This window comes from Mesorhizobium sp. CAU 1732 (genome assembly GCF_039888675.1).
Lineage (GTDB): Bacteria > Pseudomonadota > Alphaproteobacteria > Rhizobiales > Rhizobiaceae > Aerobium.
Genome location: NZ_JBDQQR010000001.1, coordinates 2,083,305 through 2,306,045, shown reverse-complemented (window position 1 = coordinate 2,306,045; position 222,741 = coordinate 2,083,305). Strand labels below are relative to the sequence as shown.

Below are 222,741 nucleotides of genomic sequence, written 5' to 3'. Positions count from 1 at the left end.
CATGCGCGCGAGATAATAGAGCGAGGCATCGGGATCGGAGCCGCGCACCGATTTGTGCAAGGCGGAGATCAGATTGTAGTGACCGTCTTGGCTCTTGTCGTAGATCGGCGCGCGACGCTGCACGATGCGCTGCAGGCCTTCGGCGTCGAAAATCTCGCCGGCGTCGGCGGCGCGCCATGCCTCCTCCGCCAAGGTCAGCGCGGCGCGGCCATCGCCGTCCGCCATGCGAACGAGTACCGCGCGCGCCTCGTCATCGAGCGGAAGCGGCGTGCCCTCCTCCTCTTCGGCGCGCGTGAGCAGGGACGCGATGCTCTCGTGTTCGAGCGACCGGAAGGTCATGACGCGGGCGCGGGACAGAAGGGCGGCATTGAGTTCGAAGGATGGGTTCTCTGTCGTCGCGCCAACGAGGATGACGGTGCCGTCCTCCATCACAGGCAGAAACGAATCCTGCTGGGCGCGGTTGAAGCGATGGATCTCGTCGACGAAAAGCAGCGTCTGACGTCCACTGGCCCGGCGCATCCGGGCGGTTTCGAACACCTTCTTCAAATCCGCGACGCCTGAAAAGATCGCCGAAATCTGCTCGAAGGCGAGACCGGTCGCGCCGGCCAGCAGACGTGCCACCGTGGTCTTGCCGGTGCCTGGCGGACCCCAGAAGATCATCGAGCCGAGCGATCCCGAGCGGATCAGGCGCGTCAGCGCGCCGTCCGGTCCCGTCAAATGCTCCTGGCCGACGACGAGCGACAGGTCGCCCGGCCGCAATCGGTCCGCGAGCGGCCTGCCCGGCTGCGACGTCGCTGGCTGTTCGAACAGGTCGGCCATCGCGTCAATAACGCAGGATCTGGTTCATCTGCCGGCCGTCGCGCTGGATCGTGAACCGCCACCATCGCGAGTCCGTCATCGCGACCTCCCGCAGCTTTGCCGGCGTGTCGATCGCGACGCCGTTGATTTCGATGACGACGTCACGCGGGCGGAACCCGAAACCGGCAGCGGGAGAACGGCGGTCCACCTCGACAATCACCACGCCCTTCGTCTCGACACCGAGCCCGATGCGCTGGGCGAGACGTGGCGACAGCTCCGCCACCTTGACGCCGGCGAACGGGCTGCGCCCGTCGATGACCACTTCCTCGGACGACGCACCTTCAGGCGCGCGCACGAGTTCGATCTCGATCTCGCGTTCCCGTCCCTGGCTCAAAACGGTCAGGGTGGATGTCGAGCCGATCGTCTGCGTGGCGAGCCGGTAGCCCAGCGCGTCGGGATGCTCGATCGCAGCGCCATTGAGCGCGAGCACGACATCGCCGGGACGTATGCCCGCCGCCGCCGCCGGACCGTCGGGCAAGACCGCCTTCACCAGCGCGCCCGACGGCCGCGGCATGCCGAGCGCTTCCGCGACCTGCGCAGTCACGCTTTCGAAGGTCGCGCCGACGAAGGGCCGCTCGAAATAGTCGAGCCCATTGCGCGCGGAATCGACCACCGCGCCGACGATGTTCGCGGGGATCGCGAAGCCGATGCCGATCGAGCCGCCGCTCTGGCTGTAGATGGCCGTGTTGATGCCGATCACCTCGCCGCTCATGCTGATCAGAGCGCCGCCGGAATTGCCGGGATTGATCGCTGCATCGGTCTGGATGAAGAAGCCGAAATCGTTGACGCCGACATGGGTGCGGGCGAGCGCCGACACGATGCCGCTGGTGGTCGTCTGACCGACACCGAACGGGTTGCCGATCGCAAGCACGAGATCGCCCACTTCGAGCGCGTCCGAATCCCCCAGTGGAGCGACCGGGAACGGTTGATCCGACTCGATCTTCAGCACGGCGAGATCGAGCGATTCATCCTTGAGCAGGATCGTGCTGGTGAATTCGCGCCCGTCCGACATCGCGACGCGCACCTGATCCGCATCGCGGATGACGTGGTAGTTCGTCACGACGAAGCCACTGGGATCGACAATCACGCCCGAGCCGAGCGACGACTGCACGCGGGGCGGCATCTGCTGCTGGCTGAAAAAGCGCTCGAAGAACGGGTCGCCCGCAAACGGCGAGCGGGCGCGAACCTGCTGGGACGCGTAGACGTTCACGACTGCCGGCCCCGTCGCCTTGACGAGCGGCGCATAGGAAAGCTGCACTTCGGCCTGGCCGAACGGCACGCGGCGCGCCACGTCCGTTTCGGGCGCCGCCTCGCTGCCGCGCAACAAATCGGACAGGGCCTGACCGAGGTCCTTGGCGCCGCTGTCCTGCGCGATGGCGGGAGACATGCTCATCGGCGACAGCGCCAGCAGAAAGATCGGGAACAGGCGGGCAATCACGGCGTGGCGCATCGTCAATCCTCGTGAATCAGGCAGCGCCATTGTGCGAATGAATGGGCGGAATGAAAGGCGTTTTGCGACCGACACCGTCCGTCAGGCCTAGTTTGCGGCTTCCAGTGCACGGGCAATGTCGGCGAACCCGCGCTGGCGCGCGTAAGCAAGCGGCGAGACGCCATCCTTGTCAGGGATCTGGCGCGCACCCGCTGCCAGCAAGTCTGCGACGATCTCGCGATAAACCGGGCCACCATCGCCTAGAATGACGGCTTCCATCAAGGCGGTCCATCCGAGATTGTTGACGTGATCGACATCGATTTCGGTCGCCAGCAGGATGCGAACCGTCTCCGGATGCGCGTGGTGCGCGGCCGGGATCAAGGCCGTTCCACCATAGCGATTGGTATCCGCGAGGTCGGCGCGTCCACTGTCGAGGATCAACCGCAGGATTTCGTTGCGACCCTCTGCCCCCGCATAGAGGAAGGGCGTGTCGCGATTGTCGTCCTTGGCGTTGACATCGGCCCCGGCCTCAATGAGGAGCCGCGCGATGTCGACCTCGTTGGCGCGTGTCGCAATCAGGAGGGCGGTGCGGCGGGCGGCATCCCGGGCGTCCAGATCCGCTCCGGCGACAACCAGGAGTTCCACGTCGGCGACATTCCCCGCTGCCACAGCATCCAAGAGCATTGTCGTCTCCTCACCCACAAGCGCCGAACCCGTAAGGCAGATCATCGCGAAAACGACCACACTTCTCAACGCGGCGCGTCTCGCGCGCAAGATAGAAGCGCGCGCATGGCGCGCAACAGCAAGCGACAAACGCAAAGAGGGGCCGTGAGGCCCCTCTTGCGCTAAAAGCATGCGATCGTGATTGCGGATCAAGCCGCTTCGGACTCGCTGTTGGCTTCTTCGGCCTCGACGCGCGCGCGGTCGGCGGCGCCCTTGGCGGAGACGTCGCGATCGACGAACTCGATCACGGCCATGGCGGCATTGTCGCCGTGGCGGAAGCCGGCCTTCATGATGCGCAGGTAGCCGCCGTGGCGGGTGGCATAACGCGGCGCGATTTCATCGAACAGGCGCTTGGCGATAACGGCCGAGCCGACCGCCGAGATCACCTGGCGACGCGCGTGCAGGTCGCCGCGCTTGCCGAGCGTCACGAGCTTCTCCACGATCGGGCGAAGCTCCTTGGCCTTGGGCAGCGTGGTCGTGATCTGCTCATGTTCAATCAGCGAGGCTGCCATGTTCGTGAACAGGGCCTTGCGGTGGCTGACAGTACGGCCGAGACGGCGACCGGATTTTCCGTGGCGCATTGGCCTTCTCCTTCAGAGTTGTTCGGAGGCGCTGAGCCTCAATTTTCTTAGCCGCATGATCTGGCCCGAAAAGTCATACGACTTTTCGGGATCATGCTCAGTATTGGTCTTCGTAGCGCTTGGCGAGGTCTTCGATGTTCTCCGGCGGCCAATCCTGGACTTCCATCCCGAGATGGAGGCCCATGGCGGCCAGAACTTCCTTGATCTCGTTCAGCGACTTGCGGCCGAAGTTCGGCGTACGCAGCATCTCGGCTTCGGTCTTCTGGATCAGGTCGCCGATATAGACGATGTTGTCGTTCTTCAGGCAGTTCGCCGAACGCACCGACAATTCCAGCTCGTCGACCTTCTTGAGCAGAGCCGGGTTGAAAGCCAGCTCCGTGACCTGCTCGGACGCGACTTCCTTCTGCGGCTCGTCGAAGTTGACGAAGAGGCCAAGCTGATCCTGAAGGATGCGAGCCGCAAACGCGACGGCGTCCTCACCGGTGACCGCACCGTTGGTGTCGATGGTCATGGTCAGCTTGTCATAATCGAGAACCTGGCCCTCGCGGGTGTTCTCGACCTTGTAGGAGACCTTCTTGACCGGAGAATACAGGCTGTCGACCGGGATGAGACCGATCGGGGCATCCTCGGCACGGTTGCGATCGGCAGGAACATAGCCCTTGCCGGTGTCGACCGTGAACTCCATGCGGATCTCCGCGCCCTCGTCGAGCGTGCAGATGACGTGGCTCGGGTTCAGGATCTCGACGTCACCCACGGTCTGGATGTCGCCTGCGGTGACCGCACCTGGACCCTGCTTGCGCACGACCATGCGCTTGGGACCATCGCCTTCCATGCGGATGGCGATTTCCTTGATGTTGAGGACGATGTCCGTCACGTCTTCGCGGACACCCGCGATCGACGAGAATTCATGCAGCACGCCATCGATCTGCACCGCCGTCACGGCAGCGCCGCGCAGCGAGGACAGAAGCACGCGACGAAGCGCGTTGCCGAGCGTCAGGCCGTAGCCACGCTCGAGCGGCTCTGCGACGAGCTGGGTGGTCGTCTTGCCCTTCGAGGAGAACTCGATCTTGTTGGGCTTGATCAATTCCTGCCAGTTTTTCTGGATCATTCTTTTTTCCTTCCGTTTCCCGCCACCATCCAATCGTGGCGGGCAAATCTGGAAACCGCGAGAGGAACGCCGGCAAACCGGCGCTCTTCGGGCATATCGAAAAGCTTAGACGCGGCGCTTCTTGCGCGGGCGGCAGCCATTGTGCGGGATCGGCGTCACGTCGCGGATCGAGGTGATGGTGAAGCCGGCCGCCTGAAGGGCGCGCAGAGCCGATTCACGACCCGAACCCGGACCGCAGACCTCGACCTCGAGCATACGCATGCCGTGATCCTGCGCCTTCTTGGCGACGTCTTCGGCAGCGACCTGTGCTGCGAACGGGGTCGACTTGCGCGAGCCCTTGAAGCCCTGGGCACCGGCCGACGACCAAGCAATCGTGTTGCCCTGCGCGTCGGTGATGGTGATCATCGTGTTGTTGAAGGTCGAGTTGACGTGCGCGACGCCCGACGAGATGTTTTTGCGCTCGCGACGGCGGACGCGTGTGGCTTCCTTGGCCATGGTATTCCTTTCAGAGATATTGACGCCGCCGTAGTTCCAGCGGCTACACCAGGAAGCGAACAGGGAGTAGCGAATAGCGAGTACGGAGCAACTGCCGAACTATTCGCTATCCGCTGTTTCGCTATTCGCTCAATTACTTCTTCTTGCCGGCGATCGCCTTCGCCGGACCCTTGCGGGTGCGGGCGTTGGTGTGCGTGCGCTGGCCGCGAACCGGCAGCGAACGACGGTGACGCAGGCCACGGTAGCAACCAAGGTCCATGAGACGCTTGATGTTCATCGAAACTTCGCGGCGCAGATCGCCTTCGACCTGATAGTCGCGATCGATCGCTTCGCGGATCTGCAGCACTTCGGCGTCGGTGAGCTGATTGACGCGACGATCGGCGGGAATGCCCACCTTCTCGACGATCTCGGCTGCGAACTTCGCGCCGATGCCATGAATGTACTGAAGCGCGATAACGACGCGCTTGTTGGTCGGGATATTGACGCCTGCTATACGGGCCATCTTCGTCTCCATGTGAAGCCGGTCGAGCCGGCATTGGTTGTTGTCCCGCGTCCGGTGGAGGCCGGCTCGTGCGGTGTTTCTCGTCCATGCGTCCAGAGCGGCCCGGAAGGACCGGCTCTCTTCTGCCTTGGATGGGAGACGGGCCGCTTTAGTCCAGAAAGCGGCCTGCGTCAACCGGTGAGTTCTCTTTCGCTACTCGACAGTCGCGGGCTGAGCCAGCAGCGCCTCGATCTGCTGCGTCACGTCGTTGATGCTCGCCATGCCGTCGACCGTCTGAAGCTGGCCCTTGGCATAGTAGTAGCCGATCAGCGGAGCCGTCTTCTTGTAGTATTCGCGAAGGCGTTCCTCGAAGACCTCGGGCGTGTCGTCCTTGCGAACCGTCTGACCTGCAGCCTTGGCCTCGTCGGCCCGCTTGACGATGCGCTTCACGAGCGCCCGGTCATCGACGACCAGTTCGATCACGGCGTCAAGCGACAGGCCGCGAGCCTTCAGCATCGTCTCGACCGAATCCGCCTGAACCAGAGTGCGCGGATAGCCGTCGAGAATGAAACCCTTGCCGCAATCGGGCTGGTCGATCCGCTCGGCCACGATGGCGTTGACGATCGCATCCGAGACCAGCTCGCCAGCATCCATCACGGCCTTCGCACGCTTGCCGACGTCGGTGCCGTTGGCGACCGCGGCGCGCAGCATGTCGCCCGTGGAGAGCTGCGGGATCCCGTGCCTCTCGACCAGCCTCTGTGCTTGCGTCCCCTTACCCGCCCCTGGCGGCCCAAGCAGTATCAGCCTCATCGTCCCCTCTTTCCTCCACGCAGCTTCGACTTCTTGATCAGCCCCTCATACTGGTGCGCGATCAGGTGTCCCTGAACCTGCGACACGGTATCGAGCGTCACGCTCACGACGATCAGCAGCGACGTGCCGCCAAGATAGAAAGGTACGCCGGCAGCCGAGATCAGGAACTCCGGCACGAGACAGACGATGACGAGGTAGATGGCGCCAACGACCGTGATGCGGGTCAGGACGTAGTCGATGTACTCAGCCGTGCGCTCGCCGGGGCGGTAGCCCGGGATGAAGCCGGAATGCTTCTTGAGCTGGTCGGCCGTGTCCTTCGGGTTGAAGACGATCGCCGTATAGAAGAACGCGAAGAAGGCGATCATCGACGCATAGAGGACCATGTAGAGCGGCTGGCCATGCCCGAGCGTGGCGAGCACGGAATTGGCCCAAGGCGGCAGGGTCGTCGTGTCGGAGAAGCCGGCCAGCGTGGCGGGCAGCAGAAGCAGCGACGATGCAAAGATCGCGGGAATGACGCCTGCAGTGTTCAGCTTGAGCGGCAGATGCGAGGTGTCGCCCTGGAACATGCGATTGCCGACCTGGCGCTTCGGATACTGGATCAGCAGCCTGCGCTGCGCCCGTTCGAAGAACACGATGACCGCGATCAGAGCGACGGCGAGGATCAGGATCGCCAGGATGAGGCCCGTCGACAGAGCGCCCGTGCGCCCGAGCTCCAGCGTACCGCCGATCGCTGTGGGAAGACCCGCGACGATGCCTGCGAAGATGATCAGCGAAATGCCGTTGCCGATACCGCGGGCGGTAATCTGCTCGCCCAGCCACATCAGGAACATCGTGCCGCCGACCAGGGTGATCACGGCGGAAATGCGGAAGAACCAGCCTGGATCGGTGACGATCTGGTTGCCCGATTCGAGGCCGACGGAAATGCCGTAAGCCTGCACGGTGGCGAGCAACACCGTGCCGTAGCGGGTGTACTGGTTGATAACCTTGCGGCCCTGCTCGCCTTCCTTCTTGAGCTGCTCGAGCGTCGGGATGACCGACGTCATGAGCTGCACGATGATCGAGGCGGAAATGTAGGGCATGATGCCCAGGGCGAAGATCGCCATGCGCTCCACGGCGCCGCCGGCAAACATGTTGAACATGCCGAGCACACCGCCCGACTGCTGCTGGAACGCCTGCCCGAACGCTTCCGGGTTGATGCCCGGCAGCGGGATATAGGTGCCAATACGATAGACCAGCAACGCGCCCAGCGTGAACCAGATGCGTTTCTTGAGGTCCTCGGCCTTGGCGAAGGCCGCAAAATTCAGATTGGAAGCAAGCTGTTCTGCTGCCGATGCCATGGAAAATTCTCCGCTTCGTCACGCAGGCGAATCCGCCACCGGGGATCGCGCGTCGCCGAAGCCACGAGATAGGCTCCAGACGGCAAAGATGCAAGCGGCGGCCTGCTCATGCTTTGGTCCAGACGAAATGAATTCAACTGGATATGAGCATGGGCAGACCGCCGCCGTTGAAAGCTCGTTATTCGGTTGCGGCCGCTTCCGGCAGCTTGACCGACCCACCGGCCTTCTCGACCTGTTCCAGCGCCGACTTGGACGCGCCGGCGATGTCGAAGCTGACCTTCGACTTCAGCTCGCCGCCACCCAGAAGACGAACGCCGTCCTTGGCGCGGCGCAGAACGCCAGCCTTGACGAGGGTCTCGACCGTGATGGTCTCCTTGGCGTCAAGCTTCTTGGCATCGATGGCGGTCTGGATACGACCGAGAGAAACCTCGTTGTAGTCCTTGCCGAAGATGTTCTTGAAGCCGCGCTTGGGCAGGCGGCGATAGAGCGGCATCTGGCCGCCCTCGAAGCCGTTGATGGCAACGCCCGAGCGCGAGCTCTGGCCCTTCACGCCACGGCCGCCGGTCTTGCCGGAGCCCGAGCCGATGCCGCGGCCGACGCGCTTGCGCGCCTTGGTGGCTCCGTCGACGTCACGCAGTTCGTTGAGTTTCATGATAACGCTCCTGCGGATTAGGCCTCGTCCACGACGCGGACGAGATGCTGCACCTTGGCGATCATTCCCCGGACGGACGGCGTGTCCTCCAGCGTCGAACGACGGTGCATCTTGTTCAAGCCCAGACCGATCAGCGTGGCACGCTGTTCGACGGGGCGGCGGATGGGGCTGCCGGTCTGTTCGACCGTAAGGGTCTTGCCCTGCTTCTTAGCCATGATCGTGATCCTTGCCTGAAGCGACTATTCGTCGGCCGCAACGGCAGCGCCACGGCGCGCCTGCAGTGCCGAGTACTTGATGCCGCGCTGTGCAGCGATGTCCTTCGGATGCATCTGGCTCTTCAGAGCATCGAACGTCGCGCGAACCATGTTGTACGGGTTCGACGAACCCATCGACTTGGCAACCACGTCATGCATGCCGAGCGTCTCGAAGACGGCGCGCATCGGGCCACCCGCGATGATGCCGGTACCGGCCTTGGCTGCACGCAGGAGAACCCTGCCCGCGCCGTGGCGGCCTTCGACGTCGTGGTGGAGCGTGCGGCCCGAACGAAGCGGCACGAAGATCAGATCGCGCTTGGCGCTCTCGGTCGCCTTGCGGATTGCCTCCGGCACTTCGCGTGCCTTGCCGTGGCCGAAGCCGACGCGGCCCTTCTGGTCGCCAACGACGACGAGGGCTGCGAAGCCGAAGCGACGGCCACCCTTGACCACCTTGGCGACGCGGTTGATGTGAACGAGCTTGTCGACGAATTCGCTGTCGCGCTCTTCGCGGTCACGGTTGCGATCGCGGCCGCCGTCCCTACGTTCTTGTGCCATTATCCTGTTCCTTGTTTTTTTCCGGAAGCACGGTTTCTGAAAGTTGCAGGCGCGATCCTGTCGGGCCTGCGGTGAATGCAGCGGAAGACCGCCGCAAAGTCTCTTCCAAACGTGATCTCAGGCCGAAGCATCGCTCCGGCCTTCGCAGATCAGGTGTTAGAAGCTCAGGCCACCCTCACGGGCGGCATCGGCGAGCGCCTTGACGCGGCCGTGATAGATGTACGGTCCACGGTCGAACACGACTTCCTTGACGCCGGCCTTGGAGGCGCGCTCGGCAACGAGCTTGCCGACAGCGGCGGCGGCTGCCGAATCCGCACCGGTCTTGAGCGAACCCTTCAGGTCCTTCTCGAGCGTCGATGCTGCTGCGATCGTATGACCGTTGGCATCGTCGATGACCTGCGCGTAGATGTGCTTCGACGAACGATGCACCGAAAGACGCGGGCGGTCGCCGGCGACCTTCTTGATCTGGCGGCGGACGCGCTGCGCACGACGCTGAATGGTTTCCTTGAGGGCCATGGCCTTATTCCTTGCCTTGAAAAACGGGGGCGGCCATTGGCGGTAAGCTCACGCTTCCCGCGACCGCGCCCCGTGGCGCTGCATTGATTACTTCTTCTTGCCTTCCTTGCGGACGATCCGCTCGCCGGCATAACGAACACCCTTGCCCTTGTAGGGCTCGGGGCCGCGATACTTGCGAATTTCGGCCGCAACCTGGCCGACTGCCTGCTTGTCGATACCGTTGACAACGATTTCGGTCGGCTTCGGCACGGTGATCGACACGCCTTCGGGCGTCTCATAGATCACGTCGTGGCTAAAGCCAAGAGCAAGCTGCAGGTTCTTTCCCTGCATGGTCGCGCGATAACCGACGCCGGTGATTTCGAGCTTGCGCTCGAAGCCGTCCTTGACGCCCGTCATGATGTTCTCGATCTGCGTGCGGGACATGCCCCACTTCGAGCGAGCAACCTTCGTCTCGTCGCGCGGCTGAACGGCGATCTCGCCGTCTTCCATCTTGACCAGAACCTCGTCGTTGACGACGAACTTCAGCTCGCCCTTAGGGCCCTTGGCCGTGACGGTCTGACCGTTCACCGATGCCGTAACGCCCTGCGGGACCGCAACGGGCTTCTTTCCAATACGAGACATGATGTCTGTCCTCGTTCTCTATCTGGATTGCGAACTGTCAGATCAGAAGATCTGGCAGAGCACTTCGCCGCCGACATTTTCTTCGCGCGCCTGGTGATCGGCCATCACGCCCTTCGGCGTCGACAGGATCGAAATACCGAGGCCGTTGGCGACCGAGGGAATCGACTTCACCGAAACATACACGCGACGACCCGGCTTCGAGACGCGAGAAATCTCGCGGATGACCGGCGTGCCTTCGTAGTACTTCAGCTCGATCTCGAGCTCCGACTTGCCATTGTCGTAGTCGACCTTGGCGTAGTCGCGGATGTAGCCTTCCGACTTCAGAACGTCGAGAACGCGGGCGCGCAAGCTGGAAGCCGGCGACGAGACCTTGGTCTTGCGGCGGCCGTAGGCATTGCGGATGCGGGTCAGCATATCGCCGAGAGGATCACTCATGGACATTTGTCGTCCTCCTTACCAGCTGGACTTCACAAGGCCTGGGATCAGGCCATTGTTGCCGAGATCGCGCAGCGCCACGCGGCTCATCTTGAGCTTGCGGTAGTAGGCGCGCGGACGGCCGGTGACTTCGCAGCGGTTCCGAATGCGGTTCTTTGCCGAATTGCGCGGCAGAGCGGCAAGCTTGAGCTGAGCGCGGAAGCGCTCCTCGATCGGCTTGCCCTGGTCCATGATGATCGCCTTGAGCTCCGCACGCTTGGCAGCGTACTGATCAACGAGCTTGCGGCGCCTGTTGTTCTTCTCGACTGAGCTGGTCTTTGCCATTTCAGGTTCCTTTGTTCGCTGCCGTTACTGGCGGAAGGGGAAGTTGAAGGCCTTGAGCAATGCCCGTGCCTCGTCGTCCGTCTTCGCAGTCGTACAAACGATGATGTCCATTCCCCACATCTGATCAACCTTGTCGTAGTTGATCTCGGGGAACACGATGTGTTCCTTCAGGCCCATGGCGAAGTTGCCACGGCCGTCAAAGCTCTTGATGTTCAGGCCGCGAAAGTCGCGAACGCGCGGCAGTGCGATCGTGACCAGGCGGTCGACGAAATCGTACATGCGGTCCTTGCGCAGCGTCACCTTCGCGCCGATCGGCATGTGCTCACGCACCTTGAAGCCGGCGATCGAGGTGCGGGCCTTGGTGACGACGGCCTTCTGGCCGGCGATCATTCCGAGGTCCTCGGCGGCAACGGACGGCTTCTTGGAATCGCCGGTCGCTTCGCCAACACCCATGTTGATGACGATCTTGTCGAGGCGCGGGATCTGCATCTCGTTGTCGTAGTTGAACTGCTCCTGAAGAGCCTTGCGGATCTGCTCCTTATACAGAGCCTTCATCCGCGGTTCGTATTGATTAGCCATTGATGACTTCTCCCGAGCGCTTCGCGACGCGGACCTTCTGGCCGTCGCGGACCTCGAAGCCGACGCGGGTCGGCGTCTTGCCGTCCTTCGGATCGACCACTGCGATATTGGACAGGTGGATCGCTGCTTCCTTGCGGATCAGGCCACCTTCCTGCGTCTGCGACTGGCGCTGGTGGCGAACGATCATGTTCACACCGCGCACAAGCGCCTTATCGTCTTTCGGCATGACGCGCAGCACTTCACCGGTGCGGCCCTTGTCCTTGCCAGCGAGCACGACGACCTTGTCGCCCTTGCGAATCTTGTTCATGTCACTGGCCTCCTTAGAGCACTTCAGGCGCGAGCGAGATGATCTTCATGTGGTTCTTGGCGCGGAGTTCGCGCGGAACCGGTCCGAAGATACGGGTGCCGATCGGCTCTTTCTTATTGTCGACGAGAACTGCTGCGTTCTTGTCGAAACGGATCACGCTGCCGTCCGGGCGGCGGATGTCCTTGGCCGTGCGAACCACGACCGCCTTCATCACATCGCCCTTCTTAACGCGGCCGCGCGGAATGGCTTCCTTGATCGAAACGACAATGATGTCGCCGACCGAGGCATACTTCCGCTTCGAGCCGCCCAGCACCTTGATGCACATGACACGACGCGCGCCGGAATTATCCGCGACGTCGAGGTTTGTTTGCATCTGAATCATGACTGGCCGCCTTCTTCTTCATATCCGGCAGGGTTCGCCCTGCCCGGCTTGTCCAAAATTCGTTCTATTCGGCTTTCGCCGGCTCCTGGGTCTGGTTCTCAATGACCACCCAGCGCTTGTCCTTGGAGATCGGAGCCGACTCCTGGATAAAGACGAAATCACCCACCTTGCAGGCGTTGTTCTCGTCATGCGCCTTGTACCGCTTCGTCTGGCGAACGGTCTTCTTCATCACCGGATGGGTGAAGCGACGCTCGATTCTGACGACGACGGTCTTGTCGTTCTTGTCGCTGACGACAGTGCCCTGCATGATGCGCTTCGGCATTTTCTTCGTCCTTAAGCCTTCTTGGAGGCGGATTTTTCCGCCGCAATCGTCTTGATGCGCGCAATATCCTTACGGACCTGTTTCACGCGCGCGGTTTTTTCGAGCTGGCCGGTCGCTTTCTGGAAGCGCAGGTTGAACTGCTCCTTCTTCAGCGAGGCAAGATCGTCGTTCAGTTGGTCCTGGGTCTTTGCCCTGACGTCGACGGCTTTCATAAAAGCACCCTTCCCTATTCTGCGATGCGCTGCACGAAGCGCGTGCGAACCGAGAGCTTGGCTGCTCCAAGACGAAGCGCCTCGCGGGCGATCTCTTCGGAAACACCGTCGATCTCGAACATGACACGACCCGGCTTGACGCGCGCCGCCCAGTAATCCACCGCGCCCTTACCCTTGCCCATGCGGACTTCGGTCGGCTTGGAGGTCACCGGCAGATCCGGGAAAATCCGGATCCAGACGCGGCCCTGGCGCTTCATCTGGCGGGTGATCGCGCGGCGGGCCGCCTCGATCTCACGCGCAGTGACGCGGTTGGGTTCGAGCGCCTTCAAACCGAAGCCGCCGAAGTTGAGGTCCGTGCCACCCTTGGCTGCGCCATGGATGCGACCCTTGAACTGCTTGCGGAACTTTGTGCGCTTTGGCTGCAGCATTGTTCTTCTCCAAAATTCCTATGCTCAGGCGTTCTCACGACGGCGCGGGCCGCCATGGGAGTCACCCTCTGTCGCACGACGCTCCGAAGCCATCGGGTCATGCTCGAGGATTTCGCCCTTGAATACCCAGACCTTGACGCCGCAGATGCCGTAGGCGGTGTGCGCTTCAGCCGTGCCGTAATCGACGTCCGCACGCAGCGTGTGCAGCGGAACGCGACCTTCGCGGTACCATTCCATGCGCGCGATCTCGGCGCCGCCGAGACGGCCCGCGCAGTTGATGCGGATGCCCTCGGCGCCCAGACGCATCGCCGACTGAACGGCGCGCTTCATGGCGCGGCGGAACGCAACGCGGCGCTCCAACTGCTGCGCGATCGACTGCGCGACCAGCTTGGCATCGATCTCCGGCTTGCGGACTTCGACGATGTTCAGGTGCGTTTCCGACTTCGTCATCTCGGTCAGCTTCTTGCGAAGCTTCTCGATGTCCGCGCCCTTCTTGCCGATGATCAGGCCAGGACGTGCGGCATGGATCGTCACGCGGCACTTCTTGTGAGGACGCTCGATCACGATCTTCGAGACGGCGGCCTGCTTCAGCTCCTTCTCGAGGTATTCGCGGATCTTGATGTCCTCGTGCAGCAGCTTGCCGTACTCGCCGGTGTTCGCGTACCAGCGCGAATCCCACGTGCGGTTGATGCCGAGACGAAAACCGATCGGATTGATTTTCTGGCCCATCAGGCGGCCTCCACTTTCTCTTCAACTTCGCGCACGACGATCGTCAGGTGCGAAAACGGCTTCTCGATCCGGCTCGCACGACCGCGGCCACGAGCGTGGAAGCGCTTCATCACGATCGACTTGCCAACCCAGGCCTCCGCGACGACCAGGGCGTCGACATCGAGATCGTGGTTGTTTTCAGCGTTGGCGATCGCGGACTCAAGCGTCTTGCGGACGGTGCCCGCGATACGCTTGCGGGAGAATTCGAGATCGGCGAGCGCAGTCGCGACCTTCTTGCCGCGGATCAGCGCAGCAACGAGGTTCAGCTTCTGGGGGCTGACACGGATCGTGCGCAGTACGGCACGCGCCTCGTTATCGGCGAGCCTGCGCGGAGCTTTGGCCTTGCCCATGTTACTTCCTCTTTGCCTTCTTGTCCGCGCCGTGGCCGTAATAGGTACGGGTCGGAGCGAATTCACCGAACTTGTGGCCCACCATCTCCTCGTTCACGGAGACCGGGACGTGCTTCTGGCCGTTGTACACCCCAAAGGTGAGACCGACGAACTGCGGCAGGATGGTGGAGCGACGGCTCCACATCTTGATCACTTCGTTGCGGCCGCCATCACGAACCTTTTCTGCCTTCTTGAGCAGGAAGCCGTCGACGAACGGGCCTTTCCAAACTGAACGGGTCACGTCAGACTACCTTTCCTTAGCTCTTGCGCTGGTGGCGCGAGCGCATGATGAACTTGTCGGTCGACTTGTTGGACCGCGTTCTCTTACCCTTGGTCGGCTTGCCCCATGGGGAAACCGGGTGACGACCACCCGAGGTCCGGCCTTCACCACCGCCGTGCGGATGGTCGACCGGGTTCATGGTGACGCCGCGATTGTGCGGGCGCTTGCCGCGCCAGCGCGTACGACCAGCCTTGCCGTCGTTGATGTTGCCGTGGTCCGCATTGGACACGGCGCCGACGGTTGCAATGCACGAGCCGTGCACGATGCGCTGCTCGCCCGAGTTCAGGCGAAGGATCGCCATGCCCTGGTCGCGGCCGACGAGCTGTGCGTAGGCACCTGCCGAACGTGCAACCTGACCACCCTTGCCCGGCTTCAGCTCGACATTGTGGATGATCGTGCCGACCGGCATGGCCGACAGCGGCATCGCGTTGCCCGGCTTCACGTCGGCGCTCTCGGCAGCGATGACCTTGTCGCCTGCTGCGAGACGCTGCGGCGCCAGGATGTAGCTCAGCTCACCGTCATCATATTTGATGAGCGCGATGAACGCGGTGCGGTTCGGGTCGTACTCGATGCGCTCGACCGTCGCCGACACGCCGAACTTGCGGCGCTTGAAGTCGATCAGGCGGTAGGTGCGCTTGTGACCACCACCGATGAAACGGCTCGTGATGCGGCCCGCGTTGTTGCGTCCGCCGGACTTCGTCAGGCCCTCGGTCAAACCCTTGACAGGCTTGCCCTTGTAGAGCCCCGAACGGTCGACGATCACGAGCTGGCGCGTGCTCGGCGTAATCGGGTTATATTTCTTAAGTGCCATCGTTCCGTCCTTTAGAGACCGGTCGCGACGTCGATCGACTGGCCTTCGGCCAGCGTCACAACCGCCTTCTTCACGTCGCTCTGCCGGCCAACGGTGCCGCGGAACCGCTTCACCTTGCCCTTACGCAGGAGCGTGTTGACGGCCATCACCTTCACGCCGAACAGCGCTTCGACAGCAGCCTTGATCTCCGGCTTGGTCGCCTTGCGGGCAACGTTGAAGACCACCTGGTTGAATTCGGAAGCCATGGTCGACTTCTCAGTGATCGCCGGGGAGACGATCACGTCATAGTGGCGAAGATCAGTCATTTGAACCGCTCCTCCAGAGCCTCTACTGCGGACTTCGACAGCACGAGCGTGCCGCGGCGCAGGATGTCGTAAACGTTGATGCCCTGGATAGGCAGCACGTCGATGTTCGGAATGTTCATCGCAGCGCGCTTGAAGTTCTGGTCAAGCTCGGAGCCGCCGATCATCAGTGCGTTGGTCAGACCCAGCTTGGCGAAATTCGTCACCAGAGCCTTCGTCTTGGCCTCGGACAGCATGAGGTCGTCGACGATGATCAGGTTCGAACCCTTGGCCTTCGCCGAGAGCGCGTGACGCAGGCCCAGTGCACGGACCTTCTTGGGAAGGTCATGCTCATGGCTGCGGACGACCGGGCCGTGTGCCTTGCCGCCGCCGCGGAACTGCGGAGCGCGTGCGGAGTGGTGACGAGCGCGGCCCGTACCCTTCTGCTTGTACATCTTGGCGCCGGTGCGCGCGATTTCCGCGCGGCCCTTGGCCTTGTGCGTGCCCTGCTGCTTCTTGGCGAGCTGCCAGCGAACGACGCGCTGCAGAATGTCCTCGCGCGGGTCCAGGCCGAAGATCTCGTCGGAGAGCTTCACCTTGCCGGCATCTTCGCCGGCAAGCGTGGTGATCTTGATGTCCATTATTCCGCTCCCTCAGTCGCCGGAGCGGACGAGGCCGCCGGAGCTTCTTCCTTCTTGGCGGCGCGAACGGCTGCCGGCTTCGGAGCGTTGTCCGGAAGCGGAACCTTGATCGCGTCGCGAACCATGATCCAGGCGCCCTTGGAACCCGGAACCGCACCGCGGATCAGGATCAGGCCACGATCGGCATCGGTCGAAACGACTTCGACGTTCTGCGTAGTGATGCGGGTCGAGCCCATGTGGCCGGCCATCTTCTTGCCCTTGAACACCTTGCCGGGGTCCTGGCGCTGGCCGGTCGAACCGTGTGCACGGTGCGACACCGAGTTACCGTGGGATGCGCGACCGCCACCGAAATTGTGGCGCTTCATGACACCCTGGAAACCCTTACCGATCGAGGTGCCCGTCACGTCGACCTTCTGGCCGGCGACGAAATGCTCGACCGTGATCTCCAGACCGACATCGATCAGGTTCTCCGGCGATACGCGGAACTCCGCGACCTTCGCCTTCGGCTCGACGGAAGCGGTCGCGAAATGTCCGCGCAGCGCCTTCGACGTGTTCTTGACCTTGGCAAGACCGACGCCCAACTGGACCGCCGTATAGCCATTCTTTTCCTGGGTACGCTGAGCAACGACCTGGCAGTTCTCCATGCGGAGGACTGTGACAGGCACATGCTCGCCAGCGTCGTTGTAGACGCGCGTCATCCCGATTTTCTGTGCGATAACACCTGAACGCATCGGTTCTGTTCCTTCAGAGTTCCCGGTCGGGGCATGCCCCTTCCGCCTCTTGTTCCTTCAGAGGAGCCATTCGGGCACTGCCCGGCAGGCTCATGTTTCAGCCCTAGAGCTTGATCTCGACGTCGACACCGGCCGCAAGGTCGAGCTTCATCAAAGCATCGACGGTCTGCGGGGTGGGATCGACGATGTCGAGAAGGCGCTTGTGGGTGCGCATCTCGAACTGCTCGCGCGACTTCTTGTCGATGTGCGGCGAGCGGTTGACCGTAAATTTCTCGATGCGCGTCGGCAGCGGGATCGGGCCCCGAACGTTGGCACCGGTGCGTTTGGCGGTCGACACGATCTCTCGCGTCGACGCATCAAGCACCCGATGGTCAAACGCCTTCAGGCGGATGCGGATGTTTTGTCCGTTCATGCGTCAATTCCTTCAAGTCTTCCGCGGACGCGGGCAATGATGCGCCCGCGACAGACCCTGTTGATCTTCTTATTCCGTGATCGAAGCGACGATGCCGGACCCGACGGTACGGCCGCCTTCGCGGATAGCGAAGCGCAGCTTCTCTTCCATCGCGATCGGCACGATCAGCGCCACGTCAACCGCGAGGTTGTCGCCGGGCATGACCATCTCCGTGCCTTCCGGCAGCGTCACGATGCCCGTCACGTCCGTCGTGCGGAAGTAGAACTGCGGACGATAGTTGGTGAAGAACGGCGTGTGACGGCCACCCTCTTCCTTCGTCAGGATGTACACTTCGGCCTTGAACTTCGTGTGCGGCTTCACCGAACCCGGCTTGCACAGAATCTGGCCGCGCTCCACGCCTTCACGATCGATGCCGCGCAGAAGCGCGCCGATGTTGTCGCCGGCCTGGCCCTGATCGAGCAGCTTGCGGAACATTTCCACGCCCGTGACAGTCGTCGACGACGTCGCACGGATGCCGACGATCTCGACCGTCTCGCCGACCTTCACGATGCCGCGCTCGACGCGACCCGTCACCACCGTGCCGCGGCCCGAGATCGAGAACACGTCCTCGATCGGCATCAGGAAGGGCTGGTCGACCGGACGCTCAGGCGTCGGGATGTACCTGTCGACTTCGGCCATCAGCTTGCGGACCGCGTCCTCGCCGATTTCCTTCTGCTTGTCTTCAAGCGCGCACACCGCCGAGCCGGCAACGATCGGAATGTCGTCGCCCGGGAACTCGTACATCGACAGAAGCTCGCGAACCTCGAGCTCGACCAGCTCGAGAAGCTCGGCGTCGTCAACCAGGTCGACCTTGTTCAGGAACACCACGATCGACGGAACGCCGACCTGACGGGCCAGCAGAATGTGCTCGCGGGTCTGCGGCATCGGGCCGTCGGCTGCCGAAACCACCAGGATCGCGCCGTCCATCTGCGCGGCACCCGTGATCATGTTCTTCACATAGTCGGCGTGGCCGGGGCAGTCGACGTGGGCATAGTGGCGGGCTTCCGTCTCGTACTCAACGTGAGCCGTCGAGATCGTGATGCCACGCGCCTTCTCCTCGGGAGCAGCGTCGATCTGGTCATACGCCTTGAACTCGCCGAAGAACTTCGTGATCGCCGCCGTCAGAGACGTCTTGCCATGGTCAACGTGACCAATCGTGCCAATGTTCACATGCGGCTTGTTACGCTCAAATTTACCCTTGGCCATGTGAGTTCTCCATTCCTTCTGCGCCCGTTCGGGCTGCTATTTCCGCTTCGCGTCCGATATCGGTTACGCGTACTTCTTCTGGATTTCCTGGGCGACTGCGCTCGGAACCGGCTCGTAGTGATCGAACTGCATCGTGTACTGGGCGCGGCCCTGCGACATCGAACGCAGCGTATCGACGTATTTGAACATGTTGGCGAGCGGCACCATGGCATTGATCACCGTGGCGATGCCGCGGGTTTCCTGGCCCTGGATCTGGCCGCGACGGCCGTTCAAATCGCCGATCACGCCACCAACGTAGTCTTCCGGCGTCACGACCTCGACCTTCATGATCGGCTCGAGGAGCTGGGCGCCAGCCTTCTGCGCACCTTCACGGAAGGCCGCGCGGGAGGCGATTTCAAAGGCCAGAACCGACGAGTCGACATCGTGGAAGGCACCGTCGATCAGCGTCGCCTTGACGCCGAGCATCGGGAAGCCTGCCAGCGGGCCGGACGACAGAACGCTCTGGATGCCCTTCTGGACGCCCGGAATGTACTCTTTCGGAACCGCACCGCCGACGATCTTGGACTCGAACACGAACTCTTCGCTCTCGGGGTTCGGCTCGAAAATGAGCTTTACGCGGGCGAACTGGCCCGTACCACCGGTCTGCTTCTTGTGCGTGTAATCGATTTCGGCAACGCGCGTGATCGTTTCACGATACGCCACCTGCGGCGCGCCGACATTGGCTTCGACCTTGAACTCGCGACGCATGCGGTCGACGAGAATGTCGAGGTGAAGCTCGCCCATGCCGGCGATGATGGTCTGACCGGACTCTTCGTCGGTCTTGACGCGGAAGGACGGATCCTCCGCGGCGAGACGGTTGAGCGCGAGGCCCATCTTTTCCTGGTCGCCCTTGGTCTTCGGCTCGATCGCGATCTGGATGACCGGCTCGGGGAATTCCATGCGCTCCAGAATGACAGGATTCAGCGGATCGCACAGCGTGTCGCCCGTCGTGGTATCCTTCAGGCCGGCCAGCGCGACAATGTCGCCAGCGAACGCCTCTTCGATATCTTCACGCGAGTTGGAGTGCATCTGCAGCATACGGCCGATGCGCTCTTTCTTGCCCTTCACGGTGTTTTCGAGCGAAACGCCCTTGGTCACCTTGCCGGAATAGATGCGAGCGAAGGTAAGCGAGCCGACGAACGGATCGTTCATGATCTTGAAAGCCAACATCGAAAGCGGCTGTTCATCCGACGAGGTACGCGTGATCTCGGCCTCGGTCTTGGGATCGATGCCCTTGATCGACGGAACGTCGACCGGCGACGGCAGGAAATCGATGACAGCATTCAACAGTGGCTGAACGCCCTTGTTCTTGAATGCCGTGCCGCAAAGAACCGGATGGAACTTGACGTCGATCGTGCCCTTGCGGATCAGGCGGCGCAGTTCTTCGTTGGAAGGCAGGTTACCCTCGAGATAAGCCTCGAGAGCAGCCTCGTCCATCTCGACCGCGGCCTCGATCATCTTCTCGCGATATTCGTCGGCCTTGTCCTTAAGATCGGCCGGAATCTCGACAACGTCCCACTGTGCGCCGAGCGCCTCGTCGCGCCAGACGAGAGCGTTCATCTCGATGAGATCGACAACGCCCTTGAACTCGTTCTCGGCACCGATCGGCAACTGGATGGCAACGCCAACAGCGCCCAGACGCGATCCGATCATCTCCAGGCAGCGGTAGAAATCCGCGCCCGTCTTGTCCATCTTGTTGCAGAAGATCATGCGCGGGACATGATACTTCTCGGCCTGACGCCAGACGGTCTCGGTCTGCGGCTCTACGCCTGCATTGGAGTCGAGCAGCGCGATCGCACCGTCGAGCACGCGCAGCGAACGCTCGACCTCAATCGTGAAGTCGACGTGGCCAGGGGTGTCGATGATGTTGAAGCGGCGCTTCTTGCCGTCACGGCCTTCCCAGAAGGTGGTCGTCGCAGCAGAGGTGATCGTGATGCCACGCTCCTGCTCCTGCTCCATCCAGTCCATGGTGGCCGCGCCGTCATGGACTTCGCCGATCTTGTGCGACTTGCCGGTGTAGTAAAGGATACGCTCGGTCGTCGTCGTCTTGCCGGCATCGATGTGCGCCATGATGCCGAAATTGCGGTAGTCTTCGATTTTGTATTCGCGGGCCATGGTGGTGCCTCTATCCTGCTCGCCGGATTACCAGCGATAGTGCGCGAAGGCGCGGTTGGCTTCGGCCATCTTGTGCGTGTCTTCACGCTTCTTGACGGCAGTGCCGCGATTGTTGGCCGCATCCATGAGTTCGCCGGAGAGGCGATCGACCATGGTGGTCTCGTTGCGCTTGCGCGCCGCGGTGATCAGCCAACGGATCGCCAGAGCCTGACGACGCTCGGGGCGAACATCGACCGGAACCTGGTAGGTAGCACCACCGACGCGACGCGAGCGGACTTCCACATGCGGCGCGACATTGTCGAGCGCCTGATGGAAGACAGTGACCGGCTCCTGCTTGGACTTGGCCTCAACCTGATCAAGAGCACTATAGACGATCGTTTCGGCGATCGACTTCTTGCCATGCATCATGATGGCATTCATGAACTTGGTCACGACGAGGTCACCGAACTTCGGGTCCGGATTGATCTCGCGCTTCTCTGCACTGTGGCGTCGGGACATATTCTTCGTCTCTCACGATCGTCGGCCCAATGCGCAGAACGCACCGGCGCCGGGTAAACCTTACTTCGGACGCTTGGCGCCGTACTTCGAACGGCGCTGCTTGCGGTTCTTCACACCCTGCGTATCGAGCACGCCACGGATGATGTGGTATCGCACACCCGGAAGATCCTTCACGCGGCCGCCGCGGATCATCACCACGGAGTGCTCCTGAAGGTTATGGCCTTCACCAGGAATGTAGCCGATGACCTCGAAGCCATTGACAAGACGGATCTTTGCGACCTTGCGGAGAGCCGAGTTCGGCTTCTTCGGAGTGGTCGTGTAGACGCGCGTGCAGACGCCCCGCTTCTGCGGGTTCTGCTGCATCGCCGGGACCTTATTACGCTTCACCGGCGCTATGCGTGGCTTGCGGATCAGCTGGTTGACGGTAGGCATCAAACCTTCCTTCTATCTAAAATCTCGTGTCTCAAGCCCTTCACAGAGCCGTTCTGAGTGACGTACCCATACAGCAATTCGGGCAAAAAACCGCTTGAGGCGGTCCTGCCCGAACAAACGCAGAGGAAGCGTCGAACGCTTCGTGCAAGCCGGAGATGTGCATTCACTCGTAAAACGAACCCTGTTTGAGGCCAACTCCAGAGCGTGTCGCTCCGGAAAAGAAAGCCTCACATCGGCTCAGACGAGGCGGCTTCTACCCCCAACACGGTGCATCGTCAACCCCGCCTGCCCCGAAAACCACCGATCCGGGGCCTGTTTGGCCACTCGACAGGATTGGATTACGAAAATTTCGTTTCGCCACCCGAATACGGCACTTCCTGAGGCCATAAATCCTGTTCATCACACAGGTCACCGTGCGAATAGCCGCATAAAGGAATCACAGTCCAGCTATCCATCAAGGGAATCAGCCTATGAACGACAATGATCAAAGGCCCGTGACAGTGATCGTCGGGCGAGTCTGGCGCAAAAAGGGTGGCGAGTCGCAGGGCGTTCACGTGATGCTCGTAGCACCCGACGATGATTCTGCCGTCCGCCTGACGCTCGAAGCGCTCGCACGCGAAGGATATGCCGAAGTCGAGCTGGATCAAATCGGCGACATGGAGGGATCGCCCGAGGACGAGCCGCATCTTTCAGCGTGGCAAGGCGCACTCGAGGGCGAGGTCTCGATCGTGACCTTCAACGAGACGTTTTAAGGCCCCGGATGCCGCAGGCCTGCATCACCGCCGGCGAAACGACGCGACGGGCTCGGCAGCGTTCCTATGCTCGGGTAAAGAACCGCCTGGCTAGGGGCCACCAACCAGGCGGTAAATTGGTATGCGATCCCGAAAATTTCGAACCACACCCTTGGAGCATGGGACCGCGACAGAATCGCGATCGCCCCACCCCACCTCTCATATACCGCCATGGCGCGAAGTCACCTACTCCCAAATGGGATGTCGGCAAACACAGTGCCGTTAGGCATAGATCGCGGTGCATCCTGACGGACGCACATGTGGCGATCTCTCTCTTGGTTTGAGCATCGCCGCCGCCCGAAAACCGGCCTCCACTTTTCGGTCCGATGCTCTAACGGCGGGTCAGACGCTGCGTGAAAACCGTCCCAGAACCGCGATCAGCTCGCCCTGGCGGTGTGTGTGCGTCTTGTGGAAGATGATCTTAACCCGCTGGCGGATCGTTCCATCCGACAATTTCAGCAGTCGGGCGGCATCGCTGAGCGAGTGACCGTTGACGAGAAGTTCGCAGAGGCGGATTTCGGACGCCGACAAGCCGAATGCAAAGCGCAGGCTTGCTTCGTCGATACGCATCTCCGCGCCGACCAGGAGCTTCAACACGACGAGTACGAGTTGCTGCGGCCGCACCAAGAGAATGGCACCCGGCTCCGGCATCTCCGGTGCAAGGGCCACCGCCAGACTGTAGACCTGCTCGCCGATCGCGAACATCATTGAACTCGCCCTGAGCGGCAGCCCCGCCGCCAGCCTTACGACCGATTCATCGAGCCATCGTTGGGCGGCAGTATCCCGAAGTTGCAGGACGTTCGATGCGGCAGAGAAGACCGTGCCGGCACTCAAGCCGGCGGCGGCCTTGGTATTGGCCTCGCGTAGCTTGCGATGGCGATCAACCAGCATGGCCGCGCCGTCGATCTGCTCCATAAGCCGGCCGAGGCGCAGACCGGCATCGATCCTGCCGCGCAGAAGCGTCTCGTTTGCAACCGCCATGTTGAGAGCCGGCACCAGCCGTCGAGCGATCGCGGCTGCCGGCTCATCGTAGCGCGGGGCATAGTCCAGCGGATAGTGCCAGGCAAAATGAATGATGTTGTGCGCGTCGACGTCGATGCGCGCGCCGACAGCGGCCTCCATGTTGCCCTGGGGCGCCAGCCAGTCGTTGAAGAATTCGGTGTTCCTGAACGCCGAGGACGGGCAGTCTCGCTCCGAGATCGACACGGCTTCGGATGGCGCCGTCAACCAGTGATCAGCCCACGGATTGATGCTGAAATAGTAATCCAGGTAGGATACGAGACGGTCCTGCTCAATGCCGCCCTGGTAGCTGGCATTCATGGCAACGCGTGGAAAATCGTAATTGGCGATAGACGAAGCCGACCCCGGCAAGGCTTCCGCCAGCGCCAGGCACGCTTCACCCCAGTTCGAGCGTCCCCACGCCGCGTCTCTCAATACCTCTGAGACGACAGACGATGTGCGCCGCACAAAATCATCGTCGAAAATACCACTATACTCCCACCCATCACAGCTACACTAGCAGATGCTTATGGAGTGTCGCCAGACAGTTGCCAGGACATAATGCGCCGCGCCGCTCATCAAATGGTGGATACTCCACCGCTGGCGATCTAGGTCCGGCATGCCGCCCACGTGCCGGCGCCACCTGATCGACCGATGTGCCCCGCGCCACGAAAAAGGCCGCCGGTCGAAACCGGCGGCCTTTTTGCAACTGTGATGGATGAGCCGAAAGCCTATTCGGCGGCTCCGGTCATATCGGCCAGCATCGGCTCGGCCACTTCCGCGCCCGAGGCCTTGCGGCGCTCGTCGAGGATGAGGTCGTCGCGCGACGTCGCGATACGACGGATCTGGCTCATCGTTCCGCCCGTACCGGCCGGGATGAGGCGGCCGACGATGACGTTTTCCTTCAGGCCCTGCAGCGTGTCGGTCTTGCCGGCAACAGCCGCTTCGGTCAGCACGCGGGTCGTCTCCTGGAAGGAGGCGGCCGAGATGAAGGACGGGGTCTGCAGCGAAGCCTTGGTGATACCCAGGAGAACCGGGTCGCCTTCGGCCGGCTTCTTGCCTTCCTCGACAAGACGCTCGTTGATCTCATCCAGTTCGATCACGTCGACGTGGTCGCCCGGAATGTAGGTCGAGTCGCCCTGTACGGTGATCTCGACCTTCTGCAGCATCTGGCGAACGATCACCTCGATGTGCTTGTCGTTGATCAGAACGCCCTGCAGACGATAGACTTCCTGGATCTCGTTGACGAGGTAGGACGCAAGCGCCTCCACGCCCTTGATCGCCAGAATGTCGTGCGGTGCCGGGTTGCCGTCGAGGATGTAGTCGCCCTTCTCGATGCTGTCGCCTTCCTGAAGATGGAACGGCTTGCCCTTCGGGATGAGATACTCGACCGGCTCCAACTGCTCGTCATGCGGCTCGATGATGATGCGACGCTTGTTCTTGTAGTCGCGTCCGAACCGCACCGTGCCGTCGATCTCGGCGATGATCGCGTGATCCTTGGGACGACGTGCCTCGAAGAGTTCCGCCACGCGCGGCAGACCGCCTGTGATGTCCTTCGTCTTGGCGCTTTCCATCGGAACACGGGCAACGACGTCGCCCGGCTGAACCGTCGCACCCGGCTCGACCGAAAGAATGGCCTCGACCGAGAGCAGGAAGCGTGCATCGCCACCCTTCGACAGCTTCAGCACCTTGCCCTTGTCGTCGGACACGGTGATAGCCGGCTTGAGGTCGGAACCGCGTGGCGTCGAGCGCCAGTCGATGACTTCACGCTTGGTGATGCCGGTCGACTCGTCGGCGGTTTCCTGCACGGAGATGCCGTCGACCAGATCCTCGAAGGCCACCTTGCCGCCGACCTCGGTGAGGATCGGACGGGTATAGGGGTCCCACTCGGCGATACGCTGGCCGCGCTTCACCTTGTCGCCATCGTCCACGAAGATGCGCGAACCATAGGTGACGCGGTGAACCGCCCTCTCCTTGCCGGCCTCATCGAGGATCAGAACCGCCATGTTGCGGCCCATGACCACGAGGTGGCCGTCGGAGTTGCGAACCACGTTGCGGTTGCGGATGGCGACGTCACCCTCATACGAGGCTTCCAGGAAGGACGAGTCGACGACCTGCGCCGTGCCGCCCATGTGGAAGGTACGCATGGTAAGCTGCGTGCCCGGCTCGCCGATCGACTGTGCGGCGATAACGCCGACAGCCTCGCCCTGGTTGACCGGTGTTCCGCGTGCAAGGTCACGGCCGTAGCAGACCGCGCAGACGCCTGTACGGACTTCGCAGGTGAGTGCGGAGCGGATACGGATCGACTGGATGCTCGCCTTCTCGATGGCATCGACGTCACGCTCGTCGATGAGCGTGCCTGCCTTGACGATCAGATCGCCCGAGACCGGATGGTTGATGTCGTCGAGAGCCGTGCGGCCCAGAACGCGCTGGCCGAGGGAAGCCACGACCTGACCGGCATCGACGATCGGCTGCATGGTAAGGCCCTTGTCGGTGCCGCAGTCGGTCGCGTTGACGATGCAATCCTGCGCCACGTCGACGAGACGACGCGTCAGGTAGCCCGAGTTCGCCGTCTTCAAGGCGGTGTCGGCCAGACCCTTGCGGGCACCGTGGGTCGAGTTGAAGTACTCGAGAACGGTCAGGCCTTCCTTGAAGTTCGAGATGATCGGCGTTTCGATGATCTCGCCGGACGGCTTGGCCATCAGGCCGCGCATGCCGGCAAGCTGACGCATCTGGGTGGGCGAACCACGCGCACCCGAATGCGACATCATGTAGATCGAGTTCATCGGCTTCTGGCGACCAGTCGCGTCATCGAACTCGACCGCCTTGATGCGGCCCATCATTTCATCGGCGACCTTTTCCGAGCACTTCGCCCAGGCGTCGACGACCTTGTTGTACTTCTCGCCCTGCGTGATCAGGCCGTCATTGTACTGCTGCTCGTATTCCTTGGCGAGCGCCTCGGTATCGGCAACCAGCTTGATCTTCGTGTCCGGGATCAGCATGTCGTCCTTGCCGAACGAAATGCCGGCGCGGCAGGCGTGGCTGAAGCCGAGCGCCATGATGCGATCGCAGAAGATGACTGTCTCTTTCTGACCGCAGTGGCGGTAGACGGTGTCGATCATCTTGGAGATGTTCTTCTTGGTCATCTCCTGGTTTGCTGTCTCGAACGGCACGTTGACGTTCTTCGGCAGAAGCTCACCGATGATCATGCGGCCGGGCGTCGTGTCGTAGATCTTCGCGACCAGGTTGCCATCGGCATCCATGGTCTTGAAGCGGCCCTTGATCTTCGTGTGAAGCGTGACGGCCTTGGTCTCGAGCGCGTGATGCAGTTCGCCCATGTCGGCGAACGCCATGCCCTCTCCCGGCTCGTTCTGATTGACGATCGAGAGATAGTAGAGACCCAGAACCATGTCCTGCGACGGAACGATGATCGGCGCGCCGGAAGCCGGGTGCAGGATGTTGTTGGTCGACATCATCAGCACGCGGGCTTCGAGCTGTGCTTCCAGCGACAGCGGCACGTGGACCGCCATCTGGTCACCGTCGAAGTCGGCGTTGAAGGCCGTGCAGACCAGCGGATGAAGCTGGATCGCCTTGCCCTCGATCAGGATCGGCTCGAACGCCTGGATGCCGAGGCGGTGAAGCGTCGGCGCGCGGTTGAGCAGAACCGGATGCTCGCGGATGACCTCGTCGAGGATATCCCAGACTTCCGGCTTCTCCTTCTCGACGAGCTTCTTCGCCTGCTTGACGGTCGAGGAATATCCCTTCGCGTCGAGACGGGCGTAGATGAACGGCTTGAAGAGCTCGAGCGCCATCTTCTTGGGCAGGCCGCACTGGTGCAGCTTGAGCTCCGGACCGGTCACGATAACCGAACGGCCGGAATAGTCGACGCGCTTGCCGAGCAGGTTCTGGCGGAACCGGCCCTGCTTGCCCTTGAGCATGTCGGACAGCGACTTCAGCGGACGCTTGTTGGCACCCGTGATGACGCGGCCACGGCGGCCGTTGTCGAACAGTGCGTCGACGGCCTCCTGAAGCATGCGCTTCTCGTTGCGGATGATGATGCCGGGCGCGCGCAACTCGATCAGCCGCTTGAGGCGGTTGTTACGGTTGATAACGCGGCGGTAGAGGTCGTTCAGGTCCGACGTCGCGAAGCGTCCGCCGTCGAGCGGCACCAGCGGACGCAGGTCCGGCGGAATGACCGGAATGATCTTCATGATCATCCACTCCGGGCGGTTGCCGGATTCCATGAAGTTCTCGACGACCTTCAGGCGCTTGAGCAGCTTCTTCTGCTTCAGCTCCGACGTGGTCGAGGCAAGCTCGGAACGCAGGTCGCCCGCGATCTTCTCCAGGTCCATGCCTGCGAGAAGCTCGTGGATTGCCTCGGCGCCGATCATGGCCGTGAAGCTATCTTCGCCGTATTCGTCAACGGCGATCATGTACTCCTCTTCCGACAGGAGCTGATGCTCCTTCAGCGCGGTGAGGCCCGGCTCGGTCACGATGTAGTTCTCGAAATAGAGAACGCGCTCGATATCCTTGAGCGTCATGTCGAGAAGCGTGCCGATGCGCGAAGGCAGCGACTTCAGGAACCAGATATGCGCGACGGGAGCCGCCAGTTCGATATGGCCCATGCGCTCGCGGCGAACGCGCGACAGCGTGACTTCCACGCCGCACTTCTCGCAGATGACGCCCTTGTACTTCATGCGCTTGTACTTGCCGCACAAGCACTCGTAGTCCTTGATCGGCCCGAAAATGCGCGCGCAGAAAAGACCGTCGCGTTCCGGCTTGAACGTGCGGTAGTTGATCGTCTCCGGCTTCTTGATCTCACCGAAGGACCAGGACTGAATCTTGTCCGGGCTGGCGAGCGAGATGCGAATCGAGTCGAACGTCTGCGCCGGCGCCTGCGGGTTGAAGAGATTCATGACCTCTTGGTTCATGCCGTTCTCCTTGTCGGGGCAAAAAGCCCCTTGAATGTGTCATCGGCGACGGCGCGGAGCGCTTCGTCACCTTCATTGGCCTGCGGACCGTTTCCGATCCTGCCGCTCCATGACGAGCGGTCGCGCCGCGGAGCCCTGCCCCGCGGCGCCTTTTGCGCCGTTACTCGGCTGCGTCCGGCAGACGCACCGGCGTCTCGTCGATGATGGAGTTCTCCAGCTCGACGTTGAGGCCCAGCGAGCGCATTTCCTTGACGAGAACGTTGAAGCTCTCGGGAATGCCCGCCTCGAACGTGTCGTCGCCGCGGACGATCGCCTCGTAGACCTTGGTACGTCCGGCCACGTCGTCCGACTTCACCGTCAGCATCTCCTGCAGCGTGTATGCCGCGCCGTATGCCTCGAGTGCCCAGACCTCCATTTCGCCGAAGCGCTGGCCGCCGAACTGTGCCTTGCCGCCCAGCGGCTGCTGGGTAACGAGCGAGTACGGTCCGATCGAACGGGCGTGGATCTTGTCGTCGACAAGATGGTGAAGCTTGAGCATGTAGATGTAGCCCATCGTCACCTGCCGGTCGAACGCCTCGCCTGTGCGGCCGTCGTACAATGTCGACTGTCCGCTCGAATGAAGGCCCGCCATCTCCAGCATGTCGTTGATGTCGGCCTCATGCGCACCGTCGAACACCGGGGTCGCAATAGAGACGCCGCGCCTCATCTGCTCGCCGAGGCGAACGACCGACTCGTCGTCGTAATTGCGAACCGGCTCGTTGCGGTCGTTCTCGGGGATGATCCCCTCGATCGTCGCACGCAGCGGCTTGATGTCTCCGCTCGACTTGTAGGCCTCGATCAGTTCGCCGATCTTGCGACCCATACCCGAGCAAGCCCAGCCAAGATGCGTCTCAAGGATCTGGCCGACATTCATGCGCGACGGCACGCCCAACGGATTGAGCACGATATCGGCATGGGTGCCGTCCTCGAGGAACGGCATGTCCTCGACCGGAACGATCCGCGACACGACGCCCTTGTTTCCGTGACGGCCGGCCATCTTGTCGCCGGGCTGCATCTTGCGCTTCACGGCAACGAAGACCTTGACCATCTTCATGACGCCGGGGGGCATCTCATCGCCGCGCTGTACCTTCTCGACCTTGTCCATGAAGCGCTGCTCGAGCGCCTTCTTGGATTCGTCGTACTGGCCACGCAGGGCTTCGAGCTCGCTCTGAACCGCCTCGTCCTCGACGGCGAACTGCCACCACTGCGAACGCGGGTAGTCGGTCAGCGCCTCACGGGTGAGCGCGCTTCCCTTCTTGTAGCCCTTCGGTCCTGCGATCGCATCCTTGCCGACGAGCATGTCGGCGAGACGCGAATAGACGTTGCGATCGAGGATCGCCTGCTCGTCGTCGCGGTCCTTTGCGAGACGCTCGATCTCCTCACGCTCGATAGCCATCGCGCGCTCGTCCTTCTCAACGCCATGGCGATTGAAGACGCGCACTTCGACGATCGTGCCGTAGGTCCCGGGCGGCATCCGCATGGAGGTGTCACGGACATCCGACGCCTTTTCGCCGAAGATCGCGCGGAGGAGCTTCTCCTCAGGCGTCATCGGGCTTTCGCCCTTCGGCGTGATCTTGCCGACGAGAATGTCGCCTGGCTGGACCTCCGCGCCGATGTAGACGATTCCGGCCTCGTCGAGGTTCTTCAGCGCTTCTTCCGACACGTTCGGAATGTCGCGGGTGATTTCCTCAGGCCCGAGCTTCGTGTCACGCGCCATGACCTCGAACTCCTCGATGTGGATCGAGGTGAAGACGTCATCCGACACGATCTTCTCGGAGAGAAGGATCGAATCCTCGTAGTTGTAGCCGTTCCACGGCATGAACGCGACGAGCACGTTGCGGCCGAGGGCCAGATCGCCGAGATCGGTCGAGGGACCGTCCGCGATGATGTCGCCCTTGTTGACCCGGTCCCCCATACGAACCAGCGGACGCTGGTTGATGCAGGTGTTCTGGTTCGAACGCTGGAACTTCATGAGGCGGTAGATGTCGACGCCGGACTTGCCGGCAGCGATGTCTTCCGTCGCACGGATAACGATACGCGTCGCGTCGACCTGGTCGACGATGCCGCCGCGACGTGCGCCGATGGCGGCGCCGGAGTCACGGGCGACGATCGGCTCCATGCCGGTGCCGACGAACGGAGCCTCGGCACGCACCAGCGGAACGGCCTGACGCTGCATGTTCGAGCCCATCAGAGCGCGGTTGGCGTCGTCGTTTTCCAGGAACGGGATCAGCGCCGCGGCAACCGAAACGAGCTGCTTGGGCGAGACGTCCATGAGATCGACGTTTTCGCGCGGAGCCATCATGACTTCGCCGGCATGGCGGCAAATCACGAACTCGTCGGTGAACGAACCAGCCTTGTCGAGCTCGGCGTTCGCCTGCGCGACATAGTGCTTGGCCTCTTCCATCGCCGACAGGTAGACGACGTCCATCGTGACCTTGCCGTCCACGATCTTGCGGTACGGGGTCTCGATGAAGCCATACTTGTTGACGCGGGCAAAGGTCGCCAGCGAGTTGATCAGGCCGATATTCGGGCCTTCAGGCGTCTCGATGGGGCAGATGCGGCCATAGTGCGTCGGATGAACGTCGCGGACTTCAAAGCCGGCGCGCTCGCGGGTCAGACCACCGGGGCCAAGCGCCGAAAGACGACGCTTGTGGGTGATTTCCGAAAGCGGGTTGGTCTGATCCATGAACTGCGAGAGCTGCGAGGAACCGAAGAACTCGCGCACGGCCGCTGCCGCCGGCTTTGCGTTGATCAGGTCCTGCGGCATGACGGTGTCGATCTCGATCGACGACATGCGCTCCTTGATCGCGCGCTCCATGCGAAGCAGACCGACGCGGTACTGGTTCTCCATGAGTTCGCCGACCGAACGCACGCGGCGGTTGCCGAGATTGTCGATGTCGTCGATCTCGCCCTTGCCGTCGCGCAGTTCGACCAGCGTCTTGACGACGGCGAGGATGTCTTCCTTGCGCAGCACGCGCACGGTGTCCTCGGCGTCGAGTTCGAGACGCATATTCATCTTCACGCGGCCGACCGCCGACAGGTCATAGCGCTCGCTGTCGAAGAACAGCGAGTTGAACATCGCTTCCGCGGTGTCGATCGTGGGCGGCTCGCCCGGACGCATCACGCGGTAGATGTCGAACAGGGCGTCCTGGCGGCTCTCGTTCTTGTCGACCGCCAGCGTGTTGCGGATGTAGGCGCCGACATTGACATGGTCGATGTCGAGAACGCTGATCTCCTGGTGACCAAGCTTGATCAGGTCGACAAGGTTGCCCTTGCGCTCGCCCGTCTTCGCATCGACGGTCACTTCGAGCTCGTCGCCGGCCTCGAGATAGATTTCGCCCGTCTCGGGGTTGACGATGTCCTCGGCGAGATAGGAGCCGATCAGATCGTCCTCGGTCGCCTTGATGGCCTTGAGGCCCTTCTCGGCAAGCTGCTTGGCCTGACGCGCGGTGATCTTGCGGCCGGCCTCGACCACGACTTCGCCGGTGTCGGCGTCAACGAGGTCGTTGACGGCCTTCAGGCCGCGAAAGCGCTCGGCCGAGTACGGAATGCGCCAATGGTCGCCGGCACGCACGTAAACCAGCGTGTCGTAGAATGTGGACAGGATTTCCTCGCTGTCCATGCCAAGCGCCATCAGAAGGCTCGTGGCGGGCAGCTTGCGGCGGCGGTCGATACGGGCGTGCACGACGTCCTTGGAATCGAACTCGATGTCGAGCCACGAACCACGATACGGGATGACGCGCGCGGCGAACAGAAGCTTGCCCGACGAGTGCGACTTGCCCTTGTCATGGTCGAAGAAGACGCCCGGCGAACGGTGCATCTGGGAGACGATGACGCGCTCGGTGCCGTTGATGATGAAGGTGCCGTTCATCGTCATGAGCGGCATGTCGCCCATGTAGACGTCCTGCTCCTTGATGTCCTTGATGGACTTCGCGCCGGTATCCTCGTCGATATCGAACACGATCAGGCGCAACGTCACCTTGAGGGGCGCTGCGAAGGTCAGGTCGCGCTGCCGGCACTCGTCGACGTCGAACTTCGGAGCTTCGAACTCGTACTTGACGAATTCGAGCATCGAAGCGCCCGAAAAGTCGGAAATCGGGAACACCGATTTGAAAACCGACTGCAATCCCTCATCGCCACGGCCGCCCTCCGGCTCGTCGACCATGAGAAACTGATCATAGGATGCCTTCTGAACCTCGATGAGGTTCGGCATCTCCGCAACTTCCGGAATCTTTCCGAAGAACTTGCGTACGCGCCTGCGACCATTGAACGTGTGGGTCTGGGCCATCGTCGCTCCTTGCTGCCTTTTTGGCATTCTTGCCAAATTCACTGCGCGCGAAACGCACGCAATCCTTCAAAAACGGGTAAAAACCCGTTTCCTGAAGGCCGCCGCCGGCCCACAGGAAAGAGGTTTGTCATCTTCGTCCCGCATCTGAGCATTCCCATGCGAGACCGGCGGACGGAAAACCCGTCCGCCGAAATCAGTTTGCAAGACTACTTGAGCTCGACCTTGGCGCCTGCGCCTTCGAGCTGGGTCTTGATCTTCTCGGCTTCGTCCTTGGACACGCCTTCCTTGACCGGCTTCGGAGCGCCTTCGACGAGATCCTTGGCTTCCTTGAGGCCCAGGCCGGTGATGGCGCGGACTTCCTTGATGACATTGATCTTCTGAGCGCCGGCGTCGGTCAGAACGACGTCGAACTCGGTCTTCTCTTCTGCAGCTTCAGCCGGAGCGCCAGCGCCGCCAGCGGCAGCAACAGCCACAGGAGCAGCAGCCGAAACGCCCCACTTCTCTTCGAGAAGCTTCGAGAGTTCAGCGGCCTCGAGAACGGTCAGGGCCGACAGGTCTTCCACGATCTTTGCAAGATCAGCCATTTTTCAATTCCTTCAAAAGTACGAACACGTGTTGATGATTGTTGAGGAACGGCCTCACGCCGCCTCGTCCTTCCGGGCATAAGCGCCGATAACGCGGGCAAGATTTCCTGCCGGTGCGTTGACGACCGCTGCGATCCGGGTTGCCGGCGTCTGAATCATGCCGACGATCTTGGCCCTGAGTTCGTCCAGCGACGGCATGGTGGCGAGTGCCTTCACACCGTCGGCGTCGAGCGCAGTCGATCCCATCGAGCCACCGAGAATGACGAGCTTGTCATTCGCCTTGGCAAAATCGGATGCGACCTTGGGAGCCGCGACCGGATCCTCCGCATAGGCGATCAGGGTCTGTCCTTTGAACAGATCCTTCATGCCTTCGGATTCCGTGCCCTGAAGAGCGATTATGGCGAGACGGTTCTTCGCGACTTTGACGGTACCGCCGGCAGCACGCATTTTCGACCGAAGGTCGTTCATGTTTGCCACGGTCAGACCGGCGTAGTGGGCCACGACCACTGAACCCGTGCTCGAAAACACATCGTTCAGGCCCGTGACGAATTCGCGTTTTTCCGCTCTATCCACTGCCTATCTCCAGTTGACAACCGCCCTTGTCGGACGGCCATCGGTTGCCTTTTGTCGCGCGGGACGGTTCCTTTAGAGAGACCACCCGAGCGACGCTCGAGGATCCTGTCCCCTTTCGCCACACCGTCGGACCGAAATCCTCGGATGCGCAGACAAAAGGCAATCACGGTTCGAACTTCCAAAGCGGGCGCGATGCACCCTCCTTGTCTGCTCTTACCCGTCTCATGCAGGCCCATGCGAATTAAGGACCAGGGCTAACCTGATGCCGCCTGCAATCTCGGACAGGATGCCGGGAGTTTCCTCCCGACATCCGGACCCCGAAACCGGGATCCGGAATTCTTCATCGGGCGCGGAGCATGCCGCGCCCTGCCGCCATCAGGCGGCGGTAACGCTTGCCGGGTCGAGCTTGAGGCCCGGTCCCATGGTCGAGGAGACCGCGACGCGCTTGACGTAGTTGCCCTTGGCACCCGTCGGCTTTGCCTTGATCACCGCGTCTGCAAACGCCTTGATGTTCTCTTCAAGCGCCTTGACGTCGAACGACACCTTGCCGATGCCGGCGTGGACGATGCCCGCCTTCTCGACGCGGAACTCGACGGCGCCGCCCTTGGAAGCCTTCACGGCGGCAGCGACGTCGGTGGTCACCGTGCCGACCTTCGGGTTCGGCATCATGCCGCGAGGGCCGAGCACCTTACCGAGACGGCCGACCAGCGGCATCATGTCGGGGGTCGCGATGCAGCGATCGAAGTTGATCTCGCCCTTCTGGACGATCTCGACCAGCTCTTCCGCACCGACGATGTCCGCGCCGGCAGCCGTCGCCTCGTCAGCCTTGTCGCCGCGTGCGAACACGGCAACGCGGACCGTGCGGCCGGTGCCGTTCGGCAGATTGACCACGCCGCGGACCATCTGGTCCGCATGACGCGGGTCGACGCCCAGGTTCATGGCGACTTCGACGGTCTCGTCGAACTTGACGGTCGAACGGTCCTTAAGCAGCTTCAGGGCCTCGGAGAGGTCGTACTGCTTGTCGGGATCGATGCCTTCACGCGACTTTGCAACGCGCTTTGCTACTTTGCTTGCCATCTGATCAGCCCACCACTTCCAGGCCCATCGAACGGGCAGAGCCTTCGACCATGCGCATCGCCGCGTCCACGTCGTTTGCGTTCAGGTCCTTCATCTTCGCTTCGGCGATCTCACGCACCTTGGCGCGCGAAATCTCGCCGGCCTTCGCCTTGCCCGGCTCCTTCGAGCCCGACTTGAGGTTGGCGGCCTTCTTGAGGAAGTAGCTCACCGGAGGCGTCTTCATGACGAAGGTGAACGACTTGTCCTGGTAATAGGTGATCACGACGGGGATGGGCTGACCCTTCTCCATCTCCTGCGTCTGGGCGTTGAACGCCTTGCAGAATTCCATGATGTTGATGCCACGCTGACCAAGCGCAGGGCCGATCGGGGGCGACGGCGTCGCCGATCCCGCAGCTACCTGAAGCTTGAGCTGGCCTGCAATTTTCTTAGCCATTGCTGGTCTGCCTTCTCATTCGTGCCGGCTGCCCGTGTCTGGGCAATGGCCGGCGGTTGCAGCTTGGTGGTACGGAGTTGGTGCGGCCGGCTAAGCCGCCTTTCCTCCCACCATCGACGCAGACGATACATCGCCCGCGACCTCGTCCCAGCGCGATCGCCGGGATGAGTTTCGTGGTCAGCCCTTCTCGACCTGACCGAATTCCAGATCGACCGGCACGGCGCGACCGAAGATCGACACCTCGACCTTGAGGCGCGAACGCTCCTCGTCGACTTCCTGAACAAAGCCGTTGAACGATGCGAACGGACCGTCAGAAACGCGAATCGCCTCGCCGATCTCGAACGTCACCGAAGGCTTGGGACGCTCGACGCCTTCCTGCACCTGATGCAGGATGCGAAGCGCCTCGGACTCGGTGATCGGCACCGGCTTGGCCGTGCGCGGATCCTCACCGAGGAATCCGGTCACGCGCGGAATGTTCTTCACGAGGCTGATGACCGAGTCGGTCAAATTCGCCTTCATCAGAACGTAGCCCGGGAAGAACTTGCGTTCTGCATCGACCTTCTTGCCGCGGCGGATTTCGACGACCTTCTCGGTCGGAACGACGATCTGCTCGATCTGCTCGCTCAGGCCCTTCTGCTTGGCCTTCTTCTCGATATCCTCGGCGACCTTCTTCTCGAAATTCGAGTAAGCATGGACGATGTACCACCGCGCAGTCATGTTCAGAATTCTCCGTGGTCTGCCGGCGTCAGCGCCCGATTCCCAAAATCAGCTCGACGAGAAACGCAATGACCTGATCGGACGCAAAAAAGAAAATCGCGGCGATGCATGCGAATGCCATGACCATAATCGTGGAGATCACCGTCTCCCGCCGGGTCGGCCACGTGACCTTCGATGTCTCGGTCCGAACCTGCTGCAGGAATACAAAGGGATTGGTGATCTTGGACGCCATCTGCCGCTCTTTATTGCTGCCTCGTGTAACCCGAGGCATGAATTTCAATCCCGTCGGAACACACGGCCAAACCGCGCATTTCCTACAAACACTTCAGGCAAAACCGAATCAGATCAATGTCTTAGCCATGCAATTCAGGCACGTAAAGCCGAATCCCAGCCCCACGCGCCTCGCGTCTGTCGGCTCGATATAAAACTGAAAGCACCGCGTTGCAAGTGCCTTCGACAAACGAATGTTCGGATTTTCGGTTCGCCGCACTCGCGGCTGGCAGGGGCAGCAGGGCTCGAACCTGCGACCTGCGGTTTTGGAGACCGCCGCTCTACCAACTGAGCTATACCCCTAAGCCGTGCTGCCTTTCGGCGCGCGTCCCGTACCTAGTCGTTCGGCATCGAAGCATCAAGCGATTTCGGCGGGAATGAACAGCGCCTCGTGAGGCGCCGTTCGGTTCATGCGGGCAGAGCCCGGTGACGTCGCGGAAGCGACGTTTATTCCGTGATCGAAGCGACGATGCCGGACCCGACGGTACGGCCGCCTTCGCGGATAGCGAAGCGCAGCTTCTCTTCCATCGCGATCGGCACGATCAGCGCCACGTCAACCGCGAGGTTGTCGCCGGGCATGACCATCTCCGTGCCTTCCGGCAGCGTCACGATGCCCGTCACGTCCGTCGTGCGGAAGTAGAACTGCGGACGATAGTTGGTGAAGAACGGCGTGTGACGGCCACCCTCTTCCTTCGTCAGGATGTACACTTCGGCCTTGAACTTCGTGTGCGGCTTCACCGAACCCGGCTTGCACAGAATCTGGCCGCGCTCCACGCCTTCACGATCGATGCCGCGCAGAAGCGCGCCGATGTTGTCGCCGGCCTGGCCCTGATCGAGCAGCTTGCGGAACATTTCCACGCCCGTGACAGTCGTCGACGACGTCGCACGGATGCCGACGATCTCGACCGTCTCGCCGACCTTCACGATGCCGCGCTCGACGCGACCCGTCACCACCGTGCCGCGGCCCGAGATCGAGAACACGTCCTCGATCGGCATCAGGAAGGGCTGGTCGACCGGACGCTCAGGCGTCGGGATGTACCTGTCGACTTCGGCCATCAGCTTGCGGACCGCGTCCTCGCCGATTTCCTTCTGCTTGTCTTCAAGCGCGCACACCGCCGAGCCGGCAACGATCGGAATGTCGTCGCCCGGGAACTCGTACATCGACAGAAGCTCGCGAACCTCGAGCTCGACCAGCTCGAGAAGCTCGGCGTCGTCAACCAGGTCGACCTTGTTCAGGAACACCACGATCGACGGAACGCCGACCTGACGGGCCAGCAGAATGTGCTCGCGGGTCTGCGGCATCGGGCCGTCGGCTGCCGAAACCACCAGGATCGCGCCGTCCATCTGCGCGGCACCCGTGATCATGTTCTTCACATAGTCGGCGTGGCCGGGGCAGTCGACGTGGGCATAGTGGCGGGCTTCCGTCTCGTACTCAACGTGAGCCGTCGAGATCGTGATGCCACGCGCCTTCTCCTCGGGAGCAGCGTCGATCTGGTCATACGCCTTGAACTCGCCGAAGAACTTCGTGATCGCCGCCGTCAGAGACGTCTTGCCATGGTCAACGTGACCAATCGTGCCAATGTTCACATGCGGCTTGTTACGCTCAAATTTACCCTTGGCCATTGCAACTTCCTTTGGCGACTTGAATGCGTTTCGTCGGATGGCGGGCGATTAGCGACTGACGCTCGAAAACACAAGTCCTTTCGACGAGAAAGGCCGCTTCGCCGATTCGATGACACCCTCGCAGCCTCGATGATTCCGTCGTTAGAAGCGGAACGACCAGAACAGGCAGGCAAGTGTCGCGACGGTAAAAGCGACGAAGGAGAGCGATCTCAGGAGAACGTTTCGCCGCAACTCCGTCATCGCCATATGCGCGCCGACGATCGCCACCGCAAACAGCATGCGCCAGTCGAGCAACGCCCGGCCGGCGTCCATCTGACCGTAAACCATGCGCGCCGCGGCACAGCCCACCATGGTGGCGACGAGGACGATAACCGCCCAATGGACCGGTGCTGCCGCATTGGAATAGACGAAACCAGCGCCCCGCAATGGCAGAATCATCATGAGCACGGCGGTCGCCGAGAAGACTGCTGCGAGCGGCATGAACATGGCCGCGTTTGTGATCGCCTCGAGCCGAGCAAGCCCGTTTTCGCCGAACGCGTAGCCGTGCCGGTCCACCGCGATGCTCAAGGCTGCGAGCGCCGTGACGAGCACGGCCACCGACAAAAATGTTGAAACGACCTTGCTCATCGCGCGCTCCGAATCTCCGCGAAACCTGCAATCACCACCCTGCCACAGCTTCGTGCCGATTCACGAATGCTGCGCAAGCCGCCGCGGCCCGATGGTCGGAAAAATGGAGAATTTGGAGCGGGTAGAGGGAATCGAACCCTCGTATTCAGCTTGGAAGGCTGCTGCTCTACCATTGAGCTATACCCGCGTTTCTGGCTTCGGTGGGCAGTGGTGGAGGGGGCTGGATTCGAACCAGCGTACGCTAAGCGAACGGATTTACAGTCCGTCTCCTTTAACCACTCGGACACCCCTCCGTTATCTGCGCCGGAGCCATGCAACGAGCATTCCCGCAGGTCGCGAGCGCCAAAACAAGGCGCCCTAAATCTGCGAAGCGCCTTATGGCTTCACGACCAAAGACTGTCAACCGGCGCCCGGCGCTATTTTCCCGCAAACGACGATTGGGGCTCCCGGATGGATATCCAAACAACGATCGCACGGCTATAGAAGCGCCATGACGACAGAGAAAAAGGGCCACACGCCCAAAGACAGCCATTATGCGCGCCTGCGCCGCCAGTATCGCGACAGCGAGCCTGAGCGGACCGGTGCGGCAACTCGTCCCAAACAGGGTACGACGCCCCCTCACCTGCCCACGGATGGGCTCGTCAGGCTTTACGGACTTCATACGGCGCGCGCAGCGCTCGAGAACCCGTCGCGCACGATTCGCCGCATGCTGGTGACGCGGAACGCCATGGGCAGGCTCGAACTGTCCGAGCCGCTCACCTTGCCGTTTCCAGCCGAGATCGTCGAACCCCGCGACATCGACAAGATCCTGGGCGCGGACGCGGTCCACCAAGGGGTGCTGATCGAGGTAGAGCCGTTGAAGGCGAAGCGGCTTTCAGCGCTGGGCGACACCAGGCTCGTGCTGGTGCTGGACCAGGTGACCGACCCGCACAATGTCGGCGCGATCATGCGCTCGGCGGTCGCTTTCGGGGCCGGAGCGCTGATCACGACATCGCGCCACAGCCCGTCGGAGAGCGGCGTTCTCGCGAAATCGGCATCCGGGGCGCTCGAGCACATCGACCACATCGAAGTGCGCAACCTGGCCGACGCGATCGGCGAACTGCACGAGGCGGGCTTCCAAACCGTCGGTCTCGATTCGGATGGGCCGGCGCGCCTCGAAAAGACCTTTTCGGGCGAGAAGATTGCCCTCGTGCTCGGAGCCGAGGGCAAGGGGTTGCGGCAGAAGACCCGGGATACGGTTTCGGCGCTGGCCCGCCTGGACATGCCGGGGATCATCCGTTCGCTCAACGTCTCGAATGCGGCGGCCGTCGCGATGTATGCGGCGCGCAGCCATCTCGATCAGGATTGAGCGGGTCTATTCCGGCTTGCGGGCAGCGGCGAAAGGCCTGAACCATCCCAGCCCCGCCTCGGTCCCCTCGCGGGGCTGATACTCCGCGCCGACCCAGCCGGCATAGCCGATGCGGTCGAGATGCGCGAACAGGAACGGACAGTTGATCTCGCCGGTTCCCGGCTCATGGCGGCCCGGGTTGTCGGCGATCTGGATATGCGCGATGCGACTCAGATTGGCTTCGATGGACCGGGCCAGATCCCCTTCCATCAACTGCATGTGGTAGATGTCGTACTGCAGAAAGAGGTTTTCCGAGCCGACATCCCCGATGATGACGAGCGCCTGCCTGCTGCCCGTGAGAAAGAACCCCGGAATATCGACGCGGTCGTTGATCGGTTCGATCAGCAGGCGGATGCCCGCGCTGCCGAGCGTGTCGGCCGCATAGGCCAGGTTCTCGACGAAAGTGCTCCTCAGCACGCCGCGATCAATGCCATGCGGCACGATCCCCGCAAGGCAGTTGACCTGCGTGCATCCGAGCGCCTGTGCGTAGTCGATCGCCGTCTCGACACTGCGCCGGAATTCGGCTTTTCGCTCCGGCAGGATCGCGAGACCGCGCTCGCCCTTGTCCCAATTGCCGACCGGCAGGTTGAAGAGCGCCTGCGTCAGGCCGTTCGCGCGCAGGCGCTGGGCGATCGCATCCGCGGCATATTCGTAAGGCGAGACATACTCGACCGCTTCGAAGCCCGCCCGCGCTGCCGCGTCGAAACGGTCGAGAAACGCGTAGTCCTGGAAAAGCATCGAGAGATTTGCTGAGAATTTCGGCATGCCGGGGGCCATCTCGTTATCGGATTCGGCGGAAACGCGGGCAGACAATACCTGCGACAGCCGCTCCTGCGATAGACTGATCGGCGCGCCGGTACTAGGGTCGAAGACTTGCGTCGGGGAGACAGGCTGCATGAAGGACATCGTCAACCATGCGTTTCGTTGGGGGCTTGCAGGACTGCTGGTCGGACCCGCGGTCGTCTACTCGATGATGCTCGTCGTCCTCTATCGCGATCCGAGCTGCGCGCCGGGCGGCGGCGTATGCCAGCTCGACATCGGCCTGAACATGATCATCGGTCTTGTTGTCGGCTTCCTGGCCTTCTTCGCGATCACCCTCATACGAGGCTTGCGAAAACGCCGCCGCGAAGCTCGATAAGCGGTCAGCCGATGCCGCCGATTTCCGTCGTGTGGCGAAGGTAGACGGCGATGGCGACGAAGCCGAATGCGAAAGCAACGCCGCGCCAATCGACATCGGCGCCTCGCAGCTCACGCACGATCCGCGACAGGAGATAGGTCGCGGCGATGATGGCACAGACGATGAAGACGATCCTGATCACGCGCGGCACTCCCTTCCCAATCGAGCCTGTCACAGACTTAGGAACGATCGGGTGCGGATTTAAGGTGGGTTAGGGTTGCAACGATTAAAACGTTGGCGCGGTATCACCGTGAACTATCCGTACCGCCTGTTCTTCAACCTCACCTGCTCCACCTAGCGTCATGCCCAACGGTGATGCCTGCGGAAAGGTCCATCTTCACGTACAAACACCAAATCGACGTAGCCGAGCGCGTTGTCGAACGGGCGCGTCTGGTAGCTGACTATATCAAAGACAGCGAACCCCAGTTCCCGCATCACCGCAACCGTGTCTCCGAAGTCTGGAAGATGCTGTTCCATCGTCGGATGGAACAGCAGCGTTTCGCAGACTGCGACATCGACACGCTTCAGAAACTCGCGCCCTCCGCGCATCGCGTGCATGTCGTACCCTTGGCAGTCGGTCTTGACCATGATCGGACCCGCAAACTCCCGGTTGAGGAACATGCCGTCCATGGTTTCCACCGGTGCAGCTATCGTTTCTTTGCCCGGCGCCGCCGAAAGCGTTGCGCCATGTTCGCTCCCCTTGGATACAGTCAGCTGCATGGTTCCTGCGACATCGCTCAACGCAACCAGGTGATATTCGCCCCGGTGCTTGCTCAAAAAATACTTCATCTGTCCTTCATAGGAAGGAACGGGATCAATCAGAACATAGTAGGCATCGGGCAGTGCTTTTGTAATTTCCGGCGTGCCGTTCGCTGCGCCAACATCGATCACTGTACCGGGTGCAAGTCCTCTACCAATGAGATAGCCGCAAAACTCCTCTAGACTTCTCATCGGCCGGCGAGTCGTCATGATATCTTCCCTTTTTTCCTTCCAAGCACGGCAGCTTCGATTTCGCAACCTCCCCGCACATCGATTCAATTGACCGGTTGCCTGCACGCATAGGCGGATTTTCTGGGCTGCAGAGCTACGTCACGATCTACGGCGATATACCAGCTAGCTTCGGGACGAGATCGAGCGGATGACATCGAGGCCAAGGTTAGAATCCCGCACTTGGGTGCCCGGGAGATCAGGGAACTGGCGGTCAGGAGGATAGTCGGCGAGAGGTTGGCGATGGCATTTGGCTCGTAAGCTTCATGCACGACGATCTCGGAGGTGGTGCCCCCGGACGGACTCGAACCGCCGACCCCCTGATTACAAATCAGGTGCTCTACCAACTGAGCTACAAGGGCATGTCGCAACCGGTTAGCATAAATTGCGTGTCAGTAAAGCGGAATGTGCGTCGTACGGCGCGCGCCGTGCCTATCTTATGCATGTGACGCGTGGTAACCCGGCAAGGTCATTTCGCATCCCTGAACCGCAATACAGCCGATACAGATGAGTGCCGAAGCTCCCGCCCTCACCTTCATTTCCGCCGACACCGAAGACGCCCGCAAAGCGCAAATCCGGTTGACGTCGCTTTATGGGCAGGCTGCGATCGAGGACGCCGATGTCGTCGTCGCGCTTGGCGGCGACGGCTTCATGCTGCAGGCGATCCAGGACAACATGGATTCGGGGCGTCGCCTCTACGGCATGAACCGGGGTACTGTCGGCTTCCTGATGAATGAATACTCCGAGACCGATCTTCACGCGCGGATTGCCGGTTCTTCGGCGGAAACGATCCGGCCGCTGGTCATGGAAGTGTCGACCGCCGACCAGCCGTCACAGACCTATCGCGCCATCAACGAAGTCTCGCTCTTCCGGCAGTCGGCACAGGCCGCCAAGGTCCGCATTACGATCGATGGCCAGATCCGGCTCGACGAGCTCGCATGCGACGGCGTGATGGTGGCGACGCCGGCAGGCTCGACCGCCTACAATCTCTCGGCCCACGGCCCCATCATTCCGCTGGACGCCCCACTTCTTGCACTCACTCCGGTCAGCCCCTTTCGCCCGCGCCGCTGGCGCGGGGCGCTGCTGCCGAACCAGTCGATCGTGCGCTTCGACATTCTGGAAGCCGACAAGCGCCCGGTGAACGCGGTCGCGGATCATGCCGAAGTTCGATCCGTCACCTCGGTAACCGTTCGGGAATCGCGCCGCTCGACAGTGACGCTGCTCTTCGATGAGAACCATTCCTGGAACGAGCGCGTACTGGCAGAGCAATTCCGCTATTGAAACATGCCCGTTGTTTAATCATATTATGGTGAAACCTGCGGATGATGGGGGTTTTATCCCCCGTGCCGTTGACATTGCCCTATTCTCGCCGTAACGCGGACCACAAAGCATCCGTGCGGAACGCGCCGGAACAAGGCGCACGCGCGGCGACACCGCCGCTCACGCAAACCAGCAAAGACAGCCAACACGTGTCATCTGACAACCAGATCGCTATCGAGCCGCAAGACGAGGCCGAGGCACCGACAGTCACTTTCGCCGATCTCGGCCTGTCCCCCAAAGTGCTCTCCGCCGTTACCGACGCCGGCTACACCGTCCCCACCCCCATCCAGGCTGGTGCCATCCCACACGCGCTCGCCGGCAAGGATATTCTGGGCATCGCGCAGACGGGTACGGGCAAGACGGCCGCATTCGTGCTGCCGATGATCACGCGCCTTGAAAAAGGCCGCGCCCGCGCCCGCATGCCGCGTACGCTCATTCTCGAACCGACGCGCGAACTCGCGGCGCAGGTCGAAGAGAATTTCGTCAAATACGGGAAGAACCACAAGCTCAACATCGCGCTTCTGATCGGCGGCGTGTCGTTCGACGAGCAAGAGCGCAAACTTGAGCGAGGCGCGGACGTTCTGATCGCCACGCCGGGCCGCCTTCTCGACCACCGCGAGCGCGGAAAGCTGCTGCTCAACGCGGTCGACATCCTCGTCATCGACGAAGCTGACCGCATGCTCGACATGGGCTTCATCCCCGATATCGAGCGGATTTGCGAGATGATTCCATTCACGCGCCAGACGCTGTTCTTCTCGGCGACCATGCCGCCGGAGATCACCAAGCTGACCGAGAAATTCCTCCAGGCGCCGGTGCGCATCGAGGTTTCGAAGGCTGCTTCCACAGGCGTGAACATCACCCAGCGCCTCGTGAAGTCGAAGACCAAGGGCTGGGACAAGCGCGCCGTGCTGCGCGATCTCATCCGTGCCGAAGACGCTGACCTGAAGAACGCGATCATCTTCTGCAACCGCAAGGTGGACGTGTCCGAGCTCTATCGCTCGCTGGTCAAGCACGATTTCGACGCAGGCGCGCTTCATGGCGACATGGACCAGCGCGCCCGCATGGCGATGCTTTCGGCGTTTCGCGACGGCAAGCTGAAGCTGCTTGTGGCGTCGGACGTGGCGGCGCGTGGCCTGGACATTCCCGACGTCAGCCACGTGTTCAATTTCGACGTGCCGATCCATGCCGAAGACTATGTCCATCGCATCGGCCGCACCGGTCGTGCCGGCCGTTCGGGCAAGGCCTATACGATCGTCACCAAATCGGACGGCAAGTATCTCGACGCGATTGAGCGCCTGATCGGCAACAAGATCGAATGGATGGACGGCGACCTGTCGTCGCTGACCCAGGACGACTCCGAAGACGAAGCGCCTCGTCGCGGCCGCAACGACAAGCGTGGACGTGGCAAATCGACCGAAGAGCGTCGCCCGCGCGGTGCAAAGCGCCCGGTCCCGACCGAGACTTCATCGGATGAGGTTGCTGTCGAAGCGGTCCAACCCGAGATCGCACCGGTGGAAGAAGAAAAGCGCGCCCGCAGGGATGCGATCCGCTCCGACAACGCCGAGCGCAAGGCCCGGCCCGAGCGCGACGCTGCTCACCGCGATCGCGACGACAAGCCACGCGAGCGTTCGCGCAACTGGCGCAATGAAGACAATGAACCGGCTCCCGTCGGATTTGGCGACGACATGCCCGCCTTCATGAAGATCCCTGCCCGCGTGTGATTACTTGCGCGACCTGAGCGCTGCCTCGAACGCCTTGCGCGTCCACAGCGCCAGCTCGTCCGGGTCGTCGATGGCGCTGTCCGGAATCGACCAATACGGCATCTGGACCGGCTTTCCCTTGCCGTCATAGGTCCACCGGACGCACCCTGCATCGGCGAAGTCCGCCGCAGACAATGCATCTGCCTTCAGCACGATCTCGTCGCCCACCTCGAGCGCGACGATGAGCCCGTCATGGTAGATGCCCTTGCCACCGAACATGCGCTTGATCGTCACCGGCCCGAGGCCGGCGAACATGTCGCGTATCGCATCATTGTCCATTTTCGATCGCCCGGTTGGAAACTTCTCAGCCCTCCATCATTCTAATCAGAGACAACGGATCGGAGAAGAGTGCGATGCCGATGCTTCTGAAGGGCTCCTGCCATTGCGGCAAGGTCAGGTTCGCGGTGCGGAGCCATACACCCGTTCCCTACCAGCGCTGCTACTGCTCGATATGCAGGAAGCAACAGGGCGGAGGCGGCTACGCGATCAATCTCGGTGCGGATGCGAAAACGCTCGAGATAGAGGGCGAGAAGCATCTTGGTACCTACAGCGCCGCGATCCACGACGACGAGCATCCAGGCTGCGAGATTTCCAGCGGCCAGCGGCGGTTCTGCACGGCGTGCGGGTCGTCGCTGTGGCTCTATGATCCGACATGGCCGGAATTGGTGCATCCATTCGCCTCGGCAATCGACAGCGATCTGCCGGTCGCGCCGGAGAGTGTGCATCTCATGCTGAAATACAAGGCGTCATGGGTCGAGCCGAACATCCACGACGGTGACGCGACGTTCGATGTCTATCCCGAGGAATCGATTGCCGACTGGCACAGGAAGCGCGGGCTTTGGGTAGACTAGGCTCAGGCCTCAGCGGCAGCGCGCGCTTCGGCAAGCGCCTTGAGGTCGGCCGGCTGAAGTTCGACGGACTCGCCGCAACCGCACGCCGAACTCTGGTTCGGGTTGCTGAACGTGAAGCCGGTGCGGAGCGTCGTGCGCTCGAAATCCATGCGCGTGCCAAGCAGGAACAATGCCGCTTCCGGCGCCACCCATACATGCGCGCCGCCATGTTCGACGTGATCGTCCTTCGCGTTTGGCTCGGTCACGAGGTCGACCGTGTACTCCATGCCCGCACAGCCGCCCTTCTTGACGCCGACGCGGACGCCCAGCGCGCCATCGCGCGCCTCTACGATATCACGCACGCGGTCGGCCGCGGCGTCGGTCATGCTCATGACGGCAAAGCGTCCCATGGGTCAGTCTCCTGTTGTCGCAGGTTCAAGGCCTGCGAAACGATAGAAGTAAGATGGTGAAGAATTCCGCATTGCACAACCCTTATCGCGGGCCTTCTCGGAGGCAGTGTGTTTCATGCCGGTAGCACGGCGTGATGGAACAGATCGGCTTTTTCGGTGTTCCAGTGGCATCGAACGAGAATGGAGATACACCATGAACCGTCACACCAAAGCTGCCCTTGCAGGTCTTTTCCTGATCGCCGGCGCGGGTACCGCATCCGCACAGGCCGTTATCGTGGAACAGCAGCCCGATATCGTCCTCGTCCCGGAACAACAGACCATCATCCGCGAATATGTCACCTCGCAACCGCCGATGGGGTACGACCCAGCCATTGATTTCGACATCACGGTTGGTGCCATCGTTCCTGAGCCGATCGAGCTTCGCCGGATCGATGAACCCACACTCGATACGCCCTACGACTACGTCGTCATCGAGAATCGTACCGTTGTCGTGGAACCGGAGACGCGCCGGATCGTTGAGATCATAGAATAGACTCTGACCTCCATCAGAAACTTATATTTTCGGCCCGGCACACTGTGACCGGGCCGTTTCTTTAATACCAGCCGACGGCAACCTGCGCTTCTTCCGACATGCGGTCGGGAGACCAGGGTGGATCGAACACCATCTTCACATCGACGCCGGACACGCCCTCGACAGTTGCGACGGCATTCTCCACCCATCCGGGCATCTCGCCCGCCACGGGGCATCCCGGTGCGGTCAGCGTCATGTCGATCTTGACCGAGCGGTCGTCCTCGATGTCGATCTTGTAGATCAGGCCGAGTTCATAGATGTCGGCCGGAATCTCTGGGTCGTAGACGGTCTTCAGCGCGCTGATGATATCGTCGGTCATCCGCGCCAGATCGTCCTGCGGTATCGACGAAGCGGAAACCGCGCCGTCACTCTCGGCCGCCTGCGGCTCCGTGCCAGTGGGAACTGTGTCGTCCATCATGTTCACCCGAAAAATGTCCGCGCCTTTTCCAGCGCCTCGGCCAGGACGTCGATCTCGGCCTTCGTATTATACATGGCGAAGGAGGCCCTGCATGTCGAGGTCACGCCAAATCTCTTGAGCAATGGCTGTGCACAGTGCGTGCCCGCCCTCACCGCCACGCCCGATCGGTCGATCACCATCGAGACGTCGTGGGCGTGTATGCCCTGAAGCTCGAAGGATACGATTGCGCCCTTGCCGGGCGCATTGCCGAATATGCGCAGCGAGTTGATACCCCGAAGGCGCTCATGCGCGTAGGCGGCCAGTTCGGCCTCGTGTGCCGCTATGCGCTCGCGCCCCACGGTCTCCATATATTCGAGCGACGCTCCAAGCCCGATCGCCTGAACGATCGGCGGCGTGCCCGCCTCGAAGCGGTGCGGCGGCTCGTTGTAGGTGACACGGTCCTCGGTGACCTCCTCGATCATCTCGCCGCCGCCCTGGAAGGGGCGCATGGCTCCCAGCATGTCCTTCCTGCCGTAAAGCACGCCGATACCCGAGGGGCCGTAGACCTTGTGGCCCGTAAAGACGTACCAGTCGCAGCCCAGATCCTGCACGTCGACCGGCATGTGGACGGCGGCTTGGCTGCCATCCACCAGAACGGGGATGCCGCGCGCATGCGCGATCCGCACGATCTCCTTGATCGGCGTGACGGTGCCCAGCATGTTCGACATATGCGTGATCGCGACAAGCCTGGTCCGTTCAGTCAGGCTTTTTTCGAAATCCTCGATGTGGAACGCACCCTCGTCATCCACCGGCGCCCAGACCAGCTTCGCGCCCTGGCGCTCGCGGATGAAATGCCAGGGAACGATGTTGGAGTGATGCTCCATAATCGAGATGACGATCTCGTCGTCCGCGCCGATATTCGGCATGCCCCAGCCATAAGCGACCGTGTTGATCGCCTCGGTGGTGGACTTGGTGAACACGATCTCGTCCACGCTGCCGGCATTCAGGAAGCGGCGAACCGTCTCGCGTGACTTCTCGTAGGCGTCGGTCGCGGCGTTGGACAGGAAATGCAGGCCGCGATGGACGTTGGCGTATTCGTTCGAATAGGCGTGCGTGACCGCGTCGATCATCGTCTGCGGCTTCTGAGCCGAGGCGCCGTTGTCCAGATAGACAAGCGGCTTGCCATAGACTTCGCGCGACAGGATCGGGAAATCGCGGCGGATCGCCTCGACGTCGTAGGGTGCGTTTGAGACTTTCTGGTCCATCTGTCTTTCAGCGGCCTTGACCGCACTCCTTGCAGCACCGATCCCCACGCGTGACGGCAAAGCGGTTGCGCGTTATCCGTGCTCGGCGAACCAACCGTCGAGCCGCGCTTCGAGCGCCTCGACGATCACCTCGTCATCCATCTCCTCGATGATCTCCGCCACGAACGCCTTCACCAAAAGGCCACGCGCGATCTTCTCCTCGATGCCGCGCGCCATCAGGTAGAAGAGGTGGTTGCCGTCGATCTCGGTCACCGTCGCACCGTGGCCGCAGGCCACGTCGTCAGCGAAGATTTCGAGTTCCGGCTTGGTCGAGAACTCGGCATCGTCCGACAGGAGAAGCGTGTTGCACGCCATCTTCGCGTCGGTCTTCTGAGCGATCGCGGCGACGCGGATCTGACCCTGGAATACACCGTGCGCCCGGTCGGTCACCACGTTGCGGATGACTTCGGTCGAGGTGGTGTGCGGGGCGGAGTGGTCCAGAACCATAGTGACATCGCAATGCGTGTCGCCGCCGAGCAGATTGATGCCGCGAAGCTTGAAGTCTGCACCTTCGCCGGCAGCGTCGACACGCACTTCCTGGCGCACCAGCTTTGCGCCGATGTTCATCACGAACAAGGTGAGCCTGGAATCCTTGCCGAGCGTCACATTGATCTGGCCCAGATGCGTCGCACCGGTCGGCTGCTCCTGAAGGATAATCCAGACGATGTCCGAGCCGTCGCCGACCGTGAGCGTGCTGACGGAACTGGCCAGGGCATCGCCAGTTCCCAGTTGCCGCTCGACGACGACTGCCTTCGAGCCGCTGCCGGCATCGACCGAAAAACGCGCATGAACCTGCCCGCCGGCCTGGACGTTCTGGAATTCGATCGGTGTGTCGAGCGTGGCGTCAGCATCGATCGTCAGCGCAAAGCCGTCGCTGGCGAAGGCGGTGTTGATCGCTCCGACCGCGTCCGCGTGCTCGACGGGCGCCAGACTCATGCCTGAGCCGGTCTGCAAGACGTCGTGGAAGCGCTCCACACGAACGCTTTCGATCGACGGAATACTGTCAGCCACACCGTTGAGCACGCGCAGGAGTTGCGATCCTTCGATCAGCGGCGCCACGCCCTGTGCCTGCGCAGTCGAATCGAAAGCCGGCACGATGCTCAGAAGCCGGCGCAGGTCGGTATAGTGCCATGCCTCGATGCGGCGCGTCGGCAGCCCGGCCTTGAGACGCTCAATCGCCTCGTCGCGCTGGACCGTTACCGTCGCATCGCCCGGCAGGTCGGAAATCCGCTCGGCGAACGCATCCACCAGAGCAATCTCGGCGGGCGTCAGTTTTGTCGGGGTCGCATGGATATTCATGATGCGCCTCAGGCTGCCTCTTCGATCACGCCGGCATAGCCGTTTTCTTCGAGTTCGAGCGCGAGGCTCTTGTCGCCGGACTTGATCACCTGGCCCTTGTAGAGAACATGCACGCTGTCGGGCACGATGTGCTCGAGCAGACGCTGATAATGCGTGATCACGACGATCGCGCGATCAGGCGAACGCAGCGCGTTGACGCCATCCGAGACGATCTTGAGCGCGTCGATATCAAGGCCTGAATCGGTCTCGTCGAGGATGCAGAGCGACGGCTCCAGAAGCTTCATCTGAAGGATCTCGGCGCGCTTCTTTTCGCCGCCGGAAAAGCCGACATTGAGCGGCCGCTTGAGCATCGCCATGTCGATGTTGAGCGAGGCCGCGCCCTCCTTCACCCGCTTAAGCAGGTCCGGAATCTTCAACGCGTCTTCGCCACGCGCCTTGCGCTGGGCGTTCATCGCGACCTTGAGGAACTCCATCGTCGCGACGCCCGGTATCTCCATCGGATACTGAAAGGCGAGAAAGATGCCGGCGGCGGCGCGTTCGGCCGGGTCCATCTCGAGGATGCTCTCGCCATTGTAAAGAATCTCGCCCTCGGTCACTTCGTAGTCACTGCGGCCAGCGAGGATATAGGACAGCGTCGACTTGCCCGAGCCGTTGGGGCCCATGATGGCGGCGACTTCGCCCTTGTTCACGGTGAGGTTCAGCCCGCGAATGATCTCGGTGCCATCTTCGGCGATGCGGGCATGAAGGTTTCTGATCTCAAGCATTTTTGTTCTTCCGTATTCCTTTAGGTCCGCTCGACACGCGGCACCGACTATAGACGATGGGGTCGGGCCAAGATCAGCCGACGCTGCCCTCAAGCGAGATGCCGATGAGCTTCTGTGCCTCGACGGCGAACTCCATCGGTAGTTCCTGGATGACTTCCTTGACGAAGCCGTTGACGATCAGCGCGATCGCCTCTTCCTCCGGAATGCCGCGCTGCATCACATAGAAGAGCTGGTCTTCGGAAATCTTGGACGTCGTCGCCTCGTGTTCGAACTGCGCGGTCGAGTTCTTCGCCTCGATATACGGCACGGTATGGGCGCCGCACTCATTGCCGATCAGGAGCGAATCGCACTGCGTGAAGTTGCGCGCGTTGCTCGCCTCGCGATGCGCGGACACCTGGCCACGATAGGTGTTGTTCGACTTGCCGGCCGAAATGCCCTTCGAGATGATGCGGCTCGACGTGTTCTTGCCGAGATGGATCATCTTGGTGCCCGAGTCGATCTGCTGGTGACCGTTCGACACGGCGATCGAATAGAACTCGCCGCGTGAATCGTCACCCCGCAGGATGCAGGACGGGTATTTCCAGGTGATCGCCGAGCCGGTCTCGACCTGCGTCCACGAAATCTTCGAGCGGTCGCCGCGGCAATCGCCGCGCTTGGTGACGAAGTTGTAGATGCCGCCCTTGCCCTGCGCGTCGCCCGGATACCAATTCTGGACGGTCGAGTATTTGATCTCAGCATCGTCGAGCGCGATCAGTTCGACCACGGCCGCGTGAAGCTGGTTCTCGTCGCGCTGCGGCGCCGTGCAGCCTTCCAGATAAGAAACGTAAGAGCCCTCTTCCGCGATGATCAGCGTGCGCTCGAACTGGCCGGTGTTCTTCTCGTTGATGCGGAAATAGGTCGACAATTCCATCGGGCAGCGCACGCCCTTGGGAATGAACACGAATGAGCCATCGGTGAAGACGGCCGAATTCAGCGTGGCGTAGTAGTTGTCGGTGGTCGGCACGACCGTACCCAGATATTTCTGGACGAGTTCGGGATGCTCGCGGATCGCCTCGGAGATCGAGCAGAAGATCACGCCGGCCTTGGCAAGTTCGGCCTTGAAGGTGGTGACGACCGACACGGAATCGAACACCGCGTCCACCGCCACGCGGCCTGACTTGTAGACGTTGTCGTTGGCGATATCCTCGTCATCTGCGGCCGGCTTTTCGACGCCGGCCAGGATTTCCTGCTCGCGCAGTGGAATGCCGAGCTTCTCGTAAATCTTGAGGAGTTCGGGATCGACCTCGTCGAGCGATGTCGGTCCGGGCGTCGATTTCGGCGCCGCGTAATAGTGGATGTCCTGGAAGTCGATCTTCGGATAGTTCACCCGCGCCCAGGTCGGCTCCTCGAGCGTCAGCCAGCGGCGGAACGCGCCGAGACGCCATTCCAGCATCCACTCCGGCTCTTCCTTCTTGGCCGAGATGAAGCGGATCGTATCTTCGCTCAGGCCCTTGGGAGCCTTGTCCATCTCGATAAACGACTCGAAGCCGTATTTATACTGGTCCACGTCGATCTTGCGGACCTGCTCGATCGTTTCCTGCACAGCAGGCATCGGCGTTCTCCATCCTCGCCGGGGTCAAGGCCCGGCAGTTGTCGAAATCGCATATGACCGCGCGTCATGCGCGGAATGCGTCTTATGTAAGATGTGCTGAGCGAAAAATCACCCTGTCGGGCAAACTCGTTCATGCACGCGACGACAGGACGCGCCCTGTCGCAAACCCGGTGTCAGGCCGCCTCCGAACCGACCGCGCGGCGCGCCAGATGGGCGCTCAACGCTCGCTCGAATGCAGCGATGTCGTCCTCGCCGGTATCGCGGCCGATCGACACGCGAAGCGCGCCAGTCCCGTCGCCGACACCCATGGCCTTGAGAACGTGGCTCGGACCGACCTTGCCCGAAGAACAGGCCGAGCCAGCCGACAGCGATACACCGGCGAGGTCGAATGCGATCTGCGCCGTCTCGGCCTTGAGGCCGGGTACCGCAAAGAAGCTGGTATTGCAAAGGCGTTCGACGCTCTGTCCAAAGATCATCGCGTCAGGCGCCATGGTCAGCAACGACCGCTCCAGATGGTCGCGGACGCCCGCCAGTCCCGGCGTATCGCCAAGCCCGGCGTGCGCCGCGCGCGCGGCGGCTCCGAAGCCTGCAATGCCCGGCAGGTTCTCGGTGCCGGCGCGATGGCCCTTTTCCTGTCCGCCGCCCCGGATCAGCGGCGCGGGCATCATCAGGTCGGACGTCCCGACGATCGCGCCGACGCCCATCGGGCCGCCAATCTTGTGAGACGAGAGAATCAGAAAATCTCCGTAACCATCTGTAATATCTATCGGAATTCGCCCAGCAGCCTGGACCGCATCGACCACGAGAACCCCGCCATGCGCCTTCACCAGCCGGGCGATCTCGGCGATCGGCTGGATCACGCCGGTCTCGTTGTTGGCGGCATGAAGCGCGACCATCACGAGCCCGTCGTCGCGATCATGCGCCTGAAGCATCGCTTCGAGCGCCACGAGATCGACGATACCGTTCCGATCGACGCCGACCACGTCGACGGCGTCCTTCGGAAAGCGCCCGCCGCCCAGAATGCAGGGATGGTCCGTTGCGCAGACGACAAGCCTTGCCATGCGAACCGGCGCGCGCCCCATCATCCAGTCGGGAGACAGAAGCGTCGTTGCCGCCTCGGTCGCGCCCGATGTGAAGACGACATGTTCGGGTTTCGCATTCACCAGCGCTGCGACCGCACGACGTGCGACATCGACCGTCTTTCGCGCCGCGCGTCCATCTATATGAACGGAAGACGGATTGGCATCGAGGTCGAGCGCGGCAAGCATCGCTGCGCGCGCCGCCGGCAAAAGCGGTGCGCTTGCATTGTAATCGAGATAGGCGCGCCTGACCGTCATCGCTCTTGTTGGTCACCTTCGATTGGTCACGGGCGGCAGGTCGGCGTTTTTCCTTGAAATTGCAAGGGCAGCCGTCCTATTTACCCGCTCTGCAAACCGGCGCCCATTCGTGGCTGCCAGTTTTGAATAGTTCTAAACTGGTTCTAGGCGGCTCACCCCTTGCCGTCAAGCCTGAGACCGTCGCCGGTCCCTGCACGTAACGTCCGCCGTCTGTCGGCGTGAATTGGAGTAAGTATGCCCGAAGTCATCTTTACCGGTCCTGCAGGTCGCCTCGAAGGCCGCTATCAGCCTTCCAAGGAAAAGAACGCGCCGATCGCGATCGTCCTTCATCCGCATCCGCAGTTCGGCGGCACGATGAACAACAAGATCGTGTACGACCTGTTCTACATGTTCCAGAAGCGCGACTTCACGACACTCCGGTTCAACTTCCGCGGCATCGGACGCAGCCAGGGCGAGTTCGACCACGGAACGGGCGAACTCTCGGACGCCGCCGCCGCGCTCGACTGGGTGCAGTCGCTTCATCCCGATTCGAAAAGCTGCTGGGTCGCAGGCTATTCCTTCGGCGCCTGGATCGGCATGCAGCTCCTGATGCGCCGCCCGGAGATCGAAGGCTTCATGTCGATCGCGCCGCAGCCCAACACCTACGATTTCTCGTTCCTGGCGCCCTGCCCGTCGTCCGGCCTGATCATCCATGGGGATGCAGACAAGGTCGCGCCGCCGAAGGATGTACAGGGATTGGTCGACAAGCTGCACACGCAGAAGGGAATCACGATCACGCAGAAGACATTGCCCGGTGCGAACCACTTCTTCTCGAACGATGCCGAACTTCTGCTCGAGGAATGCTCCGACTATCTCGACCGTCGTCTTGCGGGAGAGTTGGCGGATCCTCGTCCCAAGCGCCTGCGCTAGATCAGACGTCACAGTAACGCGCTAGACTGCATCTCGACAGTTCATGCATAGCGTGCGACCTTTTCGCTCGTAGGAGACTCACGTCGTTCAACGAGGGGAAATCTGCCGTGCCTAAATTTGAAGTTTACAAGGACAAGAAGGGCGAAACCCGGTTTCGCTACCGTGCAAACAATGGCGAGATCATGTTTTCGTCCGAGGGCTACAAAGCGCGGGCTTCCGCGATAAAGGCCATCGAATCGATCAAGAAGAGCGCAGCCGACGCACCTGTGGAAGAGCAAGCGGCAGCAGCACCAAAGGCAAAGTCCGCGGTCAAAAAGGCCGCAGGCAAGGCCGCGTCTACGATAAAAGGCGCTGCCGCCGCAGTAGCAGCACCCGTTGCGAAGGCCGTTTCCAAGGCGACCACGAAGGCGAAGGCTGCGCCAAAACCCAAAGCTGCGGCCAAGCCAAAGGCACCAGCCAAGGCAAAGGCAAAATCATCAAAGGCAAAAGCGACGGCCTGATCTCGTCAGACGCCGGCCGCGTACAGGCCACCGCTCACCGCTTCCCGACAACCGGTCGTTGTCGGAAAGGTGAGCGGAAGGCCACGCCGGGATCTCACCGCCAGATAGGCCCATGCCTCGGCTTCCATCGCGTCGCCGTCGAGGTTAGCGTCTTCCGCTAGAATAACGTCGGCGCCAGAGGCGACCGCACCTGCGCGCAGATCGGCGACGATGTGCGGGTTCTTGCGCCCGCCGCCGCAGACAATCCAGAGCTTCGGCGCAGCCGGCATATGCCGGGTTGCCGCGAGGATGGCCTCGGCCGACACCGCTGCAAGCGTTCTTGCGCCGTCGGACAGTTCCAGTCCTGCTGCAAGATCCAGTGCGAAGTCATTGCGATCAAGCGACTTTGGCAAAGGTTTTTCGAAAAACGGCGTGGCCATATAGGCGCCAACGACCGTCCGAATGATTCCGCCCTCGCTGGCGATCATACCATCGGCGTCGTACGGCACGCCGCCCTGGCGGGATACCCATTGATCGATCAACGCATTGCCAGGACCGCTGTCGAATGCGACCGGGTCCCCGTGCTGCGGCACGAAGGTGACGTTCGAGATGCCACCGATGTTCACGAAGCAGACCGGAAACCGACGCCACGCCACCGGCAGCGAAGCGGCCAGCGCCGCGTGGTAGGCCGGCACGAGCGGCGCGCCCTGCCCGCCATGCACCATATCGTTGGCGCGCATGTCGTAGACCACGGACAGCCCGGTTTCGCATGCGAGCAACGCACCGTCGCCCAGTTGCACGGTCAATGCCTGCTCCGGCCGATGCAGAACGGTCTGACCATGGAAACCGATCAGTTCGGGCCTGATCTGCGGGTTTTCCTGCATGAAGGATCGGACCGCGCGGGCGTGGCGCAGTGTCAGTTCGCGTTCCAGTTCGCCAAGATCACCGGGCCGCTCATCGCGCCGCTGGATCGCTTTGGCACCGTTCAGCGCCGCCTCGATGCGCCGCCGAAATGCCGCTTCGTAAGGCGTGAAGGCGCTCGGACCGCGCCGCACGTCGCCTTCGCCATCCGTGGCGACGACAGCCAGGTCGATGCCGTCCATTGACGTTCCGCTCATCAGTCCAATCGCGCAAGTCAGCGTCATCGGGCGCCTTTTCCTTGTGATTCTCGTGTTCGGGATGCTAAAGGCGCACGCGTCGGCGCGCCATCGGCGCGCGCGGCCCAAGACGCCATCAGAAAGCCAAGACAATGCCCGCCTTCAAGTCCGATTTCCTGCGCACCTTGTCCGAACGCGGCTTCATCCACCAGATTTCGGATGAAACCGGCCTCGACGATCTCTTCGCGAAGGAAACCGTGACAGCCTATATCGGCTTCGACCCGACGGCGCCGAGCCTGCATGCTGGCGGCCTGATCCAGATCATGATGCTGCACTGGATGCAGCAGACCGGGCACCGCCCTGTCGCCCTGATGGGTGGCGGGACCGGCATGGTCGGCGACCCGTCCTTCAAGGACGAGGCGCGCAAGCTGATGACACTCGACACGATCGCGTCGAACATCGCGTCCATCAAGAAGGTCTTCTCCAACTACCTGACGTTCGGCGATGGCCCGCGTGACGCGTTGATGGTCGACAATGGCGACTGGCTGCGCAAGCTCAACTATCTCGAATTCCTCCGTGACGTCGGCGCGCATTTCTCGGTCAACCGCATGCTCTCCTTCGACAGCGTGAAGCTGCGGCTCGACCGGCAGCAGTCGCTGTCGTTCCTCGAATTCAACTACATGGTGCTGCAAGCCTACGATTTCGTGGAGCTCAACAGGCGCTACGATACACGCCTGCAGATGGGCGGCTCGGACCAATGGGGCAACATCGTCAGCGGTATCGATCTCGGTCACCGCATGGGGACGCCGCAGCTCTACGCCCTGACTTCCCCGCTCCTGATCACGGCGTCCGGCGCCAAGATGGGCAAATCGCTCAACGGCGCCGTCTGGCTCAACCCCGACATGCTCTCGGCCTACGAGTTCTGGCAATACTGGCGCAATACCGAGGATGCCGATGTCGGTCGCTTCCTCAAGCTCTACACGACGCTGCCGCTCGACGAAGTCGCGCGGCTGGAGGCGCTTGGCGGCTCGGAGATCAACGACGCCAAAAAGGTGCTCGCGACCGAGATCACGGCGATGCTGCATGGGCGTGTGGCGGCGGACCAGGCGGCGGAAACCGCGCGCAAGACCTTCGAGGAAGGCGCATTGTCGGAAAGCCTGCCGACCATCGAGATCGCCGCCGCCGAGCTTGCCGCCGGCATGGGCATTCTCGCTTTGGTGGTCCGCGCAGGGCTCGCAGCCTCGAACGGTGAGGCGCGGCGGCAGGTTCAGGGCGGCGGCGTTCGCCTCAACGACGAAGCGATCTCCGACGATCGCCTCAACGTTACCGAGGATGCGCTGACCTCCGAAGGCGTCCTGAAGGTGTCGATGGGGAAGAAGAAGCACGTGCTGCTGCGCCCGGTCTGACCGGCGCACCAAGCTACCTGTATTCGAAGACCGAGCGGAAGATGCCGGGCGCGATCACCGATAGCGGGTTCACCTCGAGTTGAGGGTTCTGCGTGCTTCCCGCCACGCGGAAGGTTATGCCGATCAAGCCACGGTCGCGGCCATTGCCGAGGATCTGGCCGATCAGCGGAATCTCGCCAAAGATGCGGTTGAGGCCGTATGCCGGCATGAACGTGCCGGTCATCGCCATGTTGCCGGCCCGATCGTAGAGCATCCCCTGATAGGTCGCGCCGACAAGCGGCCCGCGCAGCACGCCTGAATCGAGGGAGAGATAGCCGACCCCCTTTTCGATTTGCGAGTAGCCCTGCTCGAACTGCACGCGTGACGTATCGATCTCACCGCGCACAGCCTGGTTCAGCGAGCGCCCGCTTTGCGCCGGCGCGGTCGACACGATCGAGCTCAGCCTGGGCTCGTTGACCAGCCAGAAATCGCGCGCATCCACGCGGCCGCTCAACGGGCCGTCACCGCGCCCGGCAAGTGCCAGCGTGATGTCGCCACCTTCCATGTTCTCGTAGAGGTCGAGGAACCGGAGCAATGTGCCGGCGTCGCCGGATCGCATCTCGACCCTGCGCGTGTCTCCATCGCGGCCGTCCCGGAACGTCACCGGACGCCCCTCCGGGGTCGTTGCGTTGAATTCCAGCACGTCCGTGCGCGCGCCCGTGCCGGAATAGTTCAACTTCACGTTCCGGAACGTCGCGCCGTGGAAACCGACGAGCGACGCGACCTCCATGTCGATCGACACGGGCACAGGCTTGCCGCCGGCAGCCGTGCCGCCCTTCGCGTCCGCCGCGTAGAGTTTTACGATCGACCGCGCGTCGATGCTCTGCCCGCGAATGGTGATCGCGTAGCCCTTGCCCTTGGCGACCATGTCGAACGAGAAATCATCGCCGCGATTGAGGCTTGCCGACGGAAAACGTGCACTCACGACGTTTCCGCCCACCAGCGCCAGCGCGCCGGTCGCCCCGAACGTGTCTCCGCTGAGCTTGAAGTCGGTCAGGTCGATGCGGTTACCGTCCGTCTTCATCGCAAAGGCTACATCGCCTCCGACACCGTTGCCCTTGCTCCATCCCACCCATGGAATGGTCAACGTCGCCCGGTCGAGGCTGGCGGTGATCAGGCGGCGATCCTTCGAGGCATCGTCGAGCTCGACCTCGGTCGTCCCCGAGAGAAGCGTGTTCAAGCCCGGCGCTATCGCAGCGCGCGCCTTGTCGTCCAGTTGAAGCGCCACGCGGCGCGCGCGCGCAACCGTGCTCTGGCCGAGCGGCTCCACGAGGCTGAGCGTTGCGGGCGCGCCGTTCAGACGCGCTTTCGCGTCGATGACGGCGCTGCGCGGGTCGACCTTGATCGTGCCCGCTGCATCGCTCACCACCTGCCCTTCGAACGGTTTGGCAAGATCGAGATCGGTGTAGGACAGCTCGACGCGCCAGGCGAGGTTCTCTGCCGAGATGTTGCGCTGGAGCGGGATGTCGGCGACCACCAGGCCAGAAACCTTGCCCTCTATCTCGTCTGGCTGGATGTCGATGAAGCGGTCGACATTGATCGGGTCGTAGCTCGCCAGTTGCATGACGGCATCCGCGTCGCCCGCGACATTGATGTTCAACTTGCCGATCACAGGCTGCATGTGCACGTCGCGGATCGTGAGGGTTCCGCCGCTCGCGGCCACCGTGCGGCCGCCCGGCATGAAGACCGTGCCGCTTTGCAGCGCGACATCGATATCCGTGCCGCGAAAATCGACGGAGCCGTTGCTGTCCCTGACGGGCGGGATGCGGCCTGCCACGTCGAAACGCGTACCGCTGATCGTGAACGCGCCGAATATCTCGTCCGCACCAAAAGGAATGCCATTGCCCATGCGTCCGGGCGGCACGTCGAGTTCCAGACTGCCCTCCCCGACGAGACCGCCATAGATGTTTGCCAGCACCCAGTTGCGCGCGCCCGGCGCTGCGAACCACGGCCAAAGCTGCTTGACCTGACTGACAGGCATGTCATCGACGGAGAGCCGCAGATTTATGCCGGGCGTCTTTCCCTCAACGCGCGCGATTGCCGCGTTTCCGCGCAACTCGCCCTGGCGCGAGCGCACCCCGATATCCTCGAGCGTCAGCAGGGACGCATCGGGGTTCAAGTGCCCCGCGATACGAGCGACCGCCTCCAGCGCGGGCTCGGGCGAACCTGCGGGCGCGATCACCGACCCGTCACTCACCAGTTCGAAGCGATAGCTGTGCTTGCCGTCCGGCGCGGCGGATGCAGGCGTCGGGCCGATTGCGCCATGGAAATTCCAGGTCGATCGGCCGGTGGCCACCCGAAGCGCATCGATCTCGAGTTTTCCGGTGCCATGAACCGCGGCCGCCTTGAGATCGATGTCGCCGACGATCCTGTCATTGTTGCCCAATTTGATGTCCAGGCCGGCGATGCGCCCGGAAATGTCGAAGACATCGCCCTCTGCGCGCTGTGTGCCGGCGATGGCGAGCGACGCCGACGAGAATGCGCGGCCGTCATCGACGGCGTCGGGCTCGACCGCCATCTCGTCCTCGCCCGATGCATCCAGGCGGACGGACAGCGTCCGGATCAGGCCGGTCCGGGCGTCGCGTGCGGCCTCGCCATCGATCGTGGCGATGCGGCCCCCGACTTCGATCGTCGCCGTCACGGACAATTCGCCGGACGGGCTGCCACGGAAGACGGCCTGACGGATATGAAGGGGATTGGCGTCGGCACCGGCTCCCAGAGCGATCTCGACATTCTCGAAGGAGATGTGATCGACGTCGCTTCGCCCGGTCGAGCCGATGATGCGCTGCGCGCCTTCGAAGAGCGCCGCGATGACCGCGTCCGGGTCGATCAGCCCGCCTTCGTCGAAGATCGCAAGGCCGATACCGCCATCCGTGCGTGGCATGGCCGCAAGCTCGATGCGCGCGTCGCCGATCTGGACGTTGCCGAGCTTGGTTTCGCCTCGGATGAGCGGGAAGATGCGGAGGCCGAAGCGCATATAGCCGACCGCCATGGCCTCCCTGCCCTCATCGGCCGACACAAGACGGGCATCGCTGACTTCGAGCGTCGGGCGGCCCAAATCTCCGAGCGAAATACGGGTGGCGCGTATGCGTGCATCGAAGTCTTCGCCGACGAGGGAGGCGACGGCGGATTGTGCCTGTACACGCAGCCTCTCGTCGCCGATCCCGCTCCAGATTGCAGCACACACAAGCAAAGCGAGCACGGTCACCACCGCCACGGCGCCGAGCGTCATTCTAGCCGCACAGCGCGGAGCCGTCCTCCACAGAGTTGGCTTGGCCTTGGGCACAGCCGAGGGAAGATCATCCAGGCACGCTATGTCGCAGCGGCGAAAGCGGATCTTCTCGTGGGGAGGAACCTCACTGTGCACGCCGGATGGGCCTGTTTCCTGTGATGGACGAATCTGACGAAGCTACTATATCCCCGTTCGCGACAGCATAACCACCTGGAAGGGGGACCGCATGGAACACATCAAGATCGGCGACGAAGCGCCCGATTTCGACCTGCCTGGCGATGGCGGCACACGGGTGTCGCTATCCGCCCATAGGGGCAAGATTGTGGTGCTGTTCTTCTATCCGAAGGACGACACCAGCGGCTGCACCGTGGAGGCGATCGATTTCACCGCGCTCAAGCCCGACTTCGATGCTGCCGGCGCGGTGCTGGTCGGTCTTTCGCCGGACGGCGTGAAGAGCCATGATAAATTCAAGAAAAAACATGCACTTGCGGTCGATCTTGCATCCGACGAGGACAAGACGACGCTCGAACGCTACGGCGTCTGGGTCGAAAAGAGCATGTACGGACGCAAATATATGGGCGTCGAACGCACCACACTCCTCATCGACAGGGACGGCAGGATCGCCCGCATCTGGAACAAGGTAAAAGTGCCCGGTCATGCCGCCGAGGTGCTTGCCGCCGCAAACGACATAGGCTGAGCGAAATCGGGAACAAATCGCTCTCGCATCGCGTTGCCCACACGAACCAACGAAATCGTGATCTCAGGAGGCAACATGTTGCGCGGACTTCTTTTGTGGATGATCGGAATACCGATCCCGATCATCATCCTGCTCTGGCTGTTCTTCTAGTCACCCCGCAGACCCGATAAACGCCCCGGCCTCGTCCGGGGCGTTTTCGTTTTAGATGCCTCATTCGCGCAACGGGCAAAGCTTTGTTAACCCTAACATTGTGTAATCAGACCATAGATTTTCTACGGTTCGGGTGTGTCAGTGACAGACTATCGGCAGGCTTCGGTTTTCGGCAGACGCAAGGAACCGCATACGGTCATCATCGCGCGCGGCGACGACATAAGGCACTTTACGATCCGTCCTCTGGCGGCTGCCTTGCTGGGGTCGGCAGTGGCCGCGGTCGCGGTCGGCTATCTCCTCGCGACGTCCTATCTCGTGCTGCGCGACGACCTCATCGGCGCATCGGCCGCGCGGCAGGCACGCATGCAGCATGCCTACGAGGATCGCATCTCGCTCCTGCGCGCGCAGGTCGATCGCATCACCAGCCGCCAGTTGCTCGACCAACAGATCGTCGAAAGCAAGGTTTCCGAACTCCTCGCCCGCCAGTCGCAACTCACACAGCGCCACGGCCGCATCGGCCCTATGCTGGAGCGCGTCAAAGGCAGCCCGGCGCAGCTTCCGACCGATGCTCCCGTTCCGGCCGTGAAACCGGATTTGCGGGCTGATCTGTCCATGCCGATCACCGCGGACAGCACGGCAAGCTCATACTGGCCGAACCGGCCGCAAGCCAACACCTTCGAAAGTGCCGCGGACCGGGCGGACAGGCTCTTCGTATCGATCAATCAGTCGTTGCGCGCCATCGAATCGGAGCAACTCGAAGGCCTCGATGGATTGGCGGAAAATGCATATCAGACGGCGGACCAGATAGCGGAAGCCCTTGAAGCCGCCGGCCTCACCGTCGACCTCGACCTTGGCGAAGACGGAATCGGCGGCCCGCTCCTGCCCGTCGAAAGCGGCAAATATTTCGAGGCGCGTGTGCGCGAACTCGACGATGCAATGAACAAGCTCGACGCCGTCAAGGCAGTCGCAAAGGTCGTGCCTATCCACAACCCTGCACCCGGCAAACCCGTATCGAGCAGCTTCGGCATTCGCCGCGACCCGATCATCCGGCGCCCAGCCATGCATGCCGGCATCGACTTTCGCGCCAAGACCGGGACCAGCATCGTGAGTGCCGGCGCGGGGACCGTCGTGAAAGCGGGCTGGAACGGCGGCTATGGCCGCATGGTCGAGATCGACCACGGCCAGGGCCTGACGACGCGCTACGCGCATATGAGCAAGATTCTGGTCACGAAGGGCCAGACCGTCGACACCGGCGACATCGTCGGAGAGGTCGGCTCGACCGGCCGCTCGACCGGTCCGCATCTGCACTACGAAGTGCGGCGCGACGGGACGCCTGTGGACCCGCTGCGCTTCCTGAAAGCCGGAAAGACAGTCGGCAAGCTGATGTAGCCTGCCGACGTCTGGTCCAGATCAATCGATATCCGCGATCTCTGCCCCCGCGCCGCCTTCGATGCGTTGCGAGAGGGCGGCTTCCATGAAGTCGTCCAGCTTACCATCCAGCACGTCCTGCGGGCTCGTGCTTTCCACGCCCGTCCGCAGATCCTTCACGAGCTGATAGGGCTGCAGCACGTAGGATCGGATCTGATGGCCCCAGCCGATCTCGGTCTTGGAGGCCTCGGTCGCGTTGGCGATGGCCTCGCGCTTCTTGAGCTCTTCCTCGTAGAGACGTGACCGCAGCATCTCCCACGCCTTGGCGCGGTTCTTGTGCTGGGAGCGCTCCGCCTGGCAGGCGACCGCGATTCCGGTCGCGATATGCGTGATGCGCACCGCGGAATCCGTCGTGTTGATGTGCTGCCCACCTGAACCGGACGCGCGATAGGTATCGATGCGGACGTCGGATTCGGACACGTCGATCTGGATCGAATCGTCCACGACGGGATAGACCCATACGCTTGCGAACGACGTGTGTCGGCGCGCATTCGAATCGTAGGGCGAGATGCGCACCAGACGGTGGACCCCCGACTCGGTCTTCAGCCAGCCATAGGCGTTGTGGCCCTTGATGACGACCGTCGCAGACTTGATGCCCGCCTCTTCGCCGTCATGGACTTCCAGAACCTCGACCTTGAAGCCACGACGTTCTGCCCAGCGGGTATACATGCGCAACAGCATGTTCGCCCAGTCCTGGCTCTCCGTACCGCCCGCACCGGCGTGGACTTCGAGATAGGTGTCGTTGGAATCGGCTTCGCCCGACAACAGCGTCTCGATCTGACGAGCCTTGATTTCGCCGCCCAGGGCACGAATCGCGGTTTCGGCTTCCGAGACGATGGATGCGTCGCCCTCTTCCTCGCCCAAGGCGATGAGCTCGATGTTGTCGTTGAGCGCCTGCGTCAGGCCCTTGATGGACGTAATGCCGTCCTCGAGCCCCTGGCGTTCGCGCATGAGTTTCTGCGCTTCCTGCGGATCGTTCCAGAGGTCGCCGTCCTCTGCGCGCATGTTGAGGTAATCAAGTCGCTTCAGCGCCTGATCCCAGTCAAAGATGCCTCCTCAGCAGGCTTATGGCCTGCTTGATTTCGTCGACGAGATTTTCGGTTTCTGCGCGCATGGCTGCGTCTGTTCCTGTTGTCTTTCAGGCGGGGTTTTCGATCGGCGCGGACCATAGGGACCGAGCCATTGCGTGTAAAGGGAAAGGGCTCGCAGCAATCTGCGAGCCCTCAAATGCGTCGGGATTTACACGTTGCGCGTCAGTAAAGACCGCCACCGCCCGAGCTGATCGCCTCGCTGGCCTGCGGCGAAAGCTCACGCGCGCGCTCGGCGGCCTGGAGGTCGTCCGCACCGATGACCCAATAGCTGTCAGCGGGTCCGGTGCCGGGCTTGAACGCTTCCATGATCGCCCCACCGGCGCCTTCGCGCGCGCGCATGCCGGTCTTGCGATCGACAGCGATCATCTTCATGCCTTCAGGCACGCGGAAATCAACCGGACGCGTGTCCTTGAGGGCGGCCGCCATGAACTCCTTGAAGATCGGTGCGGCGATGCCGCTGCCGGTAGCGCCTTGCCCCATCGGGCGTGGCTGGTCGTAACCCATGTAAAGGCCGACGACCAGGTCAGGCGTGTAGCCGACGAACCAGGCGTCCTTTTCCTCGTTGGTCGTTCCGGTCTTTCCCGCAATCGGCCGCCCGAGCTCGGCGATGGTGGCGCCCGTGCCGCGCTGGACGACGCCTTCCATCATGGACGTGATCTGGTAGGCCGTCATGGGATCGAGAACCTGTTCGGCATTGCTGATCAGTGCCGGCTCGGACTGGCCATCCCACTCCTGCGCGTTGCAGCCTTCGCAGACACGCTCGTCATGACGGAACACGGTCTTGCCGTAGCGGTCCTGGATACGGTCGATCATCGACGGCTTGATCTGCTTTCCGCCATTGGCCATCACCGAATAGGCCGACACCATGCGCATGACGGTGGTCTCGCCAGAGCCCAGCGACATCGCGAGCACCGGCAACATCTTGTCGTAGACGCCGAAGCGCTCGGCATATTCGGCGACCAGGCTCATGCCCATGTCGTTGGCAAGTCGAACCGTCATCAGGTTTCGCGAGCGTTCGATGCCGGCGCGCAGCGTCGATGGACCGGCAGAGCCGCCGCCATAGTTCTTCGGCTCCCAGACCTGATTGCCGACGCGGATGCTGATCGGCGCATCGAGCACCACGGACGCCGGCGTGTAGCCATTGTCGAGCGCCGCCGCGTAGACGAACGGTTTGAACGACGAACCCGGCTGGCGGTAGGCCTGCGTGGCCCGGTTGAATTCCGACTGCGAAAACGAGAAACCACCGACCATGGCGAGCACGCGGCCCGTATGCGGGTCCATGGCGATCATGCCGCCGGAGACTTCCGGCACCTGCCGCAGCATGTAGCCGTCGCCCTCGGCCTTCTTTTCAACGAAGACGACGTCGCCGGTCTTGAGGACCTCGGCGGGCGAATTCGCCTTGAGACGCTTGCCGTCCACGGTGTGGCGCAACGCCCAGTTCATGTCCGCCGTCGCGACAAAGCCGGTGTTCCGCTCCTTCACGAACTCGCCGGATGCCTGGCGATCGGGCTGAATGCCGATATCGAGCCCCTCGCCCGACGAGCCGAGTACCACCGCCAGGGTCCACTCCGGCACGTCGGTCATGCGCTTGACCTCGCCCAGCGCAACGCCCCAGTCGCCGGTCGCGTCGATCGTCGTGACGGGGCCGCGATAGCCGCGCAGCGTGTCGTACTTGATCAGGCCGTTCTGCAGCGACTTGCGCGCCTTGACCTGCAATTCGGGGTCGAGCGTCGTGCGGACAGACAATCCGCCTTCGTAGAGCGCGTTTTCGCCATAACGCGAGATGATGTCGCGACGCACTTCCTCGGTGAAATACTCTCCGGCGAAGAGGTAGTTGCCGCGCTGGCGTGGCGAAACGTTGAGCGGCAGCGCCTTCTCACGCGACGCTTCGTCCGAATCGACATAGCCGTTCGAGACCATCTGGTCGATGACCCAGTTCCGGCGCTCGATCGCACGCTCCGTATGCCGGAACGGATGGTAGTTGGACGGGCCGCGCGGCAGAGCCGCCAGGTAGGCGGCTTCGGACACGGTCAGTTCATTCACGGACTTATCGAAATAGGTGAGCGCGGCGCCTGCGATGCCGTAGGCATTCATGCCGAAGAAGATCTCGTTCAGATACAACTCGAGGATGCGATCCTTCGAATAGGCCTGCTCGATGCGGAACGACAAAAGCATCTCGCGGACCTTGCGGTCGATGGTCTGGTCCGAGGACAAGAGGAAGTTCTTGGCGACCTGCTGCGTGATCGTCGACGCGCCGACCGGACGCCGGCCGGAACCGAGGTTCTGAACGTTGGTGATCACCGCGCGGAACAGGCCGGTCACGTCGATGCCGGGATGCGTGTAGAAATTCTTGTCTTCCGCAGAGAGGAAGGCCGCCTTCACGCGGTCGGGCACCGCCTGGATCGGCAGATACAGCCGGCGCTCACGTGCGAATTCGCCCATCAGCGAACCATCGACCGCGTGGACGCGCGTCGTTACCGGCGGCTCGTAGCGCGCCAGAACTTCGTAATCGGGCAAATCCTTCGTCAAGCTGCCGATGTAGATCGCCAACACGGCCGCACCGGCCAGCGCCAGCGCGACACCGACGCCGAAGAAATATCCGATAAGACGTATCATGCCCACTCCAGTCTGCGGAACGAAAGGTCCTTACGCCGCATAGACGCATTGCGGGGTACGTACCGCGTTCGCTCCGTTCGTCGCCTTCTGGTTCGCCCTTGTGGGCAAAATGCGGCGACATGAACGTGTGCCTACGCGATTCTGCAATTTAAACACACGGTGTGATGCGTATGCAACGAAACGAAACGTGAGCGTCAGCCGCCCACATCCTGCCTTCCCTGAGCGAAAGCCTTGATGGCTGCGGCGATGCCTTCGGCGGCCTTTGCGCGCCACTCCGGATCACGAAGCTGCGCCTCGTCCTCCTCGTTGGACAAATAGCCCAGCTCCAACAGGACAGACGGCACATCGGGCGCGCGCAGCACCCTGAAGCTGGCGAACCGGTGCGGGTTCGTCTTGATCATCTGGATTTCGCTCGAAAGCTCTCCCACGAGCGACCGCGCGAAGCGGAGCGAAAAGCCCTGCGTTTCGCGTCGAATGAGGTCGATCAGGATGTCGGCGACTTCCTGATTGTCCTCCTCGACGTCGATCCCGGCGATCTCATCCGCGAGGTTCTCGCGCATGGCCTTGGCGGCCGCTTCGGCATCGGACGCCTTGTCTGAGACGGTGTAGACCGTCGCGCCGCGCACGTTCTTCAGTCGGATCGCATCGGCATGGATCGAGATGAGCAGATCCGCCTCATGCTGGCGCGCGATGCGGACGCGTTCGTCCAGCCGGAGAAACAAATCCCGATCCCGCGTCATGAAGACGTCGAAACGGCCGGTATCCTCGAGCATCTTCTTCAATTCGAGGGCGAAGGCGAGCGTGATCGTCTTTTCCTGCGTGCCGGTCACGCCCTTCGCGCCCGTATCGATGCCGCCATGCCCCGGGTCGATGACGATCCGAAAGCGATCGGCCGTGGGGTCGCCACCCTGCCCCAGCCGATCGGCCTTGCGCGTGGTCTGCGTCGACCCGGTCGATTCGATCTGCTCGGCCATCGCGGCCTCGAAGGCTCTCTCGGAACTCGCCACGATATCGGCCACGAGACGAAAGCCTTCGCTCTCCTCGTTCTGCAGGATGTCGAAGCGCTCGATCTCGAAGGGACCGTCGAAGGAAACGATGATTCGCGAATTTCCCTGGTCGAGATTGCCGTGACGCACGCCGGTGACCATGCCGCGCGCTTCGAGCGCGCCGGCATCGAAGCCGAACGCCGCTTCCTGCATGTCGATCACCATGCGATGAGGATCGCGCAGCAAGAACCAGCGCATGTCGGGCTCGCGGTCGAACTGAACCACGAGGCGCATGCGTGACGTGTCGCCTGCCATCTTGAAATTCTGCGCCTGAAGCACCGTCGGCGACGCAGCGCTCGATGGCAGCGCAGCGATGCAAAGCGCCAGCAAAGCGAGGCACCAGATAAGCATCCGCGCGGAAACCGACGAATCGGCGCGCCCGGTCGGGGCGGATGATGCTGTCGGTGTCTGGCTTTGCGGCTGCATTGTCCTCACGCAGTAACGCGTTCACTGGAAAGCGGAATTAAGGATTGGTAACGGCCTATGGTTAAGCAACCCTTTCACCGCGAAGCTGAACCGCTCGACGCAGACCGCGCCACAATGCGGTTTTGAAATGAGGGTTGCCATGCGTCACGTCAAATCATAAAAGCGAGCTAGGATCACTGCAATGCCTGTGATCGTTCCAGCCTGCCGCTCCACCCTTGCTTAGGCAGCAACGGCGTCAAGTGGTTCAGAAGGCCCGACCGGTCCCGGCACAGGTGTTTCCGACAAAATTTTCTTCAGGGCGTTCCCAGTGACGCGGGATTCCCTGGCGTGAGGAAAAACGGATGGGTCTTTTTGCCTTTCCGGCTCTGTATGAGCACATTAGCTGGTCCGCACAGGCGGACTTAAGTTCAAAATGTTCCGCAATAGCGAGATGATCGAAAGCCAGACCATGCCACAGCCCGGAAGAAACCGCGCCGTCCCGGCCGCGGCCCGAGCGGCTGGTCGACCTCGGCTGAGCGATGCGGACGCCCAATTGTCCGGCGCGCTGGCCAGAACATCAGGCAGGAGACGCGCATATGCGCTCCTGCGTTGGTCTGCCCCCGCCGGGGAGACATATTATAATGCCCAACAAGATGCTCATCGACACCTCCCATCCGGAGGAAACACGGGTCGTCGTCGTACGCGGTAACCGGATCGAAGAATTCGATTTCGAGTCGCAGGACAAGAAGCAGCTCAAAGGAAACATCTATCTCGCCCGCGTCACGCGGGTCGAACCGTCGCTTCAGGCGGCGTTCGTCGAGTATGGCGGCAACCGCCATGGTTTCCTGGCTTTCAGCGAAATTCACCCGGACTACTACCAGATCCCCGTTGCCGATCGTCAGGCGCTTCTCAAGGCCGAGGCCGAGGATGCCGCCTCCGAGGACGATGACGACGACAATGAAGAGCGCGGTGGCCGCAACCGCCGCCGCCGCGGCAGCCGCAATCGCGGCCGCGGACAGGACCGCAAGGCGTCCGAGACCAACGGCGACGACGAATCGGCCGAAACGCCGGCCGTTGCGGAGGACGAAACGACGGCTGCGGCTGAAACCGCGGAAGACCAGAGCGGCTCGGCCGACGGCGATGATGCCGAGAACGGCGATGGCCGCACGATGGCGCATGCCGTCGACGCCGACGTTGTCTCGGAAGACGTGTCGCGGCATGCCGACGACGAGCACCATGATGATGGCGAAGACGCAGACGACGCGCCGTCTGGCAAGCGCGGCGGCGGCAATGGCGACGAGGACGAAGTCGTCTCGGTCGGCGCCGAGGACGCTCTGGAAGAAATCCGCGAGCGCCGTCGCCCGATGCGCCGCCAGTACAAGATCCAGGAAGTCATCAAGCGCCGCCAGATCCTGCTGGTACAGGTGGTCAAGGAAGAGCGCGGCAACAAGGGCGCCGCACTCACGACCTACCTGTCGCTGGCCGGCCGCTATTCCGTCCTGATGCCCAACACCGCGCGTGGCGGCGGCATTTCGCGCAAGATCACCAACGCAACGGATCGCAAGCGTCTCAAGGACGTCGTGAAGGATCTTGACGTGCCGCAGGGCATGGGGGTCATCCTGCGCACGGCCGGCGAGAGCCGCACCAAGGCCGAGATCAAGCGCGACTACGAATATCTGATGCGCATGTGGGACAATGTCCGCACGCTCACGCTCCAATCCTCCGCGCCCGCCCTCGTCTACGAGGAAGGCTCGCTGATCAAGCGTTCGGTGCGTGACCTCTACAACAAGGATATCGACGAGATTCTCGTTGCAGGCGAGGAAGGCTATCGCGAGGCCAAGGACTTCATGCGCATGCTGATGCCCAGCCATGCCAAGGTGGTCCAGCCCTATCGCGACACGACGCCGATCTTCGCGCGCAACGGCATCGAGGCACAGCTCGACCGCATGGTACAGCCCCAGGTCACGCTGAAGTCGGGCGGCTACATCATCATCAACCAGACGGAAGCACTGGTTGCGATCGACGTCAATTCGGGGCGATCAACGAAGGAGCATTCGATCGAGGACACCGCGCTCCAGACCAATCTGGAAGCAGCGGAAGAAGTCGCGCGGCAGCTCAGATTGCGCGATCTCGCTGGCCTGATCGTCATCGACTTCATCGACATGGAAGAAAACCGCAACAACCGTGCGGTCGAAAAGCGCGTCAAGGACTGCCTCAAGAATGACCGCGCGCGCATCCAGGTCGGGCGTATCTCGCATTTCGGCCTGCTTGAAATGTCGCGTCAGCGCATTCGGGCATCCGTTCTCGAATCGACGATGCAGACCTGTCCGCATTGCGGCGGTGCCGGCCACGTCCGGTCCGAATCGTCGGTTGGCCTTCTGGTCATCCGCGCGATCGAGGAGTTCCTGCTCAAGGATTCGCGCCACCACATCACGGTGCGGACACCCGCATCGACGGCGCTCTACGTGCTCAACCACAAGCGCGCCAACCTGACCGACCTCGAAAACCGGTTCGGCCTGACCATCACGGTCGAGGCGGACGAGACCGTGCGCTCGCAGCACTACGCCATCTTCAAGGGGGCGGCGTCCGAGCGTCCGATCACGGCGATCCCGGCGACCCTGCCCGTCTATCCGGAAGAGCCGGAAGACGAGATCGACATCGAAGTCGAGGAGGACGAAGAGGTCGAAGTCGTGGAAGCTGCCGCTCCGCAGCAGCAGCCCCAGCGTCGCGCGGAAGAAGACGGCGATGGTCAGCGTAAGCGCAAGCGCCGTCGGCGCCGGCGTGGCGGGCGTGATCGTGAGCGTCCTGAAGGAACGGACGCGGCGGTGGCGGCTCCCGCAGAGGATGCCGAGGACGACACCGGCGAGGATGCGGACGATGCACCGCAGGATACGCAGATCGTCGCTGACGGCTCGAAGAAGCGCAGACGCGGAAAGCGCGGTGGAAAGCGCAACCGTCGCGAAGACGGCGACGAGGCGAGCGGCGAAGACGCCGTGGACGCCGATGCCACCGCAGCGGACGTCATCGAAGCCGTGGCTGTGGAAAGCATCGCAACGGTAGACGATGCGGCGATGGCGGCGGTCGAGGAGACCGGCGCACCGAGCGAACCGGCCGAAGCCGTCGAGATTGCCGCTGAGCCGAAGAAGAAGCCGGCGCGGCGTTCGACGAAGAAGGCCAAGGCAGTCGAGCCGGAGGTGGTCGAGGCCGCTGCCGATCTCGATGTGGCTCAGCCCGAGGTTGCTGACCCCGCACCGGCCAAGCCGAAGCGCGCGCCGCGCCGCAAGGCTGCCGCGGCTCCGGCTGAGACGGAAACCGAAACCGTCGCGGTCGAGGTGGCCGAGGAGATCGCTCCTGAAGCGCCCGCAGCAGAAGAGGCACCGGCACCTGCCGCGCCGAAGCTGGTTTCGAGCAAGCCTGTCGTCACCTCGTCGGCACCCGACACGGAAGACGATACCAAGCCGCGCAAGGCAGGCTGGTGGCAGCGGAAGAGCTTTTTCTAGGCATTCCCTCGTTCGGGAAATGCATAATACAATAAGGAAAACCGGCGCTTGCGCCGGTTTTCTGCATTCTGAGGTACGATCAGAGCCAGTTTCGCATGCGCTCTATCGCCTTCGCGACATCCGGCTCGCTCCCCGCATAGGACAGCCGCAGGAACCGATGCCCCTCCCTCATGTCGAAATCGACGCCGGGCGTCGCGGCGACATGGCACTCGGCCAAAAGCTTGCGCGCGAAATCCATGCTGTCATTGGTATGACGCGAGACGTCGCAATACGCGTAGAACGCTCCGTCCATGGGTGCCGCCAGCGGCAGGCCGATTTCCGGCAGGCCCCGCAAGAGCAGCGAGCGGTTCGCGATGTAACGCTGCTTGACCTGGTCAAGCTCTGCCGTCGCGTCGAAAGCGCGGATCGCCGCCACCTGAGACAGTTCCGGTGCTGAAATGTACAGGCTTTGCTGAAGCCGCTCGACGGGCCTCACGAGGTCTTCCGGCAGCACCATCCAGCCGATGCGCCAGCCGGTCATGCAGTAGTATTTCGAGAACGAGTTGATCACCGTCGTGTCGCTGCCGTAGGACAATGCGCTGACGTCGGGCCCGGTATAGTTCAGCCGGTGGTAGATTTCGTCCGAAATGACCGTGATACCCATCTCGCGAGCCGCCTCGATCAGGGCGCCCAGCGCTTCCGGCGGCATCACGGCGCCAGTCGGGTTGGCGGGGCTGGCAAACAGCAGCCCCTTCAATCCGCGCTCGCGATGCGCGTCTTCGAGCATTTCGGGCGTGAGCCAGGCATGCTCGGCCAACTCGATCTCGACCACCTCGAGCTCCAGCGCGGCCAACACGTTGCGATAGGCGGGGTAGCCGGGTGCCGTGATCGCGACGCGATCGCCCGGATCGAACATAGCCAGGAACGCGAGGTTGAAACCGGCCGACGAGCCTGTCGTCACCACTATGCGGGAAGTCGGCACGTCGATGCCATAGTGATCCGCGTAATGAGCACTGATGGCGCTGCGCAGACCCGCGAGCCCCAGCGAATCGGTGTAGCCGATGCGCCCTATGCGAAGCGCTTGGGCGGCTGCATCGCGCACGATCTGCGGCGCGGGATCGGATGGCTGACCGACCGCGAGCGAGACGACCGGATGTCCCAGCGCCTTCAGCCTGTTAGCTTCCGCAAGCACGTCCATCGCATGAAACGGCTCGACCGCGCTGCGCTTCGATATTGGGATCGTCATCGGCTGCGTTCTCCTGCAGATCGGAATGCGCCGCACAAATGCCCGAAAGATATGGGGATCACAAGTTCATGAAATTATTCGCTCCGCCTTTCCACGTCTCCTGAGGTCGGCTACCTGTGAAAGCCATGTTGTCGATCCATCCAAGCCGCATGGCCATGCGCGTAACCGCGACGTTTTTCCTGATCTTCAGCCTCGCGCTGTCATGCGTCGCGCCGGCTCTGGCGCAGCAGCGCGGCCTGTCGCTCGTACGCGACGCGGAGATCGAAGCGTTGGTGCGCGACTACGCGCAGCCGATCCTTCAGGCCGCCGGGCTTGGAAGCTCGGGTATCGAGATCGTGCTGGTCAACGACACCTCGTTCAACGCTTTCGTGACCGGCCGCCGCATTTTCATCAACACCGGCGCGTTGATGGCGGCCGAGACGCCCAATGAAATCATCGGCGTTCTCGCGCATGAGGCAGGCCACATTGCCGGCGGTCACCAGCAGAGGCTTCGCGATCAGCTTTCGCGCGCGCAGACCATGGCGATCGTGGCCGCCGTGCTGGGCGTCGGCACCACCATCGCCGGCGGCATGGCCCGCGACCAGGGACTGGCGCAGTCGGGCACCGCGATCATGTCGGGCGGCATGGAAGCCGCGCGCCGCTCCGTGCTGAGCTATCAGCGCGGCGAGGAGACGACGGCCGATCGCTCGGCCATCACCTATCTCGAGAAGACCGGACAGTCTGCAAAGGGCATGATCACGACCTTCGAGCGCTTTGCGAGTTCCATGTCGCTGGCGGGCGTGCGCGTCGATCCCTATCAGGTCAGCCACCCCATGCCGCGCGAGCGCATAGCCAACCTTCAGGTGTTGGCGCAGCAAAGCCGTTACTACGACAGGAAGGACCCGCCTGCCCTGCAGCAGCGGCATGACATGATCCGCGCGAAGATCGCAGCCTTCACGCAAGGCCATGCGGCAGCGCAGCGTCTGTTCCGTGACAATCCGCGCAGCACCGCAGCACTTTACGGCGACGCCATCGGGACGTTTCTGGCCGGCAACGCGCGCGCGGCTGTCGGCAAGATCGATGCGCTGGTTGCCGCCCAGCCGAACAATCCCTATTTCCATGAAATGCGCGGCGAAATCCTGATGAAGGCAGGTCGGCCGGCGGAAGCCGCCGACGCATTCGGCCGCGCCTTCCGCCTCGACAGCAACAAATCCGGCATCATTCAGATCGGATACGGACAGGCGCTGATGGCGACCGGCAAGCCCGATGCGCTGCGTCAGGCCGTCAGTGAACTCCAGACGGGCTTGTCTCGCGCGAAAGAGTATTCCGCCGGCTACCGCCATCTGGCGCAGGCCTACGCGCAACTGGGCGATATCGCCGCCGCCGAACTTGCAACCGCGGACGGCCACTTCTATTCAGGCAATTATCGCGACGCCAAGATTTTCGCCGCGCGCGCCCAGCAGAAGCTGCAGAACGGCTCTTCGGGCTGGCTGCGTGCGCAGGACATCATCAACTACCGGCAACCGGGCCGCTGACGCCCGGTCGGCCAACACAAGGACTTCGCATCATGAGCAAGGCTATCGCCCTCGGCATCGCCGGTGTCACGGTTTCGGCCGCGATGCTCGCCTTCGGCTACACAGCCGGCAGCCGCAGCGACCACGTGGCGGCGGCGGTACAGCCGCCGGTCGAGCAGTTCGCCCCGTCTTCGCAGACCGTGGCGCGCGGCGATGTCGAGGCGATCGTCCGCGACTATCTCGTTCAGAACCCGGAAATCCTCATCGAGATGCAGACGGCGCTCGAACAGCGGAGTCAGGAGCAGCAGCGGCTCGCCCAGGAGCAGACGATCGGCAACGCGTCGGATGAAATCTTCAACGCATCCTATGACGGCGTCATCGGAAATCCCGACGGCGACGTCACGATCGTCGAGTTCTTCGACTACAATTGCGGGTACTGCCAGCGCGCCATGCAGGACATGGAGGCGATGGTCGCAGCCGACCCCAACCTGCGCTTCGTCATGAAGGAATTCCCGATCCTCGGCCCCGATTCGCAGAAGGCACACGTCGTCTCCATGGCGCTGCATCTGATCGCACCGGAGAAGTACGACGCGTTTCATCGCGAACTTCTCATGAGCGGTCGTGCGACCGAAGCCTCGGCGATCCGCGCCGCGCTCGCGCAGGGGGTGGACGAAACCGCCTTGCGTGAGGAGATGAAAAACCCGGCGATCACCGAAGCATTCGGCAAGACTTACGAGCTCGCCAACCAACTCTCGATCACGGGCACGCCCTCCTACGTGGTCGGCAACGAGGTCGTGTTCGGCGCGCTCGGCCAGCAGGTCCTGGCCGAGAAAGTGGAACTGGCGCGTTCCTGCACCGGAGAAAATTGCTGAACCCATCGAAAACAGGCTTAAAGCGCCTGTGGACACGGCAAAGAACGCACTTGCGCTCTTTGCCGTGCCGACTAAGCCCGTTATAGAGGTCGCGGCGCGCAGGAACTGTTTTATGACGAATACCGTATTCATACTGAACGGCCCGAATTTGAATATGCTCGGAAAGCGCGAACCGGGCATCTACGGCGGCAAGACGCTCGACCAGATCGGCGACGACTGCCGTGACGCGGGCAAGGAAATCGGGATCGACGTCGATTTCCGGCAATCCAACCACGAGGGCGTGCTGGTCGACTGGATCCAGGAAGCGGGCGCTGCTGCGAAAGGTCTCATTATCAATCCCGGAGCCTACAGCCACACGTCGATCGCGATCCACGACGCGATCCGTTCGGTCTCTCCGCTGCCGGTCGCCGAGGTACACCTCTCGAACATCCATGCGCGCGAGGAATTCAGGCATCACTCCTGGGTAACGGCAGTTGCCACCGGAATGATTTGCGGCTTCGGGCCGTACGGATACACCATGGCGCTTCATGCGCTCGCCGCCCGGTTCTGACCGGTCGCAAGAACAAGGGACAAGGGACGAAACTCCGATGTCGACAAAAAAAACCGGCGTTGACCAGCAATTGATCCGCGATCTCGCGGGCATTCTGGACGAAACCAACCTCACCGAAATAGAGGTCGAGCAGGACGATATCCGCATACGCGTGTCGCGCCAGCCGGCTGCCGTGCAGGCCTATGCGGGACCGAGCTACGCACCGGCACCGGCATCAGCGGCGGCGCCTGCCCCTTCCGCTCTGACGGCGCCTCCGGCACCCGCCGAGACATCGAAGAACGCTGTGCCTTCCCCGATGGTCGGCACCGCCTATCTCTCGCCGGCACCGGGCGCCAAGGCGTTCATCGAAGTCGGCCAGGCGATCAAGGAGGGGCAGACGCTCCTGATCATCGAGGCGATGAAGACCATGAACCAGATCCCCTCGCCGCGCTCGGGCACCGTGACAGCCATCCTCTTCGAGGATTCGCAGCCGGTCGAGTACGGCGAGCCGCTTGTCGTGATCGAATAGCGTCGGGACCAGAGGATGTTCCAGAAGATCCTGATCGCCAACCGCGGCGAGATCGCACTCCGGGTGCTTCGCGCATGCAAGGAACTCGGCATCCAGACCGTTGCCGTGCATTCGACGGCTGACGCCGACGCCATGCATGTGCGCCTTGCCGACGAGAGCGTCTGCATCGGGCCTCCGCCTTCGCGCGACAGCTACCTCAACATCCACCAGATCGTGGCCGCCTGCGAGATCACGGGCGCCGACGCGATCCATCCCGGCTACGGCTTCCTGTCGGAGAACGCCAAGTTCGCCGACATCCTGGCAGCGCACAAGATCACCTTCATCGGCCCCTCGGGCGACCATATCCGGGTGATGGGCGACAAGATCGAAGCCAAGCGCACCGCAAAGCGGCTTGGGATTCCCGTTGTTCCGGGCTCCGAAGGCGCAGTGACGGAAGACCACGAGGCCAAGCGCATCGCGGCCGAGATCGGTTACCCCGTCATCATCAAGGCGTCCGCCGGCGGCGGCGGTCGCGGCATGAAGGTTGCGCGCAACGAGGAGGACCTGTCGGTTGCGCTCTCCACCGCAAGGTCCGAAGCGGGCGCCGCCTTCGGCGACGACGCCGTCTATATCGAAAAATATCTCGAGAAGCCGCGCCACATCGAGGTGCAGATCGTCGGAGACGGCGCCGGCAACGCGATCCATCTGGGCGAGCGCGACTGCTCGCTCCAGCGTCGGCACCAGAAGGTCTGGGAAGAGGCGAACTCGCCGGCGCTGAACGCGACCGAGCGGGCGCGCATCGGCGGCATCTGCGCGAGTGCTGTGGCCGATCTCGGCTATTCCGGCGCGGGGACGATCGAGTTCCTGTACGAGAATGGCGAGTTCTATTTCATCGAGATGAACACGCGCCTCCAGGTCGAGCATCCGGTGACCGAGGCGATCACCGGCATCGATCTCGTGCATGAGCAGATTCGCGTCGCATCGGGCGGTGGCCTGTCGGTTCGCCAGGACGATATCCGCTTCCAGGGGCACGCCATCGAGTGCCGTATCAATGCGGAAGACCCGAAGACGTTCGTGCCTTCGCCCGGCACGATCACGCATTTCCATACGCCGGGCGGCCTCGGCATCCGGGTCGATTCCGGCGTCTACTCCGGCTACCGCATCCCCCCCTACTACGACAGCCTCATCGGCAAGCTGATCGTGCATGGACGGAACCGCGTCGAATGCATGATGCGTCTGCGACGCGCGCTCGACGAGTTCGTGGTCGACGGGATCAAGACGACGCTTCCGCTCTTTCAGGATCTCGTGGGCAATCCCGACGTAGCCAATGGCGATTACGATATTCACTGGCTCGAGAAGCATCTGGAAAATCCGGAATAAGGGCGAACGCCCTGAGCGCCAACGCGATGGAAATGCGCTGGCGCTCTATGGTATCGTCCGGCGATGATCCCGGTGCACCGTAGATTGCCGTTCCGGCCCCATGCGATAGCGCAGCGATGACCCGACCCTTTGCGCCCGGCCACCGCATACCCACGGAACTCCTGCTGCGCGCCTATGCGTCGGGCGTCTTTCCCATGGCGGAGAATGCCGACGATCCGGAGGTCTTCTGGGTCCGACCCGAAACGCGCGGCATCATCCCGCTCGATGGATTTCATCTCCCCAAAAGCTTGCAGAAGGTGATCCGTCAGCGCCGTTTCACCCTGACGGTCGATACGGATTTCGACGGCGTCATCGATGGCTGCGCGGAGGCGAAGACGGGCCGCCTGTCGACCTGGATCAACAAACCGATCAGGCAAGCTTATGGCGCGCTGTTCGACCTCGGCAACTGCCACACGGTGGAAGCATGGCGCGAGGGACGGCTCGTCGGTGGCCTCTACGGCGTGACACTCGGGCGGGCATTTTTCGGCGAAAGCATGTTCTCGCGCGAGACCGACGCGTCGAAAGTATGCCTCGCGCATCTCGTCGAGCGGCTGCGTGAACGTGGGTTCGTCCTGCTCGACACGCAGTTCACGACCGAGCATCTGACGCGATTCGGGGCCGTCGAAGTGCCGCGCGCCAAATATGAGCGCATGCTCGCGGACGCGGTCGACGGCGACGCTCAGTTCAACTGATCAGCCTCGAAAGACAAATCGCCGACCGCTCAATTGGTGGCGGCGGCTTCCGGCGGTGGAACGTCCGACTGCTGCTTGCAGGTCTTCAGCCATACATCGTAAACTGCGTGTTCGACCGCGTTGAGGCCCGGACTTTCGGCAAACATCCAGCCCGTGAAGATACGGCGGATTTTGCGGTCCAGCGTGATCTCATCGACCTCCACGAAGGAATCGGTCTTCGGCTCTTCGGTCTCGGGCGCCGAATAGCAGACCCGCGGCGTCACCTGCAGAGCGCCGAACTGCACCGTCTCGTCGATATAGACGTCGAAGGTGATGATGCGGCCGGTGATCTTGTCGACACCGGTGAATTCGGCAACCGGGTTTTTCACGCGCTCGGAAGGACGCGCTTCCTGCGGCTGTACGACCCCGTCATCCGGCGTGCCCTGCGGCTGGTCGGAAAGCGGTTGCTGCTGCTGGAACTGCGGGTCGCCTTGAAGCGGCGGCAGCGGGAATGATTCCACCTGCGCGATCGCGACGGACGCCCAGCCGCTGGCGAGAAGAGCCACCCCGGCCGCGAACGACGTGGCGCGGCAATGCTTGAAGTGGCGCTTAGCGATCATTCGGACGAACCCGTCGGGTGAAGAGAGGCGGCTGGACGCAGGATACGGGAAAGGCCGATAACGCCCAAATGTGGCGAGACTGGTATCCGGGCCAGCCCCGAACTCTGCGAACCGTATGTCAGGAGCCCGGGGTCCAGGCGTCGTAGTCGCCCGTCACGCGCGGGCGCTCCTCGCCGGTGAGCAGGGAGCCCTTCGGACGATAGGCGGCCGGACTGCCGGTCAGGTTCGGGATATGCGGCTTCTGCCATTCACGCGCCTGGTAGGTCTCGGCGCTTGGCGGCGTATCGACGCGATGGTGCATCCAGCCATGCCAGCCGGGCGGGATCATCGAGGCTTCCGCATAGCCATTGTAGATGACCCAGCGCCGCGTCAGGCCATCCGAATTGACGCCGCCCTCGTAATAGACATTGCCTGCCTCATCCGAGCCGACGCGCTTGCCATAGCGCCAGGTGTGGAGCCGCGTGCCGAGCGTCTGGCCGTTCCACCACGTGAAAAACTGCGTGAAAAAGGTCTTCATCGATTCCTCTGGCAAGGTCGGTTGCCGCTCGTGGCGTTATGGCGCTCGCTGCTCGCAATGGCAAGACCGTAGCGGGTGCGAGACCAACTGTCGCTCCTATTCGAGCCGCAATTTGAAACCCATATGGCTCTTGGCGAAGCCAAGTCGCTCATAGAAGCGGTGGGCGTCGGTTCGGGCCGCATTCGAGGTCAGTTGCACGCGCCGCGCGCCGACGTCCCGCGCACGCTCGATCGCGAAGCGCATCATCGCTTCGCCGATGCCCCGGCCGCGCATATCGGCGCGGGTCTGCACGCCTTCGACGTTGAGAGCTGCCGATCCGCGCCCGCTCATCGAGACGATCAGGGTCGTCTGGAACGTGCCGACGACCTCGCCATCGGCAACCGCGACGTAGAGCGTATCGTTTTGGCTCGCCGCGATGCGTCGGAATGCTGTTTCGTAGTCGCCGAATGCATGCGGGTCCGTTGTATCGCCGTGACCGCCAAGTGCATCAGCGACAAAGAGCGCGACGATAGCCGGAATGTCGGCCGTCGTCGCTTCGCGTATCGCGGGCCGGAACGCCGACATGCCGGTCAGTCGGCCCAGACGATCGGGCGCTCGTAGATCAGCGCCGGAATGCCGGACTGGCCGGATCCGCAATTGGCCGTGCTGCCTGTATGAGCAAACCCCTGCGCCAGATAGAAGGCGATGGCCTTCTCATTCGCTTCCTCGACTTCGAGGCGCACCGTATTGGCATCGGGGAAGCAGCTTTCGACCTCGTCCAGCAGCATCCCTCCGACGCCGCGCCCCTGAAAGGCCGGCCGGACGTAAAGCTGGCGCAGCATGACCGTCTTGCCGTCGTCGATGGCGGCCGCGAATGCCATCCCGCTGATCGCCTCACCGTCATCGGCGACGAGGAATTCGGAGTGCGGCTTGTCCAGCCTTGCCGTCAGCGCGGCAATCGAATGCCATTCATCGGTGATTTCCGTGACACGGGCCGGCCCGTAGATCGCGTCGTAGGTGTCGTGCCACGTCTCGACCAGCAGCGAGCGGATCGCCTCGAGATCACCTGAGCCTGCCGTCCGAACGAACATCCGCTACTCGATCCCGAGCTTGGCCTTGACGAGGTCGTTGACCGCCTGCGGATTGGCCTTGCCGCCGGTCGCTTTCATCACCTGGCCGACGAACCAGCCGGCCATGGAGGGTTTCGCGCGTGCCTGTTCGACCTTGTCGGGGTTGGCCGCGATGACATCGTCGACAGCCTTTTCGATCGCGCCGGTATCCGTCACCTGCTTCATGCCGCGGCTCTCGACGAGTTCGCGCGGATCGCCGCCTTCGGTCCAGACGATTTCGAACAGGTCCTTTGCGATCTTGCCCGAAATGGTGCCTTCCTTGATCAGGTCGATGATCGCACCGAGCTGGTCGGGCGAAACGGGAGCATTTTCGATGTCGCCGCCGGCCTTGTTGAGCGCGCCCAGAAGGTCGTTGATGACCCAGTTCGCGGCGAGCTTTCCGTCGCGGCCGGCCGCCACCTTCTCGAAATAGTCGGCAATCGCCTTGTCCGAGACGAGGATCGACGCATCGTAGGTCGAGAGGCCGAGGCTTTCGATCAGCCGCGCCTTCTTGTCGTCTGGCAGTTCCGGCAGGTCCTTCGCCAGCGCGTCCACATAGGCCTGGTCGAATTCCAGCGGCAGGAGGTCGGGATCGGGGAAGTAGCGGTAGTCATGCGCTTCTTCCTTGGAACGCATCGAACGCGTCTCACCCTTGTTGGGATCGAACAGACGTGTTTCCTGAACGATCTTGCCGCCGTCCTCGAGAATGCCGATCTGGCGACGGGCCTCGTATTCGATCGACTGGCCGACGAACCGGATCGAATTGACGTTCTTGATCTCGCAGCGCGTGCCGAACGGCTCGCCCGGACGGCGAACCGAGACGTTGACGTCGGCGCGCATCGAGCCTTCGTCCATGTTGCCGTCGCATGTGCCGAGATAGCGCACGATAGTCCGCAGCTTGGTCAGATAGGCTTTCGCCTCGTCGGAAGACCGCATATCGGGCTTCGACACGATCTCCATCAGCGCGACGCCGGAACGATTCAGGTCGACGAACGACATGGTCGGATGCTGGTCGTGGATCGACTTGCCGGCGTCCTGCTCCAGATGCAGGCGCTCGACGCCGACTTCGATGTCCTCGAAATTCCCCTCACGGTCGGGGCCGACCGAGACGATCACTGTCCCCTCGCCCACGATCGGCTGCTGGAACTGCGAAATCTGGTAGCCCTGCGGAAGATCGGGGTAGAAGTAGTTCTTCCGATCGAAGACCGACTTGTGGTTGATCTTCGCCTTCAGCCCGAGGCCGGTACGGATCGCCTGCTTGACGCACTCCTCGTTGATCACCGGAAGCATGCCGGGCATGGCGGCATCGACGAGGCTGACATTGGAGTTCGGCTCCGCGCCGAAGGACGTCGACGCACCCGAGAACAGCTTGGCTTCGGACGTTACCTGCGCATGCACCTCCAGCCCGATGATCACCTCCCAGTCGCCCGTGGCGCCGGGGATCATTCGCTTCGGTTCGGGTGTGCGCGTATCGATGAGGGTCATGGCATTCCGGTCGTTTTTGTCGCGTGACGGATTGCACAGTCGCTAGATCAAACCGGCCACGCTGGCAAGATGACAGGCCGCCGCCTCTGGCGTTTCGGCACGTATGACGCTATATCAGCCGCCTCCCATGGAGCTTTTTATGTTCACGTTCTGCAGTGAGTCCCGATAGAGCCCTGACGTCCTTCGAGATCGTCAGGGCATGAAAACAGCGAACCACCGCGCCGCCTAAGCGGCAGCGGTCCTCTTCGTTCGGCCTATGGCCGGGTTTTCAGGACTTACTTCGATGAACATAACGCGCGCGGAACAGCGCATCCTGCATCTTTTGGCACAAGGCGGGTGGATCGAACTCGAACGCGACGATGACGGCCGTATCGAAGTCGTACACTGCCATACCCGAGACAATTGGCGGTTCTCCGGCTTCGACCTCGATCTCTTCCGGCGGCTGAAAAGGCGCCGTGCCGTCGCCTCGCGCGGCGGCGGGCCTTACCGCATCACACGGCGCGGCCTGGAACTCGTTCGAGCCCGCCTCGACAACCGTTGAAGCAGGATGATCCCGCCGGTGCCTGAGCATCGGCGGGACGACCTGTCATGCAGTCGCGATGTACTCGCGAATCTGCTCGGCCTCGCGTTCCACCTCCTCGATACGCCGCTTGACCACGTCGCCGATCGAAATGATGCCGTCGAGTTGACCGTTCTTCTCCACGGGCAGGTGACGAAATCGGCCGCGCGTCATCAGTTCCATCACGCCGTTGACGGTATGGGTCTCACGGCAGGTGGTGACCTTTGCGGTCATCACGTCGGCAACCCGCGCATCGAGCGCCGCCACACCGGTCGCTCCGACTGCGCGTACGATGTCTCGTTCCGATAGAATTCCGATGATCCTGTTGTCACCGTCGGTGATCACGACGGCACCGATGCGCCTCTCCCCCAGCAAAGTCGCGGCTGCACCGATCGTGGCCTCCGGGTTCAGCGTGACCACGTCGTGGCCTTTTTCCTCCAGGATGGATTTCACCGTCATCGCGCGCTCCTCCGTGCTCGGTCAAAGACTCAGGCCGTACGCGCCAGGTCGGCTCGTCGCGAAACGATCACGACCGTCGGCAAAACCGCCAGCCTGCATGCAACATCGTGCGCCGGGGAACGCTGATTTTCAAGGGCGGGCGAGATTCCGGCTTCGACTACGCAGCCGGGTCATCGCGTTTGTCGAAGAACCTCAGGAGAAAGAAACCGGCAAGAAAGCCGCCGACATGGGCTTCCCACGCGATCTGGCCATCCGACCCCGGAACCCCTCCCCAGAGGCCCATCACCAGATTGACCGCCATCCAGACGACGAGGAACGTCATGACGGTTCGAGAGCGGAAGACTTGCGGCACCGAGAGGATGGAACCCGTGAAAGCGCCCTTCCTCGCGCGCCGGTCGACCTGGAAGCCAAAACGCGCAGCCGCGCCCATCATGCCCGAGATCGCTCCCGAAGCACCGACAAGCGGCGACTGGTCGTAGGGATGAAGCACGAAATGCAGCGCGACGGCGGCAAGCGACGTGACGAGCCAGAAGGCCAGAAAGCGGCTCGCTCCTATCCGGTTGGCGAGCGGCGAACCAAACGCCGCGAGCCAGATCATGTTGACCGCGAGATGGCCGACGCTTCCATGCAGGAACGCATAGGTCCACGGCGCGAGGAACGCGTAGATATCGACGAGATAGCCGCCCGTATAGCGGACGGGAATGAACGCGAAGCGCACGATCAGGCCGATATCCTGATCCTGGCTTAAAACGTAGAGTCTCATCAAGTGAATGCCGACGCAGGCAGCGATGAGGATCACGACGATACGCGGCAGATTGAAAACCGGCTCGCGCACGGCGGCTGCGCCGGGCTGATTCTGCTCGTCCAAGTCGGAACGGGTCGATTCGGGGTCTGAGGTCATGCCAGCCGATGTGGTAAATGGGCCTTTCGGCTACCAGACCCCCGCGCAAATGAAAAGCCGTCCGGAGTTTCCTCCGAACGGCTGGTCGAGCCCCCATGCTCACCCAAGAACTTGTTCCGCCGGGACCTTTTCGCCGCAGCGCCGTCCCCCTTGACGTGATTTCCAGATGCCACAGCCGACGGCCGCGGGCAACGTAAACCCTTTGTTAACCCTAACAAACCGGAACGCCGTGAACAACGGTTAACGGCTCTGGCATGCCTTCTGCCTGTACGGGCATGTAGACCATCGGACGGCACGTTTCTGTTCACCGATGGAACATTCCGCGACGGACAAGGGGCGGTGAGGGAATATGAAACAGGAAGGATCGATTGCGCTGTTCCAATACTGGAACAGGTTGCGGGACGGACGTCCGGCACCCCGGCGCACCGAGATCGAACCGGCCGACATCAAGTCGCTGCTGGCCGACACGTTCATTCTTGAAAAGGACGCGCGCGGCGAACCGGTGTTCAGGCTGGCGGGCACGAGGCTTTGCGCGACCTATGGGCGCGAGTTGAAGGGGTATTCCTTTCCGCTCCTGTGGTCGCGCCGCGACCAGCGCATGGTCTCGCGCCTTGCCTACAGCGCGTTTCACGACAAGTCAGTGGTGGTGGTGACCTATATCGGGATCAGCCAGAGCGGACGCGAGAACCCGTTCGAGATGGTCCTGCTGCCGCTGGAAGGCGGACTGGGAAGCCCGCGTTCACTCGGCGCGATCACGCCCGAGCACAAGCCCTACTGGCTTGGCGCCGACCCAATCGTGGAAGGCCGCGTGGACACGTTGCGCGTGGTCGATCCGGAGAGCGAGCCGGCCTTTCTCGCCAACCGGTCCTCGTTCAGCACGCCGCCCATCGCACCGGCCGATTCGCAGATGCTCCGCGACGGGCTCGATCGTCCTGACCCGGGACGTCGGATCCGCCACCTCGTCGTGTTCGACGGCGGTCGCGAACGTTAATCTGCAACACCTCTCCCGCCCCCCGACTTACCGTATATTAACCGGACTTGGCCTAAGTTCCGCGACGTCTCTTCGGAGTATCGCGTAGCTTGAGGGAATCCGGGCGGATGCAGATATGATTTCAACGGCGACGAATACTGCGCCGTCACGGGCCGAGCGCCGCAACTTCCAGCGCGTGCGTGTAAAGATCTATGGCCGCTACATGCTCGAGGACCGCTCGGAGCATCCGTGTCAGGTTGTCGACATGTCGCCAGGCAACGTTGCATTTCTTGCAGACCAGCCCGGCCAGCTCGGCGAAAAGATAATTGCCTATCTCGATCATATCGGCCGCGTCGAGGGTGTCGTCACGCGCGGGGTTGAAGGCGGCTTCGCGATGACGATCGTCGCATCGGAGCGCAAGCGCGACAAGCTTGCGGCCCAGTTGACCTGGCTTGCCAACAAGCATGAACTGGACCTGCCGGAAGATCGCCGCCACGAACGCGTCGCGCCGCGCAACCCGATGAGTGTCATGATTCTCGGCGATGGCCGCCAGTATCAATGCCGGATCATCGACCTGTCCCTTTCCGGTGCAGCCGTCGAACTGGACGTGAAGCCGGCGATCGGTGTCGCAGTCACGCTCGGCACGATGCGCGGACGCGTGGTGCGCCATTTCGACGACGGCATCGCGATCGAATTTTCCGTCCTGCAGCGCGAAGAGACGCTCGAGGCAGAATTCAGCGGTCGCCGACAGGCCTGATCCGCCCTATTCCATAGCCCTGTCAAAGCCGGCCTTCGTGCCGGCTTTTTTCGTTGTTCCGACGATCCTGTTGTGGCGCAGCGCAGGCTGCCACGATCGATAAAGTTTTAGATAAATTCGACTAAAAATTATATAGTTATCTATTCAAATCTATACCATCTTTTCGGCAATATCGATCTGCCTTTGAAGCAAGTTCTACTTCGCTCTTTTGCGCGGAATAAATCCGCACCTGTCATTGTCTCCTCAACAGGGGAGACTACACAATGGGGAAGCAGGGGACACTGCTCGCGGCAATGACCGCAATCGTCTTGGCCGCGGGCGCAAACGCGGCTGCAGCACAATCATTCATGCCCACGGGCGGACTTTCGACCCAGCCGGTCGGACATTACGATTTCTGCCGGCGTACGCCACAGGAATGCACCAGCACGAGACAGGCAGCGCCCGTCAATCTGACACGTGAGCTGTGGACCAAGATCGTCGAGGTCAACAATCTGGTCAACACGATGATCACGCCGCGCACCGACATGGAAATCTGGGGCGTCGAAGAATACTGGTCCTACCCGGTCGATGGCGTGGGTGACTGCGAGGACTACGCGCTGGAGAAGCGCCGCCGTCTCATTCAGGCCGGCGTGCCTGTTTCCAACCTTCTGATCACCGTGGTTCGGCAGCCGAACGGCGACGGGCACGCGATCCTGACCGTCAACACCAGCATGGGCGACTTCGTTCTGGACAATCTGGAGCCGCGCGTCATGGCCTGGAGCGAGACGGATTACCAGTTCCTCAAGCGCCAGTCGGCACGCCATGCCGGCATGTGGGTTTCGATCGACGACGGCCGCAACGTGCTGGTCGGCAGCGTCAGCTCGAACAGGTAAGCGAACACAGGGACAACCCGGTCGAGTCCCCACCCTCCCCGTCCCCAACGACCGGGTTCAGGAGCCGGCCCTTTCCCCAAAGGGTCGGCTCCGTCATTTTTCGGCATTGAGGAGGAACTGGGAGAGCGAGATTTAGGCTGCGCAGCCTAAATCTCGACGACCTTGCCTTCGGCGAGCGTCACGCGTCTGTCCATGCGCGCGGCCAGATCGTGATTGTGCGTTGCGATGAGGCATGAAAGGCCCGACTGGCGGACCAGTGCCTCCAGAGCATCAAACACGTAGGACGCCGTCGCGGGATCGAGATTTCCCGTCGGCTCGTCGGCCAGCAGGAGAAGCGGCGCATTGGCAACCGCGCGGGCGATGGCGACGCGCTGCTGCTCACCGCCAGACAATTCGGCCGGGCGATGCTCGGCGCGCGGCCCGATCTTCATGTAGTCCAGCAACTGAATCGAACGATCGCGCGCATCCTTCGGACCAAGGCCGCGGACCAGTTGCGGCATCATGATGTTCTCGATCGCGGAGAACTCCGGCAGGAGATGATGAAACTGGTAGACGAAACCGATCTGGTTGCGCCGGATCGCGGTCCGCTCGTCGTCGCTCAGCCGTCCGCAGGCACGACCATTCAGGATCACATCGCCGCCATCGGGCCATTCGAGCAGGCCCGCCGTGTGAAGCAATGTCGATTTGCCAGCGCCCGACGGGGCGACGAGCGCGACGGTTTCGCCGCGATGCAGCGTGAAATCGGCGCCGTCGAGAATCGTCAGCTTGCGCGCACCCTCGTCGTAGCGGCGTTCGACGGCTTTCAGTTCGAGCAGAACATCCTTCGCCATCATTCGTACCGCAACGCTTCGACTGGATCGAGCCTGGCCGCGCGCCAGGCGGGGAACAGCGTCGCGATGAACGACAGCAACAGCGCCATCAGGACGACCGAGATCGTCTCCTGCATGTTCATCTTGGCGGGCAGTTGCGACAGGAAATAGAGTTCGGGATTGAACAGGGTCGTGCTGGTGAGCCAGGAGAAGAACTGGCGTATCGATTCGACGTTCAGGCACACCACGACGCCCAGAATCACGCCCGCGATCGTGCCCGTCACGCCGATCGCAGCGCCGGTCATCACGAATATCCGCATGACCGCGCCGCTCGTCGCACCCATGGTGCGCAGGATCGCTATGTCCCTGCCCTTGTCCTTCACAAGCATGATCAGGCCCGAGATGATGTTCAAAGCCGCGACAAGCACGATCAGCGTCAGGATCATGAACATCACGTTCCGCTCGACCTGAAGGGCTGAGAAAAACGTCTGGTTTCGCTGGCGCCAGTCCGTCAAGAAGATCTGGCGTTGGGCGGCCGTTTCGACGAGCGGGCGCAGCGTATCGACCGCGTCGGGATTGTCGACGAAGACTTCGACCGTCTGGGCCAGGCCTTCCGCATTGAAAAAGAGCTGCGCCTCCCCGAGCGGCATGAACACGATCGACGCATCGTATTCCGACATACCCACTTCGAATATCGCGCTCACCGGATACGTCTTCTGCCGTGGGGTGACGCCAAACGGCGTAACGTCTCCGTCAGGCGCCACGAGCTGGATCCCGTCTCCGACGCCCAGGCCGAGCGTGTCGGCCATCCGCTTGCCAATCGCGACGCTTTCCCCGGCGTCGAAACCTTCGAGCGTTCCCTCTCGGATGTTACCTGCAACCGTCTGGAGTTTCTCGATGTCCTGCTCGCGCAGGCCACGGACAAGCGCGCCCGAGCCGGTCCCGACCCGCCCGGTGGCGAGCACCTGGCCCTCTACCAGCGGGATCGCATAGCGCACGCCGGGTACACCTTCGATGCGGCTGGCGACCTCGGCGTAGTCGTCGAACGGCCGGTCGATCGGCTGGACGATCAGATGCCCGTTGATGCCCAGGATCCGGTTCAGCAGTTCTTCGCGAAATCCGTTCATCACGGCCATGACGATGATCAGCGTCGCGACCCCCAGCATGATGCCGACAAACGAAATCAGCGAGATGACCGAAATGACCGTGTCCTTGCGCTTGGAGCGCAGATAGCGCCACGCAACCATCCGCTCGAAGCCGGAAAACGGCCCCGCCCCGGACAAGGGTTTCGTCTCGGCCACGCTCATTGTGCCTTTCTCGCGCCCGCGATCAACTCGGCGATCGGTTTGTTGTGACGCTCTCCGGTCGCGCGATGCTTGACCTCGACCTCGCCGGCAGCAACACCGCGCGGGCCGACGATGACCTGCCACGGTATGCCGATCAGGTCCATGGTGGCGAACTTTCCGCCGGGCCGCTGGTCGGTGTCGTCGTAGAGCACGTCGTGACCGGTCGCTGTGTAAGCAGCTTCGATCTCGGCGCAGACGCGGTCGCATTCAGCATCGCCGGCCTTCATGTTGATCAGGCCGATGTCGAACGGCGCGATCGATTCCGGCCAGATGATGCCGTTCTCGTCATGGCTCGCCTCGATGATCGCCGCGATCAGCCGTGTCGGGCCGATGCCATAGGAGCCGCCGGATACGAAATGATCCTTGCCGTCCGGCCCCGTCACCTTGGCGCCCAGCGGCTTCGAATATTTGTCGCCGAAATGGAAGATGTGCCCGACCTCGATGCCGCGCGCGGCCAGACGGTCACCCTCCGCGACCTTGGACCAGACGTCCTCTTCATGCATCTCCTCGGTCGCGGCGTAGGGCGTCGTCCAGTCCTGAACGATGCCGGCGATCGCTGCGTCATCCGAAAAATCCGTATCGTCGCCGGGCACGGCGAGGTCGAGGAAGTCGCGGTGACAGAACACCGCGCTTTCGCCCGTCTCGGCGAGAATGATGAACTCGTGGCTGAGATCGCCGCCGATCGGGCCGGTGTCGGCGCGCATCGGTATCGCCTTCAGCCCCATACGGGAGAAGGTGCGCAGATACGACACGAACATGCGGTTGTATGCGGCGCGTGCGCCCTCGAAATCCAGATCGAACGAATACGCGTCCTTCATCAGGAACTCGCGCGAGCGCATCACGCCGAAACGCGGACGCACTTCGTCGCGGAACTTCCACTGGATGTGGTAGAGGTTGAGCGGCAGGTCCTTGTAGGACTTCACGTAGGACCGGAAGATGTCGGTGACCATCTCCTCGTTGGTCGGCCCGTAGAGCATGTCGCGCTCATGGCGGTCCTGAATGCGCAGCATCTCCTTGCCGTAGTCGTCATAGCGACCGCTCTCGCGCCACAGCTCCGCCGACTGGATGGTCGGCATCAGGATTTCCAGAGCGCCTGCCCTGTTCTGCTCTTCGCGGATGATCTGGTTGACCTTGTCGAGCACACGCTTGCCAAGCGGCAGCCATGAGAACGAGCCCGCTCCCTGCTGGCGGATCATGCCGGCACGCAGCATGAGCCGGTGCGAGACGATCTCGGCCTCGCGCGGATTTTCCTTCAGGATGGGCAGAAAGTAACGCGACAGACGCATGAGGAATTCCGTGAGAAGAAGGCGCTGCGGAATCATGCGCGCCTGGGACTTATTTGCCAGCGCTTCATAGCGATTTCGTGGCGCTATGGAAACCCGAAGCCAGCCGCGACGACGCATCCCTTGCGTGAGGGAAAGCTAGGCAGTCGCTGCCGAACAATTGTGCAGTGCAGCACATGTTGAGGTGTTCTCGCGCAATATTTTAGGTGACAAGTTCGTGAAGGTTGGTCTACTGTGCTCAACATAATCGAGAGGGCAGAGAAAAAATCCGCCCTCCTGCGCGGTCAAAGTCTTGGGAGGATGCGATCTAGGCGCGATATTCCGCAGCCGCCGTCAAACGGAAAGCAGATCGGACGCGTTTAAATTGCAAGGCTTCGGCCTTGCATTTTTTTTGTGCATCGAAATAAATCAGAAAACGCCGATCGCCGTGGTTGCTTGATGGCGACGTCATGCGCCCGGCTCAGCGTGCCGATGGACCTATCCGCGGGATGTCGTTGAACGAAAAACCGAAATAGACCACCGCAACATAAAACAACCCGAAGATTATTCCCGACACGATCGTGGTGCGGATGACGGCGCCGCGCATATGTGCGCCTCTAGGCGCGCTGGGCATCGTACCGAGCGTCACCTCGCCGTCCTCTTCCTGGGTCTTGAGCCCGATGGGAAGCATGGCGAACAGCACGACCCACCACAAGATGAAGTAGATCGCGAAGATGGAAATCCAGGTCATCGCGCATCACACCTGTTCGAGTTCGACGAGCGTACCGAAGAAATCCTTCGGATGAAGGAAGAGCACCGGCTTTCCGTGGGCGCCGATGCGCGGTTCCCCATCGCCGAGCACGCGCGCGCCCTGCGCCTTGAGGTGGTCGCGAGCGGCGGCGATGTCGTCCACCTCGTAGCAGACGTGGTGCATGCCGCCGGACGGGTTCTTCTGCAGGAACGGCAGGATCGTCGAGTTGTCGCCCAGCGGCTCCAGCAGTTCGATCTTGGTGTTGCCGACATCAACAAAGGCGACGGTCACGCCATGCTCGGGCAGCGGCTGCGGTTCCGAAACGCGCGCGCCCAGCGCATCGCGATAATGCGCGCTCGCCGCCGCGAGATCGGGGACGGCGAGAGCGACATGGTTCAGACGTCCGAGCACGGCAAAGCTCCTAGCGCGTGATGAAGACCGTCACGATCGGCTTCTTGCCCCACGCCTCGTTCGCGGACGAACGGACCGCGCGCCTCACGGCCTCGGCGACAAGATCGAGGTCTTTTCGCCTGACACGCGGAATACTATCAACCGCGCCAATCGCCGCATCGACCATCAGTTCCTCGAGAAGTTCGCCCTTCGCGTCCTTTTTCGCGACGCCAATCGCGACGAGGTCGAGGTCGCCAGAAATATCGTAGCGGTCGTCGAGCACCACGTTCACCGCGACATGGCCGGCGAAGGACAGCTTGCGCCGGTCGCGCACGCCCACCTCGTCCTCCGAACCGACGATACGGCCATCCTTGAACACGCGCCCGAACGGCACCTGGTCGATGATTTCGGCCACACCCGGCGCGAGCCTGATCATGTCGCCGTTGCGGACCTGCGCAATTTCGGGAATGCCGGCCTGCGCGCCGAGCGAACCCTGCGCGACCAGATGCGCCGCCTCGCCATGCACCGGCACGAGCACGCGCGGCCGGGTCCACTCGTACATTTTCAGAAGCTCATTGCGGCGCGGATGGCCCGAGACATGCACCAGCGCGTCGCCGTCCTCGACGATCTTGATGCCCTGCTCGATCAGCAGGTTCTTGATCTCGAGAATGGCCTTTTCGTTGCCGGGAATCATACGCGACGAGTAGATGACCGTATCGCCCGGCGAGAGCGCCACGTTGCGCATCTCGTCACGAGCGAGTTTTGCCAACGCGGCGCGAGACTCTCCCTGGCTTCCCGTGCACAGGATGACCAGATTGTCGCGCGGGATGTAGCCGTAATCCTCTTCGGAAATGAACTCCGGCACGCCGTCCATATATCCGAGCTCGGTTGCCACGTTGATGGCGCGCTTGAGCGACGTGCCGAGCACGAGCACCTGTCGGCCCGAATCGCGTGCCGCTTCCGCGACTGAGCGGATACGCCCGATATTCGATGAGAATGTCGTGACGGCAACCCGCCCTGGCGACGCGTCGATGACCTCCTTGATGCCAACGCCCACGGCTTGCTCGGACGGAGAATCGCCTTCGCGCAACGCGTTGGTCGAATCGCAGATGAGCGCCACGACGCCCTCGTCGCCGATCGCGCGAAAGCGCGCTTCGTCGGTCTTCGGGCCGATCGTCGGCGCGGGGTCGATCTTCCAGTCGCCCGTATGGATGACCGTGCCGGCCGGGGTGCGGATGGCGAGCGAAACCGGCTCCGGGATAGAATGCGTCACCGCCAGGGCTTCGATGTCGAAAGGCCCGACGGAGAAGCGCTCACCCGCGTGGTAGATCTGCACCGGAATGTCCGGGCCGCCATCCATGCGCCGCTTGGCCTCGAGGAGCCCGGCGGCAAACGGCGTCATCCACACCCGCTTCTTCAGGCGCGGCCAGATGTCGAGCAGCGCACCGTAGTGGTCTTCGTGCGCGTGGGTGATCACAATGCCCTGCAGATCCTTGACGTTCTCCTCGATGAATCGCGTGTCGGGAAGAACCAGGTCGACACCCGGCAGGGTCGGATCAGGGAACGTCACGCCGCAATCGACGACGATCCATTGCCGCGCATGCGACGGACCGAAGCCGTAGAGGGCGAAATTCATCCCGATCTCGCCGACGCCGCCAAGCGGGCAGAAGACCAGTTCGGCCTCATCGTGTCTGGACATCTATACTCCTTTGCCGCGCCGTCAGGCGGATGTTGCCGAAGCGACCGCTCCGAAATGAACGTCGCCGGCGGCGATCGTCACCGTCTCGCCATTGGCACCCCGGACAACGAACCGGCATTCCTCGTCAATCGTTTCGAATATGCCGCGAACGACGCGTTCGTCCACCTTCACCGCGACGTCCGAGCCGATGCCCGCGGCACGTGCAAGCCAGCGCCGGCGGATCGCGGCCAGGCCTCGGCCTGCGTCCCACAGCCTCGCATTCTCGATCCACGCATCGGAGAGCGCAAGAAACAGTGTTTCGGCGTCACAGGTGCCGCCAAGGGCGGCGAGCGATGTCGCTGGATAGGGCACGCCCTCAGGTGCCGCAACCACATTCACGCCGATGCCGATCGCCACTGCGAATCTGTCCGGCCCCAGCATGGTCGATTCCAGCAGGATGCCGGATAGCTTCGCCCCGTGCGCCAGAACGTCGTTCGGCCATTTCAGTTCGAACCGGCCTCCCTGAACCGGCGTTCCGCCATCGACGCCGACGCCGATCGCGCGGTCGGGGATGACGGCCTCCAGTGCATCCGCCAGCGCAAGGCCGGCGACAAAGCCGAGCGTCGCGGCGACCTTCAGATCGAACTCTTCGACCAAGAGCAGCGTGGCAGCCAGGTTGCCGTGCGGCGTCTGCCACTCGCGCCCGCGCCGGCCCCTGCCCGCTTCCTGACGCTTCGAGACGAGCCACAGCCTGCCTGCATCGCCTTTATGCGCACGCTCGATCGCCACAGCATTGGTCGAGCCGATCGTGTCGAACGCCTCGAGGCGGTAGCCCTGTGCGGTTGCGGTGGGCGCGAGGGAAAATCCCATCCGGTCAGAAGAACGTCTTGGCGGCAGCCTCGGCCATGCGGCCGATCGGTCCGCCGATCAGCACGTAGAACAGCACGAAGGCACCGGACACGCCCAGAACCAGCCGAAGCTCGCCGGCCATCGGCTGGAATGCACCGACCGACTCGTCGAACCACATGATCTTGATGATGCGCAGATAGTAATATGCGCCGACGACCGAAGCGAGCACGCCGATGATGGCGAGCGCATAGAGTTCCGCGTTGATCGCAGCGAGGAAGACGTACCACTTCCCCCAGAATCCGGCGAGCGGCGGAATGCCCGCCAGCGAGAACATCAGGATGGTCAGGATGGTCGCCATAACCGGGTTGGTGGAAGAGAGGCCCGCGAGCTCGTCGATCTGCTCGACATTGCCCTCCTTGCGCCGCATCGCAAGGATGAAGGCGAAGGTTCCGAGTGTCATGACGAGGTAGATCAGCATGTAGATCGCGACGCCGCGAACGCCTGCCTCGCTGTTGGCCGCGAGGCCCACAAGCGCGAAGCCCATATGCCCGATGGACGAATAGGCCATGAGGCGCTTGATATTGCGCTGGCCGATCGCGGCGAACGCACCGAGGATCATGGACGCGATCGAGACGAAAACGATGATCTGCTGCCAGTCGGGCGCAATGGGCTCGAATGCCCCCATGGTCACGCGGACCAGCAGCGCCATCGCGGCCATCTTGGGCGCGGCTGCGAAGAAGGCCGTCACCGGCGTCGGCGCGCCTTCATAGACGTCGGGCGTCCACATGTGGAACGGCACGGCCGAAATCTTGAACGCCAGTCCGGCGAGCACGAAGACCAGGCCGAAGACGAGCCCGAGCTGACGCTCTTCGCCGGAGAGCGCGGCGGCAATGGCATCGAAGCCGGTGTTGCCGGTGTAACCGTAGACCAGCGAGATGCCGTAGAGCAGCATGCCGGACGACAGGGCACCGAGCACGAAGTACTTCAGGCCAGCTTCGGTGGAGCGGACGCTGTCACGATTGATCGCAGCGATCACGTAGAGCGCAAGCGACTGGAGTTCGAGGCCGACATAGAGCGCGAGCATGTCGTTCGCCGACACCATCAGCAGCATGCCGAGCGTCGCGAGGATGACGAGGACCGGGTATTCGAACTTGTCGAACTTCTCCTCGCGGGCAAATCCGACCGACATGATGAGGGTCAGGACGGAGCCGGCGAGTGTCAGCACCTTCATGAACTTGGCAAACGGATCGCTGACGAAAGCGCCGCCAAAGGCTTCGCCCTCGCCCACGAACATCAGCATCCAGCCGCCCGCACCGATGAGCAGCGCGATGGCAAGCCCGGTGACGGTCGTGTTGGCACGCTCGCCCGAGAAGACGCCGATCATCAGCAGCGCCATCGCGCCGACCGCCAGGATCAGCTCCGGCGTAGCGAGAATGAGGCTTGTGGAAAGGTCTGCCGCCATGATGCTGTCCGGGCCTTACTGGTTCATCGCCGCGGCCTGAGTGGCCTCGATCGACAGGTTTACCTTGTTGATGAGTGCGTCGACGGACGCCGCGGTCGCGTCGAATACCGGTGCCGGATAGACGCCGAACAGGATCACGAAGAACACCAGCGGGTAGATGATGGCCTTTTCGCGCGTCGACAGGTCAAGCATTCCCTTCAGGCTTTCCTTGGTAAGCTGACCGAAGACGACGCGGCGATAGAGCCACAGCGCATAGGCTGCCGACAAGACCACACCGGTGGCGGCGAAGAGCGCGACCCAGGTGTTGACCTTGAACACGCCGAGCAGCGTCAGGAACTCGCCGACGAAGCCGGAGGTGCCGGGCAGTCCGACATTCGCCATCGTGAAGATCAGGAACACCACCGCATATTTCGGCATGTTGTTGACGAGTCCGCCATAGGCCGAAATCTCACGCGTGTGCATGCGGTCGTAGACGACGCCGACGCACAGGAAGAGCGCGCCTGAAACCAGGCCGTGCGACAGCATCTGGAAGATCGAACCCTGGATGCCCTCGGAGTTCATCGCGAAGATGCCCATGGTCACATAGCCCATATGGGCGACCGACGAATAGGCGATCAGCTTCTTGATGTCCTCCTGCATCAGCGCCACCAGCGAGGTGTAGACGATCGCAATGACCGAGAGCGTGAAGACGAAAGGCTGGAAGTAGAGCGACGCGTCCGGGAACATCGGCAGCGAGAAGCGCAGGAAGCCGTAGCCACCCATCTTCAGGAGGATGCCCGCCAGGATCACCGAGCCTGCTGTCGGCGCCTCGACGTGTGCGTCGGGCAGCCAGGTATGGACCGGCCACATCGGCATCTTGACCGCGAACGATGCAAAGAACGCGAGCCATAACCATTGCTGCATGCCGACCGGGAACTCGTGCGTCAGCAATGTCGGGATGTCGGTGGTGCCCGCCTGCCAGAACATAGCCATGATGGCGAGCAGCATCAGCACCGAGCCGAGCAGCGTATACAGGAAGAACTTGAACGAGGCGTAGACACGCCGCTTTCCGCCCCACACGCCGATGATGATGAACATCGGAATCAGGCCGGCTTCGAAGAAGACGTAGAAAAGAACGATGTCGAGCGCGCAGAACACGCCGATCATCAGCGTTTCCAGGATCAGGAACGCGATCATGTATTCCTTGACGCGGTGCTCGATCGATTCCCACGAAGCAAGGATGCAGAGCGGCATCAGGAACGTCGTCAGGATGACGAACAGCATCGAAATGCCGTCGACGCCCATGTGATAGGAAATGCCCGAATCCAGCCAGTCGACCTTCTCGACCATCTGGAACCCGGCGTCGGCATTGTCGAAGCCGGCCCAGATGAAGAGCGACAGGACGAAGGTGAAGACCGTCGTCAGAAGCGCGACGTTGCGGATATTTCGGCGCGCAGCCGTTCCCTCGTCCCTGATCAGCAGAATCAGGAACACGCCGACCAGCGGCAGGAAGGTGACAGTCGAGAGGATAGGCCAGTCGGTCATGGTCTAGAATGAACCCCCGAGCATCATCCAGGTCACGAGCGCGGCGACACCGATGAGCATTGCGAATGCGTAGTGGTAGAGATAGCCGGTCTGCAGCTTCACGACCCGCGCGGTTATGTCCCCCACGCGGGCGGAAATGCCGTCAGGACCGAGCCCGTCGATGACCTTGCCGTCGCCGGTCTTCCACAGAAAGCTGCCGAGCCGCATGGAGGGCTTCACGAAGAGGAAATCGTACAGCTCGTCGAAGTACCACTTGTTCAGGAGGAACTGGTACAGGCCGTGATGCTGCGCCGCGAGCTTCTTCGGCGTCTCCGGCGAGCGGATGTAGAACTGGTATGCCGTCAGGAAGCCGATGATCATCGCCGCGAAGGGCGCGAGCTTCACGAGGAATGGCACGTCGTGGAACTCGTGCAGGATGTGGTTCTCCGGCAGGATGAACAGTGCACCCTTCCAGAACGCGTCATGACCGTCGCCGATGAAGGCATCGTGGAACACGACGCCGGCGAACAGCGCACCGACGGCCAGCACGAAGAGCGGCACCAGCATGACGGGCGGCGATTCATGGACGTGATGCATCACGTCGGCTGACGCACGCGGCTTGCCGTGGAACGTCATGAAGATCAAGCGCCAGGAATAGAAGCTGGTGAAGACGGCCGCGATGACGAGAAGCGTGAAGGCAAAGCCCGCCATGGCATTGTGGCCCACGAACGCGCCTTCGATGATCGCGTCCTTCGAGAAGAAGCCTGCGGTGCCGATGATGGTCGCCGGAATGCCGACGCCCGTCAGCGCGATCGTGCCGATGATCATCATCCAGTAGGTCGCGGGGATCAGCTTTCGCAGGCCGCCCATGCGGCGCATGTCCTGTTCGTCGGAGACGGCATGGATGACCGATCCCGAGCCGAGGAACAGAAGCGCCTTGAAGAAGGCATGCGTGAACAGGTGGAAGATCGCCGCCGAATAGAAGCCGAGGCCGAGCGCCACGAACATGTAGCCGAGCTGCGAGCAGGTCGAATAGGCGATCACGCGCTTGATGTCGTTCTGGACGAGACCGACCGTCGCCGCGAAAATCGCGGTGAACGCGCCGACGAACGTCACGACCGTCAGAGCCGTGTGCGACAGCTCAAAGATCGGCGACAGGCGCGCCAGCATGAACACGCCGGCGGTCACCATCGTCGCAGCATGGATCAGCGCGGACACAGGCGTGGGGCCTTCCATCGCGTCCGGGAGCCAGGTGTGCAGCGGGACCTGCGCCGACTTGCCCATAGCGCCCATGAAGAGAAGCAGGCAGATGACGGTAACAGCACCGGCCTGCGTCAGCGACCAGCCGAGGAACTGGAACACGGCATCGCCGGACATTTCGGCGCCTTCGGCAGGAACCATCCCGGCGGCGCTGGCAAAGATCGTGTCGAAATTGACCGAGCCGAACAGAACGAAGACGCCGAACAGGCCGAGCAAGAAGCCGAAATCGCCGATGCGGTTGACGACGAAGGCCTTGATCGCGGCCGCGTTCGCGGAGGGCTTCTTGTACCAGAATCCGATCAACAGGTAGGACGCGAGGCCCACGCCTTCCCAGCCGAAGAACATCTGGACGAGATTGTCCGACGTCACCAGCATCAGCATGGCGAAAGTGAAGAGCGACAGATAGGCGAAGAAGCGCGGCCGATGCGGATCGTGATGCATGTATCCGATCGAATAGATGTGCACCAAGGCCGAAACGGTGTTCACCACGACCAGCATCACGACCGTCAGCGTGTCGATGCGCAGCGCCCAGGCGACGTCCAGCCCACCCGACTGGATGAAGCGCAAGACGGGAATCGTGAAGGCCTGGCCTTCACCGAAGGCGACCGTGAAGAACGCGACCCACGACAGGACCGCCGAGATCACGAGGAAGCCCGACGTCACATATTCGGACGCCTTCGCGCCGATCGAACGGCCGAAGAGGCCGGCGATGAGAAACCCGACAAGCGGAAGGAAGACGATCGCGTGATACATGATCCGCTTTAGCCCTTCATCATATTGACGTCTTCGACGTCGATCGAGCCGCGGTTGCGGAAGAAGACGACGAGAATTGCAAGTCCGATCGCAGCTTCTGCGGCTGCCACCGTGAGCACGAACAGGGCGAACACCTGGCCCACCATGTCGCCCAGCGCGGCCGAGAACGCCACGAAGTTGATGTTGACCGCGAGCAGGATGAGCTCGATCGACATCAGGATGACGATGACGTTCTTCCTGTTCAGGAAGATGCCGAACACGCCGAGCGTGAACAGGATCGCCGACAAGGTAAGAAAGTGCGCGATGCCGACTTCCATCATCAGATTCCCTTGCCCGTCTCGACCTTCTTCACCTCGATCGCGGTTGCCGGCGAGCGGCGCACCTGAGCCGAGATGTCCTGACGCTTGACGCCCGGCTTGTGGCGAAGCGTCAGCACGATCGCGCCGATCATCGCCACGAGCAGGATCAGGCCAGCGATCTGGAAGAAGTAGATGTAGTCCGTGTAGAGGATGTCACCGAGCGCGGCGGTGTTGTGCCGGTCTGCGAGTGCCGGGATCGGCCTTGCGATCTCGCTCGCAAGCTCCGGCGCGAAAGTGTAGCCGCCGAGCACGATCACAAGCTCAGCAGCCAGGATGAGCCCGACCAGCGCCCCGATCGGCGCATATTGAAGCGCGCCGCTCTTCAGTTCGGCAAAGTCCACGTCGAGCATCATGACGACGAACAGGAACAGCACGGCCACGGCGCCGACATAAACGACGAGGAGAATCATCGCGAGGAATTCGGCGCCCGTCAGCAGGAAAAGCCCCGCGGCGTTGAAGAACGTCAGGATCAGGTAGAGCACCGAATGCACGGGATTGCGCGCGGAGATGACCATGAAGGCCGCCGCCACCGCGATGAAGGCGAACAGATAGAAAAAGATCGCCTCAAGTCCTGTCAGCATGGGTTCCCCCGGTTCCTTTGAGAGCGGGCCTGGCCCTGCTCTCCGCTTCGGTTTCGGCCCCGCCTCCGGGCTATCCGAATCCGCGTGTCTCTTAGACGAGGCCCTGTGGCTCGTCCACCTTTGCGCGCCTTAACGGTAGGGCGCGTCGATTTCCATGTTGCGCGCGATCTCGCGCTCCCACCGATCGCCATTGGCGAGCAGCTTGTCCTTGTCGTAATAAAGCTCTTCGCGCGTCTCGGTCGCGAATTCGAAGTTCGGTCCTTCGACGATCGCGTCGACGGGGCACGCCTCCTGGCAGAACCCGCAATAGATGCACTTCACCATGTCGATGTCGTAGCGCACCGTGCGGCGCGTGCCGTCATTGCGGCGCGGACCGGCCTCGATAGTGATCGCCTGCGCCGGGCAGATCGCCTCGCACAGCTTACAGGCTATGCAGCGTTCTTCGCCATTGGGATAGCGGCGCAGCGCATGCTCGCCGCGGAAGCGCGGGCTGATCGGCCCCTTCTCATGGGGATAGTTGATCGTTTCCTTCGGCGCGAAGAACTGGCGCATCGAGAGGAAGAACGCACCGACGAACTCCTGCAACAGGAGCGATTTGGCGGCTTGCGCGAGAGCAGACATTGTCATTCTCCAGCAAAGAGCGGGCCGACGAACCAGCCCACGACCGGAAGCAGCGCGAACTGCGTCAGGCCGGTAATGTTGAGCACACGCTTCGTCTCGGGCAGGTCTACCCGGCTCGCGAGCATGCGCAGGAGTGTGAAATCGATCGTCGCGATCACCAGTCCAACCAGCGCGCCGATGAAAGCTGCAGACATCTCAGTAAACTCCACCGGCTTCGTAACCGATGGCCGCACCTACAAGTGCCCAAACCGGCACTACGAGGCCGAAGTAGAATACCCGTGGGCTGATCCGGCTGAATATCCGGCGTGCAAGCTGGGTCCCCGCCACTGTCGGCAACCGAAGAAGCGCAAGCATGCCCATCCCGCCGATACTTGCCAGACCGCCGCCGATGAAGGCACCCATCAATGCCGAGCCAGGCTTGGAGAGTTCGCTGAACAAGGAAATCTCCATCAAACGAGCTCCCAGACCTTGAGGACGGTTGCCGTGATGACGACCATGGCGAGCGAGATCGGCAGGAACACCTTCCAGCCCAGACGCATCAACTGGTCGTATCGATAGCGCGGCACGAAGGCCTTCACCATGGCGAACATGAAGAACACCATGCAGACCTTGAGCACGAACCAGATCACGCCCGGCACCCACGTGAACGGGGCGAAGTCGAACGGCGGCAGCCATCCGCCTAGGAACAGGATGGTCGTGAGCGCGCACATCAGCACGATGGCAACATACTCGCCCAGGAAGAACAGCAGGAACGGCGTCGAGGAGTATTCGATCATGTGGCCGGCGACGAGTTCGGACTCGGCCTCCACGAGATCGAAGGGCGGGCGGTTCGTCTCGGCCAGCGCCGAGATGAAGAAGATGATGAACATCGGGAACAGCGCCAGCCAGTGCCAATCCAGGAAGGAATTCGGCAGGCCCACGAGCGTTCCGAGACCGTCGCGCTGCGATAGCACGATGTCGGTGAGGTTGAGCGAACCGACCACCAGCAGCACAGTGACGATGACGAAGCCGATCGAGACTTCGTAGGACACCATCTGCGCGGCCGAACGCAGCGCGCCCATGAAGGGATATTTCGAGTTCGACGCCCAGCCGCCCATGATCACGCCGAACACTTCCAGCGAAGTGATCGCGAAGATGAACAGGATGCCGACATTGATGTTGGCGATCGCCCAGCCTTCGCTGACCGGAATGACGGCCCAGGCCGAAATCGCCAGAACGGCCGACACCAGCGGGGCCAGCAGGAACACGCCCTTGTTGGCGCCAGACGGAATGATCGGCTCCTTGAAGACGAACTTCAGCAGGTCGGCGAAGGCCTGCAAGGTGCCCCATGGACCCACGACGTTCGGGCCGCGGCGAAGCTGCACCGCCGCCCAGATCTTGCGGTCGGCGTAAAGCAGGTACGCGACGAGGATCAAGAGCACGACGATGAGCAGCACGGATTTGCCGAGGACGATCAGCGCAGGCAGCACATAATATGCGAAAAAGGAATCCATCAGTCCCGCCCCTACTCGGCCGCCTGCTTGAAGCCGCCCTTAGCCAGGGCCGAGCATTCGGCCATGACTGCGGAAGCCCGCGCGATCGGGTTCGTCAGATAGAAGTCTTTCACCGAAGACGCAAACGGTGCAGCGGAGAGCTTTCCGGTTTTCCTCACCAGAGACGCGATGGACGCGGCTTCGCCGGCAGCGATCTGGTCGATGGCCGCGAAATGCGGGAACTCGGCATAGAGTTTTCCACGAAGCTGCGGCAGCGAATCGAACGGCAGCTTGTGGCCGAGCACATCGGACAGCGCACGCAGGATCGCCCAGTCTTCCTTGGCGTCGCCCGGCGCGAAGCCGGCGCGGTTCGTCATCTGGACGCGGCCTTCGGTGTTGACGTAGGTGCCCGACTTCTCGGTGTAGGTCGCTCCCGGCAGGATGACGTCGGCGCGGTGCGCGCCGGCATCGCCGTGGCTGCCGATATAGACGGTGAACGCATCGCCGATCCGGCCCGTGTCGAACTCGTCGGCGCCGAGCAGGAAGAGCACGTCCAGCGCCCCCATCATCGTGCTCGCATCCTTGGCCCCCTCGCCCGGCACGAAGCCGAGGTCGAGGCCGCCGACGCGCGCGGCTGCCGTGTGCAGCACGGCAAAGCCGTTCCAATCGGCAGTCGTCGCGCCAACGTCGCCCGCGATCTTCGCGGCAAGCGAGAGCACGTCGGCACCGTCGGTACGCGCAAGCGCGCCCTGACCGACGATGATCATCGGGCGCTTTGCCTTCTTCAGCACGGACAGGAACTTGATCGATCCGTCTGCGAGCTGCTGGAGCGATTCCGGACCGGCACCGAGCATCTCGTAGTCGTAGCGCGTGTCGCCGATATCACCGATGACGCCGATCGGCATTCCGCCCATGCGCCAGCGCTTGCGAATGCGCGCATTCAGCAGCGACGCTTCGAAGCGCGGATTGGAACCGATGATCAGCACCGCATCGGCCTGCTCGATGCCGTCGATCGTCGGATTGAAGATGTAGCTCGAACGGCCGGCCTTGGGATCAAGCGCCGCGCCATCCTGGCGGCAGTCGATGTTCTGCGACCCGAGCAAACCCATCAGGGTCTTCAGCGCATACATTTCCTCGACGGTCGCGAGATCGCCCGCGATCGCACCGATGCGCTCGCCGGAGGTTTTCGATACCGCGTCGCGAATAGCGGCGAATGCCTCGGCCCAGCTCGCCGGCTGGAGCCTGCCGTCGCGGCGGATATACGGGCGGTCGAGACGCTGCGAGCGTAGGCCGTCCCAGATGAAGCGGGTCTTGTCGGAGATCCACTCCTCATTGATGCTTTCGTTGACGCGCGGCATGATGCGCATCACTTCACGGCCGCGCGAATCCACGCGGATGGCCGAGCCGACCGCATCCATCACGTCGATCGATTCCGTCTTCGTCAGTTCCCACGGACGCGCCTGGAAGGCATAGGGCTTGGACGTCAGCGCGCCCACCGGGCACAGGTCGATGACGTTGCCCTGAAGTTCCGACGTCATCGCGCTTTCGAGATAGGTGGTGATCTCGGCATCCTCGCCACGGCCGATCAGGCCGAGCTCGGAGATTCCAGCCACTTCCGTCGTGAACCTCACGCAGCGCGTGCAGTGGATGCAGCGAGTCATGATCGTCTTGACCAGCGGTCCGATATATTTGTCTTCGACCGCGCGCTTGTTCTCGTGATAGCGCGACGCGTCCACGCCAAACGCCATCGCCTGGTCCTGCAGGTCGCATTCGCCGCCCTGATCGCAGATCGGGCAGTCGAGCGGATGGTTGATCAGCAGGAACTCCATCACGCCTTCGCGGGCCTTCTTGACCATCGGCGTGTTGGTGAAAACCTCCGGCGGCTCGCCATTCGGCCCCGGACGCAGGTCGCGCACGCCCATGGCGCAGGATGCAGCCGGCTTGGGCGGCCCGCCCTTCACCTCGACAAGGCACATGCGGCAATTGCCGGCGATCGACAGCCGCTCGTGGAAGCAGAAGCGCGGCACTTCCGCGCCCGCCTCTTCCGCCGCCTGGAGCAGCGTGTAGTGATCGGGAACCTCGATCTCTTTGCCGTCGACTTTCAGTCTAGCCATTTCGCCTCAACCCCGCGGGTCAGCCCGCAATTCAAGCTTTTTGCGCGACGCATGAGCGCCGCATGCCGTTCAAATCCCGGACGTACCCGTCCCGTTCGCTTCGCCAAGCGTCTTCGCCTGCCCGACCCAGTCGTCGCGTCCGATACGGCCGGCGAAGCCCAGATGGTCGTCGAGCCAGGCAATCTCCGGGACGTCGAGCGCCGCGATCTGGCCGAATGTCCACAGGCCGAGCCCGTTCAGAACCGTCTCGAGTTTCGGGCCTATGCCCGCAATCCCCTTCAGATCGTCAGGTTTCGCAGGCGCGGCCGCTGCCTTGGGCTTGACCATCGTCGAGGTCGCCGCAACCGTTTCAGCCTTCACCGCCTTCGGTGCAGCCACGCGTGGCGCATTTGCGCGTTTTGCCTTCGCGGCTTTCGCCGCAGGCGCACGCACAAACTTCGATTCCGGCAGCGACGAAACGAGCGTCAGCTTCGCGGGCTTCGGGTCAGCAGGCGACGCGGCCGGCTCGAAGCTTCCGTCCATCAGACGCTGCGAGGCTTCAGCCGCCCCTGCCATCGCGCCCATCCACATGCCGAAGACGTGCCCCATCACGCCCAGACCAAGCGCGCCCATGGCAGCCGCGCCCGCGACCGGATGCGCGAGCAGGTTCGCCGCACCGGCGAACTCCTGCGGCATCGTGGCCTGATAGGCCTTCGTCATATCTTCGAACTGCTTCATGTCAGGCATCATTCCGTTGGGCATCGAAGGCTTGGACATGGATATTCCCCTTGCCGTTCCTGTGCGTCTGCCCTGCGTCAGGCCGTTTCCTGTTGGGCAGGCGATCCTGCCTCCGTGTTTCTATTCGGCAGCGACCAGCACCGGCTCGGCGCGGTGGCTGTTACGGGTGAACTCGTCGATGCGGCGCTCGATCTCGGGACGGAAGTGACGGATCAGGCCCTGGATCGGCCATGCCGCCGCATCACCCAGCGCACAGATCGTGTGGCCTTCCACCTGCTTGGTCACGTCGAGCAGCATGTCGATCTCGCGCTTCTGCGCCTCGCCGCGCACCAGACGTTCCATCACGCGCCACATCCAGCCGGTGCCTTCGCGGCATGGCGTGCACTGGCCGCAGCTCTCATGCTTGTAGAAGTAGGACAGCCGCGCGATCGCCTTCACGATGTCGGTCGATTTGTCCATCACGATCACCGCCGCCGTGCCGAGACCGGAGCGCAGATCGCGCAGCGAATCGAAGTCCATCGGCGTGTCGATGATCTGTTCGGCCGGAACCAGCGGAACGGACGAACCGCCCGGAATAACGGCGAGCAGATTGTCCCAGCCGCCGCGAATGCCGCCGCAATGCTTGTCGATCAACTCGCGGAACGGGATCGACATCGCCTCTTCGACCGTCGTCGGGTTGTTGACGTGGCCGGAGATGCAGAAGAGCTTGGTGCCGACATTGTTCGGACGGCCGAACGACGAGAACCACGACGCGCCGCGACGCAGGATCGTCGGCGCGACCGCGATCGACTCGACATTGTTGACGGTCGTCGGGCAGCCATAGAGGCCGACATTCGCCGGGAATGGCGGCTTCAGGCGCGGCTGGCCCTTCTTGCCCTCGAGGCTTTCCAGCAGCGCCGTTTCCTCGCCGCAGATATAGGCGCCCGCGCCGTGATGCACGTAGACGTCGAAATCCCACCCGTTGGTGTTGCCCTTGCCGAGCAGGCCGGCGTCATAGGCCTCGTCGATGGCGCGCTGGAGCGCCTCGCGCTCGCGGATGAACTCGCCGCGCACGTAGATATACGCTGTATGCGCGCCCATCGCGAAACCGGCGATCAGGCAGCCCTCGACCAGCGTATGCGGATCATGGCGCAGGATTTCGCGGTCCTTGCACGTGCCGGGTTCCGACTCGTCAGCGTTGACGACCAGATAATGCGGGCGGCCGTCGGTCTCCTTGGGCATGAACGACCATTTGAGACCGGTCGGGAAGCCGGCGCCACCGCGCCCGCGCAGTCCCGACGCCTTCATCTCGTTGATGATCCAGTCGCGCCCCTTGGCGATAAGCCCGGCCGTATCGTCCCAGTGTCCGCGACGCATCGCGCCGGCCAGCGACTTGTCGAAGCGGCCGTAGATGTTGGTGAAGATGCGGTCCTTGTCCTGCAGCATCACATGCTCCTCAACGCGGCTTCTTGCCGAAGACGCGGATGTATTCCGCTTCGCCGCCCTTTGCGAGCGCCTTCGCCTGCTTCACCCAGTCTTCCCGCTCGATACGGCCGTGGAAGCGCAAATATCCATCCACCCAATCACGCTCTGCCTTCTTCCACGACGCGACCTGCGCGTAGGTGTAGATGCCGAGCGAGTGCAGGATGCCCTCGATCTTCGGGCCAACGCCCGAGATGAGCTGGAGATCGTCCGGCGAGGCGGGCTTGTCCATGCCTGCCGGGCGGTTCTTGTCCGCGATCGATGCCGCTGGTGCAGCAGCGGCAGCGTTGTCGCGCGGCGCGTCGGGCGACGGCTTGCCGACGGGCGCAGGCTTGCTCGAACGTCCCGCGTTCGTGCCGGCGCCACGCGCGGCGCTTGCGCCGATGGCTTCATCGTCGAGCGTTCCCGGCGCACGGAAAGCCTTATCGTCGGCCGCCTTGCCGGAATGCTTGCGCTGCTTGACCGTCTTTTCGACCGAAGGCTCGGCCTGATCGGCGGCAGCCTTGTTCTCGGCGGGTGCCGCGACGCTCGCCGCGGCTTCCTTTTCAGGAGCGACCTTCACCTTGGACGGCGATTTGAGCGCCGGGTTCGTCTCCGGCGCATCGGTCCTCGGCTTGGCGGCCTGCGAAGGAGCGACGGCAGCGTCGGCCTGCGTGGCTGCGGCCTTCTGGTCGCGGCCGGCAGTCTTGGCCTGCTTGTCGCGGGTCGACTTCAACACCGCATTCTCATCCGACAGCGACGTCAGACCGGACATCGGGGCCGAATAGACACGACCATTCTGCGGGCCTGCCGGTACGCTGGAGCCACGGCCGGCATCGAACTCGTCGATGATCTGCTCAAGCCGCTCCGGCGTCAGATCCTCATAGGCGTCCTTGAAGATCATGACCATCGGCGCGTTCACGCACGCGCCCAGGCACTCCACTTCCTCCCAAGACAGCGTGCCCGAGGCATTGGTGTGGAACTGGTCGTGGTGGATTCTGGAGCGGCAGACATCCATCAACGCTTCCGAGCCGCGCAGCATGCACGGCGTCGTCCCGCAAACCTGGACGTGCGCCCGCGTGCCGACCGGCTTCAACTGGAACTGCGTGTAGAAGGTCGCGACCTCGAGAACCCGGATGTAGGGCATCTCAAGCATGTCGGCGACGTGCTCGATCGCCGACTTCGTGACCCAGCCATCCTGCTCTTGCGCACGCATGAGCAGCGGGATCACGGCTGATTGCTCGCGGCCCTTGGGGTACTTCTTGATCGTATTGCGTGCCCAGGTAACGTTCGCCTTGTTGAAGGCAAAGCTGGCTGGCTGGACGCTGGCTTCTGCGAGACGGCGGACTGACATCTTTAGCGGTCGACCTCACCAAACACGATATCGAGGGAGCCGAGCACCGCCGTCACGTCGGCGAGCAGATGGCCCCTGCACAGGAAATCCATCGCTTGAAGATGCGCGAAACCGGGCGCGCGCAGCTTGCAGCGATAGGGCTTGTTGGTCCCGTCGGACACGAGATAGACGCCGAATTCGCCCTTGGGCGCCTCGACAGCCGCGTAGACTTCGCCGGCCGGTACGCGATAACCCTCGGTGTAGAGCTTGAAATGATGGATCAGCGCTTCCATCGAGCGCTTCATCGCATCGCGCTTGGGCGGCACGACCTTGCCGTCCATGGTCGAGACCGGTCCGACCTTGTCCTTGCCGAGAAGGCGGTTGACGCACTGGCGCATGATCTCGGCCGACTGGCGCATCTCTTCCATGCGAATGAGATAGCGGTCGTAGCAGTCGCCGTTCTTGCCGATCGGAATGTCGAATTCCATCTCCGAGTAGCACTCGTAGGGCTGCGACTTGCGCAGATCCCACGCAGCACCCGAGCCACGCACCATCACGCCCGAGAAACCCCACGCCCAGGCGTCTTCCAGCGACACGATGCCGATATCGACGTTGCGCTGCTTGAAGATGCGGTTCGGCGTGAGCAGATTGTCGAGATCGTCGAGGGCTTTCAGGAACGGGTCGATCCATCTGCCGATGTCCTCGATGAGCTTCTCCGGCAGGTCCTGATGGACTCCGCCCGGCCGGAAATAAGCCGCATGCATACGCGAACCCGACGCGCGTTCGTAGAACACCATCAGCTTTTCGCGCTCGACGAAACCCCAGAGCGGCGGCGTAAGCGCGCCGACGTCCATGGCCTGCGTCGTGACATTCAGAATGTGGCTCATGATGCGGCCCATTTCCGCATAGAGCACGCGGATGAGCTGGCCACGGATCGGCACTTCGATGCCCAGCAGACGCTCCACCGCGATCGCGAAGGCGTGCTCCTGATTCATCGGCGCGCAATAATCGAGACGGTCGAGATAGGGAATCGCCTGGAGATACGTCTTGTTCTCCATCAGCTTCTCGGTGCCGCGATGCAAAAGGCCGATATGCGGATCGACGCGATCCACGACCTCGCCATCGAGCTCGAGCACAAGGCGCAAAACGCCGTGCGCGGCCGGATGCTGCGGTCCAAAGTTGATGTTGAAATTGCGGACGGATGTCTCGGCCATCTTAGCCTCAGTTCGGCTTGGCTTTTTCATCGCCGGGCAGCACGTAATCCGTGCCCTCCCATGGCGAGAGAAAATCGAAGTTGCGGAATTCCTGCTTGAGCTCCACCGGCTCGTAGACCACGCGCTTGATCTCGTCGTCGTAGCGAACCTCGACGAAACCTGTCAGCGGGAAGTCCTTGCGCAGCGGATGGCCCTCGAAACCGTAATCGGTCAAAAGACGGCGCAGATCCGGGTGACCTGTGAAGAGAATGCCGTAGAGATCATAGGCCTCGCGCTCAAACCAGTCGGCCCCCACATAGACGGCGGTCGCGGACGGGATCAGCGTGTCCTCGTCGGCCAGAACCTTCACCCGGATGCGCTGGTTCTGACGCGGCGACAGCAGGTGATAGACCACGTCGAAGCGCTTGACGCGCATCGGGTAATCGGCACCGCAGATGTCGATGATCGAAATGAACTGGCATTGGACGTCGTTCTTCAAGAACGTCAGCACGTCCACGATCGATGCGGCATCGACCGTCAGCGTCAGTTCGCCGAACGAGACGGATGCGCTTTCCAGCTTCGCGCCGAGGCGCTCGCCAATGTAGGAGGACAGGTCGTTGAGGGCTTCACTCATCGCGATTACCGTCTAGCGCTCGATCGTGCCCGTGCGGCGGATCTTCTTCTGCAGAAGAAGAATGCCGTAGAGCAGAGCTTCCGCCGTGGGCGGGCAGCCCGGCACGTAGATGTCGACCGGCACAACGCGGTCGCAGCCACGCACGACAGAATAGGAATAGTGATAGTAGCCGCCGCCATTGGCGCACGAACCCATAGAGATGACGTAGCGCGGCTCCGGCATCTGGTCGTAGACCTTGCGGAGTGCGGGCGCCATCTTGTTGGTCAGCGTGCCGGCGACGATCATGATGTCCGACTGGCGCGGAGACGCGCGCGGCGCGACGCCGAAGCGCTCGCTGTCATAGCGCGGCATCGAGGTGTGGATCATCTCGACCGCACAGCATGCAAGACCGAAGGTCATGAACATCAGCGAGCCAGAACGAGCCCACGTGATCAGCGCCTCGGACGAGGTGACGACAAAACCCTTGTCGGAGAGTTCGTCGTTGATGCCGCCGAAGAACGGATCGTCGTGGCCGACCGGCTTGCCGGTTCCCGGATCGATGATGCCCTTGGGGCGCGGCGCTATGAGCGTCGTGGAACCGTCGTTCAATCCCATTCCAGCGCTCCCTTTTTCCACTCGTAGACAAATCCGATCGTCAGCACGCCCAGGAACACCATCATGGACGAGAAGCCGAGCCAGCCGATTTCGCCGAAGGCCACCGCCCACGGGAACAGAAAGGCCACTTCGAGATCGAAGATGATGAAGAGGATGGCGACGAGATAGAAGCGGATGTCGAACTTCATGCGTGCGTCGTCGAAGGCGTTGAAGCCGCACTCATAGGCCGACAGCTTTTCCGGATCGGGATTGCGGTAGGCAACCAGGAAAGGCGCTGCGATCAGCGCCAGACCGACCACCAGGGCGACCCCGATGAAGATGACGATGGGAAGGTAGGAACTGAGAAGTTCGCTCATTATCCGTGTTCCGTTGGTCGCCGAACGATCCGACTATAGCATCGAACCATGGGGCGAAGCCGCGACAGATTATCCAGCCGAGGCTGGAGCGTCGTGGGTATGTTGCAACGCGGCGAGGGTTAGCGCAGCCAACCGGGCGAAGCAAGTCAAACATTGGCCATTTTGAAGCGGCTGCTTCCCCTTCCCTCGGGGCAGCCTCAGCGCCCGCCACAGTTGGAGGGTACGCCCCCTCTCACGGCTCCAAAGCGAGGCAGAACGGCGTGCCTTCATACGCGTCGGCACCGCGTCCAATCGCTTCGATCGCGGCCACCATGCGCCCTTCGCGGCCAAGAAGGAAGTCGGCATGACGGACCAGCCGCGCATTGGGCGTCGCAGACGGCGCCAGACGCCGAAGCGTCAGCGCCAGTTCGACCTCGTCGCGGTCCGGCGCCAGAGCCGCCGCGCTGATATAGGCGGCCGCCGTCGAACGGCTTATTCCGGCAAAACAGTTGATGACCAGCGGCGCCTCGCGATCCCAGTCGCGCACGAACTCCAGCAGAGTCGCGACATGGTCCTGTGACGGCGCGACCATGTCCGGCAGTTCCTGGACGATGTCGTTCATCGACAGGAACAGATGATTCGTGGCCAGGATGGACGCCGGACGCTCGAATGGCGTGCCGGCATTGAGAAGCGTCACCAGCCGCGCAGCACCGGCCAACTGGACGGTATCGGCCACCTTCGTCATGGAGCAAACGTAAATCATCGCATCGGCACCTCGGCTCAGTCGCGGGGCGATCTAGCATGTCGCGACCACACGCGAAACGCATCGGCGTGTGTGACCGTCATAGAATAGCGGCGATGAGAAACCAGAGTATCGCAGCGAGTTTTGCGATGAAGCCATACCGGTGGCTTTGCGCATCAACCGTGCGAAAGACACACGCGACGAGAAAGGTGTTCCACGGAATGGGGAGAAGAAATGCCGCGATGGCAAGCCAGGTCGGATAGCCCATTTCAAGGACGGCCAGCGATACGCCGAGCATCGCCAGGCTGATGAGTGTGGCAATTACCATCATGTCGCGCCAGAACAGCGTTCCGAATGGCGCGGTACCATTCCAGCGTGACGTCAGGAAGCCGTTGCTCCGGGCATGAGTTCGGCCCGAAACGGGCATCATGGCGGCATCGTCATGCACTGCGCAGGTCTCCGGACAGACTGCCTCATCGGCATTGCGAAAACTTAGACGACCGAACGCGCATATGTGCAAGCGGTACGAATGTCACAAGTTCCTAAAAGCTGCGTGGCGGCACGAAGAGGCAGAGCGTCGCGCCGTCCTGCTTGCCTTGCACGGAACATCGGTGAAACACACCGTCCGGTGACTTCCGCACTTTCCGAGACGTCATCGGGATGACCTCGCCGGTCACCTTGATGACATATCCCTCCGGGCCTTCAACGACATCGGCGTCGGCCACTTCGCGGCAATCGTAGTTCGAGCAGCATGCGAGCGGATATGTCCAGCCGCTCGGAGCGTCGTGCGCGCCGGCTGGATGCAGGACGAAAAGAACAAGGGTGCTGATGGCGCCGGCGCAGAGCGCCGCAGGAGGTCTCGCGTAGAACATGCCTGTTCTCCAGAGTTCACCCCCCTACGGAAAAAAGCTGCGCCCGCATGGTTAATGGACGGTTAACGATGTCGTCACGGAAATGTTGACCGTCGCGGCAGTCGAGCGGGAACCAATCGCCCGGCTCGACGCTTCGAAGCGATGGGGTTCCCGAGGAGACCGCAATGCTCGATCAGTCAGGTAGCGATCTGTCCGAACTGCGCGAGCCGTCGCGTGCGGCGGAAAGCGTCTCCCTCGTCTACTCGAGCGACGAGGAACCGGGGTTTCGTCGCAAACGCGCCGGACGCGGCTTTTTCTACGTGACGGCCAAGGGCGGCAAGCTGACCGACGCAAAGCACCTGCATCGCATCCGAATGCTCGCCATCCCGCCGGCATGGACGGACGTCTGGATCGCCGCGAACCCGGACGGCCACCTGCAAGCCACGGGCCGCGACGTCAAGGGCCGCAAGCAGTACCGCTATCATGAGCGTTGGGCCGCCTGCCGCGACGCCGTGAAATTTTCGGGCCTGGCGAGTTTTGCGGAGTCCCTGCCGACCCTGCGCGGCGCGGTGGATAGCGATCTGCGGCGCCGGGGCCTGCCATGCGAGCGCGTCATCGCCTCCGTCGTCTGGCTGCTGGACAACACGATGATCCGCGTCGGCAACGCCGCCTATGCGCGAGACAATGGAAGCTTCGGCCTGACCACGCTCAAATCCCGCCACCTCGAGATCGAGGGCGCAAAGCTGCGGTTCTCGTTCAAGGGCAAATCGGGCAAGGAATGGCGGCTCAAGCTGGTCGACCGCCGCATCGCCGGCGTGATGCGCTCGATACAGGAATTGCCCGGCCAGCATCTCTTCCAGTATCAGGATGAGGACGGCGATCGCCGCAGCGTCCGATCAGAGGACGTCAACGCCTATATTCGCGATGCGATCGGCGCTGAATTTTCCTCCAAGCATTTTCGCACCTGGGGCGGCACGGTTCATGCCGCAACGCTGCTGTCGACAACGCCCCTGCCCGAGACGAAAACCGCCCGAAACCGGACGCTGAATGGCGTGATCGATACCGTGGCGGCGAAACTCGGCAACACGCGCGCGGTCTGCCGCAGTTGCTACATCCACCCGGACATCCTCGATGCCTGGCAGGCCGGCAACCTCACTGACGAAATCGCCGCTGCCCGGCGCTCGTGGCGCAAATTGCCGGATGGGTTCGACGAGGAAGAGATGACCGTGCTGCGCTGGTTGCAGAGGTAGAGCATCGGACCGAAAAGTGGAATCCGGTTTTCGGGTTATTCCGATGCTCGAACCAGGAGAGAGAGATCAAGGGCATGGATTGCCGCGCTGCTGATGGATCGCGTCCACCGCTGCCTGCATTTCGCTCGTCCATTTCACGTCGGCCGAGGCGAGCGCCGTCTCGAGTTGGGCGATGCTCGTGGCGCCGATGATATTCGAAGCGACGAAAGGCTGATGCGTGACGAAGGCATTGGCGAACAGCGCCGGGTCCATGCCGAAGTCGCGGGCGCACTGGTTGTAGGCCTTGTGTGCATCGGCAGCGCCGGCGGTCTCGTAGCGCTGAAGCCGGTTGTAGAGCTGCTTGCGCGATCCTTCCGGCAAGGCGCCATCGTCGTACTTGCCGGTCAGATACCCCTGAGCCAGCGGCGAATAGGCAAGCAGGGAGACGTCCTCGCGATCGCTAACTTCCGCCAAATTCACCTCGAATGTCCTGTTGACGAGGTTGTAGGCATTCTGGAGCGACGCGACGCGCGGCCCTGCCCCGCGTTCCGCTTCCTTGACGAACGTCATGACGCCCCAGGCACTCTCGTTCGACAGGCCCAGATGCCTGATCTTACCTGCTTTCACGAGGTCTTCGAAAACGGCAAGCGTCTCGGCGATCGGGGTCTCGTCGTCTGCTCTTTTGGCCGGCCATTCCCCGATGCGGGTCGGGCTCGAACCCCACGGCACGAGCCGATCGGGGAAGTGGATCTGATAGAGATCGACGTGGTCGGTCTGCAATTTGGCCAGCGACTTGTCGATCGCATCCATGATGTCGGCGCGAACAAGCTTGGACGGACGGCCGCCCCGGAACCATTCGTTGGCCGTGCGCCCGACCACCTTGGTCGCGAGGATGACCTTGTCGCGGTTGCCGCGCTCCTTCATCCAGTTGCCGATGAAACGCTCGGTCGCCCCTTGCGTCTCCGCCTTTGGCGGGATCGGGTAGAGTTCGGCCGTATCGATGAAATTCACGCCACGATCGAGCGCCAGATCGAGCTGCGCATGGCCTTCGGCCTCCGTATTCTGCTCGCCGAAGGTCATCGTGCCGAGGCAGATCTTCGTAACGAACAAGTCGGTGCGGCCAAGCCTGCGCTTTTCCATGTGTGGTGCTCCATTCGCGGGGAATCATCGACGCGGACGCGTCGTTCGCCCAACCCTTATCCGAGAAGGCGGCCGACGCGCAACGCGCCGGGCCAACTCCGCCGCCTGGCTGGCGGATTGACAAGGGATGTCGGTTCAGGTTCCGCTGCCACCGACCATCGCTTCCCGCATACCGCCGCAGACCGGCAGGAAGACCTCACGAATGCCCAAGACTGATATCGCCCGTCGGGTCTACAACCACACATGGAAGCTCGATCCGATCGTGCGTTCCCTGCTCGACACGGACTTCTACAAGCTGTTGATGCTTCAGATGATATGGGGGGTCTACCGCGATGTGAACGCGACGTTTTCCCTGATCAACCGCACCAGATCGGTCAGGCTTGCCGACGAGATCGACGAGCAGGAATTGCGGGCACAGCTCGACCATGCCCGCACGCTGCGCTTTTCCAAGAAGGAGATGATCTGGCTCGGCGGCAACACGTTCTACGGCCGCAAGCAGATCTTCGAACCCGACTTCCTCGCTTGGCTGGAGAATTTCAGGCTTCCCGAATACGAACTGTCCAAGCGCGACGGCCAGTACGAGCTGCATTTCCACGGCCGCTGGCATGACACCACGATGTGGGAAATCCCCGCGCTGGCGATCATCAACGAACTGCGATCACGCTCGGCGCTCAAGTCGATGGGTCCCTTCGCGCTCGACGTCACCTATGCCCGTGCCAAGGCGAAAGTCTGGGAGAAGGTCGAGCGGCTCAGGCGGCATCCCGAAATCCGCATCTCCGATTTCGGGACGCGCCGCCGCCACTCCTTCCTGTGGCAGCGCTGGTGCGTGGAAGCGCTGAAGGAAGGTATCGGCGAATCCTTCACGGGCACGTCCAACGTGCTTCTGGCCATGGACACCGACCTAGAGGCGCTCGGCACGAATGCGCATGAGCTTCCGATGGTTCTGGCGGCCCTTGCGGAAAATGACGATGCGTTGCGCGCAGCCCCCTACACCGTGCTTCAGGCCTGGCAGAAATACTACGGCGGCAATCTGCTGATCGTCCTGCCTGACGCGTTCGGCACGGCCTCGTTTCTGCGGAACGCGCCGGACTGGATTGCCGACTGGACGGGCTTCCGCCCGGACAGCGCACCGCCGATCGAGGGCGGCGAGCGGATCATCGAGTGGTGGCGCGAGCGCGGACGCGATCCGCGCGAGAAGCTGCTGATCTTCTCGGACGGACTGGACGTCGATACGATCGAGAAGGCGTATCTGCATTTTCGCGGAAAGGTGCGGATGGCGTTCGGCTGGGGGACGAACCTCACCAACGATTTCGAGGATTGCGCCCCGGCCCACAACGATGCGCTGCGCGCCATCTCTCTGGTCTGCAAGGTGACGCTCGCCAACGGCAGGCCGGCCGTCAAGCTTTCCGACAATCCGGAAAAAGCGACCGGCGATCCAGCCGAAATCGAACGCTATATCAAAGTGTTCGGTGGCGATGCTCGCGTAAGACAACCAGTTCTTGTCTAGCCTTGAAGGAGCGTTCTTGCGCACCATTTGAGCAAACTTCCCCACTTGCCCATTTCCTGTCTTGAATTGTCGAAAGTCAGGTGGTCAGATGACCGCAACGAGAAAAACGGGAACGCATCGCAACGACGGTGCAGCTTACACGGTGGGGTGTGTCAATCGCGCAGGTGTTGGAAGTCTCCGACCTCAAGACGGTTTTTCATACGCATGACGGCGTAATTCACGCGGTCAACGGCATCAGCTTCAATCTGGACGAAGGTGAGCTGCTCGCGGTGGTCGGCGAGAGCGGTTCAGGCAAGAGCGTCGCGATGATGTCGCTCCTGCAACTTCTGCCGATGCCACCGGCCCGCATCGCGAGCGGCCGGGTCATGTTCCAGGACCAGGATCTCGTAAAACTCGGCACGTCGGACATCAGACATGTTCGCGGCGCGCGCATCGGCTTCGTGTTTCAGGATCCGATGACGTCGCTCAACCCGGTCTATCCGGTCGGCTTCCAGATCATGGAACCGCTGCGCGAGCATATGGGGCTCAGCCGCAAGCAGGCGCGGCAGCGCGCGATCGAACTGCTTGAGATCGTGGGCATCCCGGCTGCCGCCAAGCGCATCGACGATTATCCGCACCAGTTCTCGGGCGGCATGCGCCAGCGCGTCGTCATTGCGATCGCTCTGGCCTGCGATCCCAAGGTGCTGATCGCCGACGAGCCCACCACCGCGCTCGACGTCACTGTGCAGGCTCAGATTCTCGAGCTCGTCCGCGAGCTTCGTCACAAGCTCGGCATGGCGATCATCTGGATCACGCATGATCTCGGCGTCGCCGCCGGCATCGCCGACCGCGTCATCGTGATGTATGGCGGACTGGTCGTCGAGCATGCGCGCGTCGATCGCCTGTTCGCCGATCCGCAGCACCCCTATACGCGTGCTTTGCTCGACTCGTTGCCCGGCAGGCACACGGCGGACGAGCGCCTTCGCTCGATCAGCGGACAGCCCCCCCTCCTTCTGGCGCAGCCTTCGTCCTGCCCGTTCGCACCCCGCTGCCGTCATGCCTTCGAGCGCTGTTGGGAGGAAAACCCGCCGCTGATCGCTGAGGCGGACGGCCATGATGTCGCTTGCTGGTGGGATCCCGAGATCGGAGGGCCGCGCGTTGTCGCCTGAGGTCGCGGAAAAGCCGGTCGCGCAGATACAGGATGGGCATCCGCTGCTTCGCGTGGAAAATCTCCAGATGCACTTCCCGATCTACAAGGGCATCCTGCGCCGGCGTGTCGGAGCGGTTCAGGCGGTCGACGGCATCTCTTTCGATATCCGCAAGGGCGAAACGCTGGCGCTGGTGGGCGAAAGCGGATGCGGCAAGTCGACGACAGGGCGTGCGCTTCTGCGGCTCTACAAGGCGACCGGCGGGCGCATCCTGTTCGAGAACGTCGATATCGCCTCGCTGGAAGGCGAAGCGCTGCGGCGCATGCGGCCGCGCATGCAGATGATCTTCCAGGACCCTCAGGCGTCCCTCAATCCACGTATGACGGTGGGCGCCATCATCGCCGAGCCGCTGTCGGAGCACCGTGTCGCATCCGGCGAGGCGCGCCGCGAGCGCGTGCGCGAACTGCTCGATGCGGTGGGGCTGAACCCGGACTACGTCAACCGCTATCCGCACGAGTTTTCGGGTGGCCAGCGCCAGCGCATCGGCATCGCCCGCGCGCTTGCTCTCGATCCGGACTTCATCGTCTGCGACGAGCCGATCGCCGCGCTCGACGTCTCGATCCAGGCGCAGGTGGTCAACCTGCTGGAGGATTTGCAGAAAAAGCTCGGCCTGACCTACCTCTTCATCAGCCACGATCTGTCGATGGTAAAGCACATCGCAGACCGTGTGGCCGTGATGTATCTGGGCAAGATGGTCGAGCTCGCGGATGTGACGCGGCTCTTTTCCAGCCCGAAACATCCCTACACGAAAGCGTTGCTGTCGGCGGTGCCTGTACCCGACCCGGCAATCGAGGCGACGCGCCGGCGCATCATTCTCACGGGTGACATTCCCGATCCGTCGAACCCGCCTGCCGGCTGCCGTTTCTGTACGCGGTGCCCGGAGGCGGTCAATCAGTGCTTCGTCGATGAACCGACGTGGCGCGAGGTCGAGCCGGGACGATACGTTGCCTGCCATCTGGTCGAGTAGGAGGAGAAGCGAAAGCGAATTGCAGCGCTTTGAGACGTGCTGACATGACGTCAAGATTGCCGGGTGCGCCGATGGGAGTTGGGCGCCGGTCCATATCCGAAGCAAGACATGAACAAAAACAGATAGGGGAAGCTGACATGAGGAAGATCACGACATTCCTGGCCGGGACAGCGGCGATGCTCGCGCTGACGGCCGGGGCGGCGCAGGCCAAACGCGGCAGCGACGGCAATCTCAACGTGCTTTACTGGCAGGCAGTCTCGATCCTCAACCCGTTCCTGTCGAGCGGCACGAAGGATGTCGAGGCCTCTTCGGCGGTGATCGAGCCACTGGCCAAATATGACGAGGCCGGCAACATGGTGCCCGCGCTGGTCACCGAGATTCCGACCGTGGACAATGGCGGCGTCTCGGCCGATCTCAAATCGATCACCTGGAAGATCCTGCCCGATCTGGTCTGGTCGGACGGAACGCCGTTCACCGCGCATGACGTCGTGTTCACGGCGGAATACTGCATGGCCCCGGACGGCGGCTGTCAGCAGTTGCCGAAGTTCACCGACGTCGAGAAGGTCGAGGCGATCGACGACAAGACCGTGAAGGTCACGTTCTCCGTTGCCAAGCCGTTTCCCTACGGTCCGTTCGTCGGCAAGGAGTCGCCGATCATCCAGAAAGCGCAGTTCGAAAACTGCGTCGGCGCCAAGGCGCCCGAATGCACGGAGCAGAACTTCAAGCCGATCGGCACCGGCGCGTTCCGCGTCCTCGATTTCAAGGCCAACGACGTCATCACGCTGGAAGCCAACCCGAATTTTCGCGAGGCCGACAAGCCGGCCTTCGCGACCGTCACCATGAAGGGCGGCGGCGATCCCGCATCGGCGGCACGCGCCGTCCTGGAGACCGGTGAGTTCGATTATGCCTGGAACCTCCAGGTCGAGCCGGAAATCCTGGCGCAGATGGAAGCGGCCGGAAAGGGCGTGATCGTCACCTCCTTCGGCACCTCGGTCGAGCGCCTGGAACTCAACATGACCGATCCGTCGCCTTCAAAGGGCGCGGAGCGCTCGACCATCAAGGGTGGGGCGCATCCGTTCCTGAGCGACCCGGCTGTGCGCAAGGCGCTGTCGATCTCCATCGATCGTGAGATCATCGTCGAAGCAGGCTACGGCGCGGCGGGCCGGGCGACGTGCAACATCCTGCCTGCCCCGGAGAATTATGCGTCGACAGCCGTCAACTGGTGCCTCGAATACGATCCCGAAGCGGCCATGAAGCTGCTCGACGACGCAGGCTGGGTTCCCGGAAGCGACGGCATCCGCGCCAAGGACGGAGTACGCCTCTCCATCCTCTATCAGACCTCGACCAACTCGGTTCGCCAGGCGACGCAGGCGCTGGTCAAGGACATGTGGGCCCAGATCGGCGTCGAATCCGAGCTGCGCAACATCGATGCGGCGGTCTTCTTCGGCGGTGACCCGGCGAGCCCGGACACGTTCCAGAAGTTCTATGCCGACATCGAAATGTACACCAACAACTTCCCCGGCACCGACCCCGAGGCCTATATGGCCGGCTGGCTCTGCAGCAACACCCCCAGCCCCGAAAATGGCTGGCTCGGCACCAACATGCCGCGCTTCTGCAACGACGAATACGCCGCGCTTGCCGACAAGATGTCCGAGACGGCAGATCTCGCGGAACGCGGCGCGATCGCGAAACAGATGAACGACATCCTCTCCAATGAGGGTGCTCTGATTCCGCTCGTCCATCGCGGTGAAGTGGCGGCGCATGCCGTCAGCATCGAAGGCATGCGGATGAACTCGTGGGACTCGCAGCTCTGGAACGTAGCCGACTGGACCCGCAAGAAGTAGCGATGTGAAGCCGGACCGCGGCCGCTTCGGCGGTTGCGGTCCGGACAGCTTCTCATCCACGCGGCCGAGAAGGTCCCGCTCGTCCCGTCGGAGTCAATTTCATGCTGAACTTTACGCTTCGGCGTCTGATGTTCGCGATCCCGACCCTGTTCGTGATCAGCTTCATCATCTTTGCACTGCTCGATCTCGCGCCGAACGACCCGACGGGAAATCTTCCGCTCACCATTCCCCCGGAGGTGCGCGAACAGATCAGGCAATCGCTGGGTCTGGGCCAGCCGTTTCCGATCCGATATCTCTACTGGTTGCAGCAGTTCTTTATCAACGAACCGCTCAACCTGCTTGAAAAGCTTTTGGGTTTTCCAATCGGCGACTCAGCCGGGCGGCTGCGCATACGCTCGTGGGCCACGCGCAGCCCGGTCGTCGACCTGATCGCCGAGCGCATGCCGCAGACGCTGATGGTGGTCGGCTTTGCCTATCTCTTCGGCATTATGATCGCCATCCCGATCGGCGTCATCTCGGCCTACAAGCAGTATTCCTGGTTCGACCAGATCGGCACCTTCGTCTCGATGGTGGGCTTTTCGGTTCCGACGTTCTTCACCGGTGTGGTGCTGATCGTCATCTTCAGCGTCAATCTGCAGTGGTTTCCCTCGATCTACGACACCACGCTGCGCGTGACGGACTGGTCGAGCTTTTGGGCGCAGGTGCGCCAGATGGTGCTGCCGGTGGCTGTGCTCGCGCTCTACAACGCCGCCCAGCTCAGCCGCTTCGTGCGCGCCTCCATGCTCGACAACCTCAACCAGGACTATGTGCGCACGGCGCGCGCCAAAGGCATGAAGGAACGCGTGGTCCTGCTCGTCCACGTCCTGCGCAACAGCCTCATCCCGGTGGTGACGGTCATCGCGCTGGGCATTCCGACGATCTTTTCCGGCGCCATCATCACCGAGCAGATTTTTCGTGTGAACGGCCTCGGGCAGCTTCTGATCACGGCCATCCAGGGCGCTGACATCCCGCTGGTACAGACGCTGACCTTCATTTTTGCCGTGCTGATCGTGTTCTTCAATCTGATCGCCGACCTTCTCTACGGCATTCTCGACCCGAGGATCCGCTATGACTGACACGGCCCTCATCGATCCGCCCGGCAAGCCTGCGGCGCCAGTCGTGCAGCAGATGCGCGCGCAACGCACCATCACCTCCGACGTCTTCCGTCAGTTCCGGCAGCATCGCGGCGGGGTCATCGGGGCGTGCATCTTTCTGACCATCATCTTTCTGGTGATCTTCGGGCCATATCTGCACGGCATCGATCCGAGCGCGCTCAACGTGCGCGCTCGAAATCTGGGACCGACCTTCCAGCATCCGATGGGCACCGACAATCTCGGACGGGACATGTTCGCGCAGGTGCTGGCCGGCGGGCGCACGTCGCTGTCAGTCGGCGTCACCGCGATGTTGCTGTCGCTGTTCGTCGGCACCACGATCGGCATCACGGCCGGCTATCTGCGCAAGCTCGATGGCTGGCTGATGCGCATGACGGACCTGTTCCTCGCTTTGCCGCTGCTGCCGCTGCTGCTCGTCATCATCATGCTGTTCCGTGACACGCTGCGCGCGGCGTTCGGGCCGGAAACCGGCATTTTCCTGCTGATCGTCTTCGTGATCGGCGCGACGAGCTGGATGCAGACCGCGCGCATCGTGCGCGGTGCGGTTCTTTCGGTGAAGGAGCAGGAGTTCGTGCTGGCGGCGAAAAGCATCGGCACGCGCGAACGGCGCATCGTCACCCGCCACATCCTGCCCAACGTGCTGTCACCAATCATGGTTTCGGCCACACTCGGCATCGCGACGGCGATCATCACCGAATCCGCGCTGTCCTTCCTCGGCCTCGGCTTTCCGTCGGACTATCCGACATGGGGCCGCCTCCTCTTCGACGGCGTGAACTTCCTCGCGATCAATCCCTCGCGCGTCATCTGGCCAGGTCTGGCCCTGTCGCTCACCGTCCTCAGCGTCAACTATATCGGCGATGGCCTGCGCGACGCACTCGATCCACGCATCCGCGGTCGCTGAGTCGGCACCAGAATCGTGCTATCGCTGGCGAAAGGACCACCGAAGCGGAACGAGAGACGTGTTGCAGGACGCAAACAAAGCCAGATCGCGCCTTGAAGTCATCGACTTTGCGCGCGGCACAGCGCTTGTCGCGATGGCGATCTATCACTTCACCTGGGATCTCGAATTCTTCGGCTATGCCCCTCCCGGCATGACCGCGGAAGGCGGCTGGCGGCTGTTCGCGCGCGGCATCGCTTCTTCGTTTCTGTTTCTCGTCGGTGTCAGCTTGTTTCTCGCCCATGCGCGCAGCGTGAAATGGCGTCCGTTTCTCAAGCGCATGGCGATGGTCGCCGGCGCCGCAGCCGCGATCTCGCTCGCAACCTGGATCGCGGTACCGGACAGCTTCATTTTCTTCGGCATCCTGCATCACATTGCGCTGGCCAGCCTTCTCGGCCTCGCCTTAGTGAAATTGCCCGCGGTGCTGAACCTCGTTCTGGCTGCGGCTGCCATCGCCGCGCCGTTCTATCTGCGGTCCGCCGTTTTCGATCACCCGGCGCTATGGTGGGTGGGACTGTCGGAGATCAGCCCCCGTTCGAACGACTATGTGCCCATCCTTCCCTTTTTCGGGGCGGTGCTCGCCGGCATTGCAGCAGCGAAAATGGCGGAAGCCGCGGGGATTTTCGCCCGCCGGCGGGGCGTCGCCCTGCACCGCTGGACGCGACCGGTGCAGTTCGCAGGCAGGCACAGCCTCTCCGTCTATCTGATCCATCAGCCGGTGCTGATCGGAATGATCTGGCTGTTCTCGCTGGCCGCTCCGCCGGCGCAGGAAGCGCGCGATGTCGAATTCACCCGCGCCTGCAGCGCGCAATGCGTTCCAACGAGAGGTGAAGACTTCTGCACCGCCTATTGCGGCTGCGTGGTCGACCGGCTGCAAAGCGAAGGCCGCTTCGACGAGATCTACGAGGACCGCGCCAGCCCGGAGACTTCGCAACGATTGCAGGATATCGTCAGCGCATGCAGCTTCGACACCGAAGCGTCGCAGCTGGAGGAAGAGGCGCAATGACGGACATTCGGGATAGCCCCAACACCCTGCCGTGGCCGCCTGTGATCATTGTGGCCGCAGTCGCACTGGCGATCCTAGCGCACTGGCTGATGCCTTTGCCGTGGCTTCCGATGCAACTTGCCGAGTTCTTCTTCGCGATCGGCTGGCTCGTCGTCGCGGGCGCCATCGCGATCGACATTGCCGCGATGCGTGCCATGTCGCGTGCGCGCACCACGATCATGCCGCATCGTGGTTCCGACCATCTGGTGACAGGCGGACCCTTCGCGTTCACGCGCAACCCGCTCTATCTGGGGAACACGATGCTGATGGTCGGCGTCGGCCTCATCTCCGGCATCTTGTGGTTCATCCTGCTTGCGCCCGTCGCCGCCTTCGCCACGCAGAAGCTTGCCATCGAGCGCGAGGAACGCCACCTCGAACTGCGCTTCGGCAAGAAATTCCGGGACTATTCGAAGAAGGTTCGGCGCTGGATTTGAGCCGGCTAGGCGTCTCAGGTGTTGACGCCGAGCTCTACCAGCCGCTCGACGCATGATTCTTCCGCCTGATCGAGTTCCGCCAGGGTCTCTTCCAGATCGCGGCGCTTCTGGCGCAAATCCTCGCGCTTTTCCTCGATGCGCTTGATCATCAGTTTGAGCTGCCCGACCTCTCCGGGCGGCGTCTTGTACATCTGGATGATTTCGCGGATCTCGTTGATCGAGAAGCCGAGGCGCTTGCCGCGCATGATCTGCCGGATCAACTGCCGGTCGGACGGGCGGAAGAGCCGCGTACGGCCACGGCGCACCGGCGCGACAAGGCCCTCATCCTCGTAAAAGCGCAGCGTGCGCGTCGAGATGTCGAACTCGCGGGTCAGCTCGGTGATGGAGTAATATTCCCGCATCGGCGCGGCCGTCCTGTCATGAATCTGCAATGGATTTGGCACGGCATTTACGTAAAAGTCAATTGGCGAGCTGACGGCGGTCGTCAGGAACGGCACTCAGAAGAGGCCGAACCACCAGGTCGCGAGGCCGAGAAACGCGAAGAAGCCAACCACATCCGTGATGGTGGTGACGAAGACTGCCGAGGCCACGGCCGGGTCCGCGCCGAACCGGTCGAGCAGAAGCGGTATCAATATGCCCGCCAGAGCGGCGGTGAACATGTTGACGACCATGGCGACTGCGATGATGCCGCCGATGTCGGTACCGAACCAGAACCCCGCAACGAGGCCGATCAGCGACGCGAAGATGATGCCGTTGAGAACGCCGACACCGATTTCGCGCCGGATGATGCGGCCGGCATTGTAGATGTCGATGTCTTTCGTCGCGAGCGCGCGCACGGTGACAGTCATGGTCTGCGAGCCGGCATTGCCGCCCATGCCGGCGACGATGGGCATCAGAATTGCCAGCGCGACGATCTCCTGGATCGTCGCATCGAACAGGCTGATGACGGACGCTGCCAGAAAAGCCATCACGAGGTTGACCAGCAGCCAGGGAACGCGCGAGCGCGATGCGGCCAGCACGGAATCCGACAGTTCTTCATCGCCGACGCCGCCGAGGCGCATCAGATCCTCTTCGGCCTCTTCCTGGATAACGTCGACCACGTCGTCGATGGTCAGCACGCCGACGAGGCGTTCGTTTTCGTCCACCACGGCGGCCGAGAGAAGATCGTACTGCTCGAAGACCTGCGCCGCCTCTTCCTGGTCCATCGTGGCCGGGATGGCGTGACGCGTCTCATGCATGACGTCCTCGATCTTCACCGTGCGCTGTGTGCGCAGGATGCGGTCGAGATCGACTGCGCCGAGCAGCCTGAAGGTGGGATCGATGACGAAGACCTGGCTGAACGATTCCGGCAGGTTCTGGTCTTCGCGCATGTAGTCGATCGTCTGGCCCACCGTCCAGAAGGGCGGAACGGCGACGAACTCCGTCTGCATGCGACGGCCGGCGCTCTCTTCCGGATAGTCGAGCGAGCGCCGCAGCCTGATCCGTTCGGTGAACGGCAGTTGCGCGAGGATTTCTTCCTGATCCGCCTCGTCCAGATCTTCCAGAATGTAGACGGCGTCATCCGAATCGAGTTCCTGGACGGCCTGCGCGATCTGCTCGTTCGGAATGCTGTCGACGATATCCATACGGATCGCATCGTCGACTTCGGTCAACGCCGTGAAGTCGAAGGCCGATCCCATCAACTCGACGAGCGAACGCCGCTGCTCCGGCATCAGCGCCTCGAGCAGGTCCCCGACCTCGGACTGGTGGAGTTTACCGACTTCGTCCTTCAGCGTGAGCGTATCGCGATCCGCGATCGCGGCGCCGATATGCGCCAGGAAAGACGAACGGACGATGCCATCCTCATCATAGATGTCGGGCTCGATTTCTCGAGCGTCGTCGCGCGGGGGCATGTCCTGGGGATTTTCCAACAGCGCCTCCCGTCCTGAATCGATGGGGTTCGCCCACCGTCTAGCTGTTCAATGCGGCGAACACAAAGGCAATCGCCGCGCATCGAAGGAGTTGTGTCCCGCGCCTACGTAAACGAACGCGCCGAAACGGAATGAGTTCGCCGTCATATGTCAGAAATTGCTGATTTGGACCGCGATATACCGAAAAAGAGCGTTGGTAATCACCCCGTTCGGCGCACCCGAAAGACAAAGTCTCGGATGAAAGTTTTCGTTGGTGCGGTCGAGAAGACTCGAACTTCCACGGGTTGCCCCACAGCGACCTCAACGCTGCGCGTCTACCAATTCCGCCACGACCGCACGCTACGAAAGAGCCGGTCTTGGCCGGCCCGGCGCATGTAGCAAATAGGTTCGGGGGGCACAAGTGCGTCGGCACACAATTGCGCAGAATTGCTACGTTTCTGGCGAAGGCCTCAAAACTGGACCTTTGGGCCACGAGCGTCCATATGAGAAGCGTTGCCCAAGGTGCGCCATAATGCTCGAACGAAACCAGATAAACGCGTCGTTTCTGCCACTGTCGGATGGGCCGCCCGTCGAATGGCGCGTGGAACCGGGTCTGGTCGATTATCCGACCGCGCTGGCGACGATGGAGGCGCGTGTCGCGGCGATTCGCAACGAGAACGCACCTGAACTCGTCTGGCTCGTCGAGCACCCGCCCCTCTACACGGCCGGCTCCAGCGCGAATCGCGACGACCTGCTCGAGCCCGAGCGCTTTCCGGTCTTCGATGCCGGCCGAGGCGGTGAATATACCTATCACGGACCCGGCCAGCGCGTTGCCTACATCATGCTCGACCTGAAGCGCCGTCGCGAGGACGTCCGCGCCTTCGTGGCGGCTCTCGAAGCCTGGATCATCGGTTCGCTCGCGAGCTTGAACGTCAAGGGCGAGCGCCGTGAAGACCGCGTCGGCGTCTGGGTCGTGCGGCCCGACCGCCCGCCGTTGCCGGACGGCTCTCCCCAGGAGGACAAGATCGCGGCGATCGGGATCAGGCTGCGGCGGTGGGTCAGCCTGCATGGCATCGCCGTCAATGTGGAGCCGAATCTGAGCCATTTCGGCGGCATCGTGCCCTGCGGCGTAACCGGTTACGGCGTCACCAGCCTTGTCGATCTTGGCCTGCCGGTGACGATGGCGGATTATGATCTGGCGCTGAAGGCATCGTTCGAGACGGTGTTCGGCAAGGTGACGCGCCCCTAGCGGGACGGCATTCGCTGGCGCGTGCATTGTGGTGTCGGCGCAAGGTGCCCCGACGAGGAGGACGACATGACCATCACCCGCACATTTTTGGCTGCATCCTTGATGTTCGCGACGGCTTCGACCGCATGGTCGCAGCAGGCCAGCGACACGCTGGCGCCGGAGCGTGCAGCCGGGTCGAGCGCAGGCGGGCTTGTGCGCGCCGAAAAACACATGGTGGTCGCCGCCAATCCACTCGCGGCGCAGGCCGGGCTCGCCATCCTGCGCCAGGGCGGAAGTGCTGCCGATGCGCTGGTTGCGGTCCAGACCACGCTGGGCCTCGTCGAGCCGCAATCGTCGGGCATCGGCGGCGGCGCGTTCCTCGTCTGGTACGACGCGCAGAGCCGCACCGTCACCACCTTCGACGGGCGGGAAACCGCGCCAAAGGCGGCGACCGGCGACCTCTTCCTCGGCGATGACGGCCAGCCGCTCGGCTTCTTCGATGCGGTGGTGGGCGGCCGCTCCGTCGGGGTCCCGGGCGTTCCTCGCCTCATGGAGACGATCCATGAGCGCGCCGGCAAGCTGCCATGGGCGGACCTGTTTGCGCCGGCGATCACCCTCTCCCGCGACGGCTTCAAGGTTTCCCCGCGCCTTGCCGGACTGATCTCGTCCGATTCGGGCCGGCTCGACGCCCAACCGTCCACCAGGGCCTATTTCTACGGCCCGGATGGCGCGGCGCTCGCAGCCGGCGCCACGTTGATCAACGAAAGCTACGCCGACACGCTGGATGCATTGGCGGCCGGCGGGGCGGATGCATTTTATGAGGGTCCCATCGCAGACGCGATCGTTGCCGCGGTTCGCGATCACCCGACCAATCCGGGATTGCTGTCAGCCAACGATTTCAAGGACTATCGGATCGTCGAGCGGGACGCGGTCTGCGCTCCCTATCGCGACCATGAGATCTGCGGCATGGGACCGCCCTCCTCCGGCGCGATGACGATCGGGCAGATTCTCGGCATGGTCGAACCCTACGAGATCGGCGCGCTCGGCCCGGACGATCCGGAAAGCTGGCGCATCATCGGCGACGCCACCCGCCTCGCCTTCGCGGACCGCGACCGCTACATGGCCGATTCCGACTTCGTGGACATGCCGGAAGGCCTTCTCGACGCCGACTACCTCGCCGGCCGCAGCGCGCTGATCCGACAGCCGACCGCGCTCGGCCAGGACGATGTCACCGCCGGCGAGCCGCCCTGGAAAAAGGCTGACCTGCGCATCGACGGCGTCGACCTGTCACAACCGGCGACCACCCATTTCGTCATCGTCGACGATTCCGGCAACATCGCATCGATGACGTCCTCGATCGAGAACGGGTTCGGCGCACGGCTGATGGTGGGCGGTTTTCTCCTGAACAACCAGCTTACCGATTTCTCCTTCGCGGCAACCGGCAGTGACGGCCCCGTCGCCAATCGCGTCGAGGGGGGCAAGCGGCCGCGATCGTCGATGGCGCCGACGATCGTTCTTCTCGACGGCGAACCGCGCTATGCGCTGGGGTCGCCGGGCGGCAGCAACATCATCTCCTATGTGGCCAACACGCTCATCGGGCTGATCGACTGGGATCTCGACATGGCTGCGGCGATCGCGCGGCCGCATATGGTCAACCGCTTCGGTCCCTACGATATCGAACTGGGAACCGCGGCCGAAGACCTGGTGGAAGACCTCGCGGCCCTTGGCTACGAGGTCGAGGCGAAGGAACTGAATTCGGGTCTGCATGGCATCGAATTTACGCCGTCAGGCCTCGAAGGCGCTGCCGACACACGCCGCGAAGGCGTGGCCGTCGGCGACTGACATCACATCGCGCCGATCAGCAGCGCCATTGCCGTAACGAACGCGCCCATGGACACGAGCGAGAACACATCCTGAAGGAAAGAAGCCATTTCGATCTCCCGTATCTCTTATGGCCCCTTTATGTTCCAGTTTTGTTCTCACGTCAATTCTGTTTGCGACGTTGCGTCATGCACGAAGCACGTTCGTCTTTTTCGCGGTTAACCGGGGGTGAACCGATCCGTTAACGGATCGCGCCCCTCGCGTCAGGCTGGCGTGAGGCCGGTTCGGTAGCGCTTGGCATTGGCCACGTAGTGCCGCGCCGATCCCCGGAGGCCCTCGATCGCATTCTCGTCGAGCGTGCGAACCGCCTTGGCCGGAACGCCCATGATCAGCGAATTGTCCGGAAACGACTTGCCTTCCGTGACGAGCGCGCCAGCCCCGACGAGGCAGTTCTCTCCGATTTTCGCGCCGTTGAGAATAATGGCGCCCATGCCGACGAGGCTGTTGTTCCCAATCGTGCAACCATGAAGCATCGCCCGGTGGCCGATCGTACACCCCTCGCCCACGGTGAGTGGAAAGCCCATGTCGGTGTGCATCACCGTATGTTCCTGCACGTTCGTGCCGGCGCCGATGGTGATCGCCTCGTTGTCGCCGCGCAGCACGGCCCCGAACCACACGCCGACATCGCTGCCGAGCGTCACCTTGCCGATCAGCGTCGCATCGGGCGCAATCCAGGCTGATCCATCGTCAGGCAATTCGGGCGAAACGCCATCGAGCGTGTAAGCGGGCATGATTCCTCCTTCAGGCAAAGGTGGTCACCCTAGAAGGCGCATCGGCAGGAACGCAAGTTCGACCCCTGCCATTTTGGCCGCCGGACACGGCAATCGGACATGTCTTTACGCGCCGTTTACCATGAAGCGGCAATGGTCTTCGAGATTTATTCAGCAAGTGCCGTGCCCCCCCTCTTCTGCCCGTAGCAGCAGAACAGCCCGGCGCTTCCTTCAACGGTGAGGCTCATGGCCTTGCAATTCGCATCGGCAATCATGGCTCACGCGGCATACCCCGTCCCGGTCCGATCCAGCTTCATGCTGAAGGTTTTCCTGACCTTCGTGCTTCTCGCGCTCCTCTCGGTGGCGATCAGCATCGGCGGGCGCATGGTCGGCCGCACGATCGCAATGGCGGGGCACACCGACGACCTGACGGTCCACGATATCGTCATCGGCAAGGACACGCTCGCGGTGCCGGCCAACATGATCCGGTTCGATGCGTCACGCCGCAGCGGGGTCACGCAGCGGCTGGACCTCTATCTCAACTGGCCGCTTCTCGAAGGGTACAGCAACGAGGCTCGGGACGATTTCAATCATACGGGCGACACGCGCAACATCCTGTTCCTGTCGTTCGAGGAACGGATGATGTCGCGGGACATGAGCGGCCGGCTCGAGCCGATCTATCGCGCTTTGGTGGAGGGTACCGGACGTCCGGGTCCCGGTGGCCTGACCGTCTACAGTTTCTCCGAAAAATCCGGCTATATGGACGAGATTTTGATCGTCGGCGACGGGGACACGGACACTCCGTTCGTCGCGCGTTGCCTGTCGGGAGACGCGTCGCGCGAATCGCTCGCCGCATGTGAGCGCGACATTCATCTGGGCAACGGGTTGAGCCTCTCCTACCGCATGCCGGCCGAACTGGCGGGCTCGTGGCGGGACGTCGATGCGGCGATACGCGAGAAAGCGGAGAGCTTCATCGTGAAGCGCTGAAACGAAAAAGCGCCCGGCGATCGCTCGCCAAGCGCATTTCGATTCGTCCAGCCGGTCTCAGTCGAGATCGATATCGAGAATGGCCATCGAGAAATTGTAGGACAGGTCGCCGTCATCATCGTCCTTGAAGATGATGCCGAGGAATTCGTCCCCGAGATAGAGCTCGCAGGAATCGTCCTTGCGCGGCCGCGCTTTCACCTGAAGCTGTGCGTTTGCGAAGGTGCGCTTGAAATACGCGTCGAGTTTTCTGATCTCTTCGGGTTTCAAAATCTGCTCTCCGGTAACCGCCTGATTGGACCGCGCTTCTGGCATGCCCGTCACGGCGATGTAAAGCCCGCGGTCGAGCTTTCAAGGAAAGGGCGCGGAAATGCCGCCTCAGGCCTCGCTGACGAGGAGCTGGTCCATCGCGCGGGACGGCTCGTCACACCCCGCCTCGCCCACGATCCGGGCGGGCACGCCGGCAACGGTTTTGTTATGGGGAATGGATTTCAGAACGACCGAGCCTGCCGCCACTTTAGAGCAATGGCCGACCTCGATATTGCCGAGAATCTTGGCGCCGGCGCCGATGAGCACGCCATGGCGGATCTTTGGATGGCGATCGCCGCCCGCCTTGCCCGTACCGCCCAGCGTCACGCCGTGGAGCATGGATACGTTGTCCTCCACGACCGCGGTCTCGCCCACGACAAGTCCCGTCGCGTGGTCGATGAAGATGCCCTTGCCGATGCGCGATGCCGGATGAATGTCGGTCTGGAAGATCGCCGACGAACGGCTCTGCAGGTAGAGCGCGAAATCCCGCCTGCCCTGGTTCCACAGCCAATGGGCGAGCCTGTGCGTCTGGATCGCGTGGAAACCCTTGAAATAAAGGACAGGCATCAGGAACCGGTCGCATGCGGGGTCGCGGTCGTAATAGGCCTGGATGTCGACCCTGACCGTCGCGCTCCAATCGGAATTGTCGCGCAGCATCGCCTGATAAGTCTGGCGTATGAGGTCGGAGCCAAGGTCGGCGTGGTCGAGCCGTTCCGACAGACGGTGGATGACCGAATCCTCGAGGCTGTCGTGGTTCAGGATCGTGGAATACAGAAACGCAGCAAGCAGCGGATCGCGTTCGACCGCGACTTTTGCTTCGCTTCGAACCGAACTCCAGATCGGGTCGACGGGCTGGATCATCTCGGATCTGATCGCGCTTGTACTGCCCATCTCGGTCTCCTGTGCCAACCATCTTGCTTTGGCGAAGGGTCGATCATAATGCGAACCGAGCCGCAAATGAACCGCAATTTCCTCAACCAGCCTTCAATTGGATTGTTGTGATGCAAATTCAAGATGACCCGCAAAGCGATTCCCTTCGCGTCGACGTCGAAAACGGCATCGCAACGATCACGATCGATCGCCCGCGACGCAAAAATGCGATGACGCAGGCAATGTGGCAACGCCTGCCCGGAATCATCGACGATCTGACGGCCTCCGCGTCATCCCGAGCGATCATCCTGACCGGAAGCGGCGCGGATTTCTGCGCCGGCGCCGACATCGCCGAGTTCGATGATGTGCGTGGCGATGCAGCCAAGGCGCGGGTCTACGAGGCGTACAATTCCGCAGCCTTCGCCGCCGTGCGCAATAGCACCCTTCCCGTCGTCGCAGCCATTCGCGGCATCTGCTTTGGCGGCGGTTTCGGACTGGCGGCCGCGTGCGACCTGCGTCTTGCAACGCCCGATGCCGCCTTCAGCGTACCCGCGGCAAAGCTCGGGCTTGCCTATCCCGTCGATGCGATGGCCGACATCGTCAACGCCGTCGGGCCTCAGGTGGCACGGTATCTCGCCTACTCCGCCGCGCGTCTCGACGCGGCGGCGGCTTTGCGCGCAGGCTTCCTGATGGAGGTCGTCAGCGGTGATCTCGACGCGCGTGTCGGCGAAATCGCCGCGACCATCGCCCGCAATGCGCCCCTGTCGATCCGCGCATCCAAGGCCTCGATTCAGGCAGTGCTGACAGGCGCGCCTGGCGACGCGGCGCTCGCAGGCGAATTCGGCGACCGAACCTTCGAGAGCGTGGACTACGCCGAAGGCCGTGCTGCCTTTCGCGAAAAGCGCCCGCCTGTCTTCAGGGGCATCTGATTGCGATGCCGGGCGGCATTCTCCTGCCATCCCGTTGTCAGGAACAGCACCGCCGGATCGCTTTCTCCTGTGCTTTTTCGGGTGGCTGAAGCGGCGCGCCGATCTAGAGTTGCGCCATGTCGATTCTCGTCTCCAACCGCCAGGCCAGGCGGCACCTTCTCCACCTCGCCGGGCTCGAAGGCCGCAGCGCGGGGCCGCTTCGCAAGGATACGCTGTCGCAGTTGATCCGCGATCTCGGCTTCGTGCAGGTCGACAGCGTCAATGTGCTGGAGCGCGCCCATCATCACATCCTGTTCTCACGCGGCCAGACCTATCGCCGCCGCGACCTGCAATCACTTCTCGAAAAGGACGGCGACCTCTTCGAGAACTGGACGCATGACGCGTCGATCATTCCCGGCGCCTTCTTCCCCTATTGGCGCCATCGCTTCGCGCGCCAGAAGGAGCGGCTGCGCGAACGCTGGAAGGATCATTTCGGCACCGAAGGCTTCGACGACGACATCGCCCGCGTGCACGATCTCATCACGCGAGACGGCGCCAAGATGGCCCGCGACTTCGAGGGCGACAGGCCAAGCACCGGCTGGTGGGACTGGCATCCGTCGAAGGCCGCGCTCGAATATCTCTGGCGGACGGGCGAACTCGCCATCGCGCGGCGCGACGGTTTCCAGAAAGTCTACGATCTCACCGAGCGGGTGATTCCGGCTGCGCACCGCGCGCAGGAAGTGGATCACGACGCCTTCGTCGACTGGGCATGCCGCGAGGCGCTGCACCGGCTCGGTTTCGCCACGCGCGGCGAGATCGCGTCATTCTGGGCATTGCTGTCGCCGTCCGAGGTGGACGAATGGATCGCCCGCAACCGCCACGACCTCGTTCCCGTTCGCGTCGAAGGCATAGACGGCAAACCGCGTGCGGGCTTCTCGCTGCCCGGCGCGGTGGATGTCGCGCTGGAAGCCCCGACGCCGCTTGACCGCGTCCGCATCCTCAGCCCGTTCGATCCGCTGTTGCGCGACCGATCCCGGACAGAGCGCATCTTCGGCTTTCACTACCGGATCGAGATCTTCGTGCCGGAGGCCAAGCGCCGATACGGCTACTACGTCTACCCCGTTCTGCGCGGCGACAACGCGATCGGGCGCATCGACGTCAAGGCGGACCGGGAGCGCGACGCGCTTGTGGTTCGCGCCTTCTGGCCCGAGCGCGGCGTCCGCGCCTCTAAAATCCTCACCACCAAGCTCGAAACGGAACTCGAGCGCCTGCGCCGCTTTGCCGGCGTTTCGAGCGTCGTGTTCGAGGATGGCTGGATGAAAAGCGGCGACGCTAGCCGAGCGGATGGGCTTTCAGGAATTCAAGCACCTTCGCCTTGAAGGTGCGGTCGCCGACCGCCAGCATGTGGTCGCGCCCTTCAATGTCGAAGGCTTCGGCATCCGGCATCAGGTCCGCGAGCTTCTTCGCCGAGCCGGCGATGTCATCCCTGGTGCCCACGCCCACGAGCGTCGGCTGCGTGATTCCCGCGAGTTCGTCTTCGCTCAGCAGTTCGCGCGACTTCGCGATGCAGGCGGCCAGCGCCTTGCGATCGCTCTTCGTCTGGTCGGCGAATGTCCGGAACATCTTGCCGCGCGGATGGTCGATCGTCGTCGCATCGTCGGCCATCAGGGCCTCGGCGATCGGATCCCAGTCACCGACGCCATCGACCATGCCATAGCCAAGGCCGCCGAGGATCAGGGTGGCGACTTTCTCTGGGTGCCGAAGCGCGAGAAACGTCGAGACCCGCGCGCCCATGGAATAGCCAAAGACGTGCGCGCGATCGATCGACAAATGGTCGAGCAAAGCCGACGCATCGTCGGCCATGGCGTCCGGCGTATAGTCGTCGGGATCGTAGCTCTTGGTGGATTTCCCGTGCCCGCGATGGTCGAAGGCGATGACGCGATAGCCGGCCTCGCTCAGCGTCTTGACCCAACCCGGCGCGACCCAGTTCACATGATGGGTCGACGCGAAGCCGTGAATCAGGAGGACGGGCTCGCCGCTACCCGTTTCCGGCGCGCGGTCGATGAAGGCGAGGTCGAAGCCGTCGTGCGTGAAACTGTGCATGCCTGCGAATAATTCCTGAATTGCTTGATCAGTCACCATCCGCAACGCTGTCGATGCGCGGATGGCGCAGCCGGACGTCGCTGACGATGCCTGTCTTCTGCGCGGTTCCAGCCTTCAGTTCAAGAACGAACCGGACCGACTCTCCGGGCCCGATCGAGGCCGTGGAAAAAGGCTCGCCCGGCAGCACCGCCGCGACGGTGCCATCGTCCCGGATGAAGATCAGGTCGAGCGGCATCGGCGTGTTCTTCATCCAGAAAGAGACGCGACGCGTCTGCTCGAACACGAACAGCATGCCGTGCATGTCGTCCATCTCGGTGCGGAACATCAGGCCGGCCGAGCGCTCGCGGTCGTCATCGGCGATCTCGATGGTGAATTCGCGCGCTCCGTCCTTCGTTTCGGCCACGAGGGGAACGGCATCGACGGGCAGCAGCATCGGCTGCCCGTCATCGATGCGCACCTGACTATAGGCCTGGGATGAGACCCCGGGAGACAGTGCGACCGTCAGCACGACGGCCAAAATCCAGATCATACGCAACATTGGCCACCCTGCTCGCCGGCGGAGATCGGTCAATGCGAAACCGGCAGTGTCCCCATATCGGGATGAATTTCGGCAGCCATAAGGCCCTTGTCGCCTTTGCCGAAGCGCACCAGCACCACCTGGCCCGGTCGAAGCTCTGTCAGGCCGTATCGGCGCAACGTCTCCATGTGGATGAAGATGTCCTCGGTGCCTTCACCGCGCGTCAGGAAGCCAAAACCCTTGGTGCGGTTGAACCATTTCACCAGAGCGCGTTCGAGCCCGCTCTCGGCCGTCACCGCGACGTGGGTTTTCTGAAGCGGCTGCTCGGACGGATGGACGGCGTTCGTGTTGTCCATCGAGAGAACCTTGAAGGCCTGGAGGCCACGATCGCCGCGACGAACGAGGCAGACCACGCGCGCGCCCTCAAGCGCGGTCTGGAAGCCATCCTTGCGAAGGCAGGTCACATGGAGAAGCACGTCACCGATGGCGGTGTCGTCGGGCAAGATGAACCCGTAGCCCTTGGCGACATCGAACCATTTGATTTCGCCGGATATTTCGGCGAGCACAGCCTCCGGTCCATCATCTGGACCCACGGCTTCGTCAATGGCGTCGTACCGCCTCTCCGAAGAGGCTTTGTCCCCCATCCCGACGTACCTTTCCTCGAACAAATCGTCTGATTCTATTCAGCAGGATAACACTGTGCGTTCCTGTGTTAGCAAGGGCCGTGGCGCAGTTTTCAACATTTCTACCCCACAATACTGCCTCAGGTCTTGGATCGTGCCCACGCTGCGATTCGAAGCGGCGTCATGGAAGCTCGTTTCAATCACGACGAGCCGGTTGCCGCTTCCGCGCGACTGCTCCATATCAGCGGCTCCACCTCGAAGAACCGGAAGGCAAAGATGCGCTATTTGCACACCATGGTCCGCGTCAAGGACGTTGATATCTCACTCGATTTCTACTGCAACAAGCTCGGCCTCAAAGAGGTTCGACGCGTCGAAAGCCAGGAGGGGAAATTCACGCTGATTTTCCTTGCCGCGCCAGAGGACGAGCATACCGGCATCACGGAAAAGGCGCCGCTGGTCGAGCTGACCTACAATTGGGATCCTGAGGACTACGATGGCGGGCGCAATTTCGGCCACCTCGCCTACGAGGTCGACGACATCTATGAAACCTGCCAGCGCCTGATGGATATGGGCGTCACGATCAATCGCCCGCCGCGCGACGGCAACATGGCGTTCGTGAAGTCGCCCGACGGTATCTCGATCGAGCTTCTGCAGAAGGGAGACGCGAAGGCAAAGTCCGAACCCTGGGCGTCGATGGCCAATACGGGTACGTGGTAAAATCCAGGTGATCCGGCGAGGCTAGCGCTTCAGGCGCTTTGCCTCGTCGATCAGCATGTTCGCGATCTGCATGCGCATGACGGCGCGCTCGCGGAATTCTTCCGGGACACGGTCGGGATGGTAGCGCATCGCGAAGGAACGCCTGGCACGATCAAGCTCTTCGGGCTTGCTCTTCGGCTGGATACCAAGTTCTTTTGAAATCGAATCGGGATCGAGAAAGAACAAATCCTCCAGAGCAGGCTGGAGATGGGCCGGGGTCTCAAGCACAGGCGGACGATCCTTTTGCGGGGCTCGCGCGCGATACTCATCATATTCCTGAATCGCCCGATCCCGAAACAGGGTCACGTTCTCGGCCTGCAACCGCTCGATCTGGTCGAGCAGATCGCCACGAAGCGATGGAACGGGACCATCATCCACCTGGGGTTCAATGTCCCGCGAGGCAGCGATGAGATCATCGAGCAGTTCAGTAAAGTCCAGCTTCGCATCTGCGCCCAACGACATCTCCTGCTCCCGGCGTGCGATACAATCGGACCTTAATCTCGCGCGGGTTAAAAAGGTTCCCCTAATGTGTGTCTTCCCCGACCTCCGCTGATTTTCGTTAAGACCCTATGAACACGTGCGCCGTAATTTCGTGCCGAACCGGAACTCGCATGGCTGCCATGTGAATGCTGCACTGCACAATCACGCCGAACCGACTATATTCAGGGCTTCGGGAGGACACAGAAAGGAAGCCTGACATGGGATTCTTTACCGAGTTTTTCGTCCGCCCGCGGCAAAAAGAGAATGAACGTTTCCGAAGCGCGCTGGCACTGCTGGAATCGATGAGTCCGTCAGACAGGGCGGACATCGGTATCAAGCCCGCCGATTTCCCGCACATCGCTTATGAGATGGCCGGCCGGGCGCGCTGACGCGTCTTGGAACTGCCGCAAAGGACGGCGTAGTTTCTCCCGATCACACGGAGAGACTCATGCGTCGAGCAGCCTTGGCCATTCTCCTTGCGAGCGCTTCGCCGGCGCTCGCCGCAGACGATTACATCGACGACCGGTCCGGCCCCGCCTCACTGGTGCGCTCGCTCTACAACGCGATCGACCGCGGCGAATTCGCCCGCGCCTACAGCTACTTCGCCACCCCACCCGCAGCCGACCTCGAAACCTACGCCCAGGGCTACGCGACGACCGAACGCGTAGACCTGACGGTGGGTGTGCCATCCGAAGAAGGTGCCGCCGGCAGCGTCTACTATCGTCTGCCGGTGGTCATCACGGCGTTCGAGCAAGGCGGCAGCCACGCCGTTTTCGCGGGCTGCTATACGTTGCGCATGGCCAATCCCGGGATGCAGACCGAGACGTTCGAGCCACTGAAGATCGAAAGCGGCGATCTTCAGCCTGTTGCCGAGGGCACGGAGCCTGCCTTGCCGACCAGTTGCGGCGACGGACCGCCACTTCCCGAGCATGATGCGATGCTCCACAAGGCGAAGACGGCGTTCCGCGCCGACTTTTCCGAGATTTGCGCGTCCTCCGGGACAGATCTGCAGCCGGAGACCTACGCCTTCGGGTTTCGCTATTCCTTCGAAGGGCCTGACGACCCCGAACGGCAGGTCAGCCTTTACCGGTTCAAGTGCACGCAAGGCGCCTATAACCAGACCCACGTGCATTATCTGGCAAATGACGAGGGCCAGATCGAGCAAATCCAGTTCGCAGTGCCCGAGATCGACGTCCGCTACGCCAATGAAGGCGACAACTCGGTTGTCGATGGCGTGACGATGATCGGAGCCAAGGCGCGCGCGCAGATCACCAATTCTGAGTTCGACAGCGATACGCTGACGATGAGCGAACACAGCCTGTGGCGCGGCGTGGGCGATGCGTTCGACGCGGCCCGATGGGTGTTTCGCGGCGGAAGCTTCAACCTCGTCTACTACGAGGTCGATGCAGCCTATGACGGCAAGATGAGCCCGGAAGTGCTTGTCGATTATGATTTCGCGCCGTGACGCTTGTTCTTGCTTACGTAATCGATTCAGTGCGTTACAGATCGAAATTAGCGTATTGAATCCATCCAGTTCAGCGTTTCGCGCCAGTCGGTCATGCGGATCGGGGTGCCGTGGCTGCCGGTCTCGAACCGAACGAAGCGCGTGGGATAATCCGGCGCCCGCGCCAGGATCGACCGGAAGAACGCCTCCTGCTTCGCGGCCGGAAAGACGCGGTCGTTGCCGCCATGGCCGAAGAAGACCGGTACGCGGCGCTTGAACGCCGCACTGGACAGAAACGCGTCGTCCCAGTGCGAACCGAGGAGGAGCAGCCCCCCGAGACGCGGCGCGATCCCCGCATCATTCGCCAGCCGCCAGCACAGCGCGCCGCCCATCGACCCACAGGCGACATAGACCGGCGCTTGCGGCGACGCCTTGGCATAGAGCGACAGCAGCGCAGCGACCTGGCTGGCGCCCGCCGCGCCGAAATCGGAAAAATCGGTGGTCAGATAGAGCCCGCCATTGCGCGAGGCGAGGTTCTTCACGCGGTTGAAATTACCGCCAAAGGTGAAATCGTCCATGCCCTGCCGCCGGCTGCCGCCCTGTCCGTAGAGATAGGCGATGATGAACGATGCGCCTTCGGTCTTGCCCACCGTGATGTGCGGAATCTGCGCGACCTCGGTTCGCGCCAAGCGGTCCTGCTGCACGCGGCGGACCCCGAGGTCGACATATTTCGCCTGCGCGCGCCGCTCGGGAATTTCGTCGCGGCCGTTGATGTCGCGCATTTCCTGATAATCGACCGTCAGATGACGACCGCCGTCTGCCTGTGCGAGTTGGTGGGGATAGGCGAAAAGCTCGTCCTTGAACGGTGAGAGCATTTCGGCCCGGACCGGTGAAGCCGTCACGATCGTGGCGAGGGCCACGAAGACAGCGAAAATCGGGATGGCGGCGCGGCCGAACACGTTGAGCATGCGCAAGAGATAGCCGATGCGGTGCATGCGGCGCTACCCGTCCCTTCAGCCGACGAGTTGCCCGCCGGCGCGCGCCATCGCTTCGGGCGTATCGACATCAAGGCTCGCAGCCTCGCCGATCTCGACGTCGATGACCGGCAGACCGCTGGTCTCGATGATGTGCCGCGCACCGGTATCGCCCTCCAGCGCCGCAACAGCGCTAAACAAGACCCTCGGAAGGATCACCGGGTTGCCGCGCTTGCCCGCGTGGGTTGCGCGCACGATGGTCGAGCCGCCAGCGCCGACGAACGCGTCGATGAGCCGGTCGATATCCTGTCGCCCGACGCCCGGCATATCCGCCAGCGCGATCAGCGCGCCATCCGCATCGGCACGCAAGGCAGCAATGCCCGCCTTGAGCGAACTGGCCAGTCCATCCGCGAAAAGCCGGTTCTGGACGATCGCCACGCGCGCGCCTGCCAACGCCTCGATGATGCGGTCGGCCTGATGCCCCACCACGGCATGTGTCGCGCGTGCCTTGGTCGAGGCCAGCATGTCCGCCGCGCGGCGCACGAGCGGGGTGCCCTCGAACTCGGCCATCAGCTTGTTCGGGCCGCCCATGCGCTGCGCCCTGCCCGCCGCCAGCAGCACCACATCGACCGCCGGCCTACGGCGTGCCTTCGGTTCGCGCGGTTGCGGGCGCGTCTCGATCTCCATCAACAGCCCGCCGACGCCCATGGCGGCGATATCGCGATCCGTGACATCGATGCCCGCCATCAGCCGGTCCAGGACCCAGTCGAAGCCGTTGAGCTTGGGGCTTCGCGCGCATCCCGGCGCGCCGATCACGCACTTGCCGTCAAATGCGCCGACTACGAGCAGATTGCCGGGATCGACCGGCATTCCGACGCGTTCGACGGTGCCGCCAGCCAGACGGATCGCGGCCGGGATGACGTCGTTTGAGTCGGACACGGCCGATGCGCCGAAGATGATGACGAGGTCGCTGACCCCGGCCATCTCCCTGACCGCCTGCGCGACATCCTCAGCGCGATGCGGCGTGCGCATTTCGCGCGCGATCGAACCGCCCGCGCGCGCCAAGCGGCGTTCGGTGTGCTCCTTCGTCTTGTCGAGCACGCTGTCCTTGACGCTCGGCAGGACCGTCTGCACGAGGCCCACCTTGAGCGGATTGAACGGGTGGAGGGCGAGTAAATCGGCATCGGCAGCGATCGCTACCGCCCGATCGAGCAGCGCTTCGGCGACCGCGAACGGAATGATCTTCACCGTGGCGAGCATCTGGCCGGCCTCGACGGTGGCGTAGTCCGGCAGGGTCGCGAGCGTGATCGACGGGTCGATGGCATTGATCGCATCGACGGCAGATTTGGAAACGACGAAGATTCCGGCGTTCCGGGCATGAAGATTGACCCGGCCGGTCGAGGCCGGTCGTATCTCGATCAACGCATTGCCGAGTGCCGCCCCAAGCCGCGCGGCCGCCTCGTCCTCGCTCAGATCGCCGGGTTCCATGCGCGCCGCGACAATCTCGGTGAGGCCAGCGGCCTTCATGGCTGCGATGTCGTCGGCGGTCAAAAGGTGCGCCTTGCGCCAGCTTCGACCGCCTGCGGCCACCGAATGCGCGAGGATCGCGCCATCCGCGTCACCGAGGCGGATCGGCCCGAATTTCATGCGGCTGCCACGTTCTGGCCACGGGCCAGCCCACGCGTCCGCAGCGCCTGGATGATCTGCCCCAATGCGGCGACAGCTATCTCGGCCGGGCTGGATGCGCCGATATCGAGGCCGATCGGCGCATGGATACGCGCGATTTCGTCCGGCGTCGCACCCATTTCGGTCAGACGCTCGACGCGCTTCGCATGCGTCTTCCGGCTGCCCAGCGCGCCGATGTAGAAGCAGCCCGCATCGATCGCCGCCTTGATGGGGAAATCGTCGATCTTCGGATCGTGGGTCACGGCCGCAAGCGCCGTGAAGGCATCGAGCGGCACAGCGCCAAGCACATCCTGCGGCCACTCCGCCTTGAGCGACACGTCCGGGAAGCGCTCCGGCGTGGCAAACGCCGTTCTCGGATCGATGATCTCCACGTCGAAGCCGGCGATCCGCGCCATCGGCGCGAGCGCCTGACTGATATGCACTGCGCCGATGATCACGATGCGCGCCGGCGGCAGATGCACGTTGAGGAACAGGCTGCGGCCGTCTGCTTCCACCGTGCCGGACTTGCCTGTGCGAAACGCGCGCGACAGGGCGTCCGCGAGTTCCCCCTCCGCCGCATCTCCTTCCCTGACGAGCCGATCGGTGCCGTCGCCGAGGTCTGTGACAAGGACAGCCGCCCGGCGGGCGCGCCGCTCATCGTTCAGGGCTTTCAGAATGGCGAGATCCATGGCTAGCCCAGCCGCTCCACATAGACCTTGATGCGGCCACCGCAGGACAGGCCGACCTGCCAGGCCGTCTCGTCCGCGACGCCGAATTCCAGCATGCGCGGCGTGCCCGTCTCGATGATGTCGATCGCGTCGGCGACGACCGCGCCTTCCACACACCCGCCGGAAACGGAGCCGTGGAAATTGCCCTCGGCGTCGATGACCAGATGGCTGCCGACCGGGCGTGGCGCGGAGCCCCAGGTTTCGACCACGGTCGCGACCGCGACGGTGCGGCCGGCCGACTTCCATTCCTCGGCGATCATCAGCGGATCGCGGCTTTCATCGGGGATCGTTGCTTGGTTCATGTCGATCACTCCACCTGGCTATAACCAGAATATGGTCATGCGACCCTGTTCTTGCCAAGACCCAGCCATGCCTTCGGGTCTGCATCACTGGTCCTGGTCGCCGAAAGCGAATCGACGAGGTCCTTGAGCGCGTTCAGCGTGTGGACCGCGCGGAACTCGTCGACATGCGGCAGCATGGCGCGCACGCCCCTCGCCCGCGCCTCGAAACCGTCGAAACGCAACAGCGGATTGAGCCAGATCAGGCGCCGGCAGGATTTTCGCAGCCGCTCCATCTCTTCCGCGAGCCCGTCGACATCGTCACGCTCCAGCCCGTCCGTGATCAGCAGCACGACGGCGCCCTGCGACAGCACACGGCGCGACCACAGCCGGTTGAACTCGTGCAGCGTCTCGCCGATGCGGGTGCCGCCCGACCAGTCCTTCACCGCGCCGGCACATTCGGCGAGCGCGTCGTCGGGGTCCTTGCTGCGCATCTGGCGCGTCAAATTCGTCAGCTGCGTTCCGAAGACGAAGGTGTGGACGCGGCTGCGCTGGGCGGTGAGCGCATGGAGAAAATGCAGGAAAATCCGCGTGTACTGGCTCATCGAGCCTGAAATGTCGGCCAGCACGACCAGCGGCGGATGAACCGTCCTGCGTGACCGGAAACGCGGCAGGATCAGATCGCCGCCGGTGCGCAGCGCCATGCGCATCATCGCGCGCGGATCGGTCTTGTTGCCATGCGGGTCGGATCGATAGCGCCGCGTCGCGACGCGGTCGAACGGCAGCCTGAGCCCCTTGATGGCCTCCTTCGCATCGGCCAGCTCCAAAGCGCTCATCTGAGCGAAATCCTTCTGGCGCAGCACCTCGTTGCCGGAAAAGGTCAGCCGGGCATCGACCTCGATCTCCGGTATCTCCTGCACCGGCTGGTCCTTGCGATGACCTTCGAAGAGCGCATCGGCAACGCGCGATTCCGCCGCGCGCACCTTCTGCTTCTCGCGCTGGTCGGGCGCGACCGGGGAAAACATCGCGATCATCTTCTCGATCAGCTCGCGCGATTTCCAGAACAGCCGGAACGCCTCGTCGAACGTCGCATGATCCTCGCGGCGGTTGACCAGCACCGAATGAAGCGTCCAGTAGAAATCGTCGCGCCCGCCGATACCGGCGACCAGCACCGCCTCGATCGCATCCTTCACCGCAGCGGGTCCCACCCGCATGCCGGATTTGCGCAGCGCGCGCGCGAAATAGACGATGTTGTCGGCGATCCTGCCATCGGGATCGGCCTCTCTCGGGATGGCGGGTTCCTTGCCCACGGCGCCCGCCTATTGCGCGGCTGCGAGTTCGGCCTTGACCTCGTCGAGGATGCGCCGGCCCTCGCCCTGACCGATCCGCGCGATGTCGTCCTGATATTTCAGGAGAACGCCGATCGTGTCCGACACGGTCTCGGGATCGAGCGCGACCTTGTCGAGTTCGGTGAGCGCGCCCGCCCAATCGATGGTTTCGGCCACGCCCGGCAACTTGAACAGGTCGATCTCGCGCAACCGCTGAACGAACGCGACCACCTCCGCCGAGAGCCGCGCATTGGCCTTCGGAACCTTGCGATGCACGATCTCGAGCTCGCGCTCCGCGGTCGGATAATCGACCCAGTGATAGAGGCAGCGCCGTTTCAGCGCGTCATGGATCTCGCGCGTGCGGTTGGTCGTGATGATGACGATCGGCGGCTCGGCGGCCTTGATCGTACCAAGCTCGGGGACCGTCACCTGATAGTCGGACAGGATTTCGAGCAGGAAGGCCTCGAACGCCTCGTCCGTGCGATCGAGCTCATCGATCAGGAAAACCGGCGCTGCGCCCGCCTCGCCCGTCAGCGCATCGAGCACCGGCCGGCGAATGAGATACTTTTCCGCGAAGACATTGCGCTCCATGGCCGCGCGGCTGGTCTCGCCAATCGCCTCTTCCATGCGGATTTCGATCATCTGCGCGGCATAGTTCCACTCGTAGACCGCAGACGACACGTCGAGGCCCTCATAGCATTGCAGGCGGATCAGCCTGCGGCCGAGCGCCGACGCCAGAACCTTCGCGATCTCGGTCTTGCCGACGCCCGCCTCGCCTTCGAGGAAAAGCGGCCGCTTCATGCGCAGGCTGAGAAACAGAACGGTCGCCAGAGCGCGATCGGAGACGTAATCCGCACCCGCCAGCATATCGACCGTCTCGTCGATCGATCCGGGCACGGGACGCGGGTTCGTATCAGCCATGATGTCTCCGAAAGCGCGGCCCTAAAGCACGTGATAGGCGCGGTGGTGGTAGATGAGAGGCGTCAGGCTATCGCTGACGCGGATGCCTGTCACCTTGCCAATTAGTACCCGGTGGGTCGCGATATCCTTCGAATCCACCAGTTCGCAGTCGAATGTCGCCAGCGCGCCATCCAGGACGGGCGCGCCGGTTGCGACCGTTTCCCAGGTGCCGAGTGCGAAGCGTTCGTCCTGGGTCAATCCGCTCAGGCCCGAGAATGCATCGGCAAGCGCCTGCTGTCCGCCCGCAAGCGTGTTGAGCGCGAAGACGCCGTTTTCGGCGAAACAATCGTTTTCCGGCTTCAGCCGGTTGAGGCAGCAGAGGATCGTCGGTGGCTCGTCGGATACGGAGCATGCCGCGATGATCGTGACGCCACGTTTACCCGCTGCTCCGTCCGTCGTGACGACGTGTACATGTCCGGCAAATCGGCTCATCGCCTCGCGATAAAGGCGTGGTTCCACAGCATTCTTCTTCAGCACGACGCTTCCCGTATCCTGACTCATGCCCGCATATAGGGACAGAGCCGCGCCGAGCAAGCAACGGCCGCTGCAACCCGGCGGCTCATCCGCTCGTATCCTGTTGCACCCTATCCCGCCAGCCTTTACCAGTTGACGCACTTTTTCCAGATCGCGGAGTTGGCACGTTCGATGCCGTTTCCATGGGTAGTCGCACTCGCAGCCATCGCGCTCGCCACATCCGGCGCGGCGCGAGCGGCGGATGTGCGAGTCGGCCTCGCCGCACCTCTGAGCGACACCATGGCGATCCTGGGCGGCCAGTTGCGGGCAGGCGCGGAGATGGCCGCGCGAGAGGCCAATGCGGAGCTCGTCATCGTCGACGATCGCTGCACGGCGGACGGTGGGGCGCTCGCCGCGCGCGAATTCGTACGACAGGACGTGCAGGTTGTCGTCGGCTTCCTGTGCACCGAGGCGATCGAGGCCGCACTTCCGATCCTCACCGAAGCAGGCATCCCGGTGATTACGTCCGGCGTGCGATCCGATGGACTGACGGACCGGCATGTGCGGACAGGTTGGCTCGTCTGGCGTATCGCGCCGCGTGCCGATGCCGAGCGCGCGGCAGCCGCCTCCATCCTGACGCGTCTCTGGCGGGACGATCTCTTCGCCATCGTCGATGACGGTACGATCTATGGCCGGGAACTCTCCGAATCGCTTCGTCTCGCGGTGGAGACGGCAGGGCTGAAGCCCGTCTTCATCGACACATACCGTCCGCAGTCGGAGAACCAGATCGGCCTTGTCGGCAGGCTTCGTCGCTCCGGCGCCACGCATGTTTTCGTGGGCGGCGACCGCGACGATGTCGGCATCATGGCGCGCGACGCCGCAGGCCTCGACTATCCGCTCACGATCGCCGGCGGCGAAGCGCTGCGCTCGGCAGGCGACGTTCCCCTCGCCGAAGGCACGCTGATGATCGCGACGCCCGAATGGGCCGAAATGCTGGATGAAGGCGCGGTGGCGATGTTCGACGCCGAAGGGACCATCCCCGAGGGCTACGTCGTGCCGTCTTACGCCTCGGTCGAGGTCGCGTTGCAGGCGATCGAGCAAGCCGCGGCCGGCTCCGATTCGGTTGCGGCGGCGCTACGCGACGGTTCCTTCCAGACGCTGCTTGGCGAGATCACCTTCGACGAGAAAGGCGATCTCACCACGAATCCCTTCCAGCTTCTCCGCTTTGACGGCGAACGCTTTCTTCCGACAGAGTAACCGCATGCCTTTCTCGACCGGCCCGAAAAACCTCATCACGGATGTCGCAGGCCTGCGCATCGGCAACGCCCACGACGAGCGGCTGCGCAGCGGCGTCACGGTCGTCATTCCGGACAGGCCGGCAGTCGCAAGCTTTCAGGTGCTCGGCGGCGCGCCCGGAACGCGCGAGACCGACGCACTGGAGCCGCACAACTCATTGCAGGAAATCCATGCGGTGGCGCTGTCCGGCGGCTCGGCATTCGGGCTCGACGCGGCGTCCGGCGTCCAGGCGGCATTGCGCGAGGCAGGGGTCGGCGTCGAGGTTCGCGGCCACCGCGTGCCAATCGTTCCCGCCGCGATCCTGTTCGACCTCATCAATGGCGGCGACAAGGATTGGGGGCTTTACCCGCCCTACCGCGAACTCGGCTATCAGGCGGCGGCGAATGCCGCACTCGACTTCGCGCTCGGCACCGCCGGCGCTGGTTTTGGCGCACTGTCGTCCGGCCTCAAGGGCGGCTTGGGCTCGGCCTCGACCGCACTGGGCAACGGTGTGACGGTGGGTGCGCTCGTCGCGGCCAACCCGGTTGGGTCTGTCACGGTCGCACGCACGCGGCATTTCTGGGCAGCTCCCTTTGAAATCGGAGACGAGTTCGGCGGGCTCGGCCTGCCCTCGCCAATGCCGGCCGAAGCGGGCGACATTCGATGGAAATTCGAGGAAACGCCGCGCGAAGGCCAGAACACGACGATCGCGGTGATCGCCACGGACGCCATCCTGACGAAGGCCGCCGCAAAGCGGCTCGCCATCGCCGCGCATGACGGCTTCGCACGCGCGATCTGGCCGACGCACACGCCAGCCGACGGCGATCTCGTCTTCGCGCTCGCGACCGGAGCGAGCGGCATCACTCTCGATGAACGCGCCGCGATGGAGCTCTACGCCGTCGCCGGCGCCACGACGGCGCGCGCCATCGCGCGTGGCATTCACGCCGCGACGCCCAATTCCGGTGACATCCTGCCGGTCTGGTCGTCGCGGCTTTAAGGAGGAGACGCATGAGACTGATTGCAAAATTGCTCGCTGTGGCAGCGTCGCCGTTTCTGATCGCACCCGCTTTTGCCGGGGACGCCGCCGAGCTCAACATTCTGGGCTTCCTCGAAGACGGATCGGTCTTCGCCTTCGAGGAATTCGGCATTCAGGACGGCTCCGGCTTTCCCTATGCGAATCGCTTCTACATCGACACGGCAAGCGACAGCTTCGTGGCTGGCACACCCATTCGCGTTCGCATCGACGATGAAGGTGCGACACTGCAGGATGCACGCGACGAGGCCTACAAGCGCGGCCAGACGATCGCGATCGACCGTGAGCTCGCCGCCAATCGCGGCGTGACCGCCGCGCACAATCCGATCACGGAGCTGTCGGCCGACCCGCACCGCGTCATGGTGAACCCGAGGCCGGTGGTTCCGCCCGTAGACAAGCCGGTCGAGTTCCGCCTCGAGGAAATGACCCTCGAAACGCCGGAAAACTGCCAGGGTTTCGGCGATACCAAAGGGTTTCGACTGAAAAGGATCGCGCTAGAGCCTGAAGCTCAAACGGAACTCGTTCACGAGGACACATCCGCGGTCCCCACCAGCCGCCGTTGCCCGCTCGGCTACAGCATCGGGGCCGTCCAGACATTTTTCCCCGCCGAGGGCGACCCCCTCTATGTGGTGCTAGTCGCGGTCCGGTCGGTCGGCTTCGAAGGCCCCGACCACCGCTGGATCGCCGTGCCTGGCAAGCTCTGAGATCATATGCCTCGTTGAGGAATGCGCGCGTCTCTGTTAGTCAGCGCGCATCTTCCCCGTTGAGTCAGGACCCAGCCGATGATCCCGCGCTATTCGCGACCCGAAATGGTTTCCATATGGTCGCAGGAGACCAAGTTCCGGATCTGGTTCGAAATCGAAGCGCATGCCTGCGACGCGCTGGCCGAACTCGGCGTCATCCCCAAGGAAGCGGCGAAGACGATCTGGGAAAAGGGCGGCACTGCTGTCTTCGACGTCGACCGCATCGACGAGATCGAGCGCGAGACCAAGCATGACGTCATCGCCTTCCTGACGCATCTGGCCGAGTTCGTCGGGCCGGATTCACGCTTCATCCATCAGGGCATGACGTCGTCGGACGTGCTCGACACGACGCTCAACATCCAGCTCGTGCGCGCCGCCGACCTTCTGCTGGCCGACATGGACCGCGTGCTGGCCGCGCTCAAGACACGCGCCTTCGAGCATAAGGACACGGTCCGCATCGGCCGCAGCCACGGCATCCACGCCGAGCCGACGACGATGGGCCTCACCTTCGCACGCTTCTATGCCGAGATGGCGCGGGGGCGCGCCCGGCTCGTGGCAGCGCGCGCAGAAATCGCGACGGGGGCGATTTCCGGTGCCGTCGGCACCTTCGCCAACATCGACCCATCGGTCGAGGAGCATGTCTGCAAGAAGCTCGGCCTGACGCCCGAGCCGATCTCCACGCAGGTGATCCCGCGCGACCGGCATGCCATGTTCTTCGCCACGCTGGGCGTCATCGCCTCGTCGATGGAGAACATCGCCATCGAAATCCGCCACATGCAGCGCACCGAGGTTCTGGAGGCGGAAGAGTTCTTCTCGCCCGGCCAGAAGGGTTCGTCGGCCATGCCGCACAAGCGCAATCCGGTGTTGACCGAAAACCTCACCGGCCTCGCTCGCCTCGTACGCATGTCGGTGACACCGGCTCTGGAGAACGTCGCGCTTTGGCATGAACGCGACATCAGCCACTCGTCCGTCGAGCGCGCCATCGGCCCGGATACGACCATCACCCTCGATTTCGCGCTTAACCGTCTGGCAGGCGTGATCGAGAAGCTGGTGATCTATCCCGACACCATGCTTGCCAACATGAACAAATTCCGCGGGCTCATCCATTCGCAGCGCGTACTGCTGGCGCTGACGCAGGCCGGCGTCAGCCGCGAGGATTCCTACCGCCTCGTGCAGCGCAACGCCATGAAGGTCTGGGAAAAGGGAGCCGACTTCCTCGAGGAATTGCTGGCGGACGAGGTTGTGCGCAAGGCGCTGTCCGAACAGGACATCCGGGAGAAATTCGACCTCGGCTACCACACGAAGCATGTCGACACGATTTTCAGGCGGGTATTCGGCAGCACTTAATGACGGAACCACTCGGCGACATTGACGTTACTCTGCACCTATAGATGGAGAGTGCTCAAATGGCCGATCGTGAAGTGGTTGTCGTCAGAAACGGCGGAACGGGCTGGTTCGTGGCCGGCGCAGTCTTGGTCGCTGCCATAATTGGCGCAATCTTGTATGCGAACGGTTATTTCGGTGACCCGGAGACGGTCAATCTGCAAGTCGATGTCCCGAAAGTGACGATCGAAGCGGAGTGAACGAAACTCCTCCAGTCTGAAAAGGCCCGCTGCTTCCCTGCCGCGGGTCTTTTCTTTTTGGGATCATGCTACGGGAACGACGCGGATTTCGTTGCTCCATGGGTCCCGAGACGTTGCTTCCGCAGAGGCGTTTCGCGACAGAAGCTCGACGAATGCCAGTCCTGTCCGGTCGCCCGACCGTGGACCGGCGCCCCTGCTCTGCCAGGAATTGGCTCCGATGTGGTGATGGTAGCCGCCTGAGGACAGGAATACGGCCGCGCCGCCATAGTGCGCCATCGTGTCGAAGCCCTGCGTCTCCTTCCACCACTGTTCGGCCGCTGCCGCATCGCCGACGCGCAGATGAACGTGGCCGATGACGGAATTCTCGGGCGCTTGCGACCAGCGCTGCGTTTCAGCGGTGATCTCACCCATCAGATTCTCGAAATTGAGCGGGTCGGTCGCCATCCGGACCGAGGATCCGTCGAATTCCCACCTATCCTTCGGGCGGTCGACATAGATTTCGATGCCGTTGCCTTCCGGGTCGGTTAGATAAATCGCCTCGCTCACGAGATGGTCCGACGCACCGTCGATGGCGACACGATTGTCGATCGCGTGCTGCGTCCAGCGCGCCAGATCGACGCGCTCCGGCAAAAGAAACGCTGTGTGGAAGAGCCCGGCGCTGCGCGGATCGTCCTCCCGCAAGGCGGCGGATTCCTCGATCTCGAGGATTTCACGGTCCCCGACCCCAAGCCCGACGATGCTGCCCGTGCGGCGCAACTCGGTCAGACCGAGTACGGACTTGTAGAAATCCGCGAGCCCTGCGCCGTCGCGTGCCTTCAGCCCCACGCGACCGATCGAGACCGGCGTAGTCGCGGCAAATGGAATGGTGCTCATTTCTGTCTCCGTTCGGATGCTTTGCACCGCGGTGCGTCAAGCTCGAAGATCGGTGACCGGCATGCCTTTCGCAAGCGGCTGCGGCGGTGACACCGTGTTCACTCAAGCGAGCAGCGCCTCTCGGGCGGTTGCAACGGCGGCCCCGCCTCGCTACATGGCCGCCATGAAGGTCAAGGACGCAGATATTCTCATCATTCCCGGCTACACCAATTCGGGGCCGGATCATTGGCAGACGCGCTGGCAAGCCAAGCTGTCGACGGCGCGGCGCGTCGAGCAGGCCGAATGGTCGAAGCCGGTGCGCGACGATTGGGTGGCGAACGTCGCCGCAGCGATCGATGCGGCGGAACGCCCGGTCGTGCTGATCGCCCACTCGCTTGGCATTCCTGCCGCCATCCATGCGCTGGAAAAGACGAAGAAGCAGGTTGCAGGCGGGTTTTTCGTCGCACCGCCGGACGTTGCCAATCCCGACATCAGGCCGCGCCATCTCATGACGTTCGGCCCCTACCCGCGCGAACCGCTGACGTTCCCGTCCATCACGATCGCGAGCCGCAACGACCCGTTCTGCGACTTCGACGTCGCCGAAGACATCGCAGCCGCCTGGGGTTCGCTGTTCATAGACGCCGGAGAAGCCGGGCATCTGAACGCGGAATCGGGCCACGGCCCTTGGCCCGAGGGTTCGATGACGTTCGCCCACTTCATGACGAAGCTCTGATAGACCTTACCTGATCGAAGCCCGCGCGGCCTTCAACAAGGTCTCCGCACCGATCGCCATGTAGCGCTGCTCGGAGCCGAGCGCCAGCAGGCGGTAGCCCATCTCCACGAAGCGCCCAGTCAGCGCCGGATCGACCACATAGATCGCGGCATGTTTCGAGGCGGCGCGCGTGCGTTGGCCGATGTCGCCAACCGCTGCCATCATATCTTCCATCGACGGGTTGACCGATTTGCCGCCGCTCCAGGCGATCGAGAAGTCCGATGGGCCGACCAGCACGCCGTCGATGCCGTCCACCGCAAGAATGTCGTCGAGAATAGCCAGCGCCTCGCGCGTTTCGATCATCGCGAAGGCCAGCGTCTTGGAATTCGCGCTTCCCAGCCAGCCCATGGCATCCGCCGTCTTCTGGCGCGCCATGGCATAGGACGCCCCCCACGAGCGCTCGCCCACCGGCGGATATTTCATCGATCTGGCGAACAGGCGCGCATCCTCGATAGTGTTGATCATCGGCGCGATGACGGCCTGCGCACCGTAATCCAGCGCCTTGCTCGCCATGTCGAAGCGGCCGACCGGAATGCGCACGATTCCCGGCTTGCCGGACGCCACGATCGGCGCAAGGCCGCGCAGGACGCTGTCCTCGTGATGCCCGCCATGCTGCATGTCGAGCGTCACCGCATCGACGGCCGTGTTCGCCACCGCCTCGACCGTGATCGCATCCGGGATACCCGACCAGGCCGTGAAGAGGGTTTCGCCGGCGTTCAGGCGGTCTGCAAGTGTCATGGCGGAAGATGTCCCTTGGGCATGTTCGGAGGCGTTTGCAGGCATTCAACCAGATCGACCAAAGCCCCGCAAAGAAAAACCGCCCGGCAGGCGGGCGGTTCGATGGGTCCAGGCAATGCGAGTCAATCAGGATGATTGAATCTGCTCGACGGCCGTATGCAGCATTTCGTCCATGTGGCGACGGATCTGATGGTCCGACTGATCAACGCCGGCCGCATCGAAATCCTTGCGCACCTTGCGGAAGACGTCATGGTCGCCGGCTTCCTCGAAATCGGACGCCACGACTTCCCGGGCGTAGGCTTCGGCTTCATCGCCGGATTTGCCGAGCTTTTCCGCCGCCCACAGGCCAAGCATCTTGTTGCGGCGGGCCATCGCCTTGAACTTCAGTTCCTCATCATGAGCGAACTTGTTCTCGAAGGCGTCCTTGCGGTCCTTCATGTCCATGGTCAATTCCTCCAGCTTGACGTCGAATCCTGACGACCGATATAGGGGCTTGCCTCTCAAACCAAAAGGCCGCGCGATGGTCAATATGCGGCTGCCCCATCCGACGACTGCATTTGGCATTGGATTGGCGCGCCGCCGACCTATTTGCTGATTGAGGATATCGCGCGATTGGGATAGAGACCGGCTGAGAATCCACGTCGCTGGCAAACGAACTGCCGAAACAGGAGTCGTGGCGGAAACGCCGCTCCCAGACCAGAGATAGCCATGAACCGTCGCCGCCGCATCTACGAAGGCAAGGCCAAGATCCTTTACGAGGGACCCGAGCCTGGCACCCTCATCCAGTTCTTCAAGGACGACGCCACGGCGTTCAACAAGAAGAAGCATGAAGTCGTCGACGGAAAGGGCGTGCTCAACAACCGCATTTCCGAGCACATCTTCACGCATTTGAACCGCATCGGCATCCCGACCCACTTCATCCGCCGCCTCAACATGCGCGAGCAGTTGATCAAGGAAGTCGAGATCATCCCGCTCGAGATCGTCGTGCGCAACATCGCGGCCGGCTCGCTGGCAAAGCGCCTCGGCATCGAGGAAGGCACGGTGCTGCCGCGCTCGATCATCGAATTCTACTACAAGGCCGACGCGCTTGATGACCCGATGGTCTCGGAAGAGCACGTCACGGCCTTCGGCTGGGCGAGCCCGCAGGAAATCGACGACATCATGGCGCTCGCCATCCGCGTCAACGACTTCCTGACCGGCCTCTTCCTCGGCGTCGGCATTCAGCTCGTCGATTTCAAGATCGAGTGCGGCCGCCTGTTCGAGGGTGACATGATGCGCATCGTCGTCGCCGACGAGATTTCGCCCGATTCCTGCCGTCTGTGGGATATCGCCACGAACGACAAGCTCGACAAGGACCGGTTCCGCCGCGACATGGGCGGCCTCGTCGAGGCCTATCAGGAAGTCGCGCGCCGTCTCGGCATCATGAACGAGAACGAGCCCCCTCGCCCGAGCGGCCCCGTCCTCGTCTCCTCCAAGCCCGGCAAGGACAGCGTCCACTAGGACGCTTTCCCCGCCAAGCCTGTATTCGATAGCCTGCAAGGAAGCTCAGCCCGTGATCAAGGCACGCGTCACCGTCACTCTCAAGAACGGCGTTCTCGACCCTCAGGGTAAAGCGATCGAAGGCGCGCTTGGCGCGCTGGGTTTCGACGGCGTCGGCGCGGTCCGACAGGGCAAGGTCTTCGATATCGAGATCGACGGCACCGACGCGAACGGCGCAGAGGCCTCGCTCAAGGACATGTGCGAAAAGCTCCTCGCCAACACGGTGATCGAGAATTACAGTGTCAGCATAACCTGAGGTTGTGCGGAGGCGTCATGCCCGAAGTGACGAACGAACTGATGTACGAACTTCTGAAGCGAGTTCATGGCGATCTTTCCGAAGCACGCCTGCAGGAACTCAAGCGACGGATGACCGGCACCGAAGAGGCGCTGGCGGGCGTCAACCGCAGGCTTGATCGCCACGACGAGCGGCTGGAGCGTATCGAGAAGCGCCTTGAACTTCGCGAACTCGCCGAATCTCCTACCCCATACGAGCCAAAATGAAATCAGCAGTCGTCCTCCTGCCCGGCCTCAACCGCGACCGCGACATGATCGCGGCGCTGACGAAGATTTCGGGCCACGCGCCGCAGACCGTCTGGCAGACCGATACCGAGATACCCGACGTCGACCTGATCGTCATTCCCGGCGGCTTTTCGTATGGCGACTACCTGCGGTGCGGTGCGATAGCCGCGCGCATGCCGGTGATGCGTGCGGTCGCGGACAAGGCGGCACAAGGTGTCATGGTCATGGGCGTGTGCAACGGCTTCCAGATCCTGCTCGAGGCCGGCCTGCTTCCGGGCGCACTGATGCGCAACGCCTCGCTCAAATTCGTCTGCCGCGAGGTTAAGCTCGAGGTCACCAACACGAACACGGCCTTCACTCGCGCCTACGCGCCCGGCCAGGTCATCCGGTCCCCCGTCGCGCATCATGACGGCAACTTCTTCGCCGACGCCGAGGCGCTTGCCCGCATCGAAGGCGAAGGCCAGGTGGTCTTCCGCTATGCCGAAGGCACCAATCCGAACGGATCGATGAACGACATCGCCGGCATCGTCAGCGAGAGCGGCAATGTGCTGGGCCTGATGCCACACCCCGAAAACCTCATCGAAGCGGCCCATGGCGGCTCCGACGGCCGTGCGCTGTTCGAAGGTGTGCTGGGGAAAGCCGCGTGACGGTTCGCATCGCGACTGCCGTTCTGCTCGTCGCTTTTCTGGCCGGTTGCCAGTCTGAACGCACATCGCCCCAGGCTGTATCGCCCTCGGGAAAAAGTGCCGCGCTGCGCAACATGGAACAGGTCGCGATTGCTGCCTACCGCTGCTGGTTCGACAGCCGCGACCCAGCGTTTCGAAACTACAGCTTCGCGAACGAACTCAACTCGTTTTCCGGCAAGCCGCGCTTTCTCCTCGTGCCGAAGAACAATTTCGGCGGAAAGCCGCTCCTCGTCGTGCAGGCGGAAGGGGCTGGCGGTCAGGTCACGACGTTTGGTCCGTTGATGGACCAGCCGCAGGGCGCGCGGATCAATTCCGACGTCAGGCGGTGGGCGTCGGGCAGCTCGGACTGCACCGGAAGCGCCTGAGCCATGCGCAGCGCGCTCCCGGCTCTCGGTTTGCTGATTGGCGCGTTCGGGTTGATTGCACAGGTGATCGTCACCGTGCCCGCCTACATGCAACTCGGCCACTCGCTGCCGGCTGCCACCCTCTATTATCTCAGCTTCTTCACGATTCTGACGAACATTGCCGCCGTACTGGTCTACGCGGCGGATCTGAGCGGACAGCCAGCCTTTTTCCTGCGGGACAGCGTTCGCAATGGCGTTGCGATGACGATCGCAGTCGTCGGCGTCGTCTATTACGTCGTGTTGGCCGCGCTCTGGCAGCCTGAGGGGCTGCATTATCTCGCGGATTTCGCGCTGCACTACGTGGCGCCGATCTTCTACGTCATCTGGTGGCTGAGCGTCGGCCGAAACGGCAGCGCACGATGGTCGAACCTGCCCGGCTGGCTCGCTTTCCCGTTCTTCTATCTCTTTTACGCGCTCTTCCGCGGGGCGACGAACGGCGAATATCTATACCCGTTCCTCGATCTTTCGGTGAAAAGCATGCCATCCGTGGCGGTATCCGTCGGGGTCGTCGTCTGTCTCTTCGCTTGTGTCGGAGCGCTGGTCATCATCGTCGACGGTTTACTGGCGATCCCAAGTCGAAAACCCTAGTCCCAGAATGCACGCGTGCCTTCGCGAACGGCTTCGCGGCGCGTCAGCCCGATATCCTTCAACTGGCTGTCGTTCAACTCTCTCAGCGCAGCGCGGCTGCGATAACGCTCCGCCGCCAGATCATAACGCCCCATCAGCGAGAACATCCAGCGCGCCAGGCGCCGAAGGACTGGCTGCCGCGACTGCACCTCCTTTATTGTATCAATTGTACTCATTTTCTTCAATCCTCATACGAATTGTAGCGGTCTAATTCGTATGCATTGACTCGATTTCCCGGGCAATATAGAAACTTGTCACCATGACAACTTGGATTCCAGACCTCACCAGCGGGAGCGGGCCGCTCTATGTTCGCCTTGCGGACAGCATCGAGCGTGACATTTTTTCAGGCGCGATCCCTGCCGGTAACAGACTGCCGCCCCAGCGCGACCTCGCCTACGATCTCGGCGTGACGGTCGGCACTGTCGGACGCGCCTATGGGCTTGTCCGTGAGCGCGGGCTGGTCAGTGGTGAAGTGGGGCGTGGAACCTACGTTCTCGATCGTTCGACGCCGATGCCGCAATCCGTGCAGGAACCGTTGTCGGGCGCGATGGACGGCACGCGATTCTACGAGGCCCCCGCCGGCAAGCTGCGCTTCGACAGCACGGCCGCGCCCGAGGTGGGCCAGAGCATGGCAATCGGCACAATCCTGGCGGACATCCACCGCGATCATTTTGACGATGTGGCAAGCTATACGCGCCAGTTTCCCGATCGCTGGTTCGAGGCGGGTGCGCAATGGCTGTCGCGCAACCAGACGATGCCCGCCCCCGATTGCATCGTGCCGACGCTCGGCGTCCATGCCGGCGTCATGGCCGTCATCTCCGCGGTCACCGCGCCCGGCGACAGCATCGCGTTCGAGCGCGTCACCTATTCGCAGCTTGCCCGCAGCGCGGGGCTGATCGGGCGGCGCACGACGCTGATCGCATCGGACGACAATGGCGTGATCCCCGAGGATTTCGAGCGCGTCTGCGCGCAACGCCATCCCAAGATCGCATTCCTGATGCCCACGGCGCAGAACCCGACGCTGGCGACGATGCCCGAAGCGCGGCGGAGAGAAATCGCGGATATCGCGCGCCGGCACAATGTCTGGCTCGTGGAAGACGACCTGTACGGCGCGCTCACCGACGATCCGACACCGCTTCTTGCCGACTTCGCGCCGGAGCGCACGTTCCTCGTGGGCGGGCTGTCGAAATCGGTCGCGGCCGGCGTGCGCGGTGGCTGGGTGATGTGCCCTCCCCACTTCAACGACCGCATCCGCGTCGCGCACAAGATGGTGACCGGCGGCATGCCGTTCATCCTTGCAGAACTCTGCTCCCGTCTCGTCCTGTCGGGCGAGGCTGCAGCCATCCGCACGCGCTCTATCGCCGAGATCAATGCGCGCCTGGCGATCGCGCGCGACAGGCTGGACGGTTTTGAGTTTTCCTGGCGGCCCAACGTGCCGTTCATCTGGCTCCTGCTTCCCGACCCTTGGCTGTCCGGCACATTCAAGAACGCGGCCTACCAGCGCGGCGTCCTCATCGACGACGAGGACGAATTCAAGGCGGGCCGCACCGAGCAGGTATTCCACCGCGTCCGGCTCGGCGTCTCGGCACCGCGCAACCGGGATGATGTCGTGCAAGGGCTGTCGGTCATCCGCAGCCTGCTCGACGAGGGCCGCGCCGGCTACGACACGTTCGGCTGAATGTTCCTTCTCCCCGCAAGCAGGGCGAAGAAGCGCGCGTCCTCATCGGGCAGCCTGCAAATCCTCCGATAGCCCCAGCTTTCGTGAGATTTGCGGTTCATTGTGGGCGGCTTGTGCGCTAAGGAACCGCAACTCCCGTTCACAAAGGACAGCGGCGCGCGCATGATCCGCAACGACATTCCGATCACCGACGACCTCGTCGCATCGCATGGCCTCAAGCCCGATGAATATCAACGCATTCTCGATCTGATCGGGCGTGAGCCGAGCTTCACCGAGCTCGGCATCTTCTCGGCGATGTGGAACGAGCACTGCTCATACAAATCGTCCAAGAAGTGGCTGAAGACCCTGCCGACCAAGGGTCCGCGCGTCATCCAGGGGCCGGGCGAGAATGCCGGTGTTGTCGACATCGGAGACGGCCAGACGGTCATCTTCAAGATGGAGAGCCACAACCACCCGTCCTATATCGAGCCCTATCAGGGCGCAGCGACGGGTGTCGGCGGCATCCTGCGCGACGTGTTCACCATGGGCGCGCGGCCGATCGCGGCCATGAACGCCCTGCGCTTCGGCGAGCCGGATCATACCAAGACGAAGCATCTCGTCTCGGGCGTTGTCGCGGGCGTCGGCGGTTACGGCAATTCCTTCGGCGTGCCGACGGTCGGCGGCGAAGTGCAGTTCGACGAACGCTACAACGGCAACATCCTCGTCAATGCGTTCGCGGCCGGCCTTGCGGATGCCGACAAGATCTTCCTGTCGGAGGCCAAGGGCGTCGGTCTGCCGGTCGTTTATCTCGGCGCGAAGACCGGGCGCGACGGCGTCGGCGGCGCGACGATGGCATCGGCCGAATTCGACGATTCGATCGAGGAGAAACGCCCGACCGTTCAGGTCGGCGATCCCTTCACCGAAAAGTGCCTGCTGGAAGCTTGCCTCGAATTGATGGCATCCGGCGCCGTCATCGCCATCCAGGACATGGGTGCTGCCGGCCTCACCTGTTCCGCCGTCGAGATGGGCGCGAAGGGCGATCTCGGCATCCGCCTCGAACTCGACAAGGTGCCGGTGCGCGAAGAGCAGATGTCGGCCTACGAGATGATGCTGTCGGAGAGCCAGGAGCGCATGCTCATGGTGCTGCGTCCGGAAAAGGAAGAAGAAGCCCAGGCGATCTTCCACAAATGGGGGCTCGACTTCGCCATCGTCGGCGAGACAACCGACGACCTGCGGTTCCGTGTCATCCACCAGGGCGAGGAAGTCGCAAACCTTCCCATCAAGGAACTTGGCGACGAAGCGCCTGAATATGATCGCCCATGGGTCGCGCCGAAAGTGCCGGAGCCACTCGCTCGCGAGGACGTGGCCGACATGGACATTGCCGATGCGCTCCTGAAGCTCGTCGGCTCTCCCAACCTGTCGTCGCGGCGCTGGGTGTGGGAGCAGTACGACACGCTCATCCAGGGCAACTCGTTGCAGCTTCCCGGCGGCGATGCCGGCGTCACGCGCGTCGAGGGGCATGCCACCAAGGCGCTCGCCTTCTCGTCGGACGTCAATCCGCGCTATTGCGAGGCCGATCCCTTCGAGGGCGGCAAGCAGGCGGTCGCCGAATGCTGGCGCAACATCACCGCGACCGGTGCGCTGCCGCTCGCGGCGACAGACAACCTGAATTTCGGCAATCCCGAGCGGCCCGAAATCATGGGACAGCTCGTCCATGCCATCAAAGGCATCGGCGAAGCCTGCCGCGCGCTCGACTTCCCGATCGTGTCCGGCAATGTCTCGCTCTACAACGAAACCAATGGCCGGGGCATCCTGCCGACGCCCACGATCGCCGGCGTCGGCCTGATCGACGATTGGTCGAAAACCGCGCGTGTCGCGTTCGCCGCCGAAGATCATGAGATCGTCGTGATCGGCGCTCCTGATTCCCTCGGCAGCCATCTTGGCCAATCCGCCTATCTGCGTGAGCTCTTCGGCCGCAATGACGGTCCGCCGCCGCCGGTCGATCTCGCGCACGAAAAGCGCGTTGGCGATCATGTCCGCAAGCTCATCCGCGATGGTATCGCCACTGCCGTGCACGACTGTTCCGACGGCGGACTGGGCGTGGCGCTGGCGGAAATGGCGATGGCGTCCGGCATCGGCGCGATCGTCGAGACGGGCGAAGCGCAGGACGAACTGGCCGCCTTCTACGGCGAGGATCAGGGCCGCTACGTTGTCACCATGACCAAAGCCGCCTTCGAAACCTACAGCGCAAACCCGGAAGTCTCGGCCGTGTCCATCGGCACGACGGGTGGCACGTCCTTGAAGCTCGGCAATGCGCGTGCGATATCTGTCGAGCAGCTCAAGCGGACGCATGAAGGCTGGTTTCCGGCCTTCATGGACAACTGAAACGGGGAATTCTGCATGGCAATGGACGCGCACGACATCGAGCGTATGATCAAGGAAGGCATCCCGGATGCGGTCGTGACCATCCGGGATCTGGCCGGCGACGGCGATCACTACGCGGCTGAAGTCGTGGCGGAGAGCTTTCGCGGCAAGAGCCGGGTGCAGCAGCACCAGATGGTCTACAACGCGCTGAAGGGCAATATGGGCGGCGTCCTGCATGCGCTCGCGCTCCAGACAAGCGCGCCGGATTAGACCTCTATCGATGGCCGGGGATGAGCCGCCGGGCGTTTCGATCGCACGCAAAGCTTATGCGGCCTTCGCCGAGCGCTACGACGCGATCGCGCCGACCAAAGCCCACAACGCGCTTTACGAACGCCCCGCGACTCATGCGCTTCTGGGCGATGTCGACGGCCTCGACGTACTCGACGCGGGTTGCGGCTCGGGCATCGGAACGGAGAGGCTTGCCCGTGGCGGCGCGCGCGTGTCCGGCTTCGACATCACACCGGAAATGCTCGCGCTCGCACGCAAGCGCTGCGAAGGGCTGAATGTCGCGTTTCATGACAGCGATCTTTCGCAGCCGCTCGACTGGCTGGCGGACGAGAGCTTCGACCGGGTTCTGTCGTCGCTAGCCCTCGACTATGTGGAACATCTCCAGCCGGTGTTCAGAGAGTTCTTTCGCGTCACGCGACCTGGCGGACAGCTCGTCTTTTCGATGGGGCATCCCATGCGCGACTGGCAGGATGAGCGCGCACGCGGCGGCGGGACCTATTTCGAAACCAACCTCTGGGGCATGCATTGGGGCGGGTTCGGTGAGCCTGCCCCCTATGTTCAATCGTACCGCCGCCCGCTTGCCGAAATCGTGAACGGTCTGTCGGAATCAGGCTGGATCATCGACCGCCTCGTCGAACCGCTGCCCGACTCGGCCATGAAGAGACAGGATCCGGGGCATTTCGAAGAGCTCAGCAAAGCGCCCGCCTTCCTGTGCATACGCGCAAGGCGGCCATGATGAACAGGGCTTGATCTCGACATCGGCGACACGATCTTTTATGAGATCACAACAAACGATTTCTGTTACCGGCCTTGAACCGGCAGACGAAAGGCATCCAGCAATGAGCGAGATCAGCGGTTTCATCGAGAACGAAGTCAAGAGCAACGACGTCGTGCTCTTCATGAAGGGCACGCCGGGTTTCCCGCAGTGCGGCTTCTCGGGACAGGTCGTCCAGATTCTCGACTACATCGGCGTCGACTACAAGGGCGTCAACATCCTGACCTCGGACGAGCTTCGACAGGGCATCAAGGAATATTCGAACTGGCCGACCATCCCGCAGCTTTACGTAAAGGGTGAGTTCGTCGGCGGATGCGACATCATTCGGGAAATGTTCCAGGCTGGCGAATTGCAGGATTTCCTGGGTGAAAAGGGTGTCGCCATGCGTGGCGCCGCCTGAGGCTTTCCGCCTCCCCAACTGACGCACCGTAACAATACGCATGCGCCGGAACTCTCCGGCGCATTTTTGCCTTTTTCAGAACAGGAGTTGCCGGTCATGCAGCAGAAGACCGAGCAGCCGCAGCCTGCCGGATTGGCATTGCCGCGCGGCGAATTCATTGCGCTTGCAGCAGCCCTCATGGCGCTCAATGCGCTTGCGATCGACATCATGCTCCCCGGTCTGCAGGAGATCGGGGCGAGCCTCAACGTCGCGGACGAGAACGCACGCCAGTTCGTGATCACCGCCTATGTAGCCGGTTTCGGTATCGCGCAGCTCCTGTTCGGCCCCCTCTCCGACCGCTTCGGACGACGCGGGCCGTTGCTCATCGGCCTCGGTGTTTACGTGATCGCGGCGGCTGCCTGCGCCATCTCGCCGACCTTCGGCGCGTTGCTGGCGCTGCGTTTCGTGCAGGGGCTCGGTGCGGCGGCGACGCGTGTCATCGCCATCTCAGTCGTGCGCGACACGTTCGGCGGGCGCGCGATGGCCGAGGTCATGTCGCTTGTCTTCATGGTGTTCATGGTCATCCCGGTGATCGCGCCGGGCGCGGGACAGGTGTTGATGCTGGCCTTCGACTGGCCCTCGATCTTCCTGTTCATGGCGGGCGTCGGCCTGATCTTCACCATCTGGACTTGGGCCCGCCTCCCCGAGACGCTGCGTGAAGAGCATCGCCGCCCCTTGACCGTGCGATCGATCGTCGACGGATTCCGCATCGTTCTGACCAACAGGATCTCGATCTGCTACACGATCGCTATGACCTGCGTCTTCGGAGCGCTGTTCGGCTTCATCAACTCGTCGCAGCAGGTCTATGTCGGCATCTACGACGTGGGCAACATGTTCCCGGTCTATTTCGCGGCCGTGGCGGGACTTATGGCGGTTTCCTCATTCGCCAATTCGCGCCTCGTCGGTCGTTTCGGCATGCGGAAAATGGCGCATGGCTCGCTTCTGGGCTTTACCGCGGTAACCGGCATCGCCTTCTTTTTGTCGCTGCTGGGGCCGGTGCCGTTCTGGCTTTTCCTCGGACTGTTCGCGCTCGCGATGGTTCAGTTCGCGTGGATCGGCTCGAACTTCAATTCGCTCGCCATGGAGCCGCTGGGCCACGTCGCGGGCACCGCATCGTCCGTGCAGGGTTTCCTGCAGACGGTGGGTGGCGGCATCGTCGGTGCGCTAATCGGACAGGCCTTCAACGGCACGATCACGCCGCTCTCCGCCGGCTATTTCTTCTCAGGCATTCTGGCGCTGATCATGGTGCTCATCGCCGAGCGTGGGCAACTGTTCAAGGCTCAGAACCCGCAAATATGACGCGCGTCCCGCGATGAAGGTGATCGACGGCAACAACTGGCAGATGCCGGGCGGCTGACCCTCCTCGAGGAGGGTCAGCTCTATCTCTACGCATACTGCTCGCACAGCTTCGTGGATTATATGGTCTTGATCGCGCTCACCGAACAGGAAACGCGCGATTTCGAGAAACTGGGCCGGCCGTTTCTCGACAAGCTCGCCTACGATGTCCATTGGACCGCAACCGGCGTCATCAAGAGCCGGTCGCGCTACAAGTCCCGCAGCGCCTGATGGGTGCCCACCGCGACCGTGCCGACGCGGCCATCGAGCAGTCGTATTCCGACCATAGCGGGTCGTGATCACAAACCGGCGAAATCGAACAGCTTCGTATCCATCAGATGGCTCGGTCGTACATGGCCGAGCGCCCGGATCATGCTTTCCTTGCGTCCCGGCATCTTGCGCTCGATGTCTTCCAGCATCGTCTTCATGGCATTGCGCTGCAACCCATCCTGGCTGCCGCACAGGTCGCATGGGATGATCGGGAACTGCATCGCATCGGCAAAACGCTGCAGGTCGCCCTCGGCGCAGTAGGCCAGCGGGCGCAGGACCGTCATGTCGCCATCGTCGTTCATCAGCTTCGGCGGCATGGCCGCAAGCCTGCCACCATGGAAGAGATTGAGGAAGAACGTCTCCAGGATGTCCTCGCGGTGGTGGCCCAGCACGAGCGCCGAGCACCCCTCCTCCCGCGCGATGCGGTACAAATGTCCGCGACGCAGCCGCGAGCACAAAGAGCAGTATGTCTGCCCTTCCGGCACCTTCTCAGTCACGATCGAATAGGTGTCGCGATACTCGATCCGGTGCGGCACGCCGATCGACGTCAGATATTCCGGCAGCACGTGCTTGGGGAAATTCGGCTGGCCCTGGTCGAGATTGCAGGCAACCAGATCGACGGGCAAAAGACCGCGCCACTTCAGGTCGAGCAGGAGCGACAGGAGGCCGTAGGAATCCTTGCCGCCCGACAGTGCCACGAGCCAGCGCTGGCCGGGCACCACCATGGCAAAGTCTTCGAGCGCCTGACGGGTCTGCCGGATCAGCCGCTTGCGCAGCTTGTTGAACTCGCCCGTCTGCGGCGCGGAGCGAAGCATCGGGTGGCAGGCGTCTGATGCGGACTCGTCTACTGGATCGGGCGACACGTGGAGGTTCATGCCGTCCTCTTACAAGGGCTTGGCGCAAAGAAAAAGGCCGCGCTTCAGAAGCGCGGCCTCGATTCGGAAACCCGGGTCTATTAGCGCGAGTAGAACTCGACGACCAGGTTCGGTTCCATCTGCACGGCAAACGGAACGTCAGCCAGGCCGGGAACGCGGCCGAAGGTCGCGACCATCTTGTTGTGATCGACTTCGATGTAGTCCGGCACGTCGCGCTCTGCGAGCTGCACCGACTCCAGCACGATCACGAGCTGCTTCGACTTTTCGCGCACTTCGATCACGTCGCCCGGCTTGCAGCGGTACGAACCGATGTTCGTGCGGCGGCCGTTGACGTTGACGTGGCCGTGATTGACGAACTGACGCGCGGCGAAGATCGTCGGAACGAACTTGGCGCGGTAGACGATCGCGTCGAGGCGCGACTCGAGCAGGCCGATGAGGTTCTCCGGCGTATCGCCCTTGCGGCGATTGGCTTCCTCGTAGGTCTTGCGGAACTGCTTTTCGGAGATATCGCCGTAGTGGCCCTTCAGCTTCTGCTTGGCGCGCAACTGAATGCCGAAATCGGACAGCTTGCCCTTGCGGCGCTGGCCGTGCTGGCCGGGACCGTATTCACGCTTGTTCACCGGGGACTTCGGGCGGCCCCAGATGTTTTCGCCGAGACGGCGGTCGATCTTGTATTTCGCTGATTCGCGCTTGCTCATCGCATTCCCTTTTCAAATGACCGTCGCGGAACGACATGTTCCGGACGAAGGAAACGCGCCCTCCTCTGGCTCCCGTTTTCGAAGCCTGACAGGATATCCCACGCACGCTTTGCGGAGATGTCCACGGGACACGTTAAATATCGCCGGCGCATTTCTGCCCGACGATGGCCGTGACCTAAGTGACTGGCGCCCAGTTGTCAACAGTTGGGCCTGCCCGGAGACCGCGGCAAACTGGCTTTTCGCACCTACTTGGCAGCCGGAGCCAGCCCGAAACCTCTGGCGAGCTTCACCATCGCGGTATCGGCCCTGTCGGAGGTAAAGACCACAAGATCGGGTTTGTCCGCACCCTCACGCACCAGAGGTCGGGCCGGGCGCAGCAGAGACAAAGCGCGCCGTGCGATCGCCTCGGCGGGATCGAGCCAATCCACGGGCCACGGTGCGGTCTTGCGCATCCGGTTCACCAGAAAGGGATAGTGCGTGCAGGCGAGCACGACGATGTCCGTGCGCTTGCCGTCCTGCTCCACGAAGCACGGTGCGATCTCGGTACGCACCGCTTCCTCATCCACGAAGCCTTCGCGCATATAGGTCTCGGACAGTTGCGCCAGCCGGTCGCTGCCGACGAGGCGGACATGGCATTTGGTCGCCCACTCCCGGATGAGGTCGCGCGTGTATTGCCGCTTGACGGTGCCGGGCGTCGCCAACACCGAAACGAGGCCGGACCGCGTGCGCTCTGCGGCAGGCTTGATGGCGGGCACGGTGCCGACAAAGGGTGTGTTCGGGAAAGCCGCGCGCAGATCCGCCATGACGACCGTCGACGCGGTGTTGCAGGCGATGACCGCGATCTCCGGGTCATGTTCCTCGATCAGACGCGCGAAGAGCGACACGATACGCGCGCGCAATGCGTTCTCTTCCCACGCGCCATAGGGAAAGCCCGCATCGTCGGCGACATAGACGAAGCGGCGGTCGGGCATCAGCACGCGCGCCTCGCGAAGCACCGTCAGGCCGCCGACGCCGGAGTCGAACATCAGGATCGGGCGTTCATTCATCGGGCGTCTCGCTGTTGCGCGGCGTGGGGTGCGCCGCGGCGTCCGCCTCCGCCTTGCGCTTGGGATAGGCCGCACCGCGCGGCTCCTTGGGCGAGAAATAGTCGAGCGAGGACACGACCCCGCGCAGAACCTTGATTTCGGAAACACCGAATGCCGGGCGCGTCAGCACGGCCCGAAGGGCGTCGATCATCTTCGGCTTCTTTGCGAGCGGCCGGAAATAGCCGCGCACGGAAAGCGCTTCTTCCAGTTGGTCGAACAGCCCCTGCAGCGCCTCCTTGGGAGCAGGCTCGACCTGCGGACCCGAAAACGCCGTTTCGGTCGGCGTCTCCATGCCGGACTTCATCCACTCGTAGGACATCAACAACACCGCCTGGGCGATGTTGAGCGAGGCGAAAGCCGGATTGACCGGAAACGTCACGATCTCGTCCGCGAGCCCGACCTCCTCATTGAAAAGGCCGAAACGCTCGCGCCCGAACAGGATGCCGGTCTTCTGGTCTGCGGCGAAGCGTTCACGCAGGATGCGTCCCGCCTCGACCGGGCCGTGAACCGGCTTGAACCCGTCGCGCTCCCGTGCCGTCGTCGCAACCACATAGTTGAGGTCGGCAATCGCCTCACGCAGCGTGTCGTAAACGACCACGCCATTGATGACATGATCCGCCTTGCTGGCCGCGGCTTGCGCCTTCTCGTTCGGCCACCCGTCGCGCGGATTGACGAGGCGCAGTTCGGCCAGGCCGAAATTCGCCATGGCACGCGCCACCATGCCGATGTTCTCGCCAAGCTGCGGCTCGACCAGCACGATCGCGGGCCCTTCCTGGATCAAGCGTTTCTCGCGGGCCGTGCCTGCCATTTCATCTTTCGCCTAGCATTGCGTGTCGTGCAGTCCCTGCCATACTCGGCCGACGAAATGAAGCGCGACGTGAAAGGAGCCGGCTTGAGCGAACTCGCGACGCGCATCAGGGCGATCCTGGACGAGGACCCGAATGTGCGGGAAGTCCGCATGTTCGGCGGTCTGTGCTTCATGTTGAACGGCAACATGCTCGTCTGCACCACGAAGGATGAGAGGCTGCTTGCGCGCATCGGGCAGGCAGGGCTCGCGGACGCGCTGGCGGTGTCCGGTGTCGTGCGCATGACCATGGCGGGCCGCGAGATGAAGGATTTCGTCGTGGTCGCGCAAGACGCCATCGCCGATGACGGCGCGCTTGCCCGCTGGATCGCCGTCGCGACCCGGTATGTTGGTCCGATGCCAGCCAAGGACAAACCGGCGCGAAGAAAGACAGGCTGAGCGGGAGCGTTCGACCTACCGCGTGAGAAACGCTCGCATGGCAGCCGTGACTTGCGTGGGCTTCTCGTGCAGCAACCAATGGCTCGCGCCTGCGATATGCTCGATGGTCAGGTCGGGCGCGAACACGTCCAGCCCTTCGAGGCAGACCGGCAGGAGCGCCTGGTCGGCATCGCCCCACACGACCAGATGCGGCATCGCGACCCTGAAGGCATCGGCCGGCATGTTGAGGATCATCGCGCTGCGCACGTCTTCGCCGGGCTTCGGCACGAGGATCGGCGAGGCCCGATACCAGTTGAGCATGCCTGTCATCGCACCCGGTTGCGCCCAGGCGTCGCGATACCCACGCCGTGTCTCGTCATCCATGAAGGGCGCGGCCGAAAACCCCTCGATCATGCGCAAAAGCTTGCGATAATCGTCAGCCGACAGAAGTGCTTCGGCATCATCGGCGCGCAGGCGGTTCATGTACTGGCTGGCGGCGCGCTGCGCCTCGTCCTCGATGATCGCGCGCTGGAAGCAAACCGGGTGAACACCGTTCGCGATGACGAGATGCGTCAGGCGCTCGGGATGTGCGAATGCATAGGCGTAGGCGATCGACGCGCCCCAATCGTGGCCGGCCAGCACAAAGGGCCGTCCGGGCGAGAGGTGATCTGCCAACGATGCGAGATCGGCGACGAGGTGCTTCGCACGGTAGGCATCGACGCCACCAGGCTTGAACGACAGGTTGAAGCCGCGCTGATCGGGTGCGACGAGGAAGAAATCGTCGCAAAGCTCGGCCATCGCGTCCGCCCACGCCGCCCAATATTCCGGAAAACCGTGAAGGCATAGAACGAGCGGCTTGGACGGGTCGCCGACCGAGGCGAAATGCAGTCGTCCTGCGACCGTCTCGTGGTATGCGAAGCGAAAGCTCATGCGTGGTCACTCCTCCAGCCTGGCTGCGCCGAAATCGAGCGGCGCCAAGGGTTTGCGTCGGCCGCTCACGATGCTATAGGGGCCGCATTTCCGAAATCAATCCAGTGGGGACACCCGTTCCCGCACGCAGAAACGAGGCATTTCTCATGGCGAAGATCAAGGTGGATAATCCAGTCGTCGAGCTCGACGGCGACGAGATGACCCGCATCATCTGGCAGCTTATCAAGGACAAGCTGATCCACCCTTATCTCGACCTCGACCTGCTCTATTACGATCTCTCCGTCGAGAGCCGCGATGCGACCGACGACCAGATCACGATCGATTCGGCAAAGGCGATCCTCAAGCATGGCGTGGGCGTGAAATGCGCCACGATCACGCCGGATGAAGGCCGCGTCGAGGAATTCAAGCTCAAGAAGATGTGGAAGTCGCCCAACGGCACGATCCGCAACATCCTCGGCGGCACGATCTTCCGCGAGCCTATCATCATGAAGAACGTCCCCCGCCTGGTTCCGGGCTGGACGAAGCCGATCATCGTCGGCCGTCACGCGTTCGGCGACCAGTATCGCGCGACCGACTTCCGCTTCCCCGGCAAGGGCAAACTGACGATCAAGTTCGTCGGCGAGGACGGCCAGACGATCGAGCACGAAGTGTTCGACGCGCCCGGCTCCGGCGTCGCCATGGCGATGTACAACCTCGACGATTCGATCCGCGAATTCGCGCGCGCCTCGCTCAATTACGGCCTGCTGCGCGGCTATCCGGTCTACCTCTCGACCAAGAACACTATCCTCAAGGCCTATGACGGCCGCTTCAAGGACATCTTCCAGGAAGTCTACGAGGCCGAGTTCGAGGCGAAGTTCAAGGAAGCCAAGATCTGGTACGAGCACCGTCTGATCGACGACATGGTCGCAGCCAGCCTGAAATGGTCCGGCGGCTATGTCTGGGCCTGCAAGAACTATGACGGCGACGTGCAGTCCGACACCGTTGCGCAGGGCTTTGGCTCGCTCGGCCTGATGACCTCGGTTCTGATGACGCCGGACGGCAACACGGTCGAGGCCGAAGCAGCCCACGGCACGGTGACGCGCCACTTCCGCCAGCACCAGAAGGGTGAAGAGACCTCGACGAACTCGATCGCCTCGATCTTCGCCTGGACGCGTGGCCTTGCCCACCGCGCCAAGCTCGACGGCAACGAGGACCTGAAGAAGTTCGCCGACACGCTGGAACGCGTCTGCATCCAGACCGTCGAATCGGGCTTCATGACCAAGGATCTGGCGCTGCTTATCGGTGCCGACCAGCCCTGGCTTTCGACGACCGGTTTCCTCGACAAGATCGACGAGAACCTTCAGAAGGCCATGGCCTGACAACGACAATGAGCGGCAAGCCGCGGCTCTACGGCGCTTCCTACAGCGTCTATGTGCGCATCGCGCGGCTTGCCCTCATCGAAAAAGGCGTCGACCACGACCATGTCGCGGTCGACGTTTTTGCATCCGGCGGTCCCACCCGCCTGGTACGCCGACCTCCACCCTTTCGGGAAGATACCGGCCTTCGAGCATGGCGCGCTGCGCCTCTTCGAGACGGCCGCTATCACGCGCTATGTGGACGAGGCCTTCGACGGCCCCTCCCTCCAGCCGGTCACGCCGCCTGACCGCGCGGTGATGAACCAGATCATCGGGCTGCTCGACGCCTATGCGTATCGCGCGATGGTCTGGGACGTCTATGTCGAGCGCGTCTCGAAGCCGCGCGACGGCGTTTCGTCCGACGAGACGCGCATTGCCGCCGGCCTGCAAACGGCGGGCATCTGCCTGAGGACGCTGGCATCGCTCAAACGCGACGGACCTTGGCTTTTGGGTGACTATCTCACCCTGGCCGATCTTCATGCCGCGCCGATATTCGCTTACTTCCTCAAAGCGCCCGAGGGTCGTGCCATGCTTGCCGCACATCCGCCGCTGGAAACCTGGTGGACATCTGTCGTGAGATTGCCCGGCTTCCTCGCAAGCGAACCGGACGGGTGAAACTCGATATCGAACGGCTAGCCGTCGTGACGATCGCCGGCTTTCTGATCTCGCTCACGGTCGCCTATTCGACGGCGAAAGGCTGATGCTGCGATAATGCGACGCGGAGGACGGTTTCTCCGACGGCTTTGAGAACGATCTTCCCCTTGATGCGTTGTTCGGCACCCAATCAAGGAGCTAACCATGACATCAAAGACATTCACCATCGCCGCAGGTCTCATCTCCGCTTCGCTCCTCGGCACCGCCGCATTCGCGCAGACCGCGTGGGTCGAGGTCGATGACCAGGCGATAGTTGCCCCGTTCGAAGCCAACGCCGACACAGTCGATGATTGGGACGTCCATGCAGCCGACGGAACAAAGATCGGCGAGATCGAGGAAGTCGTGGGCACCGACGCGCAGACCGCGACCGCGCTGGTCGTCGATTTCGACGGCAAGGGCGGATATCAGGACAGGGACGTCGTCATCCCGCTGGACCAGTTCACCTGGAGCGAGAACCGGCTGGTTCTCAACGCCGACGTAGCGGCAGTCGATGCGATGGAAGCCTATAACGACTGATCAAGCCCGGTCTGATGACCGTAGCAACCCTTCTGTTTCCATGACTGCTGCGCGCCTGCCCAGACGGCGTATGTCTCAGGCAGCAAGCGCCGCCTTGACGGCAGCAATCGCCTCATTCGCCTTGGACGCATCCGGCCCGCCGGCCTGCGCCATGTCCGGCCGTCCGCCGCCGCCCTGCCCGCCGATTGCAGCGGATGCAGCGCGCACGAGATCGACTGCCGAGAATGTCTGCGTGAGGTCGTCGGTGACCGCAACCACGACGCTGGCCTTGCCGTCGTCTGAAGTTCCGACGAACACGACCACGCCCGAACCGAGCGACTTCTTGCCGTCGTCGGCAAGCGACTTCAGGTCCTTCGGGGACACGCCCGACACGACGCGGCCCAGGAATCCGACGCTTCCGACGGTCTCCCCTTCGGCTGCTGCGGATGGGCCTGAGCCTCCGCCCAGCGCCAGCTTCTTGCGGGCATCGGTCAGTTCGCGTTCCATTTTCTTGCGTTCATCCAGCAGCGCCTCGACGCGTGAGACGACATCTGCGGGCGCAACCTTCAGCGCCGCCGCAGCAGCCTTGAGGCGACGGTCCTGCTCATCCATGTGACGGCGCGCCGCATCGCCGGTCAGCGCCTCGATGCGCCGCACGCCTGACGCGACCGCGCCCTCCGATACGAGCCGCACCAGACCGATATCGCCGGTCGCCGAGACATGCGTGCCGCCGCACAGCTCGACCGAATACGGTTTGCCGGCCTTGTCGCCATGCAGTGCGGTGCCCATGCGAACCACGCGTACCTCGTCGCCATACTTCTCGCCGAACAGCGCCATTGCGCCCTCGGCGATCGCGTCGTCCACGGCCATAAGGCGCGTGGTAACAGGCTGGTTCTGCAAAATGATCTCGTTGGCGATGGCCTCGATGCGATCCAGTTTCTCGGGAGCGATCGACTTGGTGTGCGAAAAGTCGAACCGCAGCCGCTCGGGCGCGACGAGCGAACCCTTCTGCGCGACATGTGTGCCGAGCACCTCGCGCAACGCCTCGTGAACGAGGTGGGTCGCCGAATGGTTTGCGCGGATCTTGGCGCGGCGCGCGTGGTCAACCTTGAGCTCGACCGCAACGCCGGTCTTCAGCGTGCCCGACAGCACCGTGCCGGAATGGACGAAGACGCCATCAGCCTTTTTCTGCGTGTCGGTGATCTCTACCGAAAAGCCCTCGCCGGACATCGTGCCCCGGTCGCCGACCTGGCCACCGGATTCGCCGTAGAACGGCGTCTGGTTGACGACGATCGCGACCGTATCGCCCGCTGCCGCCTCGTCGACCAACGCGCCGTCGCGCACGAGCGCGGTGACCACCCCCTCGGCGGTCTCCGTCTCGTAGCCCAGGAACTCCGTCACGCCGACCTTGTCGCGCACCGAGAACCAGACGGTCTCCGTTGCCGCTTCACCGGAGCCGGCCCAGTTGGCGCGTGCTTCCGCCTTCTGGCGCTGCATGGCCGTATCGAAGCCATCGAGATCGACAGCGATGCCGCGCTGGCGCAACGCGTCCTGCGTCAGATCGAGCGGGAAGCCATAGGTGTCGTAGAGCTTGAACGCGGTCTCGCCGTCGAGGCGTTCGCCCTCGCCCAGCGTTTCGGTCGCATCCGACAAAAGGCCGAGGCCGCGTGCCAACGTCTTGCGAAAGCGGCGCTCCTCCAGTTCCAGCGTCTCGGTGATCATGGCCTGGCCGCGAACCAGTTCCGGATAGGCTTGTCCCATCTCCCGCACGAGAGCCGGCACAAGGCGGTGCATCAGCGGATCGGCCGCCCCCAGAAGCTGCGCATGGCGCATGGCGCGGCGCATGATGCGACGCAGCACGTAGCCTCGGCCCTCGTTCGACGGAAGCACGCCATCCGCGATCAGGAAGCTCGATGCCCGCAGATGGTCCGCTATCACACGGTGGCTCGCGCGGTTCTTGCCTTCGGCCGGCACGCCCGTCGCCTCGACCGACGCGCGGATCAGCGCCTTGAAGAGATCGATGTCGTAGTTGTCGTGTACGCCCTGGAGAACGGCCGCGACACGCTCGAGACCCATGCCCGTATCGATGGACGGCCTCGGAAGATCGATGCGTTGATCCTTCGACAGTTGCTCGAACTGCATGAAGACGAGGTTCCAGATCTCGATGAACCGATCGCCGTCCTCGTCGGGGCTGCCGGGAGGACCGCCGGGGATGCCTTCGCCGTGATCGTAGAAGATTTCGGAGCACGGGCCGCATGGACCCGTGTCACCCATCGCCCAGAAATTGTCGCTGGTCGCGATGCGGATGATGCGGTCGTCGGGAAGACCGGCGATCTTGCGCCAGTATTCGGCCGCGTCCTCGTCGGTGTGATAGACGGTGACCAGAAGACGGTTCTTGTCGAGCCCGAACTCCTTGGTGATCAGGTTCCAGGCGAGTTCGATCGCGACGTCCTTGAAATAGTCGCCGAACGAGAAATTGCCGAGCATCTCGAAGAAGGTGTGATGACGCGCGGTGTAGCCGACATTGTCGAGATCGTTGTGCTTCCCGCCGGCGCGCACGCATTTCTGCGAGGTCGCGGCGCGCGAATAGGGACGGGTTTCAAGCCCGGTGAAGACGTTTTTGAACTGCACCATGCCCGCATTGGTGAACATCAGCGTCGGATCGTTGCGCGGCACGAGCGGGCTCGAGGCGACGGCCTCATGTCCGTTCCTGCGGAAGTAGTCGAGAAAAGCCGACCGGATCTCGTTGACGCCACTCATTCTGCAAGCCTTTGTGAAGGAACCGCGGACCCTCGGACATGAGGGGAAACGCCTTTTAACGTTGCGAAATTGCCCTGTCCAGAAATCCCGTCATCGCGGCGAAGCAACAAAAACAAAGGCTGCCGGGTTATCCCGACAGCCGCGTAATTCCCAATTCGAAACCAAGCCGGGATATGATCCCGGCAGCCTGGCCGACTACATGCCCGAGGCTTCGTCCATGTCTCCGCCGTCCTGATCGCCCGGACCGCCGTTTTCCAAAAAGCGCTCTGCGATCAGACCGGCGTTCTGGCGGATTGCCAGTTCGATTTCGAGCGCGGTTTCAGGATTGTCACGCAGGAACTGCTTCGCATTCTCGCGACCCTGGCCGAGGCGCTGCGAATTGTAGGAGAACCAGGCGCCCGACTTCTCGACGATGCCCGACTTGACGCCGAGATCGACCAATTCGCCAGTCTTGGAAACGCCCTCGCCATACATGATGTCGAACTCGACCTGCTTGAAGGGCGGCGCAAGCTTGTTCTTGACGACCTTGACGCGTGTCTGGTTGCCGACCACCTCGTCGCGATCCTTCACGGCACCGATGCGGCGGATATCGAGACGCACGGACGCATAGAACTTCAACGCGTTGCCGCCGGTCGTCGTTTCGGGAGAGCCGAACATCACGCCGATCTTCATGCGGATCTGGTTGATGAAGATGACCATGCAGTTGGAGCGCGAGATCGAGGCCGTGAGCTTCCTCAGCGCCTGGCTCATGAGACGTGCCTGAAGGCCGGGCAAGGAATCGCCCATCTCGCCCTCGATTTCCGCGCGCGGCGTCAGTGCGGCAACCGAATCCACCACCAGCACGTCGATCGCGCCGGACCGGACGAGCGTGTCACAGATCTCGAGAGCCTGCTCGCCCGTATCGGGCTGCGAAATCAGGAGGTTTTCCAGATCGACACCGAGCTTGCGGGCATAGACCGGATCGAGCGCATGTTCAGCATCGACGAAGGCGCAGATGCCGCCCTTCTTCTGCGCTTCTGCAACCGTGTGCAGCGCGAGCGTCGTCTTGCCGGAGCTTTCCGGGCCGTAAATCTCGACGATGCGTCCCTTGGGGAGTCCGCCCACGCCCAGTGCGATGTCCAGCCCGAGCGATCCGGTCGGGATCGTCTCGATCTCGACGACCTGCTCATTGGCGCCGAGCCGCATGATCGAGCCCTTGCCGAAAGCGCGCTCGATCTGGGAGAGCGCCGCATCCAGAGCCTTTGATTTGTCCACCGATCCGTCCTCAACAAGCCGTAGTGAATTTTGTGCCATGATACCTTACCCCTTGGTCGTGAGCGAAGCCGGACTGTCCTCATGTCCCTTGATTTTTTGTACCTTTTTTGTTCTCATTTTGCAAGAGCGACTATCTATCTGTAATTGCTGTATTATCCAAAAAATGTTCTATTTTTGTTTCGACGCGGGATCACTATTCACGTCAACGCCGCGGGGTTCCTCGCGCACGCTTTGCGGTGCGTTCGGCGCGAATCGCTTGCGCACGGCCAGCCGTCACCCTAGCGTGATCCATCCTCCTCAATACAGCGCCTCTCCTCCATGCCCCGTCCAACGCTTCTCGCCATTGGTGCCGCCCATATCGACCGGCGCGGCATCATGGCTTCGACCTACATCCCCGCGGCGTCGAACCCCGGCACCATGCGCGAGGAGATCGGCGGCGGGGCGTTCAACGCGCTACGCAATGCCGTGCGGCACGGCGCGTCAGGCGCGATGCTGTCGCTGCGGGGCGGAGACGTTGCCGGAGACGCGGTCGCCCGCGCGCTCTCGGAGGCGGGCATCACCGATCTGAGCGCCGTCTTCCTCGACAGGACGACACCAAGCTATACGGCTCTGCTCGATGCGGATGGCGAATTGATCGCCGGCTTCGCCGATATGGGGCTCTACGATCTCGCCTTCGAGAAACAGATCAGACGCCGGCAGTTGCGTGACGCTATCGCGGCAGCGGATGCGATCCTGTGTGATGCAAACATGCCCGCGCCAGCGATCGAACGCCTCGCCGGCCTGGCAAACGGCCGGCCCATCTATGCGATCGCGATCTCGCCTGCCAAGGTGGTGCGCCTGCGCGGTGCGCTCACGCGCCTTTCGTGCCTGTTCATGAATGCACGGGAGGCGCGGACACTGGCCTCGCTTCCCCCAACCGCCGAGCCCATCGAGGCAGCACGCATGCTCGCCCAGGCGGGCCTTGCGCGCGGCGTCGTCACGTCCGGCGGATCGCCCCTGATCGGCTTCGATGATGACGGCATCTTCACGATTGCGCCGCCCGCACCCGCATCCGTTGCCGACGTCACCGGCGCGGGCGATGCGATCGCGGGCGTGACGATCGCCCATCTCATGGCGGGCGTGCCTTTTCGCGAGGCGGTTCGGCGCGGCATGGCAGGAGCAAAGCTTACGGTGGAGAGCCAATCGGTGGTCGCCACCTATGAAGATTCGACCTTCGAAGCCGCGCTGGCGCTCGTGGGTGACGTGAAGGCGCATGAAGCCGGATTCGGAAACGACACCGGCACGCCATAAGAAAAGGGCGCGTCGTATGACGCGCCCTGCCCGTTTGCTCGTCGTCTGAAACGACCGGTTCAGGTCACCGGCGAGAGATAGATTTCGACGCGGCGGTTCTGCGCGCGACCGTCCTCGGTTGCGTTGCTGGCGATCGGCCGCGTATCGCCAAAGCCGTTGATCGCAAAGCGGCGGCCATCGACGCCCTGCGTCGACAGGTAGTTGGCGACCGACGTCGCGCGGCGCTGCGAGAGGCCCATATTGTAGCCTGCGCTGCCCGTGGAATCGGTGTGGCCGTTGATGTCGACGAAGGTACGATTGTACTTCTTGAGCACCAGCCCGACCGCGTTCAGCGTCTGGTAGAAGGCCGGAATCACCTGGTCCTGGTCCGTCGCGAATGTGACGTTGGACGGCATGTTGAGCACGATCTGGTCGCCGTTGCGGGTGACCGAGACCCCCGTGCCCTGCAGATAGCCGCGCAATTCGGCCTCCTGCTGATCCATGTAGCCGCCGATCGCGCCGCCGGCGAGCGCGCCGATGCCAGCGCCGATCAGCGCGTTTCGGCGGTCGTCGCCGCCTGCAAGCAGGCCGAGGCCCGCACCAGCCGCCGCGCCGAGTCCCGCACCCATGGCGGTGTTGCCGATCTTCTGCTGTCCCGTGTAGGGATCGGTGGTGCAGCCTGCCAGAAGTGCAGCGGCGGCAGCGGCAATCATCGCCTTTTTCATCATCATCTGGAAATCCTCTCCTCAGCTATCCGATCAAATCGGTCGGTCGGTCAGTCAGCGCCCCTAAGCTCGACCGCTTAAGGCGAATCGCCGTCTTGGGCAACCGTCGCACGGCATTTCAAGACACCGGGACCGGCCTCGATCCAGATCGAGGGGAAGTAATCATGCGGGCGGCACGGCACATGTGACGCTACGGAACCGAGTTTTCTTGGAATGACTTGATTGCAGCATTCCGATGGTACAACCTGCAACCTGAAGGGGCGCAACCCAACCTTACGCATGCCAATCGCTCGGGAGAGGCAGCGCCCCGGATTTCATGGCATTCAGCGCATTGATGTGGCGAGGATTCCCACGTTGTCGGACCGTGACGAGACGTCCCAGATCATAGATCGCATCTACGACGTTGCTGTCGACCCCATTCGTTTCGAAGAAATGATGGACGTCTGGGATCGGCGCCTCTCCACCTACCGGCTCGGCCTGCGCGAAGACGAGACGCCGATTTTCGTCGATGAGGCGATCGAAGCCCATCTGCAACGCGCCGATATCTTCCTCGAACGGCTCGACCAGACCGGCGATGAGCCGGCCGAATTGCTCTTCGCAGCGGAAAACAAGGCGTCCCTCATCGTCGACGCGACCATGCGGATCGCCCGCGCCAATCCGATCGCGGAATCCGGGCTCGGGGTGAAGTCGGGCGACCGGCTCTCGCGGCTCCCCCTCGACGAACACGATCTGAACGCCTTGCAGAGTTCGGTCCGCAAGCTTCTGGTGCAGCGCGAACAGCCGCCGATGCTGCTGCGCTTCACCTCGCAGACGACGCAGCGGTCGATCGTGTTTCACCTGTCGCGTCAGCAATCCTCTGCGGGTGAAACGCAAATCCTCGTCCGCACGACGGAACTCGGCTGGCCGTCGCATCTTTCGAGCGCGATCCGCGACGCCTTCGGCCTCACGGCGGCGGAGGTTGAGGTCGTCAAGGCACTGGTGGAAGGCCGGTCGGTGAAGGAGATCGCGACCGAGCGCGACCGGTCGTTCGCCACCGTGCGGACCCAGATCAGCGCGATCCTCGCCAAGACCGAGACGCATTCACAGGCAGAGCTGATCCGCATCACGCTCGGCCTCATGGACGTGATCGGCGCGACGGTGGAGCCGCCGCCCGACAGTGGGGACGAGGACACCGTGCTTCCGATCCCGTTCCAGACGATGAAACGGCCGGACGGCCGGCGGTTCGATTTCATCGAGTTCGGCGCGAAAGACGGCTGGGCCTGCCTCTATCTGCCGATGGATTACGGAATGATCCGCTGGCCACGGTCCGCCGAACTGGCCGCCGAAGCGATGGGTATGCGGGTCATCTCGCCGGTGCGCGCGGGATACGGGCATTCGACGCCATTGTCGGCCAACGCCGATTACCGGCTGGAGACGGCGCGTGACCTTCTGGCGCTGCTCGATCATTGCGGCGTCGAGCGCTGCGCGGTGATCGCGCTGACCGCCGATCTGCGTCACGCCATGCAGCTTGCGACGCTGGCGCCCGATCGCGTCGCGTTCATCATGGGGTGCTCGGCCGCACTGCCGGTCATCAATGCGGAGCAGTATGAGCGGATGCACAAATGGCATCGCTTCGTGCTCGCGAATGCGCGCTACGCACCGCAGATCCTGCCCTTCATCAACAAGGCCGGCTTCGCCTTCGCCAAGCAGATCGGCAAGGAGCGCTTCTTCCGCTCGGTCAATGCCGGGTCACCGTCCGATCTGCGCACCTTCTCGATCCCGGAAATTCGCGATGCCATTCTGGTCGGCTCCGATGTGTGCCTGAGCAAGGCGCATTCGGCGCATCAGGCGTTCGCCCGCGAGGTGATCGACGGCGAGCGCAACTGGAGCATGCTGGTGCGGGAATGCCCGGTGCCGGTGCGGCTTTTGCAGGGCGCGGAGGATCCGCAGACCCCGGCCGAGACGGTGCGCGAACTGATCGTCGAGTTTCCGCATCTCGACATCGAGATCGTCGAGAATGCGGGGCAGCTCCTGTTCTTCCAGGAATGGCCGCGCGTTCTGGCCGAAGTCGACGCGATGTTCCACGGCCGTCCCATCCCTCAGCCGCCAGCACCCTGAAGCGTCGCGATCGCGATCGCGACCATGAACACGCCTGCGCCTGCCTGGACAGGCTTGGTGATGCGCGACGAGATCGAGCGCGCCATGGCGGACGAGACAGCGAGGCCGACGAGGCTGAACCAGCCCAGCGCCATGACGAAGACCCCGATCGGCAGCATGACGCGCGACTGGGCGAGCGCCTCGGCAGGCACGCTCAGAACGACGCTGGTGAAGAAGGCGAGGCTGATGGGATTGGTCAGCGCTGCGAGAAGGCCTAAGACGAAGCACGCCGTGCCGGTGCCGCGCGCGCGTGCCGCCGCGATGCCGTTTATCGGCAGGACCGCCCGCCGGATGGTGTTGGCGCCGACGATCAGAAGCGTCGCGGCGAACATCAGTTCGCCGGCGATCGACAGCGCCGGAACCGATGCGAGTTGGGCGCGCGCCTGGAAAACCCCGAGAATCAGCAATGCAGTGCCGATCGCCACGCCGAAAGCGGCCGCGCCGGCGCAGCGTCGCGCGCCCCTCATGCCGGCACTCGAGACCGCGAGCATGCTTGGCCCCGGCACGATTAGCAACGCGCCGTATCCTGCCACGAAGGGAAGCATGCCCACGGGCATCGCTTCGACGAAAAACTGCATGTGAGGCCTCCACCATTCCATGCCGCATGGAACGTGGAGCGAGAATGACGGCTCCTTGCGGCGCACGCGTCATGCATATGATGTAGCGGGACGGGAATTTTTCTGCGCGTGGCGCGGAGCTGTCCTTACCGCGCGGGCGGGCGGAACTCCGACGTCACCTCCAGCGTGCGGTCCTCGCGGACTGGTGTACCCGCCGGACTCTCGTGCGCTTCCAGCGTTGCGTCACGGGCGCGGATGAGGTCTTCGATTTCGTCCTCATAGGCCGAGAAGATCGCGGTGAGCCAGCGGTTCACCAGATAGGACGGGCGCGGCATCTGGATATCGAAGCGCGCCAGGAGCGCGATCGTGGCGTCCGCCTCCAGCCAGTCGTCGCCCACGACCCACTGGTTGACAGTGAACAGCCGCACGACCTTGCCATACGCATCGACGCCGACCGCCGCCAGATGATGGATCGGACCGGTCGGGCCATCGGGCCGCACGAAGCAGTGGAAATGGCCGTGCTCCGCCGCACCCTCCTCGGCAGGGTGACAATGGTAGAACCACTGCGCCCCGGACGCGGCATCGTAAACGTCACCCTGAGGATAGTGATCCCACGCGACGATCGCGTCCGTGTCGCGAAATGTCTCCGACAGGACGTTCAGGCCGGCTTTGGCCAGAACGTCCTCGCAAAACGCGATCTCGCGAAAAGCGTGGCTCTTCGCGTCGTCGCTCATCCGCCGCTTCCCTGTGCGGGCATCGGCGCGGGCGGCGGAGGCGGTGGCAGCTTGGGCTTGGCCGGCGGGGGCGGAGGCGGAAGTTTGGCCGGCTGTTCGGCTGCGGCAGGAGGTGCTGCCGGTGGCGGTGGCGGCGCGAGATTCGGAGGAGCAGCGGCGCATGGCGCACCGGCAGAGCAAGGTGCTGCAGCAGGCGGCGGCGGGGGTGGCGCAAGCGTCGGGCTGCCCGCCGCGCATGGTGCCGTCGCAGGTGCGGCAGCGCAGGGTGCTGCCGCGGCACAAGGCGCACCGGCGGCGCAGGGGGCGGCTCCGGCTGACGGTGCGGCCTGCGTCGCCGCGCGCGGCACCGGATGCGTGTAGTGATCGACGGCGACCGCGGCGGTTGCGGCGGCGAGGGCCGCGCCGAAGAGAAGCGTGTTGCGAGCCGTCATTTTCTGGCCAACCCGTCGAGACCGAAGAACGGGCGTGCCCAGATGCCGGCGAACGAGCCGACGAAGGCCGACGCGAACCACAGCCAGCCATGCAGGCTGCCCGACGCTATGCCCGAAAACAGCGCGCCGATGTTGCAGCCGAAGGAAAGCCGCGCACCGTAGCCCATCAGGATGCCGCCGATCGCAGCCGCCAGCATCGACGCGAACGGCACCTTAACCTTCGGGGCGAATTTGCCGGCCAGGCTTGCGGCAAGTCCGGCGCCGAGGATGATGCCGAAATTCATCACCGAGGTGATGTCGGCCAAAACGCTCGACGACAGCGCCTTTTGCGGGCCGGGCCAGGTCCAGAACGCCCAGGTTTCGACAGGAATTCCGACAACCTGCGCCGCCTTCGCGCCCCACAGGCCGAAGCCGAACGTCACCGACCATGGATGACCTGCAAGCAGAAGCGTCACGATGTTGAGGAGCGCCAGCGCAACGCCTGCTCCCACCAGCGGCCACGGGCCATACAGGAGCCAGCTCCAGCCGGGGCGGCGCGGGCCGGGCTCGGTCTCGAGATCGCCATGCGCGCGACGCTCGATAAGCGCGCTGACGAGCGCGACGAGGCCGAGGCCGGCGATCGTCGCCAGCACGGCTGCCGGAACGCCGAGTTCCTGACCGATGTTGATTGCGGGCAGCGCCGGCTGATCGAGCCACCACGGCAGATGGGCCGTGCCGATGACGGCGCCCACGATGAAGAAGGCGAGCGTCACCAGCATGCGCGACGAGCCGCCGCCGACCGTGAACAGCGTGCCGGAGCCGCAGCCGCCGCCGAGTTGCATGCCGAGGCCGAAGATTGCCGCGCCGACCAGGACGGACACACCGACCGGCGCCATCGCACCGACCAGCGGCTGACCGCCGAGGTTGCCCGCCGCAAGCAACGGCATCATCGCGACGGCCGCAACGCCGATCATCAGCATCTGGGCACGAATACCCCTGCCCCGGCGTTCGACGACCATGCGCCGCCAGCCACCGGTGAAGCCGAACGAGCCGTGATAGAGTGCAGCGCCCAAGAGCCCGCCGACGAGGAAGAGCGCGGCCTGCCGCAAATCGATCAGGCCGGCGATTGCAAGGGAGCCCAGCATCAGCGCGCCGCCCGCGACAACCGCAGGCGCGCGGTCGATGGACACCGCAGGAAGGTAGTTCGGTCGCTCGGATGTTACGTCACTCATGTCGATGATGCTCGGCCGCGTCGGCGTGTCGATACGCCGGTCTCAAAAAAGCGGATGTCCGGAACGATCCGGACATCCGTGGGTCGATGTTTGGCGCAACCGGCAAAGGTTGCAAGCGGGCATCATGTGCCCGAGCGGTTTTCCACCGGGCGCGCGGGGTCTGCCGCCCATTCAGCCATCGAGCCGTCATACATGCGGGTGTTCTTGTTGCCGAGAACCTCGCTCAGGCCGAACCAGGCGATCGACGCCCAATGGCCCGTGTTGCAGAAGGCGATGTTGTCTTCGTCGTCGGCAAGGCCGACGGCCTCGGAGAGCGCCTTGACGGTCTCCGGCGTCGCGAAAGTGGCGTATTCACCGCTGTAGAGCTTGCTGTGCTCGATGTTGACCGCGCCGGGAATCGTGCCCTCGATGCGGACGACCGGGCTCTTCGACTTGCCCTCGAACTGCTCTGCGGGACGCCCGTCGATCAGCTTGGTGCCTGCGTCGAGCGCCGCCTGGACGTCTTCGGTCGTGGCGCGAAGCTCGTCCTGGAGCTCGTAGGTGAATTCCACCGGCTCAGGCTTCGCGCGCTCGGCCGAGCGCTCACCACCGGCCGCATCGAACTGGCGCCAGCCGCCGTCCAGAATGGAGACATTCTCATGGCCGAGATATTTGAACGTCCAGTAGACGCGGGTCGCGCCGCCGAATTCCGACGAATCCGTGCCCCAGGGCACGATCACGACGTGATCGTCATTGTCGATGCCGAGGCCGCCGATCAGCGCGGTGATCTGTTCGAGCGGGGGAAGCTGGCCCGGCACGCCATCGACCTCGGTGCGCCAGCCGGCGCTCGCATAGGGCGCGACGACCGCGTTGGCGATGTAGGGCGCGTCGCCGAGATCGGTCTCGTCGATCTTGTCGCGGATATCGAGGATCACGACGTTTTCGTCACCGGCATGGGTCTTGACCCACTCCGCGTTGACCAGCGGCTGCGCCGCCTCGTCCTGGGCGAAAACCGGTGTCGCGAAGCCGATCGCGAGCGCGAATGTGAGAGGCGCGATGCGCATGGGACACTCCTGTTGAAACGTGGGTGATTTGTATCCCCACCAGCCGTCCCGGTCAGCATATGCCAGTGTGGCCGATCGAGATGAGGCGAAACATTATGCCTCGGAAGACGGCTTTTCTGGAACGTCATTCTTGCACGCTTGCTCTCGATCGATCCAGACAGGAAACGATGCCGGGCGGCGCAACGAAAAGGGCGACTCGCAGATCGCGAGGCGCCCTTGATACATGCCGGTAGTAGCGGGAGGTCCTACTTCGCTTTTGCAGCGACAGCCTTTTTCGTGGCGGCTTTCTTGGTCGCAGGCTTCTTGGCGGCGATCTTCTTCATCGGCTTGGCGGCAGCAGCGGCGGCGGCATCGATTTCCTCGATGGCCAGTCGCGCGGCACGCAGCTTTGCGGTCTTCGCCTCTCGGCGCGACACCTCGTCGTCGAGGATCGCGCGGGCGGCGGCGGTCGTCGTATCGGCCTTGGATTCGGATTTGGAGCGTGATGGCTTGAAGAGTGCAGCCTCTGTAATCGTGTCGCTCATCGGTTTCTCCTTTTCACTCAGCTAGTGCACGCAACCTGCCGGCTCTCTCAGCGCATATTAGCAGATCGCGAATAGCTTGCATCATCAGGTCGGACAGAACTTCGCACCCTGCCCTGAACGTCCTTTCGAGGAGAGCGGTCGGCACCGCTTTCTCCGAAAACAAAAAGGCCGGGCGCTAGCCCGACCTTCCCTTCATCTCGACGGTGCGCGCCAGTACATCCGTGGTCGCGCAAACCGGAGACAAATCTCGTTGGCCTTAAACGGCCTGAAGGTTTTCCGCAGCGCTCTTGCCCGAGCGGTTGTCCTTGACGATCTCGAAGGAGAGCTTCTGGCCCTCAACGATCGTGCGCATGCCAGCGCGCTCTACTGCGGAGATGTGAACGAAAACGTCCGCGCCGCCATTCTCAGGCTCGATGAAGCCAAAACCCTTGGTGGCGTTGAAGAACTTAACTGTACCGGTGTTCATGACGATTTCCTTTCAATCGGTCATAGATAGCGGCCACCATGAAAAATTCACGGCGACCATGAAGATCGATGTTGAGCGGGAAGATCGTCAGAGGCGCATTTGCGCAGAAACAAAGTTCGTCAAGCAAGATCGATAGGAGTGATATAGGCCGTTTGGGTGTCCGAAACAAGGCAGAAGCGGAAAATAGTCCTTTCAGACGCGGCCAGCATCGGGAATATCATGACGGGCATCGAGATTTGCAAGACTCGCGGCCAAGATTACGCCAACAAGCGCGAGGCGCATACGCGTCGTACGACACTGAATGAGCAGGAGATTTCCCCTGATGGAGCCCAAGGCACCGACCGTTAAGGCCTTCTTCGACAAGCGGACCTTTTCGGTTCAGTACGTCGTCTCCGATCCGCAGACCCGCAAATGCGCCATCATCGATCCTGTGCTGGACTATGACGAGAAATCGGGCGCGACCGCAACGAAGAATGCCGACACCATCCTCGACTACGTCAACGCGAACGATCTTGCCGTCGAGTGGATTCTGGACACGCACCCGCACGCCGACCACTTTTCCGCGGCACGGTATCTGAAGTCGCGGACAGGGGCACCGACCGCGATCGGCAGCCGCATCACGGAGGTGCAGGAACTCTGGCGGGATTTCTACAACTGGCCCGACTTTCCGGCAGACGGATCCCAATGGGACCATCTGTTCGCGGAAGGCGACACGTTTTCGATCGGGACGGTGCCGGTCCGGGTCCTGTTTTCGCCCGGCCATACGCTCGCATCCATCACGTACGTGATCGGCGACGCGGCCTTCGTGCACGACACGCTCTTCATGCCGGACAGCGGCACCGCGCGATGCGACTTTCCGGGAGGCAGCGCATCGCGCCTATGGAACTCGATCCAGCAGATCCTGTCGCTGCCGGACGACACGCGCGTCTTCGTCGGGCACGATTACCAGCCGGACGGCCGCGAGCCCCTGTGGGAATCCACGGTCGCCGAACAAAAGGCGACGAACACGCATATCTCCAGGTGCAAAACCGAGAGCGACTTCGTCGCGATCCGTGAAGGGCGTGACAAGACGCTGCCCATGCCAAAACTCATCCTGCACGCGCTGCAGGTGAACATAAATGGCGGGCGGCTTCCGGAACCGGAGGACAATGGCGCCGCCTACCTCAAGCTTCCGCTGAACATGTTCGGTGGAACAGCCTGGGATTGAAGCGCCCACCTCGGGCAAGGCCTACACGAGCTCCACGTCGACCACGCCGCTGACAGCTTTCATCGCGGACGCGATTTGTGGCGAGAGCCGGTAGCGGTCGGGCAGTTCGATCTCGATCTCGCCCTGCCCCTCGCCCTTGATGACGATGAAAGACACCTGCCCTTCGCCACGCGTGGAGAGCTGTCCCGCGATCGCCCCGACCGGGCCAGGGTCCCGCAGGAAGACACGCAGCGAGCGCTGCACCTTTGCCGCCTCGTCCTCGAGCGCCTGCGCTGTCTGGATGCGAAGGTTCACGCCCTCCGGCCGATCTTCGGCCGATACGGTGATGACCACGGACCGTCCCGCCTCCAGCACGTCGCGGTACTGCGCCAGCGCTTCGGAGAACAGCACGGCCTCGAACTGGCCGGTCGTGTCGGAGAGCGTCACGACGCCCATCTTGTTGCCGGTGCGTGTCTTGCGCTCCTGCTTGGAGGTGATCGTACCGGCGAGCCTGCCCGCCGTCGCGCCGCGCTTCACAGCCGCCTGGAACTCGGTCCAGTTCTGGACGCGCATCCTCTCGAGGATCGGCTTGTATTCATCGAGCGGGTGAGCGGAGAGGTAAAAGCCGATCGCCGCGAATTCGCGATGCAGCCGTTCGGCCGGCAACCATGCCTCGCAGGCAGGCAGGACCAGCCGTTCCGGCTGCGCGCCGAGTGCCGAACCGAAGATATCGGTCTGGCCGGAGGCAGCATTTTCATGTGCCCGCGCGGCCATGCCCATCATGCGCTCAAGGCCTGCGAAGAGCGAGGAGCGATCATGCCCGAAGCAGTCGAACGCGCCCGCGGCGATCAGGCTTTCGAAGACGCGCTTGCCGACGATGCGCGGATCGATGCGCGAACAGAAATCCTCGAGGCTCGCGAACTGCTTTTCCCTGCGCTTCTCGACGATGTGCTCGACGGCGGCTTCGCCGACGCCCTTGATCGCGGCGAGCGCGTAGTAGATGCGGTTCTCGCCGACCTCGAACTGGCGATGCGAGGTGAGGACCGATGGCGGCACGACCTCGATGTCGAGGCGCATCGCGTCCTGCCGGAAGTCGGCAAGCTTGTCGGTGTTGTTCATGTCGAGCGTCATCGACGCTGCCAGGAACTCGACCGGATAATGCGCCTTCAGATAGGCGGTCTGGTAGGACACGATCGCGTAAGCGGCGGCGTGTGACTTGTTGAAGCCGTAGTCGGCGAATTTGGCGAGCAGGTCGAAGATCATGTTCGACTGCGCCTTGCCGACGCCGCGCTCGACTGCACCAGTAACGAAGCGCTCGCGCTGCTTGTCCATCTCCGCGCGGATTTTCTTGCCCATCGCGCGGCGCAGGAGGTCTGCTTCGCCGAGCGAGTAGCCGGCGAGCTCCTGCGCAATCTGCATCACCTGCTCCTGGTAGACGATGACGCCCTGGGTCTCCTTCACCAGATGATCGATCTTGGGATGGATCGAGGCGATCTCCTCCTCGCCATGCTTGCGGGCATTGTAGGTCGGGATGTTCTCCATCGGACCCGGCCGATAGAGCGCCACCAGCGCGATGATGTCCTCCACGCGATCGGGCTTCATGCCGACCAGCGCCTTGCGCATGCCGGCAGATTCCACCTGGAACACGCCGACCACTTCGCCGCGCGACAGCATGGCGTAGGTCGGCTCGTCGTCGAGCGGGATGCGCGCGAGGTCGATCTCGATGCCCCGGCGGCGGATCAGCTTGACCGCGACATCCAGCACGGTGAGCGTCTTCAGGCCGAGGAAGTCGAACTTCACCAGCCCGGCCTGCTCGACCCATTTCATGTTGTACTGCGTGACCGGCATGTCGGAGCGCGGATCGCGGTACATCGGCACCAGCTCGGACAGCGGACGATCCCCGATGACGATGCCGGCGGCGTGAGTCGAGGCGTGGCGATAGAGCCCTTCCAGCTTCATCGCCATGTCGAGCAGGTTCTGGACGACCGGCTCCCGCTCCACCTCCTCGGCAAAGCGCGGCTCGGCCTCGACCGCGTCCTTGAGCTTGACCGGGTTGGCGGGATTGGCCGGCACCATCTTGCAGAGCCGATCGACCTGGCCATAGGGCATCTGAAGCACGCGACCGACGTCGCGCAGCACGGCGCGGGCCTGCAGCGTTCCAAAGGTGATGATCTGGCCGACCTGGTCGCGGCCGTATTTCTGCTGGACGTAGCGGATCACCTCCTCGCGCCGGTCCTGGCAGAAATCGATGTCGAAGTCGGGCATCGAGACGCGGTCGGGATTGAGGAAGCGCTCGAACAGCAGCGAGAAGCGCAGCGGATCGACGTCGGTGATCGTCAGCGCATAGGCGACCAGCGAGCCCGCGCCCGAGCCACGGCCGGGGCCGACCGGAATGTCGTGCGACTTGGCCCATTTGATGAAGTCGGCAACGATCAGGAAGTAGCCGGGAAACCCCATCTTCGTGATGATGCCGATCTCGAATTCGAGACGCTCGCGATAGTCCGCTTCGGTGTAGCCGGCCGTCGGGCCGTGATCGTTCAGCCGTGCGTCGAGACCTTCGCGCGCCTGGCGCGCCAGCTCATCGGCCTCCGCCGCGAGCGCCGCTGCCGGATCGCTCGCATCCGCGCCGGTGAAGCGCGGTAGGATCGGCGCACGCGTCTGCGGGAAGTAGGAACAGCGCTTGGCGATTTCGATCGTGTTGTCGAGCGCTTCGGGCAGATCGGCGAAGAGGGCCGCCATTTCGGCCTGGCTCTTCAAATGGTGGTCGTGCGTGAGGCGGCGGCGATCGTCGACCGCGACGACCGAGCCCTCTGCGATCGCCATCAGGGCGTCATGGGCGTCGTAGTCATCGGCGGAGGGAAAGAATGCCTCGTTGGTGGCGACCAGCGGCAAGTCATGGGCGTAAGCGAGATCGATCGTCGATGCCTCGACGGAGCGATCGTGGTTGCGGTAGCGCTGGAGTTCGACATAAAGCCGGTCGCCGAACGTGCTGGCGAGGAAGCGCAACCGGCTTTCGGCCACCTGACGGTGATCGGCCTTGAGCGCGGCACCGATCGGCCCACGCTCGGCGCCGGTCAGGCAGATGATGCCGTCCGCGAGCGGCGGCAGCCAGGTTTGATCGACATGCGGGGCACCGCCTGCCGGCACATCCAGATAGGCGCGCGACACGAGGCGCACGAGATTGGCGTAGCCCGCCTCGCTGGCAGCGATCAGCACCACCGGATAGACTGCTGGGCCCTGTCGCCGGTGATTGCGCTGCTGGCTTTCCCCGGCATTGTCCTCGAATGCGACGTCGATCTGGCATCCGACAATGGGCTGCACGCCGTCCTTGACGGCCTTTTGGGCAAATTCGAGCGCGCCGAAGAGGTTGTTCGTATCGGTGACCGCGATGGCCGGCGCGCGATCCTTCACGGCATGGCCGATGATCTTGCCAAGCGGCAGCGCGCCTTCGAGCAGTGAATAGGCGGAATGGACGCGCAGATGGACGAAGCTGCGCGGTGCGGGCGTGGACGCGGCAGCCTTCGCATTGGCTTCCCGCAAAATAGGATCGCGCGTGCCGCCGGCCATGAACTTCCTTCCGCCGCCAAGAGGAGAATCTGTCGCGCATTGTCGGGGAGTGGCCAGGACGTGTCCAGCCGGGTTGGCATTTGCCAACAGGGAGTGTTCGAAATGGGCAGCGCCAACGCCGGCGCACCGCGCACCGCGCACCGCGCACCGAGTGACTGATAAGGAACGGCGGGAGCCGACGCCATTTCGGTCGTTCACTAGCTTGATCGCGACACCACAAACCTGCCATTGGTCGATCGGCCAAAAGTATCGTATTTTCGAGATCTTTGCGACAACGTGCCATCCCTGATACTTGACGTTCCGCTCCGAAAGCACCCCCCAAATTGCAAAGGCTGATATGACGAAGCTCACACCGCAAAAGACCATGAACCCCAATACTCTCTTCCGTAAGGGGGATTTCTTTGTCCTTTTTGGCGAGCTGTTTGGCCGTGGCTATGCAGCCGGTCTGCTTGACGAGGCCAAGGCGGCGGGCATGACCATCCTGGGGGTCACGGTCGGCCGTCGCGACGAGAATAACGCATTGCGCGCCCTAGCTGATGACGAACTGGCTGCGGCTGAAGCCAATCTCGGCGGCAAGATTATCAACACCCCGCTGATGGCTGGCTTTGATCTCGATGCTCCCGAGGGCGGTCCTACCCCAACCGACCTTCTCGGGACGATGACTCTCGACACCTGGCGGACCGACACTCTCGACTGGGACTATATTGCGCGCTGCCACGAGGTTGGATCGACACGGTTCAAGACCGCGCTCGACGCAGTTATGGCGGAACTCGATGCCCTAATCCCCGACGGCAGGAACGTCTTCTTCGCACACACGATGGCAGGCGGCATCCCGAAGGCCAAGGTCGTTCTCGCTATCGTAAACCGCATTTACAAGGGTCGTGGCGTGCGACATGCGTCGTCGCAGTCGCTGATCGAAAGCGACCTCGGGAAGCTCGTCTTGCAAAACTTTGACGAGGTCTCGGCCAATACCTTTGGCTACCTGCTTGAAGCCAGCTCTGCCATCCGTGCCCGGATCGAGGCAGCCGGCGGGCAGGTTCGTTACACCGCCTATGGCTATCACGGCACCGAAGTTCTGATTGGCGACAGCTATCGCTGGCAGACTTATACAAACTACACTCAAGGCTATGCGAAGATGCGTCTTGAGGGTTTTGCCGAAGCTGCGTGGCGCAAAGGCGTGAAAGCCACGGTGTTCAATTGCCCCGAAATCCGCACCAATTCCTCCGATGTATTCGCCGGGCTCGAACTGTCGCTCCTACCGTTGCTGGCTGCGCTGAAGAAAGAAGGCGGTGGAGCCTGGGTCGAGGAGCTTTGGCAAGAATGCCAAGACCTGCTGAAAGACGGCGTGACGCTCGAAGCCCTGCTACAGATGGTTTTGGACTATCAGCACAACGAGGCGATGCAGCCCTATTATGACTTCGACCTTTGGCCGCTGCCGAACAGCGCCGCTCAGGCGGAGCAGACCATCGGTACATCGCAGGAGATTGTGCAACTGCACAAAGACAGTAGGGTTCTCGTAAGCGACGTCTTGAGCCATCATGTGGTCAAGGCGATCGGCCAGTTGATCTTTGGCGAGGTCAGCGAACCCTCCGGGCCTGTCCTGTGGCTGAACCACGATCTGGTTGCACGTCGTCTCATCGCTGCAAGCGGGGAGAGTTCAGGCTGACATCTTGCACAGTCGGAACCATCTGCTCTAGCCGCCGAAAAGCGAGGCTGTCTGTCGCCAAAATCCTAAGTTTTGCGAATCCCGATCGCGTACTGATTTTTCAGCGACATTTCTGTCGCAAAAGTTGCGTGCAGACGTAAGATTTATGCGACTGACGTTTGCGACGAACCAGGTGGCCGGATTCGACCCCATGCCAGACATGCAGCGGAGATGGTCAGGCTCTTAAAAGCGGTCGTTGTGATTTCCATGTGAATCTACTGATCGCCTTTTTCTTTGTGCCGCGATGCTTTCTCGCGATTGCCGCAAGTCTGCATGCTGCACCACCGTCGCTTCCCGCCTCGTGAGGCATCGACGAAAAGCCAGCCACACCGGGGACACGCATGCAGCCTCTTTCGGGGTAGAACGAAGTACGCCTCGACCGAAATGGCCGCCAAAAAAGCGACAACGGCTTCGGGCGCATTGAAGCGCTCGATTTGCGGGGTGCTCTCACCTTCTATCAGCCTGAGCCGTCCCCCTCCCAAAAGCCCTCCCGCTGCCCGCTCGAACAGAAGGCCCAGCCCCTCGGTTGATGGTGGCTTCCCGGCAGCGAGTGCGTCGAAAACCGAAAAGGATGCCTCTCGCAAGTCCCGGACGCTTTTCAGAAAACCAGTGGCCGGGATGGCGGAAACCGCGTCCGCCTGAGCTTTCGTGGCCAGTCCAGCGGAACGAAACCAGTTTCCGACATCCCGCGGGGAGTTCAGCAAATCGTTGTCGGCATCGGGTTTGTACCGGGTGAAGACGGTGTTGGTGAGGTCGATCCCCGGATGGCCGCCGATGAAATGTGCGGGCGTCCAGACCGTATCCAGATTATTCGACATGGAACCCAACCATATAAAGACAGTTATCCGGTTTCCTGATAGCTAACCGGTATAGTAGGTTTAGCCGGTTCTTTCAGCCAGGGATAGCAGCGAGGAAGTCACGTGCAAACTGTCGAGAAAACCCGACACCATACGATCAATGTAGATGGCGTAGACCTTTTCTACAGGGAAGCAGGACGGCGCGGCGCGCCGGGTCTGCTGCTCCTGCACGGCCAGCCCTGCTCGTCATTCTATTTCCGCAACGTCATCGGGCCGCTGTCCGAAGTCGCCCATGTCGTCGCCCCGGACCTGCCGGGGTTCGGCTTTACCGAAGCGCCCGATGACTACCCCTACACCTTCGATGCCATGGCCAGAACAATCGACTCGTTGCTGCGCGAGGTCGGCATGGAACGGTTCGTTCTTTACGTGCATGATTTCGGGTCTGCGGTGGCTTACGCCTTGGCGATGAAATATCCCGAACGGGTGCTCGGTCTGATTGTTCAGAACGGCAACGCCCATGAAGAAGGGCTTGGCGAGCCCTGGAATCTCGTGAAGTCCTATTGGGCTGAACCTACGCCCGAAAACCTGGCGAAGCTTCCCGAATGGCTGAATTTTGAGGGCGTAAAACACACCTATGTCGGGGATATCCCGCAGCGTCTGGTTCCGCTTGTGGCACCGGATGGATGGCATCTCGACTGGGAGCGCATGAGCCAGCCCGGACGCATTGATATGCAGCTACGGATTTTTGCCGATTACAGCTCTCACGCAGCCAGCTTCCCAGCCTGCAAAGCGTACCATCGCGACCATCAGCCTCGCGCGCTGCTGCTTTGGGGACGTCACGACCCCTATTACGATATCGCGGAGGTTGACGAATATGCTCGGAATCTCGAACGGATCGAGATGCATGTCTTCGACGGCACTCATCTGCTGCTGGAGACACATCACGAGGAATGCGCACGCATGATGCGCAATTTCATCGTCGATGTGCAACGCGAGGAAGAAGTGTCTAACGTCCGCTTCTCATAAATTTCTGCGCCAAGCCACCGTTCCGCTTCCCACCCCACAACCGCCGTTCCTTTTGTGCAACCGCTTCTGGCCGCAGCCAGACACATCAAATTGTCAGCATGTGTCAGCAATGGTGCGGAAATTCTATCCACCTCCCTCCGCACCTCTCGGACAATGCCCCGCTGAACAACGGAGCGCGGCGAATGGACTGGAAGCGGGGGATGGATGAGGAACGGGTGGCACTCGGCCGCCTCGTCGCCCTGCTGTGCGCGCTGGCCGGCCTCGCCGAACTGGCCGCCGGCCGCTCCCCCATCGTCCGCGGCCTGGTGCTCCTGTTCCTGCGTCAGGCCGAGGCCGTGGCGCGCGACGTCGTCGACGGCGGCCCGGACACGCCGGCCGCATCCATGCCGATCGGCCCAGTGGGCTTCTCGCCGGCGGATGCGCTGCGTCTCGCCGCCAGCCTCCGGGCGCTGGCAAAGCTGCTCGACCGACAGGCAAGGCTGATCGTCGGATACTGCCGGGAAGGCGCCGGTCGTGCCAAATTGCCCGGCCTTCGCCCGATGCCGGCAATCCGCCACTTGCAGGGCGGCTTGTCGGCGATCGTGGCATCCGGCCTGGGCAGACCGCGGCGTGTCATCGCACCCGACACGTCATGACGCGCCGCCGTTCGGCGCGTCCCATCTCCTGCCAGCGTCGCGATCAAACGATCCGGCCCTTGCCCCCGCATGCGAGAGTCCCGGCGGACCGTTCCCCCGGGATTTGGTCTCGGGATCTCTTGCTGCGATCTGGCTGGGGGACGCTCGAACCGGCCCCATCTTCATCCCGCGTCTTGCCTCCCTCCCCAAATCCTGAAACTTTGCGGCCTCTCGCATTCGCAGGAGGAATCGCCCCATGAAGACCCGTGCCGCCGTCGCCGTCGCCGCAGGAAAGCCGCTCGAAATCATGGAGGTCGACCTGGAAGGCCCGCGCGAAGGCGAGGTCCTGGTCGAGATCAAAGCCACCGGCATCTGTCACACCGACGAGTTCACCCTGTCGGGCGCGGACCCGGAAGGCATCTTCCCGGCGATTCTCGGCCATGAGGGCGCGGGCGTCGTCGTCGATGTCGGCCCCGGCGTCACTTCGCTGAAGAAGGGCGACCACGTCATTCCGCTCTACACGCCGGAATGCCGCCAGTGCCCGTCCTGCCTGTCGCAGAAGACGAACCTCTGCACCGCGATCCGCGCGACTCAGGGCCAGGGCCTGATGCCGGACGGCACCAGCCGCTTCTCCATCGGCAAGGACAAGATCCATCACTATATGGGCTGCTCGACCTTCGCCAATCACACGGTGCTTCCCGAGATCGCGCTGGCCAAGGTCAACCCGGACGCGCCGTTCGACAAGATCTGCTACATCGGCTGCGGCGTGACGACGGGCATCGGCGCGGTCATCAACACCGCCAAGGTCGAGATCGGGGCTACGGCGGCCGTGTTCGGCCTCGGCGGCATCGGGCTCAACGTGATCCAGGGGCTTCGCCTCGCCGGCGCGGACATGATCATCGGCGTCGATCTCAACAACGACAAGAAGGCATGGGGCGAGAAGTTCGGGATGACGCATTTCGTCAATCCGACCGAGATCGACGGCGACGTCGTGCAGCACATCGTCAACCTGACGAAGCGCGGCGCGGACCAGATCGGCGGCGCGGACTACACGTTCGACTGCACCGGCAACGTCAAGGTCATGCGTCAGGCGCTTGAATGTTCGCATCGCGGCTGGGGCGAATCCATCGTCATCGGCGTGGCCGGCGCCGGCCAGGAAATCTCGACGCGCCCGTTCCAGCTCGTCACCGGCCGAACCTGGAAAGGCACCGCATTTGGCGGCGCGCGCGGCCGCACCGACGTGCCGAAGATCGTCGACTGGTACATGGAGGGCAAAATCCAGATCGACCCGATGATCACGCACACGCTGACGCTGGACGAGATCAACAAGGGTTTTGACCTGATGCATGCGGGCGAGAGCATCCGCTCGGTCGTCGTCTACTGACGCAACTGCTCCGCCCACGCGGAACCTCGGCCCACAGATAAGCATTCCTGTGGGCCGAAGGGATCGCGGCGATCAGGAGAGCCACACATGCGCATTTTCAGGACAAGCCTGCTTCTGACAGCCGGCATTTCCATGCTGGCGATCGCTGCCTGCGGCGAGGAAGAGACGATCGTCTCGCAGGTCGAACCTCCTGCGAACGTCGAGGAACAGACAACGCCGCCGCCGGCCAACGATGAGGGCGAAGCAACGCGCAAACTGCGTGAAGGCGCGAACTCGCTGCTCGAAGGTGCTGGCGAACTGACGCGCGATGCACGCGAGCGCGCTGAACGCGCCTTGGAAGATGCCGGCCCCGCGCTGGACCGCGCAGGCGAGATCGCCGGCCAGATCGGCGCATCTCTCAACGAGATCGCACGGCGTGCCATGCAGGATTTCGACAAGGGCGTGGCCCTTCTGGAACAGCGCATCACCGAAGCGACCGGCGACCGGGAGCCCGTTACCGGCGACCCGGCGGCCGTGCTCGCACCGGCAGACCAGTTGAACGCGGATACGCGGGCAGCCGCACGCGCAGGCCCGGCCGGTGTCGGCCCCGACTATGTGGGCGTGTGGGCTTCCGACGCGGCTTCCTGCGCGAAGATCGATCAGGAGCCGCTGGAAATCATGGCGGTCATCACGCCGACCACGATCCGCCGATATGAGAGCGTCTGCAACTTTCCGGCCACCGAGATGACGGATGGCAAGGCCACGCTTGCAGCATCCTGCGTGGCCGAAGGCGACATGGAGGAGCGCAGCATCATGCTCGACATGCCGACGCAGGACACGATCACGATCGGGCAGACGGGCAGCAGCGGCGGCGCCGAGTTCGTGCGGTGCCATCTTCCTGCAGAGTAGCCCTGCCCGGCCAGTCGGCAGCGCCAAGGCTCTGCGACTGCTTGCATCTGCGGATTTTATGCTAGAGCACCGTCCGTAAAGGATGGACCCATGACGCAAATCTTCGTCGATGCCGATGCCTGCCCCGTCAAGGACGAGGTCGTGCGCGTGGGCGAGCGGCACGGCCTGGTGGTCACTTTCGTGTCCAATGGCGGGCTTCGTCCGTCGCGCGACCCGATGGTGAAGCACGTCGTCGTGTCGAAAGGCGCGGATGCCGCCGACGACTGGATCGTGGACAATGCGGTGGCCGACGACATCGCGATCACGGCGGACGTGCCGCTTGCCGCGCGCCTCGTTCCGAACGGCGTGCATGTGCTGGGGCCGACAGGCCGGCCGTTCACGCCGGAATCGATCGGCATGGCGGTCGCGATGCGCGACCTGAAACAGCATCTGCGCGAAAGCGGCGAGATCAAGGGCTACAATGCAGCCTTTTCCGCCAGGGACCGCTCGACCTTCCTGAGCGCGCTGGACCAGGCGGTGCGCAGGGCGATTCGGGCTTCCGCGCCGTGAAACCGCTCGAGCGCCATACCCCGTTCTATGTCGCCGCCGCGGTTGGCGTCACGGCAGGCGCGATCGCGCTTGCAATCGAGCCGCGATTGGCGACCGTGATCGCATCCAACGCTTTCTTTGCGACCTATCTGGCGCTTACGCTTGTCGCGCTTCCGCGCCTGACCGCAGCCTATCTTCGCAGCCACGCGGCAAGCAGCGACGTCCCGGTTTCTATCATCTTTCTAGCGACGCTGGCCGCCGTTTCGGTGGCAGTCGGCGCATTGTTCATCGTGCTCAACTCGACGCAGCCCGGCACGCTTCAACTCCTGCTTGCGTTTCTTGCGGTTCCGCTCGGATGGATGGCGATCCATATGATGGCCGCGATCCACTACGCGCATCTCTATTGGCAACCGGACGGACGGACATCCGGCAAGCGCGGGGAAAAAGGCGGGCTCGATTTTCCGGGACGAGAAGCCCCGTCCGGTATCGATTTCGTGTACTTTTCCTTCGTGATCGGCATGACAGCGCAGACGTCCGACGTCCAGATCACGACCACTACGATGCGACGGATCAACATCGTCCATGCGATCGTGTCGTTCGTTTTCAACACCGTTTTGGTCGCAGCCGCAGTCAACGCGGCCGTGACGCTCGGAAATTGAGGTTCACTATGAAGACCATTTCGACCGCAAAATCCCACGGCGGCATCCAGGGCGTTTACGCGCACCGGTCCGAGGCCTGCGCCTGCGAGATGACTTTTGCGGTCTTCGTGCCGCCCCAGGCAAAGGACGGCCCCTGCCCGGTCCTATGGTATCTGTCCGGCCTGACCTGCACCCACCAGAACGTCATGGACAAAGGCGAGTATCGCCGGCTCGCGGCCGAACTCGGCATGATCGTCGTCTGCCCCGACACCAGCCCGCGCGGCGACGGTGTGCCGGACGAAAAGGACAACTGGCAGTTCGGCTGTGGTGCGGGCTTCTATCTCGACGCGACGCAAGCGCCGTTCGCGAAGAACTACCGCATGTATTCCTACATCACGCAGGAACTGCCGGCGCTGATCGAAGAGGAATTCCCGGCCGACATGAGCCGGCAGGGTATCTTCGGGCACTCCATGGGCGGTCATGGCGCGCTGACGATCGCGCTCAAGCATCCGGATCGTTTCAGGAGCGCCTCGGCCTTCGCGCCCATCGTCCAGCCTTCGACGGCGGGCTGGTCCAAGCCGGCATTCGAGAAGTATCTTGGTGCCGATGAGACATCATGGCGGCAGTACGACACCTGCGCGCTGATCGAGGATGGCGCGCGGTTCCCCGAATTCCTGGTTGATCAGGGCACGGCGGACGGTTTTCTCGACGACGGGCTGCGGCCATGGCTGCTCGAGGAAGCGTGCGACGATGCCGGTATGGCGCTCACGCTGCGCATGCAGGACGGCTACGACCACTCCTACTTCTTCATTTCGACCTTCATGGACGACCATTTGCGCTGGCATGCAAAGAGGCTGGCGAACACCTGATGCATGTCGCCCGAAACCAGGCACCGGACGTGGGATAACGACACGCACAAGAAGCCTCGCCCAAGCACTCGTCAGCAGCGGCGAGACACCGCGATGCAAGGAGAGGCAGGGTGTTCGACACCGCCCGGCTCCGAAACCTGTCGCGGTAATCGCGGCCAAGGACGTTGGAAACCTGAATCGAGTCAGGCACTTGGCTCGACCAGCTAACGCATTGAATCGGCTAGGCTAACCCGTTAGCGTTGCGCATGTGGGCCCGGTCGCTATGATGGGCGTCTTCGATCCCCGCGTCTCTGCGGGATTTTTCATGCGACAATCATGGAGGTGGGACGGGTGCCCAACACCACGACGATCTATTCCGAAATTCCAGATACAGATACTCTTGGCGGACGGCTTTCGCGAGCCCGCGACGCCACCGACCTCTCGGTCGCACAGCTTGCAAGACGCATCGGCGTTCAGGCTTCGACCATCCAGGCATGGGAAAGCGACCGCTCCCAGCCGCGCGCCAACCGGCTTTCCATGCTGGCCGGCGTTCTCAATGTCAGCCTGTCCTGGCTGCTGCACGGCATCGGCACGTCACCCAACGAAGATACGACGCCGCAGATGGCGGAAAGCGTTGCGATCCAGCTCGACCGGCTCAAGCGTCTTCATGGCGAGACCGCCAGCATCATCCAGCAAATCGAACGCGATATCGGCAAGTTGCAGGTACAACCCGGCTGAGCGACGGGGCGACACCCTGCCGGAGGTGACATAAGCACCGGCATGGGCTAGGTTCGATTCGTCGAGGGCTTCCGCGAGGGAGCCCTGCCAGTTTGCGGGAGAGAGCAGCGTATGCTGCCGCCGAAGGGGAAATCGCCCGAAATCTCTCAGGCAAAAGAACCGTAGACTGGTCAAGACACTCTGGAAAGTCGGGGATGTCCCCGCGCCGAAGGTGTAAGGTGCCCCGACAGAGTTCCGGGTGTGCCGAGTCTCTCAGGCTTCCGACAGAGGGGCGCGAATCTGCCGCATGAGCGGCCGATGACGTGCGACTCTGGAGGATCGATGGCCGATACGGGCGAACTGAACCAACTTCCGCTGAAAGACCTGCATGACGCAGCCGGAGCCCGCTATGGCGGCTTTGCGGGCTGGTCGATGCCGATCACCTACCCGCTCGGCGTGTTGAAGGAGCACCTTCACACCCGCGAGAAGGCAGGGCTTTTCGACATCTCGCACATGAAGCTGTTCCTGCTGACCGGGCCGCAGGCCGGCGAAGCGCTGGCACGAGCATGCCCGCTCGACCCCGGCCTGATCGATGACGGCGCATCGAAATACACCTTCTTCCTCAACGACCACGCCGGCATCATCGATGACCTGATCGTCACGCGTCTTGGCGACCAGCGTTTCATGGTCGTTGCCAATGCAGGCAATGCGGCCGTCGACGAGAAACATCTGAAGGCGATCGCCGCCGATTTCGACTGCACGGTCGAACCGCTCGATCGCGTGTTCCTCGCGCTGCAAGGGCCGGATGCGGAAAGCGTGTTGAAGGTGGCGGGCCTCGATCTGTCGCCGCTGACATTCATGCATGGTCTGGAACCACGCGACGGCTGGTTTGCAAGCCGCTCCGGCTATACCGGCGAAGACGGGTTCGAAATCGCAATGCCGCTCAGTGATGCACAGGCGTTCGCCGAGACGCTGCTGGCCGACGAACGCGCCGCCTGGATCGGGCTTGCCGCCCGCGACAGCCTGCGCCTCGAAGCGGGCCTCTGCCTGCACGGGCAGGACATCGACGCGACGACCACCCCGGTCGAGGCCGGGCTGATGTGGGCGATCCCCAAAAGCGTCCGCGCGGATGGCATTTTCGGCGGGGCGGATGCGCTACGCACGGCGATCGCCGCCGGCCCGGCGCGCAAGCGCGTGGGATTGAAGCCCGAAGGCCGCCAACCGGTGCGCGCAGGCGCCGAACTCTTCGACGGCGACGGCAATCCGGCAGGCGAAATCCGCTCCGGCGGGTTCGGCCCGTCCTGCGGCTTCCCGGTCGCGATGGGTTACGTCCCGGCCGATCTTGCAACGCCTCATTCGAAACTCTTCGCCGAGGTGCGCGGCAACCGCGTTCCCGTCGAAATCCACCCCCTTCCCTTCTCGCCGCATCGCTACCGCAAAGGATGACCTCGATGGCAACGACCTATTTCACCGAAGACCATGAATGGATCCGCGTCGAGGGCGGCATCGCGACCGTCGGCATCACCGATTATGCGCAGGAGCAGCTTGGCGACCTCGTCTTCGTGGAACTGCCCGAAGTGGGCAAGACCGTCGCCAAGGGCGACACGGCCGTCGTGGTCGAGTCCGTCAAGGCGGCGTCCGACGTCTACGCGCCGGTGGACGGCGAGATCACGGCCGCCAACGACGCGCTGTCGTCCGATCCCGCGCTGGTGAACTCCTCTGCGACGTCCGAGGGCTGGCTGTGGAAGATGAAGCTCGCCGATGAAGCCCAGCTCGAAGGGCTGATGGATGAGGCGGGCTACAAGGCCCATATCGGTTGAGGAGCATGCGATGACGGACACGACCATTCACTTCGCTGACCGCCATATCGGCCCCGGCGCGCATGACGTGCGCACCATGCTGGCCGCGCTCGGCGTCCCCTCGATCGAAACGCTGATCAGCCAGGCCGTGCCGAAGTCGATCCGGCTCGATCGCCCGCTGGACCTGCCCAAACCCGCCAGCGAGGCGGAAGCGCTCGCCGAACTTTCGGCCACGATGAACCGCAATGTCGTGAAGAAAAGTTTTATCGGCGCGGGCTATCACGGCGTGCATGTGCCGCCGGTCATCCAGCGCAATCTCTTCGAGAACCCCGCTTGGTACACGGCCTACACGCCCTACCAGTCGGAGATCAGCCAGGGCCGGCTGGAGATGCTGTTCAACTTCCAGACGCTGGTGAGCGAATTGACCGGCCTGCCGGTTGCATCCGCTTCGCTGCTGGACGAGGCGACGGCGGTGGCCGAGGCGATCGGCATCGCTGTGCGCCACCACCGCGACAAGCGCAGCGACGTGATGGTCGCCGGCGCGCTGCACGCCCAGACGCTGGACGTCGTGCAGACCCGCGCCGAGCCGCTCGACATCCGCATCGGCTGCGACGAGATCGGCGACAACACGGCTGCGGTCATCATCCCGTGGCCGGATACGCATGGCGTCTACGGCGACCACACGGCGACCATCGCCGCGGCCCGCGCCGCCGGTGCGATCGTCATCTTCGTCGGCGATCCGCTGGCGCTCACGATCACGCAGACGCCGGCGTCGCTCGGCGCCGATATCGCGGTCGGCTCGATGCAGCGCTTCGGCGTGCCGATGGGCTATGGCGGTCCGCATGCCGCCTATTGCGCGGTCGCGGACAAGCTCACGCGTCTGATGCCCGGACGGCTGGTGGGTCAGTCGACCGATGCGCATGGCAGGCAGGGATATCGATTGGCGCTGCAAACCCGCGAGCAGCACATCCGCCGGGACAAGGCGACCTCCAACATCTGCACCGCGCAGGCGTTGCTCGCCAACATGGCGACCGCCTACGCGATCTGGCATGGGCCTCAGGGATTGCAGGCGATCGCGCGGCGTGTGAACCGGCTGGCGGCAAGGCTGGCCGCGGGGGTGCAGGCGGCCGGCATCGAGATCGCCGGCACGGCCATCTTCGACACGGTGACTGCGACGGTTCCGGGCAAGGCGAAAGCGATCGCCGCCAAGGCCGAGGAAGCCGGGCTGCTGCTGCGTGTCATCGACGAGGCGCATATCGGCGTCACCTTCGACGAGACATCGACCGAAGCCGATCTGGAAACGATCGCGGGTCTGTTCGGAGCTTCGATTCCGGGCGAGGCCTCCGCCTCCCTGCCCGGCGAACCGCGCGACGCGAAAAACTTCCTGTCGCAGCCGGTCTTTCACGAGAATCGCTCCGAGACGGAGATGATGCGCCTCCTGCGCAAGCTTGCGGACAAGGATCTTGCACTCGACCGCGCGATGATTCCGCTCGGCTCGTGCACGATGAAGCTCAACGCCGCGGCCGAAATGATGCCGGTGAGTTGGTCGACGGTTGGCTCCATGCATCCGCTCGCGCCCGTAGCTCACGCGGACGGCTATCGCGCCATGATCGGCGATCTGGAAGCCTGGCTGGGCGAGATCACGGGTTTCGATGCCGTGTCGCTCCAGCCGAATGCCGGCAGCCAGGGCGAATATGCCGGGCTGCTGGCCATCCGCCGTTATCACCTCGAGCGGGGCGATACGCAGCGCACCGTCTGCCTCATCCCCTCCTCCGCGCACGGCACCAACCCGGCGAGTGCCGCGATGGCGGGCATGGGCGTGGTCGTGGTCAAATGCACCGAGGCCGGCGACATTGACGTCGACGATCTGAAAGCGAAAGCCGAGCAGTATTCGGACCGTCTCGCAGCGTTGATGATCACCTATCCCTCGACGCACGGTGTGTTCGAGGAAGGCGTGCGCGATATCTGCGCGACCGTTCATCAGCATGGCGGACAGGTCTATCTCGACGGCGCGAACCTGAACGCGCTGGTAGGCCTCGCGCGTCCGGGTGATCTCGGCGCGGATGTCTGCCACATGAACCTGCACAAGACGTTCTGCATTCCCCATGGCGGCGGCGGACCGGGCATCGGCCCGATCGGCGTCAAGACGCACCTCGCGCCGTTCCTGCCGGGACACGTTGCAGGCGGCACGAAACATGCGGTGGCGGCAGCCCCCTACGGCTCCGCGTCGATCCTCCCGATCACATGGATGTATATCCGCATGATGGGCGCATCGGGCCTCAAGCGTGCGACCGAGACCGCGATCCTGTCAGCCAACTACGTCGCTGAACGGCTCAAGGCGCACTATCCCGTGCTGTATGCCGGCCGCAACGGGCGCGTCGCGCATGAGTGCATTCTCGACACGCGGGTTTTGAAGGAGCGTGGCGGCATCGGCGTCGAGGACATCGCCAAGCGGTTGATCGACTACGGTTTCCACGCGCCGACCATGTCATGGCCAGTCGCCGGTACGCTGATGGTCGAGCCGACCGAAAGCGAGCCGAAGCGCGAGCTGGACCGCTTCTGCGAGGCGATGATCGGCATTGCCGAAGAGACAGCGAAGGTCGCCGACGGCACGTGGCCCAAGGACGACAATCCGCTGATCAACGCGCCGCACACCGCAGCCGAGACGATGGGTGATGCGTGGAACCACCCCTATCCGCGCTCGGTCGCGGCCTTCCCGGCCGGCGAGACGGATTTCGCGTCGAAATACTGGCCGCCGGTATCACGCATCGACAATGTGGGCGGCGACCGCAATCTCGTCTGCTCGTGCCCGCCGGTGGAAGCACTGGCGAGCTGATTGCCGATCGAGGTCAGGCGTCCATGAGGATTGCCGCGCGGATTTCGTCATAGTCCGCGCGGAGCATACCGTCCTCGCGTTCGATGAGACCAATTGCTTCAAGCGCGGTCACATCCTCGTGGACGCGCTTGAAGTCGCGGCCGAGATCGCGAGACAGCGCGCGAATGCTGGGCGTGGGATGCCGATGCAGATGGCGCAGCATTTCGTAGCGCTTCTCCGTCATTACAGATGCCAGGGCCGCCCACGACAGGAACGTGACGCTGTCCTCGGCCTGAACCGCTTCGCCGCGCGCCGCCTGCCGCCATGCCTGGGAAACGCGGCTGGCTGCATCGCGCAGACTGCCGCCGACAACGATCTGTTTCTTCATGTGCAGCTCCTCATCGCTTCGACGTCCCGGACGAACTGCTCCAGCAGAGCGTCGATCGTCGTGAACACATAGGGTTCTTCAGCGCCCATACGATGTCGATGATCTCCCTTGCCGCGCTCATTGTCATAACCGAGCACGCGTCTGCCATCGACGATGTAGACCAACCGATATTTGAAGCTGTGCTGTGTGGGCGGCACCGGAGTAGGCACCTGCCACACCACCATTTCGACGAATGTGCCATCCAGGTAGACGACACGCTCCCGAACGATCAGTCGCGCCTTCATGATGGCTGTTATGTCAGCGACGCCTGATGGCGTCAAGCGCCATCAATCACCCTCACCCTGCCAAGCGCAGTTCGCCGGCTTCGACGCGGTTGCGGCCCGCGCGTTTGGCTTCGTAAAGTTCCGCGTCGGCGCGCGACAGCACCTCTTCGAAGCTGGCGCCTGACGGCCCGGGGAAGCCGATGCCGGCGCTGACCGTGCAGCGCAGTTCGCCTTGCGGCGTGGTGATGACCCTCGCGGAGAACGCCGATGCAATCCGTTCGGCCGCCATCCGCGCGTGATCGGGCGTGGTTTCCGACAGGATCAGCACGAATTCCTCGCCGCCCAGACGTGCCGCCGTCTCGCGATTGCGCACGGCGTCGCGCAGGATGTCCGCAAACATGCGGATCACCTCGTCGCCGCAGGCATGGCCGTAGTCGTCGTTCACGCGCTTGAAGTGGTCGAGGTCGAAGACGACGGCGGCATGTTGGGAACCGAGCACCTTTCCGCCAAATGCCTGAAACAGTGCGCGCCTGTTCAGGAGGCCGGTCAACGGGTCCGTCATGGCGTCGATGCGATGCTTGCGGGCAAGCCGTGCCTGGTCGACCGTCACGGACAGCGCGCCGATCGCCGTCATGCAGACGACGGCAACAACAATGTTCACGCGCTCGGCGAAATTGTCCGGAGCGCGCCCTATGCGCCATTCGCCGCCAAACAGCAGCACCGCTCCGCACAATCCGAACGACATGCCCAGCAGAACATAGAGCGCCGACAACGCGCTCATGGAGAACGGCGCCTCGTGTCTGGCGTTGAAATAAATGTGGCTGCACAGGACGAAGAGCATGCCAACCGTGGCGTTCTGCACCATCAGCGCCGTGCCGTCATAGCCCGCCGCCAGCAACGGCAGAACAATGGCGAGATAGGGGACGGCGATCAGCAGCGCAGGCTTGAAAGGCTTCGTGCCGAAGGCGAACTGACGCGCGGAAGCGTAGATCGTCGCGACCCCGGTAGGCAGCGACACCGCCACGTAGGAGCCGAGCCACACGTTCGGATGATTGACGTAGATCCAGTACGCCATGATGTGGCTGACGATGATCAGAAGGCCGATCGACCATGTGATCATGTAGTCGCCGCTGCGTGACGATATGCGAAACGCCAGCATCGTCAGGCTCAGGCAGAACCCTGAGATGGCGGTAGCCAGCAGGAGTGACGTAAAATCAAGCATCGAAGATCCAGCCAAGTCAGGGGGCAATTCGCTCAGCGTATAGTCTTCATTCTTATAGCAATGTTGGAGAATACCTATCTTCTGGAAGACCAGGACGGGTGTCGCGCTCCGGACGCGGAAATCCAAGCAGTTTTCCAGTAAGGCGGTCATCGGGGCGCAGATACACACCTTGGTGGTTAGCAATGCGGAAACCCGATCGTGACAATTGTAGGCACTGACGGGTGGACAGCGAGACGACCTGAACGTAACAGGAACCCGGTTCGCCTTTGCCATGGAAGCATGGCACTATCGCAAGCGATTCGGGGCTCACTCAACAACGGGCATCATGGACGACGCAAACGACCTCTTTTCGGGCATTCCGACCTCAGTTCCCGCGCAGGCGGCACGACCCGCCACGCCGGCGCGGCCTATCGACCCGCTGGTGCAGGCCGCGCGCGCCAAGCCCCAGCCGAAGGATGGCAGCGAAGGCTACAGCGCAGCCGACATCGAGGTGCTGGAAGGGCTGGAACCCGTCAGGCGCCGCCCCGGAATGTATATCGGCGGCACCGATGAAAAGGCGCTGCACCACCTCTTCGCCGAGGTGATCGACAACTCGATGGACGAGGCGGTGGCCGGCCATGCCACTTTCATCGACGTCGAACTGTCTGCTGACGGCTTCCTGACCGTGAGCGACAATGGGCGCGGCATCCCGATCGACCCTCATCCCAAATTCAAGGACAAATCCGCGCTCGAAGTGATCATGACGACGCTTCACGCAGGCGGAAAGTTCGACAGCAAGGTCTACGAGACGTCGGGCGGTCTGCACGGCGTCGGCGTCTCGGTGGTGAACGCACTGTCCGACGTGCTCGAAGTCGAGGTCGCGCGCGGCCGCCAGCTCTATCGCCAGCGGTTCTCGCGCGGCGTGCCGCAGGGCCCGCTCGAAGCGCTCGGCGAAGTGCACAACCGGCGCGGAACGCGGGTACGCTTCCACCCCGACGCGGACATCTTCGGAAAGTCGGCGAAATTCGAGCCGGCCCGCCTCTACAAGATGACGCGCTCGAAGGCCTACCTCTTCGGCGGCGTCGAAATCCGCTGGTCGTGCGATCCGGCCCTGATCGGCGAGAAGGACGAGACGCCCGCCAAGGCCGTCTTCCATTTTCCCGGCGGCCTGAAGGACTATCTGGCAGCCTCTCTCGGCTCCGACTTCCAGGTGACGCGCGAAATCTTCGCGGGAAAGAGCGAGAAGCAGGGCGGCCACGGCTCGATGGAATGGGCCGTGACATGGTTCGGCGGCGACGGCTTCATCAATTCCTACTGCAACACGATCCCCACCGGAGAAGGCGGCACCCACGAGATGGGCTTCCGCAACGTGTTGACCCGCGGGCTCAAGGCCTATGCCGACCTCACCGGCAACAAGCGCGCCTCGATCGTGACCGGCGAAGACGTGATGATCTCGGCGGCAGGCATGCTCTCCGTGTTCATCCGCGAGCCCGAATTCGTCGGCCAGACCAAGGACCGTCTGGCGACCGTCGAGGCGCAGCGCATCGTGGAAAGCGCGATCCGCGATCCGTTCGATCATTGGCTCGCCGACAATCCGCAGGAAGCATCGAAGCTGCTCGAATGGGTGATCGCGCGCGCTGACGAACGCGTTCGCCGACGCCAGGAAAAGGAAGTCAGCCGCAAGTCGGCGGTGCGCAAGCTGCGCCTGCCGGGCAAGCTGGCGGACTGCACGCAGAGTGCCGCGCAAGGTGCGGAACTCTTCATCGTCGAGGGCGATTCGGCCGGCGGCTCGGCCAAGCAGGCGCGCGACCGCGCGAGCCAGGCCATCCTGCCCCTTCGCGGCAAGATTCTGAACGTGGCGAGCGCCGGCAGCGACAAGCTTGCCGCCAACCAGCAGATCTCCGATCTCATTCAGGCGCTCGGCGCGGGTACGCGGTCGAAATATCGCGATGAAGATTTGCGCTATGACCGCGTGATCATCATGACCGACGCCGACGTGGACGGCGCGCACATCGCATCGCTGCTGATCACGTTCTTCTATCAGGAAATGCCGAACCTTATCCGTAACGGCCATCTCTACATGGCTGTGCCGCCGCTTTACCGCATCAGCCAGGGCGGCAAGGTGATGTATGCGCGCGACGACGCCCACAAGGATCAGCTCCTGAAGACCGAGTTCACCGGACGCGGCAAGGTCGAGCTTGGGCGGTTCAAGGGTCTCGGCGAGATGATGGCGTCGCAGTTGAAGGAAACGACCATGGATCCGAAGAAGCGCACGCTTCTGCGTGTCGATGTGAGCGTGGATGACGAGGCGGGCACGAAAGCCTCTGTCGACGCGCTGATGGGCACCAAGCCCGAAGCGCGCTTCCGATTCATCCAGGAACATGCCGAGTTTGTCGACGAACTCGATATCTGATCGGACCGCAGCCGATCAGATCGTCTACTGTGCCAGTCGAGAACCGGCCGAAGGCGATTTCGGGAATGCGATCGGCTCGACGGCAGGCACCAGAATGTTCGTCAGGCGGGCGAACTGGACGAAGCACTGCCGCGCCTTCTCCACCGACAGATGGCCTTCCATGGCCGCACGGCATGACCGTTGAGCGGTTGAAAATATAGGGCCGCGGCGTTCGGCCGGCCAAGTGTCGAGAAAAGAGGCAATCTCGCCGAGCGAGCGCATCTCGCGCGGGCCGGCAAAGCCATTGTTCACCACGACTGGCATGCTCAATTTCATTGTCATTGATACCTCCGTGGCGGTCTTCAACCGCCGGGGCGTCAGGCGGCATCATGCGGCCGTAGGCACCACGTGTAAAACCCGCAACTGGCGTAAATGTTTCACGATCAGTGAGCCAAATTACTCACACAGCGCATCCAAGCGTGAACTGTCGAAGAATTAGGCCGCGGCGATGGCCAAAGCATGGCCGCGCGCGTTGTCGCGAAGAACTTCGAGATGGATCGACTTGATCAGCGCCGCTGCCTCGCGGTCGCGCTCCGCGGGACCGGCCTGGCCGGGACCTGCGCCGATTTCCTTCAGCATGAGCCAGGTCACCTCCTGCGCGCCGGCGACGCGTCGGCCATTCGCCACCTCGCGCCAGACCTTGAGCGCACGCAGGAAGACGCGGTGCAGCGCGTCCGCAAGGCCGGCCGAGCGGAAAAGCGCGATCACGGCGACATCGCGGCCTGAAGCGAGGATCGCGCGAACGCGCCTATCGGACTGACCGGAGAGCGCGATCAGGACGGAGCCGAGAAAATCGACCTTGCCATGCGCAATCGTGCGCACGAGGAAGGAAGCCGTCAGGTCGCCGCGCAGGCGCAGATGTTCGATCAGGGCTGCGTGCTCCTGCGCGGGCGTGTTCTCGATCAGCGTCAGAGACGCGCGGACGCAGGCCTCGCGCGTGATGCGCTCGGCGCGTGCCGGCCCCATGAGGGCGAGAACGAGCGGCGACTGCTTGAGCGCCTCGCCCAGACGAACCAGCAGCAGATGCCGGCAATCGGATGGGAGCCTGCGGTCGACAAGCATCGCCTCGCGCAATTGTGCATCACCTCCGAACCGCTCCGCCATACGTCGGAACGACAGGGATGCCACGTCTGCGCCGTCATTTTTCAGAAGCGTGAGACAGGCTTCCAGTTCGCCCACTTCCGCGATCGCGGCGGCGAGCGACATCGACACGAACGGCCGCGATGCGATCAATGACTGGATAGCACCGTCCGACGAAGCGGCGCGGTCGATGAGGTCCGTATCGGTAAGCAACGGCGAACGGATGAGGATGACGCCCGCGACGTCGGCCTGGTCAGCGGCAAGGGCTGCAACGATCTGGGCAGGCGCATGCCTGCTCAACGACAGTACCTCCGCCATCGCCGCGCGGACCTTGGATGACGGATCGTCGAGAAGCAGTGTCAGCGCAGCCTCGGCCTCACAGCGATCCTCGAAGGGAAGCTCGTGGTCCAGGAAGGCGCGTGCCAGCGCGCTGGCTGCCGCCACGCGTTCCGAAACGCGTGCGTTGCCGATCCATTTGAGGAAATGCCTGACGATCATGGACGCCCACCCGACCCCTGCCCTATCTGTCGGTGAACACTAAGGAAAAATGGTTTACGAACGGTTCACCATAGTTCTTAACCTGCCGGCTACCATGCGCTTGGCAGATGAATGGCGATGAGATCTTGCAGGAGGACGATGTGGCTGGACTTTATCTGGAGGACTTCGAAGTCGGGCAAGTCATACGGCATGCGCTGACACGGTCGGTCACCGAACATGACAACATGCAGTTCTCGATGATGACGATGAACCCGCAGCCGCTGCACATCGACTTCGACTATGCGTCGAAGAGCGAGTGGGGCAAGCCGCTGGTCAATTCGCTGTTCACGCTTGGCCTGATGATCGGCATTTCCGTGCATGACACGACACTCGGCACCATCGTCGCCAATCTCGGCATGACGGAAACGAACTTCCCGCATCCGGTCTTTCACGGCGACACGATCCGCGTCGAGACGGAGATCAGGTCGATCCGCGAGTCGAAATCGAAGCCGGATCGCGGTGTGGTGGAGATGGAGCATCGCGCCTTCAACCAGCACGGTGATCTCGTCGCGCGCTGCCTGCGCCAGACGATGATCTACAAGAGGCCAGCGTAATGCGCTCGTTGCTGTTCGTGCCGGGCGATTCGGAGCGAAAGCTGGCGAAGGGGCTCGAATCCGGCGCCGACGCGCTGATCGTCGATCTCGAAGATTCGGTCGCGACCGACGGCAAGGCGCGCGCCCGCGCTATAACGGCCGAGTTCGTCGCATCGTCGAAGACCGGGCCCGCCATCTATGTCCGCGTCAACGACCTCACCACCGGCCTCACCGACGATGACCTCGGCGCGGTGATGAAGGCGGCACCGGCCGGCATCATGCTGCCGAAAAGCACCAGCGGCGACGATGTCGGAAGACTGGCGGTACGCCTGCGCGTTCTGGAAGCCGAAAACGGGTTGCAGGACGGCGTCACGAAAATCCTGCCGATCATCACCGAGACGCCGCTCGGCGTTCTCAATGCCGGCACCTACGGCAATTGCGGCCCTCGCCTTTCGGGCCTGACATGGGGGGCCGAGGACCTGGCGGCCGAGATCGGCGCATCGGCCAACCGCGACGAAGACGGGCGCTACACCGATTTGTTCCGCTTCGCACGGCTCTCGACGATATTGGCCGCGACGGCGGCCGAGGTTGCGCCGATCGACACGGTGTTCCCGAATTTTCGCGACACGGAGGCCTTCACGCGCGATTGCGTCGAAGGTGCACGCGACGGGTTTACCGGGCGTATGGCGATCCATCCCGCGCAGGTCGCCATCATCAACGAGGTCTTCACGCCGTCAGGGGAAGCGGTCGCGCATGCGCAGGCCGTGGTGGATGCCTTCGCCGCTGCGGGCAATCCCGGCGTCGTCGCGATCGACGGCAAGATGTTCGACCGCCCGCATCTCAAGCGGGCGGAAAGACTGCTGGCGAGAGTGGCCGGCTAACCCTCGGACGCGGCAAGACGGCTTCGCGTACGGAGGCCGGCCACGAGACCTACTCCGCGTCCCACTGAGGCCGGCGCATCTGGAACGTCTCCGTTACCGTTGCATAGTCCATGTAGCCGAGCCGGGCGGTCGTTCCGGCCTTGACGATATCGAACAGGCCGTCGGTCATCACCGCCTCGTCGATATGGATGCCCACCACCTCCCCGAACACGACGATGTTGCTCGACGCCCTGCCGCCGATCCCTTTTGGCTCGTACCAATCCGTCATGCGGCATTCGAGGGCGGCGTGGGCCTCGCCGACGCGCGGCGGCTTGACCAGCGTCGAGGGCACGGGCGTCAGCCCCGCATAGCCGAATTCCGAAACCCCGCGCGGCGCATCGACCGAGCTCACATTCAGCTTCTCGATAAGATCGCGCGAGGCGAGGTTGACGACGAACTCCCTGGTCTCGTGGATGAAGGACACGCTGTCTTTCCGGCCCTCTGACGAAAACATCACGAGGTGCGGATTGCTGCCGATCGCGTTGAAGAAGGAATAGGGCGCGAGATTGACGGATCCATCCGCCGCGATCGACGAAATCCAGCCGATCGGCCTAGGCGCGACGATTGCCTTGAAGGGGTCGTGCGGCAGGCCGTGCCCCTTGGTCGGTTCATAAAACATTCCTAATCCTTCCAGGGGCCGGAATAGTCGGCGTAGAGTTTCGACACGTCCGGACGCGGACGCTCCGGCGCTTCACCATGATAGGTACCGATGTGGACAAAACCCACGACGCGCTCGCCGGGAGCGAGGCCGAGGATGCGTCTGCCGTCCGCGTCGTCGGAGTACCAATTGGTGATCCAGTTGCTGCCATATCCCATCGCGTTGGCCGCGTTGACGAGGTTCATCGCCACCGCGCCGCCCGACAGGAACATCTCCCATTGCGGGATTTTCGGGTTTTCGCGCGGAACGGACACGACGCCGATTACCAGAGGCGCTCGTGAGAACCGCGCCAGTTCCTGCTGGCGGCGGCCTTCGGTCAACGGCCCTTCCCGTTCTTCCGCGCGCGCCGCGAGCAGTTCACCAACGCGCGCCCGCGCATCGCCGCGATAGAGGACGAAACGCCAGGGTTCGAGCCGCCCATGGTCGGGCACGCGAGACGCAGCCGTCAGCAGGGTTTCGATCTCGGCATCGGACGGTGCCGGCTCCTTCAGATCGGGAATCGGCGCGGATTTCCGCGCGAGCAGAAAATCGAGAACTGGAGAGGTCACGGGCAAGCTCCTGGCAGCGGGTGGACTGGGTACCGACGCGAGCCGGATGCCTCGATCTGCGCCAGCGGTGCGCGGCGCAATTTGCGCCTTGAAATTGCCACCGCATTGGGCTCCAAAGCAAGGCATGACAGGGGATGTTTCCAGACTGTTCACACGAACGGCATTGGCCTTGGTTGCGGCATTCGCAATCTCTACCGCGTCGGCTCAGGAGCCGGAGGTGGATACCGGCGTCATGGACGGCCTGTCCCTTCCCGGCCTCTCGAATTACGCGCCACCGACGACGCAAGGCCCGCTGGCGCGCACCGGCGACGGCGAAGTCAGGCTTTCCGCCAGCATGACCGAGGACGGACCGGAGATCACGCGCGGCCTCGTCTGGCGCGTCTTCCGGCCGGAAGCCGATTCCGACGGCAGGCTGCCGCTGGTTGCATCGTCGCAGGGCGGCACGGGCATCTTCATGCTCGAACCCGGCAGCTATCTCGTCCACGCATCCTTCGGCCGTGCTGGAGCGACCAAACGCATCACGGTCGCGGACAGCTTCAAGACGGAATCGGTCGTGCTCGACGCAGGCGGCCTGAAGCTCGATGCGGTCCTGTCCGGAGACGTGCGCATTCCGCCCTCCAAGCTCAGCTTCGCGATCTACGAGGCGCAGGCGGACGCAAATGGCGACCGTGCGCTGATCATTCCCGACGTCAACCCGAACGCGGTCGTGCGGTTGAACTCCGGCACGTATCATGTGGTTTCGACCTACGGCAAAGTGAACGCGGTGATCCGGTCCGACATCCATGTCGAGGCCGGCAAGCTGACCGAAGCGACCATCGAACACAAAGCCGCGGAACTGACGATGAAGCTGGTCCGCGAACATGGCGGCGAGGCGATCGCGGATACGTCCTGGTCGATCCTGACGGATTCCGGCGACATCGTGCGCGAAAGCGTCGGCGCATTCGCCTCGATGGTTTTGGCCGAGGGTGACTACGCCATCGTCGCCAAGAACCGCGACCGTATCTACCAGCGCGATTTCAGGGTCGAGGCCGGGCGCAACCAGGACGTGGAAGTGCTCGCCAACGAAACCGTTCCGATAGACGCCGACGCGGTCGACTGACCCGTCATACGCGATGTGAAAAAGGCGCGGAGCTCATGCCCCGCGCCTTTTCGTTCGATCAGGCCGCTTCGGCTTCGGCGCGCTGGCGCTTCACGTCCGGCGGGGTCGCCTCTTCCGACAGCGCGGCGATGGCTGACACCAGCGACATGGATTCCTGGTCGCGCGAGCCAAGGCGCCTCACATTGACGCTGCCCTCTTCCGCCTCGCGACGGCCACAGACGAGGATGACCGGCACCTTGGCCAGCGAGTGTTCGCGGACCTTGTAGTTGATCTTCTCGTTGCGGATATCGGCTTCGGCAACCAGGCCGGCAGCCTTCAGCTTCTTCACGACAGCCTGTGCGTAATCGTCGGCATCCGACGTGATCGTCGCCACCACGACCTGCACCGGCGCGAGCCAGAGCGGGAAATGGCCTGCAAAATTCTCGATCAGGATGCCAAGGAAGCGCTCCATCGATCCGCAGATCGCGCGGTGGATCATCACCGGCTGCTTCTTCTCCGAATCCGGGCCGATATAGAACGCACCGAAGCGCTCGGGCAGGTTGAAGTCGACCTGTGTCGTGCCGCACTGCCATTCACGGCCGATCGCGTCGCGCAGCGTATACTCGAACTTCGGACCGTAGAACGCGCCCTCGCCCGGCAGGATGCCGGTCTTGATGCGATTGCCCGATTGCCGCTCGATCTGCTTCAGCACGTCCATCATGACGGACTCGGCGCGATCCCACAGTTCGTCCGAGCCGACGCGCTTTTCGGGTCGCGTCGAGAGCTTCACGACGATCTCGTGGAAGCCGAAATCCTCGTAGACCGACAGGATGAGGTCGTTGATCTTGAGGCATTCGGCGGCCATCTGCTCGTCGGTGCAGAAGATGTGCGCATCGTCCTGCGTGAAGCCGCGAACGCGCATCAGCCCATGCAGCGCGCCCGAGGGCTCGTAGCGATGGACCGTACCGAATTCGGCAAGCCGGATCGGCAGTTCGCGGTAGGACTTCAGGCCATGCTTGAAGATCTGGACGTGCCCCGGACAGTTCATCGGCTTGAGTGCGAAGACACGCTTGTCCTCGGCTTCGTCGCCAGCCGACTGAACCGCGAACATGTTCTCCTTGTACCAGCCCCAATGACCCGACGTTTCCCAAAGCGAGTGATCGAGCACCTGCGGCGCGTTGACCTCCTCATAGTCGACGTCGAGGCGGCGGCGCATGTAGGAAACGAGGTTCTGGAACATCCGCCAGCCCTTCGAATGCCAGAACACGACGCCCGGCCCCTCCTCCTGGAAGTGGAACAGGTTCATCTCGCGGCCAAGACGGCGATGGTCGCGCTTCTCGGCCTCTTCCAGGACGTGCAGATAGTGGTCGAGCGCGGCCTGCTCGGCAAAGGCGGTGCCGTAGATGCGCGTGAGCATCGGATTGTTCGAATCGCCACGCCAATAGGCGCCCGCGACCTTCATCAGCTTGAACGCGTTGCCGATCTGGCCCGTCGAGGCCATGTGCGGGCCCCGGCAAAGATCGAACCAGTCGCCCTGATAGTAGATCTTGAGGTCCTGGCCCTCGGGAATCGCATCGATGAGCTGGACCTTGTAGGCCTCGCCCTTGTCGCGAAAGACCTGTTTCGCACGCTCGCGGTCCCATACTTCCATGGTGAAGGGGCGGTTGCGCGCGATGATCTCGCGCATCTTCTTCTCGATAACCGGCAGGTCCTCGGGCGTGAAGGGCTCGTTGCGGGCGAAGTCGTAATAGAAGCCGTTCTCGATCACGGGACCGATCGTAACCTGCGTGCCCGGCCACAATTCCTGCACGGCCTCGGCGAGGACGTGCGCCGTGTCGTGACGGATGAGCTCCAGCGCGCGCGGATCGTCTCGCGTCACGATCTCGACCTTGCCGGAATCGCCCAGCGGGGCGGACAGATCACGCACGGTGCCGTCGATCGCATAAGCGACCGATTTCTTGGCGAGCGACTTCGAAATCGACTCGGCAAGCTGCAAACCGGTCATCGCCGCATCGTACTCGCGGACGGAACCATTGGGGAATGTAAGGGAAACGGAAGCCATGGTCTTCTCCTATCCAGTCCTGCAAACGAGCGCAGGTGGGAATGCCGGATGCGTCCGGCGCGCGACGGGGTTCTAGATCGACTTTGAGGTCGCGTAAACCCGGTCAGCCGCCAATAGCGTTGTCGCGCGGTTTGGCGGAAATGGACCAGTAGCGCCACGGGAGATACCAGACATAGCGCTCCCCTAGCGTCTCGGGGACGAGATCGATGCCATGCGTGCCGCCCGGTCCGCAGCGCGCAAGGCGAAACAATCCCATCCAGCCGCCGGGCCACAAGCCATGGCGGGCGATCGCTTCGTAAGCGTACTCTGAACAGGTCGGGAAATGGCGGCAGCCGTTTCCCACGAACCCGGAAAGTGTGAGCTGGTAGAGCCGCACGAAGGCGGTCCCGAATACGCGACCCGGCGTCTTGCGCCAGCGGCCGGAGAAGTTGCGACTATAGGTTTTCGGGGATGTCACGAATTGCCACCGTCGCTGCATCCGTGAGGCGCGGCACCCCGCTCATAGTGACTTCAGGTCGGGCGCGGCAGTTGACGCCGCATGTGGCTTGAGCCCGGTGAACACTTCGACCGAACAAACGAGAACACCGGACAGCTCGTCTTCAAGTTCGAAGATATCAGGATATGTCATGGGGCCGATACGCTCTACCAGGATATCGACATCACTCCCCTCGACATCCTCTCCCCGCGCCACCGACCCGAACACGCGCGGGTTCGATACTGGATACCGAGCGATGATCGCGAGGACCTCGTCGCGATGTCGCGCCAGCGCTTCAGACGGTCGCATGGCCTTTCCCCGTTTCATGCCGCCTCGGCGGCGCGTTTGGCTTCGATCTGGCCGATCGCATCGACCACTGCATCGAATGTCAGCATCGTCGAGGCATGACGCGCCTTGTAGTCACGCACCGGCTCCAGATATCTCAGGTCTTCGAAGCGGCCTTCCGGCGGGGCGCCGTTTTCCTTCAACATCTTGAGCATGGTGTCGCGGACCGCGCGAAGCTCGGCGGCGGATGCGCCCACGACATGCCGGGCCATTATCGATGACGAAGCCTGCCCCAGCGCGCAGGCCTTCACGTCATGGGCGAAATCGGTCACGATATCGCCGTCCATCTTCAGATCGATCGTCACGGTCGACCCGCAAAGCTTCGAATGCGCCGTCGCGGTCGCATCCGGCTGATCGAGACGGCCAATGCGGGCGATATTTCCGGCAAAGCCCAAAATTTTCGCATTGTAGACGTCATTGATCACAGCGTTCCAACTCCTGCTTCAAGAAGATGTCAGCATGCCAAGACCGTGTCTTCCCATAGCCATGCCCCGACATATATAATGCGTGGAACACATCGGCGACAAGGCGAGCATGTCGCACGTCCTCGCCGATGTATAGACAGGCCGCTTCCGATCCGCCAAAACCGGCGCTCGCCAAGGGCTGTTGTCCGTTCAACTCGTCCCTCCTTGGAGTGGGACTACGGGAGACACCCTTCATGGATGCCGTTGTCAAAACCTTTTCGCCGCGCGCCGATAACAGCCAGAGCGGCTCCGCCCAGCCGGCCGTGCCATCGACGCGTCCGCCGCTTCCGAATTACATGGACAAGCCGGTAACCGACCGCCCCTCGCAGGAGGAGGTCGAAGCTGCCGTGCTGACGCTGCTTCGCTGGACGGGCGACAATCCGGAACGCGAGGGCCTGCTCGACACGCCGAAGCGCGTGGCTAAGGCCTATCGCGAGATGTTCCAGGGCTATGATATGTGCCCGGCAGACGAACTTGGCCGAACCTTCGAGGAAGTCGAAGGCTATGACGACATCGTCCTGGTCAAGGATATCCAGTTCCACTCGCATTGCGAGCACCACATGGTGCCGATCATCGGCAGGGCGCATGTCGCCTATCTGCCGGATGGAAAGGTGGTCGGCCTGTCGAAGATCGCGCGGACCGTCGACATCTTCGCCCACCGCCTGCAGACGCAGGAGGCGATGACCGCCCAGATTGCGGGCGTGATCCAGGATGTGCTAAATCCGCGCGGCGTCGCCGTGATGATAGAGGCCGAGCATATGTGCATGGCCATGCGCGGCATTCGCAAGCAGGGCTCCACCACGTTGACCACGACGTTCACCGGCGCTTTCAAGGATCAGCCGGAAGAACAGGTGCGGTTCATGATGATGCTCAGAAGCGGTCCAATGGCCTGACAGGCCGGTGCGACCTGAAACGACAAGGTCGCAGACATGGAATTTAGCCTCCCCTCCAAAGACAAGGCCGTGCTGGAAGAAGGCGCGGCCTTCACGCCGCGTTTCGACGGTAACGGCCTCGTCACCGCCGTGGTGACCGATGCACGCGACGGCGAACTGCTGATGGTCGCCCACATGAACGCGCAGGCGCTCGCCCTGACTGTTGAGACCGGCGTGGCGCACTATTGGTCCCGTTCTCGGGAAAGCCTCTGGAAAAAGGGCGAAACGTCGGGAAACCTCCAACAGGTGGTAGAGCTGCGTACCGACTGTGATCAGGATGCGGTCTGGCTGAAAGTGGAAGTGGCCGGACATGACGCGACCTGCCACACTGGCCGCCGATCCTGCTTCTACAGGACCGTAATAGCGGATGACGGACATGCGAGGCTGGTCGGGGACGGCAGCGAAGCAAGGTTTGACCCGAAGACGATCTATTCCGGCAAGGCGTAGCGGATGCGCCTGAGGTGGAATGTTTATGATTTCGATACGACCCACGCCGCATAGTCGGTGGGGGACAGGGAGTAGTGTGATGCTCGAATGGGCGTCTTTGCGCGGCAGGCATGAAGAGGGCAATGGCGGAGATCTTCCGTCGGGGCCGGATCTGCCGCAGGCAAAGCCAGTGAAGAAATCCGGTATCTCGCTCGCGCTCGGTGGCGGTGCCGCGCGTGGCTGGGCCCATATCGGCGTGCTGCGTGCGCTGGATGAGGCAGGCATCGAGATCGACATGATCGCGGGAACCTCGATCGGCGCACTGGTCGGCGGCTGCTACCTCGCGGGCAAGCTCGACGAGTTGGAGGAATTCGCGCGCTCGCTCACCAAGCGGCGCATGTTCGGCCTGCTTGACCTTCATTTGGGCGGCAATGGTCTCTTCGGCGGCATGAAGCTCACTGCGCGCATGCAGGAGCACCTTGCCGGCGTCACCTTTGCAGATTTGTCGAAGCCATTCGTGTGCGTCGCCACCGAGATCCGAACCGGTCATGAAATATGGCTGTCGAGCGGCTCGCTGATCAAGGCCATGCGCGCATCCTATGCGCTTCCCGGCGTCTTCGAGCCCGTAACCTGCAACAAGCGGGTTCTGGTCGATGGAGCTCTGGTCAATCCGGTTCCCGTGTCGGTCTGCCGCGCGCACGAGCAGCCGCTCGTCGTGGCGGTCAACCTGCACTACGATCTGTTCGGTCGCGCAGCGGTCATCAAGCACAGCGCCGACGACGTCGAGGACGGTCCTCTCGTGGTCGATCGCGGCTCGAACGACCGCAACGCGCGCATCGGCATCACCGGCGTGATGGTCGAGGCCTTCAACATCATCCAGGATCGCATTTCGCGCGCCCGCATGGCCGGCGACCCACCGGACATGTCGCTGCTGCCCAAGCTCGGGCATATCGGCCTGACGGAATTCCACCGCGCGGACGAGGCCATCCGGCTCGGCTACGAGGTCACGCGCGCGCAGTTGGGCGAGTTGGAGCGGTTGCAGACGGTTCTGGGGTAGCCGTCAGCCTTATACGGCGCGTTCCAGTATCTCGCGAATAAATCGCTGATACGGGATGCCTCGCGCCTCTGCACGCTGCTTGATCTTGGTGAGCAGTCCCGCGGACATACGAAGATTGACCTGCTCGGACTTCCTCTCAAATTCAAACTGCATCGGCTTGAACTGCGAGAAATGATATTCCGACAGGTCTGCTTCGGCGACGAATTTCTCTGCCTCCTCATCCGTTTCAAAACGAGGAAATGGCTTAAGTTTCTCGTGTGCGGTCATAAGTCCTGACCTCTTTCTCATGCATATAGCGGGCGCTGATCGGCCGCATCAAAAGCGATTCACCACTTTCACGCAGGCAAAACACGATAAACACATGGCGCCCGGAACCATTTCTGCCAACGGCATTGAAGCGAACTTCCCGCGAGCCGCTACGGTCGGGCAGTATCAGCGGCTGCTGGTCCAAGACAAACTCTATGTCCTGCCTATCGACTCCATGCTTGCCGCATTCGGCCAATTGCCTTCATCCCAGTGGAATCCACTGATCTTCATGCTGCCCCCACACCCGAAAGAATGTAGGCATTCTGCTATACAAATGCAAACTCGGCTTAAGCCAACGCCGCATCCGTGATCCTGAACTGCACCGACTTCATGCCATTCCAGGTGTTGGCCGACAGATTGCCGGCCACATGGATCAGCCTTCCGCGATTGGCGAACAGGAAGTTCCCAAGATCGGAATCCACGGCGCGGAAGGCCATTGCCTGAATGCGCGCGCCGGTCTGTGAGCGCAGTTCCGCACGGATGTGATTTGTCCCCACCTGGCGTGCGTCGGCGAGCGTGTGGCGAGGCAGGGCAAGCATCGGCGCCGGATGGCCGGAGCCGAACGGTCCGGCACTTTCCAGGGATTCCAGCAGATCGAAGGTCGCGCCGTCGGCGGAGAGCGCGGCGTCGATGTCGATCGTTTCCTCGTGGCGCAGACGGGAGACTTCGTCAGCCGCCCATTCCTCGAAAAATGCCCGTAAGGCTCCAAGTTTCGGGCGCTCGACCGTGATGCCCGCAGCCATGGCGTGGCCGCCACCCTTGACCAGAAGCCCGCGCTCGACGGCCGTGCGGACCATGCGTCCGAGATCGAAACCCGCGATCGAACGGCCGGACCCGGAGCCCAAGCCATTCGCGTTGAATGCGATCGCGAAAGCGGGCCGGCGCGCATGTTCCTTAAGCCGAGCCGCGAGCAGCCCCACGACGCCCTGATGCCAGCTATCGCTCGCCGTGACCACGATCGCCGGGCCATGGCCTGACGCGAGCTCGATGTCGGCTTCGGTGCGCGCTTCCGCCAGCATGGCCTGCTCGAGCCCCTGCCGCTCCTGGTTCAGACGGTCCAGCGTCTCGGCGATCTGTTGCGCTTCGACAGGGTCGTCGGTGGCAAGCAACCGGCTGCCGAGTGCTGCGTCGCCGATGCGTCCACCGGCATTGATGCGCGGGCCCAGGATGAACGACAGGTGGAATGCAGCCAGCGGCTCGCCGATGCGGGCGACACGCGCAAGCGCCGACAGCCCGACATTGCCGAGACGGCGCATGGCAATGAGCCCCTTCACCACGAAGGCGCGATTGACGCCGGTCAGGGGAACGACGTCGCACACGGTGCCGAGCGCGACCAGATCGAGCCATCCGAGCAGGTCCGGCGCCTTTTCGGCATGACCGCGCTCGCGCAGTACGCTCACCGTGCGCACCAGCGTGACGAAGACCACGCCGGCCGCGCAGAGATGCCCCTGCCCCGACAGGTCGTCCTCGCGGTTCGGATTGACGATGGCGACGGCGTCAGGAAGCGCCCCGCCCACCTGATGGTGGTCGAGCACGACGACCTCCGCCCCCGCCTCATTCGCGGCATCGACGGAGGCAGCACTGTTGGTGCCGCAATCGACCGTAACGATGAGCCGCGCCCCGCGCCCGACGAGCTCACGCATGGCGTCCGGGTTCGGGCCGTAGCCTTCGAAGATGCGGTCGGGAATGTAGATTTCGGATTCGACGCCGTAATGGTCGAAAAACCGTCTCATCAAGGCCGAGGACGTCGCGCCATCGACATCGTAATCGCCGAAGATCGCGACACGCTCGCGCCGCATCACGGCATCGGCGATGCGGCCGGCTGCGGCATCCATGTCGGTCAGGGATCGCGGATCGGGCAACAGGTCGCGGATCGTCGGATCGAGAAAGCCCGGCGCGTCGTCCTGCGTGACGCCGCGCCCGGCAAGCACGCGTGCGACGATATCCGGCACGCCGTGGCTCTGCGCGATGGCGAGCGCCACGTTCTCCTGCCGCTGGTCGAGCCGATGCGCCCAGGCAAGCCCGGTCGCCGACTTCCGCACGTCGAGAAAATATCGCCTGTCGTTCATCACCACTCCCGCTCAAGCGCGGACGGTAGGATAAAGCGGCGCGGATTCCAAAGGCCGCTCAGAACTTGTCCAGATCCTGATGGCGCGCCTTGATCTCGCGCACCGTGCCCGAGGACGAGCGCATGACGATCGTGTGGGTCTGGATCGAATCGCGGCCGAACTTGACGCCGGCGAGCAGGTTTCCATCGGTCACGCCGGTCGCAGCGAAGAGGACGTCGCCGCGCGCCATTTCATCCATCCTGTAGACCTTGTTCGGGTCCGAGATGCCCATCTTGGCCGCCCGCGCCACCTTGTCTTCGCTGTTGAGCTGAAGCCGTCCCTGCATCTGGCCACCGATGCAGCGCAATGCCGCAGCCGCAAGAACGCCTTCCGGCGCGCCACCCGTGCCGAGATAGATATCGATGCCGGTCTCGTCCGGATCGGTCGTGTGGATGACACCCGCCACGTCACCGTCACCGATCAGGCGGATCGCCGCACCGGTCGCGCGCACGGCCTCGATCAGGCGGGCATGGCGTGGTCGGTCGAGAATGCAGGCCGTGATCTCGCTGACCGGCACGCCTTTCGCCTTGGCGAGGTTCTCGATGTTCTCGATGGCCGGCGCGTCGATGTCGACCACGCCTTGCGCATAGCCGGGTCCGATGGCGATCTTGTCCATGTAGACGTCCGGCGCGTAGAGCAGGCTGCCCTTTTCGGCGATCGCAATGACGGCCAGCGAATTCGGCAGGTTCTTGGCACAGATCGTGGTGCCTTCCAGCGGATCAAGCGCGATGTCCACGCCGGGACCGTCACCGGTGCCCACTTCCTCGCCGATGTAGAGCATCGGCGCCTCGTCGCGCTCGCCCTCGCCGATGACGACCGTGCCGGCGATCGGCAGGCGGTTGAGTTCCGAGCGCATCGCATCGACCGCAACCTGATCGGCTGCCATCTCGTCGCCACGTCCGCGCAATCTCGCAGCAGCGACGGCGGCGCGCTCGGTGACGCGCACCAGTTCGAGGGTCAGAATACGGTCGAGACCGGACGAAGCGGTTTTGGCCATCGTGTTAATCCTGCGTGAGATTCAAGCGTTTGCCCGAGGTGACGGGAAGCTGGGCTGACCCGTTCTGTCAAAGTGGAATGCCGCCCGCAAGGGCGATTTCACACCGCTTAGAACATCAATCGATTGAATGTGGATGACAGTCTCAGGCGGCCCGCTCGATGCGGATCACCTGCGGCTTGTCGACCAGATGGCCGTCCTTGGTGATTCCATCGACGGCCTTGCGCACCGCAGCCTCCGTCGTCTCGTGCGTGACCAGGATCACGGTCTTCTGCGCAGCCGTGTCGGTCCCATCGGAATGCTGGACGATGGATTCGAGCGAGATATCGCTGTCGGCCATGCGTTTTGCGATCGCGGCAAACACGCCGATGCGGTCATGCACAGTCAGGCGGATGAAGTAACCGCCCGCATGGCTGCGCATGCGCGCCTTTTTGTAGGGCGAAAGCTCCTTGACCGGCCGCCCGAAGACCGGGCCATGCTGGAAGCCGGGACGCGACTTGGCGATATCGGCCACGTCGCCGACAACCGCCGACGCCGTGGCGTTGCCGCCTGCACCGGGCCCGGACAGCAGGAGTTCGCCCAGAATGTCGGTCTCGACTGCGACCGCGTTCGTGACGCCATGGACCTGCGCGATGACGGAGGCGGTCGGAACCATGGTCGGATGCACGCGCTGCTCGATGCCGGTCTCGGTCCGCACGGCGACGCCGAGCAGCTTGATCCGATAGCCGAGTTCGCTCGCCGCGCGTATGTCGGCCTGCGTGATGTTCGAGATGCCTTCGAGATAGATATCGTCAGCGGCGATCTTCGAGCCGAAGGCGAGGCTCGTCAGGATCGCCAGCTTGTGCGCCGTGTCCTGCCCCTCGATGTCGAATGTCGGGTCGGCTTCGGCGTAGCCGAGGCGCTGCGCGTCCTTCAGGCACTCCTCGAACGAGATGCCCTCGGCTTCCATGCGCGTCAGGATGTAGTTGCAGGTGCCGTTGAGGATGCCGAAGACGCGGGTGACCGTGTTGCCGGCCATCGCCTCGCGCATCGTCTTGATGATCGGGATACCGCCCGCGACCGCAGCCTCGTAGTTGAGAAGCACGCCCTTCTTCTCGGCGAGGCCCGCAAGTTCGAGGCCGTGCTTGGCAAGCAGCGCCTTGTTGGCGGTGACAACATGATGGCCGGCCTCGAGCGCCGCCTTGACGGAACTGCGTGCCGCTCCCTCGTCTCCGCCGATAAGCTCCACGAAGACGTCGATGCCGTCCCATTTGGCGAGTTCGATCGGATCGTCGAACCACTGCGCGCCGGACACGTCCACGCCGCGATCGCGGCTTTTGTCGCGCGCGGAGACGCCTGCAACGACGATGGTTCGGCCGCACTGGCGGGTAAGTTCGGCTGCCTTGTCAGACAGAACCCGCGCCACCGACGCACCAACCGTGCCGAGACCGGCAATTCCAACACGCAAAGCTTCGCTCATGCCCCCGGCATCCCTCAAACTGGTATTTCAGAAACAGTTCAGCGCCGCGCGCTGATCGATACGACGTTGTCCGGCGTTTCGCCGGCGGTGGACAGGAAGCGCTTGATGGAGCGCGCGGCCTGCCGGATGCGGTGTTCGTTCTCGACCAGCGCGATGCGGACGAAATCGTCGCCATGCTCCCCGAATCCGATGCCGGGCGCGACCGCGACGTCGGCCTTCTCGACCAGCAGCTTGGAGAATTCGAGGGATCCGAGATGCCGGAACGCTTCCGGGATCGGCGCCCAGGCAAACATCGTCGCGGCGGGCGCCGGGATCGGCCAGCCGGCACGCGCGAACGCGTCCACCATCACATCGCGGCGGCGATGGTAGATCGAACGCACTTCCTCGATCTCCGAACCGTCGCTGTTGAGCGCGGCGGTGGCGGCAACCTGAATGGGAGTGAACGCGCCGTAGTCGAGATACGACTTCACACGTGTCAGCGCTGCGATCAGGCGTTCGTTGCCGACCGCGAAGCCCATGCGCCAGCCGGGCATGGAGAAGGTTTTGGACATGGAGGTGAACTCGACCGCCACGTCCATCGCGCCGGGGACCTGCAGGATCGAGGGCGGCGGCGCGCCGTCGAAATAAATCTCCGCATAAGCGAGATCGGACAGGATGATGATGTCGTGCTTGCGCGCGAAGGCGACGACGTCCTTGTAGAAGTCGAGCGTCGCGACATAGGCCGTCGGGTTCGACGGGTAGTTCATGATCAGCGCGAGTGGCTTGGGGATCGAGTGCTTCATCGCGCGCTCCAGCGCCGGGATGAAGCCCGCGTCGGGCTCGACCT

234 protein-coding genes, 5 tRNA genes, 2 pseudogenes and 1 riboswitch (2 of these 242 running past the window's edge) are annotated in these 222,741 nt (G+C 62.9%); of the genes and pseudogenes, 86 read left to right on the top strand and 155 right to left on the bottom strand.

Annotated elements, in window-relative coordinates; translation table 11 throughout:
• From AAFN55_RS11350 to rpsL, 34 genes are all read right to left on the bottom strand, one after another.
• On the bottom strand, positions 1–819 hold the 5' portion of the coding sequence (locus AAFN55_RS11350) for a replication-associated recombination protein A (protein ID WP_347798939.1). The gene continues 498 nt to the left of window position 1, outside the view; the window shows 819 of its 1,317 coding nt (coding positions 1–819); it begins with the start codon at positions 817–819; the stop codon falls past the left edge of the window.
• A 4-nt stretch (positions 820–823) separates the two neighbouring features.
• Positions 824–2,308, bottom strand: coding sequence for a DegQ family serine endoprotease (locus AAFN55_RS11345; protein WP_347798938.1), 1,485 nt, complete (start codon positions 2,306–2,308; stop codon positions 824–826).
• 87 nt (positions 2,309–2,395) lie between these two features.
• Positions 2,396–2,971 carry an ankyrin repeat domain-containing protein gene (locus tag AAFN55_RS11340; protein ID WP_347798937.1) on the bottom strand — a complete coding sequence of 192 codons (576 nt, stop codon included), beginning with the start codon at positions 2,969–2,971 and terminating at the stop codon, positions 2,396–2,398.
• Positions 2,972–3,159: 188 nt separating this feature from the next.
• On the bottom strand, positions 3,160–3,591 hold the full coding sequence (rplQ, locus tag AAFN55_RS11335; protein WP_347798936.1) for a 50S ribosomal protein L17: 432 nt from the start codon (positions 3,589–3,591) through the stop codon (positions 3,160–3,162).
• A 97-nt stretch (positions 3,592–3,688) separates the two neighbouring features.
• Positions 3,689–4,699, bottom strand: coding sequence for a DNA-directed RNA polymerase subunit alpha (locus AAFN55_RS11330; protein ID WP_347798935.1), 1,011 nt, complete (start codon positions 4,697–4,699; stop codon positions 3,689–3,691).
• 105 nt (positions 4,700–4,804) lie between these two features.
• Positions 4,805–5,194 carry a 30S ribosomal protein S11 gene (rpsK, locus tag AAFN55_RS11325; protein ID WP_347798934.1) on the bottom strand — a complete coding sequence of 130 codons (390 nt, stop codon included), beginning with the start codon at positions 5,192–5,194 and terminating at the stop codon, positions 4,805–4,807.
• A 133-nt stretch (positions 5,195–5,327) separates the two neighbouring features.
• Positions 5,328–5,696, bottom strand: a complete 369-nt coding sequence (gene rpsM / locus AAFN55_RS11320) for a 30S ribosomal protein S13 (RefSeq protein WP_347798933.1) — start codon at positions 5,694–5,696, stop codon at positions 5,328–5,330.
• A 192-nt stretch (positions 5,697–5,888) separates the two neighbouring features.
• Positions 5,889–6,485, bottom strand: coding sequence for an adenylate kinase (locus AAFN55_RS11315; RefSeq protein ID WP_347798932.1), 597 nt, complete (start codon positions 6,483–6,485; stop codon positions 5,889–5,891).
• A complete protein-coding gene (secY, locus tag AAFN55_RS11310) occupies positions 6,482–7,822 on the bottom strand; it encodes a preprotein translocase subunit SecY (RefSeq protein WP_347798931.1) in 1,341 nt (446 codons plus the stop codon). The genes AAFN55_RS11315 and secY overlap by 4 nt, the downstream gene beginning before the upstream one ends.
• A 178-nt stretch (positions 7,823–8,000) precedes the next feature.
• On the bottom strand, positions 8,001–8,474 hold the full coding sequence (gene rplO, locus AAFN55_RS11305; protein WP_347798930.1) for a 50S ribosomal protein L15: 474 nt from the start codon (positions 8,472–8,474) through the stop codon (positions 8,001–8,003).
• Between the two features lie 17 nt (positions 8,475–8,491).
• Complete coding sequence (gene rpmD / locus AAFN55_RS11300; protein ID WP_347798929.1) at positions 8,492–8,689, bottom strand: 50S ribosomal protein L30; 198 nt, start codon at positions 8,687–8,689, stop codon at positions 8,492–8,494.
• A gap of 24 nt (positions 8,690–8,713) precedes the next feature.
• Positions 8,714–9,283 carry a 30S ribosomal protein S5 gene (rpsE, locus tag AAFN55_RS11295; RefSeq protein ID WP_347798928.1) on the bottom strand — a complete coding sequence of 190 codons (570 nt, stop codon included), beginning with the start codon at positions 9,281–9,283 and terminating at the stop codon, positions 8,714–8,716.
• A gap of 156 nt (positions 9,284–9,439) precedes the next feature.
• Positions 9,440–9,799, bottom strand: a complete 360-nt coding sequence (rplR, locus tag AAFN55_RS11290; protein WP_347798927.1) for a 50S ribosomal protein L18 — start codon at positions 9,797–9,799, stop codon at positions 9,440–9,442.
• Between the two features lie 87 nt (positions 9,800–9,886).
• Positions 9,887–10,420 carry a 50S ribosomal protein L6 gene (gene rplF / locus AAFN55_RS11285; protein WP_347798926.1) on the bottom strand — a complete coding sequence of 178 codons (534 nt, stop codon included), beginning with the start codon at positions 10,418–10,420 and terminating at the stop codon, positions 9,887–9,889.
• A 42-nt stretch (positions 10,421–10,462) separates the two neighbouring features.
• Positions 10,463–10,861, bottom strand: coding sequence for a 30S ribosomal protein S8 (gene rpsH / locus AAFN55_RS11280; protein ID WP_347798925.1), 399 nt, complete (start codon positions 10,859–10,861; stop codon positions 10,463–10,465).
• Positions 10,862–10,873: 12 nt separating this feature from the next.
• The gene (rpsN, locus tag AAFN55_RS11275; protein ID WP_347798924.1) at positions 10,874–11,179 is read right to left on the bottom strand and encodes a 30S ribosomal protein S14; all 306 of its coding nucleotides are present in this window, start codon (positions 11,177–11,179) and stop codon (positions 10,874–10,876) included.
• Positions 11,180–11,203: 24 nt separating this feature from the next.
• Positions 11,204–11,758, bottom strand: coding sequence for a 50S ribosomal protein L5 (gene rplE, locus AAFN55_RS11270; protein WP_347798923.1), 555 nt, complete (start codon positions 11,756–11,758; stop codon positions 11,204–11,206).
• On the bottom strand, positions 11,751–12,065 hold the full coding sequence (rplX, locus tag AAFN55_RS11265) for a 50S ribosomal protein L24 (RefSeq protein ID WP_347798922.1): 315 nt from the start codon (positions 12,063–12,065) through the stop codon (positions 11,751–11,753). Before rplX ends, rplE begins: the two co-directional genes overlap by 8 nt.
• 13 nt (positions 12,066–12,078) lie before the next feature.
• A complete protein-coding gene (rplN, locus tag AAFN55_RS11260) occupies positions 12,079–12,447 on the bottom strand; it encodes a 50S ribosomal protein L14 (RefSeq protein ID WP_006205457.1) in 369 nt (122 codons plus the stop codon).
• Between the two features lie 64 nt (positions 12,448–12,511).
• A complete protein-coding gene (gene rpsQ / locus AAFN55_RS11255; RefSeq protein WP_347798921.1) occupies positions 12,512–12,769 on the bottom strand; it encodes a 30S ribosomal protein S17 in 258 nt (85 codons plus the stop codon).
• 11 nt (positions 12,770–12,780) lie between these two features.
• Complete coding sequence (rpmC, locus tag AAFN55_RS11250) at positions 12,781–12,981, bottom strand: 50S ribosomal protein L29 (protein WP_347798920.1); 201 nt, start codon at positions 12,979–12,981, stop codon at positions 12,781–12,783.
• A 14-nt stretch (positions 12,982–12,995) separates the two neighbouring features.
• A complete protein-coding gene (gene rplP, locus AAFN55_RS11245) occupies positions 12,996–13,409 on the bottom strand; it encodes a 50S ribosomal protein L16 (protein ID WP_347798919.1) in 414 nt (137 codons plus the stop codon).
• 24 nt (positions 13,410–13,433) lie between these two features.
• Positions 13,434–14,138 carry a 30S ribosomal protein S3 gene (gene rpsC / locus AAFN55_RS11240; protein WP_347798918.1) on the bottom strand — a complete coding sequence of 235 codons (705 nt, stop codon included), beginning with the start codon at positions 14,136–14,138 and terminating at the stop codon, positions 13,434–13,436.
• On the bottom strand, positions 14,138–14,527 hold the full coding sequence (gene rplV, locus AAFN55_RS11235) for a 50S ribosomal protein L22 (RefSeq protein ID WP_347798917.1): 390 nt from the start codon (positions 14,525–14,527) through the stop codon (positions 14,138–14,140). Before rplV ends, rpsC begins: the two co-directional genes overlap by 1 nt.
• Before the next feature lies 1 nt (position 14,528).
• On the bottom strand, positions 14,529–14,807 hold the full coding sequence (gene rpsS, locus AAFN55_RS11230) for a 30S ribosomal protein S19 (RefSeq protein WP_347798916.1): 279 nt from the start codon (positions 14,805–14,807) through the stop codon (positions 14,529–14,531).
• Between the two features lie 16 nt (positions 14,808–14,823).
• Positions 14,824–15,657 (bottom strand): 50S ribosomal protein L2, encoded by an 834-nt coding sequence (rplB, locus tag AAFN55_RS11225; protein ID WP_347798915.1) that lies wholly within the window; start codon positions 15,655–15,657, stop codon positions 14,824–14,826.
• 11 nt (positions 15,658–15,668) lie between these two features.
• Positions 15,669–15,962 (bottom strand): 50S ribosomal protein L23, encoded by a 294-nt coding sequence (locus tag AAFN55_RS11220; protein WP_347798914.1) that lies wholly within the window; start codon positions 15,960–15,962, stop codon positions 15,669–15,671.
• Complete coding sequence (gene rplD / locus AAFN55_RS11215) at positions 15,959–16,579, bottom strand: 50S ribosomal protein L4 (protein WP_347798913.1); 621 nt, start codon at positions 16,577–16,579, stop codon at positions 15,959–15,961. The genes AAFN55_RS11220 and rplD overlap by 4 nt, the downstream gene beginning before the upstream one ends.
• Positions 16,579–17,310: a 50S ribosomal protein L3 gene (gene rplC / locus AAFN55_RS11210; protein ID WP_347798912.1), complete on the bottom strand. Its 732-nt coding sequence runs from the start codon at positions 17,308–17,310 to the stop codon at positions 16,579–16,581. Before rplC ends, rplD begins: the two co-directional genes overlap by 1 nt.
• A gap of 103 nt (positions 17,311–17,413) precedes the next feature.
• Entirely contained in the window at positions 17,414–17,722 is a 309-nt protein-coding gene (gene rpsJ / locus AAFN55_RS11205; RefSeq protein WP_007066362.1) for a 30S ribosomal protein S10, read from the bottom strand.
• A gap of 69 nt (positions 17,723–17,791) precedes the next feature.
• Complete coding sequence (gene tuf, locus AAFN55_RS11200) at positions 17,792–18,967, bottom strand: elongation factor Tu (protein WP_347798899.1); 1,176 nt, start codon at positions 18,965–18,967, stop codon at positions 17,792–17,794.
• 63 nt (positions 18,968–19,030) lie between these two features.
• The gene (gene fusA / locus AAFN55_RS11195; protein ID WP_347798911.1) at positions 19,031–21,121 is read right to left on the bottom strand and encodes an elongation factor G; all 2,091 of its coding nucleotides are present in this window, start codon (positions 21,119–21,121) and stop codon (positions 19,031–19,033) included.
• A gap of 27 nt (positions 21,122–21,148) precedes the next feature.
• Positions 21,149–21,619 (bottom strand): 30S ribosomal protein S7, encoded by a 471-nt coding sequence (rpsG, locus tag AAFN55_RS11190; protein WP_347798910.1) that lies wholly within the window; start codon positions 21,617–21,619, stop codon positions 21,149–21,151.
• Between the two features lie 60 nt (positions 21,620–21,679).
• Complete coding sequence (rpsL, locus tag AAFN55_RS11185) at positions 21,680–22,051, bottom strand: 30S ribosomal protein S12 (RefSeq protein ID WP_106573712.1); 372 nt, start codon at positions 22,049–22,051, stop codon at positions 21,680–21,682.
• A gap of 470 nt (positions 22,052–22,521) precedes the next feature.
• Here rpsL and AAFN55_RS11180 point away from each other — a divergent pair, with 470 nt between their 5' ends.
• A complete protein-coding gene (locus tag AAFN55_RS11180; RefSeq protein WP_347798909.1) occupies positions 22,522–22,803 on the top strand; it encodes a transcriptional regulator in 282 nt (93 codons plus the stop codon).
• A 381-nt stretch (positions 22,804–23,184) separates the two neighbouring features.
• Here the strand turns inward: AAFN55_RS11180 and AAFN55_RS11175 are convergent, their stop codons facing one another.
• The 14 genes from AAFN55_RS11175 to AAFN55_RS11110 all read right to left on the bottom strand — a co-directional run bounded on the left by AAFN55_RS11175 (position 23,185) and on the right by AAFN55_RS11110 (position 39,296).
• Positions 23,185–24,276, bottom strand: coding sequence for a helix-turn-helix transcriptional regulator (locus tag AAFN55_RS11175; protein ID WP_347798908.1), 1,092 nt, complete (start codon positions 24,274–24,276; stop codon positions 23,185–23,187).
• Between the two features lie 296 nt (positions 24,277–24,572).
• Positions 24,573–28,772 carry a DNA-directed RNA polymerase subunit beta' gene (rpoC, locus tag AAFN55_RS11170; protein WP_347798907.1) on the bottom strand — a complete coding sequence of 1,400 codons (4,200 nt, stop codon included), beginning with the start codon at positions 28,770–28,772 and terminating at the stop codon, positions 24,573–24,575.
• Between the two features lie 160 nt (positions 28,773–28,932).
• The gene (rpoB, locus tag AAFN55_RS11165; RefSeq protein ID WP_347798906.1) at positions 28,933–33,099 is read right to left on the bottom strand and encodes a DNA-directed RNA polymerase subunit beta; all 4,167 of its coding nucleotides are present in this window, start codon (positions 33,097–33,099) and stop codon (positions 28,933–28,935) included.
• A 206-nt stretch (positions 33,100–33,305) separates the two neighbouring features.
• Positions 33,306–33,683 (bottom strand): 50S ribosomal protein L7/L12, encoded by a 378-nt coding sequence (rplL, locus tag AAFN55_RS11160; protein ID WP_347798905.1) that lies wholly within the window; start codon positions 33,681–33,683, stop codon positions 33,306–33,308.
• A gap of 54 nt (positions 33,684–33,737) precedes the next feature.
• Positions 33,738–34,256, bottom strand: a complete 519-nt coding sequence (rplJ, locus tag AAFN55_RS11155) for a 50S ribosomal protein L10 (protein WP_347798904.1) — start codon at positions 34,254–34,256, stop codon at positions 33,738–33,740.
• A gap of 375 nt (positions 34,257–34,631) precedes the next feature.
• Complete coding sequence (gene rplA / locus AAFN55_RS11150) at positions 34,632–35,333, bottom strand: 50S ribosomal protein L1 (RefSeq protein WP_347798903.1); 702 nt, start codon at positions 35,331–35,333, stop codon at positions 34,632–34,634.
• A gap of 4 nt (positions 35,334–35,337) precedes the next feature.
• Positions 35,338–35,766 carry a 50S ribosomal protein L11 gene (gene rplK / locus AAFN55_RS11145; protein ID WP_347798902.1) on the bottom strand — a complete coding sequence of 143 codons (429 nt, stop codon included), beginning with the start codon at positions 35,764–35,766 and terminating at the stop codon, positions 35,338–35,340.
• Positions 35,767–35,943: 177 nt separating this feature from the next.
• A complete protein-coding gene (nusG, locus tag AAFN55_RS11140; protein ID WP_347798901.1) occupies positions 35,944–36,483 on the bottom strand; it encodes a transcription termination/antitermination protein NusG in 540 nt (179 codons plus the stop codon).
• A gap of 28 nt (positions 36,484–36,511) precedes the next feature.
• Positions 36,512–36,715: a preprotein translocase subunit SecE gene (gene secE, locus AAFN55_RS11135; protein WP_347798900.1), complete on the bottom strand. Its 204-nt coding sequence runs from the start codon at positions 36,713–36,715 to the stop codon at positions 36,512–36,514.
• Positions 36,716–36,980: 265 nt separating this feature from the next.
• A tRNA-Trp gene (locus AAFN55_RS11130) sits at positions 36,981–37,056 on the bottom strand.
• Positions 37,057–37,200: 144 nt separating this feature from the next.
• A complete protein-coding gene (gene tuf, locus AAFN55_RS11125; RefSeq protein ID WP_347798899.1) occupies positions 37,201–38,376 on the bottom strand; it encodes an elongation factor Tu in 1,176 nt (391 codons plus the stop codon).
• 141 nt (positions 38,377–38,517) lie between these two features.
• Positions 38,518–39,003, bottom strand: coding sequence for a hypothetical protein (locus tag AAFN55_RS11120; protein WP_347798898.1), 486 nt, complete (start codon positions 39,001–39,003; stop codon positions 38,518–38,520).
• A 113-nt stretch (positions 39,004–39,116) separates the two neighbouring features.
• Positions 39,117–39,190 (bottom strand) — tRNA-Gly (locus AAFN55_RS11115).
• Between the two features lie 21 nt (positions 39,191–39,211).
• Positions 39,212–39,296: transfer RNA gene (locus AAFN55_RS11110), tRNA-Tyr, on the bottom strand.
• Between the two features lie 197 nt (positions 39,297–39,493).
• Between AAFN55_RS11110 and AAFN55_RS11105 the strand changes: the two genes are divergently transcribed.
• Complete coding sequence (locus AAFN55_RS11105; protein WP_347798897.1) at positions 39,494–40,351, top strand: RNA methyltransferase; 858 nt, start codon at positions 39,494–39,496, stop codon at positions 40,349–40,351.
• Between the two features lie 6 nt (positions 40,352–40,357).
• Here the strand turns inward: AAFN55_RS11105 and hyi are convergent, their stop codons facing one another.
• Complete coding sequence (hyi, locus tag AAFN55_RS11100) at positions 40,358–41,155, bottom strand: hydroxypyruvate isomerase (protein ID WP_347800245.1); 798 nt, start codon at positions 41,153–41,155, stop codon at positions 40,358–40,360.
• Between the two features lie 130 nt (positions 41,156–41,285).
• Here hyi and AAFN55_RS11095 point away from each other — a divergent pair, with 130 nt between their 5' ends.
• A complete protein-coding gene (locus AAFN55_RS11095; RefSeq protein WP_347798896.1) occupies positions 41,286–41,528 on the top strand; it encodes a hypothetical protein in 243 nt (80 codons plus the stop codon).
• 4 nt (positions 41,529–41,532) lie between these two features.
• Here AAFN55_RS11095 and AAFN55_RS11090 read toward each other — a convergent pair whose 3' ends face one another.
• The 3 genes from AAFN55_RS11090 to AAFN55_RS11080 form a co-directional block, all read right to left on the bottom strand.
• On the bottom strand, positions 41,533–41,709 hold the full coding sequence (locus AAFN55_RS11090; RefSeq protein WP_347798895.1) for a hypothetical protein: 177 nt from the start codon (positions 41,707–41,709) through the stop codon (positions 41,533–41,535).
• 158 nt (positions 41,710–41,867) lie between these two features.
• Positions 41,868–42,536, bottom strand: coding sequence for an FkbM family methyltransferase (locus AAFN55_RS11085; protein WP_347798894.1), 669 nt, complete (start codon positions 42,534–42,536; stop codon positions 41,868–41,870).
• Between the two features lie 304 nt (positions 42,537–42,840).
• Positions 42,841–42,916 (bottom strand) — tRNA-Thr (locus tag AAFN55_RS11080).
• A gap of 145 nt (positions 42,917–43,061) precedes the next feature.
• Between AAFN55_RS11080 and AAFN55_RS11075 the strand changes: the two genes are divergently transcribed.
• A complete protein-coding gene (locus tag AAFN55_RS11075) occupies positions 43,062–43,835 on the top strand; it encodes an NAD kinase (protein WP_347798893.1) in 774 nt (257 codons plus the stop codon).
• A 188-nt stretch (positions 43,836–44,023) separates the two neighbouring features.
• Complete coding sequence (locus AAFN55_RS11070; RefSeq protein WP_347798892.1) at positions 44,024–45,595, top strand: DEAD/DEAH box helicase; 1,572 nt, start codon at positions 44,024–44,026, stop codon at positions 45,593–45,595.
• On the opposite strand, the gene AAFN55_RS11065 is transcribed toward AAFN55_RS11070, so the two are convergent.
• Positions 45,596–45,913, bottom strand: a complete 318-nt coding sequence (locus AAFN55_RS11065; RefSeq protein ID WP_347798891.1) for a TfoX/Sxy family protein — start codon at positions 45,911–45,913, stop codon at positions 45,596–45,598.
• A gap of 74 nt (positions 45,914–45,987) precedes the next feature.
• Here AAFN55_RS11065 and AAFN55_RS11060 point away from each other — a divergent pair, with 74 nt between their 5' ends.
• A complete protein-coding gene (locus AAFN55_RS11060) occupies positions 45,988–46,485 on the top strand; it encodes a GFA family protein (RefSeq protein WP_347798890.1) in 498 nt (165 codons plus the stop codon).
• 2 nt (positions 46,486–46,487) lie between these two features.
• On the opposite strand, the gene sufA is transcribed toward AAFN55_RS11060, so the two are convergent.
• Positions 46,488–46,874 (bottom strand): Fe-S cluster assembly scaffold SufA, encoded by a 387-nt coding sequence (gene sufA / locus AAFN55_RS11055; RefSeq protein WP_347798889.1) that lies wholly within the window; start codon positions 46,872–46,874, stop codon positions 46,488–46,490.
• Between the two features lie 193 nt (positions 46,875–47,067).
• Between sufA and AAFN55_RS11050 the strand changes: the two genes are divergently transcribed.
• Positions 47,068–47,406, top strand: a complete 339-nt coding sequence (locus tag AAFN55_RS11050; RefSeq protein ID WP_347798888.1) for a DUF1236 domain-containing protein — start codon at positions 47,068–47,070, stop codon at positions 47,404–47,406.
• Between the two features lie 61 nt (positions 47,407–47,467).
• Here AAFN55_RS11050 and AAFN55_RS11045 read toward each other — a convergent pair whose 3' ends face one another.
• The 6 genes from AAFN55_RS11045 to AAFN55_RS11020 form a co-directional block, all read right to left on the bottom strand.
• Positions 47,468–47,860, bottom strand: coding sequence for an SUF system Fe-S cluster assembly protein (locus AAFN55_RS11045; RefSeq protein WP_347798887.1), 393 nt, complete (start codon positions 47,858–47,860; stop codon positions 47,468–47,470).
• A gap of 5 nt (positions 47,861–47,865) precedes the next feature.
• Positions 47,866–49,107, bottom strand: a complete 1,242-nt coding sequence (locus tag AAFN55_RS11040) for a cysteine desulfurase (protein ID WP_347798886.1) — start codon at positions 49,105–49,107, stop codon at positions 47,866–47,868.
• Positions 49,108–49,179: 72 nt separating this feature from the next.
• Positions 49,180–50,445, bottom strand: a complete 1,266-nt coding sequence (gene sufD, locus AAFN55_RS11035; protein ID WP_347798885.1) for a Fe-S cluster assembly protein SufD — start codon at positions 50,443–50,445, stop codon at positions 49,180–49,182.
• Between the two features lie 8 nt (positions 50,446–50,453).
• Positions 50,454–51,209, bottom strand: coding sequence for a Fe-S cluster assembly ATPase SufC (gene sufC / locus AAFN55_RS11030; RefSeq protein WP_347798884.1), 756 nt, complete (start codon positions 51,207–51,209; stop codon positions 50,454–50,456).
• A 73-nt stretch (positions 51,210–51,282) separates the two neighbouring features.
• Positions 51,283–52,800, bottom strand: coding sequence for a Fe-S cluster assembly protein SufB (gene sufB / locus AAFN55_RS11025; protein ID WP_347798883.1), 1,518 nt, complete (start codon positions 52,798–52,800; stop codon positions 51,283–51,285).
• Positions 52,801–52,973: 173 nt separating this feature from the next.
• Positions 52,974–54,137, bottom strand: a complete 1,164-nt coding sequence (locus tag AAFN55_RS11020; RefSeq protein WP_347798882.1) for a cysteine desulfurase family protein — start codon at positions 54,135–54,137, stop codon at positions 52,974–52,976.
• A gap of 234 nt (positions 54,138–54,371) precedes the next feature.
• Here AAFN55_RS11020 and AAFN55_RS11015 point away from each other — a divergent pair, with 234 nt between their 5' ends.
• Together AAFN55_RS11015 and AAFN55_RS11010 are read left to right on the top strand one after the other, a co-directional pair.
• Positions 54,372–55,046 carry an alpha/beta hydrolase gene (locus tag AAFN55_RS11015; RefSeq protein ID WP_347798881.1) on the top strand — a complete coding sequence of 225 codons (675 nt, stop codon included), beginning with the start codon at positions 54,372–54,374 and terminating at the stop codon, positions 55,044–55,046.
• Positions 55,047–55,153: 107 nt separating this feature from the next.
• Positions 55,154–55,321: pseudogene (locus AAFN55_RS11010) on the top strand (DUF1508 domain-containing protein); the annotation flags it as partial.
• A 230-nt stretch (positions 55,322–55,551) separates the two neighbouring features.
• Here the strand turns inward: AAFN55_RS11010 and AAFN55_RS11005 are convergent.
• Positions 55,552–56,670, bottom strand: coding sequence for an anhydro-N-acetylmuramic acid kinase (locus tag AAFN55_RS11005; RefSeq protein ID WP_347800244.1), 1,119 nt, complete (start codon positions 56,668–56,670; stop codon positions 55,552–55,554).
• Positions 56,671–56,774: 104 nt separating this feature from the next.
• Between AAFN55_RS11005 and tyrS the strand changes: the two genes are divergently transcribed.
• A complete protein-coding gene (gene tyrS, locus AAFN55_RS11000) occupies positions 56,775–58,028 on the top strand; it encodes a tyrosine--tRNA ligase (RefSeq protein ID WP_347798880.1) in 1,254 nt (417 codons plus the stop codon).
• A gap of 13 nt (positions 58,029–58,041) precedes the next feature.
• Here the strand turns inward: tyrS and AAFN55_RS10995 are convergent, their stop codons facing one another.
• On the bottom strand, positions 58,042–61,299 hold the full coding sequence (locus AAFN55_RS10995; protein WP_347798879.1) for a DUF3971 domain-containing protein: 3,258 nt from the start codon (positions 61,297–61,299) through the stop codon (positions 58,042–58,044).
• Positions 61,300–61,525: 226 nt separating this feature from the next.
• Here AAFN55_RS10995 and AAFN55_RS10990 point away from each other — a divergent pair, with 226 nt between their 5' ends.
• Both AAFN55_RS10990 and AAFN55_RS10985 read left to right on the top strand, forming a co-directional pair.
• Positions 61,526–61,996 carry a peroxiredoxin gene (locus AAFN55_RS10990; protein ID WP_347798878.1) on the top strand — a complete coding sequence of 157 codons (471 nt, stop codon included), beginning with the start codon at positions 61,526–61,528 and terminating at the stop codon, positions 61,994–61,996.
• Positions 61,997–62,281: 285 nt separating this feature from the next.
• A complete protein-coding gene (locus AAFN55_RS10985) occupies positions 62,282–63,535 on the top strand; it encodes a M23 family metallopeptidase (protein WP_347798877.1) in 1,254 nt (417 codons plus the stop codon).
• A 21-nt stretch (positions 63,536–63,556) separates the two neighbouring features.
• Here the strand turns inward: AAFN55_RS10985 and prfB are convergent.
• From prfB to AAFN55_RS10970, 3 genes are all read right to left on the bottom strand, one after another.
• A protein-coding gene (prfB, locus tag AAFN55_RS10980) for a peptide chain release factor 2 (RefSeq protein ID WP_347798876.1) occupies positions 63,557–64,688 on the bottom strand; the annotation gives its coding sequence in 2 pieces (ribosomal slippage) (positions 63,557–64,621 and positions 64,623–64,688; 1,131 coding nt in all).
• Positions 64,689–64,827: 139 nt separating this feature from the next.
• Positions 64,828–67,281, bottom strand: a complete 2,454-nt coding sequence (locus AAFN55_RS10975; RefSeq protein WP_347798875.1) for a penicillin-binding protein 1A — start codon at positions 67,279–67,281, stop codon at positions 64,828–64,830.
• Positions 67,282–67,475: 194 nt separating this feature from the next.
• Positions 67,476–68,678 (bottom strand): N-acetylmuramoyl-L-alanine amidase, encoded by a 1,203-nt coding sequence (locus tag AAFN55_RS10970; RefSeq protein ID WP_347798874.1) that lies wholly within the window; start codon positions 68,676–68,678, stop codon positions 67,476–67,478.
• A gap of 695 nt (positions 68,679–69,373) precedes the next feature.
• On the opposite strand from AAFN55_RS10970, the gene AAFN55_RS10965 reads away from it, so the two are divergent.
• Positions 69,374–72,232, top strand: coding sequence for a ribonuclease E/G (locus AAFN55_RS10965; RefSeq protein WP_347798873.1), 2,859 nt, complete (start codon positions 69,374–69,376; stop codon positions 72,230–72,232).
• Positions 72,233–72,311: 79 nt separating this feature from the next.
• On the opposite strand, the gene AAFN55_RS10960 is transcribed toward AAFN55_RS10965, so the two are convergent.
• Positions 72,312–73,457 (bottom strand): aminotransferase class I/II-fold pyridoxal phosphate-dependent enzyme, encoded by a 1,146-nt coding sequence (locus tag AAFN55_RS10960; protein ID WP_347798872.1) that lies wholly within the window; start codon positions 73,455–73,457, stop codon positions 72,312–72,314.
• A 125-nt stretch (positions 73,458–73,582) separates the two neighbouring features.
• Between AAFN55_RS10960 and AAFN55_RS10955 the strand changes: the two genes are divergently transcribed.
• From AAFN55_RS10955 to aat, 6 genes are all read left to right on the top strand, one after another.
• Positions 73,583–74,971: a M48 family metalloprotease gene (locus tag AAFN55_RS10955; protein ID WP_347800243.1), complete on the top strand. Its 1,389-nt coding sequence runs from the start codon at positions 73,583–73,585 to the stop codon at positions 74,969–74,971.
• A gap of 32 nt (positions 74,972–75,003) precedes the next feature.
• A complete protein-coding gene (locus AAFN55_RS10950; RefSeq protein ID WP_347798871.1) occupies positions 75,004–75,822 on the top strand; it encodes a DsbA family protein in 819 nt (272 codons plus the stop codon).
• 112 nt (positions 75,823–75,934) lie between these two features.
• Positions 75,935–76,372, top strand: a complete 438-nt coding sequence (gene aroQ, locus AAFN55_RS10945; protein WP_347798870.1) for a type II 3-dehydroquinate dehydratase — start codon at positions 75,935–75,937, stop codon at positions 76,370–76,372.
• A 37-nt stretch (positions 76,373–76,409) separates the two neighbouring features.
• Positions 76,410–76,880, top strand: a complete 471-nt coding sequence (gene accB / locus AAFN55_RS10940; protein WP_347798869.1) for an acetyl-CoA carboxylase biotin carboxyl carrier protein — start codon at positions 76,410–76,412, stop codon at positions 76,878–76,880.
• Positions 76,881–76,895: 15 nt separating this feature from the next.
• Positions 76,896–78,239, top strand: coding sequence for an acetyl-CoA carboxylase biotin carboxylase subunit (accC, locus tag AAFN55_RS10935; protein ID WP_347798868.1), 1,344 nt, complete (start codon positions 76,896–76,898; stop codon positions 78,237–78,239).
• A gap of 116 nt (positions 78,240–78,355) precedes the next feature.
• A complete protein-coding gene (gene aat / locus AAFN55_RS10930) occupies positions 78,356–78,970 on the top strand; it encodes a leucyl/phenylalanyl-tRNA--protein transferase (protein ID WP_347798867.1) in 615 nt (204 codons plus the stop codon).
• On the opposite strand, the pseudogene AAFN55_RS10925 reads toward aat, so the two are convergent.
• The 5 genes and pseudogenes from AAFN55_RS10925 to gatB all read right to left on the bottom strand — a co-directional run.
• A pseudogene (locus tag AAFN55_RS10925) lies at positions 78,958–79,347 on the bottom strand (DUF2155 domain-containing protein); the annotation flags it as partial. The gene aat and the pseudogene AAFN55_RS10925 overlap by 13 nt on opposite strands.
• A 340-nt stretch (positions 79,348–79,687) precedes the next feature.
• Entirely contained in the window at positions 79,688–80,086 is a 399-nt protein-coding gene (locus AAFN55_RS10920) for an NADH:ubiquinone oxidoreductase subunit NDUFA12 (RefSeq protein WP_347798866.1), read from the bottom strand.
• Between the two features lie 96 nt (positions 80,087–80,182).
• Complete coding sequence (locus AAFN55_RS10915) at positions 80,183–80,650, bottom strand: GNAT family N-acetyltransferase (RefSeq protein ID WP_347798865.1); 468 nt, start codon at positions 80,648–80,650, stop codon at positions 80,183–80,185.
• Between the two features lie 5 nt (positions 80,651–80,655).
• Entirely contained in the window at positions 80,656–81,156 is a 501-nt protein-coding gene (locus tag AAFN55_RS10910) for a GNAT family N-acetyltransferase (protein ID WP_347798864.1), read from the bottom strand.
• Positions 81,157–81,159: 3 nt separating this feature from the next.
• On the bottom strand, positions 81,160–82,659 hold the full coding sequence (gatB, locus tag AAFN55_RS10905) for an Asp-tRNA(Asn)/Glu-tRNA(Gln) amidotransferase subunit GatB (protein WP_347798863.1): 1,500 nt from the start codon (positions 82,657–82,659) through the stop codon (positions 81,160–81,162).
• Positions 82,660–82,942: 283 nt separating this feature from the next.
• Between gatB and AAFN55_RS10900 the strand changes: the two genes are divergently transcribed.
• A complete protein-coding gene (locus AAFN55_RS10900; protein ID WP_347798862.1) occupies positions 82,943–83,200 on the top strand; it encodes a YjhX family toxin in 258 nt (85 codons plus the stop codon).
• Between the two features lie 45 nt (positions 83,201–83,245).
• Here the strand turns inward: AAFN55_RS10900 and AAFN55_RS10895 are convergent, their stop codons facing one another.
• Both AAFN55_RS10895 and AAFN55_RS10890 read right to left on the bottom strand, forming a co-directional pair.
• Positions 83,246–83,677 (bottom strand): CBS domain-containing protein, encoded by a 432-nt coding sequence (locus AAFN55_RS10895; protein ID WP_347798861.1) that lies wholly within the window; start codon positions 83,675–83,677, stop codon positions 83,246–83,248.
• 157 nt (positions 83,678–83,834) lie between these two features.
• Positions 83,835–84,545, bottom strand: a complete 711-nt coding sequence (locus AAFN55_RS10890; RefSeq protein WP_347798860.1) for a rhomboid family intramembrane serine protease — start codon at positions 84,543–84,545, stop codon at positions 83,835–83,837.
• Between the two features lie 382 nt (positions 84,546–84,927).
• On the opposite strand from AAFN55_RS10890, the gene AAFN55_RS10885 reads away from it, so the two are divergent.
• The 3 genes from AAFN55_RS10885 to AAFN55_RS10875 all read left to right on the top strand — a co-directional run bounded on the left by AAFN55_RS10885 (position 84,928) and on the right by AAFN55_RS10875 (position 87,177).
• Positions 84,928–85,569, top strand: a complete 642-nt coding sequence (locus AAFN55_RS10885) for a PAS domain-containing protein (protein WP_347798859.1) — start codon at positions 84,928–84,930, stop codon at positions 85,567–85,569.
• 115 nt (positions 85,570–85,684) lie between these two features.
• Positions 85,685–86,305 carry a PilZ domain-containing protein gene (locus tag AAFN55_RS10880; protein ID WP_347798858.1) on the top strand — a complete coding sequence of 207 codons (621 nt, stop codon included), beginning with the start codon at positions 85,685–85,687 and terminating at the stop codon, positions 86,303–86,305.
• A gap of 263 nt (positions 86,306–86,568) precedes the next feature.
• A complete protein-coding gene (locus AAFN55_RS10875; RefSeq protein ID WP_347798857.1) occupies positions 86,569–87,177 on the top strand; it encodes a transglutaminase-like cysteine peptidase in 609 nt (202 codons plus the stop codon).
• Positions 87,178–87,323: 146 nt separating this feature from the next.
• On the opposite strand, the gene AAFN55_RS10870 is transcribed toward AAFN55_RS10875, so the two are convergent.
• From AAFN55_RS10870 to AAFN55_RS10740, 27 genes are all read right to left on the bottom strand, one after another.
• Entirely contained in the window at positions 87,324–88,007 is a 684-nt protein-coding gene (locus AAFN55_RS10870) for an ABC transporter ATP-binding protein (RefSeq protein WP_347798856.1), read from the bottom strand.
• Positions 88,007–89,293: a lipoprotein-releasing ABC transporter permease subunit gene (locus AAFN55_RS10865; RefSeq protein WP_347798855.1), complete on the bottom strand. Its 1,287-nt coding sequence runs from the start codon at positions 89,291–89,293 to the stop codon at positions 88,007–88,009. Before AAFN55_RS10865 ends, AAFN55_RS10870 begins: the two co-directional genes overlap by 1 nt.
• Entirely contained in the window at positions 89,290–90,618 is a 1,329-nt protein-coding gene (proS, locus tag AAFN55_RS10860) for a proline--tRNA ligase (protein ID WP_347798854.1), read from the bottom strand. The genes AAFN55_RS10865 and proS overlap by 4 nt, the downstream gene beginning before the upstream one ends.
• A 457-nt stretch (positions 90,619–91,075) precedes the next feature.
• Positions 91,076–91,345: a DUF1467 family protein gene (locus tag AAFN55_RS10855; RefSeq protein WP_347798853.1), complete on the bottom strand. Its 270-nt coding sequence runs from the start codon at positions 91,343–91,345 to the stop codon at positions 91,076–91,078.
• Between the two features lie 6 nt (positions 91,346–91,351).
• A complete protein-coding gene (gene mce, locus AAFN55_RS10850) occupies positions 91,352–91,756 on the bottom strand; it encodes a methylmalonyl-CoA epimerase (protein ID WP_347798852.1) in 405 nt (134 codons plus the stop codon).
• A 10-nt stretch (positions 91,757–91,766) separates the two neighbouring features.
• Complete coding sequence (locus tag AAFN55_RS10845) at positions 91,767–93,434, bottom strand: ribonuclease J (RefSeq protein WP_347798851.1); 1,668 nt, start codon at positions 93,432–93,434, stop codon at positions 91,767–91,769.
• Between the two features lie 21 nt (positions 93,435–93,455).
• Positions 93,456–94,283 carry a biotin--[acetyl-CoA-carboxylase] ligase gene (locus AAFN55_RS10840; protein ID WP_347798850.1) on the bottom strand — a complete coding sequence of 276 codons (828 nt, stop codon included), beginning with the start codon at positions 94,281–94,283 and terminating at the stop codon, positions 93,456–93,458.
• Positions 94,284–94,287: 4 nt separating this feature from the next.
• Positions 94,288–95,724, bottom strand: a complete 1,437-nt coding sequence (gene nuoN / locus AAFN55_RS10835; RefSeq protein WP_347798849.1) for an NADH-quinone oxidoreductase subunit NuoN — start codon at positions 95,722–95,724, stop codon at positions 94,288–94,290.
• A gap of 15 nt (positions 95,725–95,739) precedes the next feature.
• The gene (locus tag AAFN55_RS10830) at positions 95,740–97,248 is read right to left on the bottom strand and encodes an NADH-quinone oxidoreductase subunit M (RefSeq protein ID WP_347798848.1); all 1,509 of its coding nucleotides are present in this window, start codon (positions 97,246–97,248) and stop codon (positions 95,740–95,742) included.
• Between the two features lie 3 nt (positions 97,249–97,251).
• Complete coding sequence (gene nuoL / locus AAFN55_RS10825) at positions 97,252–99,240, bottom strand: NADH-quinone oxidoreductase subunit L (RefSeq protein ID WP_347798847.1); 1,989 nt, start codon at positions 99,238–99,240, stop codon at positions 97,252–97,254.
• Positions 99,241–99,248: 8 nt separating this feature from the next.
• Entirely contained in the window at positions 99,249–99,557 is a 309-nt protein-coding gene (nuoK, locus tag AAFN55_RS10820; RefSeq protein ID WP_347798846.1) for an NADH-quinone oxidoreductase subunit NuoK, read from the bottom strand.
• Between the two features lie 2 nt (positions 99,558–99,559).
• Positions 99,560–100,180 (bottom strand): NADH-quinone oxidoreductase subunit J, encoded by a 621-nt coding sequence (locus AAFN55_RS10815; RefSeq protein ID WP_347798845.1) that lies wholly within the window; start codon positions 100,178–100,180, stop codon positions 99,560–99,562.
• Positions 100,181–100,309: 129 nt separating this feature from the next.
• A complete protein-coding gene (gene nuoI, locus AAFN55_RS10810; RefSeq protein WP_347798844.1) occupies positions 100,310–100,801 on the bottom strand; it encodes an NADH-quinone oxidoreductase subunit NuoI in 492 nt (163 codons plus the stop codon).
• Between the two features lie 2 nt (positions 100,802–100,803).
• On the bottom strand, positions 100,804–100,995 hold the full coding sequence (locus tag AAFN55_RS10805; RefSeq protein ID WP_347798843.1) for a hypothetical protein: 192 nt from the start codon (positions 100,993–100,995) through the stop codon (positions 100,804–100,806).
• 1 nt (position 100,996) lies between these two features.
• A complete protein-coding gene (locus tag AAFN55_RS10800; protein ID WP_347798842.1) occupies positions 100,997–101,251 on the bottom strand; it encodes a hypothetical protein in 255 nt (84 codons plus the stop codon).
• Positions 101,251–102,294, bottom strand: coding sequence for an NADH-quinone oxidoreductase subunit NuoH (nuoH, locus tag AAFN55_RS10795; RefSeq protein WP_347798841.1), 1,044 nt, complete (start codon positions 102,292–102,294; stop codon positions 101,251–101,253). The genes AAFN55_RS10800 and nuoH overlap by 1 nt, the downstream gene beginning before the upstream one ends.
• Before the next feature lie 11 nt (positions 102,295–102,305).
• Positions 102,306–104,387, bottom strand: a complete 2,082-nt coding sequence (gene nuoG / locus AAFN55_RS10790; protein ID WP_347798840.1) for an NADH-quinone oxidoreductase subunit NuoG — start codon at positions 104,385–104,387, stop codon at positions 102,306–102,308.
• Between the two features lie 69 nt (positions 104,388–104,456).
• Positions 104,457–105,143: an NADH-ubiquinone dehydrogenase gene (locus AAFN55_RS10785; protein WP_347798839.1), complete on the bottom strand. Its 687-nt coding sequence runs from the start codon at positions 105,141–105,143 to the stop codon at positions 104,457–104,459.
• Positions 105,144–105,224: 81 nt separating this feature from the next.
• On the bottom strand, positions 105,225–106,529 hold the full coding sequence (nuoF, locus tag AAFN55_RS10780) for an NADH-quinone oxidoreductase subunit NuoF (protein WP_347798838.1): 1,305 nt from the start codon (positions 106,527–106,529) through the stop codon (positions 105,225–105,227).
• A 10-nt stretch (positions 106,530–106,539) separates the two neighbouring features.
• Positions 106,540–107,898, bottom strand: coding sequence for an NADH-quinone oxidoreductase subunit E (locus AAFN55_RS10775; protein WP_347798837.1), 1,359 nt, complete (start codon positions 107,896–107,898; stop codon positions 106,540–106,542).
• A gap of 2 nt (positions 107,899–107,900) precedes the next feature.
• Positions 107,901–109,091 (bottom strand): NADH-quinone oxidoreductase subunit D, encoded by a 1,191-nt coding sequence (locus AAFN55_RS10770; protein ID WP_347798836.1) that lies wholly within the window; start codon positions 109,089–109,091, stop codon positions 107,901–107,903.
• Positions 109,092–109,098: 7 nt separating this feature from the next.
• Positions 109,099–109,704 (bottom strand): NADH-quinone oxidoreductase subunit C, encoded by a 606-nt coding sequence (locus tag AAFN55_RS10765; RefSeq protein ID WP_347798835.1) that lies wholly within the window; start codon positions 109,702–109,704, stop codon positions 109,099–109,101.
• Positions 109,705–109,716: 12 nt separating this feature from the next.
• Entirely contained in the window at positions 109,717–110,298 is a 582-nt protein-coding gene (locus tag AAFN55_RS10760; RefSeq protein WP_347798834.1) for an NADH-quinone oxidoreductase subunit B, read from the bottom strand.
• A complete protein-coding gene (locus tag AAFN55_RS10755) occupies positions 110,289–110,654 on the bottom strand; it encodes an NADH-quinone oxidoreductase subunit A (protein WP_347798833.1) in 366 nt (121 codons plus the stop codon). Before AAFN55_RS10755 ends, AAFN55_RS10760 begins: the two co-directional genes overlap by 10 nt.
• A gap of 232 nt (positions 110,655–110,886) precedes the next feature.
• Positions 110,887–111,396, bottom strand: a complete 510-nt coding sequence (locus AAFN55_RS10750; protein WP_347798832.1) for a protein-tyrosine phosphatase family protein — start codon at positions 111,394–111,396, stop codon at positions 110,887–110,889.
• A 79-nt stretch (positions 111,397–111,475) separates the two neighbouring features.
• A complete protein-coding gene (locus AAFN55_RS10745) occupies positions 111,476–111,823 on the bottom strand; it encodes a hypothetical protein (protein WP_347798831.1) in 348 nt (115 codons plus the stop codon).
• 94 nt (positions 111,824–111,917) lie between these two features.
• Positions 111,918–112,247, bottom strand: a complete 330-nt coding sequence (locus AAFN55_RS10740; RefSeq protein ID WP_347798830.1) for a hypothetical protein — start codon at positions 112,245–112,247, stop codon at positions 111,918–111,920.
• Between the two features lie 164 nt (positions 112,248–112,411).
• Here AAFN55_RS10740 and AAFN55_RS10735 point away from each other — a divergent pair, with 164 nt between their 5' ends.
• On the top strand, positions 112,412–113,476 hold the full coding sequence (locus tag AAFN55_RS10735) for a DNA topoisomerase IB (protein WP_347798829.1): 1,065 nt from the start codon (positions 112,412–112,414) through the stop codon (positions 113,474–113,476).
• Positions 113,477–113,542: 66 nt separating this feature from the next.
• Here AAFN55_RS10735 and AAFN55_RS10730 read toward each other — a convergent pair whose 3' ends face one another.
• A complete protein-coding gene (locus AAFN55_RS10730; RefSeq protein ID WP_347798828.1) occupies positions 113,543–114,595 on the bottom strand; it encodes an aldo/keto reductase in 1,053 nt (350 codons plus the stop codon).
• 202 nt (positions 114,596–114,797) lie between these two features.
• On the opposite strand from AAFN55_RS10730, the gene pncB reads away from it, so the two are divergent.
• From pncB to AAFN55_RS10690, 8 genes are all read left to right on the top strand, one after another.
• Positions 114,798–116,102 carry a nicotinate phosphoribosyltransferase gene (pncB, locus tag AAFN55_RS10725; RefSeq protein WP_347798827.1) on the top strand — a complete coding sequence of 435 codons (1,305 nt, stop codon included), beginning with the start codon at positions 114,798–114,800 and terminating at the stop codon, positions 116,100–116,102.
• Positions 116,103–116,230: 128 nt separating this feature from the next.
• Positions 116,231–117,250: an ABC transporter ATP-binding protein gene (locus AAFN55_RS10720; protein ID WP_347798826.1), complete on the top strand. Its 1,020-nt coding sequence runs from the start codon at positions 116,231–116,233 to the stop codon at positions 117,248–117,250.
• 67 nt (positions 117,251–117,317) lie between these two features.
• Positions 117,318–118,256, top strand: coding sequence for an oligopeptide/dipeptide ABC transporter ATP-binding protein (locus AAFN55_RS10715; protein WP_347800242.1), 939 nt, complete (start codon positions 117,318–117,320; stop codon positions 118,254–118,256).
• 137 nt (positions 118,257–118,393) lie between these two features.
• Positions 118,394–120,100: a peptide ABC transporter substrate-binding protein gene (locus tag AAFN55_RS10710; protein WP_347798825.1), complete on the top strand. Its 1,707-nt coding sequence runs from the start codon at positions 118,394–118,396 to the stop codon at positions 120,098–120,100.
• A 101-nt stretch (positions 120,101–120,201) separates the two neighbouring features.
• Entirely contained in the window at positions 120,202–121,215 is a 1,014-nt protein-coding gene (locus AAFN55_RS10705; RefSeq protein ID WP_347798824.1) for an ABC transporter permease, read from the top strand.
• Positions 121,216–121,267: 52 nt separating this feature from the next.
• Positions 121,268–122,152, top strand: a complete 885-nt coding sequence (locus AAFN55_RS10700; protein WP_347800241.1) for an ABC transporter permease — start codon at positions 121,268–121,270, stop codon at positions 122,150–122,152.
• Positions 122,153–122,210: 58 nt separating this feature from the next.
• Positions 122,211–123,194 (top strand): DUF1624 domain-containing protein, encoded by a 984-nt coding sequence (locus tag AAFN55_RS10695; RefSeq protein ID WP_347798823.1) that lies wholly within the window; start codon positions 122,211–122,213, stop codon positions 123,192–123,194.
• A complete protein-coding gene (locus AAFN55_RS10690; protein WP_347798822.1) occupies positions 123,191–123,667 on the top strand; it encodes an isoprenylcysteine carboxylmethyltransferase family protein in 477 nt (158 codons plus the stop codon). The genes AAFN55_RS10695 and AAFN55_RS10690 overlap by 4 nt, the downstream gene beginning before the upstream one ends.
• Positions 123,668–123,681: 14 nt before the next feature.
• On the opposite strand, the gene AAFN55_RS10685 is transcribed toward AAFN55_RS10690, so the two are convergent.
• The 3 genes from AAFN55_RS10685 to AAFN55_RS10675 all read right to left on the bottom strand — a co-directional run bounded on the left by AAFN55_RS10685 (position 123,682) and on the right by AAFN55_RS10675 (position 125,913).
• Positions 123,682–124,068 (bottom strand): MerR family DNA-binding transcriptional regulator, encoded by a 387-nt coding sequence (locus AAFN55_RS10685; protein WP_347798821.1) that lies wholly within the window; start codon positions 124,066–124,068, stop codon positions 123,682–123,684.
• Positions 124,069–124,164: 96 nt separating this feature from the next.
• On the bottom strand, positions 124,165–125,559 hold the full coding sequence (mgtE, locus tag AAFN55_RS10680) for a magnesium transporter (protein WP_347800240.1): 1,395 nt from the start codon (positions 125,557–125,559) through the stop codon (positions 124,165–124,167).
• 269 nt (positions 125,560–125,828) lie between these two features.
• A tRNA-Leu gene (locus AAFN55_RS10675) sits at positions 125,829–125,913 on the bottom strand.
• Between the two features lie 175 nt (positions 125,914–126,088).
• Between AAFN55_RS10675 and lipB the strand changes: the two genes are divergently transcribed.
• Both lipB and ggt read left to right on the top strand, forming a co-directional pair.
• Positions 126,089–126,805: a lipoyl(octanoyl) transferase LipB gene (gene lipB / locus AAFN55_RS10670; protein WP_347798820.1), complete on the top strand. Its 717-nt coding sequence runs from the start codon at positions 126,089–126,091 to the stop codon at positions 126,803–126,805.
• 66 nt (positions 126,806–126,871) lie between these two features.
• Positions 126,872–128,626 (top strand): gamma-glutamyltransferase, encoded by a 1,755-nt coding sequence (gene ggt, locus AAFN55_RS10665; RefSeq protein WP_347798819.1) that lies wholly within the window; start codon positions 126,872–126,874, stop codon positions 128,624–128,626.
• A 242-nt stretch (positions 128,627–128,868) separates the two neighbouring features.
• Here the strand turns inward: ggt and AAFN55_RS10660 are convergent, their stop codons facing one another.
• Positions 128,869–129,396, bottom strand: a complete 528-nt coding sequence (locus AAFN55_RS10660; RefSeq protein ID WP_347798818.1) for a gamma carbonic anhydrase family protein — start codon at positions 129,394–129,396, stop codon at positions 128,869–128,871.
• 225 nt (positions 129,397–129,621) lie between these two features.
• Between AAFN55_RS10660 and AAFN55_RS10655 the strand changes: the two genes are divergently transcribed.
• The gene (locus tag AAFN55_RS10655) at positions 129,622–130,362 is read left to right on the top strand and encodes a hypothetical protein (RefSeq protein WP_347798817.1); all 741 of its coding nucleotides are present in this window, start codon (positions 129,622–129,624) and stop codon (positions 130,360–130,362) included.
• 57 nt (positions 130,363–130,419) lie between these two features.
• On the opposite strand, the gene AAFN55_RS10650 is transcribed toward AAFN55_RS10655, so the two are convergent.
• Positions 130,420–130,629: a DUF3126 family protein gene (locus tag AAFN55_RS10650; protein WP_347800239.1), complete on the bottom strand. Its 210-nt coding sequence runs from the start codon at positions 130,627–130,629 to the stop codon at positions 130,420–130,422.
• 108 nt (positions 130,630–130,737) lie between these two features.
• Entirely contained in the window at positions 130,738–131,559 is an 822-nt protein-coding gene (gene cysE / locus AAFN55_RS10645; protein ID WP_347798816.1) for a serine O-acetyltransferase, read from the bottom strand.
• 110 nt (positions 131,560–131,669) lie between these two features.
• On the opposite strand from cysE, the gene AAFN55_RS10640 reads away from it, so the two are divergent.
• Together AAFN55_RS10640 and AAFN55_RS10635 are read left to right on the top strand one after the other, a co-directional pair.
• Positions 131,670–132,467: an enoyl-CoA hydratase-related protein gene (locus AAFN55_RS10640; protein ID WP_347798815.1), complete on the top strand. Its 798-nt coding sequence runs from the start codon at positions 131,670–131,672 to the stop codon at positions 132,465–132,467.
• A 116-nt stretch (positions 132,468–132,583) separates the two neighbouring features.
• Positions 132,584–133,825: a crosslink repair DNA glycosylase YcaQ family protein gene (locus tag AAFN55_RS10635; protein ID WP_347798814.1), complete on the top strand. Its 1,242-nt coding sequence runs from the start codon at positions 132,584–132,586 to the stop codon at positions 133,823–133,825.
• Here AAFN55_RS10635 and AAFN55_RS10630 read toward each other — a convergent pair.
• Genes AAFN55_RS10630 through AAFN55_RS10620 form a run of 3 tightly spaced genes read right to left on the bottom strand, consistent with a single transcriptional unit; the run spans position 133,779 to position 135,710 of the window.
• Positions 133,779–134,549: an alpha/beta hydrolase gene (locus tag AAFN55_RS10630; RefSeq protein ID WP_347798813.1), complete on the bottom strand. Its 771-nt coding sequence runs from the start codon at positions 134,547–134,549 to the stop codon at positions 133,779–133,781. The genes AAFN55_RS10635 and AAFN55_RS10630 overlap by 47 nt on opposite strands.
• A gap of 28 nt (positions 134,550–134,577) precedes the next feature.
• On the bottom strand, positions 134,578–135,087 hold the full coding sequence (locus tag AAFN55_RS10625; protein WP_347798812.1) for a DUF192 domain-containing protein: 510 nt from the start codon (positions 135,085–135,087) through the stop codon (positions 134,578–134,580).
• 29 nt (positions 135,088–135,116) lie between these two features.
• Positions 135,117–135,710, bottom strand: a complete 594-nt coding sequence (locus tag AAFN55_RS10620; RefSeq protein WP_347798811.1) for a cold-shock protein — start codon at positions 135,708–135,710, stop codon at positions 135,117–135,119.
• Between the two features lie 255 nt (positions 135,711–135,965).
• On the opposite strand from AAFN55_RS10620, the gene gloA reads away from it, so the two are divergent.
• On the top strand, positions 135,966–136,406 hold the full coding sequence (gene gloA / locus AAFN55_RS10615; RefSeq protein ID WP_347800238.1) for a lactoylglutathione lyase: 441 nt from the start codon (positions 135,966–135,968) through the stop codon (positions 136,404–136,406).
• 21 nt (positions 136,407–136,427) lie between these two features.
• On the opposite strand, the gene AAFN55_RS10610 is transcribed toward gloA, so the two are convergent.
• Complete coding sequence (locus tag AAFN55_RS10610) at positions 136,428–136,907, bottom strand: hypothetical protein (RefSeq protein ID WP_347798810.1); 480 nt, start codon at positions 136,905–136,907, stop codon at positions 136,428–136,430.
• 236 nt (positions 136,908–137,143) lie between these two features.
• On the opposite strand from AAFN55_RS10610, the gene AAFN55_RS10605 reads away from it, so the two are divergent.
• Together AAFN55_RS10605 and AAFN55_RS10600 are read left to right on the top strand one after the other, a co-directional pair.
• On the top strand, positions 137,144–137,314 hold the full coding sequence (locus tag AAFN55_RS10605) for a hypothetical protein (protein ID WP_347798809.1): 171 nt from the start codon (positions 137,144–137,146) through the stop codon (positions 137,312–137,314).
• A gap of 59 nt (positions 137,315–137,373) precedes the next feature.
• Positions 137,374–138,390: a DUF1176 domain-containing protein gene (locus AAFN55_RS10600; RefSeq protein ID WP_347798808.1), complete on the top strand. Its 1,017-nt coding sequence runs from the start codon at positions 137,374–137,376 to the stop codon at positions 138,388–138,390.
• Between the two features lie 47 nt (positions 138,391–138,437).
• Here the strand turns inward: AAFN55_RS10600 and AAFN55_RS10595 are convergent, their stop codons facing one another.
• The 7 genes from AAFN55_RS10595 to AAFN55_RS10565 form a co-directional block, all read right to left on the bottom strand.
• Positions 138,438–139,244 carry an alpha/beta hydrolase gene (locus tag AAFN55_RS10595; RefSeq protein WP_347800237.1) on the bottom strand — a complete coding sequence of 269 codons (807 nt, stop codon included), beginning with the start codon at positions 139,242–139,244 and terminating at the stop codon, positions 138,438–138,440.
• Between the two features lie 138 nt (positions 139,245–139,382).
• Positions 139,383–140,990: a molybdopterin-binding/glycosyltransferase family 2 protein gene (locus AAFN55_RS10590; RefSeq protein ID WP_347798807.1), complete on the bottom strand. Its 1,608-nt coding sequence runs from the start codon at positions 140,988–140,990 to the stop codon at positions 139,383–139,385.
• The gene (locus tag AAFN55_RS10585) at positions 140,987–141,697 is read right to left on the bottom strand and encodes an XdhC family protein (protein ID WP_347798806.1); all 711 of its coding nucleotides are present in this window, start codon (positions 141,695–141,697) and stop codon (positions 140,987–140,989) included. The genes AAFN55_RS10590 and AAFN55_RS10585 overlap by 4 nt, the downstream gene beginning before the upstream one ends.
• 2 nt (positions 141,698–141,699) lie before the next feature.
• The gene (locus tag AAFN55_RS10580; RefSeq protein ID WP_347798805.1) at positions 141,700–142,038 is read right to left on the bottom strand and encodes an XdhC family protein; all 339 of its coding nucleotides are present in this window, start codon (positions 142,036–142,038) and stop codon (positions 141,700–141,702) included.
• A 35-nt stretch (positions 142,039–142,073) separates the two neighbouring features.
• Positions 142,074–143,324 (bottom strand): VWA domain-containing protein, encoded by a 1,251-nt coding sequence (locus AAFN55_RS10575; protein ID WP_347798804.1) that lies wholly within the window; start codon positions 143,322–143,324, stop codon positions 142,074–142,076.
• A 9-nt stretch (positions 143,325–143,333) separates the two neighbouring features.
• Positions 143,334–144,263: a MoxR family ATPase gene (locus AAFN55_RS10570; RefSeq protein ID WP_347798803.1), complete on the bottom strand. Its 930-nt coding sequence runs from the start codon at positions 144,261–144,263 to the stop codon at positions 143,334–143,336.
• A gap of 21 nt (positions 144,264–144,284) precedes the next feature.
• Positions 144,285–144,779 carry a flavin reductase gene (locus tag AAFN55_RS10565; protein ID WP_347798802.1) on the bottom strand — a complete coding sequence of 165 codons (495 nt, stop codon included), beginning with the start codon at positions 144,777–144,779 and terminating at the stop codon, positions 144,285–144,287.
• A 168-nt stretch (positions 144,780–144,947) separates the two neighbouring features.
• On the opposite strand from AAFN55_RS10565, the gene AAFN55_RS10560 reads away from it, so the two are divergent.
• The 5 genes from AAFN55_RS10560 to AAFN55_RS10540 all read left to right on the top strand — a co-directional run bounded on the left by AAFN55_RS10560 (position 144,948) and on the right by AAFN55_RS10540 (position 149,389).
• The gene (locus tag AAFN55_RS10560; RefSeq protein ID WP_347798801.1) at positions 144,948–146,012 is read left to right on the top strand and encodes a branched-chain amino acid ABC transporter substrate-binding protein; all 1,065 of its coding nucleotides are present in this window, start codon (positions 144,948–144,950) and stop codon (positions 146,010–146,012) included.
• A gap of 4 nt (positions 146,013–146,016) precedes the next feature.
• The gene (locus AAFN55_RS10555; protein ID WP_347798800.1) at positions 146,017–147,027 is read left to right on the top strand and encodes a P1 family peptidase; all 1,011 of its coding nucleotides are present in this window, start codon (positions 146,017–146,019) and stop codon (positions 147,025–147,027) included.
• Positions 147,028–147,038: 11 nt separating this feature from the next.
• The gene (locus AAFN55_RS10550) at positions 147,039–147,767 is read left to right on the top strand and encodes a DUF2259 domain-containing protein (RefSeq protein WP_347798799.1); all 729 of its coding nucleotides are present in this window, start codon (positions 147,039–147,041) and stop codon (positions 147,765–147,767) included.
• Positions 147,768–147,845: 78 nt separating this feature from the next.
• Positions 147,846–149,153, top strand: coding sequence for an adenylosuccinate lyase (gene purB / locus AAFN55_RS10545; RefSeq protein WP_347798798.1), 1,308 nt, complete (start codon positions 147,846–147,848; stop codon positions 149,151–149,153).
• Positions 149,154–149,212: 59 nt separating this feature from the next.
• A complete protein-coding gene (locus AAFN55_RS10540; protein ID WP_347798797.1) occupies positions 149,213–149,389 on the top strand; it encodes a hypothetical protein in 177 nt (58 codons plus the stop codon).
• Between the two features lie 63 nt (positions 149,390–149,452).
• On the opposite strand, the gene AAFN55_RS10535 is transcribed toward AAFN55_RS10540, so the two are convergent.
• A complete protein-coding gene (locus AAFN55_RS10535) occupies positions 149,453–150,262 on the bottom strand; it encodes a VOC family protein (RefSeq protein WP_347798796.1) in 810 nt (269 codons plus the stop codon).
• 163 nt (positions 150,263–150,425) lie between these two features.
• Here AAFN55_RS10535 and AAFN55_RS10530 point away from each other — a divergent pair, with 163 nt between their 5' ends.
• On the top strand, positions 150,426–150,974 hold the full coding sequence (locus AAFN55_RS10530; protein ID WP_347800236.1) for an alpha/beta hydrolase: 549 nt from the start codon (positions 150,426–150,428) through the stop codon (positions 150,972–150,974).
• 6 nt (positions 150,975–150,980) lie between these two features.
• Here AAFN55_RS10530 and AAFN55_RS10525 read toward each other — a convergent pair whose 3' ends face one another.
• Complete coding sequence (locus AAFN55_RS10525) at positions 150,981–151,751, bottom strand: aldolase/citrate lyase family protein (RefSeq protein ID WP_347798795.1); 771 nt, start codon at positions 151,749–151,751, stop codon at positions 150,981–150,983.
• Between the two features lie 126 nt (positions 151,752–151,877).
• Positions 151,878–152,195 (bottom strand): DUF1476 domain-containing protein, encoded by a 318-nt coding sequence (locus tag AAFN55_RS10520; RefSeq protein ID WP_347798794.1) that lies wholly within the window; start codon positions 152,193–152,195, stop codon positions 151,878–151,880.
• 264 nt (positions 152,196–152,459) lie between these two features.
• Here AAFN55_RS10520 and purC point away from each other — a divergent pair, with 264 nt between their 5' ends.
• The 6 genes from purC to AAFN55_RS10490 are packed head-to-tail and all read left to right on the top strand — an operon-like array spanning position 152,460 to position 155,487.
• A complete protein-coding gene (gene purC, locus AAFN55_RS10515) occupies positions 152,460–153,251 on the top strand; it encodes a phosphoribosylaminoimidazolesuccinocarboxamide synthase (protein WP_347798793.1) in 792 nt (263 codons plus the stop codon).
• Positions 153,252–153,303: 52 nt separating this feature from the next.
• Positions 153,304–153,546, top strand: a complete 243-nt coding sequence (gene purS / locus AAFN55_RS10510) for a phosphoribosylformylglycinamidine synthase subunit PurS (protein WP_347798792.1) — start codon at positions 153,304–153,306, stop codon at positions 153,544–153,546.
• 17 nt (positions 153,547–153,563) lie between these two features.
• Positions 153,564–153,791 carry a hypothetical protein gene (locus AAFN55_RS10505; RefSeq protein ID WP_347798791.1) on the top strand — a complete coding sequence of 76 codons (228 nt, stop codon included), beginning with the start codon at positions 153,564–153,566 and terminating at the stop codon, positions 153,789–153,791.
• The gene (gene purQ, locus AAFN55_RS10500) at positions 153,788–154,456 is read left to right on the top strand and encodes a phosphoribosylformylglycinamidine synthase subunit PurQ (protein ID WP_347798790.1); all 669 of its coding nucleotides are present in this window, start codon (positions 153,788–153,790) and stop codon (positions 154,454–154,456) included. The genes AAFN55_RS10505 and purQ overlap by 4 nt, the downstream gene beginning before the upstream one ends.
• 38 nt (positions 154,457–154,494) lie before the next feature.
• Positions 154,495–154,860 carry a hypothetical protein gene (locus AAFN55_RS10495; protein ID WP_347800235.1) on the top strand — a complete coding sequence of 122 codons (366 nt, stop codon included), beginning with the start codon at positions 154,495–154,497 and terminating at the stop codon, positions 154,858–154,860.
• A 3-nt stretch (positions 154,861–154,863) separates the two neighbouring features.
• Positions 154,864–155,487 carry a Pr6Pr family membrane protein gene (locus AAFN55_RS10490; RefSeq protein WP_347798789.1) on the top strand — a complete coding sequence of 208 codons (624 nt, stop codon included), beginning with the start codon at positions 154,864–154,866 and terminating at the stop codon, positions 155,485–155,487.
• On the opposite strand, the gene AAFN55_RS10485 is transcribed toward AAFN55_RS10490, so the two are convergent.
• Positions 155,484–155,702, bottom strand: coding sequence for a DUF1127 domain-containing protein (locus tag AAFN55_RS10485; RefSeq protein ID WP_347798788.1), 219 nt, complete (start codon positions 155,700–155,702; stop codon positions 155,484–155,486). The two genes, AAFN55_RS10490 and AAFN55_RS10485, sit on opposite strands and share 4 nt — an antisense overlap.
• A gap of 83 nt (positions 155,703–155,785) precedes the next feature.
• On the opposite strand from AAFN55_RS10485, the gene AAFN55_RS10480 reads away from it, so the two are divergent.
• From AAFN55_RS10480 to AAFN55_RS10450, 7 genes are all read left to right on the top strand, one after another.
• The gene (locus tag AAFN55_RS10480; RefSeq protein WP_347798787.1) at positions 155,786–157,204 is read left to right on the top strand and encodes a PLP-dependent aminotransferase family protein; all 1,419 of its coding nucleotides are present in this window, start codon (positions 155,786–155,788) and stop codon (positions 157,202–157,204) included.
• Positions 157,205–157,366: 162 nt separating this feature from the next.
• A complete protein-coding gene (gene purL / locus AAFN55_RS10475) occupies positions 157,367–159,568 on the top strand; it encodes a phosphoribosylformylglycinamidine synthase subunit PurL (RefSeq protein WP_347798786.1) in 2,202 nt (733 codons plus the stop codon).
• 15 nt (positions 159,569–159,583) lie between these two features.
• Positions 159,584–159,817 (top strand): BolA family transcriptional regulator, encoded by a 234-nt coding sequence (locus AAFN55_RS10470; protein ID WP_347798785.1) that lies wholly within the window; start codon positions 159,584–159,586, stop codon positions 159,815–159,817.
• 10 nt (positions 159,818–159,827) lie between these two features.
• Positions 159,828–160,571 (top strand): class I SAM-dependent methyltransferase, encoded by a 744-nt coding sequence (locus AAFN55_RS10465; RefSeq protein WP_347798784.1) that lies wholly within the window; start codon positions 159,828–159,830, stop codon positions 160,569–160,571.
• A gap of 103 nt (positions 160,572–160,674) precedes the next feature.
• A complete protein-coding gene (gene grxD, locus AAFN55_RS10460) occupies positions 160,675–161,010 on the top strand; it encodes a Grx4 family monothiol glutaredoxin (RefSeq protein WP_347798783.1) in 336 nt (111 codons plus the stop codon).
• Positions 161,011–161,106: 96 nt separating this feature from the next.
• Entirely contained in the window at positions 161,107–162,348 is a 1,242-nt protein-coding gene (locus tag AAFN55_RS10455; protein WP_347798782.1) for a multidrug effflux MFS transporter, read from the top strand.
• Between the two features lie 126 nt (positions 162,349–162,474).
• The gene (locus AAFN55_RS10450) at positions 162,475–162,615 is read left to right on the top strand and encodes a hypothetical protein (RefSeq protein ID WP_347798781.1); all 141 of its coding nucleotides are present in this window, start codon (positions 162,475–162,477) and stop codon (positions 162,613–162,615) included.
• A gap of 68 nt (positions 162,616–162,683) precedes the next feature.
• On the opposite strand, the gene ttcA is transcribed toward AAFN55_RS10450, so the two are convergent.
• The 4 genes from ttcA to AAFN55_RS10430 all read right to left on the bottom strand — a co-directional run bounded on the left by ttcA (position 162,684) and on the right by AAFN55_RS10430 (position 166,120).
• Positions 162,684–163,529 carry a tRNA 2-thiocytidine(32) synthetase TtcA gene (ttcA, locus tag AAFN55_RS10445; protein WP_347798780.1) on the bottom strand — a complete coding sequence of 282 codons (846 nt, stop codon included), beginning with the start codon at positions 163,527–163,529 and terminating at the stop codon, positions 162,684–162,686.
• An 80-nt stretch (positions 163,530–163,609) separates the two neighbouring features.
• Positions 163,610–164,227 (bottom strand): 30S ribosomal protein S4, encoded by a 618-nt coding sequence (rpsD, locus tag AAFN55_RS10440; RefSeq protein WP_347798779.1) that lies wholly within the window; start codon positions 164,225–164,227, stop codon positions 163,610–163,612.
• Positions 164,228–164,472: 245 nt separating this feature from the next.
• Entirely contained in the window at positions 164,473–165,273 is an 801-nt protein-coding gene (gene murI / locus AAFN55_RS10435; protein WP_347798778.1) for a glutamate racemase, read from the bottom strand.
• Positions 165,266–166,120, bottom strand: a complete 855-nt coding sequence (locus tag AAFN55_RS10430) for an RNA methyltransferase (RefSeq protein ID WP_347798777.1) — start codon at positions 166,118–166,120, stop codon at positions 165,266–165,268. The genes murI and AAFN55_RS10430 overlap by 8 nt, the downstream gene beginning before the upstream one ends.
• An 84-nt stretch (positions 166,121–166,204) precedes the next feature.
• Between AAFN55_RS10430 and AAFN55_RS10425 the strand changes: the two genes are divergently transcribed.
• Positions 166,205–166,555, top strand: coding sequence for a TfoX/Sxy family protein (locus AAFN55_RS10425; RefSeq protein WP_347798776.1), 351 nt, complete (start codon positions 166,205–166,207; stop codon positions 166,553–166,555).
• 15 nt (positions 166,556–166,570) lie between these two features.
• Here the strand turns inward: AAFN55_RS10425 and AAFN55_RS10420 are convergent, their stop codons facing one another.
• On the bottom strand, positions 166,571–167,464 hold the full coding sequence (locus AAFN55_RS10420) for an alpha/beta hydrolase (RefSeq protein WP_347798775.1): 894 nt from the start codon (positions 167,462–167,464) through the stop codon (positions 166,571–166,573).
• A 146-nt stretch (positions 167,465–167,610) separates the two neighbouring features.
• On the opposite strand from AAFN55_RS10420, the gene AAFN55_RS10415 reads away from it, so the two are divergent.
• The 3 genes from AAFN55_RS10415 to AAFN55_RS10405 all read left to right on the top strand — a co-directional run bounded on the left by AAFN55_RS10415 (position 167,611) and on the right by AAFN55_RS10405 (position 170,028).
• Positions 167,611–168,822 carry an NADP-dependent isocitrate dehydrogenase gene (locus tag AAFN55_RS10415; RefSeq protein WP_347798774.1) on the top strand — a complete coding sequence of 404 codons (1,212 nt, stop codon included), beginning with the start codon at positions 167,611–167,613 and terminating at the stop codon, positions 168,820–168,822.
• A 102-nt stretch (positions 168,823–168,924) separates the two neighbouring features.
• The gene (locus AAFN55_RS10410; protein ID WP_347798773.1) at positions 168,925–169,473 is read left to right on the top strand and encodes a glutathione S-transferase family protein; all 549 of its coding nucleotides are present in this window, start codon (positions 168,925–168,927) and stop codon (positions 169,471–169,473) included.
• 183 nt (positions 169,474–169,656) lie between these two features.
• Positions 169,657–170,028 (top strand): PRC-barrel domain-containing protein, encoded by a 372-nt coding sequence (locus tag AAFN55_RS10405; protein WP_347798772.1) that lies wholly within the window; start codon positions 169,657–169,659, stop codon positions 170,026–170,028.
• A gap of 75 nt (positions 170,029–170,103) precedes the next feature.
• Here AAFN55_RS10405 and alaS read toward each other — a convergent pair whose 3' ends face one another.
• Together alaS and recA are read right to left on the bottom strand one after the other, a co-directional pair.
• Positions 170,104–172,767 carry an alanine--tRNA ligase gene (alaS, locus tag AAFN55_RS10400; protein WP_347798771.1) on the bottom strand — a complete coding sequence of 888 codons (2,664 nt, stop codon included), beginning with the start codon at positions 172,765–172,767 and terminating at the stop codon, positions 170,104–170,106.
• Between the two features lie 195 nt (positions 172,768–172,962).
• Positions 172,963–174,060, bottom strand: coding sequence for a recombinase RecA (gene recA / locus AAFN55_RS10395; protein WP_347798770.1), 1,098 nt, complete (start codon positions 174,058–174,060; stop codon positions 172,963–172,965).
• Positions 174,061–174,339: 279 nt separating this feature from the next.
• Between recA and AAFN55_RS10390 the strand changes: the two genes are divergently transcribed.
• Positions 174,340–175,311, top strand: coding sequence for a carbohydrate kinase family protein (locus AAFN55_RS10390; protein WP_347798769.1), 972 nt, complete (start codon positions 174,340–174,342; stop codon positions 175,309–175,311).
• A 59-nt stretch (positions 175,312–175,370) separates the two neighbouring features.
• On the opposite strand, the gene AAFN55_RS10385 is transcribed toward AAFN55_RS10390, so the two are convergent.
• The gene (locus AAFN55_RS10385; protein WP_347800234.1) at positions 175,371–176,018 is read right to left on the bottom strand and encodes an OmpA family protein; all 648 of its coding nucleotides are present in this window, start codon (positions 176,016–176,018) and stop codon (positions 175,371–175,373) included.
• A 351-nt stretch (positions 176,019–176,369) separates the two neighbouring features.
• Here AAFN55_RS10385 and AAFN55_RS10380 point away from each other — a divergent pair, with 351 nt between their 5' ends.
• The gene (locus tag AAFN55_RS10380) at positions 176,370–178,112 is read left to right on the top strand and encodes a LuxR C-terminal-related transcriptional regulator (protein ID WP_347798768.1); all 1,743 of its coding nucleotides are present in this window, start codon (positions 176,370–176,372) and stop codon (positions 178,110–178,112) included.
• Here AAFN55_RS10380 and AAFN55_RS10375 read toward each other — a convergent pair.
• Positions 178,094–178,729 carry a LysE family transporter gene (locus AAFN55_RS10375; protein ID WP_347798767.1) on the bottom strand — a complete coding sequence of 212 codons (636 nt, stop codon included), beginning with the start codon at positions 178,727–178,729 and terminating at the stop codon, positions 178,094–178,096. The genes AAFN55_RS10380 and AAFN55_RS10375 overlap by 19 nt on opposite strands.
• A 125-nt stretch (positions 178,730–178,854) precedes the next feature.
• The gene (locus AAFN55_RS10370) at positions 178,855–179,442 is read right to left on the bottom strand and encodes a hypothetical protein (protein ID WP_347798766.1); all 588 of its coding nucleotides are present in this window, start codon (positions 179,440–179,442) and stop codon (positions 178,855–178,857) included.
• Positions 179,443–179,526: 84 nt separating this feature from the next.
• Here AAFN55_RS10370 and AAFN55_RS10365 point away from each other — a divergent pair, with 84 nt between their 5' ends.
• Positions 179,527–179,802, top strand: a complete 276-nt coding sequence (locus AAFN55_RS10365) for a hypothetical protein (protein WP_347798765.1) — start codon at positions 179,527–179,529, stop codon at positions 179,800–179,802.
• A 67-nt stretch (positions 179,803–179,869) separates the two neighbouring features.
• On the opposite strand, the gene AAFN55_RS10360 is transcribed toward AAFN55_RS10365, so the two are convergent.
• The 4 genes from AAFN55_RS10360 to AAFN55_RS10345 form a co-directional block, all read right to left on the bottom strand.
• A complete protein-coding gene (locus AAFN55_RS10360) occupies positions 179,870–181,084 on the bottom strand; it encodes a YeeE/YedE family protein (RefSeq protein WP_347798764.1) in 1,215 nt (404 codons plus the stop codon).
• Between the two features lie 122 nt (positions 181,085–181,206).
• On the bottom strand, positions 181,207–182,127 hold the full coding sequence (locus AAFN55_RS10355; RefSeq protein WP_347798763.1) for a sulfurtransferase: 921 nt from the start codon (positions 182,125–182,127) through the stop codon (positions 181,207–181,209).
• A 245-nt stretch (positions 182,128–182,372) separates the two neighbouring features.
• Complete coding sequence (locus tag AAFN55_RS10350; protein ID WP_347798762.1) at positions 182,373–182,651, bottom strand: hypothetical protein; 279 nt, start codon at positions 182,649–182,651, stop codon at positions 182,373–182,375.
• Between the two features lie 256 nt (positions 182,652–182,907).
• Positions 182,908–183,117: a cold-shock protein gene (locus AAFN55_RS10345; protein ID WP_347798761.1), complete on the bottom strand. Its 210-nt coding sequence runs from the start codon at positions 183,115–183,117 to the stop codon at positions 182,908–182,910.
• 322 nt (positions 183,118–183,439) lie between these two features.
• Between AAFN55_RS10345 and AAFN55_RS10340 the strand changes: the two genes are divergently transcribed.
• Entirely contained in the window at positions 183,440–184,324 is an 885-nt protein-coding gene (locus AAFN55_RS10340) for an MBL fold metallo-hydrolase (protein WP_347798760.1), read from the top strand.
• 21 nt (positions 184,325–184,345) lie between these two features.
• On the opposite strand, the gene dnaE is transcribed toward AAFN55_RS10340, so the two are convergent.
• The gene (gene dnaE, locus AAFN55_RS10335; RefSeq protein ID WP_347798759.1) at positions 184,346–187,870 is read right to left on the bottom strand and encodes a DNA polymerase III subunit alpha; all 3,525 of its coding nucleotides are present in this window, start codon (positions 187,868–187,870) and stop codon (positions 184,346–184,348) included.
• Between the two features lie 337 nt (positions 187,871–188,207).
• Between dnaE and AAFN55_RS10330 the strand changes: the two genes are divergently transcribed.
• On the top strand, positions 188,208–189,536 hold the full coding sequence (locus AAFN55_RS10330) for a hypothetical protein (RefSeq protein ID WP_347798758.1): 1,329 nt from the start codon (positions 188,208–188,210) through the stop codon (positions 189,534–189,536).
• Positions 189,537–189,790: 254 nt separating this feature from the next.
• Here AAFN55_RS10330 and AAFN55_RS10325 read toward each other — a convergent pair whose 3' ends face one another.
• Complete coding sequence (locus AAFN55_RS10325) at positions 189,791–190,393, bottom strand: CGNR zinc finger domain-containing protein (protein ID WP_347798757.1); 603 nt, start codon at positions 190,391–190,393, stop codon at positions 189,791–189,793.
• A 102-nt stretch (positions 190,394–190,495) separates the two neighbouring features.
• On the opposite strand from AAFN55_RS10325, the gene AAFN55_RS10320 reads away from it, so the two are divergent.
• The 11 genes from AAFN55_RS10320 to gcvP all read left to right on the top strand — a co-directional run bounded on the left by AAFN55_RS10320 (position 190,496) and on the right by gcvP (position 201,650).
• Positions 190,496–191,398: an alpha/beta hydrolase gene (locus AAFN55_RS10320; RefSeq protein ID WP_347798756.1), complete on the top strand. Its 903-nt coding sequence runs from the start codon at positions 190,496–190,498 to the stop codon at positions 191,396–191,398.
• A gap of 182 nt (positions 191,399–191,580) precedes the next feature.
• Complete coding sequence (locus AAFN55_RS10315; protein WP_347798755.1) at positions 191,581–192,033, top strand: hypothetical protein; 453 nt, start codon at positions 191,581–191,583, stop codon at positions 192,031–192,033.
• A gap of 235 nt (positions 192,034–192,268) precedes the next feature.
• Positions 192,269–193,396, top strand: coding sequence for an S-(hydroxymethyl)glutathione dehydrogenase/class III alcohol dehydrogenase (locus AAFN55_RS10310; RefSeq protein ID WP_347798754.1), 1,128 nt, complete (start codon positions 192,269–192,271; stop codon positions 193,394–193,396).
• A gap of 87 nt (positions 193,397–193,483) precedes the next feature.
• Positions 193,484–194,284: a hypothetical protein gene (locus tag AAFN55_RS10305; RefSeq protein WP_347798753.1), complete on the top strand. Its 801-nt coding sequence runs from the start codon at positions 193,484–193,486 to the stop codon at positions 194,282–194,284.
• Between the two features lie 90 nt (positions 194,285–194,374).
• A complete protein-coding gene (locus tag AAFN55_RS10300) occupies positions 194,375–194,833 on the top strand; it encodes a YaiI/YqxD family protein (protein WP_347798752.1) in 459 nt (152 codons plus the stop codon).
• The gene (locus AAFN55_RS10295; RefSeq protein WP_347798751.1) at positions 194,830–195,471 is read left to right on the top strand and encodes a DUF1345 domain-containing protein; all 642 of its coding nucleotides are present in this window, start codon (positions 194,830–194,832) and stop codon (positions 195,469–195,471) included. Before AAFN55_RS10300 ends, AAFN55_RS10295 begins: the two co-directional genes overlap by 4 nt.
• 8 nt (positions 195,472–195,479) lie before the next feature.
• Positions 195,480–196,319, top strand: coding sequence for an S-formylglutathione hydrolase (gene fghA / locus AAFN55_RS10290; RefSeq protein ID WP_347798750.1), 840 nt, complete (start codon positions 195,480–195,482; stop codon positions 196,317–196,319).
• Positions 196,320–196,649: 330 nt separating this feature from the next.
• Positions 196,650–197,036, top strand: a complete 387-nt coding sequence (locus tag AAFN55_RS10285) for a helix-turn-helix transcriptional regulator (RefSeq protein WP_347798749.1) — start codon at positions 196,650–196,652, stop codon at positions 197,034–197,036.
• An 85-nt stretch (positions 197,037–197,121) separates the two neighbouring features.
• A riboswitch (glycine riboswitch) is annotated at positions 197,122–197,208 on the top strand.
• A 149-nt stretch (positions 197,209–197,357) separates the two neighbouring features.
• Positions 197,358–198,461: a glycine cleavage system aminomethyltransferase GcvT gene (gcvT, locus tag AAFN55_RS10280; RefSeq protein WP_347798748.1), complete on the top strand. Its 1,104-nt coding sequence runs from the start codon at positions 197,358–197,360 to the stop codon at positions 198,459–198,461.
• 5 nt (positions 198,462–198,466) lie between these two features.
• A complete protein-coding gene (gene gcvH, locus AAFN55_RS10275) occupies positions 198,467–198,835 on the top strand; it encodes a glycine cleavage system protein GcvH (RefSeq protein WP_347798747.1) in 369 nt (122 codons plus the stop codon).
• A 10-nt stretch (positions 198,836–198,845) separates the two neighbouring features.
• Positions 198,846–201,650 carry an aminomethyl-transferring glycine dehydrogenase gene (gene gcvP, locus AAFN55_RS10270; RefSeq protein WP_347798746.1) on the top strand — a complete coding sequence of 935 codons (2,805 nt, stop codon included), beginning with the start codon at positions 198,846–198,848 and terminating at the stop codon, positions 201,648–201,650.
• Positions 201,651–201,663: 13 nt separating this feature from the next.
• On the opposite strand, the gene AAFN55_RS10265 is transcribed toward gcvP, so the two are convergent.
• Genes AAFN55_RS10265 through AAFN55_RS10255 form a run of 3 tightly spaced genes read right to left on the bottom strand, consistent with a single transcriptional unit; the run spans position 201,664 to position 203,502 of the window.
• The gene (locus tag AAFN55_RS10265) at positions 201,664–202,017 is read right to left on the bottom strand and encodes a hypothetical protein (protein WP_347798745.1); all 354 of its coding nucleotides are present in this window, start codon (positions 202,015–202,017) and stop codon (positions 201,664–201,666) included.
• Positions 202,014–202,301, bottom strand: a complete 288-nt coding sequence (locus tag AAFN55_RS10260) for a DUF6516 family protein (protein ID WP_347798744.1) — start codon at positions 202,299–202,301, stop codon at positions 202,014–202,016. The genes AAFN55_RS10265 and AAFN55_RS10260 overlap by 4 nt, the downstream gene beginning before the upstream one ends.
• A gap of 52 nt (positions 202,302–202,353) precedes the next feature.
• Positions 202,354–203,502, bottom strand: a complete 1,149-nt coding sequence (locus tag AAFN55_RS10255; RefSeq protein WP_347798743.1) for a GGDEF domain-containing protein — start codon at positions 203,500–203,502, stop codon at positions 202,354–202,356.
• A 325-nt stretch (positions 203,503–203,827) separates the two neighbouring features.
• Here AAFN55_RS10255 and parE point away from each other — a divergent pair, with 325 nt between their 5' ends.
• Complete coding sequence (parE, locus tag AAFN55_RS10250) at positions 203,828–205,894, top strand: DNA topoisomerase IV subunit B (protein WP_347798742.1); 2,067 nt, start codon at positions 203,828–203,830, stop codon at positions 205,892–205,894.
• Positions 205,895–205,918: 24 nt separating this feature from the next.
• Here parE and AAFN55_RS10245 read toward each other — a convergent pair whose 3' ends face one another.
• A complete protein-coding gene (locus AAFN55_RS10245) occupies positions 205,919–206,215 on the bottom strand; it encodes a DUF982 domain-containing protein (RefSeq protein ID WP_347798741.1) in 297 nt (98 codons plus the stop codon).
• A 153-nt stretch (positions 206,216–206,368) separates the two neighbouring features.
• Positions 206,369–207,511, bottom strand: a complete 1,143-nt coding sequence (locus AAFN55_RS10240; RefSeq protein WP_347798740.1) for a DUF2336 domain-containing protein — start codon at positions 207,509–207,511, stop codon at positions 206,369–206,371.
• A 140-nt stretch (positions 207,512–207,651) separates the two neighbouring features.
• Between AAFN55_RS10240 and AAFN55_RS10235 the strand changes: the two genes are divergently transcribed.
• Both AAFN55_RS10235 and AAFN55_RS10230 read left to right on the top strand, forming a co-directional pair.
• Positions 207,652–208,104 carry a MaoC family dehydratase gene (locus AAFN55_RS10235; RefSeq protein WP_347798739.1) on the top strand — a complete coding sequence of 151 codons (453 nt, stop codon included), beginning with the start codon at positions 207,652–207,654 and terminating at the stop codon, positions 208,102–208,104.
• A complete protein-coding gene (locus AAFN55_RS10230; protein ID WP_347798738.1) occupies positions 208,104–208,964 on the top strand; it encodes a CoA ester lyase in 861 nt (286 codons plus the stop codon). The genes AAFN55_RS10235 and AAFN55_RS10230 overlap by 1 nt, the downstream gene beginning before the upstream one ends.
• 49 nt (positions 208,965–209,013) lie before the next feature.
• Here AAFN55_RS10230 and AAFN55_RS10225 read toward each other — a convergent pair whose 3' ends face one another.
• Complete coding sequence (locus tag AAFN55_RS10225) at positions 209,014–209,622, bottom strand: flavin reductase family protein (protein ID WP_347798737.1); 609 nt, start codon at positions 209,620–209,622, stop codon at positions 209,014–209,016.
• A 2-nt stretch (positions 209,623–209,624) separates the two neighbouring features.
• On the bottom strand, positions 209,625–210,209 hold the full coding sequence (locus AAFN55_RS10220; protein ID WP_347798736.1) for a nitroreductase: 585 nt from the start codon (positions 210,207–210,209) through the stop codon (positions 209,625–209,627).
• A 124-nt stretch (positions 210,210–210,333) separates the two neighbouring features.
• On the opposite strand from AAFN55_RS10220, the gene AAFN55_RS10215 reads away from it, so the two are divergent.
• Positions 210,334–211,308, top strand: coding sequence for a hypothetical protein (locus tag AAFN55_RS10215; RefSeq protein ID WP_347798735.1), 975 nt, complete (start codon positions 210,334–210,336; stop codon positions 211,306–211,308).
• A gap of 58 nt (positions 211,309–211,366) precedes the next feature.
• Here the strand turns inward: AAFN55_RS10215 and thrS are convergent, their stop codons facing one another.
• From thrS to AAFN55_RS10195, 4 genes are all read right to left on the bottom strand, one after another.
• Entirely contained in the window at positions 211,367–213,349 is a 1,983-nt protein-coding gene (gene thrS / locus AAFN55_RS10210; protein ID WP_347798734.1) for a threonine--tRNA ligase, read from the bottom strand.
• 103 nt (positions 213,350–213,452) lie between these two features.
• Complete coding sequence (gene yidD / locus AAFN55_RS10205; protein WP_347798733.1) at positions 213,453–213,806, bottom strand: membrane protein insertion efficiency factor YidD; 354 nt, start codon at positions 213,804–213,806, stop codon at positions 213,453–213,455.
• A gap of 42 nt (positions 213,807–213,848) precedes the next feature.
• Complete coding sequence (locus tag AAFN55_RS10200; protein ID WP_347798732.1) at positions 213,849–214,151, bottom strand: nucleotidyltransferase domain-containing protein; 303 nt, start codon at positions 214,149–214,151, stop codon at positions 213,849–213,851.
• Complete coding sequence (locus AAFN55_RS10195) at positions 214,148–214,594, bottom strand: iron-sulfur cluster assembly scaffold protein (protein ID WP_347798731.1); 447 nt, start codon at positions 214,592–214,594, stop codon at positions 214,148–214,150. The genes AAFN55_RS10200 and AAFN55_RS10195 overlap by 4 nt, the downstream gene beginning before the upstream one ends.
• Before the next feature lie 233 nt (positions 214,595–214,827).
• On the opposite strand from AAFN55_RS10195, the gene folE reads away from it, so the two are divergent.
• The 3 genes from folE to AAFN55_RS10180 all read left to right on the top strand — a co-directional run bounded on the left by folE (position 214,828) and on the right by AAFN55_RS10180 (position 217,048).
• On the top strand, positions 214,828–215,526 hold the full coding sequence (folE, locus tag AAFN55_RS10190) for a GTP cyclohydrolase I FolE (RefSeq protein ID WP_347798730.1): 699 nt from the start codon (positions 214,828–214,830) through the stop codon (positions 215,524–215,526).
• 36 nt (positions 215,527–215,562) lie between these two features.
• A complete protein-coding gene (hisI, locus tag AAFN55_RS10185) occupies positions 215,563–216,012 on the top strand; it encodes a phosphoribosyl-AMP cyclohydrolase (RefSeq protein ID WP_347798729.1) in 450 nt (149 codons plus the stop codon).
• A 79-nt stretch (positions 216,013–216,091) separates the two neighbouring features.
• Complete coding sequence (locus AAFN55_RS10180; RefSeq protein ID WP_347798728.1) at positions 216,092–217,048, top strand: patatin family protein; 957 nt, start codon at positions 216,092–216,094, stop codon at positions 217,046–217,048.
• A gap of 9 nt (positions 217,049–217,057) precedes the next feature.
• Here AAFN55_RS10180 and AAFN55_RS10175 read toward each other — a convergent pair whose 3' ends face one another.
• The 6 genes from AAFN55_RS10175 to AAFN55_RS10150 all read right to left on the bottom strand — a co-directional run.
• Positions 217,058–217,315, bottom strand: a complete 258-nt coding sequence (locus AAFN55_RS10175) for a BrnA antitoxin family protein (RefSeq protein ID WP_347798727.1) — start codon at positions 217,313–217,315, stop codon at positions 217,058–217,060.
• Positions 217,293–217,499 carry a BrnT family toxin gene (locus tag AAFN55_RS10170; RefSeq protein ID WP_347798726.1) on the bottom strand — a complete coding sequence of 69 codons (207 nt, stop codon included), beginning with the start codon at positions 217,497–217,499 and terminating at the stop codon, positions 217,293–217,295. The genes AAFN55_RS10175 and AAFN55_RS10170 overlap by 23 nt, the downstream gene beginning before the upstream one ends.
• 142 nt (positions 217,500–217,641) lie before the next feature.
• Positions 217,642–219,423, bottom strand: coding sequence for a single-stranded-DNA-specific exonuclease RecJ (gene recJ / locus AAFN55_RS10165; protein WP_347798725.1), 1,782 nt, complete (start codon positions 219,421–219,423; stop codon positions 217,642–217,644).
• 58 nt (positions 219,424–219,481) lie between these two features.
• A complete protein-coding gene (glpX, locus tag AAFN55_RS10160; RefSeq protein ID WP_347798724.1) occupies positions 219,482–220,459 on the bottom strand; it encodes a class II fructose-bisphosphatase in 978 nt (325 codons plus the stop codon).
• Between the two features lie 142 nt (positions 220,460–220,601).
• A complete protein-coding gene (locus AAFN55_RS10155) occupies positions 220,602–221,915 on the bottom strand; it encodes a homoserine dehydrogenase (protein ID WP_347798723.1) in 1,314 nt (437 codons plus the stop codon).
• A gap of 38 nt (positions 221,916–221,953) precedes the next feature.
• Positions 221,954–222,741: the 3' portion of an LL-diaminopimelate aminotransferase gene (locus tag AAFN55_RS10150; RefSeq protein WP_347798722.1), read on the bottom strand. 430 nt of this gene lie beyond the right edge of the window; only the last 788 of its 1,218 coding nucleotides appear in the window; its start codon lies beyond the right edge, outside the window; its stop codon occupies positions 221,954–221,956.

Bases quoted from the DNA above. Each gene is read 5' to 3' on its own strand.
- AAFN55_RS11345 (WP_347798938.1), bottom strand. From the start codon at position 2,308: ATGCGCCACGCCGTGATTGCCCGCCTGTTCCCGATCTTTCTGCTGGCG.
- AAFN55_RS11340 (WP_347798937.1), bottom strand. From the start codon at position 2,971: ATGCTCTTGGATGCTGTGGCAGCGGGGAATGTCGCCGACGTGGAACTC.
- rplQ (WP_347798936.1), bottom strand. From the start codon at position 3,591: ATGCGCCACGGAAAATCCGGTCGCCGTCTCGGCCGTACTGTCAGCCAC.
- AAFN55_RS11330 (WP_347798935.1), bottom strand. From the start codon at position 4,699: ATGATCCAGAAAAACTGGCAGGAATTGATCAAGCCCAACAAGATCGAG.
- rpsK (WP_347798934.1), bottom strand. From the start codon at position 5,194: ATGGCCAAGGAAGCCACACGCGTCCGCCGTCGCGAGCGCAAAAACATC.
- rpsM (WP_347798933.1), bottom strand. From the start codon at position 5,696: ATGGCCCGTATAGCAGGCGTCAATATCCCGACCAACAAGCGCGTCGTT.
- AAFN55_RS11315 (WP_347798932.1), bottom strand. From the start codon at position 6,485: ATGAGGCTGATACTGCTTGGGCCGCCAGGGGCGGGTAAGGGGACGCAA.
- secY (WP_347798931.1), bottom strand. From the start codon at position 7,822: ATGGCATCGGCAGCAGAACAGCTTGCTTCCAATCTGAATTTTGCGGCC.
- rplO (WP_347798930.1), bottom strand. From the start codon at position 8,474: ATGAAACTCAACGAACTGCGTGACGTCGACGGAGCCACCAAGGCGCGC.
- rpmD (WP_347798929.1), bottom strand. From the start codon at position 8,689: ATGGCTAAGAAGCAGGGCAAGACCCTTACGGTCGAACAGACCGGCAGC.
- rpsE (WP_347798928.1), bottom strand. From the start codon at position 9,283: ATGGCACAAGAACGTAGGGACGGCGGCCGCGATCGCAACCGTGACCGC.
- rplR (WP_347798927.1), bottom strand. From the start codon at position 9,799: ATGGCCCTCAAGGAAACCATTCAGCGTCGTGCGCAGCGCGTCCGCCGC.
- rplF (WP_347798926.1), bottom strand. From the start codon at position 10,420: ATGTCTCGTATTGGAAAGAAGCCCGTTGCGGTCCCGCAGGGCGTTACG.
- rpsH (WP_347798925.1), bottom strand. From the start codon at position 10,861: ATGTCCATGAGTGATCCTCTCGGCGATATGCTGACCCGCATCCGCAAT.
- rpsN (WP_347798924.1), bottom strand. From the start codon at position 11,179: ATGGCAAAGACCAGCTCAGTCGAGAAGAACAACAGGCGCCGCAAGCTC.
- rplE (WP_347798923.1), bottom strand. From the start codon at position 11,758: ATGGCTAATCAATACGAACCGCGGATGAAGGCTCTGTATAAGGAGCAG.
- rplX (WP_347798922.1), bottom strand. From the start codon at position 12,065: ATGAACAAGATTCGCAAGGGCGACAAGGTCGTCGTGCTCGCTGGCAAG.
- rplN (WP_006205457.1), bottom strand. From the start codon at position 12,447: ATGATTCAGATGCAAACAAACCTCGACGTCGCGGATAATTCCGGCGCG.
- rpsQ (WP_347798921.1), bottom strand. From the start codon at position 12,769: ATGCCGAAGCGCATCATGCAGGGCACTGTCGTCAGCGACAAGAACGAC.
- rpmC (WP_347798920.1), bottom strand. From the start codon at position 12,981: ATGAAAGCCGTCGACGTCAGGGCAAAGACCCAGGACCAACTGAACGAC.
- rplP (WP_347798919.1), bottom strand. From the start codon at position 13,409: ATGCTGCAGCCAAAGCGCACAAAGTTCCGCAAGCAGTTCAAGGGTCGC.
- rpsC (WP_347798918.1), bottom strand. From the start codon at position 14,138: ATGGGCCAGAAAATCAATCCGATCGGTTTTCGTCTCGGCATCAACCGC.
- rplV (WP_347798917.1), bottom strand. From the start codon at position 14,527: ATGGGCAAGGCCAAAGCTCCGCGCAGGCTCGCCGATAACGAGGCGCGT.
- rplB (WP_347798915.1), bottom strand. From the start codon at position 15,657: ATGGCACTTAAGAAATATAACCCGATTACGCCGAGCACGCGCCAGCTC.
- AAFN55_RS11220 (WP_347798914.1), bottom strand. From the start codon at position 15,962: ATGACTGATCTTCGCCACTATGACGTGATCGTCTCCCCGGCGATCACT.
- rplD (WP_347798913.1), bottom strand. From the start codon at position 16,579: ATGGACATCAAGATCACCACGCTTGCCGGCGAAGATGCCGGCAAGGTG.
- rplC (WP_347798912.1), bottom strand. From the start codon at position 17,310: ATGCGTTCAGGTGTTATCGCACAGAAAATCGGGATGACGCGCGTCTAC.
- rpsJ (WP_007066362.1), bottom strand. From the start codon at position 17,722: ATGAACGGACAAAACATCCGCATCCGCCTGAAGGCGTTTGACCATCGG.
- tuf (WP_347798899.1), bottom strand. From the start codon at position 18,967: ATGGCCAAGGGTAAATTTGAGCGTAACAAGCCGCATGTGAACATTGGC.
- fusA (WP_347798911.1), bottom strand. From the start codon at position 21,121: ATGGCCCGCGAATACAAAATCGAAGACTACCGCAATTTCGGCATCATG.
- rpsG (WP_347798910.1), bottom strand. From the start codon at position 21,619: ATGTCCCGACGCCACAGTGCAGAGAAGCGCGAGATCAATCCGGACCCG.
- rpsL (WP_106573712.1), bottom strand. From the start codon at position 22,051: ATGCCTACCGTCAACCAGCTGATCCGCAAGCCACGCATAGCGCCGGTG.
- AAFN55_RS11180 (WP_347798909.1), top strand. From the start codon at position 22,522: ATGAACGACAATGATCAAAGGCCCGTGACAGTGATCGTCGGGCGAGTC.
- rpoC (WP_347798907.1), bottom strand. From the start codon at position 28,772: ATGAACCAAGAGGTCATGAATCTCTTCAACCCGCAGGCGCCGGCGCAG.
- rpoB (WP_347798906.1), bottom strand. From the start codon at position 33,099: ATGGCCCAGACCCACACGTTCAATGGTCGCAGGCGCGTACGCAAGTTC.
- rplL (WP_347798905.1), bottom strand. From the start codon at position 33,683: ATGGCTGATCTTGCAAAGATCGTGGAAGACCTGTCGGCCCTGACCGTT.
- rplA (WP_347798903.1), bottom strand. From the start codon at position 35,333: ATGGCAAGCAAAGTAGCAAAGCGCGTTGCAAAGTCGCGTGAAGGCATC.
- rplK (WP_347798902.1), bottom strand. From the start codon at position 35,766: ATGGCTAAGAAAATTGCAGGCCAGCTCAAGCTTCAGGTAGCTGCGGGA.
- nusG (WP_347798901.1), bottom strand. From the start codon at position 36,483: ATGACTGCGCGGTGGTACATCGTCCATGCTTACTCGAATTTCGAGAAG.
- secE (WP_347798900.1), bottom strand. From the start codon at position 36,715: ATGGCGTCCAAGATCACCAATCCCTTTGTATTCCTGCAGCAGGTTCGG.
- tuf (WP_347798899.1), bottom strand. From the start codon at position 38,376: ATGGCCAAGGGTAAATTTGAGCGTAACAAGCCGCATGTGAACATTGGC.
- AAFN55_RS11120 (WP_347798898.1), bottom strand. From the start codon at position 39,003: ATGAGCAAGGTCGTTTCAACATTTTTGTCGGTGGCCGTGCTCGTCACG.
- AAFN55_RS11105 (WP_347798897.1), top strand. From the start codon at position 39,494: ATGACGACAGAGAAAAAGGGCCACACGCCCAAAGACAGCCATTATGCG.
- hyi (WP_347800245.1), bottom strand. From the start codon at position 41,155: ATGCCGAAATTCTCAGCAAATCTCTCGATGCTTTTCCAGGACTACGCG.
- AAFN55_RS11095 (WP_347798896.1), top strand. From the start codon at position 41,286: ATGAAGGACATCGTCAACCATGCGTTTCGTTGGGGGCTTGCAGGACTG.
- AAFN55_RS11085 (WP_347798894.1), bottom strand. From the start codon at position 42,536: ATGACGACTCGCCGGCCGATGAGAAGTCTAGAGGAGTTTTGCGGCTAT.
- AAFN55_RS11075 (WP_347798893.1), top strand. From the start codon at position 43,062: ATGAGTGCCGAAGCTCCCGCCCTCACCTTCATTTCCGCCGACACCGAA.
- AAFN55_RS11065 (WP_347798891.1), bottom strand. From the start codon at position 45,913: ATGGACAATGATGCGATACGCGACATGTTCGCCGGCCTCGGGCCGGTG.
- AAFN55_RS11060 (WP_347798890.1), top strand. From the start codon at position 45,988: ATGCCGATGCTTCTGAAGGGCTCCTGCCATTGCGGCAAGGTCAGGTTC.
- sufA (WP_347798889.1), bottom strand. From the start codon at position 46,874: ATGGGACGCTTTGCCGTCATGAGCATGACCGACGCCGCGGCCGACCGC.
- AAFN55_RS11050 (WP_347798888.1), top strand. From the start codon at position 47,068: ATGAACCGTCACACCAAAGCTGCCCTTGCAGGTCTTTTCCTGATCGCC.
- AAFN55_RS11045 (WP_347798887.1), bottom strand. From the start codon at position 47,860: ATGGACGACACAGTTCCCACTGGCACGGAGCCGCAGGCGGCCGAGAGT.
- AAFN55_RS11040 (WP_347798886.1), bottom strand. From the start codon at position 49,107: ATGGACCAGAAAGTCTCAAACGCACCCTACGACGTCGAGGCGATCCGC.
- sufD (WP_347798885.1), bottom strand. From the start codon at position 50,445: ATGAATATCCATGCGACCCCGACAAAACTGACGCCCGCCGAGATTGCT.
- sufC (WP_347798884.1), bottom strand. From the start codon at position 51,209: ATGCTTGAGATCAGAAACCTTCATGCCCGCATCGCCGAAGATGGCACC.
- sufB (WP_347798883.1), bottom strand. From the start codon at position 52,800: ATGCCTGCTGTGCAGGAAACGATCGAGCAGGTCCGCAAGATCGACGTG.
- AAFN55_RS11020 (WP_347798882.1), bottom strand. From the start codon at position 54,137: ATGACGGTCAGGCGCGCCTATCTCGATTACAATGCAAGCGCACCGCTT.
- AAFN55_RS11015 (WP_347798881.1), top strand. From the start codon at position 54,372: ATGCCCGAAGTCATCTTTACCGGTCCTGCAGGTCGCCTCGAAGGCCGC.
- AAFN55_RS11005 (WP_347800244.1), bottom strand. From the start codon at position 56,670: ATGACGCTGACTTGCGCGATTGGACTGATGAGCGGAACGTCAATGGAC.
- tyrS (WP_347798880.1), top strand. From the start codon at position 56,775: ATGCCCGCCTTCAAGTCCGATTTCCTGCGCACCTTGTCCGAACGCGGC.
- AAFN55_RS10995 (WP_347798879.1), bottom strand. From the start codon at position 61,299: ATGACGCTCGGCGCCGTGGCGGTGGTGACCGTGCTCGCTTTGCTTGTG.
- AAFN55_RS10990 (WP_347798878.1), top strand. From the start codon at position 61,526: ATGGAACACATCAAGATCGGCGACGAAGCGCCCGATTTCGACCTGCCT.
- AAFN55_RS10975 (WP_347798875.1), bottom strand. From the start codon at position 67,281: ATGATACGTCTTATCGGATATTTCTTCGGCGTCGGTGTCGCGCTGGCG.
- AAFN55_RS10970 (WP_347798874.1), bottom strand. From the start codon at position 68,678: ATGCTTATCTGGTGCCTCGCTTTGCTGGCGCTTTGCATCGCTGCGCTG.
- AAFN55_RS10965 (WP_347798873.1), top strand. From the start codon at position 69,374: ATGCCCAACAAGATGCTCATCGACACCTCCCATCCGGAGGAAACACGG.
- AAFN55_RS10960 (WP_347798872.1), bottom strand. From the start codon at position 73,457: ATGACGATCCCAATATCGAAGCGCAGCGCGGTCGAGCCGTTTCATGCG.
- AAFN55_RS10955 (WP_347800243.1), top strand. From the start codon at position 73,583: ATGTTGTCGATCCATCCAAGCCGCATGGCCATGCGCGTAACCGCGACG.
- AAFN55_RS10950 (WP_347798871.1), top strand. From the start codon at position 75,004: ATGAGCAAGGCTATCGCCCTCGGCATCGCCGGTGTCACGGTTTCGGCC.
- aroQ (WP_347798870.1), top strand. From the start codon at position 75,935: ATGACGAATACCGTATTCATACTGAACGGCCCGAATTTGAATATGCTC.
- accB (WP_347798869.1), top strand. From the start codon at position 76,410: ATGTCGACAAAAAAAACCGGCGTTGACCAGCAATTGATCCGCGATCTC.
- accC (WP_347798868.1), top strand. From the start codon at position 76,896: ATGTTCCAGAAGATCCTGATCGCCAACCGCGGCGAGATCGCACTCCGG.
- aat (WP_347798867.1), top strand. From the start codon at position 78,356: ATGACCCGACCCTTTGCGCCCGGCCACCGCATACCCACGGAACTCCTG.
- AAFN55_RS10920 (WP_347798866.1), bottom strand. From the start codon at position 80,086: ATGAAGACCTTTTTCACGCAGTTTTTCACGTGGTGGAACGGCCAGACG.
- AAFN55_RS10915 (WP_347798865.1), bottom strand. From the start codon at position 80,650: ATGTCGGCGTTCCGGCCCGCGATACGCGAAGCGACGACGGCCGACATT.
- AAFN55_RS10910 (WP_347798864.1), bottom strand. From the start codon at position 81,156: ATGTTCGTTCGGACGGCAGGCTCAGGTGATCTCGAGGCGATCCGCTCG.
- gatB (WP_347798863.1), bottom strand. From the start codon at position 82,659: ATGACCCTCATCGATACGCGCACACCCGAACCGAAGCGAATGATCCCC.
- AAFN55_RS10900 (WP_347798862.1), top strand. From the start codon at position 82,943: ATGAACATAACGCGCGCGGAACAGCGCATCCTGCATCTTTTGGCACAA.
- AAFN55_RS10895 (WP_347798861.1), bottom strand. From the start codon at position 83,677: ATGACGGTGAAATCCATCCTGGAGGAAAAAGGCCACGACGTGGTCACG.
- AAFN55_RS10885 (WP_347798859.1), top strand. From the start codon at position 84,928: ATGAAACAGGAAGGATCGATTGCGCTGTTCCAATACTGGAACAGGTTG.
- AAFN55_RS10880 (WP_347798858.1), top strand. From the start codon at position 85,685: ATGATTTCAACGGCGACGAATACTGCGCCGTCACGGGCCGAGCGCCGC.
- AAFN55_RS10875 (WP_347798857.1), top strand. From the start codon at position 86,569: ATGGGGAAGCAGGGGACACTGCTCGCGGCAATGACCGCAATCGTCTTG.
- AAFN55_RS10870 (WP_347798856.1), bottom strand. From the start codon at position 88,007: ATGGCGAAGGATGTTCTGCTCGAACTGAAAGCCGTCGAACGCCGCTAC.
- AAFN55_RS10865 (WP_347798855.1), bottom strand. From the start codon at position 89,293: ATGAGCGTGGCCGAGACGAAACCCTTGTCCGGGGCGGGGCCGTTTTCC.
- proS (WP_347798854.1), bottom strand. From the start codon at position 90,618: ATGCGTCTGTCGCGTTACTTTCTGCCCATCCTGAAGGAAAATCCGCGC.
- AAFN55_RS10855 (WP_347798853.1), bottom strand. From the start codon at position 91,345: ATGACCTGGATTTCCATCTTCGCGATCTACTTCATCTTGTGGTGGGTC.
- AAFN55_RS10845 (WP_347798851.1), bottom strand. From the start codon at position 93,434: ATGTCCAGACACGATGAGGCCGAACTGGTCTTCTGCCCGCTTGGCGGC.
- AAFN55_RS10840 (WP_347798850.1), bottom strand. From the start codon at position 94,283: ATGGGATTTTCCCTCGCGCCCACCGCAACCGCACAGGGCTACCGCCTC.
- nuoN (WP_347798849.1), bottom strand. From the start codon at position 95,724: ATGGCGGCAGACCTTTCCACAAGCCTCATTCTCGCTACGCCGGAGCTG.
- AAFN55_RS10830 (WP_347798848.1), bottom strand. From the start codon at position 97,248: ATGACCGACTGGCCTATCCTCTCGACTGTCACCTTCCTGCCGCTGGTC.
- nuoL (WP_347798847.1), bottom strand. From the start codon at position 99,240: ATGTATCACGCGATCGTCTTCCTTCCGCTTGTCGGGTTTCTCATCGCC.
- nuoK (WP_347798846.1), bottom strand. From the start codon at position 99,557: ATGGAAGTCGGCATCGCGCACTTTCTTACCTTGTCGGCGATCCTGTTC.
- AAFN55_RS10815 (WP_347798845.1), bottom strand. From the start codon at position 100,180: ATGCTGACAGGACTTGAGGCGATCTTTTTCTATCTGTTCGCCTTCATC.
- nuoI (WP_347798844.1), bottom strand. From the start codon at position 100,801: ATGTCTGCTCTCGCGCAAGCCGCCAAATCGCTCCTGTTGCAGGAGTTC.
- AAFN55_RS10805 (WP_347798843.1), bottom strand. From the start codon at position 100,995: ATGTCTGCAGCTTTCATCGGCGCGCTGGTTGGACTGGTGATCGCGACG.
- AAFN55_RS10800 (WP_347798842.1), bottom strand. From the start codon at position 101,251: ATGGAGATTTCCTTGTTCAGCGAACTCTCCAAGCCTGGCTCGGCATTG.
- nuoH (WP_347798841.1), bottom strand. From the start codon at position 102,294: ATGGATTCCTTTTTCGCATATTATGTGCTGCCTGCGCTGATCGTCCTC.
- nuoG (WP_347798840.1), bottom strand. From the start codon at position 104,387: ATGGCTAGACTGAAAGTCGACGGCAAAGAGATCGAGGTTCCCGATCAC.
- AAFN55_RS10785 (WP_347798839.1), bottom strand. From the start codon at position 105,143: ATGTCCAAGCCTTCGATGCCCAACGGAATGATGCCTGACATGAAGCAG.
- nuoF (WP_347798838.1), bottom strand. From the start codon at position 106,529: ATGCTGCAGGACAAGGACCGCATCTTCACCAACATCTACGGCCGCTTC.
- AAFN55_RS10775 (WP_347798837.1), bottom strand. From the start codon at position 107,898: ATGTCAGTCCGCCGTCTCGCAGAAGCCAGCGTCCAGCCAGCCAGCTTT.
- AAFN55_RS10770 (WP_347798836.1), bottom strand. From the start codon at position 109,091: ATGGCCGAGACATCCGTCCGCAATTTCAACATCAACTTTGGACCGCAG.
- AAFN55_RS10765 (WP_347798835.1), bottom strand. From the start codon at position 109,704: ATGAGTGAAGCCCTCAACGACCTGTCCTCCTACATTGGCGAGCGCCTC.
- AAFN55_RS10760 (WP_347798834.1), bottom strand. From the start codon at position 110,298: ATGGGATTGAACGACGGTTCCACGACGCTCATAGCGCCGCGCCCCAAG.
- AAFN55_RS10755 (WP_347798833.1), bottom strand. From the start codon at position 110,654: ATGAGCGAACTTCTCAGTTCCTACCTTCCCATCGTCATCTTCATCGGG.
- AAFN55_RS10750 (WP_347798832.1), bottom strand. From the start codon at position 111,396: ATGATTTACGTTTGCTCCATGACGAAGGTGGCCGATACCGTCCAGTTG.
- AAFN55_RS10740 (WP_347798830.1), bottom strand. From the start codon at position 112,247: ATGTTCTACGCGAGACCTCCTGCGGCGCTCTGCGCCGGCGCCATCAGC.
- AAFN55_RS10735 (WP_347798829.1), top strand. From the start codon at position 112,412: ATGCTCGATCAGTCAGGTAGCGATCTGTCCGAACTGCGCGAGCCGTCG.
- AAFN55_RS10730 (WP_347798828.1), bottom strand. From the start codon at position 114,595: ATGGAAAAGCGCAGGCTTGGCCGCACCGACTTGTTCGTTACGAAGATC.
- pncB (WP_347798827.1), top strand. From the start codon at position 114,798: ATGCCCAAGACTGATATCGCCCGTCGGGTCTACAACCACACATGGAAG.
- AAFN55_RS10715 (WP_347800242.1), top strand. From the start codon at position 117,318: ATGCACTTCCCGATCTACAAGGGCATCCTGCGCCGGCGTGTCGGAGCG.
- AAFN55_RS10710 (WP_347798825.1), top strand. From the start codon at position 118,394: ATGAGGAAGATCACGACATTCCTGGCCGGGACAGCGGCGATGCTCGCG.
- AAFN55_RS10705 (WP_347798824.1), top strand. From the start codon at position 120,202: ATGCTGAACTTTACGCTTCGGCGTCTGATGTTCGCGATCCCGACCCTG.
- AAFN55_RS10700 (WP_347800241.1), top strand. From the start codon at position 121,268: ATGCGCGCGCAACGCACCATCACCTCCGACGTCTTCCGTCAGTTCCGG.
- AAFN55_RS10690 (WP_347798822.1), top strand. From the start codon at position 123,191: ATGACGGACATTCGGGATAGCCCCAACACCCTGCCGTGGCCGCCTGTG.
- AAFN55_RS10685 (WP_347798821.1), bottom strand. From the start codon at position 124,068: ATGCGGGAATATTACTCCATCACCGAGCTGACCCGCGAGTTCGACATC.
- mgtE (WP_347800240.1), bottom strand. From the start codon at position 125,559: ATGCCCCCGCGCGACGACGCTCGAGAAATCGAGCCCGACATCTATGAT.
- lipB (WP_347798820.1), top strand. From the start codon at position 126,089: ATGCTCGAACGAAACCAGATAAACGCGTCGTTTCTGCCACTGTCGGAT.
- ggt (WP_347798819.1), top strand. From the start codon at position 126,872: ATGACCATCACCCGCACATTTTTGGCTGCATCCTTGATGTTCGCGACG.
- AAFN55_RS10660 (WP_347798818.1), bottom strand. From the start codon at position 129,396: ATGCCCGCTTACACGCTCGATGGCGTTTCGCCCGAATTGCCTGACGAT.
- AAFN55_RS10655 (WP_347798817.1), top strand. From the start codon at position 129,622: ATGGCCTTGCAATTCGCATCGGCAATCATGGCTCACGCGGCATACCCC.
- cysE (WP_347798816.1), bottom strand. From the start codon at position 131,559: ATGGGCAGTACAAGCGCGATCAGATCCGAGATGATCCAGCCCGTCGAC.
- AAFN55_RS10640 (WP_347798815.1), top strand. From the start codon at position 131,670: ATGCAAATTCAAGATGACCCGCAAAGCGATTCCCTTCGCGTCGACGTC.
- AAFN55_RS10635 (WP_347798814.1), top strand. From the start codon at position 132,584: ATGTCGATTCTCGTCTCCAACCGCCAGGCCAGGCGGCACCTTCTCCAC.
- AAFN55_RS10630 (WP_347798813.1), bottom strand. From the start codon at position 134,549: ATGCACAGTTTCACGCACGACGGCTTCGACCTCGCCTTCATCGACCGC.
- AAFN55_RS10625 (WP_347798812.1), bottom strand. From the start codon at position 135,087: ATGTTGCGTATGATCTGGATTTTGGCCGTCGTGCTGACGGTCGCACTG.
- AAFN55_RS10620 (WP_347798811.1), bottom strand. From the start codon at position 135,710: ATGGGGGACAAAGCCTCTTCGGAGAGGCGGTACGACGCCATTGACGAA.
- gloA (WP_347800238.1), top strand. From the start codon at position 135,966: ATGCGCTATTTGCACACCATGGTCCGCGTCAAGGACGTTGATATCTCA.
- AAFN55_RS10610 (WP_347798810.1), bottom strand. From the start codon at position 136,907: ATGTCGTTGGGCGCAGATGCGAAGCTGGACTTTACTGAACTGCTCGAT.
- AAFN55_RS10605 (WP_347798809.1), top strand. From the start codon at position 137,144: ATGGGATTCTTTACCGAGTTTTTCGTCCGCCCGCGGCAAAAAGAGAAT.
- AAFN55_RS10600 (WP_347798808.1), top strand. From the start codon at position 137,374: ATGCGTCGAGCAGCCTTGGCCATTCTCCTTGCGAGCGCTTCGCCGGCG.
- AAFN55_RS10595 (WP_347800237.1), bottom strand. From the start codon at position 139,244: ATGCTCTCACCGTTCAAGGACGAGCTTTTCGCCTATCCCCACCAACTC.
- AAFN55_RS10590 (WP_347798807.1), bottom strand. From the start codon at position 140,990: ATGAAATTCGGGCCGATCCGCCTCGGTGACGCGGATGGCGCGATCCTC.
- AAFN55_RS10585 (WP_347798806.1), bottom strand. From the start codon at position 141,697: ATGGATCTCGCCATTCTGAAAGCCCTGAACGATGAGCGGCGCGCCCGC.
- AAFN55_RS10580 (WP_347798805.1), bottom strand. From the start codon at position 142,038: ATGAACCAAGCAACGATCCCCGATGAAAGCCGCGATCCGCTGATGATC.
- AAFN55_RS10570 (WP_347798803.1), bottom strand. From the start codon at position 144,263: ATGGCTGATACGAACCCGCGTCCCGTGCCCGGATCGATCGACGAGACG.
- AAFN55_RS10560 (WP_347798801.1), top strand. From the start codon at position 144,948: ATGCCGTTTCCATGGGTAGTCGCACTCGCAGCCATCGCGCTCGCCACA.
- AAFN55_RS10555 (WP_347798800.1), top strand. From the start codon at position 146,017: ATGCCTTTCTCGACCGGCCCGAAAAACCTCATCACGGATGTCGCAGGC.
- AAFN55_RS10550 (WP_347798799.1), top strand. From the start codon at position 147,039: ATGAGACTGATTGCAAAATTGCTCGCTGTGGCAGCGTCGCCGTTTCTG.
- purB (WP_347798798.1), top strand. From the start codon at position 147,846: ATGATCCCGCGCTATTCGCGACCCGAAATGGTTTCCATATGGTCGCAG.
- AAFN55_RS10540 (WP_347798797.1), top strand. From the start codon at position 149,213: ATGGCCGATCGTGAAGTGGTTGTCGTCAGAAACGGCGGAACGGGCTGG.
- AAFN55_RS10535 (WP_347798796.1), bottom strand. From the start codon at position 150,262: ATGAGCACCATTCCATTTGCCGCGACTACGCCGGTCTCGATCGGTCGC.
- AAFN55_RS10530 (WP_347800236.1), top strand. From the start codon at position 150,426: ATGAAGGTCAAGGACGCAGATATTCTCATCATTCCCGGCTACACCAAT.
- AAFN55_RS10525 (WP_347798795.1), bottom strand. From the start codon at position 151,751: ATGACACTTGCAGACCGCCTGAACGCCGGCGAAACCCTCTTCACGGCC.
- AAFN55_RS10520 (WP_347798794.1), bottom strand. From the start codon at position 152,195: ATGGACATGAAGGACCGCAAGGACGCCTTCGAGAACAAGTTCGCTCAT.
- purC (WP_347798793.1), top strand. From the start codon at position 152,460: ATGAACCGTCGCCGCCGCATCTACGAAGGCAAGGCCAAGATCCTTTAC.
- AAFN55_RS10505 (WP_347798791.1), top strand. From the start codon at position 153,564: ATGCCCGAAGTGACGAACGAACTGATGTACGAACTTCTGAAGCGAGTT.
- purQ (WP_347798790.1), top strand. From the start codon at position 153,788: ATGAAATCAGCAGTCGTCCTCCTGCCCGGCCTCAACCGCGACCGCGAC.
- AAFN55_RS10490 (WP_347798789.1), top strand. From the start codon at position 154,864: ATGCGCAGCGCGCTCCCGGCTCTCGGTTTGCTGATTGGCGCGTTCGGG.
- AAFN55_RS10485 (WP_347798788.1), bottom strand. From the start codon at position 155,702: ATGAGTACAATTGATACAATAAAGGAGGTGCAGTCGCGGCAGCCAGTC.
- AAFN55_RS10480 (WP_347798787.1), top strand. From the start codon at position 155,786: ATGACAACTTGGATTCCAGACCTCACCAGCGGGAGCGGGCCGCTCTAT.
- purL (WP_347798786.1), top strand. From the start codon at position 157,367: ATGATCCGCAACGACATTCCGATCACCGACGACCTCGTCGCATCGCAT.
- AAFN55_RS10470 (WP_347798785.1), top strand. From the start codon at position 159,584: ATGGCAATGGACGCGCACGACATCGAGCGTATGATCAAGGAAGGCATC.
- AAFN55_RS10465 (WP_347798784.1), top strand. From the start codon at position 159,828: ATGGCCGGGGATGAGCCGCCGGGCGTTTCGATCGCACGCAAAGCTTAT.
- grxD (WP_347798783.1), top strand. From the start codon at position 160,675: ATGAGCGAGATCAGCGGTTTCATCGAGAACGAAGTCAAGAGCAACGAC.
- AAFN55_RS10455 (WP_347798782.1), top strand. From the start codon at position 161,107: ATGCAGCAGAAGACCGAGCAGCCGCAGCCTGCCGGATTGGCATTGCCG.
- ttcA (WP_347798780.1), bottom strand. From the start codon at position 163,529: ATGAACCTCCACGTGTCGCCCGATCCAGTAGACGAGTCCGCATCAGAC.
- rpsD (WP_347798779.1), bottom strand. From the start codon at position 164,227: ATGAGCAAGCGCGAATCAGCGAAATACAAGATCGACCGCCGTCTCGGC.
- murI (WP_347798778.1), bottom strand. From the start codon at position 165,273: ATGAATGAACGCCCGATCCTGATGTTCGACTCCGGCGTCGGCGGCCTG.
- AAFN55_RS10430 (WP_347798777.1), bottom strand. From the start codon at position 166,120: ATGGCAGGCACGGCCCGCGAGAAACGCTTGATCCAGGAAGGGCCCGCG.
- AAFN55_RS10420 (WP_347798775.1), bottom strand. From the start codon at position 167,464: ATGAGCTTTCGCTTCGCATACCACGAGACGGTCGCAGGACGACTGCAT.
- AAFN55_RS10415 (WP_347798774.1), top strand. From the start codon at position 167,611: ATGGCGAAGATCAAGGTGGATAATCCAGTCGTCGAGCTCGACGGCGAC.
- AAFN55_RS10410 (WP_347798773.1), top strand. From the start codon at position 168,925: ATGTCGCGGTCGACGTTTTTGCATCCGGCGGTCCCACCCGCCTGGTAC.
- AAFN55_RS10405 (WP_347798772.1), top strand. From the start codon at position 169,657: ATGACATCAAAGACATTCACCATCGCCGCAGGTCTCATCTCCGCTTCG.
- alaS (WP_347798771.1), bottom strand. From the start codon at position 172,767: ATGAGTGGCGTCAACGAGATCCGGTCGGCTTTTCTCGACTACTTCCGC.
- recA (WP_347798770.1), bottom strand. From the start codon at position 174,060: ATGGCACAAAATTCACTACGGCTTGTTGAGGACGGATCGGTGGACAAA.
- AAFN55_RS10390 (WP_347798769.1), top strand. From the start codon at position 174,340: ATGCCCCGTCCAACGCTTCTCGCCATTGGTGCCGCCCATATCGACCGG.
- AAFN55_RS10385 (WP_347800234.1), bottom strand. From the start codon at position 176,018: ATGATGAAAAAGGCGATGATTGCCGCTGCCGCCGCTGCACTTCTGGCA.
- AAFN55_RS10375 (WP_347798767.1), bottom strand. From the start codon at position 178,729: ATGCAGTTTTTCGTCGAAGCGATGCCCGTGGGCATGCTTCCCTTCGTG.
- AAFN55_RS10370 (WP_347798766.1), bottom strand. From the start codon at position 179,442: ATGAGCGACGACGCGAAGAGCCACGCTTTTCGCGAGATCGCGTTTTGC.
- AAFN55_RS10360 (WP_347798764.1), bottom strand. From the start codon at position 181,084: ATGAGTGACGTAACATCCGAGCGACCGAACTACCTTCCTGCGGTGTCC.
- AAFN55_RS10355 (WP_347798763.1), bottom strand. From the start codon at position 182,127: ATGCGCATCGCGCCTCTCACATTCGCGCTCGCGATCGGCTTCGCGACA.
- AAFN55_RS10350 (WP_347798762.1), bottom strand. From the start codon at position 182,651: ATGAGCGACACGATTACAGAGGCTGCACTCTTCAAGCCATCACGCTCC.
- AAFN55_RS10345 (WP_347798761.1), bottom strand. From the start codon at position 183,117: ATGAACACCGGTACAGTTAAGTTCTTCAACGCCACCAAGGGTTTTGGC.
- AAFN55_RS10340 (WP_347798760.1), top strand. From the start codon at position 183,440: ATGGAGCCCAAGGCACCGACCGTTAAGGCCTTCTTCGACAAGCGGACC.
- dnaE (WP_347798759.1), bottom strand. From the start codon at position 187,870: ATGGCCGGCGGCACGCGCGATCCTATTTTGCGGGAAGCCAATGCGAAG.
- AAFN55_RS10330 (WP_347798758.1), top strand. From the start codon at position 188,208: ATGACGAAGCTCACACCGCAAAAGACCATGAACCCCAATACTCTCTTC.
- AAFN55_RS10325 (WP_347798757.1), bottom strand. From the start codon at position 190,393: ATGTCGAATAATCTGGATACGGTCTGGACGCCCGCACATTTCATCGGC.
- AAFN55_RS10315 (WP_347798755.1), top strand. From the start codon at position 191,581: ATGGACTGGAAGCGGGGGATGGATGAGGAACGGGTGGCACTCGGCCGC.
- AAFN55_RS10310 (WP_347798754.1), top strand. From the start codon at position 192,269: ATGAAGACCCGTGCCGCCGTCGCCGTCGCCGCAGGAAAGCCGCTCGAA.
- AAFN55_RS10305 (WP_347798753.1), top strand. From the start codon at position 193,484: ATGCGCATTTTCAGGACAAGCCTGCTTCTGACAGCCGGCATTTCCATG.
- AAFN55_RS10300 (WP_347798752.1), top strand. From the start codon at position 194,375: ATGACGCAAATCTTCGTCGATGCCGATGCCTGCCCCGTCAAGGACGAG.
- fghA (WP_347798750.1), top strand. From the start codon at position 195,480: ATGAAGACCATTTCGACCGCAAAATCCCACGGCGGCATCCAGGGCGTT.
- gcvT (WP_347798748.1), top strand. From the start codon at position 197,358: ATGGCCGATACGGGCGAACTGAACCAACTTCCGCTGAAAGACCTGCAT.
- gcvH (WP_347798747.1), top strand. From the start codon at position 198,467: ATGGCAACGACCTATTTCACCGAAGACCATGAATGGATCCGCGTCGAG.
- gcvP (WP_347798746.1), top strand. From the start codon at position 198,846: ATGACGGACACGACCATTCACTTCGCTGACCGCCATATCGGCCCCGGC.
- AAFN55_RS10265 (WP_347798745.1), bottom strand. From the start codon at position 202,017: ATGAAGAAACAGATCGTTGTCGGCGGCAGTCTGCGCGATGCAGCCAGC.
- AAFN55_RS10260 (WP_347798744.1), bottom strand. From the start codon at position 202,301: ATGAAGGCGCGACTGATCGTTCGGGAGCGTGTCGTCTACCTGGATGGC.
- AAFN55_RS10255 (WP_347798743.1), bottom strand. From the start codon at position 203,502: ATGCTTGATTTTACGTCACTCCTGCTGGCTACCGCCATCTCAGGGTTC.
- parE (WP_347798742.1), top strand. From the start codon at position 203,828: ATGGACGACGCAAACGACCTCTTTTCGGGCATTCCGACCTCAGTTCCC.
- AAFN55_RS10245 (WP_347798741.1), bottom strand. From the start codon at position 206,215: ATGACAATGAAATTGAGCATGCCAGTCGTGGTGAACAATGGCTTTGCC.
- AAFN55_RS10240 (WP_347798740.1), bottom strand. From the start codon at position 207,511: ATGATCGTCAGGCATTTCCTCAAATGGATCGGCAACGCACGCGTTTCG.
- AAFN55_RS10230 (WP_347798738.1), top strand. From the start codon at position 208,104: ATGCGCTCGTTGCTGTTCGTGCCGGGCGATTCGGAGCGAAAGCTGGCG.
- AAFN55_RS10225 (WP_347798737.1), bottom strand. From the start codon at position 209,622: ATGTTTTATGAACCGACCAAGGGGCACGGCCTGCCGCACGACCCCTTC.
- AAFN55_RS10215 (WP_347798735.1), top strand. From the start codon at position 210,334: ATGACAGGGGATGTTTCCAGACTGTTCACACGAACGGCATTGGCCTTG.
- thrS (WP_347798734.1), bottom strand. From the start codon at position 213,349: ATGGCTTCCGTTTCCCTTACATTCCCCAATGGTTCCGTCCGCGAGTAC.
- AAFN55_RS10200 (WP_347798732.1), bottom strand. From the start codon at position 214,151: ATGAAACGGGGAAAGGCCATGCGACCGTCTGAAGCGCTGGCGCGACAT.
- folE (WP_347798730.1), top strand. From the start codon at position 214,828: ATGGATGCCGTTGTCAAAACCTTTTCGCCGCGCGCCGATAACAGCCAG.
- hisI (WP_347798729.1), top strand. From the start codon at position 215,563: ATGGAATTTAGCCTCCCCTCCAAAGACAAGGCCGTGCTGGAAGAAGGC.
- AAFN55_RS10180 (WP_347798728.1), top strand. From the start codon at position 216,092: ATGCTCGAATGGGCGTCTTTGCGCGGCAGGCATGAAGAGGGCAATGGC.
- AAFN55_RS10175 (WP_347798727.1), bottom strand. From the start codon at position 217,315: ATGACCGCACACGAGAAACTTAAGCCATTTCCTCGTTTTGAAACGGAT.
- recJ (WP_347798725.1), bottom strand. From the start codon at position 219,423: ATGAACGACAGGCGATATTTTCTCGACGTGCGGAAGTCGGCGACCGGG.
- glpX (WP_347798724.1), bottom strand. From the start codon at position 220,459: ATGGCCAAAACCGCTTCGTCCGGTCTCGACCGTATTCTGACCCTCGAA.
- AAFN55_RS10155 (WP_347798723.1), bottom strand. From the start codon at position 221,915: ATGAGCGAAGCTTTGCGTGTTGGAATTGCCGGTCTCGGCACGGTTGGT.